Below are 225,257 nucleotides of genomic sequence, written 5' to 3'. Positions count from 1 at the left end.
CGCCGACGAGGTCGTGATCGACCGCGAGGTCAACCGGCACGCCGCGTTCGGCCTGGGCATCCACCGGTGCGTGGGCTCCCACCTGGCGCGGATGGAGCTGCGCGTCGCGCTGGAGGTCTGGCTGGAACGTTTCCCGTCGTTCACGCTGGCCGACCCGGACGCGGTGACCTGGGCGACCGGGCAGGTGCGCGGCCCGCGCACGCTCCCGCTGCGCGTGGGCGGGGGAGGGTGACCCGTGCCGCTCTGGGACATGCTCGACCTGCAGCGGATCGACGGCGACCTGTTCGAGGCCCGCTGGGCGGACATGCGGCGGGAACGGCTCTTCGGCGGCCAGGTGGCGGCGCAGAGCCTGCGCGCCGCCGGGCTCACCGTGGACGGCGGCCGCCCGGTCCACTCGCTGCACTGCTACTTCATCCGCCCGGGCCGCACGAGCGAGCCGCTGCGCTTCGACGTGCGCCGGACCCGGGACGGCCGGACGTTCTCCACCCGGCACGTCACGGCGAGCCAGGAGGGCAAGCCGATCTTCGAGGCGATCGCCTCGTTCCACGACCCCGAGCCGGGCGTGGAGTGGCAGCCGGACCCGCCCGCCGGCATGCCGCCCGCCGACGGCCTCGCGCCGCTGGAGACGCCGTGGTTGCCGCCGGAGGTCGACATCCGGCCGGTCCGGCCGCCCGGCGACTTCCCGATCGGGCACCCCTTCTGGGTGCGGGTGCCCGAGCCGCCCGGCGCCGACGCCGCCGTGCACGCCTGCGCGCTGACGTACCTGTCGGACTACGGCGCGGTCAACGCCGCCCGCCCGCCCGACGACGCCACCCGGTACGGCATGCGGCTCAGCCTCGACCACACCCTGTGGTTCCACCGGCCGCCCCGCGTCGGGGGCTGGCTGCTCTACACCATGGGGCCGGCGGGCAACGGCGGCGGCCGGGGGCTCGCGCACGGCGCGTTCCACACGCCGGACGGCACGCTGGTCGCCTCCGTCGCCCAGGAGGCCCTGCTGCGCCTGCCGCGAGATTGAGGGGAACCACCAGGGCGGGGGACCGCGTCAGTAACAACGTTCCCTTGATCCTCTGAAAGGTCCTCCATGGTCGACGCCCCCCTGCCGCCGGAAGCCGCCGAAGCCTACGAGCGGGGACTGGCCGCCGCCGAGCGGCGGGACGTCGCCGAGGCCGAACGGCAGTGGCGGATCGCCGCCGAGGCCGGCCACCCCCGCGCCGCGTTCGAGCTCGGCTACCTGTTCGAGACGCGCGAGGACTGGCCGGAGGCCGAACGCTGGCACCGGCTCGCCGACGAGCGCGGCGACGAGGGCGGCACGCTGGGCGCGGGCGTGGCGGTGGAGAAGCAGGGGCGCGTCCAGGAGGCCATGGAGCTCTTCCGCCGCGCGTGGGAGAGGGGCGAGGACAAGGCCGCGTTCAACCTGGGCCGTCTCTACGACGACGACGGCAAGGGCGACCTGGCCGCGGCGGCCGAGTGGTACGGCCGCGCCGCCGACAAGGGCAACGCCGGCGCCGCCTACAACCTCGGGCACGTCCGGAGCGACCAGGGCGACGAGGCCGGCAAGGTGGCGGCGTGGGAGCGCGCCCGGGAGCTCAAGCACCCGAAGGCCGCGTTCAGCCTCGCCTTCGTGCACGTGAAGAGCGGCGACGAGGACAAGGCCGTCGCGTTGTGGCGGGAGGCGGTCGAGGAGTTCGGCGACGCCAAGGCCGCGGAGAACGTCGGCACGTACTACCTGCGCCGCGGCGACCAGGCCAGGGCGAGGTTCTGGAACGAGCTCCCGGGCGGGCTGAGCGCCTACAGCCCGCAGTTCGAGTCGTTCGCCGCCTGGTCCTCGGCCGCGGCGATCCACCGGCAGGACGTCCTCAACGAGGCCGTCGGCGAGGATCACATCCAGTTCGACATGGACGAGGGGACGCTGACCACGGGCGGCCGCACCTACGCCGGCACGACCAGCCTGGGCAGCTACAGCCACCTGTCCAAGACCTGGTTGTGGTCGTGGGCGAACCCGGCCCTCTCCCCGGACGTCCCGGCGCTGGCCCGGCTGAGCGTCCTGCGCGAGTACGGCCGGCAGCACGACATCCCCGAGCTGGTCATCGGGCACATCGACCTGTCCGGGTTCCCGCAGCCGCACCAGGCCGCGACCACGATGACCATCGCCGCCGCCATGCTGCTCGGCGGCAACGGCATGACCTCGGTCCGCATCAACGACGGCAAGGGGTCGGCGTACTTCCACCTGGACGACGAGCGGCTGCCCGCGGCCGAGTACAACCACGTCGGGGCGCCCGGCCTGCTGATGAGGGCCGTCGAGGTCTTCCCGTCCGACGCCCGGCACGTGGTGCGCGGCTTCATGCGGCACCACGGTTTCGTGCGGATCCGGGAATCGGCCGACGTCGTCGACGGCACGGCCACCGGCGGTCAGCGGCTCACCGTCGGTTTCACCGACCGGGGCCTCATCAAGTCGATCTCCAGCGGGAACGCCGAGCCGCCGCCGTCCTCATGAGGTGAGGACGGCCTGGAACGCCGCCCCGATCCGCCGGTAGCCGGCCGGGGTGGCGTGCCCGTCGCCGTGGCCGCACTGGTAGGCCCAGGTGCAGATCCGCGCCACGTTCAGCGGGATCGTCCCGCAGATCCCGCCGTTGAGCATGGTCGTGGTGGTCTCGCCGCCGCAGCCCAGCTTCACCAGCCTCAGGTGCGGGTCGCGCTGCTTGAGCGCCGCGTAGAGGACGTCGGTGTAGCCCTCGTCGGGGCCCTGCCCCGGTTGCGCGCCCACCGAGAGCGAGTCGCCCAGCGCCAGGTCGGTCTCGCGACGCTCCAGGTCGCCGAACGGGTCGGCGCCAGGGCGATCGCCCTGACCCGCGCCGCGGCCAAGAGGGAGGCGCTGCTCGACCGGGGCGCCGCGGCGGTGATCGTCACTGGGACCGAGGACGTCGTGGACCGCACGTTCACGCTGGACGAGATCGTCAAGGCCCATCGCCACCTGGAGTCGAACGCGCAGGTCGGTAAGATCGTGGTGGCCGTGTGACGCAGAACACATTCCCTTCCGGGGCTGAGAGGACTTTACTTAACCTCGTCTTTTGTAAACCGAATCTCGTTCGGGTGGTCTGGATGGTCAGGGTCGAGGACATCAATCTGACGGACTGGGAGTTCTGGAAGCGTCCGCATGACGAGCGGCACGCGGCGTTCCAGAGCCTCCGGAGCGAGCCGCGCCTGGTGCGGTTCGAGGAACCCGAGGTCATCATCGTCCCGCAGGGGCCGGGGTACTACGCGCTGACCAGGCACGCCGACGTCGTCGAGGCGTCGCGGCGCCCGCAGGACTTCTGCTCGGGCGAGGGGGCGATCAGCATCCCCGACATGCCGGCCGAGATGAACGAGTACTTCGGCTCCCTGATCAACATGGACGATCCGCGGCACGCCAAGATCCGCCGTATCGTGGCGCGGGCGTTCTCGCCGCGGATGATCCAGCGGTTCGAGGACCAGGTCGAGGCCGTCGCGCGCCAGATCGTGGACGAGGTGCGGGCCGGCGGCACCGGCGACTTCGTCCAGGACGTCGCCGCCCGCCTCCCGCTCAAGATCATCTGCGACATGATGGGGATCGGCGAGGAGCGCTACAAGGCCGTCCTGGACGCCAGCAACGTCATCCTGGCGGGCAACGACGCCGAGTACCTGCCCGTCGGCGACGGCGAGCAGATCGCGCTCGCCCTGCTGACCGCCGGGCAGACCCTCAAGGAGATCGTCGAGGAGCTCGGGCGGCAGCGCCGCGAGAACCCCACCGACGACCTCACCTCGGCGCTGGTCAACGCCAACATCGACGGGGAGTCGCTCACCGACCAGGAGCTCGGCTCGTTCTTCATCCTGCTCGTGGTCGCCGGCAACGAGACCACGCGCAACTCCATCGCGCACGGCCTCGACCTCTTCACCCGGCACCCCGAGCAGCGGGCGCTGCTCACCGAGGACTTCGACGGCCGGATCGCCGGCGCGGTCGAGGAGATCGTGCGGTACGTGTCGCCGGTCATCTGGATGCGCCGCACCGCCACCCGCGACACCATGCTCAACGAGCACGAGATCAAGGCCGGCGACAAGCTGCTGCTCTACTACTGGTCGGCCAACCGGGACGAGACGGTGTTCACCGACCCGGACCGCTTCGACATCCTGCGGAGCCCCAACCCGCACGTCGCCTTCGGCGGCCCGGGCCCGCACTTCTGCCTCGGCGCCCACCTGGCCCGCCGCGAGATCACCGTGATGTTCCGCGAACTCCTGACGCGCCTGCCCGGCATCCGCGCGGGCGAGCCCGACCGCCTGGAGTCCAACTTCGTCAACGGCATCAAGCGGCTGCCGTACACCTTCTGACGGTCACCGGCGGGGCCGCGCGCGCATCCGCATCCGCGCGGCCTCCTCGTGGATCTTCGTTTCCGTCTCCAGGAGCTTGGCCTCGGCCTTCTCCGTGCGCATCCGGGCGCGCATCTCGCGGAAGCTCGGCGTACGGCGCCGCTCCCGCGCGCTGTTGGCGGCGTCGCGGCGAGCGGCGCGGCCGGTCGGGCCACCGGTGGCACCGCCACGCGAGAACCGGTCAAAGAAGCCCATCGTCATCACTCCTCGATCGTCTGGCCCCGCTTTACCCCGGTTCGCACCGGCTATCCCCTTCACCCGGCTGACCTGCCGGAACGGCCGCACGTGCGGCGGCACGACCACCCAGGCGTTCGCGCGAGCTCGTGCTCGACCTGGTCGCGGTGGTCAGGGGCCGGTGAGGTCGTGGCGGAGGGCGTAGATGACCGCGGCGGCGCGCGCTCGGCGTGGGCGTCGGGGTGCTCTGCCGGCTCAACGCGGAGGTCCCCTTCCAGCACGAGGCCGCCCGCCGGCTGCTGGACGTCACCGAGGCGTGATCCGCACCAGCCTGCTGGTGCGGGCGGCCCGGTCGAGGTCACCGGCGTCGAACCCGCCGTCCACGCGCCGCACCCCGTGGTACCGGGCGTCGCGGGGGAGGTGCCGCAGGAACTCGTGCAGGCCGAGCACCGCGTCGTCATGGTCCAGCGCGACGACCTCGGCGTGCCCCGCCAGCCGCCGCCCGGCGATGAGCAGGGACACCGGAGCCCCGCCCACCAGGTTCCTCCACCACCCGCCGTCGGTGTAGCAGGTGATCGCGCCGCCCGTCCGGTAGTAGCTCACGGGGAACGTGTACTCCTTCCCCGTCCTGCGCCCGGTCACGGTCAGCACCATCGTGCTCCGGCTCATCAGGCGGTGCGCGGGCGAGCGGAGCAACCCCCGGACCAGCACGTTGACCCACCGCGGAACCGTGGGCGGAGCGGTCGTCCCGGACATCGCGACCTCCTTATTCAACATGTGTGCACTAAAGCTAGGGCCGTTAGTAGACACGCGTCAAGTAAGGTGTCCGGGTGGGAACCCGACGACGCCTGCCGCCCGACGAGCGCCGCAACCAGCTGCTCGACATCGGCGCCGCCCTGTTCGCCACCCGCCCGTACGAGGACGTGCTGATGGAGGACGTCGCCGAGCGCGCCGGGGTCTCCCGCGCCCTGATGTACCGCTACTTCCCCGGCAAGCGGGAGTTCTTCGCGGCGATCTTCCAGCGTGACAGCGACGGCCTGCTCGCCGGCGCCGCCGCGGACCCCGCGCTTCCGCTGGCCGAGCAGGTGGCCGCCGGGCTCGACGCCCACATCGACTACTTCGTGCGGAACACCGAGGCCGCGCTGGCCGTCAACCGCGGCCCGCTGTCGGGCGACCCGCTCATCCAGGGGATCATCTCCGGCGAGCTCGCCGAGCTGCGCCGGCGCATGCTGGACGCCGCGGGGCTGGACGGCCCCGCGCGCGAGCACGCCTCGATCGCCCTGCACGGCTGGCTGCTGTTCGTCCGCGGCGTCTGCACCGACTGGATCGAGCACCAGGCCATCTCCCGCGAAGACCTCCGCGAGATGTGCCTGAGAACCCTCACCGCCGCCCTCGCCCTCACCCCGGCGGACGCGCCGCGGCGGCCGTGACGGGGTGTCAGGCGGGGGCGGGGCGGTAGCGCCAGACCAGGCGGGGTTCGTTCTGGCCGTTGCGGTTGGTGTAGGTGTCGTACCGGATGGGGCCGTCGCGGCGGAGGCCGGCGGCGGCGCCTATCGTGTCGACGTTGCCGGCCGACCAGGGGAAGAAGTCCAGGCCGGGGGCGGTGGCCATGCCCGGGTTGGCGCGCATGAAGAGGTGGCCTTCGGGCGTCAGCCAGGAGGCCAGGCAGCGCAGCTGGCGTTCGACGAGCGCCTGGTCGCCGTAGTTGACGGACGCCAGGGCCAGCACGACGTCGATGCTGTGCGGGCGGATGGGGGCCTCCTCCAGGTCGCACACCAGGTCCGCGGCCGGGTTGACCAGGTCGATGCCGATGAGGTTGTCGATCTCGCCCTTGAACAGGTTGTAGCCGCAGCCGACGTCGACGACGAAGCGCGGGGCGAGCGCGTTGACCTCGTCGACCAGGGCGTAGCCGCTGAGCTTGAACTCGCCCAGCGGCGTCCGCCAGCGCTCGGGATGGAAGAAACGGGCGATGTCGTCGCGGGTGGACAAGGGTTCGCCTCCTTCGGCGCGGCCTGCCGGTCAGGCCGGGTAGGTCGTGATGTCGGTGGCCTTGACCGACATCCAGACGGGCGTGCCGGGGGACAGGCCGAGCTCGCCGATCGCGGCGGGGGTGATCTCGGCGACGATGGACGGCTTGGCCTCGACGGTGACGCGGGCGGTGTGCCCGGTCAGGCTCAGATCGCGGATGCGGCCCTGCCAGACGTTGCGGGGCGAGCCGTGTGGCGGGTCCAGGTGCAGCGAGACGGCCTGCGGCCGGATGAGCGCGTAGGCGTCGCCGGACGTGGGGTGCGCGGTGGCGAGCCGGAGGCCGCCGGTCAGGGTGATGTGGTCGCCGTCGGCGTGGCCGCGCAGCAGGTTGGCGCCGACGAAGCGGGCCACGTACTCCGAACGGGGCCGGGCGGTGATCTCCATCGGGGTGCCCGTCTGGATCACCCGCCCGTTCTCCAGGATGACGAGGTGGTCGGCCAGCGTGAGCGCCTCGGTCGGGTCGTGGGTGATGATGAGCCGGACGCCGTCGAAGGCGGCCAGGGCGCCTGCCAGGTCGTGCCGGACGTCGGCGCGCAGGCTGGTGTCGAGAGCCGACAGCGGTTCGTCCAGCAACAGCAGGCGCGGACTGGGCGCCAGGGCGCGCGCGAGCGCCACGCGCTGCGCCTGGCCGCCGGACAGGTGCCGCGGCCTGCTGCGCGCCTTGTCGGCCAGGCCGAGCCTGGCGAGCCAGGCGGTGGCGGCGGCGCGCGCGTCCTTCCGCTTGCGGCCGCGGCAGCGCAGCGCGAACGCCACGTTGTCGAGCGCGGTCAGATGCGGAAAGAGCCGCAGGTCCTGGAAGACCACCCCGACCGGCCGTTCCTCGGGCCGGACGAACTCGCCGGTGCCGGGCCGGTCGAGCGTGTGCCCGCCCAGCACGAGGTGCCCGCCGGTGAGCGGCAGCAGCCCGGCCAGCGCGCGCAGCAGCGTCGTCTTGCCGGCGCCGTTCGGGCCGATGACGGCGACCGTGTCGCCCGACTCCGCCCGCAGGGAGGCGTCCAGGGTGAACGTGCCGCGGTCGACGACCACGTGTGCGGACAGGGTCATAGCGCTCCCGTCCAGCGGCGGCGCATGCCGATCAGCACGGCCAGCGAGACCGCCACCAGGACCAGGCTGAGGGCGACCGCCGCGTCGGGGTCGGTCTCCAGCGCCATGTAGACCGCCAGCGGCATGGTCTGCGTGCGGCCGGGGAAGTTGCCGGCGAACGTGATGGTGGCGCCGAACTCGCCCAGCGCGCGGGCCCAGGCCAGCACCGCGCCGGCGATCAGCGACGGGCGGATCAGCGGCAGGGTGACGCGCCAGAACACCCGCCACGGCCCCGCGCCCATGGTGCGCGCGGCCTCCTCCAGATGGCGGTCCCGCGACTGCAGGGCGCCGCTGATCGCCAGCACCAGGAAGGGCAGGGAGACGAACGTCTGGGCCAGGATCACGCCGGGCGTGGTGAAGGCCAGCCTGATCCCGAACGTGTCCTCCAGGAACCCGCCGAGCAGGCCCTCACGGCCGAACGCCAGCAGCAGCGCCACCCCGCCGACGATCGGCGGCAGCACGACGGGGAGCGTGGTGAGCGCGTGCAGGACGCGCCGTCCAGGCAGCCGGGTGCGCTGCACGACCCACGCCAGCGGAACGCCGAGCAGCACGCACACGACGGCGGTGGTCACCGAGCAGAACACCGACAACCAGAGCGCCTGCCGGTTGCCCGGCGCCGACAGCAGTTCCACCAGAGAACCCCAGGGCGCCCGCGCCACCAGGCCCGCCAGCGGCGCCACGATCACCAGGACCCCCAGCGCGGCGAGCGTCATCAGCACCGCCGGATACCGCTCGCGCCCCCGTTCACCGCGTGCGGTCCGCCGGCGCGGGGCCGCAGCGGGCGGAGGGACGTCGAGCACGTCCGGCCCGTCGGCCGTCATGGGCTCTGGAAGCCGTGGCCGGCCAGCACGGTCCTGCCTGCGGCGGAGGTGAGGAAGGCCAGGAAGGCGCGCCCGGCCGCGGTGTCGGGGCCGCCCTTGATCACGCTGGCCGGGTAGGCGGCGGTGACGTTGTGCGCCGGCGGGATCGCCACCGTGGACACCCTGGACCCGGCGGCCCTGGCGTCGGTCACGTACACGACCCCGGCGTCGGCCTCGCCGAGCGAGACCCGGGTGACGACCTGCTTGACGTCGGTCTCGCCGCCCGCCCTGGGCGCGGGCACGCGCGCCTTGGCGAACGCCTGCGCGGCGTACCGTCCCGCCGGGACCGCCGGCGCGCACAGCGAGACCACGATCCCGCCGCGCCGCAGGTCGGCGAGGCCGGTGATGCGCTTGGGGTTACCGGGCCGGACGATGAGGGCCAGGCTGTTGCGGGCGAACGTGGACGGGGTGCCGTCGGTGACGCCGGCCTTGACGGCCTTGTCCATGTTGGCCTGGTCGGCCGAGGCGAAGACGTCGGCCGGCGCCCCGTGCGTCAGCTGGGTGACCAGCGTGGAGGACGCGCCGAAGTTCAGCCGTACGCTCCTGCCGGGGTGAGCGGCCTCGAACCGCTCCTTCAGATCGGTGAACGCCCCGGTCAGCGACGCGGCGGCGAACACCGTCGCGGTCCCGCCCGTGGCGGCGGAACCGGAGCCGGAGCCGCAACCGCCCAGGGCGCCCGCGCCCAGGACGCCGGCGCAGAGGAGCGCGACGGCGCGGGTACGACGCCGCATGGTCACCCACCGGCCATCGCGGGGATCACATGGATCTCGTCGCGGTCGCTCAGGCCGGTGGACCCGCCCTCCAGCCCGCGGATGTCGTCGCCGTTGACGAAGACGTTGACGTGACGGAGGATCTCGCCCTTTTCGCTGAGCAATTGCGGTCCGACATCCGGATACCGGGCGACCAGCGCGGCCAGCGCATCCGAAATGGTGGCCCCGGACACGTCCACACTGGACTTTCCGTCGACGTTCTTACGCATGATGGTAGGCACGTACAGTTTTGCCATGGTGAAACCCCGCCCCCGTCAGGCTGAGCAGCAGAAAAGGAAGAAAGATCAACCCGGTGTCCCGAGATGTGCGCAGACCGTGCAGTCCGGGTCGCGCCCGACTTTCAGCGTCTGCGTCATGTTGGTGCGCAGGTCGAAGAACCACATCCGCGAATCCAGCGGCTCGCCGAACCCGGTGAGGACCTTGATGACCTCCATCGCCGCCATCGCGCCCACGATCGTGGGCCCGGGCCCGATCGCCGGGAACACGCCGATGTCGGTCCAGTAGTCGGGCCGTACCGGGAAGATGCACGCCAGGCACGGCCCGGAGCCGGGGCGCACCGTGGTCACGAAGCCCTCGGTGTCGTACATCGCGCCGCTGACCAGCGGCAACCGCCGCGCCACCGCCGCCCGGTTGAGCGCGTAGCGCTCCTCGAACAGGGGCGCGCCGTCGGCGATCAGGTCGGCGTCGCCGACGATCTCCTCGACGTTGTCGTCGGTGACGTACGAGCCCACGACCTGGACCGACACATCCGGATTGACCTTGGCCAGCGTGTCGGCGAAGGCCTCGACGCAGGGCCGGCCGATGTCGCCGGTGAAGATCAGCGGCATCCGGTTGAGGTATTCGGGCACCAGCGTCCCGCCGTGCGCGATCGTCAGCCTGCCGATCCCGGCGCGGGCCAGGTGGAGCGCGATCGTGCCGCCCACGCCGCCGCCGCGCGAGATCGCCACGTGCGACTCCCGCAGCCGCCGCTGCGCGGCCAGGCCGAAGCCCTCCAGCCGGATCTGCCGCGAATAACGGCCCAGTTGGAAATCGGTGAAATCCTCGACCTCGATGGTCACGAACCCTCCAGTGATCCCCCGTGGCGACAACACAGCGGACGCTACCCGAGGGCATGTATGTCCAACAGAGTAGTTTTTGTCCTAAAAAGGACACTGAGTAATCGATGCATCGTCGAACTTGATCAGTTGTACGCTCAAACTATGACGACGCAAAGCGACGCCGGCGTGCGTGCTGACGCCCTCGTTCTCCAGGAGCACATGGTCGCGCTGATCCGCGCGTTCGGCCTGCACAAACCCGACCGCACCCCCTGCGGCGTCCCGGTCCCGGTGTCGGAGGCGCACGCGCTGATGGAGCTCGCGCGCGTGCCCCATCTCGCCCAGTACGAGCTGGGCGAGCGGCTCGACCTCGAGAAGAGCACGGTCAGCCGCCTCGTCGGCCAGCTGCACCGGCGCGGCTGGCTCCGGCGCGAGCAGGCCGCCGACGACGCGCGCATCAGCCTGCTGTCGCTCACGGACGAGGGCCGGCACACCGCCGCCCAGCTGGCCGCCGCCCGGTCCCGCCGCTTCGCCCGGCTGCTGGAGGGCATCCCCGCCGACCGGCACGCCGACGTCCTGCACGCGCTGAGGCAGCTGGCGGAGGCCGCTCATGCGCATCCTTGACCGCCCCGGTCGCCCCGGTCGCCCCGGCCTGACCGGCCGCACCGGGCTCGTCGCGGTGGTCGCCGCGCTCATCCTGGTCATCGCCACCGCGGCCGTCCTCGCCCTCGGGCGGGACGACGACCCGGAGGCGTCCCCCGGCATGCGGGGCCGCGCCCAGAGCGTGATGCCCTTCGACCTGTCGGCGACCACCCACACCTTCACCAAGACCGCCACCGGCGGCGTGCAGCGGGTGGTCGCCCACGACCGGGGCGACGACCGCAACATCGGCCTGATCCGCTCGCACCTGGCCCAGGAGGCCGTCCAGTTCCGCAAGGGCGATTTCAGCGACCCGGCCAAGATCCACGGAATGGACATGCCCGGCGTCAGGGAGCTGACCGCCGGGGCCTCCCGCGTCACCGTCGCCTACCAGCCGCTCGACGGCGGCGGCAGGCTGACCTACACCTCGACCGACCCGAAGCTGGTCACCGCGCTCCACCAGTGGTTCGACCGGCAGAACGCGGACCACTCCCGGCCCGGCATGGGCGGTCACGGCTCCCACGGCTGACGCCGTCCATGAAGGTCCGGGTCAGGCGTTGAGGGTGGCGCCGCCGTCCACGTAGACGTTCTGCATCGTGATGTGGCGGGCCCGGTCGGACGCGAGAAAGATCACTGTCTCGGCGATGTCCCCGGGGTCGGCGATGCGGCCCAGCGGGATGCCGACGCGGAACTGCTCGGGGGTGCCGGCGATCACCTGCTCGGGGCCGTTGCCGCCGGTCCAGAGGAGGCGCTGCATCGGGGTGTCGGTCGAGCCGGGGGAGACGACGTTGCAGCGGACGCCGTGCCCGGCGACCTCCAGTCCCAGGCAGCGGGTGAGCATGACGGCGGCGGCCTTGGAGGCGGCGTAGGCGGCCATGCCGGTGCGCGGCACCCCGGCGGCGTTCGAGGCGACGGTGACGAGGGCGCCGCGCCCGCGCGGCGTCATCCGGCGCGAGATCTCGCGGAGCAGGGTGAACACGCCGGTGGCGTTGACGGCGAACGTGGCGGCCCAGTCCTCGTCGGTCGTGTCGCACACGGACGCGGGGCGGAGGATCCCGGCGACGGAGACGCCGATGTCGATCGGGCCGAGGGCGTCCTCGACGTCCGCGACGAGGCGGGCCACGGCCACGGGATCGGCGAGGTCGGCGGTGAACGGCCTGATCCGCTCGTCCGCCGCGGCGACCCGGGCCAGGCCGTCCGGGTCGATGTCGACCGCGGCCACGGTCGCGCCCTCACGGACCAGCCCGGCCGCCACCGCGGCGCCGATTCCGCCGGCGGCTCCGGTCACCAGAGCGGTCCGTCCGGAGATCCCGCTGTCGTTCATCTCAACCCTTCCATTATACGTTAGGCGAGCCTAACCTAACCCCCGAGGGATCTTTCGGAATAGATCGATGTTAGGTTAGGCTTACCTAACCTTGATCTTGGCGCCGGTCCCGCTCCGGCGTTCGTAGCGAAAGGGAAGCCCCCCGTGCTCTCACCCGCGTTGGTACGCCCTCGGCCCGCGCACCAGGCCTCAGATCTGCTGGCCGCGTACCTGCCCGGCTCGTTCTACTGCTCCTCACCGCGCGGAGCGCTGCTCGCCGACGGTGTGCACGGCTTCGTCCGGACGCGCGACGGCTCGCACTCCCGCGCCGCCGCCGACGCGCTCGACGCGGCGGCGGTGGCCGGCGTCGCCGAGCCCGTCGTCGTCGGAGCGCTCGGTTTCGCGCCCGGCTCGGCGAGCAGCCTCGTCGTGCCGGCCGTCGTGCGCCGCGCGGACGGCATCCCGGCGCTGGACGCCGCGGCCGCCAAGGAGTCGAACGCGAGCTGGTCGGTGCTCCCGCGCCCCGAACCCGAGGCGTACGCCGAAGGCGTCCGCAAGGCGATCGACCTGATCGGCGGCGGCGCCCTCGACAAGGTCGTCCTCGCCCGCTGCCTCGAGCTCACCGCGGACAGCCCGGTCGCCGTCCCGGCATTGCTGACCCGGCTCGTCCGGGCGGACCCGGCGACCCACGCCTTCGCCGTCGACGTCACCGCGCCGGGCGACCCGGCGACCCGCACGCTGGTGGGCGCGAGCCCCGAGCTGCTCGTCGCGCGGAGAGGCGGCGAGGTCCTGGCCAACCCGCTCGCGGGCTCGGCGCCCCGCGCGAGCGACCCGGCCGAGGACCGCCGCCGCGCGGCGGCCCTGCTGGCGTCGGAGAAGGACCGCGGCGAGCACGCCCACGTCGCCCAGCAGGTCGGTGACGTGCTGGGCAGGTTCTGCAGCGAGCTGTACGTGCCCGCCGAGCCCGAGGTGATCGGGACGCCGACGATGTGGCACCTGTCCAGCCGCATCTCCGGGCTCCTCACCGACCCCGCGGACCCCGCGTCGTCCTCGCTGGGACTGGCCGAAGCCCTGCACCCCACGCCCGCGGTGTGCGGCGTCCCGACGGCGCTGGCACGCGACACCATCGCGGAACTGGAGCCGGTCGACCGCGGCTACTACTCGGGCCTGGTCGGCTGGAACGGGCTGAACGGCGACGGCGAGTGGATCATCGCGATCCGCAGCGCCGAGGTGTGCGACCGGACCGTCCGGCTGTACGCGGGCGCCGGGGTCGTCGCCGGCTCGGACCCCGCCGGGGAGCTCGCCGAGACGACCGCCAAGTTCGCCACCATGCTGCGCGCGCTCGGCCTGGAGGGCGCGGCGTGAGCGGCCCCGACCATGTCCGGTGGCCCGAGGACGCGGCGGCCCGCTACCGGGCGGCGGGGCACTGGCGCGGGCAGACGTTCGGCGCGCTGCTCACCGCCCTGACCGAGGCCCACCGCGAACGGACCGCCGTCGCCGGCGAGCAGGCGCGCTGGACGTACGGCGAGCTGGACGAGCGCGCGCACCGCCTCGCGGCGGGGCTGAACGACCTGGGCATCGAGCCCGGCGACCGCGTGGTCCTGCAACTGCCGAACATCCCGGAGTTCGTGCCGGTGGTGTTCGGGTTGTGGCGGGCCGGGGCGCTGCCGGTGTTCGCGCTGCCCGCGCACCGCGACACCGAGCTGCGGCACTTCGCCGCGCACAGCGAGGCGGCCGCGATCCTGACCGTGGGCACCCACGAGCGGCACGACCACGAGGCCATGGCGCGCGGCGTCGCGGCCGGCGTGGACTCGGTGCGGCACGTGCTGGCGGTCGGCTCGGCGGAGTTCGACGACCTCGCGGCCACCGCTCCCCGGGAACTGCCCGACCCGGATCCCGGGAGCGTGGCGTTCCTCCAGCTGTCGGGCGGGAGCACCGGGGTGCCCAAGCTGATCCCGCGCACCCACGACGACTACCTCTACAGCGTCCGCGAGAGCGCGCGGATCTGCGCGCTGCGCCCCGACAGCGTCTACATGGCCACGCTGCCGGTCGCGCACAACTTCCCGCTGAGCTCGCCGGGCGTCCTCGGGGCGCTGCACGCGGGCGCGGCGGTCGTCATGGCGCCCCGGCCGGACGCCGACACCGCGTTCCGGCTGATCGAGTCCGAGCGGGTGACGATCACCGGCGTGGTGCCGCCGCTCGCCGCGGCGTGGGTGCAGTCCGCGGCCCGTACGCAGCGGGACCTGTCCAGCCTCGAGGTGCTGCTCGTCGGCGGCGCCAAGTGCGGGCGCGAGCTGGCCGAGCGCATCGGCCCGGCGCTCGGCTGCCGCCTCCAGCAGGTCTTCGGGATGGCCGAGGGGCTGGTCTGCTACACGCGGCTGGACGACCCGGACGAGGTCGTCCTCACCACCCAGGGCCGTCCGATCTCCCTCGACGACGAGATCCGCGTCGTCGACCCCGACGACCCCGCCGCCTCGTCCGCCGACGAGGTGAAGCCGGGCGAGGTGGGCGCGCTGCTGACGCGCGGCCCGTACACGATCCGCGGCTACTACCGCGCCGCCGCGCACAACGCGACCGCGTTCACCGAGGACGGCTTCTACCGCACCGGCGACCTGGTCCGGCGGGACGCCTCGGGCCACCTCGAGGTCGTCGGGCGCGCGAAGGAACAGATCAACCGGGGCGGGGAGAAGGTGGCGGCCGAGGAGGTCGAGAACCACCTGATGGCCCACCCCGCGGTGCTCGACGCCGCCGTCGTCGCCGTGCCCGACGAGTACCTGGGCGAGCGGACCTGCGCCTATGTCGTCCCCACCGCGGGCGCCTCGCCGACGGGCCCCGAGCTGCGCCGCTTCGTGCGCGAGCGCGGCGTCGCCTCCTTCAAGGTGCCGGACCTGGTCCGGGTGGTCGAGGAGTTCCCGGCGACCGGTGTCGGCAAGACCAGCAAGCGCGACCTGAGGGCGGCGCTCGCCGCCCTCCGCGAGGACGGGTGATCATCATGTCCCTGCCATCGATCCGACCGTATTCGCTGCCCACCGTGGAGGAGATCCCGGCCGGGCGGGTGGACTGGCGCCCCGACCCGGACCGGGCGGCGCTGCTGGTCCACGACATGCAGCGCTACTTCCTCGCGCCGTACGCGGGCGCGCCGCTCCCGGACGTGACCGCCAACATCGCGCTGCTGGTCGCCGCCGCCCGCGCGTACGGCGTGCCGGTGTTCTACACCGCGCAGCCGGGACGCCAGGAGGCCGCCGACCGCGGCCTGCTCACCGAGTTCTGGGGCGAGGGCATCGGCGCGGTGATCGACGCCGACCCGGGCGCCGCGGACATCGTGTCCCCGCTGGCGCCCGCGCCCGGCGACCGCGTGCTGACCAAGTGGCGGTACAGCGCGTTCCAGCGCAGCACGTTCGCCGACCAGCTCGCCGTGCACGGCCGCGACCAGCTGCTGATCACCGGCGTGTACGCCCACATCGGCTGCCAGGCGACGGCGGTCGAGGCGTTCATGCGCGACATCAGGCCGTTCCTGGTGGCCGACGCGGTCGCCGACTTCTCACGGGAACGGCACGACCAGGCCTGCGAGTACGTCGCGCAGCGGTGCGGCGCGGTCATCACCGCCGCCGACGCCACGACCGCGCTGACGGCTCCGGCCACGATCGGAGGGAGCCGATGAGCTCATCAACCCTGACGGCCGAACAGGTCCGCGCCGACGTCGCGGCCATGGTCGGCTGCGATCCGGCGGAGATCACGCCCGACGAGAACCTCTTCGACCTCGGGCTCGACTCGGTGCGCATCATGACGCTGGTCGAACGCTGGCGGGAGGCGGGCGCACCGCACCTGGAGGTGCCCGACCTGGCCGAACGGCCCGAGCTCGCGTACTGGACGACCCTGGTGGCGGCCACGTGAGCGCCGAGCAGGGCGGCGCGCCGAGCCGCACCTTTCACCGGGAACGCCACCTGGAGCGCATCGCCGAGGTCCGGGCGGGGACCACGCGGGACCGGGTGGGCTACCCGATCCGGATCCGCGAGCTCGAGGTGCTGCGGACCGCGCCGGTCGGTGCCGGCCTGATCCGCGTGACGTTCGGCGGGCCCGGCCTGGAGGGCTTCGAGGCCCACTCCTCGGACGAGCACGTCAAGCTGATCTTCCCTGAGGAGGACGGCAGCCTGCGGCTCCCCGAGCCGGACGGGCTGATGTTGCGCTGGCCGCGCCCGGGGCCGACCTCCCGCGAGTACACCGTTCGGCGTTACGACGCGGCGGCGGGCGAGCTCGACATCGACGTCGCGCTGCACGACGGCGGTCTCGGGTCCGGCTGGGCGGAGACCGTCGAGCCCGGCGCGACGGTCCACGTCGCGGGCCCGCCCGGCGGCGTGATCGTGCCGCACGTCTACGACCGCTACCTGCTGGCGGGTGACATCACGGCGCTGCCGGCGATCGCGCGCTGGCTGGAGGAGCTGCCGCGGACCGCCGCGGGATGGGCGTTCATCGAGGTCGCCGGCACCGCCGACGAGATCGGGCTCTCCGCCCCCGAGGACGTCGAGGTGCACTGGCTGCACCGCGGCGACACCCCGCCCGGCACCGCCGGGCTGCTGGAACGTGCCGTCCGCACGGTGGAGGTGCCCAAGGGCGAGCGCCTCTACGTGTGGCTCGCGGGCGAGGCGGGGGAGCTCAAGCCGCTCCGCCGCTGGGTCCGTGACGAGCTCCGGCTCGACAAGCACGACCACGACATCACCGGCTACTGGAAGCTCGGCGTCGCCAACTACGACGACGACGATCACCACTGAGAAGATCGAAGGAACCCCCATGTCAACTCGTCGAACAGCCCGTCTCAGCGGAGCCCTGGCGCTCACGCTCGCCCTGACCGTGACGGGTTGTGGCTCCGGCGACTCGGACGACGCGTCCGGATCCAAGGGCGCCACCCGCGTCATCAAGGCGGACAACGGCGACATCACCATCCCCGTCAAGGCCGAGCGCGTCGTGGCGACCGGCTACGCCGTGCCCGCCCTCATCGAGGCCGGCGCGCCGCTGGTCGGGATCTCCAGCTGGAAGCGCGGCGTGCCGATGATGGACGCCCAGACCAAGGCCACCTACGACAAGACGCCGAAGGTGGCGGGCGAGACCGCGGCCGAGACCAACTACGAGGCCATCGCCAAGGCCAAGCCGGACGTCATCGTCATCGGCGTGCCCGCGCCGGTGCTCGGCGACATCGACGTCAACCGGCTCAAGTCGATCGCGCCCGTCGTCGCGATCGGCCCGACGGTGCCGTCCGCGTGGCGCGAGCTGTCCCGCCGCCAGGCCGACGCCGCCGGCGTGGTCAGCGGCCTCGACGCGTCCAAGACCGCCTACGAGGCCAAGGCGGCCCAGCTGGCGACCAAGTACAAGGACGTGCTGCCGCAGCTGAAGCTCGCGCACGTCGGCGGGTACGGCGAGGTCGCCAAGGGCAACTTCCACCGCGAGTTCGACAAGTCCTGGGGCACCAACGTCGCCAACGACATCGGCGCCAAGTACTACGGCCAGGTCAAGGTGAAGGGCCCCGGCTCGAAGTCGGTCAGCGAGTACCCCTCGATCGAGGAGCTGCCGTCGGCGCTCAAGGACGCCGACGCCATCACCTACACCGTCAACCCGGACGGCTCGGTGCCCGCGCCGGTCAAGTACGTCCTCGACTCCGACCTGTGGAAGAACCTGCCCGCGGTCAAGGCCGGCAAGACCTACCCGTTCCGCTACACCGAGGCGGCCACCTACAAGTCGGCCATGCAGACCCTGGACGCGATCGACCAGTCGTTCGCTCCGCTGCTCAAGCAGTGACGGCCGTCGACCGGCAGTCCACCTCACCGGGCGCCCCGCGGAGCGCCGCGAAAGGTCCGTCGAAGGGCGCCGTGACCGGTCAGGTCGCGGCGCTCGTCGCCGGACTGGCCGTCCTGGCCGCCGCCGTCCTGGCCAGCATGGCGGTGGGCGCGCACGCGGTCGCGCCCGGTGACGTCCTGCGCGCCCTGGTGGACTACGACGGCTCCGCCGACCAGATGATCGTCAGGGACGTGCGGATCCCGCGCGCGATGCTCGGCATCGGCGTGGGCGCCGCCCTGGGCGTGGCGGGCGTGCTCGTCCAGACGTTGTCGCGCAACCCGCTCGCCGAGCCGGGCATCCTCGGGGTCACCGCGGGCGCCGGGTTCGCGATGACGCTGGGCGCCGCCCTCGGGGTGGCGACCTCGCAGGGCGCCGAGCTGCTCGTGGCCACCGGTGGCGCGGTGGTGGCGACCGTGCTGGTCTACTCGGTCGGGCGCACGTCGCCGCTGCGGCTGGTGCTGACCGGCGTCGCGCTGACGGCCGTGCTCACCGGCGTCTCGCTGGGCATGCGGCTGATGCTCCCGGACGTCTTCGACAAGTACCGCTTCTGGTCGGTCGGGTCGCTGGCCGGTCGCGAGCGCATCCCGCCGGCGCTGCCGCTGATCACGATCGGGCTCGTCCTGGTCGCCACCCTGCTGCTCGGCCGCGCGCTCAACACGGTGGCGCTCGGCGAGACCGTGGCGCGCACGCTGGGCTCCAACGTCGCGCGGGTGCGCTTCGCCGCGCTGGCGCTGATCACGATCCTGTCCGGGGCGGCCACCGCGGTGGCCGGTCCGATCCTGTTCGTCGGGCTGATCGTGCCGCACGTGGCCCGCAGCTTCGCGCGCAGCTCGGTCCCGTGGCTGACCGTGTACGCGGCCGTCCTCGGGCCGATCCTGCTGCTGCTCGCCGACACCGCCTCCCGGGTCCTGCTGCCGACCGGGGAGATGCCGGTCGCGATCGTGACCGCGTTCCTCGGCGGCCCGGTGCTGATCTGGGCCGTCCGCCGGTACGGGGCGGGGACGTTGTGAGCACGATCGTCCTGCGCGGCGGGCCCCGCGCACTCGTCGTCCAGCGCCGCACGCTGGTGTTGTCGGCCGTCCTGACCGTCCTGGCGCTCGGGCTCGGCCTGCTCGGCCTCTGCTACGGCGCCGACTGGGCGACGCCCGGCGACGTGGCCGCCGCGCTCGCGGGGACCGGCGACTACGAGGTGGTCGTCCGCGACTGGCGGCTGCCGCGCGTGCTGGCCGCCCTGATCTTCGGAGCCGCCCTCGGCGTGTCCGGCGCGATCTTCCAGAACATCACCCGCAACCCGATGGGCAGCCCGGACGTCATCGGCCTGAACGAGGGCTCCTACACCGGCGCGCTCATCACGCTCACGCTGCTGTCGGGCACCTCGGCGCAGCTGGCGACCAGCTCGGTGCTGGGCGGCCTGTTCGCCGCCGCGGCCGTCTACCTGCTGGCGACCGACCGCGGGAGCCGGGGGCGCGGGGCGGTGGCCGCGCTGTCCGGCCTGCGCCTCATCGTCATCGGCATCGCGATGAACGCCATCCTGAACGCGGTCAACTCGTGGATCGTGCTGCGCGCCGAGCTGGAGGTCGCGATCGCCGCGGTCGGGTGGAGCGCCGGCTCGCTGAACGGCGTCGACTGGGCCGATCTGACGATCCCGTTCTGGATCATCGGCGTGCTGCTGGCCGCCATGGCCGGCCGCGCCCACGCCATGCACCAGGCCGCGCTCGGCGACGCCGTCGCGGCGACCACCGGCGTCGGCCTGGACCGGCTCCGGCTGATGATGGTGCTGATCGGCGTCGGCCTCACCGCGACCGTGACGGCGGTGGCCGGGCCGATCGTGTTCATCGCGCTGGCCGCCCCGCAGATCGGGCGCAGGCTGGCGCGCGCCCCCGGCGTCCCGATCCTGCCCGCCGCCCTGACGGGCGCGGTGCTGCTCCAGGCCGCCGACCTGATCGCCCAGATGTTGCTCGCGCCCGAATCGCTCCCGGTCGGCGTGGTCACCACCGCGATCGGCGGTTGTTATCTGATCTGGCTGCTGACCCAGGAGGTGAGGCGACGTTGACTTCGCCGCCACCCACCGCGCGCCTCCGCGCGCAGGACCTGACCCTTCGCTACGGCGACCGCGTGGTCTCCACCCGGCTGGACCTGGACGTCCCCGACGGCGCGTTCACCGCCATCGTGGGCCCCAACGCGTGCGGGAAGTCGACGCTGCTGCGCGCGTTCGTCCGGCTGATGAAGCCCGCCGAGGGCGCCGTGCGGTTCGACGACCGCGACGTCGGCTCGTACGCCGGCAAGGCCCTGGCCAGGGAGCTCGGCTTCCTGCCGCAGGACCCGGTGGCCCCCGACGACATCACGGTGCGGCAGCTGGTCTCGCGGGGCCGCTACCCGCACCAGTCGCTGCTGGCGCTGTGGTCGGAGGAGGACGAGACGGCGGTGGCCGAGGCGATGGAGGTCGCCGAGGTGACCGACCTCGGCGACCGCAACGTGCACGAGCTGTCCGGCGGGCAGCGGCAGCGGGCGTGGGTCGCGATGGTCCTCGCCCAGCGCACGCCGTACCTGCTGCTGGACGAGCCGACGTCGTTCCTCGACATCACCCACCAGTACCGGCTGCTCGCCCTGCTGGCCCGGCTGCGCGACGAGGGCCGGACGGTCATCGCCGTGCTGCACGACATCAACCAGGCCAGCCGGTTCGCCGATCATCTGGTGGCGATGCGCGACGGCCGGATCGTCGCCCAGGGCGCCGCCGCCGACATCGTCGACGCGGCGCTGCTGGAGCAGGTCTTCGACCTGCCGTGCGTCGTCCTGCCCGATCCGGTGACGGGCGCTCCCATGGTCGTGCCGACCTTGGCACACGAACGGGACACCGCCGCGCCCGCTCCCGCCTCCGCGGACACCGCCTCCACCAGCGCCGCCTCCACCGGAACCGCCTCCACGAACGCCGCTCCCACGAGCCCAGGAGTCTGAGTTGAGCACTGCCCGCGTCCAGCCCCCCGCCTCCGCCGAGGCCGCCGCCGGCGCGGGGGGCGCGGCCGAGCGGCCGCTGGAGCTGACCAGCGCCCAGCTCGGCATCTGGAACGCCCAGCGGCTGGAACCGGACTCGCGCTACTACGTCGTCGGCGACGTGGTGGAGGTGCGCGGGGAGCGGCCGGTCGACGCGGAGCTGCTGGCCGCGGCGATCCGGGCCACGACCGGTGAGGCGGAGAGCCTGCGGCTGCGGGTGTTCGAGACGCCGGACGGGCCGCGGCAGGTGGTCGGCGGCGCGACCGGCGCGGCGCCCGCGATCGTCGACCTGTCCGCCGAGCCCGACCCGGTCGCGGCGGCCGACAGATTCGTCGAGGCCGAACGCGCCCGTGCTGCCGCCGCGTCCGGCGGGATGGTGGACGCGCCGCTGTTCTTCCAGACCGTCATCCGGCTGTCCGACCGGGAGGTCTGGTACACCCAGCTCGGCCATCACCTGGTGTTCGACGGCTACACCGCCGCGATGCTGGCGCGGCGCACCGCCGCGCACTACACCGCGCTGGTGGGCGGCGAGGAGCCGCCGTCGTCGCCGTTCGGGCGGTTCGCGGACGTGGTCGAGGCCGACCGCGACTACCTGGCGAGCGAGAAGTTCGAGCAGGACCGCGCGTACTGGCTCGACCGGCTCACCCCGCTGCCCGACTTCGGCGCGGGCGCCGACCCGGCGGCCGGTCCGCCGGAGCGGACGCTGACCGCGCGCGCCGTGATGCCGCCGGAGGCGTTCGGGCGGCTGCGCGAGTTCGCCGACCGCGAGCACGTCACCTGGGGCGAGGCGCTGATCGCGTGTTACGCCGCGTTCCTGCACCGCCTGGAGGGACCGGCGGACGTCGTCTTCGCGCTGCCGCTGATGTGCCGTACGGGCTCGGCGCTGCGCACGCCCGCGATGGCGGTGAACGTGCTGCCGCTGCGCGTCGCGGTCCGCGGCGGCGACAGGCTGGGCGACCTGAGCAGGCGGGTCGCGGAGGCGATGCGCGACATGCGCCGCCACCAGCGCTACCGGGGCGAGAACCTGCCGCAGGATCTGGCCGTCCCCGGCGCGGGCGCGCTGCTGCACGGGCGCGGCGTCAATCTCAAGGTGTTCGACCTCAAGCTCGACTTCGCCGGGGCGCCCGGCGTGATGCGCAACGTCGCCGGGGGGCCGCCCGAGGACATGGGGCTGAGCGTGCTGCCCACCGACGAGGGCGGCCTGCTGCTCGGCTTCGAGGTGGACGCCCGCGTCAACGACCAGGACGGCGTCGACCGCAAGCTGAACGTCCTGCTGACCCTGCTCGACGCGCTGACCGGTACCGCCGAGCCCGCGATCGGGCAGGTCCGGCTGATCGGCGACGACGAGCGGGCCCGGACGCTGGACGCCTGGTCCGCGCCCGCCCTGCCCGGCGAGCCGCAGGACGTGCCCGCCGCGCTGAACGCGCTGGCCGCCGCCGAACCGGACACGACCGCGCTCGTCTGCGGCGCGGAACGGCTGACCACGGGCGAGCTGCTCGAACGTGTGCACCGCCTCGCCCGCGCGCTGCGCGCCAGGTCGATCGGCCCGGACGACGTCGTGGCGCTGGCCCTGCCGCGCTCGGCCGACCTGGTCGTCGCCCTGTTCGCCGTGCTGGACGCGGGCGCCGCGTTCCTCCCTCTGGACCTGGACCACCCGCGCGAACGGCTCCGCGAGCTGGTCGCCGACGCCCGGCCCGCGCTCGTGCTCACCGTCGAGGCGACCGACGACCTCGCCGCCGATCCCGCCGCCCGGCTGCGCCTGGACGCGCCCGGCACGCGCGACGAGCTGGCCGCGCTGCCCGGCACCCCGCTCGCGGAAGGCGAGCTGGCCGCGCCGCGGCACCCCGGGCACCTCGCGTACGTGATCTACACCTCCGGCTCGACCGGGCGCCCCAAGGGGGTGCTGGGCAGGACCGGCGCGCTCGCGGGCCTGCTGCACCACCAGCGGACGACGCTCTTCGCCGAGGCGCGGGAGGCCGCGGGCGGCAGACGGCTGCGCACGGCGCACACCTACTCGTTCGCGTTCGACTCCGCCCTCGACCAGCTGCTCTGGCTGGTCTGCGGGCACGAACTGCACCTGTACGCCGCCGACCTGACCCGCGACGCCGACGCGCTGCTCGACGCCTACGTCCGGGACCGGATCGACGTCGTCGACACCACGCCCTCGATGGCGGCCCCGCTGGTCGACGCGGGACTCCTCACCGGCGACCACCGGCCGGCGCTGCTCATGCTCGGCGGCGAGGCGACACCGCCCGCGTTGTGGAGCAGGGTCGCGGCGTCCGGCGTCGCGGGCCGCAACATGTACGGGCCGACCGAGGCCACCGTGGATGCCGTGACCGCCCGCATCGACGGTGTTGAGCCGACGATCGGCCTGCCGCTCGCGGGCACCCGGATCTACGTGCTCGACAACGCCCTGCAGCCGGTGCCGCCCGGCACCCGGGGCGAGCTCTACCTCGCGGGCCCGCATCTCGCCCGCGGCTACCTGGACCGGCCCGGCACCACGGCCGAACGGTTCGTCGCCGACCCGTTCGGCGCGCCGGGGGAGCGCATGTACCGGACCGGTGACCTGGCCCGCTGGGTGCCGGGACGCGGCCTTGCGTACCTCGGCCGCGGCGACGGCCAGGTCAAGATCCGCGGCCACCGGGTGGAGATCGGCGAGGTGGAGGCCGCGCTCGGCGCCCTCACCGGCGTCAGCGCCGCGGCGGCCGTGGTGCGCACGGACGGCGGCGGCTCGGCGGCCACCGCCAGGCTCGTCGGATACGTCGTACCGGCCGCGTCCGCCCGGGAGCCGGTCACGCCGGAGTCGGTGCGCGCCGTGCTCTCCGAGCGGGTGCCCGACCACATGGTGCCCGCGGCCGTGGTCGTGCTGGACGAGCTGCCGCTCACCGTCAACGGCAAGGTCGACCGCGCCGCGCTGCCCGCGCCCAGGGCCGCGGGCGGCGGCCGGGCGGCCCGGGACGAACCCGAACGCCTGGTCTGCGAGGCCGTCGCCGACGTGATGGGCCTCGACCGTGTCGGCATCGACGACGACTTCTTCTCCCTCGGCGGGGACAGCATCACCGCGATCGGCGTGAGCAGCCGCCTGCGCGCGCACGGCCTGGAGCTGCGGCCGCGCGACCTGCTCGCCCGGCGGAGCCTGGCCGCGCTCGCCGCCGCGAGCAACCGCATCGACGACACCGTGGCGGAGGTGCCCGACGACCCGGTGGGCCCGGTGCCCGCGCCGCCGATCGTGCGCGGCCTGCTCGACCCGCACCCCGACGTCGCCGCGATCGCCGCGTACGCGCAGTGGACCGCGATCAGCGTGGACGAGCCGCTCGCCTTCGACGACCTCGTCACCGGCGTCCAGGCCGTGCTCTACCGCCACGACGCCCTGCGCCTCAGCGTGACCGGCGGCGAGAGCGGCGGGCTCGTCGTGCGTCCGCGCGGCGCGGTTTCGGCGGCGGGCATCGTCACGGAGGAACGAGCGGACGGCGACGTCGCCCGCGCCGTCGAGTCCCTTGCCGTACGGCTGGCCTCAGAGCTCGACCCGGCGTCGGGGGACCTGCTGCGCGCAGGACTGCTCCGTACCGCGCAGGGCGAGCCGGACCGGCTGGTCCTGGTCGCCCACCACCTCGCGGTCGACGGGGTCTCGTGGCGCGTCCTCCTGCCCGATCTGCACGCCGCCTGCGCGGGCCGCGCCGCGGACCTGCCGCCCGTCGGCACGTCGTGGCGACGGCACGCGGCCCTCCTCGCCGAGCAGGGCGAGACGGGCGCCCGCCGCGGCGAGCTCGGCCTCTGGCGCCCGGCCCTCGACCCGGACCGCCGGCCGCTCGGTGTGCGCGAGCTGGACCCCGCACGGGACACGGCCGCGACCGCCGAACGTTCCACCACGACGGCGTCCGCCCAGGTCACCGCCGCGCTGCTGACGACCCTGCCCGCCGCCTACCGCGCCGGTGCCGACGACGTCCTGCTCGCCGCGCTCACCCTGGCCCTGCGGAGCTGGCGCCGCGACCGCGGCCTGCCCGGCAAGGACGCGTTCGCCATCACCACCGAGGGGCACGGGCGCGACCAGATCGCCGACGGGATCGATCTCTCCCGGACGGTCGGCTGGTTCACCAGCGAGTACCCGGTGCACGTTCCGGCGGGGATCGACCTCGACGACGCGCTGGCCGGAGGCGACGCCGCCGGACGGCTGGTGCGCGCGGCCAAGGAGGCCAAGCGGGCCGTCCCGGACGGCGGCCTCGGGTACGGCGTGCTGCGCCACCTCGACCCGGAGACGCGCGCCGAGTTCGCTGCTGCGGCGCCGCCCGAGGTGCTCCTCAACTACCTCGGCCGCTTCGCCGCGCGGCCCGGCCCCGGCTGGCGGCTGCCCGAACACGACGCGTTCGCCGTCATCGAGCCGCCCGGCAAGGCGCTGGAGCAGGTGCTCGCGCTCAACTGCTTCGTCCACGAGGACGGCGAGCCGCGGCTGTCGGTGGAGTGGACCGCCGCGAGCCGGGTGCTGGACGCCGGCGAGGTGGCGGACCTGCGGCGCGCGTGGGACACCGCGCTCGCCGCGCTGGCCGCGCACGCCGAGCGGATCGGGCCGGACGGCGGCGGGCTGACCCCGTCCGACCTGCCGCTGGTGGACCTCGACCAGGACGCCATCGACGTCCTCGAACGGGCCCGTCCCGTGGCGGACGTCCTGCCCGCCACGCCGCTTCAGGTGGGCCTGTCGTTCCACACGCTCGCGCGCGGCGACGACGACACCGACGTCTACGTCGTCCAGGCGGTCATGTCGCTGGCCGGCGCGCTGGACGCGGAGCGGATGGCCGCGGCCGCCGCGGAGCTGCTGCGCCGCCACCCGGCGCTCCGGATCCACCTCGCCGTGACGGCGGCGGGGGACGTGGTCCAGGTGGTGCCCGCGGACGCCCAGCTGGACTGGCGGCGCGCCGACCTCTCCGGGCACGCCGCGGACCGGCGTGCGCACCTGCTCGCCGCGCACCTGAAGGCGGAGCAGGAACGGCCGTTCGACCCGGACGTGCCGCCGCTGATCCGCTTCATGCTCGTCACGCTCGGCCCGGACGAGCACCGGCTGGTCATCACCAACCACCACGCGCTGCTCGACGGCTGGTCCATGCCGCTCGCCGGCCGCGCGCTGCTGGCCGTCTACGCCGAGCTGGGCGGCGGGGCCCCGGCCCCCGAGACCACGCCGCTCGCCGAGTACTACCGGTGGCTCGCCGACCAGGACCGCGAGGCGTCGCGGCAGGCGTGGCGGGACGAGCTCGCCGGCGTCGACGACGGCACCCTCCTCGCCCCGGCCACGGCCGGTGCCGCGATCGAACGGCCCGGACGGGTGACCGTCGACCTCGGACCCGAGCTCAGCGAACGGCTGCGCGCGTTCGCCCGGGACCGCGGGATCACGCTGACGGCGGTGCTCCAGACCGCGTGGGGCCTGCTGCTCGGCCGGCTCACCGGCCGGCGCGACGTGGTCTTCGGCTGCCCGGTCTCCGGCCGCCCCGCCGAGGTGGACGGCGTCGAGACGATGATCGGCCAGCTCGGTACCACGATCCCGGTGCGGATCAGGTACGCGCCGTACGACACCGTCGGTGCCCTGCTGGACGACGTGCACGCGCGGAACGTGGCGCTCGCCGACCACCACCACGTCGGGCTGCCCGACATCCAGCGCGGCGCGGGCGTCGGCGACCTCTTCGACACGATGCTGGTGATGGAGAACTTCCCGCTGTCGAGCAGGCGGCGGACCACCCTGGCGCCCGGCCTCGACCTCGCGGGCGTGGACATCATCGACGCCACCCACTACCCGCTGACCGTCATCGTGATCCCCGAGGACGAGATCGTCGTCGGCCTCGGCTACCAGCCCGCCGCGTTCGACGAGGAGACCGTCCGCGGCTACGGCCGCTGGCTGACCGTCCTGCTGCGGGAGCTCACCGCCGATCCGGCGCGGCCGGTGGGCCGGCTGCCCATGCTCGACGCCGGCGAGACCGAGCGCGTCCTGCGCGTCGGTGACGGCGGCGCGCCCGCCAAGGCCCGGCTGAGCTGCCTGGAGGAGTTCGGCGCGTGGGTGCGGCGCAAGCCCGGCGCCGAGGCGCTGGTGTGCCGCGACCGGAGCCTGACGTACGCCGAGCTGGACCGCACCGCCAACCGGCTCGCGCACGCGCTCATCGAACGCGGCGTCCGCCCGCAGGACCCGGTCGCGGTGCTGCTCGGCCGCGACATCGAGATGACCGTGGCGCTGTTCGGCGTGCTCAAGGCCGGCGCGGTGTACGTGCCGATGGACCCGAGCTACCCCGCCGACCGGCTCGCCTACATGATCGGGGACATCGCGCCCGCCGCCGCGCTGACCACCGGCGACGCGCTCGCCGATCTCGGCGGGGAACTGCCCGCGGCGCCGGGCACGCCGGTGCTCCGGCTCGACGAGCCCGGCGTGCTCTCGGCGCGCGACACCGACCCCGCCGAGGCGCGGCGGAACCTCACCGCCGACGCCCTGGCGTACGTCATCTACACCTCCGGCACGACCGGGAAGCCGAAGGGCGTCGCGGTCCCGCACCGCGGCGTCCCCGACCTGATCGCGCTCCAGGAGGAGGTCGTCGGCGTCACCGAGCACGACCGCTACCTGCACTTCGCCTCGACCGGCTTCGACGTCGCGTTCTGGCAGACGATGGTGCCGCTGCTGTCGGGCGGCACGTCGGTCATCGCGCCCGACGAGGTCCGCGTCCCCGGCGAGGAACTGCTCGACTACATCGTCGAGAAGCGGGTCACCGGCATCAACCTGCTGCCGTCGTTCCTGGGCGCGATGCCCGACGACCTGACCGTCGACCCGGACGTGTTCTTCGTGGTCGGCGCCGAACGCCTCGACCCCGAGCTGGCGCGGCGGTGGGGCACCGGACGCCGGGCGCTGTTCAACGCCTACGGCCCGACCGAGGTCACGATCAACTCGGTGACCTGGCGGTACGAGCCGGACGACAGCGGGCAGCTGCCCATCGGGCGGCCCGACCCGCACGTCCGGGCGTACGTCCTGGACGGCGGGCTGATGCCGGTCGGCACCGGGGTGACCGGCGAGCTGTACCTGGCCGGGCCCAAGCTCGCCCACGGCTACGTCGGCCGCCCCGGCCAGACGTCGCAGGCCTTCGTCGCCGACCCGTTCGGCGCGCCGGGGGAGCGCATGTACCGGACCGGCGACCTGGTGCGCTGGCGGCCGGACGGGCAGCTGGTGTTCCTCGGCCGCGCCGACCACCAGGTCAAGATCCGCGGGTTCCGGATCGAGCCGGCCGAGATCGAGACCGTCCTCAGCCGCCATCCCGCCGTCCGCGCGTGCGCCGTGATCGTCCGCGAGGACCGGCCCGGCGACCGCCGCCTGACCGGCTATGTCATCCCGGCGCTGGGCGCCGCGTTCGACCCCGGCCGGGTACGCGGCGACCTGGCGCGGGAACTGCCCGACCACATGGTGCCGACGGCGCTGGTGGAGATCGAGCGGCTGCCGCTGACCCCCAGCGGCAAGCTCGACCGGGACGCCCTGCCCGCGCCCGGCTCCGCCGCCGCGTCCCCCGCGCGGGAGCCCGCCACGGCCGCCGAGGCGGTGCTGCTCGGCATCGTGCGGGACGTCCTCGGATCGGCCGAGGTCAACCTGGACGACGCGTTCGTCGACATCGGCGGCGACAGCATCGTCTCGCTGCAGCTGGTGTCGCGGGCCCGGCGCAAGGGGTTGCGCCTCAGCCCGCGCGACGTCTTCGAGGGCCGCACGATCGCCGGGATCGCGGCCCTCGCCGAGGGCCTGGAGGAGTCCCCGGCCGAGGCGGCGCCCGCGACCGGGGACGCGCCCCTGACCCCGGTCATGCGCGACCTGCTGCGCCGCAGCCCGTCCATCGACGCGTTCTGCCAGTGGACGGAGATCTGCGTCCCGGCCGGCGGCGACGCCGCCACCTGGCGGACCGTGCTCGACGCCGTCCTGGCGAGGCACGACGCCCTCCGCGCCCACCTGGTGACGCCGGACGGAACGGCCGAGCCGGTGTTGCGCGTCCCCGCCGCCGGAACGGTCACCGGCGCCCACGTGCTGACCGTCGTCCCGGCGAAGGAGACCGGCGACCTCCGGCCGGCGCTCGACCGGCACATCGCCGCCGCCCGTGACGCGATGGACCCGCGCACGGGGCCGCTGCTGCGCGCGATCTGGGTGGACGCCGGGCCCGAGCGGCCCGGACGGCTCGCCCTCGTCGCCCATCACCTGGTCGTGGACGGGGTGTCGTGGCGGATCCTGCTCGACGACATCGCGCACGCCTACGAGACCGCGGCCGCAGGCGGCGTGCCCGAGCTGCCGCGGCACGGCGAGTCGTTCCTCGGCTGGGCGCGGTCGCTGCGCGAGGCGGTCGACTCCCGGAGGCGGGAGCTGCCGCACTGGCGCCGGGTCGCCGCGGCGGCCACCGAACCGCTGCTCGCGACGCCGCTCGACCCGGCGCGCGACACCGCCGCCACCGCCGTCCACCACGAGATGTGGCTGGACGCCGACGCCACCCGGACGCTCCTCACCACCCTGCCGGCCGCGTACCGGACGACCCCGGACACGGTGCTGCTCACCGCGCTCACCACGGCGGTGAACGCCTGGCGCGGCGGCGCGGCGGGGCTCGTCGTCGCCCTGGAGAGCCACGGCCGCCCGCCGCACACGCCCGACACGACCCGGCCGGCCGACCTCTCGCAGACCGTCGGCTGGTTCACCGCCGTCCACCCGGCCCTGCTCGAACCGCCCGCGGACGGGGGCCTCCCGGACGCGCTCAAGGCGGTCAAGGAGCAGCTGCACGCGCAGGGCGACGGGCTCGGCCACGGCATCCTCGCCCACGGCCCGCTCGGCGCGCCGATCGAGGCCGAGATCAGCTGGAACTACCTCGGCCAGTTCGCCGGCGCCCCGGACACCGAGACGCCCTGGCTGCCGTCGCCGGACGCCGACCCGCTCGGCTCGGGCGCGGGCGACGACCAGCCGCTCCCGCACAGCCTCATGATCAACGCGCTGACGCGGGGTGCGGACGGCGGGCGGCTCGGCGTCCGCTTCACCTGGCCCGCCGCGGTGCTGACGCAGGCGGAGATCGAGGAGCTCGCGGGGCGTTTCCAGCGGGCCCTGACGGCCTTGGCGAACGCCCCCGAGGCCCTCGACGGTGCCGGGCTGACGCCCTCCGACCTGCCCCTGGCCGGTCTCGACCAGGCGGCGATCGACGTCCTCGAACGTGAGCACGACATCGCCGACGTCCTGCCGCTGACCCCGCTCCAGGAACTGATGCTGCACCACTCCCGGCACAGCGCCCCCGACCCGTACACCGTGCAGTCGACGTTCTCCCTGGCCGGTCACCTCGACGTGGACGCCCTGCGGGCCGCGGGCGCCGACCTTCTGGCCCGCCACCCCAACCTCGGGGCGGTCTTTCCCTCGGACCCGGGGCTGGACCACGTGCAGGTCATCCCCGTCGCCCCCCGGCCCGGCTTCCGCGTCGCCGACGTTCCCGGCGAGGCGGAGGAGATCCTCGAGGCCGACCTCGCGGAACCGTTCGACCTCGCCGCGGGACCGCCGTTCCGGCTGACCGTGCTGCGGCGCGGGCCCGAACGGGCCGACCTCGTCATGACCAGCCACCACGTGCTCTCCGACGGCTGGTCGGCGCCGCGCATGCTCACCGAGCTGTTCGCCTGCTACACCGCCCGCGTGGGCGCCGGATCCCCGGGCGGCGCGCTGCCCGCGCCGGTCCCGTTCGGCGACTACGTCCGCTGGCGGGCGTCCCGCGACCACGAGGCCGACCTCCGGGCCTGGGGAGCCGAACTCGACGGGCTCCCCGAAGGCGACTACCTGACCGGCCACGCCCAGCCCGGCACCGACGTTCCCGACCCCGTGCTGCTCACGTTCGACGCCGGCCTGGTGACCGGCCTGACCCGCACGGCCGCACGGCACGGCCTGACGCCCAACACCCTGCTGCAAGGGGCGTGGGCGACGCTGCTGGCCGCCCGCTCCGGCCACCGCGACGTCTGCTTCGGCGCCATGGTGTCGGCCCGTACCCCCGAGGTCGACGGCGTCGAGGAGATCATCGGCCTGCTGGCCAACACCGTGCCCGTGCGCGCCCGCTTCGCCGGCACCCTGGCCGCCACGCTGGCCGACCTCCAGACCCGCCAGCAGGCGATCATCGAGCACCACCACGTCGCGCTCGCCGACCTCGAACGGCTGACCGGCCACCGGCGGCTCTTCGACAGCCTGGTGGTGTTCGAGAACTACCCCGTCGACCTCGACAGCCTGCGCGAACCCGCGCCCGGCCTCACGGTCACCGGCACCCGCTTCCGCGAACGCACCCACCACCCGATCACCCTGACGGTCATGCCCGACGGGACCGGCTGGACGGGCGTGCTCGGCTACCGGGCCGGCCTGTTCTCCGCCGGTGAGGTACGGAGCCTGGCCGGCGACCTGCTCCGCGTCGCCCGCGACCTCGCCCGCCCCGAGACCCTCTCCGAGGACGCGGTCACCGTCCTCGCCCGCATCCAGGACGGCCCCCGATGACCGAGACCACCATCAAGATCGACCGGCCCCTGATGCGCACCGCGTTCATCCTGGTGCTCGGCACGTTCATGGCGACGCTCGACGCCACCATCGTCACCGTCGGCATCGACACGCTCGCCGGTGAGTTCGACGCCCCGGTCACCGACATCCAGTGGGCGAGCACGGCCTACCTGCTCGCCGTGGTCGCCGCCGTCCCCGCGTCCGGCTGGCTCGCGGACCGGTTCGGCGGCCGCCGGACCTGGCTCGTCGCCATCGCGGTGTTCCTGGCCGGCTCGGTGCTCTGCGCCCTGTCCTGGTCGGTGACGAGCCTGATCGTCTTCCGCGTGCTCCAGGGCCTCGGCGGCGGCCTCCTGCCCCCCACCGGCCAGGCCCTGCTGGCCCGCACCGCCGGCCCGCAGCGGATCGGCCGGGTCATCAGCGTCGTGGCGGTCGTTCCGCTGCTGTCCCCCGTGCTCGGCCCCCTCGCCGGCGGGTCGATCCTCGCCGTCGCCGACTGGCCCTGGCTGTTCTGGGTGAACGTGCCGATCGGCCTGGCCGCCATCCTGCTCGCCCTCCGGTACGTTCCCGCTCCACCGCCCGCCGCCCAGGGCGCCCCCTTCGACGCCCTCGGCGCCGCGCTGCTGTCGCCCGGCCTCGCCGTCCTGGTCTTCGGCCTCACCGAACTCGACGGCGGCACGACGACCGCCTGGACCGCCCTCGTCATCGGCGCCGGGATGCTGACCGCCTTCGTCGTCCACGGCCTGCGGACCCGCGGCGTCCCGCTGATCGACCCGCGCCTGTTCACCCGGCCCCCGTTCGGCGCCGCCGCGTTCGCCCTGGTCATGCTCGGCGCCGCCGTCTTCGGCACGATGTTCCTGCTGCCCCTCTACCTCCAGACCGGCGGCGAGCTCTCGGCGTTCGAGACGGGCCTGCTCCTCGCGCCCCAGGGCGTCGGCGCCGCGGCCGCGTCCGTGCTGGTCAACCGGAAGATCGACGCCGTGCCCCCGCGCACGATGGTCCTCACCGGCATCGCGCTCGTCCTCCTCGGCACCGCCCCCTTCACCCAGCTCACCCACGACCCGCACGACGCCCTGATCGCGCTCTCCCTCCTGGTCCGCGGCGCCGGCGCCGCCATGATCGGCGCCCCCGTCATGGCCCTGGTCTACAGCCGCGTCAAGAAGGAGGAACTGCCCCGCGCCTCCGGCGCCCTCAACCTCCTCAACACCGTGGGCGGCTCCATCGGCACCGCCGCCGTCGCCGTCATCCTCCAGTCCCGCCTGACCGCCAACGCCCCCGACGTCCCCTCCGCCTACGCCGACACCTTCTGGTGGGTCCTCGCGTTCTGCCTGATCTCCGCCCTGGCCGCCACCCGCCTCCCCAAAGACCGCCTCACCCGTTGATGGCAGCCCCGGTAGCTCCCATTAGCGGAGGTGGCGGAGGGCGAGCTCGGAGCCGACGGTGGTCGCGTGGTCGATGATGCGCTCGGCGTCCACCGGGATGGTGCCGGCCAGCCAGGCGGTCATCAGCTCGACGAAGCCGCCGATGCCCATCAGGACGCTCATCCGCAGCGCGTCCTCGTCGACGTCGGCGCGGAAGTGGGGCCGCCCGGCCTCGACCATCAGATCGGTGAAGACCCGCAGGGTGTCGTGGCGGCGCTGCTCGAGGACGGGGCTGCCGGCGTGCTCGCCGAAGCCGACGCGGGCCCGGCGCGGGTCGGCCTCGACCGAGCGCACGAACGCGGTGATCGCGGCCCGGAGCCGGTCGAGCGGGCCGCCGCCGGAGTCCTTGATGGCCGCGAAGATCAGCGTGACGGTCTCGTCCCTGACCTGGTCCCAGACCGCGGTGAGCAGCGCGTCGCGGTCGGCGAAGCTCTCGTAGAAGTAGCGGTCGATGAGGCCTGCGCGGGCGCAGACGCCACGCATGGTGACCGCCGCCCAGCCCTGGTCGCCCCAGATGGCCAGGGCCGCGTCGATCAGGCGTCCGCGGCGGTCCGCGCGCCGTTCCTCGGTGCTGCGGCCGCCGTAGGTCCGGGGTCGGGATCTCACCGTCCCATCTTGGCGGGCCGGGATCGCCGGACCTAATCGAGGGGCGGTACGGCGGCCGGGGAAGGGGGAGTGCCCGGCCGCCGCGCTCGGGATCTACCGCCCGCCGCCGATGATGCGGAGGATGGTGGACCGGTAGTAGGTGACGTCACCGTAGATCGCGGGGGAGACCGCGCAGGTGCTCGCCGTGCCGCGGCTGGTGGCGCCGACGAGCTGCCAGCGGCCCGCCGCGCCGATCACGGCGGGGCCGCCTGAGTCGCCGTAGCAGGCGCCGCGCCCGCCGCCGCCGTTGATGCACAGCTCGCTGGCCGCGGTGATGCCGCTGCACCGGGAGTCGGCGAGGACGCTGGTGTCGAGCTGGCGCAGGCCGATGGGCGCGGAGCCGCAGCCGCGGACCGAGCAGGTCTGGCCCCACCCGATGATGCGGGTGGCGGAGCCGACCGGGGCGCTGGTGGCGATGGTCGCCGGGGTCTGGGTGGACGCGGTCGACAGGGTCAGCAGCGCGACGTCCCCGCCGAGGGCCTGGCGGGAGGCCACCCGGCGGACCTCGCCGCCGGACGTGCGGTTGGTGGTGCCGATCCGTACCTGGTACGGCGTGCCGCAGTGGCCGGCCGTCACGACGTGACGCGGCCCGACCAGGGTGCCGCCGCAGCTGTGGCTGCCGCTGGAGCTCTGGAGGGAGGCCATCCAGCTGTAGGTCTCGGTCGCGGGCACCCCCCCGACGATCATCGGGGTGGGTGGCGGGGTGGGGTCGTCCTGGGCGAAGGACGTGCCGGCGAACGCCAGAACCGCGAACGGGGCCGCGAGCCCGCCTGCCAGTAGTGTCCTGATCCGCATGGGGAGCTCCTCGCATTTCTGACGCCTGCGCGTCGCCATTCGGGGGGACCCGAAGGCTAGATGCGGGTGCGAAGCTCGTAAATATGCGTTCGGCGAACGAATCGGCGTTCACCGACGTAGCCGGGTGTTTCCATTTTTTTCGATTAAATTAACCGCCTCTTCTGAACGTGGTCGAACATCGCCGGCCGGTACTTCCACTCAATGTCGAAATGAAAGGCGCGGTTGAATTCACTTCGCCCAGAAGGAGTTGAACGGGCCGCCCGCCGGGCCTACTGTGCCGCGTCCGGCGACGCCGGGGCGTCGGGGAGGGCGAGCAGCCGGTGCGCGAGGGTGTGCAGGTACGCGCGGAACGCCTCGAGCTCGCGGTCGGTGACGGACTGGTCGGCCCGGCGCCCGTTCTGCCCGTCGGAGTGGATCATGCCGTGCCCGAGGAAGCCGGAGACGACCCAGGGGAAGGTCCACAACGCGAAGTCCAGCTGGCCGGGATCGGGGACGTGCTCCCTGACGGCGGTGGCGATCCAGCCGAGCCGGGGCCGCGTGTGGCTCTCGTCCAGGTCGCCCGTGTCCGCCGCGTCGCCGGTGCGGCGGTGCAGCCACAGTCCGAGCATGTCCGGCCGGGACGCGTAGAAGTCCAGGTAGTCGTCCAGGAGCCGGTTCATCGCCTGCCGGGTGGGCGTGAACGCCAGGACCGCCTCGATCAGGGCGTCCTGCTCGGCCTGCGCCGCCTGCCGCATGACCTCCCGGTAGAGCTCGGTGTTGCCCGGGAAGTGCCGGCGCAGGGTGGCGCCGTCGACGCCCGCGGACTCGGCGACCAGTTCCCTGGTCGTGGCGTCGAACCCGAGGGCCGAGAAGAGCTGGGTCGCGGCACGGACGATCCGGTCCCGCTCCCCGGATGAATCGGTCTCCATCTGGTCACCCTACGTGACCGTGCTGGCCCGGGCATGCTGCGACCCGCACGGCCGGGAGAAAGCGCGAATGGCCATGGGGGATATCTCCAGGTTCCTTTGAGGAAGCCTTGAGGTTTCACCTCTAACGTTGCGGACTCCTTGGTCCTGATGGGTCTCCTTGGAAGCCTGAGAATCGTATGAGAAGTCAATGAAAGTGTCCGTGATGCGCTCATTGACTGGTACGTTTGCGCAGGTCGTTCCAGGTTTCCCCAGAAAATGATTGACACCGTGCCATGTCCTTGAATCCGAGTAGCAAACACAAAGTCAAGAGGGGAATCCGGCGCCGGGGAGAACTCCTCGCCGCCGCCCTCCGGCCGCCGAGGCGCCCGGCGTCGGAGGACGTTTCCGCCGACGTCGACGAGCCCTCTCCGTCGCCCATTCCGCGATTGGTGGAGTCGCCCGTCTTCCTGCTCTGTTCCATGCGGTCGGGCTCCACGCTGCTCCGCGTCCTGCTCGACAGCCACCCCCGGATCCGCGCCCCGCACGAACTGCACCTGCGCACCCTGCGGGTCAGGCCCAGCCAGGACTTCGCCACCGACGTCCTCGGCGAGATCGGCCTCGACGCCGCCGAGCTGGAGTACATGCTCTGGGACCGGGTGCTCCACTACGAACTCGAACGCAGCGGCAAGGAGCAGGTGGTCGAGAAGACCCCGTCCAACACCCTCGCCTGGCCCCGCCTGGCGGCCGCGTGGCCGCGGGCCCGCTACCTCTTCCTGCTGCGGCACCCGGCCGCGGTCGTCGAGTCGATCATGATGCGCCGGGCGGGCGCCGTCCTGGACGAGGTCGTCCAGGAGGTGCTCCGCTACGCCGAGCGCCTGGACGCCGCCCGCCAGCGGCTGCCAGGGCTGACCGTTCGCTACGAGGACCTGACGGAGGAGCCCGGCCGGGTGACCCGGGAGATCTGCTCGTACCTCGAGGTGGACTGGGAGCCGTCGATGCTCGACTACGGCAGGCTCGACCACGGCCCGTACCGTCCGGTCTTCGGCGACTGGAGCGACAACCTGCGTTCCGGCGAGGTGCAGGCGGCCCGGCCGCTACCGCGAGGCTCCGACGTCCCCGGAGAACTCCGCGCCGTCGCCGCGCGCTGGGGATACCCGATCGCCTGAAGGCCCCCGAGGTCGCCGCGATCCCGCGTTCAGCCCGGCCGTGACCCCGGCTCCTCTCCACCGTCCTCCGGCTCGGGTCGCGGCTCCTCCTCCGCTTCGGATCCCATCCCGGAGTCCGCCTCGGCCTCCTGCTCCGCTTCGGGCGCGGGCGTCTCCTGCGCGGACCGCTCCTCCGCCTCCATCCCGTACCGTTCCGCCAGTTCGTCCGCCACGTCCCGCTGCCCGTGCAGGGAGGCGAGCCGGATCATCCGGCTGATGAACAGGTCACGGCTGTCGCCGTCCCCGCCGAAGTCCATCGACCCCAGGAACGTGTCGAACCGGTCCGCCGCCGAATCGAAGTCGGAGGGATCAGGCCGCTGCCCGTTGGACATCGGCGTCGACACGTGCTGCTGGAAGGCCTCGGGGATTTCGGCGTTGTTCGCGGCGGAGGAGAGCTGCGCGAGTAGCCCGATGTCGCGCACCGCCTTGTCGACCTGGTCGTCGTTCTTGGACAGCCACCAGACCACTGCACTGCCCGGATTCTTGAGAACGTCCTTTTCGAGGTATCCGCGCCTGCTCTGCTCGTACTTGCGCTCGTGCTCCCAGACGGCCTCGTCCTTGCGTACGGTGGCGAGCTTGTCCAGCCGTTCCTGGTCGTGCTCGGGGAGGGTGAGCCGGACGGAGGTGGCCATCACCTTCAACCGGCCGGCCTCGTCCTCCTGCGTCTCCGCGAGCAACCCGGCCAGCTCGTGCCCGACGAGCGAGGCCTGCCGCGGATCGCGCCGCGCCGTGACGGCACAGGCGCGCCGAAGAATGGCGCCGGTGGCCAGTGCCCGCATGTCGACCGGGGAACCTCCGGCGGCCTTCTGCGTCTCCGACCAGACCAGCGTCGCCGAGAACAGGAAGTAGTAGTCCTCATGGCTGCTCGGCAGCAGCACGTCGCTCACGTGCACCCGATCGTCGTCCAGCGGAACGGGTGAATGCTGGAACGTCCCCTCGAAGCCATCGAACCCGTCGGAAGGCTCGAACCCGCCGAACCCGGCCGGCCGCCGATGCGAACCCTCCACCAGAAGGGCCGCGACCGTGACGAACACCTGCGCGAGCACGAGCGCGCCGGACGCCGGCCACGGGACCAGCCACAGCAGGACGACCGCGATCAGACCGTCGATCGCCAGGGCGACGTGCTTCACCTTGTACCGGCCCCAAACCATGGCGCGGCCCCTTCCCCTCGTGAGTACTAGCCGCACGGGATCCCCTGGGCGGCGTCGATCTTCCGCCGTACCAGGTCGCCCAGTGACGGCGGCAGGTCCGGCCCCCGCGACATCGCGTACAGTCGCGCCAGCACCGCCGTCCGCCGCTCGCCCCCCGCGATGATCACGTCGAGCAGCCCGTCGCGGTCGCCGCTGGTGGCCGCCGTTGTCAGCCACCGTCCGGCCCGCGGTCCCCAGGACTCCTCCGACCGGACGGTGAACGCGAACGACCAGCCCTTCCGGAGCTCGTCGCGAACGGACGCCTGCGCGAGGAGCGGCCGGCCGACCCGCCCGGGGTCGATCAGCAGGTCCGGCTCGGTCAGCGCCAGGAACAGGTCGGCGTCCACTTCCCGCAGCCTCCTGCCCTCGCTGGTGTCCGTGAGCCGCTGGATCATGTGGCGAAGGAACCGGCGGTCCTCACGGACGAGTTCGGACAGCGCCTGACGGGCGGCGCGGCGTTCCCCCTCGCGGCGGGCCAGGTGATGCAGACGGACCACCGCCTGGTCGGGATGACTGACCGCCATCTCGTGCCGGCACACCGCGACGATCAGCTCACGGAGCGGCCTGGACAGGGACGCCCGCGACCACTCGTAGATCTGCGAGCGAAAGTACCGGCCGTGCTCGTGGTCGCGGAGTCCCTGGAGCAACACCAGCGCCGCCGCCCTGAGCCGCCGTGCGCTCGCGGGCGCCGCCGTCCACTGGTTCACGAGCCACACGAGCGAGGAACGGTGCCGCTCGTTCAGGCACTGCCGGGAGAACCGCTCGACGACGGCGTTCCGCTCGTTGTCGTCGAGGACGGACGAGGTGACGATTTCCTTGACCCACTCCGTGATCGGCGTGCGCAGCTCGGGCAGGTGCGTCCAGCAGTACGCGCGGACGGCCGAGTCGTAGTCCAGCTTCCGGAACCGGACCCGGCCCGCCGCGTCCAGTTCGGCGTCGATCTCGTCGAGCCGCACGTCGAGCGGTGCGCGCGCCAGCATCGGCTCCTCGTCCGGAGGATGTGCCGCGGACTCCAGCAGGGAGGCGCTCGCCTCGTGGACGGCGTCCGCGTGCGCGCCGTGAAGCATCGCCGTGGCCAGCAGGAGCGCACGCTGCGTGCCCCGCCGCTGCTCCTGGCCCTGCTCCAGGTTTCGGAACAGCGTGGCGACGGTCGCCGCCTGCCCGGACAACGCTTGGAGGGCCTGGTCGACCCAGTGGGAGAAATCGTGCCTGGGCGCCGCGGCGCGCGCGTCCACGACGAGCCGGACGAATCTCGGGATCCGGTCCAGCGGCCGCTCGCCACCGGGAAACCCGGCGGCCAGTTTCGAGACGTCCTCGGCGAACCCCTGACGGCGCAGATGACGCTGAAGGATGTCCTTCAGCGGCGGCCGGGCGATGATCACCCGGTACTGGTCGAGCTCCGGCCTGAGGTCCGCGGGACGATCCGGGAGCACGACCACCAGACGGGCCGACCGTTCATGGACGGTCTCGCGGAGCCCCGACAGCTCGGAGTGGACCCCGGCCCAGGAGGCCTCCTCGACGTCCGAAAGGTCGAGCCACAGCCGGTCGCCGTCCCCGACGTGGGCCAGGTCGATCCACCGGCGCTGGTCCTTGTCCTGGAGAAGAAGCTCGTGGAATCCCTGGGTGTCGGTGCGGAACTCCCACAACAACATCCGCGCCGCAGTGGTCCGCCCGCTGCCCGGCGGCGCGTCCAGGAAGACGGTGCGGTGCGCCTCCAGCAACCGGCGCGCATCGCCGAACCCTGGCGGAGCGATGAAGTGCTGATGCAGCCACCGCAGTTCGTCAGCCGCCTGCCTCCGCGGATCGCGCCCCTGCTCGTCGGAGACGAGTGACGTGAGGTTGTAGATGTACTGATGTCCCTCACCGGCATGCACATTGCCGTGCGTCTCGGTGACCTCGGAGTGCAGCGTGTCACTCAACGTTCGTCCTCACGCGAGGACCCGGCGCCCTGGACGTAGGTGGTCCCGTCACCCGAGAAGTGCTGCGATCCCTGGTAGATCGAGCCCTTCCCGGTGTGCACCGGACCGTGGTTGCCATTGATGACGGTGCCGCCGACATCGCCGGTGAAGTCACGTCCCTGCACGACGGTCCCGTGGACGTTCTCCGCCGAGTTCCGCGTCTGCCCGTCGTCTCCGGGCGCGGGCGCCCCGACCTCCGACAGGGACGGCACGAGGTCCATGAGCTCGTCGCCGATGCGCCTGAGGTGAGAGCCGTTGTCCCGGGTGTCCAGCCGCAGCGACTGAACGTCCGCCAGCCACGCCAGCTCGTCCGGCAGGTCCTCCGCCCGCAGCCGCTCCGACGTCCGCCCCTTCAGGACCGGGATGACGGGAATCCCGCAGTCCCGCGCCTCGATGATCTCGCGCCGGACCCAGTCGTTCACGTCGTGCAGCCTGCGGTCGCCCGACCAGCCCGCGCCGATGACGGCCAGCAGAACCGAGCAGCGGCGCACCCCGGTGAGAAGCGCCTGCTGGAAGCTCGTCCCCGGCGGGATGGACTTGGCGGCCCGGAAGACGGCGTCCGTTCCGAAACGTGCGCTCAAGGCGTTCTCGAGAAGCGCGGCCGCCTCGTCCCCGTCGCCGGTGCGGTAGTTGACGAACACCTCGTTCACGCCTCTGCTCCCCTCTGCGAAACGTCACCGTCTGTAAGACTGCGTCAGCACGGATAGGGAGACAAGACGCATTCGCACGTTTCCCGTTTCCTCTTGACCGCGTGCTTTCCCGTACGTGCCGGCGGGCTTGACTAGAGCCAGCCCTCATCCCGGGGGCGCATCAGGGCCTTGGTCCTGTTCTCCGCGCCGAGACGGCCGTAAAGCTCCGCCAGCAAGCGGAACATCATGCGTTCCGAATAGCCGCCCCATTCGGCGAGCCGGCCGACCGTAACGCCATCGGCGAGCTGCCTCAGCCATCCGATCTCGTCGTCCGACAAGGGCCGCGCCGTTCCCTCGTGAACCGCCCCCGCCGCCAGCGACCGGAGCACCTCGACGGGCACCAGGCCGTATCCGCCCACGATCGCGCGCATGGCATCACAAAGGGCGGTGAACGACACATCCCTGGGCAGCACCCCCCACCGCTCCAGCGGCGACCGCCCGCGTTCTCATCCGGATTGAGGCGCGCCAGATCGTGCAGGAACGTGGCGGTGTGGAGGCGGCGGTAAGCACCGGCATGCCCGATTCGGTTCCGGGGATTGCGCACGGTGCCGAAACGCGGGAGGGCTTTGAGGCGCTTATGGAGGAAGCTGACGATGTCTCCGCCGTCTTTCCTCGCGTAGGAGAGGAACACGAAGGGCTGGTCGAGTCGCTCGCCGTCAGGCATCGTGCCCCAGTGGCCGAAGCTGCCTGCAGTGTCATGACGGGTGCGTGACAGGGGCAAGACATGGCGGGGCGCCGGTACCGGCCGTTGGGGGTGTTTGGGGTCTTACTGGTCGGGACGGAGGGAAATCGATAACATCGTCGCGTGACCGACGCCGGGGGTTCGCCGTTCTCGGCGGAGCAGATCAAGCATCTCGAGTTCATCCAGGCGGTCATCACGCGGCTGGGGAACGGATCGTTTCTGATCAAAGGGTGGGCGCTGACGCTTCTGGCGGCTTTCCTCGGCTTTTCCCTGCGGGACCTTGACTGGAAGTTGTCCGCGGTCGCGCTGGTGCCGCTGGTCGGGTTCTGGCTTCTGGACAGTTACTTCCTTCGCCAGGAACGGCTGTTCAGGAAGTTGTACGACCAGGCGCGGCTGCCCGGCAAGGTCGAGGTCTTCTCGATGAACGTCGGGCCGTACGTGCGCGAGGTGAGCTGGTTCGCGGTGGTCCGGTCGTCCACGATGGCGGGGTTCTACGGGACGCTGACGGTGGTCACCCTGATCCTGGTCGTGGTCGCCCTGCTCAAGTGATCGATCGCAGGGCCGCGCGGACGCGTTCGGCGGCGTGGGCGATCGTTCCGGCCGGGTGATCCGGTGAGCGGGGCCAGATGTCGCCGAAGTCGTCGTCCTCCCAGCGGGGGACGAGATGGACGTGCAGGTGGAAGACGGTCTGCGAGGCCGCGCGGCCGGACGAGTTGATGACGTTCAGGCCGTCGGGGCGGAGGGCTCGGCGGACGGCGTGGGCGACGCGGAGCACCGAGTCCGTCAGGTGGTGTGACGTCTCCCCGTCCAGGTCCCAGAGGTCGGCGACGTGCGTCCGGGGGATGACCAGGAGGTGCCCGGGGGCGGCCGGCCGGAGCGGGACGAAGGAGACGGTGTGGTCGTCGGCGTACACCGGCTCCGTCTCTGACCTACCGGCTGCGATCAGGCAGAACGGGCATTCGTCCACTGATGTGTCACCCCCCGCGCGGCGTTCCTGGGTTCACACTACGCGGGGGATGATCAACGGTCAGGCGCGCCTCACCTCGTAGACGAGGTGGGTGACGCCGGTGCCCTCGACGACGCGCGGGTCCTCGAGCCAGACGGGGGTCCCGGCGAGCTTGTCGAGGTAGCGGACGCCGCTGCCGAGCAGGACGGGCGTCAGTTCGATGCTGAGCTCGTCGAGGAGCCCGGCGTTGAGGCACTGCTGGGTGACGTCGGCTCCGCTGACCGCTACGATCCGGTCGCCGGCGTGAGCCTTGGCCTGCGCGACGGCCGCCTCGACGCCGCCTTCGGTGACGAACGTGATGGGGGTGCCCGGGCGCGGCCAGCCCTCGGGGATCGAGTGGCTCACGACGAAGGTGTGCAGCCCCAGCGGCGGCTCGCCGTTCCAGCCGCCCGACAGGTCGAACGTGCGGCGGCCCGCGATGAGGGCCCCGCAGCCGGCCCACATCTCCGACAGGAAGTCGGAGCTGGCCTTGGACACCCGGCTGGGCGACTCGGAGCCGTCCGGCATCCGGATCGGCACGTCGCCCTGGGTGTGCCAGGTGAACACCTCGGTTACCCCGTCGGACGCGTCGGCGACGAAGCCGTCGAGCGAGACCGACATGTTCGCGATGACCTTGGCCATTTCGAGCCTCCCTGAGTGATCGGTCCACCACCCTAGGGACGCGGGGGCGGGGAGGCTTGTAAGAAATCACTCGGCCGGCAGCGGGCCGACGTCCAGGGCGTGACGCGGGTTCTCGGCGAGGAAACGGCGGCGCAGCCGCAGGTAGTCGCCGGGAGTGAGGCCGGTGAACTCCACGAAGTCCTTGGTGAAGTGGGACTGGTCGTAGTACCGCGCCTGATGGGCCAGGAACGACCAGTCGACCGGGCCCGCCGCGTCGAGGGAGCCGACCACGCGGGCGAAGCGGTAGATGCGCGCCAGCCTCTTGGGCGGGACGCCGACGAGCTGTTTGAACGTGGTGCCCAGGTGGTTGACGCTGACGCCCGCCTGCTCGCTGAGCTCCCGGATCGGGACGGTTCCGTGCTCCCTGGCGATCCGCCCGATGGTGTGCTGGACGATGCCGAGGCCGGGCGGCGGGTCGTCCATGAGGCGGGCGCGCAGGAGCCCTTCCAGGACGGCGAGGGCGGCGCGGGGAGTCGGGGCCGCGTGCAGCCGTTCGCGGAACTCGCCGGCGAAGCGGCCCCAGATCGTGTCCATCGAGATGATCTGGTCGTGCAGTTCGGACAGGGGAGTGCGCAGGAAGGGGTAGACCCCGCCGGGCTTGAAATGTACGCCCGCGAGCCGGAGGAACGGCGGCCACTCGACCACGTAGTGCCTGGTCCACAGGCCCATGGCCCAGCTCTCGCCGCACGCCGCCGACGGGACGCCGGGCAGGGCGTCGTGCATCTGGAACGGCTCGCCGAGGTTCACCATGAGGTTCGCCGACGGCATGGGCGGGACCTTCATGCGCCGGTACGGAGGGACGCCGGTGAGGACGTAGATGTCGTCGATGAAGGCGTCCAGTGGCGGGCGCGGGACCTGGCCGACGTAGTCCATAGGCTCAGCATTCTCTCCCCGGATGGGGTGTTCGCCGCTATTGTCGGCGCGTGCGCCGCCACCAGCCCGCGTCCGTCCTGATCGGCGTCGTGTGCTGCCTCGTGCTGGGCGGCTGCGGCGGCGGTGAGCCGCGGCGGGACGCGGGGACGCCCGCCCCGGCGACCTCCTCCGGCGGCGGGACGGCGGCGTCCGCCGGTGCCGCGCCCCTGAAGTCGGTCAAGGCGAGGCCGGAGCGCAAGCCGTTCGCCGCGGGCAACCCCAACGGGCGCGCCGCCGTGCCGCCCGAGGCGCGCGCCGTGGACACCTCGGACCCGGCGCACGTGATCGGCGACGGCACGCCGCGCGGATGCACCTCGGCCGCCGTCGTCGCGGCCGTCGCCAGGGGCGGCGTCATCACGTTCGACTGCGGGCCGGAGCCGATCACGATCACCATGACGGCCACGGCCCGGGTGGTGAACGCCCGGCCGCGCGTCGTCCTGGACGGCGGCGGCAAGGTCACGCTGAGCGGCGGCGGAAAGCGCCGCATCCTGTACATGAACACCTGCGACAAGGCGCTCGGCTGGACGACCTCGCACTGCAACGACCAGCCGACGCCGCGGCTCACCGTGCAGCACATCGCGTTCGCGAACGGGAACTCCACCGGCGAACGGGCCGAGGGCGGCGGCGGAGGGGCGATCTTCGTCCGGGGCGGGCGGTTCAACGTCGTGGGCGCACGATTCCAGGACAACCGGTGCGACGCGACGGGCCCCGACCTCGGCGGCGCCGCCGTCCGGGTCCTGGACCAGTCGCGCGGGCAGCCGGTGTACGTCGTCGGCAGCACGTTCCAGGGCGGCGTCTGCTCCAACGGCGGCGCGCTGAGCAGCATCGGCGTCTCCTGGGCCGTCCTCAACAGCGTGCTCATCGGCAACCGGGCGATCGGCCGCGGCGCCAATCCGGCGCGCGGCGGCACCCCCGGAGGCGGGAGCGGCGGCGCGCTGTACGCCGACGGCAACCGCTTCACGGTGCGGTTCGCGGGTTCGGTCGTCAGCGGCAACCGGGCCGCCGAGGGCGGCGGGGCGGTCTTCTTCGTCAGCAACGACCTCACCGGCACCCTGGCCATCGAGGGATCACGCCTGAGCCGCAACCCGAGTGCCGGCTTCGAGACGCCGGGTTTCCGGGGGATCTTCTACCGGGGCGCGGGCCCACCGAGAGTGTCGTCCTCGACGTTGCGCTGAAGCACCGCGCTGAACCCGGCGCCGCGACCCGCGACCCGCGACCCGCGAGCCCGCCGCCCCGTATCACCGGGGCGGCGGTCCGAATCGCGGTGCCGCTACTGCGGCAACGCTCCCTTGACCCAGATCGCGGAGTCGGAGCCGCCGCGGTCCACCGGGAAGACCTCACCGACAGCCCACAGGCTGCCGCTGCGCGGCACGGCGGCCACGTCGTTGACCCTCACGGCCTGCCCGCCGGGTCGTTGCGGCCTGACCTTGGTCCAGCGCCCGTTCGCATGGCGCAGGAGCGCGGGTGTCGTGTACGGCTCGTCCACCGACGGGACGAAGTACACGCCGCCCCGGCCGTCCGGCTCGACCCGGTGCAGGGAGTCGCTTCCGACGTCGGGCACCTGGAGGCGTTCCCACGTCGTCCCGTCGAAGTGCAGGGCCAGCGGGGTCTGCGAGTAGCCGCCCTCCTCCGAGTACGTGGACTCCGAGCCCGCGATCCACACGTCCTTCGACGACGCGGCGTGGACGTCGTGGAAGGCCACGAAGTGTTCGTCCCCCTGGGGGAGTCCCGGGATCTCGACCGCGGACCACGTCGTGCCGTCCCAGCGGGCGAGGAGGTCGTAGCCGGTCTGCCGGCCGCCCACCGCCCAGATGTCGTCGGCGGCCACGGCGCTGGCCCGGCCCAGCCCGCCGATCGGGGTGTCGACCGGGCTCCACGCCGTGCCGTCGTAGTGCCAGGTGCCGATGCCCGCGCCGATGCCGGACGACCCGAAGACCCACACGTCGCGCGGGCTCAGCACAGCGGCGTCGGACACGTACTTCCCGGAGGGCCAGCTGCGCGAGATGATCCATCTCTTGCCGTTCCAGCGGATCGCGTACGACCTGCCGGTCTGGTCGCCGCCGCTGAACGCCCAGACGTTGTTCGGGCCCGTCGCCTCCGCGGCGGTGAACGATCGCACCACCTTGGGCGGCAGCGCGGTGGGTTCCCAGGAGGTGCCGTTCCAGCGTTCCGCCGTCGGAACGAAACGGCCGGTGGCGGAGGCCTGGCCGAACGCCCACGCGTTCGCCGGTCCCGTCGTGACGATCTGGTCGATCGCGTCGTAGGCGTCCCAGTCGTGGACGTGGGCGATCTTCCATCGTCCCGTGTCGGCGGCCGTGGCCGCCGGCGCGAGGGTGAGGCCGGCCCCCACGGTCGACGCGGCGACCAGGGTCCGCAGGAGAGAAGCGCGAAGCATGTACCGTCCTTTCCTTGTACCCGACCGGTAATGCGCGGGGACAAGCGGTTGGCCGGGACGACAACCGCGCTCGATTCAGGGGACGTGCGTCCTTTCGCACCCGTTGACCGCATGACCCCTATGGGCCAGGCGGGCAACCTTCCGGACCCGCAAGACGCTCCGGCGCCGGACTGAACCCCCGGCAGGGGCGGCACGTACAAGAGGAAGTTGCCCACGCGCCTCGGTTGGACCGGCCGAGCCGGACATCACGGAGAACGCTCTGACCACCTCGCTCACGTCCACCTCACCCGAGCCCGCCAAGGCCGCCGGGGCCGGGGAGACCGCGGACAAGGCCACGGGGGCCGACGGCGCCGCGGCCGACGAGACCACGGCCGACGAGACCACGGCCGACGAGACCACGGCAGACGAGACCACGGCAGACGAGATCACGGCGGACGGCCGCGAGCCGGGAGGCCGGGGGCGCGTGCGCACCGCCCTGTCGTGGACGGTCACGACCCTGGCGGCCCTGCTCGTGCTGTTCGTCCTCCTGATGCCCGTCACGATCGCCCGCCTCACCCCGGGGTCGTTCGTGCGCATCCCGCTGGAGGCGATCGCCGGCGTCGGGCTGGTGCTCGTCCTGCGCGACCGGGCGCGCCGGCCGTGGGCGATCCTGGCCGGGGTGGGCCTCGGGCTGCTGTTCATCCTCAAGCTCCTGGACATGGGCTTCCGCGAGACCCTGGCCCGCCCGTTCAACCCGGTGCTCGACTGGACGTTCGTCGGCGCCGGCCTGGAATTCGCCAACAGCACGTTCGGGCGGGTGGGCTCGATCGGCGCGGTGGTCCTGACCGTGCTGCTGATCGTCGGCGTCCTGGCCCTCATGGTCCTTTCGGCGCGGCGGTTGTCCCGGGTGATCGTCGCGCACACCACCGTGTCGGCCACCGGAGTCGCGGTGGCCGGCACCGCCTGGTTCGTGTGCGCGGCGCTCGGCGCGCACCTCGTCCCCGGCACGACCGTCGCCACGATGGGGTCGAGCAAGCTCGCGCTCGGCCGTGTCTCCAAGGTGAGCGAGAGCCTCAAGGACGACCGGGCGTTCATCCGCGCCGTCGGCGTCGACGCCTTCCGCGACACCCCCGGCGACCAGCTCCTGGCGGGACTGCGCGGCAAGGACGTCGTGCTCACGTTCGTCGAGAGCTACGGGCGCACGGTGAGCGAGACGCCGGAGATCCGCTCCCTGACCGCGGACGGCACGCGGCGGCTCCGCGCGGCCGGGTTCGAGTCCCGGAGCGCCTTCCTCAAATCGCCCACGGCCGGCGGCGGAAGCTGGCTGGCGCACTCCACCCTGCTCTCCGGCCTCTGGGTCGACAACCAGAAGCGGTACGGCAAGCTGGTGTCCACGGACCGCCTGACCCTCAACCGCGCGTTCCAGCGCGCCGGATGGCGCAGCGTCGGCGTCATGCCGGGCGTGGTGCGGTCGTGGCCGGAAGGTGAGTTCTTCGGGTACGACAAGGTCTACACGGCCAAGGACCTGGGCTACCGCGGGCCGTACTTCGGCTGGTCGACCATGCCCGACCAGTACACGCTGGAGCAGTTCCAGCGCCTCGAACGCGGCAGGCCGGGACGCGGCCCGCTGATGGCCGAGATCCCGCTGCTCTCCAGCCACGCGCCCTGGGCGCCCATCCCGAAGAAGGTCGAGTGGAACCAGCTGGGGGACGGATCGCTGTTCAACGCCGTGCAGGCGGCGGCCCCCAAGCGGGAGGACGTGTGGACGTCCCCCGGCCGGATCCGCACCGAATACCGCCGTTCCGTCGAGTACTCCCTGGAGACGCTGATCTCCTACGTGGAGAAGTACGGCGACGACAAGCTGGTGCTGATCTTCCTCGGAGACCACCAGCCGATCCCCGTGGCGACGGGCAACGACCCCAGCCGCGACGTGCCGATCACCATCGTCTCCCGCGACACGAAGGTCCTCGACCGCGTCGCCTCCCTGAGCTGGCAGGAAGGCCTCCTCGCGAGCGACGGGGCGCCCGTCTGGCCCATGAACGCCTTCCGCGACCGTTTCCTCACCGCGTTCGCCCGCTGAACGGCGGCCCGGGCGGGCCCGTCAGAGGGCCGGGCGGTAGGTGAGGACGACGATGCCCGACTTGAGCGGCTGCGCGTCCACCAGGTCGAAGGTCGCGGGTGAGCCCTCGCGGAAGAGCAGGTCGGCCGGACCGCCCGTGCGCAGGATGAACGGGTGCACCCACAACCGGAGCTCGTCCAGCAGGCCGTGCTCCAGCAGCGCGTGCGAGAGCACGCCGAAGCCGTACTGGACGATGTCGCCGCCGGGCTCCTCCTTGATCCGCTTGATCTTGGAGATCACGTCGCCGTCCAGGACGGTGGTGTTGTGCCAGTCCGGATCGCGCAGCGACGACGAGACGACGTACTTGGTCATGCTGTTGATCCGGTCGCTGTAGGGGTCGCCCGACCGCGTCGGCCAGACCGGGGCGAAGCCGTCGTAGGTGCGGCGTCCCATCAACACGGCGTCGCACCGCATCAGCAGCTCGGTCTGGATCGCCCCGGAGGTCTCCTCGTCCCCGGGCGTGGGCGGCCAGTCCTGCGGCGCCTCGATGATCCCGTCGAGCGTGATGTACGTGGAGTTGATGATCTTCCGCATGGTCGGCTCCGTCGGTGTGGTCTCGTCGCATCGGATGCCGGCCAGCCTGCAAGCCCCCGGCCGTTCGCTGAAGAGCCGATTTCCGCCCCGGATCGGGGTCCGATTCCCGGGGGCCGACCTTCCGGGGGCACCGTGACGGCCCGTCCGTGCGCCGGCGGACCAGGTCAGCGCCGACGTCAACGCCCTCCTCGAACGCTGGCCGCAGGCCTCTACCCCGCCTGGCGCGCCTCCCGAAGAGAACCCCTCCAGGCCCTCCAGCACTGGCCCCGCGCAGTCGTCCGGGCACGCACAGCCGTCCATGTCGCGAAGGTCGCTTTTTTTGCCAGAGCTGCATGTACCGCGCTCACCAGGGGAGAACCCCTCCGCCTGAAACGGGATGACGAGAGGGGACGGGGTGCTGCTGCTCACCAATGCCAAGGCCGGGTCCTCGGAGACCGAGACGCTGGACCGGGCCGCGGAGATCCTCGGCGGTGCGGGGACGGTCGAGCGGGTCGAGTGCTCGGCCCCGCGGGACGTGGACGAGGCGCTGAGCGCGCACGACGACGAGGTCGTCGTCGCGGCCGGGGGCGACGGGTCGATCCACACGCTGGTCCAGGCGCTGCACCGGCGCGGCGAGCTGGGCGAGCGGGTGGTGGGGCTGCTTCCCCTCGGGACCGGCAACGACCTGGCCCGCAACCTCGGGATCCCGCTGGAGGCCGCCGCCGCTGCCCGGCTGCTGGTGGACGGGGCGAGCCCCCGCAGCCTGGATCTCCTGGTGGACGACGGCGACGACGTGGTGGTGAACGCCGCGCACGCCGGGATCGGGGCGGAGGCGGCCGAGGCGGCGAGCCGGTTCAAGCCGTTCCTGAAGGCACTGGCGTTCCCGGTCGGCAGCGTCCTGGCGGGCGTCCGGCACTCGGGCTGGCAGCTGCGCGTCGAGGCGGACGGCCGGCTGGTCACCGAGACCAAGGCGCTGATGGTCGCCCTGGGCAACCTGTCGGGCATCGCCGGCGGAGCGGCTCAGGTGGCCCCCGGAGCCTCACCGCGCGACGGCCGGATCGACCTGGTCGTCTCGGGCGCCACCGGTCCGGTGGCCCGTGTCGGCTACGCGCTCAGCCTGCGATCGGGCCGCCACCTGCGCCGCGACGACGTGGTGCGGACCGTGGCCGAACAGGTGACGATCACCGGTGAGCCGTTCCGGATCAACACCGACGGCGAGGTCACCGAACCCACCACCTCCCGCACCTGGACGGTGCTGCCGCGCGCCTGGCGGATCGTCACCCCCTGACCCGGCGCCGACGCAGACCGAAGACCCCCTGAGGAGTGCTCTGATGAACCCCCTTGCCGACCGGCCGGCGCCGCCTGCCCAGAAGGACGACGGCCGCGACCTGATCAGGCGGAAGCTGGAACGCCTGATCGGCATCGCCGCGACCGAGGGCAACGAGATCGGCGCCCTGCGGAACGGCGACGAGATCTTCCCGGCGATGCTGGAGTCGATCCGCGGCGCCCGGGAGACGGTCGACATGATGACCTACGTCTACTGGCGCGGCGACATCGCCGAGCAGTTCGCGGAGGCCCTCGCGGACCGGGCCCGCGACGGGGTCCGCGTCCGGCTGCTCCTGGACGGGATCGGCAGCTGGCAGATCGAGAAGGGCCTGCTCAGCCTGATGGACGAGGCCGGGGTGACCGTGGCCTGGTTCCGCAAGCCCCACCAGCTCTCGCCGCTCAAGCAGAACCACCGCTGCCACCGCAAGGTCCTGGTCGTCGACGAGCACACCGCGTACACGGGCGGGGTGGGGATCGCCGAGGAGTGGTGCGGCGACGCCCGCAACGAGAACGAATGGCGCGACACCCACTTCCAGGTGCGCGGTCCCGCGGTCGACGGCATCGCCGCCGCGTTCGCCCAGAGCTGGGCCGACTCGCACGACGACCTGTACGACGAGCGCGACCGCTTCGTCCCCCACGAACCCGCCGGCGACGCCGTCGTCCAGGTGGTCCGCGGCTCGGCCAGCTTCGGCTGGCAGGACATGCAGACCCTCATCCGCGTGGTGCTGGAATCCGCCCAGAGCCGCCTCCGCCTCGCCTCGGCCTACTTCGCGCCGGACGACTACTTCACCGAACTCCTGTGCGCCACCGCCCGCCGCGGCGTCGAGGTGGAGATCGTCCTCCCGGGCCCGCACGCCGACAAGCGCGTCAGCCGCCTGGCCGGCCAGCGCAACTACGAAACGCTCCTGGAGTGCGGCATCCGCATCTTCCAGTACCAGCCGTCGATGTTGCACGCCAAGATCATCCTGATGGACGATTCCGTCGCCCTGGTCGGCTCCACCAACTTCAACCGCCGTTCCCTCGACCACGACGAGGAGGTCATGCTGGCGATCATCGACGAGGGCCTCACCGCGACCCTGCACTCCCATTTCGACCGGGACCTGGCCCAGAGCGAACGTGTCGACCACGCCCGCTGGGCCCGCCGCTCCCTGAAACAGCGCCTCCAGGAGAAGGCCACGGCCCCCCTCCGCCGCTTCCTCTGATCACCGCGTGGCGAACAGCTCCCGGAACGCGCTCTCCAGGTTCTCTCCGTCACCCCGGTCGGCGCAGCCGAGCACCACCGCCATGACCGCCCGCCCCAGCATCGTGCGCTTGCGATCGTGATCGATGAACCGTGCGGTCGGATCCGAGCACATGCGAAGGACGAGCCCGCCAGGGGCACCGACCATCCCGCCTACGTCCAGGCCTACGGGTGAGCCCGCGGTTCAGCCGGGTCGATGAGGTGGGGGAGGACCTTCTCGAGGACGTGGAGGAGGACCTCCTCGAGTATCAGGTGGACCTGCGGGCGGGTGAGGCGGTCGTACTTGAGCCACTCGCGGGTGGTGGCCTCGGCCATGCCCGAGAAGCCGCGGAAGGCGGAGCGGACCTCGGGGTGGTCGCGGGCGGTCGGGGTGAGGCCGACGACCTCGGTCATGTGGTCGACCGCGCGTTCGCGGGCCTCGTCGAGGATCCGTTCCAGCTCGGGGTCGCCGGCGGGGGAGGTGAGGTCGAGGGCCGTCACCCAGGTCGTGCGGTTACGTTCGAGGAGCTCGAGCCACGCGTCGATGCTCTCGGCGACGCGTTCGCGGACGCCGGTGCCCTGGACGAACGCGGGGACGGGCACCGGGGGGACGGCCATCATCTGCGCCACGGCGGCCAGGTAGAGGTCGCGCTTGGTGCCGAAGTAGTGGTTGAGCAGGCCCCGGCTCACTCCGGCGGCGGCGGCGATCTCGGTGTTGGAGACCGAGTCGTACGGGCGGTCCTTGAACAGGGCGCGGGCGCTCGCCAGGATCTGGTCGCGCCGTTCGTCGGGGCCCTTGCGCACCCGGCGGGCCGTGCGTTCGCTCATGCGGCCCCCTCTCGTTCCGGCACACGACGATAGCGACCATGGCCGGTGAGACGTATCCGGGATATGTTGATACGAAGTTCGTATTAACGTCTCACGGTGAGGGGCAGGGGCATGGAGCTCGACTCGTCCACCCGAACGCGGGCGCGGCCCGCGGGGAGCATCCCGGACGCGGAGTCGCTCATGTGGCGGTACGCCGGCGACTGGCGCGCGGGTCTGCTCGGCCGCGGGACCCTGCTGCTCCAGGTGGCGCATCCGGTCGTCGGCGCGGGCGTCGCCGACCATTCGGAGTTCCTCGAGGACCGGTGGGGGCGGCTGCTGCGCACGGTCGAGTCCACCACGCGGTTCCTGGGGTACCGGGGGGACGAGGCGGGGCGGCGTGAGGCGGCGCGGCTGCGTGAGCTGCACAAGGACATCAAGGGCGTGGACGCGCAGGGGCGCCGCTATCACGCGCTCGACCCGGAGGCGTATCTGTGGGTGCACGCCACCTTGCTGCACGGGATGCTCCAGGCGCAGAGCCTGTTCGCCCGGCCGCTGCGTCCCGGGACGGAGCGGCGGCTCTTCGCCGAGTGGCGGGAACTGGCGTTCGCGCTGGGCGTCACCGAGCGGCACGTGCCCGGGGACCCCGCGGCCTTCCGGCGTTACTTCGACACGATGGTGAACGAGAGGCTTGAGGACAACGCCACCGTTCAGCTGCTCATCGAGCTCGACCACCGGCCGCTTCCCCCGCCGCCGCGCTGGCCGCTGCCCGACCTGGCGTGGAAGGGCGTGGCGGCGCCGTCCACCGCGCGGCTGAGGCGGCTGGGGATCGGCAGCCTGCCGCCGGTGCTGCGCGAACGGTTCGGGCTGTCGTGGACGGCCGCGGACGAGCGGGGGTTCCAGCGCTTCGCGCGGCGCATGCGCATGGTGGACGGCGTGCTGGCCGAGCCGTTGCGCGTCTCGCCGGTGGTGTCGCGTGCGCGGCGTTCGGCACGGCGGCGCGCGGCCGGTTAGTCTTCTGTCACGATGCTCGATGACGGCCCTGACCCGCTCGGCTTGATCGCCGCCGAGCCGGAGAGCGAACCCGTGGCGGACCGGATCCTGGACGCCGCGCTCGGCCTGTTCGAGACGTTCGGGCTGCGCAAGACGACCATGGACGACGTCGCCCGCGCCTCCGGGCTCGGCCGCGCGACCGTCTACCGGCGTTTCCCCGGCAAGGCCGACCTGGTCAACGGCGTGCTGATGCGCGAGGCCAGGCGCTTCTTCGGCGAGCTCGACCAGGCCGTCGCCGACCTGCCCACGCTGGAGGAGGGCATCGTCGAGGGCTTCGTGGCGACGGTGCGGATCAGCCGCGAGCAGCGGCTGCTCAACCGGCTCATGGTGATCGAGCCGGACGTCCTGCTGCCGCACGCGACCGCGTCGGCGGGGCCCCTGCTGGCCGCGGCCCGCGGCTACCTGGCCCACCGCCTCCGCCTCGCGCGCCGCGCCGCCGCCGACGGCGACGGGGGTGACGGCGCCGACGACACCGACGCCTTCGACCCCGAGATCGTCGCGGAGATCCTGGTGCGGCTGACGCACTCGCTGGTCCTGACGCCGGCCGGGCTCATCCCGCTCGACGACGAGGGTGCCCGCGAGTTCGCGCGGCGCTACCTGGTGCCCGTGGTCGACGGCGCTCGCCGTCCGCCGTCCTCCGGCTGACCCTTCCCGAGCGACGCCGGGCGCGTTCGCCCGCGTTGCCGCACGCCTTCATGCCCGATCCGCGGTGAGCCCGCGCGAGAGAGTCCGCCGTCCCACCTTCCGTTCATTGATACGAATTTCGTATATTTGTCTCAGTAGACCGGAGAGAGAGGACGTGATCTTGATGCTGACCGATCGCACGTCGCCCGAGACGCCCGAGACCGGTGCCGGGCCGGGGACCGCGGCGGTGGCCACCGCCCGCCCCGATCCGGTGCCCTTCGGGCCTGGATCGATCCTGTGGGAGGAGGTCGGCCTGTACATGTCCGCGGTCGCGGGCAACAGCGCCTTCATCCTCCAGGCGATGCACCCGGCCATCGGCACCGTCGTCGACCAGCTCTCCAGCTTCCGTTCCGACCCCGTGGGCCGGGCGCAGCGCAGCTTCGCCTCCGTGCAGACCTGGGTGTACGGGGGCCAGGAGGCGATCAACGAGGGCAGGCGGCTGCGGGAGATGCACAAGCCGCTGAGCGCGGTCGACGAGGAGGGCGTCCGGCACCACGCCCTGTCGGCCGACCCCTGGGCCTGGGTCCATCTGACCGGCTTCTACGCGGCGGTCACCGTGGCGCGCTCGTTCTCGCCCTCGACGCTGACCCCCGAACGCGAGCAGCAGCTGTTCGACGAGTTCATGAACCTCGGCCGGATCCTCCAGGTGCCCGAACGTATGCTGCCCGCCACCATCGCCGACTTCTGGGAGTACTTCGACCGCATGGTCGCCGACACCCTCGTCCCGCACCGGGTGGCGCTGGAGGTCCTGGACCGCATGGACAAGGTGCCGCCCACCGTCCCGGCGGCGCTGCGCCCGCTCCTGGCCCCGCTGAGCCTGACCACCGGCCGGCTCGCGCGGTTCATCACGACGGGCACCCTGCCGCCGGGCGCCCGCGAGAAGCTCGGCCTGTCCTGGACCGCGCGGGACGAACGCAGGCTGCGCGCGTTCGGCCAGGTCCTCGGACGCGTGGTGCCGGTCCTGCCCGAACGCCTCCAGTACATGCCCATCGCCTATCGCGCCCGCCAGGCCGCGCGGGCGCAGGAGCGGCTGCGCGCCGTCCTGGAGACGCGCCCCATGTGACCGGCGCCCCCGACGTGCCCCGGGCGCGGGCGAGAGGTTGGCCCGGGGCACGTCGAGGGCGGCTCTAGGGGGCGGTCACGGCGGCGGGTGCCAGCAACTGCGGGATGGCGACCTCGATCAGGTTGAACAGGGCCGACTCCAGCAGCTGGTGGATCTGCGGGCGCGACAGCCGGCCGTGCCGCAGCCACTCGCGGGACGCCGCCTCCGCGAAGCCGGAGAACGCGCCGAGCGCGCCCTTGATCTCGGGATGGTCGGCGGCGGCGGACGCGAGCCCGATCACCTCGGTCAGCCGTTCGATGACCCCCTCCCGGGCGTCCTCGAGGAGCCGCCGCATCTCCGCGTCGCCGCCCGACGAGGCCCGGTCGAGCACGGCCAGCCAGGTCGACGAGCTGCGTTCCAGCAGGTCCAGCCACATGGTGACGCTCTCGGCCACCCGGTCGCGGACGCTGGCGCCGGCCACGTACGACGGAACGTGGATCCCCGGGCTCTCCAGCATGCGTCCCACCACGGCCAGGTACAGCTCCCGCTTGGTGCCGAAGTAGTGGTTGAGGAGGCCGCGGCTGACGCCCGCCGCGGCGGCCAGGTCACCGCTGGAGACCTGCTCGTACGGGTGCTCCCGGAAGACCTTCGACGCGCAGCTCAGGATCTGCTCGCGGCGTTCGTCACGGGTCTTGCGGACGCGCGGACCGCTCATGCGCTCCCGCCGGAGTCGCGCGCCGTTTTCAGCGCCCACAGGACGAGCGGCACCTGCAGCGGCAGCCGGGCGTACGCGACCGTCCGCTGCGCCGGCGGCCGGTCCCGCCAGTCGCGCGCCATCTTGACGTTCGCCGGGAAGACCGCGACGAACAGCCCGGCGGCGGCCAGCGCGCCGGCCCGCCGCGTCCGCGGGTGGGCGACGGCGGCCGCGCAGGCGAGCTCGGCCAGGCCGCTGAGGTGCGTCCACGTGCGCGGCCTCCCCGGCAGTCGGCTCGGGATCACCTCGTCGAACGGCCGCGGGGCGAGGAAGTGCATGGTGCCGGCGCCCGCCAGCAGGGCCACGAGCCGCCGGTTCGAGGGCGAGCTGTGCGTCATCGGCGTTCCTTCGCGTCGGGGGGTGTCGGCGGGGGGATTGGCATTATGCCAACAGTTATTGTCAGAGCGCCAATTAGCTCGTTAGGGTTGCTGATCGGCCGTCCTCACCCCGCCCAGCGGAGGATCGATCGTTCATGCCCGACGAACATCCCGTGCCCGAGACCCTCGCCGGTCTGTGGACCTCGCCGGGCGGGTCGTCGCTGACCCGGGCGCTGGTGCCCCTCCGCGACCACGAGGTCCCGGCGACCGTCCGCGTCCTCCTCGGCGCCCTGCTCGACGACCGGCCCGCGGACGAAGGCCGGGCGGACGCATGAAGATCGCCTACCTGCTCTGTCCCGGCTTCACCGGCCTGGACCTGGTCGGCCCCTACGAGGTGGCGGTCAGGTCCAGCGCGATCCTTGCCATCCGCGCCGTACGGTCGCCGGGGTCGAGGGCGAGCCGCCGATCGACGTACTCGCCCAGCTTGCTCACGGTGGCGTACCCCGATGATCTCATCACCGCCGCGGGGCACGCCGGAGCCGTGGCCCCGGGGATCCGGCCGGGGCCACGGCGGAGAGCTGTGCTTCAGACGGTCCGCCCGGCTACGTCTACGAGAAGACGTACGTGGCGGTGATGGTGGCGGAGGACGGGCAGAACAGCCCGCTGACCTTGTTCACGGTCTGGTTGGTGAAGGTGACGGTGACCGGGAGGTTGTCGGCACCGGAGTAGGAGCCGGTCAGGCTGCCGCCGTAGCTGCACCCGATCGCGCTCATCCGGAAGCCGCTGAGCGTGGCGACGCCGCCGCTGAGGCTGCCGCTCCAGGGCAGCGCCTGGGGGGTGACGGTGACACCGCAGCCGCCGACGGAGGCGGAGGTGATGGAGAGGGCGCCGTTGGTGGCGATGGTGCCGCCGAGCGTGGAGCTGGTGCAGGTGGCGGCGACGCCCGCGTTGATCGTCATCGTTCCGGAGAGGTTGGCGGTCACGGGCCCGGCGGTCCAGGCCATGGCGGGGGTGGCGGGTACGGCGACGGTGGCGGCGGCGGCGAGGGCGGCGACGGACGTCGCGGCCAGCTTCGTCTTGCGGGACAAGGGAATTCCTCATCTCAGGAACTTGGGCGTCGCGCCAGCACCCAATGGGGTGGGATGCCCCTGATCCGGAAAGGCTTTCGGCAATGCCGAATAGACGGCGAAGATGCCGCGAATCAGAGACGGGGAGAGCAGGATCCTGCTGACGCCATTGGCAGGGATCCGGTAGAGCAGTAGAACGCGTTCTACTGTGAAAGTAAACAATCACCGCGTGCCGGTCAATACTCCGGAGGGTGCTGATTTGACTGAGACACTCCGTGGTTCGCAAGTACTCTGTCAGTCACGACCGGAACCCAACATCGCACGTGATGCGTACAACGGGGGCCGCGCCGTGGGCGTTCCACGGCCCGCGGCGGGTCAGGCGGCACCGCCCGCGGGCGCTCAGTTCCGCGTGGCTCTCGGCGGCGGTGGTCCCCTCGCCTACAGGGGCGAGCCACATTTTGTTCGAGCCGATGAATTCTTGACGCGCCATTCCGGGCGGGCACCCCGTCCGGGCCGGGCCAGCCTCCGGAGCCGGCCCGGTTGGCGCGGACGAGCAGCCGCAGCAGCACCGGAGCGCCGAGGACTCCGCTCACTACCCCGACGGGAGTTCGAGATCGGGGATGAGCGTCCGGGCGATCAGGTCGGAGCCGACGACGGCGAGGGCGCCGGTCAGTCCCGAGGCCAGGGTGGGCGGCCAGGCCGTTCCGGCGAGGCGCTGCGCGGTCTGCGGCGCGGCGAGCGCGACGAACGCGATCGGGCCGCCCGCGGCGGTGGCGAACGCGGCGAGTGCCACGCTGGTGAGCAGCAGGCCCAGCCGGGCCGAGTGCACCCCCCGACGGGGGGGCGGCGGTGCGGACCGGCTAGGCGGGGAACTTCTGGGCGAGCCAGGCGGCCAGTTCGGCGCGGGCGGCGGTCAGCTGGTCGGCGGTTACCGGAGTGCCGGTCGAGGCGTTGACGACGAGCGCGAAGTGCAGTCCCGCACCGGCGGTGACCTGGAGGCGCTTGGCGACGGCCGAACCGGCCTCGGGGACGGCGGCGATCGGGCCGGAGGCGGGGACGCCGTTCAGCGTCGCGATATCGCTGACCACGGCGGTGGAGGCCGGGGCGAACGACCGCGGCAGGTGAACCTCGGTCGGAGCCTGGGCGGAGGACCCGCGCCACACCAGGACGCCGTACTGGCGGCCCTGGACGAGCGCGGCCAGCCGGGGCAGCGAGGACGGAACGGTGAGCCACGCCTGCTGCTGGCCCGCGCCGCCGTACCCCGAACGGGCCAGGTCCTCGTAGGCGAAGGCCAGGGTGTCGCCGCCGACCGCCGCCGGATAGAGCCGGTCCAGGACGCGCTGGTCGAGCCGCAGAGCGACCGCGCCGGCATCGGTCGTCCTCGCGACGGAATGGTCCTCGTCGTTCCAGCCGTCGCCCTCGGTCTGCACCTTGTCGGGATTGCCGTTCATCAATTCGTGGTGGCGCCCGCTGTAGACGTCCCAGTGCCATTGGATGGCCGACAGGACGTCGCCGCCCGAGGCGGGTGAGTTCCACCAGTTGCGGCCCGCGACGCCGGCGTCCGCTCCCTGGTACATGGCGCGGATCATCCACGGAGTGCGGTCGCTGCCGCCGCCCGACAGTTTGTGGCCGAATTCCGAGAGCACCGGCGCGGTCCCGAGGTCCCTGGCGCGTTGCCGGATCTCGTTCATCGGCGCGGCGTACGTCCCGTCGGTCGCGGGGGAGGGGTCGATGGCGATGCGGGCGCCGTCGTAATAGTGGCTGTTGAACACGAACCGGGTGCCCAGCCGCCCGACCGCCGTCATTCCTCCCTGCTCGAAGAATCCGGTGTTCCAGAAGACGAGCGGTTCGACGAAGGCGGGCTTGGCGGTCCATCCCGACTGGTCCATGGTGGTGCGGATCCGCTGGTAGAACGGCATCAGATGGGTGCGCTCCCACTCCGTTCCGCTCTTTCCGTCCAGCCCGCCGTCGAACGGCTCGTTGAACGGGTCGAGCCCGACGACGTGGTCGAAGGCCTGCTGGGGGAGCCGCTGCCGCAGGTAGGTCATCGTCGCCCCGGCCTGGGCCAGATAGGCGTCCTGGACCCCGATCTGACCGGCCGGCGTCGTGAGCACACGATTGCGCCAGAAGTCGTACATGGCCTGGCGCACCGCGTTGTTGGTCTGCATGTTCTGGCCCCACAGGATGCAGATGCCGCACGATTCGCGCGGGTAGTTCCCGGCCTGCACGACCCACTTCGGCGCGCCGTCCCCGGTGTACCAGCTGCCGGAGTTGAACAGGTGGGACGAATACAGATCCTGGTGGTAGTCGAGCAGGACCCGGATGCCCCGGTCGGTGAACGCCCTGATCTGCGCGATCGCCCGGTCGAGATAGGCGTAGTCGATCCGGTCGGGGGCGGGCTGGACGCCTTCCCAGCTGATGAGGAAACGGACGGCGTTGGCGCCGGTGAGGTCCCGCATGGCCTGCGCGGATTTGACGGCGTCGGCGCTGCCGCGGAAGGGCAGCAGGCCGTTCTCGTACAACTTGGTGCTGCCCGAGACGTTGAATCCGCGCAGCGTGACCTCCCGGCCCTGGGCGTCCCGCAACACCCATCCCTGTTGCTTGGGCGCCACCTGCAAAGGGCCCTGCGCATATGCCGGGGCCGCGGGAAGGATCGCCATTCCCGCCGCGGCCACCACGGCGGCGGCGGAGAGCCTGAGGGAACGTCGGACGGACACACGCGTCGCTGACATCGCGGGGCCTTTCGGAGGGGGTGGGGGCCTCTGGTCAAGCGTGCAAGAACCTTCTTGCGTCAGCATGCAAGAACCCTCTTGCGCGTGCAAGAGCTATCTTGCGACGGTGGCCGCCACGACCCGCGAGCGCATCCTCGACGCCGCGCTGGAGCTCATCCAGCGGAACGGCTTCCCCGGCACGACCGTCACCGCCATCGAGGAACGGGCCGGGCTCTCTCCCGGCAGCGGCAGCTTCTACCGGCACTTCCGTTCCAAGGAGGCGGTCTTCCGCGCGGTCTTCGAACGCGAGCTGGAACGTGCGCAGCGTCATCGCGAGGAGTTCGAACGCGGCCCCGTCGACGAGCCGCAGGACGCGCTCACCCGGCGGTTCCTCCAGCAGCTCGACTACATGGCCAAGGTCGGCCCGCTCATCAACCTCCTGGCCCGCGAGCACGGCCGCTTCCCCGACCTGACCAGCAGGATCGGTGACGCCCTCGTCGACCGGGGCATCATCGAGGAGGCCTGGCACCTGACCCGTGACCTCCCCGCCGGGCCCGGCCACGGCGACCCGCGCGCCCTGCTCACCGTCGTGGTCTCCGCGCTGTCCGGCTACCACCTGGTCCAGGAGTTCTTCGGCCGGTCCCCGGCGGACGTCGCCCCCGACCGGTTCGCCGCCACCCTCGCCGCCCTCATCACCGCCTCCACCCGTGATCAGGACGGCCGGTAGCGGGCCCTGATGTGCACACGTTCGCCCTGGGGCCCGAAGATGCTCAGGAACTCCACCGGCCGATCGTCGGCGTTGCCGAACCAGTGCGGCAGATGGGTGTCGAACTCGGCGACCTCCCCGGCGGCGAGCACGATGTCCTGGTCACCGAGCACGAGCCGCAGCCGCCCGCTGAGGATGTACAGCCAGTGGTACCCCTCGTGCGACCGCGGATCGGGTTCGAGATCGGCCGGGCCGGCCGGGAGGATCTGCTTGAACGCCTGCAGCCCGCCCGGCTTGCGGGTCAGCGGGATCACGGTCATGCCGTACCGGGTGAACGGCTTGGGATAGACGCGCGGATCGGCGTTGCCCGAGGCGCCCACGAGCTCGTCGAGCGGCAGCTGGTAGGCCTTGGCCAGCGGCAACAGCAACTCCAGGCCCGGCTTGCGGTGCCCCGACTCCAGCCGCGACAGCGTGCTGACCGGAATCCCCGTGGTCTCCGACAACGCCGCCAGCGTCGCCCCCCGCTGTCGCCGCAGCTCGCGCAGCCGCGGCCCGACCTCCGCCAGCACGGCGTCCATCTCCTCGCCCATGGCTCCACCCTGCCGCCCGTTTTGCACTATTGGCAAATAGCTTTGCCAACCTCCCAAGAGCCCTCGCACCCTGGTGCGAACCGACCGCACGAGGAGGGCCCATGAACGCCGAGTACTGGGACGAGAGGTACCGCGGCCGCCCCGGCGGCACCTTCCTCTACGCCGGCCACGACCTGGCCGACCTCCCCCCGCTCATTCTCGTGGGTGCCGGGGCCCGCGTCCCATCAGCGCCGTGGTTCACGTCGCGGTGCGCGTGAGCTTGGCCGAGATGCGCCGGACGACCACGCCAGGCTCGCACGGGCGGGTGAGGGGTGCGGAGGGTTCGCGGGCCGCCTCCGTTCCGCAACCGGCCAGGCGGGGCGGGCTGCCGGGGCCTCTTGTTCGCCAAGCAAGCAATTGTTAGGTTCTCGATGTGCTCTCGGTGACATTGCCCAACTTCGGCGACACCTTTCCCGACGGCGGCTGGCGCGGCCTGGTCGACATGGCCAGGGCCGCCGAGGACGCCGGCGTCGAACGTGCGGTGGTGGTCGACCACGTGGTCATGGGCCGCAACACCGGCGCCTATCCGGCGGGCGAGTTCCCGGGCTCCACCGAGATGCCCTGGCTCGAGCCGCTGACCGTGCTCAGCGTGATCGCGGGGGCCACCGAACGGATCAGGCTGGCCACCGGAGTGGTCATCGCCCCGCTGCGCGGCGCGGCCGTGCTGGCCAAGACCGCCGCCACGCTCGACCAGATGTCGGGCGGACGTCTCGAGCTCGGTGTCGGCACCGGCTGGCAGCGGGAGGAGTACGACGCCGCGGGGCTGCCCTGGGAGCGGCGCGGGCGGCTGCTCACCGACCTGATGGGCGCCTGCAAGACCCTGTGGCGCGACTCCCCGGCGGTCTACGAGTCCGAGACCGTCGCGTTCAAGGACGTGTGGTGCGAGCCGAAGCCGCTGCAACCGGGCGGCGTGCCGTTCTGGGTGAGCGGCAACCTGCACCCCCGCAACCTCGACCGCCTCGTGCGCTGGGGCGACGGCTGGATCCCGATCATGAAGGAGACGGTGGACGGGCTGCGCGAGGGCGTGCACGTGCTGCGTGCGGCGTTCGACGAGGCCGGACGCGACCCCGCGGGGCTGCTCGTCCAGGCGTCGCTGCCCATCGAACGCGGCGACGGCGGGCGTCCCGACCTGGCGCGCAGCCTGGCGCGGGTGCCCGAGCTGCTGGAAGCGGGAGCGACCGTCGTCAACGTCCACGCCGCGGCGTTCGCCCCGGACCCCGCGGACGCGCCCGCGTTCTTCCGTGACCTCGCCGCCGGATACGCGTCCATGGCGCGTTAGCGGGCCGCGTCGCCGCGTACCGCCCAGGCCCGGGCCGTGAGCGCGATCGATCCGTCCGGCCCGCGGGGGAGCCGTGCGTCGAGCGCGTCGCGCAGCGCGGCGCGTCCGTCCTCGGGCAGCGACATGACGTATCCGGGGGCCGGGCCCTGGCCGCCCAGGAACGGGCTCCAGTAGTCGTCGAAGCCGGCGAACACGGTCGGCACCTCGATCGCCTTCACCGTCACCTCGCGGAGCCCGGCGTCCGACCACAGCCGGGCGAGCGGCTCCGGGCGGCACACCGGGAAGCGGCGGCCCTCGTCCAGGTCGTGCGCGGCCGCGTCGACGGTGACCGCGGCGTCCCAGAAGTGGCGCAACATCGCCATGCCGTCGGCGTAGTCCCAGACATAGGCGGCGACGAGACCGCCCGGTGCGACGACCCGGGCGAGCTCCGCCGCGGCCCGCAGCGATTCGGAGACGAAGTTGAGCGTCAGGCCGCTGACGGCCACGTCGAAGTAACGGTCGGGGATGGGCAGCGCCCGCGCGTCCGCGACGCGGAAGTCGCACCGCCCGTCGGTGATCCGCGCCCGGGCGTGCGCCAGGAAGGCCGCGGAGCCGTCCACGCCGATGATCTCAGCGGGCTCCGCCGTGGCGAGGACGGTCGCCGTCAGCGCTCCCGTGCCGCACCCCACGTCCAGCCACCGCCGGCCGGACGGAACGTTCAGCCACTGCAGGAAGATGTCGGCGACACGGCGGCTCCAGCGGCCCATGTACGCCTCATAGGCATCCCCGAAAGTCCAAGCCTCGTGCTCGGGTCCCATAGGGCGACCCTACGACCGCGGGGGCCGGCCTGGATCAGTAACCGGCGGATGGGCGGCGGCGGGCCGCCAGCCCGGCGCAGATGTCGCGGGCCATCGCCTCGACGTGGTCGACGGGGCGGGCCTCCTGGAAGTACCGGCGGGCCAGCAGGAGCCGGGCGTGGTGCCAGTAGAGCTCCTGGGTGTGCAGCCGGGGCCAGGCGAACACCCACCTGCCGATGCGCTGCGTGTCGTTGAAGACATAGGCGCCGACGGCCACCTCGGGAGTGGCGGAGTCGCGATGGTGCAGGTAGGCGTGCACACCCTCCGCGGTGAGCCGTTCGACGAGCTGGAGCGCACGGGGGAGCGCGACCTCCACGTGGTCGGAGGTGAGCCGGTACTGCTCGGCGAGTGAGTTCATGGCTGGGCGTTCCGCCTAAACGGCAGTCGTGGTCGGACGGTGCCGGCGGGCGACGACGGCCTTTCCGCCGGACGGGCAGCGGTGCACGACCAGGTCGCCGGCCAGGGCTGCGACGATGGGGAGCCCGCGCCCGTGGGTCGCCGGCTCGCTGACGACCACCGTGTAGTCGTCGGTCATGTCGGCCGGCCACAGACGCGCCTGGTCCGTACCCGGTGGACCGGGCGGGAACGGGTCGGCCGGTGGGAGCCCCGGCCGGCCGGGGCCTGACAGGAGCTGGGGAACGAACATGGCGGAGACTCCTGGTGGTGCGGATCGCTGTGACTGCCGGTCGCGCGCGCCGTGGTGCCGTCGTGCGGGTCCCTCATCGAGTACGCGCCGCCCTGCCGGGCGAGATGGCGGGAGCCGTGACCGGCAGGTGCCGAACCGAGGACGAGGGCGCCGTGAGAGGCCGATCCCGGTGGCGCGGGTGAGGTCGTGACGCCGCGCGACATCGCCCCGTTCACCGTCCTCTGCTCGCCTCGTTGCGTGCCGGGCCCTTGCGGGTGACGGCCGGATGAGATGACCGGGCCGTCACCCGCAACCGTGCTATGCGTCACACATCCTGTCAACAACTTCATGTGAATTAACACGACGAAAGAATCATGGACGGAGATCGGCCCGGGAGGGGGGCGCCGGTACACGATGTAAGTTGCACCGTGTACCTCGGCGCTGTAGACACGGGACATGACCGCAGATTCTGGTCCGGTCCTGTCCGGCTGGCTGCTCGGCGACCAGCTCACCAAGGCGCGCTCGGCCGCGGGTCATTCGGTGGCCGACACCGCCAAAGAACTCGGCGTGCATTCGCTCACGATTCGTCGCTGGGAGAATGCCGAGGTCACACCGAGTCTCCTCTCTCTGCGGGGGCTCTGCGCCTTTCTCGAAGTGCCCTCCGACCAGCAGGCCGAGCTCGAACGGCTGCGTGCGCGGGCGGCCGAGCCGGGCTGGTGGAACGGGACGGGAAACTGGCCGGACGCCACCGCCGAAATGCTCGGCATGGAAATCGCGGCCATCCGGATCCGGGCCTGGGATCTGGCCGCCATTCCCGGGCTGCTCCAGACACCCGAATACGCCCGGCTGATCATTCAGGCCGTCGAGCCCAACAACTCGCCCACGATCGTCGACGCCGGCGTAAAGCTCCGCATGGCGCGACAGGAACGTGTCCTGGTCGACGGGCCGGTGCGCGAGGCGACCTTCATGCTGGACGAGCTCGCGCTCGCGCGCATGCCCGGCGGCGCCTCGGTGCGCCGCGCGCAGATCGCGCGGCTGCTGGCTCCCCCCGAACCGGTGACGGTCAAGATCGTCCCGTTCACCGCCGGGCCCCATCCGGCGCTCGGCTCGTTCTTCCTCTGCGACTTCGACTCCGACATCATCCGCGCGGGCGTGTTCGTCGAGGGCTCGGTCACCGGCCGCAGCCGCGTCGAGACAGGCGAGGGCGTCACCCGGTACGAGCAGGTCTGGTCCTGGCTCCAGACCAAGGCTCTCTCCGCGGAGGAGACCGACACGTTCCTCCGCAGCCACCTAGAAAGCGTTTCCGACGATGACCAGCAGTAATTCCCTCGGCCTGGCGGAATGGCGCAAGTCATCCAGGTCCACAGGCGCGGCGGAGAACTGTGTGGAGGTCGCCACCGACACCAGGATCATCGCCATTCGCGACTCCAAGAATCCCGCAGGGGGTATGCTGAAGCTCGATTCCGCCGTTTGGCGCGAACTTCGGCACGCCATTCGTCAAGGCACATTCGACATCTGAATATCGCCGTTCGGTGCTGCTCGTCAGGCATCTTCCCCTGCCGGTCAAAGACAGACGACAAGGACGGACATGGAGCAGGCTCGCCCGCGTACTTCCAGCGTCGACCCCAACACTCCGTCCCCTGGACGGATCTACGACTTCCTCCTCAACGGCCGTGACCATTACCCGGCCGACAAGGAGGCCGCCCGCAGAGTCCTTGAGCGGGTGCCCGAGGCCCATTACATGGCCCACGCCAACCGCGTCTTCCTGCAGCGTGCGGCGGGCAGGATCGCGCGCGAGGGCGTGCGGCAGTTCATCGACATCGGCTCCGGAATTCCCACCGCCTGGAACACCCACGAGGTCGTCCAGGTCGTCGACCCCGACACCCGCGTGGTGTACGTCGACAACGACCCGGTCGTCCTGGAGATGTCGGAGGAGATCCTGCGCCGCACCGGCGAGACCAACGCCATCTACGTGGACGGCGACATCCGCCGGCCCGAGACCATTCTCGACAACCCGCGGGTCCGCGAACTGATCGACTTCGACCGCCCCATCGGTTACATGCAGGTCGCCATCTGGCATTTCGTCGGCGACGAATACGACCCGTGGGGCCTCGTCGATCACTATCTGAACGCCGTTCCCCCGGGCAGCTACCTCGCCCTCTCCCACATCACCCAGGACGGCCAGGACCAGGAAAAGGTCCAGCGTTTCAAGGACGTCTACGCGGCGACGGAGTCGGGCGTGCACTTCCGCACCCGCGAAGAGATCGGCCGCTTCTTCTCCGGCCTCGACTACCTCCCGCCCCAGACCGGCACCGAGCCCGCCCTGTCCTTCGTCGACAAATGGGGCAGCAAGAACCCCGCCGAAGTCGACCCCTCCCACAGCTGGATCCCCTGCGCCGTAGCCCGCAAGCCCTGACCCGCAAGCCCAGACCCTGTCATTTACGTTGGCACGCGCCGGTGTCGGTTTGCCGGGGCCGGTCTTCTGGCGACGGGGGTGCTCTCGGCGCTCGCGAGCCCCGCATCGGCGCGCGAGGGCTCCGTTCGGCTCGGGGGCTCTCGCGCGGCCCAGGTCAGGGGGCCCGGAGGTCGGCCGCTTGAGCTCGGGCTCGGGTGGCGGTGGCCTTGTCACCCAGGGCTTCGGATATCTGGGCGTGTTTGAGCCAGTTGAAGGGGCTGGAGGGGCGGACGTTGATGCGTTCGCTGACCAGGACGCGGGCCAGGTCCAGGCGGCCGGCGCGCAGGGCGGCCTCCAGCAGGGTCTTCTGGACGACGTCGCGCTGCGCGTGGCTGCCGCCGAAATCGTTGACGTGGTGCCTGATCGGCGCCAGGAGGTCGACGGCGGTGGCGTGGTCGGCGCGGCCGAAGGCCAGCAGGGCGCGGCAGACCGGCAGGCCGACGCGGGCGGTCATCGCCTGGTTGGTGACGTGGGGGAGCGGGCGGGTGAGGTAGGCCTCGCGGTCGGCGATCAGGCGTTCGGCCTCGGCGAGGCGGCCGGCGCCGACGAACGCCATCACGGCGTGCATGTCGTTGAACGAGTAGAACGGCTCCTGAACCTTGGGGGCCCAGGCGTCGGCCAGGGCCGTCCACCGGGCGGTCTGGTCGCCGCCATCCAGGAGGACGCGCCACAGGAGGGCGGCGGCGTCCAGCATCTCCATCGCGGCGCCCGCCGACCCGGGGTTGTGGAGGACGGCGTCGTAGATCTCCAGCGCGCGGGCCGTGTCGCCGGACTCCAGGGCGTAGAGGGCGTAGTGCCACCACGCGTGGACGTTGAGGAACGTGCCCGTCGACCAGTCGGGGAGGCGGTCGTCCATGTAGGCGGTCCCGTGCCGGAAGCGGCCCTGCATCTCGTACGTGTGCACGACCGCGTGGACGCCCCAGACGTCCCGGGGGTTGAGCTTGACCGCGCGGAGGCCGACCTCCTCCGACCGGTCGTAGTGCCCGGACTCCTCCAGGCCGAAGGCGTACATGCCGAGCAGGTGGCCGTAGTGCCGGTCGCCGGTGCTCCAGGCCGTCAGCGCGCCGCCGATCCGGTCGCGCAGCGCGCGGGCGTCGCCGGTGAAGAAGTCGATCTGGTGCCCGACGAAGAGGGCCAGGACGTCGCGCGGGTACTCCTCGCCGATCCGCGCCAGGAGGCGGCCGCAGCCGAGGAAGTCACCCGCGAAGAGCCGTTCCACCGCCGCGATGTGGGCGCGCTCGCGCGGGAGGAGGGCGGAGACGTCCACGCGCGAACGGAACTCCCCGAACCGGGCCGAGGCGGCGCGGGCGTCGTCGGGCTCGGTGGTCAGCAGCCCGAGGTAGGCGGCCAGGACGTTGCCCAGCGGGAAGCCGGGGTCCTCGTCGAGCGCCGCGCGCGCCTCGGCGTCGACCTCGGCGCGGAAGTGCAGCAGTTCGTGGATCGCGGCGTCGTAGTGATCGAGGGCCGCGCGGTGGCCGGCGCTGACGGTCAGCCCGTGCTCGTCGGTGCTCATGGACGTTCGACGTCCGCCCAGGCCGACACCATCGAGCTCCCTTCACGAGGACGTTCAGACTTACACGCGATCGCCGACGCGGGCAAGCAGGTCCCCGCCAGGTCAGGGGGCGGGCCGCGCGGTGCGCAGCGCCGGAAGGCGGTACGTGAGGGGGGCGCGGGCGGTATCGGGAGTTATTCTTGTCGCGATTTCAACTTCGTCGACGGAGGCGGTTGCGGTGAGTTCTGGACCGCTGAGAATCGGCGTCATCGGCTGCGCGGACATCGCCTGGCGGCGCACGCTCCCGGCACTGGCGGGCCACCCGGACGTGCGGGTCACGGCGCTCGCCAGCCGCGACCCGGAGCGGGCGAGGCGTTTCGCCGAACGTTTCGGCGGCGAGCCGGTGACCGGATACGAGGCGCTGCTGGACCGCGCCGACCTCGACGCGGTGTACGTGCCGCTGCCGGCGAAACTGCACGCGCGGTGGGTGGAACGGGCGCTGCTGTCGGACCGCCACGTGCTGGCGGAGAAGCCGCTGACGGCGTCCGCCGAGGAGACCGAGACGCTGGTCGGCCTGGCCGCCTCGCGCGGGCTGGCGCTGCTGGAGAACTTCATGTTCCTCTGCCACTCCCAGCACGCCCGCGTCAGCGACCTGGTCGCGCAGGGCGCCATCGGTGAACTTCGCACCCTCACGGCCGCGTTCGCGTTCCCGCCGCCGGCCGACGGCCACAACATCTACAAGCCCGACGTCGGCGGCGGGGTGCTGACCGACGCCGGCGTCTATCCGCTGCGCGCCGCCCAGTTCCACCTGGGGCCCGGCCTCCAGGTGCTCGGCGCCCATATGAACGTCGACGAGCGCCGCGGCGTCGACGTGGCAGGGACCGCGCTGCTGGTCGCCCCGGGCGGGCAGACCGCCCATCTGACGTGGGGTGCGGAACGGTCGTACCGGTCGCGGTACGAGCTGTGGGGGAGCACCGGGCGGATCGAGGTCCCGTGGGCCTTCACCCCGCCGGCGGCGCACCGCCCGGTCATCCGGATCGAACGCCAGGACCACGTCGAGGAGCTGACCCTGCCCGCCCAGGACCACTTCGCCGCCGCGGTGGACGCCTTCGTCGCGCGCGTCCGCGACGGCGTGCCCTCCGTGCTGGAGGGGGAGGCCGTGCTGTCCCACGCCCGCCTGGTCGACCAGGTGAGGCGCCGGGCGCTGGCGCCGGGCGGCGGCCCGGACGAGGTGGATCCTGACGGGCGGGAGAGGCCGATGGCCTCCACCAACGGCGGCTCTCGCGGTAAGAAGTGATTGGACCGCCCCTCATGCGCGAGACCGCCTTTCCGCCGCCTGAGCGCGAGGGCTTTAGCGGCGGTATTCGTGGAGGGCGAGGGTGGTGGTCCAGGTGAAGATGGCGATGATGGCGGCGGTGAAGACGAGGTTGGTCCAGACGGCGCCGCCGCCGGTGGCGATGACGACGAAGCCGGCCAGGAAGAAGATCGCGGTGACGCGGCTGTAGACGGGGGCGAAGCGGCGGGCCATCAGGTAGCAGGCGATGGCCAGGCAGAGGAAGCCGACCCCTGAGGTGGCGAGGTGCAGGGTGCCGGCCAGGGTGACCTGCCCGGGGCCTTCGGGGGTGCCGGCGGGGAAGCCGTTGCCGGGGTCGGCCTTGAAGATCCCGGCCCCGATCATCCCCAGGCCCATGGCGGCGACGAGCCTGGCGGCGGGGGCGCCGTTGCGGTGCAGGCCGGTCCCGAAGAGGATGATCATGAGGCCCGTGCCGATGAGGTTGGCGGTCTGGATCCAGCCCCAGGGGCCGTTGGCGAGCAGGCTCCACTGGTGGTGGGTGAAGCTGAAGCCGTCCCTGGCCAGGCCCTGAAGGACCGAGGTCGTGACGTAGACGGGGCCGGCGATGACGCCGTAGCCCAGCAGCGACAGGGTGATCTTGGTGGCCAGGTCGCGGTCGCAGGCGGCGGGGGTGAGGGTCGCGGTCATGGGTCTGTCCTCCCTGGAAGCGGGCCGGTCCTTCCGGTCCTTCATCCAGGCCTCGAACGGCGCGCCCCGGATCCGACAGCTCCCCGCGAATTCTTCTGAGAAGTTTTCGGTTGCGTACGCTGCTTCCGAAAGGCAGGTGACATGGGGGTCGACTCCCGCCTTGCGATCTTCTCTCCCGTGGGCAGCACCGCCCGCGTCGACGTCGTGGTCCGCAGGCTCGCCGACGCGATCGCGCGGCGGTGGGGAGGCTGGTCGGACTCCGGCTCCAGGACTGACCTCCTGGCCTGGACCCATGACCATCATCGAGCGCGTCACCAGCTTCGCCGACCGCGTCTTCGACACCCTCACCACCGTGCGCGACGCCACCGCGACCCTGGCCAGGGGACGCGAGCTGCGCTCCGCCGAACCTCGCCGAGCTGAGGCCGCTGCTGTTCGGCGGCCTCGGCCCGCTCATCCGCGGCCTCGGCTTCATCGCCCTGCCCGGCCTGCTGCCCGACGCACCCTGGTACCTCGAGTGGTGGCAGTACGACCCCGACGGCCGCCCGGCCAAGGCGGCACGTTCAGCGGGGTCGCGAGCGGGGTCGCGGCGGCCGACGTGTTCGTCAGCTCCTTCGAGTGCCATCTGCTGCCGGCGCTGAAGACCGCGCCCGCCACCGCGTTCGTCACCCGACCAGAACGCCCGCTAAAACGCACCTCGACAAACCGAACATGATCGTCCCCCTGATCGCCAGTTGACCGAATCGACCCCGTTTCGCATCGTACGAAGGGCCCACGCCCAGGCCCCACCCACCGCTGACTACCTCCGGCCAGCCCCCGTTGAACCCACCCCCCACCCCATCCGTCCGCCCGAATCCCGCCGAGCATGGTCGGGCTGAGCGTCGGGTCGTCTCGGTGGCTGGTTGAGGATTCATGTAGTGGCGTGTTCACGCCATGTGGTTGGGCGCTGACTGGGGGCGATGGAGCATGGGGGAGGAGGCGGCTCACCGGGAGGTCCACCGGGCTGTACCGGGTCGCCGTAACGCTCTCGTTCCGAAGGAGTCAGCATGCGCTCCGTTCAGCGCTCATCTCCGCGTCCGTTCGCCCGGGCCGGGATCATGGTCATGGCCGCCGCGGTGGCCGTGCCGGTCTTCGCCGCGGCGGCGCCGGCCGAGGCCCGGCGAGTTCATACCTGTGTCGAGCACGCGCTGGGCACGACGTGGTGGTGCAAGCACTACCGCCACACGCCTCTCTACAAATACCCGAGGCCCAGCTCGGTCCAGGTCGCGACGACCGGGCCGTACATGGAGGGCTTCTTCTCCTGCCGCGTCGACGACGGCGGCGCGAGCGGAAGCCCGCTCCACCCGAACCGGTGGCTCTGGCACACCGAGCTCGGCGGCTGGCTCCCGGACGGCAAGATCGGCAGCGAGACCGACCCGGTCCGGCCATGCTGAGGCCCGCGCGCGCCCGAGGAGCCGTCATGAGCCTGCTACTGGCGATCCTGCCCGCGGCTCCGGCGATATCGGCCGAGACCTCGAACGGCCCGGCCTGCCGGGCCGCTATCACCTATGCCCACGAGACGAACCGTGAGGCCACCGTCCGGGTCGAGGAGAACCGGCTGAGGGAGGCGGCGGATCTCAACCAGTCCACCCTCGACAGGATCCGGCAGGCCCTCGCCGTCTGCCCGGGGCAGGTTCACGACCTGCTGGACAGGGCGACCTCCCTGGTCCGCACCGCCCACTACGTCAACTCGCAGGGAATGAGCGGAGCCCTCCCGGCCCAGAACGAGGCCGGCTGGACGCTCCAGGAGGCGCACAGGAAGGTCGGCTGAGCACGCGGCCCCGAGGTCGTGATGGTGGCCGTCAGTCGCGGCCGACGACGCCGTTGTCGTAGGCGAAGATGACCGCCTGGACGCGGTCCCGGACGCCCAGCTTGGTGAAGATGCGTCCGCCGTGCGTCTTCACCGTGGCCTCGGAGATGACCAGGTGGGCGGCGATCTCGCCGTTGGACAGGCCGTGCGCGATGAGCTCGAGCACCTCGCGTTCCCGCTCGGTGAGCAGGTCCAGCCGCCTGTCCGCGGCGGAACGTCCGGCCGCCGGGTCGGGGAGGTGGTCGGCGAAGGCGCCGATCAGCCGGCGGGTCACGTTCGGTGCGATGACGGCGTCGCCCGCGGCCACGGCGCGGACGCCGTACATCAGCTCCTGCGGTGTCGCCTTCTTCAGCAGGAACCCGCTGGCGCCGGCACGCAGCGCCGCGTGGACGTACTCGTCCAGGTCGAAGGTGGTGAGCACCAGGCACCGGGTGGGGATGCCCTCGACGACGATCTGCCGGGTGGCCTCGATGCCGTCGCACTCGGGCATGCGCACGTCCATGAGCAGCACGTCCGGCTGCAGCGCGCGGGCCATGGACACCGCCTGCCGCCCGTTCTCGGCCTCGCCGGTCACCACCAGGTCCGGCTGCGATTCCAGCACCATCCGGAAGCCCATGCGTATCAGGGGCTGGTCGTCGGCCAGCAGCACGGTGGTCGTCATCCGGGCACCGCCCTCCCGCCGGAGCCCTCGGAGAGAGGCGGCGCCGGATCGGCGTCGTCGAAGGTCAGCCGCGCGGCGACCCGCCAGCCCGGTCCGGTACGGGGACCGGCCTCGACGCTGCCGCCGTAGGCGCCGACCCGTTCGGCCATCCCCACCAGGCCGTGGCCGCCGGTGCCGTCGGGACCGGTGCGCGGCCACCGCCGCAGCGCCCCGTCATCGGTGACCTCCAGTTCGACGCCGTGCGGCGGGTAGCGCAGGCGCAGCTCGATCCGGGCGGCCGGTCCGGCGTGCTTCAGCGTGTTGGTGAACGCCTCCTGCACGATCCGGTACACCGCCAGGCCGGCGCCGGGGCTCCAGCGGCCGGGCATGCCCTCCTGGGTGACCGTGACCTCGGGACCGGCGGCGCGCACCTGCTCCACCAGTTCGTCGAGATCGGCCAGGCCCGGCTGCGGGGCGTTGCCGCCGGACGGATCGGCGGTACCGTTCCGCAGCAGGTCGAGCAGGTGCTGCATCTCGTCCAGGGCCTGCCGTCCGGTGGCCGCCACGTTGTGCATCACCGTGGCCGCCCGTTCCGCGTCGTCGGTGGCCGTGAGCGCCGCGCCGTCGGCCAGGGCGACCATGACGGCCAGGTTGTGGGCGACGATGTCGTGCATCTCCCGGGCGATGCGCTCGCGTTCGGCGGCCACCGCCAGCCGGGCCCGCTGCTCGCGGTCGCGTTCGAGCTGCCGCGCACGTTCGGCCCGCTGGTCGAGGTAGGCGCGCCGGCTGCGCAGGTTGGTGCCGGCCAGCGCGGTGACGGCGGTCAGCGGGGCGAGGCCGAGGATCTTCGCCCACGTCAGCTCTCCCGCCGCCCAGCCCCACAACAGCGCGGTCTCGGCGAGCCCGGCGACCACCAGCGACTGCCAGCGCGGCCGGTGGCGGGCAAGGGTGTACAGCGCCGCCAGCGGGGCCAGCAGCAGGTACGGCCCTTCGACGGCCAGCGGGTAGAAGGAGACCCCGGCCAGTACGGCCACCGCCCAGAAGACCGTCAGCGGCGCTCGGCGCCGCCACACCAGCGGGATGTGGACGGCGACGACGCACAGCCAGCCGAGCACGCCGGTCCGGCCGCCCGCGACCGCGAGGCTGGTCACGGCGAGCCCGGCGGCCAGGCCGGCGTCGGCGATCTGCGGCCGTCGCGCGACGAGGGCAGGGATCGGGATCATCGTCTTGCGAGTGTCACACGTCCCGTGCACGCAGGACCACCGCGCCCGCGGCGAGGGTGAGCACGATGTAGACCGCCAGCGCGGCGCCCGCCGCACCGGGGGCGAGGAGGTCCGTCTGCGCCGAGCCGGTGTCCAGCGTGTAGACCGCCTCGGCGGCCAGGCCGGGGTGCAGGGGGAGCACCGCGTCGCGTACCGGCTCGGGCACCGCCAGCGCCAGCAGTGCCGGAGCCACCAGCATGACGCCGACGTAAGTGGTCAGCGCGCCGGCGGTGTGCCGGATGACGGTGGCCAGCCCGAGGCCGACCAGGGCCAGCGCCACCACGGTCAGCGGGCCGGTGAGGACGGCGCGCAGCGCGCCCTCGTCGCCCAGGCCGGCACCGTGCTCGCCGGCGACCGCCTGGCTCACCAGGAACGACACCAGGCAGACCACCAGCATCACCGGGGCGATGACCACGGTCATCGCCAGTGCCTTGGCCCACAGCAGCGGCAACCTCCGCGGCACCGCGGTCAGGCTCGACGTGATCGACCCGGACGCGTACTCGCCGGTCATCTGCATCATGCCGAGCACCACGATGATCAGCGAGCCCAGGTGCAGGGCGTCGAAGGCGGTGTCGATGGCGGCGGCGGTCGAGGGCTCGACCTCGCCGCCTTCGACGTCGGAGGCGTAGACGGCGGCGAAGGTCGCGGCCAGGCCGATCAGGGCGAGGCTCACACCGGCCAGGACGAACCAGGTGGAGCGCAACGACCACAACTTCGTCAGTTCCGATCGGAACACCCGGGGCAGGGTGACCCGGTGCGCCGCGCCGGGCGCGTCGAGGGTGGTCATGCGGCGCTCCTCTCGGCGGGCCGGTACTCCAGCGCGTCACGGGTGAGCTCCATGTACGCCTCCTCGAGCGAGGCCCGCTTCGGTGTCAGTTCGTGCAGCGCGATACCGCCTGCGGCGGCCAGCGCGCTGATCCGTTCGGCCGGCAGGCCGTGGACCTGCAGCACACCGCGTTCGGCACTGGCGACCGTCGCGCCGCGGCCGATCAGCAGGTCGTGCAGGTCGCCGGCCCGTGGGGAACGCACGATGACGGTGCCGGTGTCGACGCGGGCGATGAACTCCTCGACGGTGGTATCGGCGAGCAGGCGGCCGCGGCCGATGATGACCAGGTGCTCGGCGGTGACGGCCATCTCGCTCATCAGATGGCTCGACACCAGGACGGTGCGGCCCTGCCCGGCCAGGTCCTTGAGCAGGGTGCGGATCCACAACACACCGTCGGGATCCAGGCCGTTGACCGGTTCGTCGAGAATGATCACGTCCGGATCCCCGATGAGCGCCGCGGCGATGCCGAGCCGCTGGCCCATGCCGAGCGAGAACGACCCGGCGCGGCGCCGGGACGCCTCGCCCAGGCCCACCATGCCCAGCGTCTCGTCCACGCGGCCGGCGGGGATCCCGTGCGTCCGCGCCAGTGCGAGCAGATGGTTGCGGGCCGTCCGGCCCCGATGGACCGACCTGGCCTCCAGCAGCACTCCGACCTTCCGCAACGGCGCACCGTAGGCGGCGTAGTCGCGGCCGTCCACCGTGGCGGTGCCGCCGGTGGGACGGTCCAAGCCGACGATCATGCGCATCGTGGTGGACTTGCCCGCGCCGTTCGGGCCGAGGAAGCCGGTGACCTGGCCGGGCCGCACGGTGAAGGACAGCTCTCGCACGGCGGTCTTGGGGCCGTAGCGCTTGGTCAAACCGTTGATTTCGATCACCAGGGCAACGCTACGGACGTGTTCCGCCGGCCGGAACGGACCGCGGTCTGATCCTCACTGTCGCGCCGATACGACTTTCGTCGTACAGAACGCCGGCGAAGAAGGCGACGCCCGCGGCCCCGCCGCCACGCCCTTCGCGACGCCTGCCGGAACGTGCCGCCGGCGCCCCGTGCGGGGCGACAGAAAAGATCTTGGAAGCTGTGCAATCCGGGGCGAGGCGGGCGACGAATGGGGAACGTGAGGCGACCGGCGACGGCCGGTCGCGGTTCCCCCACCACCCGACGAACACGACGAGATGACGCGCCGGGAGGTCGGATGACCGGCGCCGGAGGTGACATGCGAGAGTCGTCCAAGACCGCCATGGGAGTGCCGCTCTCCCGCGCCCAGCGCCTGTTGTGGAACATCGGGCAGCTGCCCGGCGGCGGCAGCACCGCCTACAACGTCCACGTCGCCTGGGATCTGCGCGGCCCGCTCGACGCCGACCTGCTGGCCGAGGCGGTGGAACGTGTCTACCGGGCCAATCCGGCGCTCCACACACGTTTCGTGGACGGCGGCGACGGAGTCGTCCAGGTGCCGGCTCCGGACCCGCGCTGGAAGGTCGAGCGGGGGAGGACGGCCGAGGCGGAGCTGGCGGCGAGCTTCCGGCGCGAGGCGGCCCGGGAGTTCGACCTGGCCGGCGGGCAGGTCTTCGTCGCCCGGCTGCACCAGGTCGGCGACGAGCACCACGTCCTGGAGTTCAACATGCCGCACCTGCTCGCCGACGGCTGGTCGATGGGGCTGGTCTGGGACGCCGTGCGCGCGCACTACCTGGGGGAGGAGCCGGCCGAGTTCACCGTCCGCCACCCGGTCGACTGGGAGAGCGACGCCGACACCGACGCCTGGTCGGCGCGGCTCGCCGACGTGGAGCCGCCGTCCGTGCCCGTGCGGCTGCACGGCGGCGGCGCCACCGGAGAAGGGGCGTTCCTGGCCGGAAACCTGTCCGCCCGAACCGCCGCTGCGGTACGGGACGTCGCGCGAGCCGGCGGGGTCACCCGTTTCACCGTCCTGCTCACGACGTACGTGATCGCGCTCAGCCGCTTCACGGGGCGGCCCGACGTGGTGGTGAGCACCCCTTACGCCAACCGGCGGCGTACCGAACTCCAGCAGGCGGTGGGCTACTTCGTCAGCATGTTGCCGCTGGCGCTGCGGGTCGAGGGGGAGCGGTCGTTCGCCGAGCTGGCCACCGCGGTGTTCGACGAGACCCGCTGGGCGATGGCGCGGCCCGACATCGACATGGACCGCCTGCTGCGCGGTCTCGATCATGACGGCGGACGGACGCACAACCCCTTGCAGCACTTCGTCTTCGCCTGGCAGGACGGCGTCGGCGGCAGCGACCTGGGCGACATCCGCGTCGAGCCGGTGCCTCAGGCTCCCGCGCAGGTGAAGTTCCCGCTCTCCCTGCTCTTCATCCCGCGCGGTGAGGACCTCTCCTTCAAATGGGAGTTCGATCCCGAGGTGATCGCCCCCTACGCGGTGGAGTCCCTGTCCCGCGTCTTCCAGCACCTGCTGGAACGGCTGACGGCCTCCACCGGGACACCGGTCGGCTCCGTGCCTTCGACGTCGGTCCAGGAGAACGGATCCGTGCGGGGGCAGGCTCTTTCCGAGGGAGCCGATGAGCCCGCCTGCGACGACCTCCGGACCCGCTGGGAGCGCACCGCCGCGGAGCACGGGCACCGGACGGCGTTGCGGCAGGACGCCCGCAGCCTGACCTATGCCGAGCTGGACGAGCGGTCGAACGCCCTGGCGGCGGCGTTGCAGGACCTGGGCGTACGGGACGGGGAGTTCGTCGGGCTCAGCGTGCGGGACGGCCTCGACCGCGCCGTCGCGGTCGTGGGCATCATCAAGGCCGGTGCCGCGTATGTGCCGCTCAGCGCGCACTGGCCCGGCGACCGGCTGAGCGGCCTGTGCGCACGGCTGGACATCAAGGCGGCGGTGACGGAGGACGGCTCGGCCCTGGTGCCGGGCGTGGCGGCCGTCCCCGTCGGGCAGCCGCCGGGACGCCGTCCCTCCCCGGTCGAGCGGACCGTGGACAGCGCGGCCTACGTGAACTTCACCTCCGGCACGACCGGCGAACCCAAGGCGATCGTGTGCACCGACCTGGGGGTGGTGCGGCTGGTGACGGGCCAGGAGTTCGCCGCGCTGGACGAGGACCTGGTGATGCTCCAGGCCGCCCCCGCCGACTTCGACGCCTACACCTTGGAGCTGTGGGGCCCGCTGCTCAACGGCGGAACCTCCGTCTCTCCCGCGGGCGAGGGGCCGCTCACGCCCGCCCGGCTGCGCACGGCCGTGAGCGGGCAGGGCGTCACCACCGCGTGGTTGACCTCGGCGCTCTTCAACACCCTCGCCGACCTGGACGTGGAGTGCTTCGCGGGGCTGGAGACCCTGCTGGTGGGCGGGGACGTCGTGTCGCCCCGGCACGTCGCGAAGGTCCACCGGCACCACCCGGGCCTGAGGATCGTCAACGGCTACGGCCCGACGGAGAACACCACCTTCACCACCTGCTACCGCGTTCCCCGGGACTGGCCGGCGGACCGGCCGGTGCCGATCGGCCGCCCCATCCGCGGCGGTGGCGTGCAGGTGTGGGACGACCGCCGCCGCGCCCTCCCGCCGGGGTTCGTCGGTGAGCTGGTGGCCACGGGAGCCGGGGTGGCGCAGGGTTACCACGGCGACGGGACCGACGCCCGGTTCACCAACGTGTTCGAGGACGGCGAGTGGATCCGCGCCTACCGCACCGGTGACCTGGGCTACGCCGATCCCGACGGCTGCCTGCACTACCTGGGACGGCACGACGGCCAGGTGAAGGTCAACGGCCGCAGGCTCGACCTGTCAGGCCTGGAGCACGTCCTGCGCGGACATCCCCGCGTCGACGACGCCGCGGTGCTGGTCGTCGCGGGTGCGCAGGGACAGGCGCTCGTCGCCGCGGTCACCGGGGACGCGGCACCGGAGGCGGGCCTGGCCGACTGGCTGCGGGCGCGGATCCCCTCGTTCCAGATGCCCGACCGGCTCGTCCCGCTGGAACGCCTGCCGCTGACGGCCAACGGCAAGGTGGACCGCAGGCGGCTGGCGCGTCTGGTGGCCGGGCCGCAGGAGCCGGGGCCGGCGCGGGCGCTCACACCGCACGAACGGACCCTCGCCGAGGTGTGGTCCGCGCTGCTCGGCACCCCGGTCACCACCCCGGACGCCCACTTCTTCCGGCTCGGCGGCAACTCGCTGATGTCGATGTCCGTCCAGGCCATGGTCGAGGAACGGACGGGGGCGTACCTGCCGGCGGCGACCGTCCTGGGGCGGCCGGTGCTCTCCCACCTCGCGGCGGCGCTGGCCGAGGCGGGGCCTGCCGCGCCGGCGGAATCGCCCCGTCAGGAGGCCGTCCCCGCGGAGCCGGAGGGCGGCCTCCCTCCTTTGGTGCCGCTCAGCCGCGAGCAGCACCGGCTGTGGTTCCTGCACCAGGTCGATCCCTCGTCCGCGTACAACATCCCGCAGCTCTTCGAACTGCCCGGGGACCTGGACGCCGACCGGCTGGAGGACGCGCTGCGGGAGGTCCTCCGCAGGCACCCGGTGTTGCGATCGGTCGTCCAGGAGACCGGCGACGAGCCGATGGCGCGGGCCCTCGACCCCGGCGACTGGTCGCTCCGGCGGATCACGGAGCCGGACACGGCGCGCGCCGTCGCCCGCGAGGCCGGGCACGTCTTCGCCCTCGACCGTGAGATCCCGTTGCGGGCCGTGCTGCTCCATGGCGCGGGCGATGCGCGACGGCTCATGCTGACGATCCACCACATCGCCTTCGACGGGCACTCGTTCGGGCCGTTCCTCGACGAACTCGGCGCGCTCTGCGCCGGCCGCGCCCTCCCGGCGCCGGCGCACGTCTTCGCCGATGTCGTCCACCGGCAGCGCACCCCCGGCCACGCACGCGAGGTCGCGGCGGCTCTCGATCACTTCGCCGAACGCCTCGCCGGTGCGCCGCTGGAAGGTGCGCTGCCCGGCGAAGGCGACGGAAGCGGAGTGGGAGTCGTGCGGGTCCGGCTCTCCCGAAGGCAGGTCGCGCGGGCGGCGGAGTTCGCCCGGAACGAAGGGGTGAGCGAGTTCGCCTTCTGGCTGTGCGCCGTCGCGGTGGTCCTGGCCCGGCTGAGCGGGGAGAACGACCAGGTCATCGCGACGCCCGTCGCCAACCGGCAGCGCGGGGAGTTCCGCTCGGTCGTCGGGTTCCTGGCCAACACCCTGCCGGTGCGGGTGACGGTGAACGAGCGGACGCCGTTCGGCGATCTGCTCCGCGCGGCGTTCGACCGGCTGACCGGGGATCTCGCGCACCAGTCGTGCCCGCTGGACGAGCTGGCGGCCCGGCTCGGCGTCGCTCCCGAGCGTGGCCGGCCGCCCCTCAGCCAGGTGCTGCTCGTCGTGGCGACGCACCGGCGGCACGGCGGTGCCGGCGCGAACGCCTGGAAATCCCGTCCCGTGATGCCCGGCGCGGCGAAGTATCCGCTGTCGATCGCCGTCTCCGCCGCCGGCGGCGAGGACGCACTCGTCGTGGAGTACGGCCGGGACAGGTACGACGAGGCCCAGATGGCCGCGCTCGCCGCCGCGCTGGAACGGACGGTCGACCACCTCCTGGCCCAGGCCGGCATCCCGGTCGGCGACCTGGTCCTCCGCCGAGTCGAATCCCGCCCGGAGACGGGGCCGGTCGCCGAAGCCTTCGTGCCCATCACCGAGCACATCGCCCGCCAGGCGGCGCACCGGCCGGACACGACGGCCGTCCACAACGGGAACGGTCTCGACTACGCCACCGTGTGGAGCCGCGCCGGGACCTATGGAGCCGCGCTGGCGTCGCGCGGGGTGGGGCGCGGAAGCCGGGTGGCGGTGCTGATGCGGCGCACCGAGACCCTCCCGATCGTCCTCCTCGGCGTCCTCCTGTCGGGAGCCGCCTACGTGCCGCTCGACCCGGCGTACCCCGCCGCCCGGCTGGCGTACACGCTGAAGGACTCGGCGCCCGACGTGATCCTCACCGACCTGCCCTCCCTGCCACCGGACCTGGAGGCCGGCGCGCCCGTCATCCCGGTCGCGCTCCTGGCGGGGGAGCCGCGGGACCCGGGATGGCGGCGGGCCGTGCCGGAACCCGACGACCCGGCCTATGTGATCTACACCTCGGGGTCGACCGGCCGTCCCAAGGGCGTGGTGGTCCGGCACGAGGGCGCGCACTGGCTGCGGCACTGGGCCGAGGGGACCTACACCGACCACGACCTGCGGCACGTCTTCGCCGGGACGTCCGTCTGCTTCGACCTCTCCGTCTTCGAGATCTTCGTGACCTGGTCGCTGGGCGGCGGTCTGCGCCTCGCGGAGAACGTGCTGGAGCTCGCGGCCGGCGGCGCGGGGGTCACCCTGATCAACACCGTGCCCTCGGTGTGGGAGGAACTGCTCGAGCACTTCGTTCCGGCGCCGTCCGTGCGGGTGCTCAACCTGGCCGGCGAGCCGCTGCGCCGCACGCTCGTGGAGAGGACCGCGGCGGTCGCGCCCGCCGTCCGGCTGTTCAACCTCTACGGCCCCACCGAGGACACCACCTACTCCACCGCCGCGCAGGTGCCCTGGGAGGGGACGGGGCCGGTGCCGATCGGCACGCCCGTGCCGGGCACGACCGCCTACGTGCTCGACGGCGCGGGCCGTCCCGTCCCGGACGGCTTTCCCGGCGAGCTTTACCTGGCGGGGCGCAAGCTTGCCGCCGGGTATCTCGGCCGGCCCGAGCTCACCGCGGAACGGTTCGTGCCCGACCCCTTCGGCGGTGGCCTGATGTACCGCACCGGCGACCGGGTGCGCACCGGACCGGACGGCTCGCTGATCCACCTGGGGCGCCTGGACGACCAGTGCAAGATCCGCGGTTTCCGCGTCGAGCCGGGCGAGGTCGAACGGGTGCTCGCCGAGCATCCGCACGTCGCCGAGATCTGCGTGGTGCCGCGGGACGCGGGCACTCCGCGAGCACGGCTGGTCGCGTTCCTCACCGGAACCGCCGCCGCGCCGGACATCGCCGACCTGGAGGCGTGGGCCGCGCACCGCCTGCCCGCGCACATGGTCCCGTCGGTCTTCGTCCCGCTCGACCGGCTGCCCCGCAACCCCTCGGGCAAGGCCGACCGGGCGGCGCTCGCGGTGCGGCCGCTGCCCGAGGCGCGGCCGCGAGGCCGGGCGGCACCGGACGGCCGGGTGGCGCCGGCCGGACCGCTGGAGTCCTGGCTGGTCGAACGGTTCGCCGCGCTCTCCGGAGCCGGCGGGGTGGGCGCCACCACCCGCTTCGCGGCGGTCGGCGGTGACGCCGCGGTGGCCGAAGCCCTGGCCGCCGAGGTGCTCCGCGCCCACGGCGTCCCGCTCTCGCTCAGGGACGTCCTGGACCACCCCACTCCACGCGCCCTGGCCGCCATGGTGCAGCGGCGGCTCGATGACGCCGGTCCGGGGAGCGACACGCTCCTGATCTGACCCGCCCGGGTGGGCGCCCGCCGTCCCGAAGCCGACCAATCCGCTGAGAGGCACATCCATGTTCGCCTGGAACGATTCCCCCGCCGATCGTTGTCTGCTCTACCTCGACACCCGCGAGCTGCCGAACGAACGGGAGGCACAACTCCGCGCCGCGCTCGACCAGGGATACCGCCTCGCCGTCGCCACCCCCACCCCCGGCGCCTACCGCGGCCATCCGCTCACGCACCTGATCGAGGCGCCGGTGGGCGACTACGACAAGGCGGAGGAGGTGATCATCGACTATCTGGACCGCCATGGCGTCACCGTGGACGGCGTCGTGGCCTGGAAGGACCGCGAGGTCGAGCTGGTCTCCCGGCTCGGCGCGCGGCTCGGGCTCCCCGCCACGAGCCCGGCGGCCGCGGTGAACGTCCGCAACAAGGTGCGCACCCGCCTCGTCCTGGACGGCGTCGAGGGTGCGAACCCCCGTTACGCGGTTGTCCGGGGGGAGGAGGAGCTGGCCGCGGCGGTGGCCGAGGTGGGCACTCCCTGCCTGCTCAAACCCGCCGGCAACTCCGGAAGCCGGGGGATCCGGCGCATCGCCGACCCGGCCGAGGCGGCCACGGTCTACCGGGAGTTCCGGTCCCACAACGGCGCCCAGACGGGGGAGATGTTCCACTACTACGCGGACGCGGTCCTGGTGGAGGAGGAGCTCCAAGGCACCGAGCACTCGGTCAACGGCGTCGTCACCGGCGGTCGCGTGATCACACTGGCCGTCGCCGACAAGCTCTTCGACCGCTCGCTGCCCCTGCAGTACCAGAACATCGTGCCCTCCCGTCTCCCCGAGCCGGTCCGGGAGGAGGCGCTCGACGTCGTCCGCCGGGCCGTCACCGCCCTGGGCATCGACCACTGCGGCTTCCACGCCGACGTCATGGCGACCGGCGACGGCGTGCGGATCCTCGAGGTCGGCGGGCGCCTGGGCGGAGAACTGATCAACTCTCATCTGATCCCGCTGGCCCAGCCCGGTCTGAGCCCGTACCGGGCGCTGCTCGACCTGGTGCAGGGCCGCTGCCCGCTGGAGCACGACGACTACACCGGGCGCTTCCAGGGCTTCGCCGCCTCCCGTGTGCTGATGCCGCCCGGCTTCGGGGTGCTCGACCGCGTCGAGGGCGTCCAGGACGTGCGCCGCGATCCGCGGTGCCGGGACGTCATGCAGCTGTACGGCCCGGGGCAGGAGATGGTGCCCCCGCACGTCCGGTTCAAGGCGTACGAGATCGGCTACCTCGTCGCCCAGTGCGGGCCGGACGAGGACATCGACGCGGCGCTCGCCGACCTGCTGGGACGCCTGACCATCACCGTGACCAAGGCGGATGCGATCGAACGGGGGAAGAGGCTTCATGTCGGATGACGATCGTCTCGTCCACGATCTCCTGACCGCGCTCCAGGAGCGCTCGGTGAGCGTGCGCGTCCAGGACGGGAACCTGCGGCTCGACGGCCCGGTGGCGGCGCTGCCGCGGGAGATCCTGGACTTGCTGCGAACCCGCAAGCCGGCCGTGCTCGCAATGCTCTCCCGCGTGCGGAGCCGGATCGAGCGGCTCGGTGAGCCCGTGCGCCCGCCCCTCGGCCCGCTCTCGCCGGCCCAGCGGGCCGCGCTGGCGGCCGAGCCGGATCCGGGTGCGGCCCGCGCCGTGCTGGCACAGGGCGTTCACTGCGCGGGCGGCGTGGAGACGGAGAAGCTGCGCGCGGCGTTCGGGGAGCTCCTCCTGCGGCACGACGTTCTGCGGGCCGTCGTCGTGGCGGACGGCGACGGGCGGGGCCACCGGTTGTCGGCCGCGGACCCCGAACGGCTTCCGGCCTCGGACATCTCCGCCCGACGCGCCGGCACGGTCGACCTGCGCACCGGACCGGCCTTCTCCCTGCACGTCCACGCGGAGGGCGACGGCACCCGGATCGAGCTGGCGGCGCACCCGCTGCTGGCCGACGAGCGGACGCTCTCGCTCGCCCTGGACGAGCTCGCCCGGCTCTACAACGGCGTGGCCGAATCCGCCGAGCCGATCGCGTACACCGAGTTCGTGGAGGCGCAGGCCCGCTACCTCGCTCACCCGGCCACCGCGGCCCGGGGGCCGCGGGGGCCCGGCGCCCGGCGGCGGCGCGGGCCCCCCCGGGGGGGGGGCCCCGCCCCCTTCCCGCCCCCCCCGCCCCCCCCCGCCCCCCCGCCCCCCCCCCGCGGCCGACCTCGCGGCGGCCGACCCCGCGGTGTTCCGGACCCCGGTCCATCAGGCGGAACGGCACACCGCGCCAGGGCCGACCGCCGACGTCTCCCCGATAGCCGCCGAACTGGACTCCACCGTCTCGATCCTGCGCCTGGGCGCCTTCCTCCTGGCGCTGCGACGGCGAGGACGGCACGCGCCCCGCGTCGCCGTGGAGCAGCCCAACCGGGCCGCGGGCCCGTTCGCCGGGGTGCTGGGACCGGTGGCCACGACGGCGCTGCTGCCGGTGCCCGCCGCGGCGACCGTGCGCGGGTTCCTCGCGGCCGTCCGCGATCTGGTCCTGGACGCTCACGAGCATCAGGACCTGCCCGGCGACGTTCCCTCGGGACTGGTTCCCCGGGTGCGTTTCACCGAGCGGCGCGGACCGGTGCCCGGACCGGGCTTCGGTGCGGACGCCGGCACGCTGCTGCCCGCCGAGACCCGGCTGCCCTGCGGAGACCTCGCGTTCTGCCACGTCGACGAGGTGGGGCTGGTCATCGACCACGATCCGGCGGCCGAGCACGCCGCGGCCGCGGCCGAGGTTGCGAGCGTCTACCGCTTTCTGCTGGACCGTCTGGACCGGTGCCTGGACCTGGCTCCCGACGAGCTGCCCGCGAGTCCGGAGGAGGCGCGCCGCGCCGAACAGGCGTGGGCCCGCGAGGCGTCGGCGGTCGACGCCATGCGGGAGATCTTCGCCGACGTGCTGGACCTGGCGGAGGTGGGGCCGCGAGACAACTTCTTCGAGCTGGGCGGCACGTCGCTCTCGGTCGCCCGCGTCGTCTCCCGCGTCGGCAGGCGGTTCGGCACGGCGCCGAGCTTCGCCGACGTCCTCGACCACCCGTGCCCGGCCGCTCTGGCCGAGGTCGTACGCAGGGCGGCCGCGCCGCCCAGGCCGGTCCTGGAGCCTCGGCCGCCGCTGGCCGAGCTGCCCGCCTCCCCGCAGCAGGTCCGCTACTTCCTCACCTACGACATCGATCCCGCCTCCTCCGGGCGGATCACGGTGCTGACGGACGAGTGGGACGACGCCGAGGCGTTCCTGTCCGCCCTGACGGACGTCGTCGCGCGGCACGAACTCCTGCGCACGGGATTCTTCACCGGCCGCTCGGGCGACCTGTGGCAGCGCGTCCTGCCCGCGGCCACGCCCGAGGTGACCGAAGTGCGGCTCGGCGCCGGCGGCCCGGCGGAGCGCAGGGCGGAGCTGGACGCGCTGATGCGGAGCCACGTCTTCGATCTCGCGGCTCCGCCCCTGCTCAGAGTCATGTTCGAACGGCGGACGGACGGTGGAGCCCTGGCGGCGGTCGGCGTGTTCAGCGGAATCCTGGACGCCTACTCCCAAGGCGTCCTCGCGCGGGAGCTGCGGACCGCATACGACAGGGCGCGCGACGCGGCGCGAGGCAGGGCTTACGACGCGGCGCGCGACGTCGCTCGGCGCGGCGCACCGCCGGCGCCGCCCATGCCGGCGCCGTCCCTCCAGTACCAGGACTTCTGCCGATGGCAGCACGACCTGGCGAGCGGGGAGGAGTTCGCTCGCGCACGGGACTTCTGGGAGGAGCGATACCCCACGGATCACCGCGGCTTCCACCTCCCGGCGGCCGGCGGCGAACGTGCCGGGGCCATGCGCGTGTTCCTGCTCGGCGAGGAGCTGAGCGACCGCGCCCGGGACGCGGCCGCCCGCTGCGAATCGAGCCTGTTCGGCTTCCTGCTCGCCAACTTCTTCGAACGGGCGGCGGAGCTGTACGGGCGCGACGACGTCTCGGTGGGCGTGCTCTACCACGGCCGCGAGAACGAGGAGCTCGCCGAGCTCATCGGGTACTTCGTGGACCTGTTCTGCCTGCGCTGCGACGTACGGCGGCCGGGGCACTTTCCCGACCTCGTCAGGCGCGTCAACCAGGAGTTCTTCCGGGCGGTGGACGCCCGCGCCTACCAGTACCAGCACCTGGCCGAGCGCCTGGGCGCCTCCCCGTCCGATCCCGTCTTCCCGGTGACCGGCTTCCACGTCAACAACGTCATCATCCCCGGACGCCGCGAACCGGTCGCGGACGACTTCCGCGAACGGGTGCTCGACCTGCCCTACCGGCCGAAGTTCGACTTCAACGTCTACGTGCACGAGACCGACCGCGGCGTCCTCGTCCGGATGGCGTACGCGACGGCGGTCGTCGACCACGCGGGCGCCGCCGCCTTCGCCGCGGCCTTCACCGCCGGCGTCCGGCGGAACGCCGCCGCCGCCCTGGAGCACGCCGTATGAGCGACGTGACCGGGCCCTACGGGCTCATCGGGATCGGCATCGGCGTCTTCAACCTCTCCCTGGCCGCCCTGCTGGAGGACAACGGCTACCGTGACGCCGTCTTCTTCGACCGCCAGAGCGAGATGACCTGGCACGGCGGGCTGCTCCTCGAATCGTCCGAACTCCAGGTGCACTACCTGAAGGATCTGGTCACCCCGGTCGACCCGACCAGCCGGTTCACCTTCCTCAACTACCTCAGCCAGCGCGGGGTGCTCTACCAGTTCCTCAACAGGCGGGGCGGCGCGGTCAGCCGCAGCCAGTTCCAGCACTACTTCCGGTGGGTCGCCGACGCGCTGCCGACCACACGGTTCAGGTCGGCCGTGCAGCACGTCGAGTTCGACGGGGAGTTGTTCCGGGTCCGCGTCAACGGCGTGGAGCACAGCTCCCGCCACCTGGCGGTCGCCACCGGGCCGCGGCCGACGGTCCCCGACTGCGCCCGCCCCCACCTCGGCGACCGGGTGTTCCACGCCAGCGAGTACCGGCAGCGGCGCGAGGCCCTGCGCGGATCGCGGATCGTGGTGGTGGGCGGCGGCCAGACCGGCGCCGAGGTGGTCCTGGACATCATGGAGAACCTCCCGCACGAACGGCTCGCCTGGTACGGCCGGAGGCTCGCCTTCTCGCAGCTGGAGGACAACTCCTTCATCAACGATCTGTACGTGCCGAGCTTCACCCGCGAGTTCCGCGCGGCGGCCGAGGACAAGCGGCGGGAGCTGCTGGACAGGCTGGCGATGAGCTCGGACGGCATCAGCCAGCGGCTGGTCGACGCCATCTACCGGCTGGCCTACGAGCGCAGCTTCTTCTCCAGCGAGCGCTACGACTACGAGTTCCGGGCCGGGCAGGAGCTCGTGGGGGTGGAGCCGGCCGCCGGCGGCGGGTACGAGCTGACCGTCCGTTCCTGGTTGGACGAACGGCCGCGCACCGAGCGGGTGGACGCGGTCGTCCTCGCCACCGGCTTCGAACCCTCCTCCTGGGACCAGCTCCGCTCGGTGCTGGGGGAGGAGGCGGTGAACGGCAAGGAGCCGTTCCCGCCGGTGGGGCAGCACTTCGAGGTCCAGTGGCCGCACCAGGAGACCAACAGCATCTTCGTGCAGAACGGCAGCCGCATGAGCATCGGCCTCGCCGACCCCAACCTCAGCCTCGCCGCCTGGCGCGCCGCCATGATCGCCAACCGGGTGATGGGCCGGCAGGTCTACGCCCCGTACCCCGACACCCCTCTCGTACGTTTCTCCTAGGACGGGGACAGAGATGAGCGCCCTCGACCGGCACGATCGTTTCCTGCTGATCCCAGCCAAGCCCGCACCCAACGGCGACCTGCACATAGGCCATCTGGGCGGGCCCTACCTGCGGCAGGACATGCTCCGCCGCCACTACCTCTCGCGCGGCGCGTCGGTCACCGTCGTCGGCGGCACCGATCCGGTCGACTCCTTCATCGCGTTGCGCGCCGCGCAGGACGGCCGGGACCCGGGCGAGGTCGCCGCCGACCACTTCGAGCGGATACGGACCGACTTCGCCGCCTGCGACATCGTGTTCGACGCCTTCATCGACCCGCTCTCGCCGCACTGGCGGGACCGGTACTCCGCGTCGTTCGACGAGGTGCTGGCGCGGGCGGACGCGAGCGGGCGGCTGCGGTCGGACACGGTCCCGTTTCCGTTCCGGGGCGATGGCGGCCCCGCCGCTTCGGGGGCCTGGCTGTGCGGTGCGTGCCCTGACTGCGGGGCCGGGGTCGCGGGCTACTTCTGCGAGGACTGCGGGGCACATTTCGAGCCGTCGGAGGTACGCGAGCCCCGGCCGCGCTTTCCCGGGCGGGACCTGGTCTTCCTGGCCGAGCCCGACTACTTCTTCGACATCGCCGACCCGGGCGCCCTGCTGGCGTCCCTGGCGCGGCTCGGGGTGCCCGGCGACCTGCGCGCGGTGGTCGCCCGCCAGTTCCGCGCCGGACGCACCCGCGTCCGCCTGAGCGAGCCGTCGGAGTGGGGAGTCCCGCTGGAGCCCGGCTCCCGCCGCCGCTACTTCGGGCATGGGCTGCTCTACGGATACTGCCGGCTTCTGGGCGACCTCTACCGGGACCTGTCGGGCGACCCCGTCCACCCGTTCGACGCGGGCTCGCCCGTGACCGCCGTGAACCTCTTCGGCATCGACAACACCGTCTCGCACCTGGTGAACATCCAGGCCGTCGGCGAGGAGACGGAGGGCTGGAAGGGGTTCGACGCGTTCGTGGTGAACCGGTTCCTGCTCCTGGAGGGGAGCAAGATCTCCACCAGTGCGCGCCACCTGGTCCGGGCCCGGGACCTGGTCGGCCGGTGCGGGATGGAGAGCGACGGCGTCCGGTTCGCGCTGGCCGCGACGAGCCCGACGCGCGCCGAGGTCGACCTGCGCGCGGACGACGTCGTCCGCGTTCACAACGACGTGCTCCTCGCCCGCGTGTGCCGGGCGATGACGCAGGTCGCCGAGGAGATCCAGGGCACGCCCGCCGCAGGGGCCACGGCGGAGGTCACGGCCCGGTTCGAGGAGGTCTTCGCCCGCGTCTGCGAAGGGCACCGCTTCGCCGTGTACGACCCGGCCGAGCAGGTGGCGAACGTCCTGGAATGGCTTGCGGCGCGTCCCCCGGCGGGAGATCCCGGCGGGCAGGGCTGGCTGAAGGCGCTGGCGCTGCTGCTGTACCCGATCACGCCACGGCTGGCCGTCTGGGCCTGGCGCTCGGCGGGCGGCGACGGCGACCCCGCGTACGCGGCGTACCGATGGCCGACCGAGCCTCGCCGCCACGCACCACCGCCCGTCCCCGCACCGGTCGCCGCGGCGCGCATCCGCACCGCGATCCCCGTCGTCGCAGCCTGAGGAGAGCCCTGGTGAACCGCTTCCCGTTCCTTCGACCCGAGTCGAGCCGTCCGGGCGTCCAGCTCACCGAGGCGGACTTCGCCGCCTTCGGCCCCGGGCGCGTCCCGTTCGCCGGCGGCCGTTTCACCGTGGAGCCCGGAGCCACCTCCCGGCCCGACGTCCACCAGGTCACGGAGTGCTGGATGATCGCCCAGGGCTCCGGTGCCGTCACCTACGACGGGACGGCGCACGCCGTCACCGCCGGCGACTACCTGTTCTTCGAACCGCAGAAGACCCACTTCGTCCACAACGACGGACCGGACCTGCTGACGATCCACACGGTGTGGTGGCTGGAACAGGGATGAGCTACGACACCGTGGTCGTGGGCGCGGGCATCCTGGGCTGCGCCCTCGCCCACCGGCTGGCTGCGACGGGCCGCCGGGTCGCGCTGCTGGACCGGGGCATGGTCGGGTCCGGATGCAGCGCCCGCGCCGGCGCCATCGCCTCACCGCTGGTCCGCGACGACCGGCTGCGGGCCATGTCGGCGCGCAGCCGCCAGTGGTACGCCGAGTATCGGCTCCGCCGTCCCGGCGCCCCCCTCCGTTCACTTCCCGCGCTCTTCCTGTGCGCCGCGGACCGGCAGGACGCGCTGCGCGAACGCTGCGCCGAACCGTTGTGCCCCGCCCCCGACACCGCGCTCCCGGAGTGGGTCAACCGGACCGGCGCCACCGTCCTGCTGGGAGGCCCGCGGGCACTGCACGGGCAGGTCGCGGACCTCTGCCGTGCGCTGATCGCCGAGCCCGCGGTGGACGTCTACGAATGCACGCCGGTCGATCGCTGGTCGGGCGGGAATGGCGGCTTCGTCGTGGAGCTCGCCGACGGGCGCGGGCTGGACGTCCCGGAACTCGTCCTGGCCAAGGGCGCCTGGCTCGAGTCCGAGGATCTGCCGCCCGGCTGGGAGCCGCCTCGCACCAAGAAGATCGTCTCCTACGTGCTGGCGCTGCCCGCCTCACCCGCCGACCCGCTGGTCCACCTCGCCGACCATGAGGCCTTCCTGCTGCCCCGTCCCGAGCGGGGGGAGTGGTGGCTGAGCATCACCTCCCCGGACTGGGGGATCCTGCCTCAGGACGGCCCCGCGGCCGGTCCCGGAGATCTGCGCATCGCCCGCGCCGTTCTCGAACGGTACGCGCCGCACGCGCTGTCCGCGTTGCGTGGATCCAGCGTTCACTGCGACTCCTACAGCCCCGGCGGCGGTCCGGAGGTCGTGGCCGCGCCGGGGCGCCCGCTGGTCGTGCACGGCGGCTCGGGCAGCGGGTTCCGCTACGCCCCCGCCGCCGCCGAGGCGGCGCTCGACGCGCTCGGCGCCTTCGCCGTCCGGCCGGCGGGAACGGGGCGCACCACGTGAGGCTGCGTCCCACGGCTCCGCTGACCGAAGCGCCGGTGACGCGGAGCATCGCCGGGGCCGGGCTGCTCAACCTGCTCGCGTCCATCGTCCTGGTCGGACGCAATCTCCTCGACGGCTACTACGCGGCGCGCGTCTCCACCGACGCGCTGGCCTCGTTCACCCTGGTGTTCCCGATCATCTTCCTGCTCATCGGGCTCAGCCAGGGCGTGAGCGTCGCGGTGGGCAACACGCTCGCCAGGCGCACCGGAGCCGGGACAGCGCCCTCGGGCTCCTACGTCCGGCACGCGGCGCTCGCCGCGCTGGCCGCCGGCGGCGCCCTCGCGATCCTCCTCAGCGTGGTGGCCCCGGCCGCCATGGGCCTGTACGAGGCGGAGCCGGACATCCTCGACCGGTCGGTGACCCTGGCACGGTGGCTGATCGCCGGGATGCCGGTGCTCTTCCTCTACGGCACGACCACCGCCCTCCTGCGCGCCCTGGGCGACGCCGCCGGGGCGACGAGGGCGGCGACGGCCGGGCTGCTGGCGGGAGTGGCGGTCACGCCGCTGCTGGTGTTCGCCGTTCCGCCGTTCCCGTCCGACCCGCTCGTCGGCATCGCGATCGGGCAGCTGCTCGGCTACGCCTGCACCACCTGCCTGGTGGCGCTGCGCCTGTGGCGGCGCGGCCTGCTCACCGGACGGACGGACCGGGCCGCCCTCCCCTCCGACCTGGCGGCCTTCGCCCGCCTCGGCGGGCCGGTGGCGCTGACCAACCTCGTCTCCCTCGGCGCCATGTTCATGGTGACGGGGACGATGGCCGACGCCGGACGCGCGACGACGGCGGCGTACGGCCTGGTCTCGCGGATCGACCAGTTCTCACTGATCATCGTGAACAGCGTCATCCTCGCGCTGGTGCCGTTCGTCGGGCAGAACTCCGGCGCGGGCAGGCGGGACCGGGTGCGGCAGGGCATCCTCTCGGCCCTGGGGCTGATGCTGGGCTGCTGGGCGCTGCTCGGCACGGCCCTGACGATCGCCGCGCCCTGGATCACGGCGCTGTTCGGCCTCCCGGACGGGACGGCCACGCAGGCGACCGGCTGGCTGAGACTGTCCGCCCTGGCGTTCTTCTTCCAGGGCGTCGTGATCACCGGGGTGGCCCTGCTCCAGGTTCTCGGAAGGCCCAGGGTCGCGCTCGCGGCCATCGCGGCGCACCTCTACGGCCTGCAACTTCCCCTGCTGCTGATCCTGGCGCGGGGCGGCGACCCCGCACGCCTGTACTGGGCGGTGGCGGGCTCGCAGATCGTCACCGGATCCGTGTTCCTGGTGATCGGGGGATGGCTGGTCCGGCGCCGCACAGGGCTCCGGGAGACACCGGACGAAACAGGGGAGACACCGGACGAAACAGGGGAGAGACGTGTCGTCAACGCATGAACCGGCCCGGGCGACCGGGGACCGGCCGCTGTCGGGAATCACCGTCGTCGATCTGACCCGGGTCCTGGCCGGCCCCTACTGCACGATGATCCTCGCCGACCACGGCGCCCGGGTGATCAAAGTGGAACGCCCTCCGGGCGGCGACGACGCCCGGCGCTACGGCCCGTTCGCGGCAGGACGTTCGGCCTACTTCGCCTCGGTCAACCGCAACAAGGAGAGCATCGCCCTCGACCTGCGCTCCGGCCCGGACCGGGAGGTGTTCGAACGCCTGCTGGCCGAGGCCGACGTCCTGACCGAGAACTTCCGGCCCGGCACGATGGAACGCCTCGGCTACGGCTGGCCCGAACTGCACGAACGATTCCCGGCCCTGGTCTACGGCAGCGTCTCCGGCTTCGGGCGGGCCGGCAGCCCGCACCGCGACCGTCCCGCCTACGACATGGTCGTGCAGGGCATGTCCGGGATGATGTCGGTGACCGGCGTGCCGGACGGTCCGCCCACCCGGGTCGGGGTGAGCATCGGTGACCTGGCGGCAGGTCTCTTCCTGACGGCCGGCGTCACCATGGCACTGCTGCACCGGGCCCGGACCGGGGTGGGCGCCCAGGTCGACATCGCCATGCTGGACTGCCAGCTGGCTCTGCTGGAGTACGCGATCGGCCGTCACCTGGCGACCGGCGAGACGCCGGGGCCCGTCGGCACGTACCGCCCGGGTGTGCCGCCGCCCTTCGGTACGTTCCGGACCGCGGACGGCTACCTGGTCATCGCCGCGGGCAACGACAAGCTGTTCGGAGCGTTGTGCGCCGCGCTCGGCAGGCCGGACCTCGAACAGGACGAACGATTCGTCCACGGGGAGGCCCGCAAGGATCACGAGACGGCGTTGCGGCACGCCATCGAGGCGGTGCTGGCGGGCCATGGCACCGAGCACTGGTGCGCGGTGCTGGACGCCGCGGGCGTTCCGTTCAGCACCGTCAACACCGTCGACCGCATGCTCGCCGACCCGCATGTCCGGGGCCGGTCGATGCTGGTGGACGTCGGAGCGGGCGGTGCGCTCCCCACGGCGGTGGGCACCCCGATCAAGTTCTCCGATGTCGCGGACCTGACCCGGGTGACCGCCGCTCCCGAGCTCGACCAGCATCGGGCGCGGATCCTCGCGGAACTGGCCGGGGACGGTGACGCGTGAGCGGTACCGCGCTGTGGACGGAGCGACCGTGGCGGCCCCGCCCCTGTGACCCGCCTCGCCGCTCCGACGCGCTCGTCGTCGGAGGCGGGCTCACCGGTCTCGTCGCGGCGATCGACCTGCTGGATCACGGCGCGGACGTCACCGTGCTTGAGGCCGGACAGGCGGGGTCGGGCGCCTCCGGCCGGGCGTTCGGCTCCGTGGCCCTCGGGTGCACCGCGACGCCGGCCGCACTGACCGCCCGGTACGGCGAAGACCGGGCGCTCGCGATGTGGCGGGAGTCCTCGGATTCGGCTCGTGCGTTCGCCGGGTACCTCGACGAACTGGGCGTGGACGCCGCGTACCACCGCGCGGGTCACGTCCGGGTGGCCGTGCATCCAGGTCAGGAGGCGGAACTGCGCGAGCAGTTCCGCCTCTGGGAGAGGCTGCTTCCGCATGAGGACCTCCGCCTGGCCGGACCCGGGGAACTGGCGGCGGAGTTCCCCGGAGCGAGATTCAGGCTCGGCCTGATGGACGAGACCTCGGCGTCGGTGGATCCCTACCGGCTCCTGGGCGAGCTGGTGGCCCTCTTCCAGCGGCGCGGCGGCCACTTCGTCGAGCACACGCCCGCGGAGCGGATCGAGCGCCGCGGCGGAACGTTCTCCGTACGCCACCGGAAAGGCGAGACGCGTGCCGGGCACGTGCTCGTGGCGACGGACGGGCACACCGACGGTCTCCTGCCCTGGCTCGGCAGACGGGTGTACCCCGTGGGCAGCTACATGGTCGCCACCGCTCCGCTCCCCGTCCCCCTGCGCTCCTCGTTCGGCCGCCGGACCGTCACCACCGCGCACGCCCGCAAGAACTACTTCCGCCTCACCGAGGACGGCCGCCTCGTCTACGGCGGGCGCCTGAACCTGTCCAGCGGGCTGCCTCCCGCGCGGATCCACGCCCGCCTGCGCGCGTCGATGCTCCGCCGCCTCCCGGCACTCGAGGGCATCGAGGTGACGCACGCCTGGGGCGGCCGTCTCGGATTCACCTTCGACGCGGTCCCGCACCTCGGGACCAGCGGCGGTGTGCACTACGCCGTCGGCTACTGCGGCCGGGGCCTGCCCATGTCCGTCCTGCTGGGACGCCTGATGGCGAGGAGAGCCCTGGGAGTGCCGGCCCGGTCGGCGTTCGGCGACGGCCCGTTCCCCTCCCGCTGGTACTTCCGGCGAACCCCGTGGTTCCTCCCGCTGACGGCCGCGGCACACCGGCTACAGGACCTGGCCCACCACCGCGCCACCTGAACCCGCCACATGGCGCAGCGTCTCGCCCAGTTCCGTCGTGCACGTGATGTGCCTGTCGCCGCTGGGCTGGAGGAGACCGCGCCGCTCGGCGTCGTACAGCTCGGCGAGCTCCTCGGCGAGCTGGGGCGGAAGCCCCGCCTGCACCATCAGGCCGGCCCATTCCGCCTGCGGGACGGTGACCACTTCCAGCGGCCGGCCGAGGACGGCGCCGAGCTCCTCGGCCACCTGCCGCTCGGTGTAGTGAGGGCAGTCCAGGCCGATGACCTCCTCGGCCGGGGAGGGCGCGGAGAGCGCCCCGGCGACCACCGCTCCGATGTCACGCGTCGCGACCATCGGCGTGGGCACGTCGGCCGAGCCGGCGAAGACCGGATAGACGCCGAGCTCGCGGGCGGCGCCGAGCACGGTCTCGACCTTCTCCTGGAAGTGCGGCGGGCGGACCGCGGTCAAGGTCACGCCGGTCCTCCGCAGCCGTTCCTCCATGTGATGGAGCCAGCGGATCGGGCCCGTGCCCGCGGCCAGTTCCGCCCCGATCGACGAGAGCATCACCACGTGCGCGATCCCGCTGTCGCGGACCGCTCCGGCGATCGAGTCGGCCAGCCGTCGATGGTCGGCGTCGGGATCGGCCAGCGCCGGGTCCGTCGGCAGCATGACGAACGCCGCGCGGCAACCACGGAAGGCCTCCGCCAGCGCCGCCCTGCCGCCGAAGTCGGCGACGGCGATCTCCGCGCCCGCCCGCGCCCAGGTTCCGGCCTTGGCCTCGTCGCGGACCACGGCCCGCACCGCTTCTCCCTTGGACAGGAGTTCGCGGGCCGCCGCGCCGCCGACGTGGCCCGTCACTCCAGTGATCGCGTACATCGGATACCTCCGGTGAGTCGTCCAGGTGGGTCACCGCCCAGTGAACGCGCCCGCAGAAAGACGATCCATATTCCGTACGCTCATTTGCATTTCTGTCCGTCTACACTGACCGTGTGGACCCGCTCGCCGACCTCCTCGATGGTGTCCGTGCCCACAGCGCCGCGTTCTGCCAGGCCATCCTCGAGCCGCCGTGGTCACTGCGGATCGCCGACGAGGCCACGCTCGCCCTCGCCACCGCCCTGCGCGGGCACGCGTGGATCGTGCCCGACGAGGGTGAGCCGGTGCTGATGCGCACCGGGGACGTGACCATCGTCAAGGGGCCGAAGCCGTACACGATCGCCGACGACCCGGCGACCCCGCCGGAGGTCATCGTCAAGCCGGGCAACCGCCTGGCCACCATGGACGACGTCGACGTCACCGACCGGCTGCGGCTCGGGCCGCGCACGAGCGGATACGGCCCCGACGGGTCGGCGATCGTGGCCAGCGGCACCTACCAGGTCATCGGGGAGGTGAGCGAGCGGCTCCTGAACGCCCTGCCGGAGATCGTCCTCGTGCCCCGGTCGAGCGCGCAGTCCCCGATCATGGAACTGCTGGCGCAGGAGGTCGACGGCGAGGGGCCCGGCCAGCAGATCATCCTCAACCGGCTCCTGGACCTGGCGCTGATCGCGACCCTGCGTGCCTGGTTCGCCCGCCCCGAGGCCCACGCGCCCGGCTGGTACAGGGCGCAGAGCGATCCGCTGATCGGCCCGGCGCTGCAACTGATCCACGGCGACCCCGCCCATCCCTGGACGGTGGCGCTGCTGGCCGGCAAGGTGGGCGCCTCGCGCGCGGCGTTCGCCCGCCGGTTCGCCGCGCTCGTGGGGGAGCCGCCCATGGCCTACCTCACCGGCTGGCGCATGGCGCTCGCCGCCGACCTGCTGCGTTCCTCCAACGCCACGATCGACGAGGTCGCCCGCCACGTCGGCTACGCCAACCCCTTCGCACTGAGCGTGGCCTTCAAACGAGTCCGTGGCATGTCACCCAGCCGCCACCGCGCGGGCGTGTGAACCCCCACCGCGGTGGCCGGATCGCCTCGGCGTCCCGCTGACGATCACCCGGTGTGGCGCCGCCGCCTCAGGAACAGGGCGGAGGCGAGCACGGTGGTGCCGAGGACGCCTCCGGAGACGATCATCGTGATCGAGTCGGTGCGGGTGTCAAGCGAGGCGCCGGCGTGGGCGATGAAACGCTCTGGGCGCTTCGGATCGTAACGAACCGGGGCGACATCACCGCGCCGGGGCTCGGAGGCCCGCCATGCGGAGCCCCACCAGGCGAGGTCGATCTTGGCGGAACGAGCCTTGCCGTCCCGGGAGCGGAAGTTCACGATGGCGTACCGTCCGCCCTTGGAAGTGCGGTCGACCTTGCGCACCGTCGCTTCTGTGACGACCCCGCGCTCGCGCAGCGCCGTGGCCGTGCGGCGCTCGTCCCAGGAGTGGAAGGCCGCCACCCCGCTGCCCGCCGCGACGAAGATCGCGACAAGCAGGAGGACGGCGCGCCGGCCGCGCAGCGGCCTCGACTCCCTCGCCTGCGTACGGTCGAAATCGCGTACGTTGGCGGCCAGTCTCCGATCACGCCTGCGCTCGATCATGCCGCGCCACCCGCGCCTGTTCCCTTCCATGGCACACATGGGACGCACGAGCGGACCCGCCAGTTCGCCAAGGCCCGAGAGCCGGGGTCGCTCGTCGATCGTGGGCTGGTGGGGCCCATCGGGAGTTGCGGCCGCATCCCGCGCCCGGACGGCGATGCGCCACGCCACCGGTCTCGACCACTGACCCTGCGCAAGCCCGGCTTCGATGCGTGCGCTGGTTTCGGTCAGGGTCTCTCGGCGCAGAGGAGGCGGAAGAAGGCGCCGGCCGACTCCTCGATCGCCGCCACCGAGCAGGTCTCGTCGGTGACATGGGCCTGCTCGGGGTCGCCCGGACCGTAGATGATCACCGCGGGGTCGCCGAGCGTGGCGGTGAGCAGCGAGGCGTCGGTGAAGTACGTGGCGTACTCGGGTGGTCGCGCCGACGAGCCCGGGGCGAGGAGCTCCAGGGTCTCCGGCATGCCGGGCGCGGCCGGGTCGGTGGCCACGCCGGGCAGGTCGACGAGCCGTTCGATCTCGATGTCGCCGCCGCACAGGCGGGAGATCGCGGCCACCGCGTCGGAGGAGCCGAAGCCGGGGACGGTGCGCACGTCGATGCGCATCTCGGCACGGTCGGGCACCAGGTTGGGCTGCACCCCCGCGTGGAACGTCCCGACGTTCACCGTCGCCGGGCCGTGGGTGGGGCTCGCGGGCCAGCCCTTGTGCTCATGGACGCGCGTCGCGGCGGCGGCCAGCGCGGCGAGCGCGTTACGGCCCAGCTCGGGGCGGGAGCCGTGGGCGGAGACGCCATGGGCTGTCGCCTTGAGCCAGAGCGTGCCCTTGTGGCCGAGGACCGTCCGGTTGCCGGTGGGTTCGGCGACGACGAGCAGGTCGGTGGGCAGGACCGAGGCCGGGTCGAGCAGGGCGGCGCCGTCGCAGCCGGTCTCCTCGCCGAACGTGAACACCAGCTGCACCGGGACGCGCCGTTCCCGGACGGCGCGTACGGCCGCGTGGATCTGGGCGGCGACCCCGGCCTTCATGTCGCTGCTCCCGCGTCCGAGCAGGCGCCCGCCGCGGACGTCGCCGCTCATCGGGTCGAACGACCAGCCCGACGCCTCGGCGGGCACCGTGTCCAGGTGACCGGTGAGCGTGACGGGCGTTCGCCCTGCTCGCGGGCCGAAGCGTGCGATCACGTTGGCGCGCCCCTCGACCGGCTCCTGCACCCGGACCTCGAACCCGCCGTCGTCGAGGACGCCGGCGACCACATCGGCCGCCGGCCGCTCGCCGCCGCCCCTGGTGTCGATGCGCACCAGCCGTTGTGCCAGCGCCAGCGCGTCGTTCATCCTCGGCCTCCTCCGGAGACGGTGCTGTCACGGACCACCAGGGCCGGGGCGAGGGCGATGTGGGCGGACGGGCCGCGTTCGGCGGTCGCGGTCCGGCTCGCGAGGTCCAGCAGCCGGACGGCCTCGGCCGCGATCTGCGCGCGGGGCTGATCGACGGTCGTCAGCGCGGGCTCGCCGAGACGCGCGAACTCGATGTTGTCGTAGCCGGTCACCTGGACCCGGGAGGGCACGTCGATGCCGTACCTGCGGCAGGCCCGGGTGACGCCGAGGGCGATCAGGTCGTCGGCGCACACGATCGCGTCGGGCAGGTCCCCGGCCTCGATGAGACGGGCCGCGGCGGTCTCGCCCCAGTCCACGCTGTAGTCGCCGAGGAGGACGTGCTCGGGGGCCACGCCGATGCCCAGCTCCTCGGCACGGCGCTGGAAGCCGGCGTGGCGCTGCTCGGTGGAGGAGTTGGTCAGCAGCGAACCGACGAAGGAGGCCGACCGGGCCCCGCCCTCGTGGAGGTGGTCCATGACCAGGCGCATCGCGGCGATGTCGTCCACGCCGACCCAGTCGGTGCTGGTGCCGCCCACGAACCGGTCGAGCTGCACCAGCGGCAGCCGGTCGGCCGTCTCCTGGACCGCGGGCCCGCTCAGCGTGCCGTGGCTCGGGCTGACGATGATGCCGTCCACGTTGCGCGCCACCAGCGAGGCCAGCCGCCGGGCCTCGATCTCCGGGTCGGAACGGGCGTCGCACAGGAACAGCTCCCTGCCCTCGCGGCCGAGCGCGTGCTCGACGCTCTCCACCAGCGAGGTGAAGAACGGGTTGGAGATGCTCGGCACCACCATGCCGACGGTGTCGGTGCGGCTGTTGCGCAACGCGCGCGCGATGGAGTTGACCTGGTAGCCGAGCTCCTCGGCGGCCCGTCTGACCTTGCGCTGGACACCGGGCGACACCGGCCCGCGGCCGGACAGCACCCGCGAGACCGTCGCGGTGGAGACCCCGGCGCGATCGGCGACCTGGGCGATCGTGACGCGCTGCAATCGATTACCTTCCTGGCCGGTCCGATGTCAGTTTTACAGAGATCATTAGGAGATTGCCTCAGTATAGCCCCCTTGACTACCTGGCGATACGTACCTACGGTTCATCAAAACTTCTACTGCAATCGATTACATGGGAGGCGACATGGTGACGGCGGCCGGGAGCGAACGGGCCCTGGGAGTGTTCCCGCCCAGGCCCAACGCGATCGAGGGCTTGTTCGGCACCTCCAAGGTCGTGATCGGTGTGATCCACCTTCCGCCGCTGCCCGGCAGCCCCCACTACGAGGGCACCCCGCTCGACGAGATCTGCGCCTTCGCGATCGAGGAGGCCGAGGCGTACCTCGAAGGCGGCTGCCACGGGCTCATCGTGGAGAACCACTGGGACATCCCCTTCCTCAAGCCGGGGGAGCACGGCTACGAGACGGCGGCGGCCATGGCCGTGGTGACCGACCGGGTCCGGCACGCCACCGGCGGCCGGCTCGGGGTCAGCATCCTGTCGAACGCCGCCGAGTGCTCGATCGCCTCCGCCTGGTCGGGCGGCGCGGGCTTCGTCCGGGTCAACCAGTGGGCCAACGCCTACGTCGCCAACGAGGGGATCATCGAGGGCCAGTCGGCGCACGCCGCCCGCTACCGCAGCCGGATCGGCGCCGGCCCGGTCAAGGTCTTCGCCGACGTGCACGTCAAGCACGGCTCGCACGCGATCGTCGCCGACCGCACGCTGGCCGAGCAGACCGAGGACGCCGAGTTCTTCGGGGCCGACGTGCTGATCGCCACCGGTTCGCGGACCGGTGACGCGGCCTCCCTGGACGAGGTCGAGGGGATCGCGGCGCACACCACCCTGCCGGTGGTGATCGGGTCCGGCATCACCGCCGCCAACATCGGCGGGCTGCTGCCCGCCTGCGACGGCGTGATCGTGGCCTCCTCGGTCAAGGACAACGGCCGCTGGTGGGGCCGGGTGGACAGGGCCAAGGTGCGCGATCTGACGGCGGCGGCCGCCAGGGCGGGCGTCGTCCTGCCATGATCATCTTCTGTGGGTACGCCAACGCCGACCTGACCGTCGGCGTGCCGGTGCTGCCCGGGCCCGCCGCGCGCGTGCAGGCCACCAGCGTGCGGCGCGGCGAGGGCGGGATGGGGGCGAACGCGGCCGTGGCCGCGGCCCGGATGGGCGCCGAATCGTGCTTCGCCGGCGTGGTGGGGCCCGACCCGCTGAGCACCGCGTTCCTGGAGACGCTCGCCGGCGACGGGGTCGGAACGGACTGGACGGCCCGGACCGGCACCCTCACCACCGCCGTCGTCCTGCTCACCCCGGACGGCGAGCGCTCGATCATCAGCCAGGACGATCAGGTCACCCCCGAGCACGTCGCGGGCGTCGTCCGTACCGCCCGCGAGGCCGGGGCCGGCTGGCTCTACCTCGACGGCTACCGCTTCCCCGAGGCCGTTAACGCGCTCGGCGGCGAGGGCGGGCCGCGGGTCGTCGTGGATCTGGACGGCTGTGACGGGCCGGACGGGATGCGCGCCGCCCTGTCCGCCGCCGACCACGTGATCGTCGGCCGCGCGCAGGCCGCCGCCCTGCTCGGTGACCTGGACGTGCTCGCCGACGCCGCCGTGGCCCATCGGGTAAACATGGTGGTCACGGACGGTCCCCGGGGCTGGACGCTGCTCACCTCCGAGGGCGTCCGGCACGACGGCCGGGCGATCGAGGTGGACACCGTCGACGCCACCGGCGCCGGCGACTGTTTCGCCGGCACCTACTGCGCCGAGCTCGACCGCGGGTCGGCCCCGCTGGAGGCGGCGCGGTTCGCGGCCGTCGCGGCGGGCCTGTCCTGCACCCGGCCCGGCGCCCGCGACGGCCTGCCCCGGCGGGAAGACGTCATCGCCCATATCGACTCCCACCCCGAATCGCATCCGGGCGGCGTGCTCGCCCGTTCCCACGGAGAGGAGACCTGATGCGACGCATGGTGACGGCCGTGGCCGCGCTGAGCCTGCTGCTGCCGACCATCGGCTGTGACGTGCAGGCCCGGCGGGAGATCGCCGCCGAGAAGGGGGCGACCGAGAAGGGCCCGCCCCCGCCCGCAAAGGTCGCACAGTCCTGCAAGGTCCAGGGCCGCGCGCCCAAGATCGGAATCGTTCCGATCAACCTCCAGGCGCTGTTCTTCAACCAGATCAACACCGGTGCCCAGACCGTGGCGCGGCAGGCCGGGGCCCAGGTGCAGATCGTCAACGGCAACGACGACTCCACCGTCCAGGCCAACGCGATCGACGACCTGGTGGCCAACCGGTACGACGCGATCATCGTGGACGCGGTCGACACCGAGGGCATCAAGCCCGCCATCCGGCGCGCCCAGGCGGCCGGGGTGGCGGTCGTCGCCGTGGACGCCACCGTCAAGGACCCGGCGGTGTCCACCCAGGTCGGCACCGCCAACGCCGAGGGCGGGCGGCAGCTGGCCGCCTCGCTGGTCAAGATCACCGGCGGCAAGGGCGACATCGGCGTGGTCGGCGCCCTCAACAGCACGATCCAGAACGAGCGTCAGAAGGGCTTCTCCGACGCGGTCACCGCCGACGGCATGAAGATCAAGACGGTGGTGGACGGGCGCAACATCCAGGAGAACGCCCAGACCGCCGCCGAGAACATGCTCACCGGCAACCAGGACCTGCCCTACGCCTACGCCACCGGCGAGCCCGCCCTCATCGGCCTGGCGGCGGCGGTCTCCAGCCAGCAGCGCACCGACGACATCAAGGTCGTCGGCTGGGACCTGTCGACCCAGGCGGTGGACGGGCTGCGGGCCGGCTGGATCGTCGGCGTCGTGCAGCAGAACACCTTCCAGTTCGGCTACGAGGCCATGAACGCCGCCATCGACCTCGCCTGCGACCGGACCGCCCCCAAGGACGTGCCGGTCCCGACCCAGATCGTGACCCCGGCCAACGTCAAGGACTACCTCTACTACCTGGAGAAGTGATGAGCGACAACTCGCTGGTCACCCTGAAGGGGATCACCAAGTCGTTCGGTGCGGTCCGTTCGCTGCAAGGGGTCGACCTGACGCTGGCCCCCGGCGAGGTGCTCGGCCTGGTCGGCGACAACGGCGCCGGCAAGTCGACGCTGATGAAGGTCCTGGCCGGCGCCCTCCAGCACGACACCGGCCAGATCACCATCGACGGCCGCGACGTGCGCTTCGCCAGCCCGGCCGACGCGCGGCGCGAACGGATCGGCATCGTCTACCAGGATCTGGCCCTGTGCGACACGCTCGACGTCGCGAGCAACCTGTTCCTGGGCCGCGAGCCGCGGAAGGGCCCGTTCATCGACCGCAGGGCGATGCACGAGAGGGCCGCCGAGACCCTGTCCGACCTGCACGTCCGCGTGAAGTCGACCTATCAGGAGATCGGGCAGCTGTCGGGCGGGCAGCGGCAGGCGGTCGCCATCGCGCGGGCCGTCTCGTTCCAGCCCCGGGTGCTGATCCTGGACGAGCCGACCGCGGCGCTCGCCGTCGCGGAGGTCCGCCAGGTCCTCAAGATGATCCGCGACGTCGCCGCCCAGGGCGTCGGCGTCATCCTGATCACCCACCGGCTGCAGGACCTGTTCGAGGTCTGCGACCGCATCACCGTGATGTACGAGGGCCGCAGCGTCGAGGACGAGCCGGTGTCCGCGCTGGACATCGAGCGGCTCGTCAACATGATCACCCGTTCCGGTGCCGAACCCACCGAGGAGGTGGCCTGAGATGACCGTGCAGGCCGCGCCCGCCCCCACCGTCCTGGCCGAGACGCCCAGCTGGTGGGAACGTGCCAACAAGGCGACCCTGGCCATGGCCGGCGTCACCGTCGTGCTGTTCGCGGGGTTCGGGATCGCCTCCGACAACTTCCTGACCTTCGACAACCTGTCCAACCTGGCCACCCAGGTCGCGATCACCCTGATCGTCGCGGTCGCCATGACCTTCGTGATCACCACCGGCCAGATCGACCTGTCGGTGGGCTCCACGCTGGCCTTCGTCGCCACCCTCACCGCCGAGATGTTGCGGGCCGGCTGGGACTCCTCCCTGGTGATCGCCGCCGCGCTGCTGGCCGGGCTCTTCTGGGGCGCGGTCAACGGCTGGTTGTCGGCGTACCAGAAGATCCCGCCGTTCATCGTCACGCTCGCCACCATGTCGGTGATCCGCGGGCTGGCGCAGCTGTGGACCCAGGGCTTCTCGGTCCCGATCGACAAGCGGCTGTACGTGGCCAAGATCGGGGAGGCGAAGTTCCTCGGCTTCTCCGTGCTGGCCTGGATCGCGCTCGGCACGGTCGTGATCGGGGCCGTCCTGCTGTCCAAGATGCGCTTCGGCCGCTACGTCAACGGCATCGGCGCCCAGGAGGAGTCCGTGCGCCGGGCCGGCGTCAACACCGACCGGATCAAGATGATCACGCTGATGCTCGCCGGCCTGGCCGCCGGCGTGGCGGGCCTGCTCACCGCGGCCCGGCTGGGCTCGGGCTCGGCCAACTCCGGGCAGGGCTTCGAGCTGACCGTGATCGCGGCCGTCGTGCTCGGCGGCACCAACCTGTTCGGCGGCCGGGGCACGATGGTCGGCACCGTGATCGGCGCAGTGATCACCGGTGTGATCGCGAACGGCCTGACGCTGCTGGGCGTCAGCCCGTTCCTGACCCCGATCGTCACCGGGCTGGTGCTGCTCGCCGCGATCTGGATCAACCTGCGCGGCCGCGCCGTCGCGGACCTGGCCGCTCACCTGACACGACGGCGACCATGACCACGGTGACCACGGTGACCGGGCCCGTCTCCAGTGACGGGCTCGGGCTCACCCTGACCCACGAGCACCTGCGCAACGACGTGCGCGAGGCGGTCAAGGAACCGTCCGACCCGGCGCTGGCCTTCCTGCGGGACGCCCGGACGTCACCCGGGCTGGCCTGGCTGCTGCGCGAACAGCCGTACGCCTGCCTCGACCACTGCGTCCTGGACGACACCGACGCCATGGCCGCCGACCTGCTCGCATTCGCCGCTTCAGGCGGAGGAACGGTCGTCGACGTCACCCCGGGCGGCCTGGGCCGGGACCCGCTGGTGCTGCGTTCCCTCGCCGAACGCAGCGGCCTGCGGATCGTCATGGGCTCCGGCTGGTACCTGGAGGCCTACCATCCCGCCCACCTGGCGACGGCCGGGGAAGAACAGCTCGCCGAGGAACTCGTAGCCGAGTTCACCCACGGCGTGGGCGGCACCGGGATCCGCCCGGGCGTCATCGGCGAGATCGGTGTCTCGCCGGACTTCACCCCCGCGGAGCACACCGCCCTGCGCGCCGCGGCGCGCGCGCAGCGCGAAACGGGCGTACCCCTCTACGTGCACCTGCCCGGCTGGCAGCGCCGCGCGCACGAGGTGCTCGACATCGTCTTCGAGCACGGGGTACCGCCCGGCGCCGTGGTGTTGTGCCACATGGACCCCTCGCACGACGACCCCGACTACCAGAACGCGGTCGCCGAACGCGGCGTCTGGCTGGAGTTCGACATGATCGGCATGCCGTTCCGGTACCCGGGCGAGGGCCAGTCACCGGCACCGCACGAGACCGCCCGGGCCATCGCGGGCCTCATCGGCCGGGGACACGGCGGGCAGCTGCTGCTCAGCCACGACGTGTTCCTCAAGAGCATGCTCACCGCGTACGGCGGCAACGGCTTCCGTTACGTGCCGGAGCTCTTCGCCCACCGCCTGCTCGAACTCGGCGTCACCGCCGACACCCTGCTGAACGACAACCCGGCGCACCTCTTCGACCGCGCCGCCGCGTCCTGAACGAAGGAGAGAGAACACGTGAGCCGCGTCCTGATCGCCGGCGAAAGCTGGGTCACGCAGTCCACCCACATCAAGGGCGTGGACTCGTTCACCGTCAGTTCGTACGTCGTCGGCGTCGAACCGCTGCGCCGTGCCCTGGAAGGCCGGGGTCACCAGGTGGTGCACCTGCCCGCCCACCTGGTGCCCGCCGAGTTCCCCGAGGACGCCCAGACCCTCGGCGAATACGACGTGGTCGTGCTCTCCGACATCGGCGCCAATTCCATCCAGCTCGCCCCCCAGGTCTTCGAACAGGCCACACCGGGCAGGGACCGCCTCGCCGCGCTCCGCGGCTGGGTCGAGAACGGCGGCGGCCTCCTCATGGTCGGCGGCTACCTCTCGTTCACCGGCTTCGAGGCCAAGGGCGCGTACCGCAACACCGTGCTGCACGACGTCCTGCCCGTCGAACTGCTGCCGGAGGACGACCGCGTCGAACTCCCCGCCGGCGCCCACGCGTCGGTGACCGACGCCGCCCATCCTGCCCTCGGCGGCGTCGGGAACGACTGGCCCGCCCTCCTCGGCTACAACCGGGTCCGCCCTCGCCCCGGCACCGAGGTCCTGGCCACGATCGACGCCGACCCGCTGGTCGCCGTCGGCACCTTCGGCTCAGGACGTTCGGCCGTGTTCACCTCCGACTGCTCTCCCCACTGGGCCCCCACGCCGTTCTGCGAGGACTGGGACGGCTACGCCCGGGTCTTCGGCGGCCTCATCGAATGGCTGGCACGCTGACCCGGTCACGCCGGCTCCTCGACGCCTGCGCCCCGGTCATGGACCGGGCCCTGGGCATGCGGTTCGTCGAGGAGGTCCGCACCGGCACGATCAGCGACCAGGCCTACGCCGACTACCTGGAGATCGAGGCGGCCTTCGTGGCGACCGCCGCCCGCCTCCACGGCCTCGCCGTATGGGACGCCCCCGACTGGACGGCCATGGAACGCAACGCCGCGGCGGTCCACGCGTTGACCACGGAGCAAGCCGACTACTTCCGCACGACCCGCGCCGCCTGGGCGTGCCGCCCCCGCCCCGGCATAGCGGCCCCGGCCCTGTCGGAATACGCCCTCGCCGCAGCCCGCGAGGGCGGATATCCAGCGGTGATGACGGTCCTCTTCGCCGCGGAAAGCCTCTACCTGACCTGGTGCACCCGCGCCCACGAGGAAGGAAACGTCCCACCCGGCCCCATCGCCGACTGGGTGGCCATGCACGCCGGCCGCCCGTTCCAGGACGGAGTGAACGCCCTGGCCGCCGAAGTCGACGCCCTGCCCACCCCGGACGACCGACTCGCCACCTGGTTCACCGGCATGCTGGAAGCCGAAATGACCTTCCACGCCGCCCTCTATCTCTGACCGAAGGTGTGACCCGACTGTGACCGCGGACCCGGCAGGCTGACCGGTGATGGGAGCGCTGGTGGCGGAGGGCCACGCGGAACTGGCGGCGGATCATGCCGCCCCGGTTCCGGCGCACCGCCGGCCGCGAATCCAGTCGTTCCTCATCCCTGTCGAGGGTCGCGATGAGTTTTGCGGACGTGCGGAGTCCGTTCCTTGGGCGAGCCGGACGTTCCCGGCCCCTTACGGAGAGGAGATCCGACAGTGGCAGTGGGGATCTTCGCGGGCATTCCCGTCCGCGAGTGCAAGAGTGCCGTGGAGTGGTACACCAGGCTCCTGGGCAAGGATCCGGCGTTCTGGCCCAACGAGGTCGAAGCGGTGTGGCAGCTGGCCGAGGACCGGTACGTGTACGTCATCGAGGACGCCGCTCGTGCCGGCGGCGGCGTGGGCATGATCTGGGTGGACGATCCCGCGTCCGAGGTGGAACGGATCGCGGCCGGCGGCCTGCAGCCGGTGGGCAAGGAGGAGCACGGCAACGTCTGCAAGTGGGTCTTCCATGACGCCGACGGCAACGAGATGGGCATAGGCGGCGAGATCGCGCCCGCCCCCTGAACCGCAGATCAGGCGGCCGGCAACCGTGGCGTCCGCGCCGCGGGCATGGTGGGGCTCGCCGGCGAACCTTCGCCTGGTTTGCTCGTTATTGATCGAGTCTTCGCGCGCTCGGACAGAATGGCGTTCATGGGCGAGTGGGACGAAGGGGGCGAGGCGTGCCCCTACCAGGGCCTCGCGCCCTTCGGACCTGACGAGGCCGGGATGTTCTTCGGCCGTACGCGGGCGACACAGAACCTGCTCGAACGCCTTGGGGCGCGGGTGGCCGACGGCGGCGCCATCCTGCTCGTCTCGGGTCCCTCGGGAGTGGGAAAGTCGTCACTCCTGCGCGCCGGGCTGATGCCCGCGCTCGCCCAGGGCGCGCTGCCCGGCGCCGGGGCGGAGCGCAGGCGGGGCCTGCTCGTCACTCCGACCGCGACGCCGTTGCGCGCTCTGGCCGAGGCGTGGACGGCGTCGTTCGGCGGGGACGTCGAGCAGATGGAGCGACGGCTGGGAGAGCTCCGGCCTCGGGTGCCTCTGGCGGACCTTCCGGGCCGCCCGGTCCTGGTGGTCGACCAGTTCGAGGAGCTCTTCACTCTGGTGGCCGACGAGAAGGAGCGCGAGGCGTACATCCGCGCCCTGCACGCCATGACCGAGGGCCCGCACGGCGCGGCGGTCGTCGCCTGCGTGCGGGCGGACTACTGGGACCGGTGCGCGGCCTACCCGCGGTTCGCCGAGGCCATCCAGGACGGCCAGGTCATCGTGGAGCCGATGACGGAATCGGATCTCCGGCTCGCCATCACCGGGCCCGCGGCGGCCGTCGGTGTGGAGATCCAGCCCGGCCTGGTGGAGACCGTGCTGGGCGAGCTGCGCACCGGCCTGGCCGTCGGCGACCGCTACGAGGCCGGGGCCCTGCCGCTGCTCTCGCAGGCGCTGCGCAACACCTGGGACAGGCGCGAGAACGGCACCCTGACCATCCGGGGTTACGAACAATCCGGCCAGATCCGCGACTCCGTCCGGCGCACGGCCGACGGGATCCTCGAACGGCTCGGTGCGGAGGACCGGAAGGCGGCGCTCAGGCTGCTGCGGCGGATGACGTTGATCACCGCGGGCGGGCACGTCGCGCGCCGCACGGCCACGCTGGCCGAGATCCACGCCGCCGCTTCGGCGCGCTCGCCGGAGGAACGGCGCCGTGTCGAGGCCCTGCTGTCGGAGTTCGCCGGTCAGCGCCTTCTGATCATGCACCAGGACACCGTGGAGATCGCCCATGACACGTTGCTGACGGCCTGGCCCACCCTCCGGCGGTGGCTCGAACCCGACCTGATCGCGCAGGCGGTGTACGACCGGCTGGTCGAGGACGCCGGACGATGGGCCGGCAACCACCGCGACCCCGCGTACCTATATCGGGGCGCCCGGCTGCTGTCGGTCGACGACGTCCGGCCCCGGTGGGAACGCGACCCCGACAGCTTCCCGCCGCCCGGCCCTTCCGTCGAGGCCTTCGTGTCAGCGTCGGAGTCGTGGGCGCGCCGTTCGCGACGGCGCCGCCGTCTCGTGCAGACCGGGCTGGCGACGCTGACGATCCTCGCCCTCATCGCGGCGGTCGCCGCCGTGGGCTTCGCCAACGACGCCGACCGGCAGCGCGACGTGGCGGTCTCACGCCGGCTCGCCGCGCAGAGCGAGGTCACCGGCGACACCGCGCTGGCCGCCAGGCTGGCCGTGGCGGCGTGGCGCGTCGCGCCGACCGACGAGGCCCGCAACCGCGTTCTGGCCGCGGCGACGAGCACCGGCCGGGGCACGCTCACCGGGCACGCGCGAGGTGTCACGGCCGTGGCGTTCAGCCCGGACGGCGCGCTCATCGCCACGGGAAGCGACGACGGCACGGCCCGGATCTGGGACGCGGCATCACGACGCCAGCGGGGCGCCCCGATCACCCTCCCGCCGCGTCTGTGCATCGGCGGCGTCGAGGTGGCCTTCGCCCCCGACGGCCGTACCCTCGCCACCGCCTGCGGCACCGCCGTCTGGTTCTGGGATCCGGCCACCCGGCGCGCGGCCGGCGGCCCGATCGTGAACGGAGCGGCCGTGTCGGCGCTCGCGTTCCACCCGGACGGGTCGCTCCTGGTCACCGGGGACGCCCATGGTGTCGTCCGCCTGTGGGACACGGCGACGCGCCGTCCGCGCGGGGCCCCCATGGGCCGCCCCGACCGGCGTCCCGGCCGCCCCGCCATGATCAACGCGGTGGCGTTCACCCGGGACGGCGGGAGCCTGGCGACCGCGGGCGCCGACAAGGCGGCGCGGCTCTGGGACGTCGCCACGTCCCGCCCGCTCGGCAACCCGTTCACCGGCCACACCCAGGCGGTCACCGGCGTGGCCTTCAGCCCGGACCAGGCCACGCTCGCGACCGTCGCCCTGGACGGCACCGCCCGGTTGTGGAAGGTGGTCTCGCGCGAGCAGGTGGGCGTGCTCAGGGACCCGCCCACCCCCTTCAACTCGATCACCTTCAGCCCGGACGGCACGCGGCTCGCCACCGCGGGCGGCATCGGCCGCACCGTCGTGTGGGACGCGGCGAGCCGTCAGCGGGTGCTGACGCTCTCCGACAACGCCGGCGGCGTCGAGCAGGTGGTGTTCAGCCCGGACGGGCGGCTGCTGGCCGCCGGCGGTGACGACGGCGTGGTGCGGCTCGCGGACCCGTGGATCCATACGCAGGTCGGCGGACCGATCCCCGCGCGCGGCACCGTCGCGTTGAGCCCCGACGGAAGGACCCTGGCCGCGGGTGCCTCCGGAAACGCGAACCCGGGGATCGGGCTCTGGAACGCGTCGACCCTACGCCCGGCCGGGCCGCCGCTGATCGCCGCGGACGCTCGCCGTCCCGTGGCCGCGACCACGTTCACGCCGGACGGGCGGAGCCTCCTCGCTTCCGGACCTGAGGGCCTGCGGCTCTGGGACGTCGCCGGCCGCCGGGAGATCGCCCACGACGGCACGCTCCAGGGGACGGCCGAGCTCAGCCCCACCGGCACGTTCGCCGCCGTCCACCATGACGGGGCCATCGCGATCTGGGACGTCGCGCGCCGCCGGGAGTCCGGGCCGCGCATCCGGGTCTCCGGCCACACCGACCTCGTCACCGCGATGGCGATCAGCCCCGACGGCGCGACCCTGGCGACCACGGGTTTCGACGACCGGGTCCGCCTCTTCGACGTGGCCGCCCGCCGTCAGATCGAAGGGTCGCCTCCCCCCGCCGGCGGCGGACTCGTCAACGACCTGGCGTTCGGCCCCGGCGGGCGGACACTGGCTCTGACGGCCGCCGATTCCACCGTCCGGTTCTGGGACGTGGCGCGCCACCGGCCGGTGGGCACCGCGCTGGTTCCCCGCGGTGGTGCGATCAGCGCGCTCGCCTACAGTCCGGATGGGCAGATCCTCGCGACCGGCTCGACCGATCGTGACCTGCAACTGTGGGACCTGCGGACCTACCGGCCACTCGGCGCGCCGATGGACGGCCATGCCCGGGGCGTGATCCAGGTCGCCTACGGTCGGGACGGGAAGACCGTCGCCACCGTGTCCGGCGACGGAACCGCACGGTTGTGGCGGGTCGGTTCGCCACCCGACCCGGTGGCCGCGGCGTGCGCCAACGCGGGCCGCCCCCTCGACCGCTCCGAATGGGCGATCCACGTGCCGGAAGAGAAATACCGCCGCACATGTCCTTGACCGCGGATCTCATGACGGAGGAGGCGAACATGTTCTTGCGGGGCTTCCGGCGGCGCACGGGCAAGGAGGCCGCGGAACTGGCCGCGCTCTTCCGCTCCATCGCGGCCCAGAGCCGGAGGACCGCGCATCCCGTCGCGTCGGACGTCCTCGACCATTTCATGGACGGCGCCGGCGACTCCCGTGCGATGCCGGCGGGCTGGCTCCGCTCGTTCACCGTGGTCAGAAAGGCCGAACGCAAGAACCGGCGGCGCTTCGAACGGCAACTCTCACGTGCGGCGGCAGCCCTGGGGGAGGGCGACTCCACCCACCTGCACGATCATTGGGACGCGCGGATCAACGCCTGGATAGGAACCGAGCTCTTCTACGTCAGCAGGATGAGCCTGTTGCGTTCCACCGGCTCGTTCGTCCTGACCAGGGCCGGAACGCGAGTACGGGTGTCGGGTACGGTCCGCCATCACTGGTTCGACCCCTATGACTGGGACCGCGGCCGCTGGGTCTACATTCCCCGGCATGGATTCGTTCCCATCGCGGTCGGCCGGGATCTGGTCGAAGCCGACGAGGCGCGCAACTTCCTGATGGAGTCCCATTACGTTCAGACGCTGGCGGGCAGCTGCCGGGACGGCCGGTGGCTCCGTCGCGGCAAAGCCACGTTCGAATGGTCACCGGCCGGGGCGGGGCGGCCATGACCGCCGACCGTCCGGGGCCGGACGCGGCGGAGGCCGCGGGGGCTCGGCCTGGTCCGCCGGGACCCGTCGAGGGCGGCGGCACCGCGGAGTTCGTGGGGTCGCTCGCACGGCTGAGGCAGTGGGCGGGCGAGCCGTCCCTGAGCAGGCTGCGCTCCCTCGGCGGTGAAATCGTGACTGCGGACGGGGTCAAGATCGACGCGTTGCCGAAGAGCACGACCTCGCATGTCCTCCGGCAGGCCGACAAGCTGCCGCGGTGGGATTTCGTGCGCGCGTTCGTCACCGCCTGTCTCCGCAACTGCGACCACCCTGACGAACTGATCTCCCGGGAACTGGAACGCTGGCTGGCGGCGAGGTCGGCACTGGCCGAGTCGATGTCCGCCGTCGACGGCGGTGCCACGGCGGAAGGGCCGATCCACGCCCCGGGGCAGGCGGCGGTCCCGACCACGGCGGAGAGCACGACGTCACCGGCCGAAGGCGTCGAACGGCCGGTCCAGGACGCGGCCGTCCGGCTGCTGGTACGGCGCGTGGCTCAGGAGGAGGACAGGGCCCGGAAGGGACTGCTCAGCGGTCACGACATCGCGCCGGTCTCATTCGGGGCGCACACCGGCGAGGGCGCGGCCGATGAGGGCACCTCCGGCGAGGCGTCCGGCGACCTGCGTTCGATCGGCCGGTTCTTCAGCGGCCTGCGACCACAGCGCCTGCTGGTCGTAGGCGAATCCGGAGCGGGCAAGACCGTGCTCGCCATCGAGCTGGTCCTGCAACTGCTGGAGCCCTTCCTCACCGCCGCCGAACCGCCCACCGGACGGCCGATGGTGCCGGTACGAGTGAACGCCGCCCGCTGGACGCAGGGACGCCCGTTCGAATCGTGGCTCGCCGAACAGCTCGTTCAGGAGTTCGGGCTCGCCGCCGCGGACGCGACGCGGCTGGTGCGGGACCGCACGATCCTGCCGGTGGTGGACGGGCTGGACGAGCTGGATCCGCAGCCGTCCCCGGGCCCGCCCCGGCGGGCCATGGGGCTGCTGACCGAACTCAACCGGTACAGCGATCTGTCCGGCCGGCGGCCCGGCCCGGTCGTGGTGACCTGCCGGGCCGACCGCCACGCGGAGCTGGCCCGGGCCAGGACCGGGCTCGCGACCGCGAGCCGCATCCACCTGCACCACCTGACCGCCGATCAGATCGGCTCGTACCTGAACGCCCGCTGGCCGGACGGCCATCCATGCCGCCCGCACCGCGACGCCGTCCAGGCGGCCCTGGCGGATCCGTCGGGGGAGGTGCTCCGCACCACGCTGGCCACTCCGTGGCGGCTGCTCCTGACCGTGACCGCCGTGGAGTCCGGGGCGGATCCCGCCGAGCTGCTCCGGAGCGACCCGGACGCGGACCCGGGTGACGCGGTGGAGCTCATCGCCCGCAGGCTGCTCGACGCATACGTTCCCGCGGCGACCAGGCTCGCGCCCCGCTCCGCCCACGGCATGCCCTACGAGCCCGAACAGGTCCGGTCATGGCTGGTGCTCCTGACCGCCCACCTGCGCCGGCAGGCGGAGCACGCCGCCGAGATCGACGAGCCGCCGCCGGGCCTGACGGCGATCGACCTCGTCCCGCACCTGCTGTGGCCGATCGGCGGCCGGCGCCGGGTGCGGGCGCTGCACGGCCTGTGCTGCGCGATCCTGGCGATCATCGCCATGGTGGCGTTCTGGGCCGGGTCGGCCGTGGACGGTCTCGCCGACCTGCGCGACGGTCTCGACGCGGCGCAGGGACTGACGCTGGCGCTCGCGACCGGCTGGATGGCCACCGCCACGATCCTGTCGCTGTCGGCGTGGCCGGCCGCCACCGGAGGGCGCGCCAGCGTCCCACGCCGGAGACGCGTGATAGGCGGGCTCTTCGGCGCCCTCGCGGGGGTGCCCGTCGGGGCGCTCGGGGGCCTGACCGGGCTCGCCCTCACCGGGGGCCGGGCGTTCGGCACCGGCTTCGCCGTGCTCGCGGGTGCGGCCGGGGGCGCGGCCCTCGGCGCGGTCATCGGAGTGACCGCCGCCGGCCGGCGCGGCAGCGAGCGCATGACCGTACGGGAGGCGATCCGTGCCGACCCTCTGTCCCTGCTGGGCTTCGGGCTCTGCGGCGCGCTCACCGGGTCGGCGCCGCTGCGGCTCGCCAGCGCCGGGCCGGTCGCGCTGGCCGCCGGGGTCACGGGAGCCTTCGTCCTCGCCGCCGCGCTCGGGACGGCCTTCAAGATCGCCAACGGCGGCTGGAGCGAGGACGCCGAACTCGCGCATCCACGCGAGGCGCTCCACCGCAACCCGGCCATCGGGGTGGCCTTCGGCCTCACCGGCGGCGTCGCGGCGTTCCTGGTGTTCGTCATGAACGGGAACCCCGTCCGGGCGCTGGCCTGCGCGTTGATCGGCGGGGTGACCTTCGGCCTGGCGTTCGGCGCGATCGCCTGGTCCCGCACGATGATCGGGCTGCTGGTGGCGGCGGGACGTGGGCTGCTTCCGCTGCGGCTGTGGACCTTCCTCGACTGGGCCTGCGAGGCACGGCTGCTGCGCGTCAGCGGCGCCACCTACCAGTTCAGGCATCGCGAACTCCAGGACTTCCTCACCCCGGCGAACGACCCCGGCGAGGACTGAGGATCGCACCCGGCCGCCTCGGGCGGTCGTCCGATTTCGTTCACCTTCGTCCGAGATATGGCTCGTACGTCCGAGACGGCCTTCGATGTGTCTTCAGACCTGGTCGGACGTCCTGCGCGAACGGCCGACCAGGTGACCCGTGGGGGACGGATCTGGGGGACGCTGTGAAGACGCACGGAGGACGCACCATCTCGGTCGGGCTGCTGGGGCCGTTCGAGATCACGGTCGGCGGGGTGCCGGTCGTGCTGACCGCGGGCAGGTTGCGCGCCCTGGTGTCGGTGCTGGCGCTGTCGGCCGGGCGGCCGGTGTCGGTCGACAGGTTGTCGCTGGCGGTGTGGTCGGGGGAAGAGCCGCCGGTGAACGTCCGGCGCAGCGTCCAGACGTACCTGGCGCGGTTGCGCGGTCTGCTCGGCCCGGCGTCGATCCGGTCGACGCCGACGGGCTATGCACTGAACGTCGATTCCGAGGCCGTCGACGTCCTGCGGTTCGTCGGTCTCCTGGAGGCGGCGGACGGAGACGCGGCCCGGCTGCGCCTCGCCGAGGCGCTGGAGCTGTGGCGGGGCGAACCCTTCGACGGGGTTCCCTCGACCTGGTTGCACGAGTCCGAGGCGCCCTGGCTGGTCGAGCGGTACCTCATCGCACTGGAACGGCGGCTCGACCTGGACATCTCCGGAGGGCGGCACGAACGGGTCGTGGTGGAGCTGAGCGAGCTCACCACGCGGTATCCCCTCCGGGAGTCGCTGTGGGCGCGGCTGCTCATCGCCCTCGACCGTTCCGGCCGCCGCGCGGACGCGCTGACACGGTACGAGACGGTCCGTGCCCGGATCGCGGCCGAACTCGGTGTCGAACCCGACACGACCCTCCAGCGGATCCACGTGGATCTGCTGGCCAGGCGAACGCCGAGCCTGCGCTCCGCGGATCACCCGCACGCGCCGAACTGACGCACGAGGCTCATGCGGTAGCGCCAGCGGACCTCGTCCGTCGAATGCACGTTTGCCGGCTCCGCTCGAGGGGCGTACGGCATCGCCGTACGCCCCTCCGTCGTCTGGTCGTACCGCAGCCGCTGGACGCAGCGACGTCGCGCTCAGGCGGCGGTCACGCCGGTCACCCGGGTGCCCTGCGTGCCGTACTCGCGGTCGTTCACGGTGTACTCGCGGTCCAGGGGGACGGCCACTTCGACCACTCCGGCTTGGACCGACCAGTCCTTGTTCTCCTCGGCGGCAACGGCGGGCGACGGGAACAACACCACGCCAAGGGTTCCCAGCGCGGCGGCGGCCGTCGCGAAACCAGCGATCCTCATCGAGTGCTTCTCCTTCTGTTGATCGTCATACTCCGGTTCAGGAGTCTCCATCGGGGGCGAGGACGGAACGGATATGCCGGCGGGCGTCGATCCGGCCGCACGGAGCGGCGGACGGCCGGTGCGTCCACGTTTCGTCCTCGACGCGCAGGATCTGACCCCGGCTCACGGGTGCCGCGGACGTCCACGTTCCGTCGATGTTCGGTCGATCGTCGTTTCCTAGTGTCAGCGGCACTCGACGAAGAGGAGACCGCTGTGATGACGCTCATCGAGAGAAGCACCCGCGTGGCCGAGCGGGTTGCGGACCGGCTGCTCGGCCGCCTGGTGCCGAACATCTCCGCCCACGCCGCGGACCAGTGGTACGAGGACTGCTCGTGCCGTTGCCACACGATCTGCCAGCGTTCCTGTACGCGGTACCAGAGCGGCCAGGTCGTCTGCGGCCCCTGCAACCGGAACTGCCGTTACACCCCCGGCTGCTCCGCCTGCTGAGCCGGTCCGCGACCTTGGCCACCTACCTGCGTTTCGCGGACACGGTGCTGCTCGCCGTGGTGTTCACGGTCGCGGCCGGCAGCAAGGCACGTTCCGCGGCCACGTTCCGGGCGTTCGCCCGGTCGCTGCGACGGCTCGGAGTGCCCGGCCCACGTACGGGCACTCCGGTCGCCGTCGTCGCCGGCGAGTCCGTCATCGCGCTCCTGCTCGCCTGGTCGGCGGCGTTCACGCTGGCGGGGGCGGACGGTGCGTGGCGTGACGTGCCGGGCTCTCTGGGCCTGGTCTCCGCGGCGGCGTCGCTCATCGTCTTCAGCGCGGGAATCGGCGCGGGGCTGCGCCGGGGCGGTGGGGCGACGTGCCAGTGCTTCGGCCCCTCGACCACGGTGCTCGGCGTGCCGCACATCGTCCGCAACGTGCTGCTCGCCGCCCTCGCGGCGGCCGGCGTGCCGGTCACGGGCGGGAACGGGCATGCCGCGGGGTTGCTCATCGCCGCGTGCGCGGGCGTCGCGGCGGCGCTGCTGGTCATCGCGTCGGACGACATCGTCCGGCTGTTCCGCGCGGACACCGTTTCGAGTTGAGGAGTTCCCATGCCCTACCTGACCGCGGCGGTCGTCCTGGTCGGCGCTCTCTGCCTGGTCGATCTCGTCCTGAGCCTCGGCGTCGTCCGCCGCCTGCGAGCCCACACCGCGCTGATCGAGCACGTCCTCACCCGGGAGACCGACCGGACGCCGATCCGGCGTGCGGGTGAACGGGTCGACGCCTTCTCCGCGGCCACCTCGGGGGGCGGGCGCGTCACGAGGGAGACGCTGTCGAAGTCCGCCGCCGGCGTCCTCGTCGGCTTCTTCTCGCCGGACTGCGCCACCTGCCGGGAGAGGCTTCCCGAGTTCGTCCGCGACGCCTCGCGGTGGGAGGAGACGATCGCCGTGGTGGTCGGCGAGGAGGCCGAGGCCAGAGATCTGGCCGCCGCGTTCGAGCTGCACGCGGCGGCGCGGGTGGTGCTGGAGGACCCGAAGGACGCGCCGATGACGGACGCTTTCGGCGTCCGGGCCTTTCCCTCGGTCTGCGTCGTGGACGGGACGGGCCTCCTGCTCAGCAGCGATGCCGACGGTCACCGGCACGAGCCCGCGGCCACCGGCGCCGGACCGGCGGCCGTCACCGAACCGGCGTGAGCGCCCTCCGGCTACCGGCGGAGAGGGAACGGGACCTGCTGCGCAACTGTGCGGCCGCGGTGGCCCTCGCGATGCGAGCGGCGCCGGGAGTGTCCGTCGCGCAGATCGCCGCGACGCTGGCAGCCGGGTTCGTCCCCGTGGCCACCGCCTGGACGACCAAGCTCGTCCTGGACGGGATCGTGGCGCGCGCGCCGCGCGAGGAACTGATCGTCCTGGTCGCAGTGCTGGCCTGCGTCGGCTGCGCGGGCCTGGTGCTGTCCCATCTGACCCAGTACCTGACGAACGAGCTCGGCCGGGCGGTCACACTGGACTCCCAGGATCGCCTCTACGCCGCCGTCAACCGGCAGACGGGCCTGTCCCGGCTCGAGGATCCCGGCTTCCAGGATCATCTGCGACTCGCGCAGCAGGCGGGCGGCTCCGGTCCCGGGCAGGTGCTGGAGGGGATGGTCGGCATCGTGCAGGGCGCCGTCACGCTGACGGGGTTCGTCAGCGTCCTCGTCGTGCTCCACCCGCCGATGGCCGTGCTGTTGCCGCTGGCGGCGGCTCCGGCCATGGTCCCGGAACTCGCGCTCAGCAGGCGCCGGGCCCGGATGGTCTGGGGCGTCGGGCCGAACGAGCGGCGCGAGCTGTTCTACAGCGACCTGCTGTCCAGCCTGACGGCCGCGAAGGAGGTGCGGTTGTTCGGCCTCGGCGACCTGTTCCGGACGCGGATGCTGACCGAGGTCAGGGCGGCCCACCGGGAGCGCAGGCTCATGGACCGGCGCGAGGCGCGCACCCACACCACCCTGTCGGTGTTCTCGGCCCTGATCTCCGGGGCAGGGCTGACCTGGGCCGTCTTCATGGCGGCCTCCGGCCGGCTCTCCGTGGGCGACGTCTCCGTCTTCGTGGCGGCCGTGGCGGGCGCCCAGGGTGTGCTCAGCGGCATCATCGGACGGGTCGCCGACACGCATCAGGCCCTTCTGCTCTTCGGTCACTTCCGCCACGTCATCGCCCTCGAACCGGACCTGCGCACCGCTCCCGCCGCGCGCACCGCTCCGGACCCGGCCCCCGCGGTGACCGGAGCGGTGCGCGTTCCGGTGCGGCGGGGCATCGAATTCCAGGACGTGTGGTTCCGTTACGGCGACGACCTCCCGTGGACACTCCGGGGGTTGGACCTGACCCTTCCGCCGGGACGCGCACTCGGACTGGTCGGTGTGAACGGCGCGGGCAAGAGCACGATCGTCAAGCTTCTGTGCCGCTTCTACGACCCGACCCGCGGCCGGATCCTCTGGGACGGCGTCGACATCGCCGACCTGCCCGTCGCGGACCTGCGACGGCGGATCGGCGCGGTCTTCCAGGACTACATGTCCTACGACCTCTCGGCGGCCGAGAACATCGGGATCGGCGACGTCCGGGCGCTGGACGACCGGGCGAGGATCGAAATGGCGGCCGGCGAGGCCGGGGTGCACGAGGCGCTGGCCTCGCTGCCCCGCGGCTACGAGACCATGCTCTCGCGCATGTTCTTCCTCGACGGCGACGGGACGGCCGACGAGGAGACCGGGGTGCTGCTGTCCGGAGGGCAGTGGCAGCGGGTGGCGCTGGCCCGCGCCTTCCTGCGCACAGGTCGTGACCTGCTCATCCTGGACGAGCCGAGCTCGGGTCTGGATCCCGAGGCCGAGTACGCGATGCACGCCCGGCTGAGAGAGTTCCGGCGCGGAACGACGAGCCTGCTCATCTCGCACCGGCTCGGGTCGGTCCGCGACGCGGATCTCATCGCGGTCGTGGAGGAGGGCCGGGTGGCCGAGACCGGCACCCATGCCCAGCTGCTCGAACGTGGCGGGCTCTACGCCCGCCTCTTCCGTCTCCAGGCGGGCGGGTACGGTGTGGAGGTGCCGACATGATCTTCGCGGTGGTGGCGGCCGTCGCCCTGCTCGCCGTGACGGCGACCGGGACGTGGACGCTGCGGCGGCGCCTGGTCGTGGTCACCGTCCGCGGGCCGAGCATGGAGCCGACCGTCTACGACGGGGACAGGCTGCTGGTCCGGGTGCTGCCGGCGGAACGGCTGTCGACGGGTCAGGTGGTGGTCCTGGCCGACTCGAGCGGCCCGCACGAGTGGATCGTCAAACGGCTGGCCGCGCTGCCCGGCGAGCCGGTGCCGCGCGACCTGGTGCCGTCGATCACCGACACGCGGGTGCCAGGTGGATGCCTGGTGCTGCTGGGCGACAACCCCGAACGGAGCCGGGACTCCCGGGACGCCGGCTACTTCGCGGCCGGTGCGGTGCTCGGTGCCGCCGTCCGGCGGCTGACTCCGTCCAGCGGCTGACTCCGTCCAGCGGCGATCACGCGGGACCGCGTGAAGCGGTGCTGAAGCGCTCCTGAAGCAGCGCGGTGTGACACTCCTGCCCTTTCTGGCTGACGCGCCGGTCACGAGGCATGGGCGTGTTCCGGGGCGTCCGCGTCCATCAGGTGGAGCGGGGCGATCGTGGAGTTCTGGGTTCTCGGGTCACTTGACGTCACTCATCGGGGCCGGTCGCTGATCGGGGGCACGCCGCGGGACCGCACCGTCCTCGCGATCCTGCTGGCTCGCGCCAACGAGACGGTCGGCGTCGACCTCCTGATCGACGAACTGTGGCCGGAGGAGCCCCCCGCGCAGGCGCGGGCGCTCGCGAGGGGGTACGTCTCGCGGATCCGCCGGGTCCTTCGCGACAGCGCGGCCGGGGATGCGGCCGCTCGCCGGCTGGTCACCCGCAAACCCGGCTACCTGCTGCACGTCGAGAGCGGCGAGCTGGATCTGCTGCGCTTCGAGAAGGCGGTGGACGACGCCCGCCGGACGATGCGGGCAGGGAACGCGGAGCGCTGCCGGGAGTCGCTGCGCCAGATACGCGAACTGTGGCGGGGGACGCCGTTCACGGACGTGCCGCCCACCGCGACCATCCGTGCCACTGCCGCCCGCCTCACCGAGCTGCGCATGGTGACCCTCGAGGGGCTCTTCGACGTCGCCCTGAACGCCGGGCAGGACGCCGACATCGTCACCGAGCTGGGCGAACTCGGCGAGGAACATCCCCTGCGGGAACGCCTCGTCGGGCAGCTCATGCTCGCCCTCCACCGATGCGGGCGCACCGCGGCGGCGCTCGAGGTCTACCAGCGGGTCAAACGGAGGCTCGCCGACGAGCTCGGCATCGATCCGGGAGTCGAACTCCAGCGGCGTCAGCTCGCCATCCTGCGCGACGAGCCCGGCATACGCCCCCATGTGCCCACGGTGCCGGCGGACCCGATGCCGGGCGGCGTCTCCCACCCGCCCGCGGCGACGCCGGTCGTTCCCTCCCCGCCCGTCGCGCATCCGGCCCCGGTGCCGCACCAGTTACCGGCGGAGTCCGCGCTGTTCACCGGCCGAGCCCGGGAGCTGGCCGAGCTGGATGCCGCCGGGGACGGGGCCGCCGTGACGATCAAGGTGATCGACGGGATGGCCGGAGCCGGGAAGACCGCCCTGGCGATCCGTGCCGCTCACCGGCTCGCGCACCGGTACCCGGACGGCCAGCTGTTCCTCGACCTGCACGGGTTCACCGGCGGCGTGCGGCCGGTCGAGCCGGCCGACGCGCTCGACCGGCTGCTGCGCGGTCTCGGGATTCCGGGCGAGGCCGTCCCGAACCATCTCGACGACCGTTCCGCGCTGCTCCGCACGACCCTGGCCCGGCGGCGCGTTCTGCTCTTGCTGGACAACGCGGCGGGCCATGAGCAGGTGCGGGCGCTGATGCCGGGGACGCCGGGCTGCCTGGTGCTGATCACCAGCCGCCACCGGCTCGCCGACCTGGACGAAGCCGACCCGGTCTCGCTGGACGTGCTGCCCCCGGCCGACGCCGTCACCCTCTTCACCCGCATCGCCGAGCGGCACCGGCCCGGCGCGGCCCCGCCCGACCTCGTGATCGAGATCGTCGAGTCATGCGGGCGGCTGCCCCTGGCCATCCGCGTCGCCGCCGCCCGCCTCCGCGCCCATCCGAACTGGTCGCTCGCCGATCTCCTGGACCGGCTCCGTGACCACCGATCCAGGCTGGCCGAACTGCGCGCCGGGCAACGGAGCGTCGGCGCCGCCCTCGACCTGTCCTACGACACCCTCACCGACCATCAGCGGCGCGCGTACCGGCTGCTCGGCCTGCAGTTCGGTCCTGAGATCGACGTGTCCGCGGCCGCGGCGCTCCTCGACACCACCCCGGCCCGGGCCAGGGAGCATCTGGACGCGCTGCTGCACGTCCACCTGCTCTCGGAGCCGACACCGGGCCGCTACCGGCTCCACGACCTCACCCGAGCGCACGTCGTGCACACCTGCCGGGAGCGGGAGCGTGAGGAGGACCGCCGCGCCGCCCTGTCACGTCTGCTGGACCACTACGCGTCCACCGCGACGGCCGCGATCGATGCGCTCTATCCGCAGGAGGCTCCACGCGAGCCGTTCACCGCTCCGGACGACGGCGCGGGTGAGCCTCCGAGTCCCGCCGACGCCGCCACATGGCTCCGCCAGGGCCCCTTCGCCGAGGCCCACGCCAGGTACGAACAGGCTCGCGTGATCGCACGCCATGCCGGGGACCGCGTCGGTGAACTGCACGCGCTCATCGGCCTGGCGGCCATCGGCCACGAGCGGGGCCGCCGCGACCGGGCCATCGAGCAACTCGGCCAGGCGCTGTCCATCGCCCGCGACACCGGCGACCGGCTCGGTGAGATGGAGGCGCTCTGTGGCCTCGGCGACATCGACCACATGCGGCGCCGGCCTGAACGCGCGGCCGCGCACTACGAACAGGCCCTCGTCATCGCCCGCGAGGTGGGCCGCCATGGCTACGCCGTCGAGGCGCTCACCGGACTGGGCCACGCCCTCCGGGAGAGCGGAGAGTGAAGCGCCCGTGGGTACGCCGGCTTGATTTCGGATCCTTGAGCGCGACCGGGCCGGCCGCCGGCCAACGTGCTCGTGTGCTCCGTGACGGGCCGTTCAGCTGGGTCTCGACTTCCCGCACCTGAACCAGCGCGACATCATCGAGCTCTACCAGCTCTTCTCCCGAAACCCGCCGACATGATCGCGATCATCCGCTGACGCATGGACGGCGAGAACGGGCGGGACTCGATGGGCGGCGAAGCCCCGTGATCATTCGCTGCGTTCGGGTCGTCCAATTCCGTCCGCCTTCGTCCAACCCGTGGCCGATCATCCGCCACGGGCCTTCGATGTGAGTGGTGACCTGGCCGGACGTTCTCATCGCAGCGCCGGCCTGCTTGGTGGAGAAGCCGGCGGCTTCGGTCAGCTCAACCGTCGGGACGGCCGGGGGATCCGGGCGGCCTGGTCGCGGGCGGCCCGGATCGAGGGCCCGTCACGGAGCGCCGCGACAGCCGATGCGATGGGGAGAACGAGGAGTCGTGCGTGCATGTCGTGAGTACCGAGGGGGCGCCGGAAGCGGAACGTTTCGGTTTCTGGCGCGAGGTGAGCGCGCAGACCTGGGTGCCTGACGAACTGCGCTGCGAAGCGGACCTCGATCGACCGTTTCGGGCCAGGGTGAACGTCTGCGATCTCGGCACCGTGCAGGTGGCGCTGATGGCCGCCACGCCGTACTCCATCCACCGCACGCCCAAGCTCGTCCGCCAGGACGATCCGGGTGTGTGGAAGCTCTGCGTAGCCGTGCACGGGGCGGGGACCATCGCGCAGGACGACCGGGAAACGGCGTTCACGGCCGGTGACCTCTTCCTGTGCGACACCTCGAGGCCGTACACGGCGGCCTTCCCGGCCGACGCACCGGCCGGCCGGCTGCTGGTCATACGGCTCGCGCGCTCGTCGCTTCCGCTGCCGGAGCGGGAACTGCGGCGCCTGACCGCGGTGCGCATCGCGGGAACGCACGGGATGGGTGCGCTGACGTCGTCCTTCCTGCTCCACCTCGCCCAGCGCATGGACGAACTCGGCCAGGCCGATGTGGCCAGGCTGTCCACGCTCACACTGGACATGCTCACCGCCGCGCTCGCCCACGAACTGGACGCCGCCGACGCCGTACCCCGGCGGTCGCGCCGCCGGGCGCTGCTCGCCCGCATTCACGCGTTCATCCACGGCAATCTCGGCGACCCGGGCCTGTCACCGACCTCGATCGCCGCCGCCCACTACATTTCCGTACGGCACCTCCACAATCTGTTCCAGGAACAAGAACACACGGTCGTCGGCTGGATTCGCCTGTGCCGGCTGGAACGGTGCCGGCGAGAACTCGCCGACCCGCTGGCCGCAGACCGGCCGATCAGCGAGATCGCTGCCAGGTGGGGATTCCTCAGCCCCCCGCATTTCACCCGTGCCTTCCGAAGCGCCTACGGCGTGGCGCCCAGCCAATACCGCCGGCAGCACACCATGCGCGTGGACGAGGAGTGCACGCAGGACAAAGACCCACGCACTCCCAGGTTGGAGCCCATGAGAGAAGGCCGGCTGGTTCCCGGCGTCCAAATACAGACCGGGCCGTGAGGAAAGGCGCGTCGGAAGGCATCTCCTGGCAGGCAGGGAGGAGAATCATCGCGATGGCGGCACCACGCGAGTCCCCAGGAGTTCCGCGACCATGTCGTGCGGCTCGAACACCCGGGGCCTGATCGACGTCAGCGCCCGCATCATGGAGAAGCGGGGCGTGACCGTCGAGCACATTCGCGCGGTCGACCATGACATCGCCTTCGGCGTGTGGCCCGACATGACCGAGCACGGCTGGCCCTCGGACGAGTGGCCGTCCCTGCAACAACGTGTCATGACGGCCGACATCCTGGTCCTGGCGGGGCCCATCTGGCTCGGCGACAACAACTCGGTGACCAAGCAGGTCATCGAACGCCTCTACGCCAACTCCTCGATCCTCAACGAGCACGGCCAGTACGCCTACTACGGCAAGACCGGCGGCTGCCTCATCACGGGCAACGAGGACGGGGTCAAGCACTGCGCGATGAACGTCCTCTACAGCCTCCAGCACCTGGGCTACACGATCCCGCCCCAATCCGACGCCGGCTGGATCGGCGAGGCCGGCCCGGGACCGTCCTACCTCGACCCAGGCTCAGGTGGCCCGGAGAACGACTTCACCAACCGCAACACGACGTTCATGACCTGGAACCTCATGCACATGGCCCGCATCCTCAAGGACGCGGGCGGCATCCCCGCCCACGGCAACCAACGCTCGGAGTGGGACGCGGGCTGCCGCTTCGACTTCGAAAACCCCGACTACCGCTGACCGGTGCTACTGCATCGCGAATTTGATCAGCGCCTGCCGGTCGCCCTGCTTGATCTTTCCCTGGCGGTTCAGGACCTCGAGCTGCCATTCGGGGCCGTTGCGGAAGGCACGGCAGATGGCGTTGGCGTTGTCCTTGCCGAGCAGTGACGGCCAGATGTCGGCGACCTGCTCACTGGATCCGCCGGTGGCGTCGTAGACCTTGAACGAGACGTTGTTGGCCTTGTCGAACGAGCTGCCTCGTTTGAAGGCCGCGGCGATGAAGACGATGGAGGTGATCGCGGCCGGGACGTCGGCGAAGGTGACCCGGACGGTCTCGTCGTCGCCCTCGGCGGCGCCGGTCTGCTCGTCTCCGGAATGCTTGACCGAGCCGTTGCCGAGCGGGTCCAGCGAGTCCAGGCCGGCGAATCTGACCGGATCGGATCCCTGCACCAAGACGGCGACCAGGTCGAGGTCCACCCCCTTCTTCCGCCGGGCCATGCCGAGGACTCCACCGCTGGAGCCGGCGGAGGGGTCCCAGGCGACTCCCACGACGAGATGAGTGATGCCGTTCAGGTCGGCTGCGCCGTCATCCTTGCTGAGCGTGATCGCCATCTTCATCCCTCAAGCGTTCTCAGACCCATGGGCGGCTGCCCCGCGTGCGGTCCAACGAGCCGGACCGACAGCAGGTTCCGGACTTAATGGGGCAAGCCGCCCTATTTGGCGGCCAGTGCGCCCCGTGCCAGGCGTTCGGCTGTCGTAGGACGGATGTCTCGTCCGATTTGCGGCAATCGGCCGACGTGCCGTGGGCAGCCGCGAGGCCAGCCTGTCGTGCGGGCCTGATGCCATGGCAGGCGCCGGCCGGCGCCACCCCGTCCGTCGAGTGGGCTCCGTGCGACGGGGATCCGATCGCGCGATGCGGCACACTGTCGGTGCCGGTGGACTGGGCTCGTCCGCGCGGAGCGAGGCTGGATCTCGCCCTGGTGCGGCTGCCGGCCACCGAGCCTGCGGCCCGTATCGGCTCGTTGGTGGACGTCCCGGGCGGCCCGGGCGACTCCGGTGTCGACCGCGTACTGTCCAACCGGGGCAGGTTCATCACGAGCCTCAACCGTCGGTTCGACATCGTGGGCTACGACGCTCGCGGTATCGGTCGCAGTCACCCGGTGCTGGGCTCGGGAGAGCCGCCGGCCCAGAAACCGCCGCCGGTCTTGACCAGCCAGGCCGACTTCGATGCGCGGCTGGCGTACAACCGGCGGTTGCGCGCGGACTGCGGGATGCTGCGGGAGACCGCCGCCGAACTCCAGAGAGAATCAGCTCGTGAACAGGTGGCGGTTCCTTTCCAGGAATTGCGGCAAGGTCACCGCCGGGTGGCCTGTCACCGACTCGATCGTGTCAAAGATGCCGTCCGGCTCTTTCAGGGAGCCGTCACGCATGCGCTCGAAGACGTTGCGGACGCATGCCATGTAGACGGGGTCGGCGCCTGCCGCGACCATGTCGTCGTAGAACTTCTGCGGTTCGGCCGGCTCGTACCGCCATGGCCGTCCGGTCACCTTGGCCAGCATCTCGGTGATTTGGATCAGCGACGCGGCCTCGGCGGCCAGGTCGTAGGCCCGCCCGTCATGCGGCCCCGGATCGCGCAGCACGGTGGCCGCGACCCTGGCGATGTCCGCGGTCTCCACCCAGTTCGGCCGCGCGTCGCCGGCCGCGGGTCTCGGGAAACGTAGAGCCTCACGTCAGCGTGAGGGTCAAGCGACTAAAATCCCGATCATGCGGATCGGTGAGCTGGCGCGGCGCACCGGTGTGAGCGTGCGGGCGCTGCGCTACTACGAGGAGCAGGGCCTGCTGGTCCCGGCGCGTGCCGCCAACGGCTACCGCGAGTACACCGAGTACACCGAGGCCGCCGCATGCTGGGACGGCGTGACCACGGGACGCCGGTAGGGGGTGACAAGCTTCTGGATGCCTCTACGGGAGTTCGTTGGTCGGAGCTGATCTCTCAGCGGCCGGGTGCCTGGGACCGGGTGGACAGGCCCCACGAGCGCGTCACAGCCGAGATGCGGCGGGCGGTGCTGGTGGCGCTACAGGCGCGTTGGAGACGGCGAACGGCCGAATCCTCACACGCCGACCCCCGTTGGACTGCCGATCCTGCAGACATATGTCATGAGAGAGAACCACCACGGGGTAGTGATTTTCACTCTCGGCCTGATCGTGAAGCGGTTTGAACACGCACATTAACGCGCCCGGCGTCGAGCGATCAGCCAGGTGAGCTGCTCCGGGTTTCATGACGTCTGATGTGCCCGGGCACCCTGGAGATTCGGCACAGGCGCTACATTCGGCCCCTGACGCAAGGTGCACGCTCCTGCCGCGGTTCGTGCTTGATGGAGCGTCAGGGCCAACCTTTATTTGAGGCTGCCTTTGCCGTCTCCTCCCGCGGGTGTCCATCGGCGAATTCGGTGCCGTTCCGGCAGTTGAGGGGAGTCAGTACAAGGAGCAGCGCCTGGCTGACGCGGGTGCCGGCGTCCGCCCGGCGGATCAGGGGGTTCGAGGTTTGAGGAGGGTGATCTTCGAGGCGCCCATCTCGGTGATGTAGAGGTAGCCGGTGGAGGTGTCCTCGGTGACGTCCAGGGGCTGCTGGAAGCCGGTGAGGCCGGTGATGCCGGTCGTCCGGTTCGACAGGGCCCCGGTGGGGGAGACGTCGAAGGTCTCGATGTCCTGGCCGTTGCTGTAGCGAACGACCAGCAGCTTGCCGTTCAGGGCGCCGCCGAAGGCGCTGCCGCGGTACTCGACGGTGCCGTTCGCCGAGGCGTGCAGGCCGGCGTCGTAGATGCCGGCGAGGTCGAGGTTGCGGTCGGGTTGGGTGCCCGCGGGGTAGGCGGTCATCTGGAAGGGATCGGCGCCGCTGGTCGGGTTGGCTCCGGCGAGGGTCCATTCGCAGCGGGTCGGGTTCGGGTGGCCGTAGTAGCGGTTCTTCTTGACGTCGAAGACGTAGTCGGTCTCGGCCTGGGCGTTGCTGGTGATGGCCGGTACCGAAGGGCCGGTGTAGGCGCCGTTGGCCGCCCTGTCGATGCGGTTGGAGCACGCGGCGGGCAGCGGGCTGGGCGTCGCGGGGGCGTTGCCGCCGGCGGCCGAGCCGTTGGTCGGCACGTACAGGTGGCCGTTGCTGTGCCACACCAGGTCGAAGGCGTTGCGGACGCCGGTGGCGTAGAGCGTGAGCGGCGCGGCCGCGGCGAACGGGGTGTAGGTGCCGGGCGCTTCGGTCCGCACGTCGAGCGGGAGGGCGGCGGGCAGTTTGGAGGGGTCGAGCCGCAGGACGGCCGCACTGAGGAGGTGCTCGGGCCGGTTGCCCCAGGTCGTGTCCGGCGCCCCCATGGCGTTGTTCGCGCCTTGCGTGAAGTAGAGGGCGCCGTCCGGGCCGAACGCCAGCGAGTTGGTCTCGTGGTCCTTCACCGACCGGGGCAGGCCGGCGATGACCTCGGTGTAGGTCGCGAGGTTCGCGCCGCTGAGCCTGGCTATCCTGCTGGACCAGTCGGGCTGGCTCGGCGGGTTCTCCCCGCGGTACATCGTGTTGGAGGAGATCCAGAGGATCAGGTTGGTCGCCGTCGACGCCGGGTCGAAGGCCAGCCCGATGACGGTGCGGTTCGGCGCTCCGGGCAGGCCCTGCGCGGTCGCGTTGTCCCGCACGGTGGTGATCGTCTGACGTCCGGTGAGGGTGCCGCCGGAGGCGATGGTGTAGCGCTCGATGTAGCCGTCCAAGGTGGCGGCGTACAGCTTCCCGTCAGGCCCCTTCACCACGGAGGTGAACGTCCTGCCCGAGGCGCCGCTGTCGGCCTTGTCGAAGGCGATCTGTCCCGGCGGAGCCGTGCCGCCGGTGATGAAGACCGAGCTCCACGGCACGAACGCCGTGCCGTTCACGTCCTTGACCGCGCTGGTCACGGTGAAGCGGTAGCGCGTGTTCGGAGCGAGTGGCGATGTCGGCGACAGGTTGATGACGTCGCCGCCTCCGCTGGTGATGACGTGGGCCGGTACCGGGCTCCCGCCCGCCGCCGGTGCGAGGGTGACGCCGCCGGCCAGCGTCGAGGCGTTGACGCCGCCCGCGATCAGCCGCAGATCGGCCACGACGCTGGTCGTCGGGGGCACGCCGACCGCGGTGTTCGCCGGGGTGACCGCCCGGATCTGGGGTCGGGTGTCCGCGCCGCTGAGCGGCGCGATCGTCAGATGGGTGAGCTTGGTGTTCGCGCCGCCCGCCGCGCTGACCGTCAGCCGGCCGTCGCTCACCGTCGGGGTGACCGTGGCGGTCGCGTACTTGCTGGCCGACGCCGGCGAGAAGGCCGCGACGGCGTTCTGATCCTCCACCTGGACCGAGTGGACGCTGTCTATGGAGCTGGCGTCGCCGACCGCGACGGTGACGGTGTAGGTCCCGTTCGGAACGGCGATCTCCCAGCTGCCGGTGACGTGCACGCCCGGCGAAGTCGCGGGCAACTGCATGTGCATGAGGGTGGCAAGCCGCTGGTCGGGTTCGCCCGCCGCCGGGTTCCGGTTGCGGCCATTGCCCACCAGGCTCACCGGCGTCGTGCTCCCGGCCGTCACCCAACCGTAGGTGAGGCCGCTGCCCTGGTTCGGCCCGGTGCGCGCCCCGTACGCCTGCCCGTAGTCGGTGACGTAACCGGCCACGGGCGCCGTGGCCTGATCACCGAAGTCGACCTTGGCGGCGAACGTCGGCTCGGCGGCGGCCTGCCGCGCACCCGCCACGACACCCACCGCCAGCAGCGCCGACGCCAATCCGATCCCGACCAATCGCTCGCACCGCGGAAGGGTGATCAGCATTACCGTTCCCACCTATCGGAGTTGCCGGAAACCTCTGAAGGATCATCAACACCACACGGCCTCGTGGCAACAGAGCGACCTCGACCGGACACCTCGCGTCCAGTCCTGGCCGTCCGATGTTTCGGACGGCGAAGTCGACCGGGACCCAAGGTCGGGGTCGTGGAACTCAGGACCAGATCGAGATCTTTAGGGAAGGGCTTATGGGCGAGCCGAATTTGCGGTCATGGTCTTTGCTCATGATCTCTTGGCGGCGCGATCAACTCTCGAAATGACGTCGGCTCACATCTGGGACTTCTGCCCACGGAACGGATCGAAGTCCGGCATGATTTGCGCCATGCCTGAATCCTCCGAGGAGAATCTCCCAGAAGGTTCCAGCGGCTCGGAGGATGTGACATCGTCGGGGGAGCGCTCGGACCGGGCGGCGTGGTGGGGGGCCTTTGGCCTGCTCGCCCTGGCCTTCGGGTTCGCCGCGTCGCAGATCGCGCGGGGCACTGAAGCGACCAGCCAGGTGGCGGTCTTCGCTGTGGCGATCACGATGGTGACGGCGTTGCTCCAAACGTCACTGCCCCTGCACAGGACGGCACTCGCGGCGTTCGCAGCCTTCTTCGCCACGTTCCTGCCCATCTTTGGCATCCAGGCCGTGCTGGACTACCGGCAGTCCCGGCGAGCCATCAACGTCCTGGGCGGTGTCGAGCTGGACAAGTCCGCGCAGGCCATGGTGGTGGGTTCCACGACCGGGCTGACGGTCCGCCTGCGGGAGCCTCGCCGGCGCCTGAAACTGCAGTTGCGGCTTGAGGACCACAACGCGGCGACCAGCTCGTGCGGGGTGGCCAGGCAGTCGAGCCTGCGGGTGCGGCTCATCCAGAGCGGCAACATCCTGGTCGTCCAGCAGGCCGTGGCCGACGGCCAGAAGTTCCAGATCGACCTCGGCCAGCGTCGGCGGGAGGCTCGGCTCGACGTCAGGCTCGCGAACGAGGACGATCCGCGCTGCGTCATGGACCTGTCGGTCCCCTTCGCCGAGGCGAAGTGAGGCGATGAACCCCCTGCGCCGTCGAGGCGCCCTCGTGTCGGCCCTGGTCCTCGCCCTGACCGGCTGCAGTGCCCCGATGCCCGCCCCGACCTCGTCACCGTCCGGCCGCCCGTCGTCGCCTTCTACCGCGCCCTTCGGGGGCCGAAAGCTGATCTTCATCGGCCAGGATCTGGACGTGCACGCCGGCGCCTCCGGCGCCGCGCCGTACACGGCGTTCGACAAGGCGCTCGCCGACTACATCACCCGTCGGCTCGGCATCGACTACCGCCCCATCGTGGTGACCCCGAGCGTCCGGGAGAAGTACCTCGAAGACGGGTCGGTGGACCTGGTCATCGCCTCCTACGTGTACACGCCGGCCCGCGCACGCCGGGTGGACTTCACCGGGACGTACCTGGTCTCCGAGAGCGCCGTGCTGGTCCGCAAGGAGAACTCCGCCAACCTCTCCAGCCGCACCGACCTCCCGCAGAGCGGCCGTGGCGTCTGCACCGTGGCCAACAGCATCCAGTCGCTCGACACGCTGGTCCGCAGCCACACCGCGCGCAATGACGAGGCCTGCGTAACCGAAGTGCAGAAAGGAAAGGCGTTCGCCTACTATTCGGGCCTGACCATCGTCTCGCGCATGGCCGCGACGGACCCGGATCTGACAGTGGTCCGGATCCCCGATCTGGGCTCGCGCACGTACTCCAGCGTCGGCATCCGCCTGAAATCACCCGACTGCACACGGGTCGCGCGACTGGTCAAGGACTTTCTGCGCGACGAATGGCGCAGCGATTTCCAGACGCACCTGAAGTTCCTCGTGAGCCAGGATCCGGACTTCATGACCACCTTCCGCCCCACGGACACGATGGTGGACAGATACACCAAATGCAGCGCCCCCTGACCCACAGCCGGTCCTGACCGCCACCACCGGCCGCGCCTTAAGGCGTCATCTCACGTGGTGAGTTTGGCGGGTCTGCGGCGTCGGGGCCCGCGCCGCTTCAGTGCCCAGGGGATCGGACTGTGCCGTACCGAGCACATGTTCCTGGGCGAGCGCCGAGTACGCGTCGAGCGAAGTGCTCGGCCGTTTGAAGACCGAAGGTCACCTGGCCGGGCGGACCTATGCCTCTGCCCCCAAGCCGTAGCCGGGGGCAGCCTGAAGTTGCACTACCGAGTCTGAGCAGGAGGAACCGTCATGACCAAGGTGCTTGTCGTCCACGGATCCAAGCTCGGTGGGACGGCCGAGATCGCCGAATGGGTCGGTGCGGACCTGCGTGAGGTCGCCGACCTGGATGTCGACGTCATGCCCGCCGCCGCGAGCGTCGACGTCACCGCGTACGACGGCGTCGTCATAGGGGGAGCGCTCTACGCCGGTCGCTGGCATCGCGATGCTCGCCGCTTCGCCCGGAGCAATGCCGGCAAGCTGTCGCACCTGCCCGTGTGGGCGTTCAGCAGCGGCCCGCTCGACCGCAGCGCCGAGGAGGGAATCCAGCCGACCCGTTCGGTCCACAAGATCATCCAACGGGTCGGCGTTCGGGACCACGCCACCTTCGGCGGGCGCCTGGAGCCCGACGCGAAGGGCTTCATGGTCTCCAGCCTTGCGAAGTCGAGCGGCGGCGACTACCGCGACCGGCGGCAGATCCGCGACTGGGCACTGGGAATCGCCAAGGAGCTGGAAGCCGTCGACCGCTGAAAGGGAGACTACGCCGCAGCGAGTCTCTCGAGAGGGAGTGAGACTCCGTCCTCGACACGGGCCGGCTTGTCGCACCTGCTGCCCTCGGCCGCGAGGTTCACTCGCTCTGCCCGCGGGCGCCGGGTCATCATCGCACCGCATGCCTCCTGCCACGGAGGGACACAGGCCGAAGGTCCCCGTCGGGTGATGACCTCTGGCCGGTGCCCGGAGATGGTGTTCGGTCGAGTCTGATGGCATGACACAGCTCGCATCAGCGAAACCGGTGTTCGCCCTGCTCACCGACGGCGCTCAGGTCGAGATCAGGCCATTGGCGGCAGGTGACCGGGAAGTGGTCGTCGCGCTGCACCGAGGCCTGTCGGAGGAGAGTCTGTATCTGCGGTTCTTCGCGTTGAACCGGCGCATGGCCGATCAGGTGGCCGAGCGGGTGTGCCGCGAGCCCGGGCCCGATCACGCCGCGTTCGGGGCCTGGTTCCGGGGCGGCCTCATCGGGATCGCCGAGTACGAGTCCCTCGGGTCTGACGGCCTCGCCGAGGTGGCCATGGCGGTCGCCGACCATATGCATCACCGTGGGGTCGGCACTCTGCTTCTGGAGCATCTCGCGTCTCTGGCGCGGGCCCGGGGGGTCCGGGCGTTCCGGGGGGACACGCTCGCGCAGAACGCCGCGATGCTCGGCGTCTTCGCGGATGCCGGGATGCCCGCGATGCGGCGGCTGGTCGAAGGCGTGGTCGAGGTGATGATGCCGCTGGCGATGGATGATCGGTATCTGGACACCGTCGCCGAACGGGAACGGCTCGCCGACGTCGCCAGTCTCCGGCCGCTGCTGTGCCCCGGGTCCGTGGTCGTGATCGGCGCGGGGCGCCGGGGCGACTCGCCGGGCGGTGCCGTCCTGCGCAGCCTGCGGGACGGGGGGTTCCAGGGCGCGGTCTACGCCGTGAACCCCCATGCCGCCGGCGGCGACCTGCGCGGAGCGCCCTGTTACGCGACGGTCGCCGGGGTGCCGGAGGTGCCCGACCTCGCCGTGGTCGCCGTTCCGGCCGGCTCCGTGCCCGAGGTCGCGGCTCAGTGCGCTGGCGTCGGGGTGCGCTCCGTCGTCGTGATCAGTTCGGGGCTGGACGCCGAGCAGGGCCGTGCCCTGCTGGCGACCTGCCATCGGGCGGGGATGCGGCTCGTCGGGCCCAACTGCCTTGGCGTCGCCAACACCGGGGCCGACCTGGACGCGACGTTCGCCAGGGGCAGGCCGCGCAAGGGCGGCACCGGCCTGGTCGTCCAGTCGGGTGGAGTCGGGATCGCGCTGCTGGATCATCTGTCCCGGCTGGGGCTTGGGGTGTCGTCGTTCGCCTCGGTGGGGGACAAGTACGACGTCAGCGCCAATGACCTGCTCATGTGGTGGGAGTCGGACACCGGCACCAGTCTCGGAATCGTGCACGTCGAGTCGTTCGGCAATCCACGCAAGTTCGCACGGACGGCACGGCGGGTCGGCCGCGAGATCCCGCTGCTGACCGTGATCGCCGGCCGCTCGGAGCCGGGCCGCCGTGCGGCCGCCTCGCATACGGCCGCCGCGCTCACCTCGGAGGTCGTCAGGCAGGCGCTCTTCACCCAGGCGGGCATCGTGGCCACCGACGGACTGGGCGAGTTGATCGACGTGGCCGCGCTGCTGGGCACGCAGCCGCTTCCCGCGGGGCCGCGCGTGGCGATCATCTCGAATGCGGGAGGAGCCGGGGTGCTGGCCGCCGACGCCTGCGTGGACGCCGGGCTCGTGGTGCCGCCCGTCTCCGAGGCCACCCAGCGCGCCCTGGCGGCTCTGCTGCCCGATTGCGCGGCCGTCTCCAACCCCGTGGACACCACCGCGGCGGTCGGCGCGGACACCTTCGACGAGACGATACGGCTGGTGCTCGACGACGATACGGTCGACGCCGCCCTTGTCGTCGTGGCGCCGACCGCCCTCGGAGAGCTCGCCTCCACGGCGGTGCGGGCCGTGAAGCCGGTCGCGAGGGTCCTTCTGGGCCAGGCCGAGGCGGCGGAGGTCACCGATCACGGTGTGCCCTCGTACGCGTTCCCCGAGAACGCCGCCCGAGCCCTCGCACGGACATGGTCGTACGCGCGGTGGCGTTCCCGCCCGCCCGGTGCCGCTCCGGAGCCGAGAGACCTGGGAACCGCGGCGGTGCGTTCGATCATCGAAGGCCATCTGAGGTCGTGCCCCGACGGTGGCTGGCTCCCGCCACGGGAGACCCAGCGGCTGCTGGAGGCCTACGGTCTACCCATGGTGCCCTGGCGGTGGGCCGAGTCGGTGGACGAGGCCGTGATCGCCACCGCCGAGCTGGGTGATCGGGTCGCTCTGAAGGCGTGTGTCCCCGGCGTCGTCCACAAGACCGCCGAAGGCGCACTCCAGCTCGACGTGCGCGGCGCCCGGGACGTGCGGGCCGCGTACGGGTGGCTGAAAGATCGTTTCGGCGATTCCATGGAGGGCGTGCTCGTCCAGTCGATGGCCGCGGAGGGCGTGGAGGTCCTCTGCGGAGCCGTCCAGGACGAGGTCTTCGGACCGGTCGTCGTGTTCGGCACCGGCGGAGTCGACACCGACGCGTTCGGCGACCGCGCCGCACGGCTCGCACCACTGACGGGCACGGACGTCGAGGAGCTCATCGAGCAGGTGCGCGTCGCGCCGTTGCTGCGAGGCCACCCGGGCCGCCCGGCGGGCGACCTCGCGGCGTTGCGCGACCTCCTGCTGAGACTGTCGCTGCTGGCCGACCACCACCCCGAGATCGCCGAGCTCGACCTCAACCCGACGATCGTCCGGCCGGACGGGGTCGTCGCGGTCGACGCCCGCATCCGCCTCGCACCCCAGCGCCGCTGGGACCCGTACCTGCGCCGGCTGCGCTGAACCGGACCATCCCGAAGCCTGACGGATCTCGGGACCGGGGGTGCTCACGACGTCCGAGGAGCTCGTCGTGAGGCATCCCGACCTGGAGGGTGCGCACCGAGCGCTTTCAGGTGCTGACCGGGCTCAGACGTTTGGTCAGTTCGATCATGGCGTAGCTGATGAGGGCCACGACGGCGACGTGCGACCACTCGCCCGGGCCGATGGGGGCGGACTCGAACAGGTCGTTCATCACCGGCAGGTAGGTGTAGAGGAGTTGGACGGCGACGAGCGACGCCACGCCGGCGCCCACCCAGGGATTGCGGCGGATGCCCCCCCACACTATGGGCCGGTTCATCGACAGGCAGTTGAACAGGTAGGTCAGGAGGGTCATCGCGAAGACGTTGACCACGACCGTGCGGGCTTCTGGCAGAGACGCGCCCTGGTCCTGCTCCCAGTGGAACAGGCCGAAGGCACCGGCGAGCAGAACTCCGGAGACGATCGAGATGCGCGCCACCAGAGGGCGGGTGATGAGCGGGAGCGCAGGGTCGCGCGGTGGCCGGCGCATGATGTCGTCGTCGTGCGGTTCGAGGGCGAACGGCAGGCCGAGCACGAGGATCGCGGTCATGTTCAGCCAGAGGACCTGGACGGGCAGGATGGGCAGTTCTCCGCCGATGACGATGGCCGCCACCAGGACGAGGCCGAGGCCGATGTTGGCCGGCAGCGCCCAGACGATGAACTTCACCAGGTTGTCGAAGACGCCGCGCCCTTCTTCGACCGCGGCCTCGATCGAGGCGAAGTCGTCGTCGGTGAGCACCATGTCGGCGGACTCCTTGGCGACCTCGGTTCCGGCGCGTCCCATGGCCACGCCGATGTCTGCCTGCTTGAGCGCGGGCGCGTCGTTGACGCCGTCGCCGGTCATGGCGATGACGTGGCCCCGGCTCTGCAGGGCCCGGACGAGCCGGAGCTTCTGCTCGGGCGAGACGCGGGCGAAGACGGCGGTACGTTCGGCGGCCTCCGGGAGCCGGTCGTCAGGACAGGCAGCCAGGGACGAGCCGGTCATGACCTCGCCCTCCAGGCCGATCCGAGCCCCGATGGCGGCGGCGGTCCCGGCGTGGTCGCCAGTGATCATCTTGACCTGGATCCCGGCGTTCCGGCAGGAGCGCACGGCTGCCGCCGCGGCCGCCCTGGGAGGGTCGTGCATCGCCTGAAGTCCCAGGAAGGTCAGGCGCGGCATGCCGGTGAGCCGTCTTCCGGGTGCCTCCGCGCGGGCGAACGCGAGGACTCGCAGGCCTTGGCGCCCGAAGGCTTCGGCGAGCTCGGTGACCGCGGGCAAGGCCAAGGGAACCGGCCGTCCGGAGCCGTCGAGCTGCTCGTCGCAGAGCTCGAGCACTCGCTCGGCGGACCCCTTCACATAGACGACACCGTCGTCATGGAGGGTGGCCATGTACTGCAGTTCCGAGGAGAACGGCATCGTGTCGACACGGGCCGGGACTGACGTGAGGCCGGCTTTGCCGGCGCTCGCCATCAGCGCCCCCTCCGTGGGGTCGCCCACCAGCTCCCAGCCGCCCTCGTCGTTCGGGAGGATGTGCGCGTCGTTGCACGCCATCCCCGCGGTCAGGCATTCGAGCAAGGCCGGATGCCCGGCGAGCTCGGCCGGGCGCCCCTCGTGCCGGAGGCCGCCGTCCGGGGCGTACCCGGTGCCCGTCACTTCGTAGAGCCTGCCCCCGGCCGCGACGGCCGTCACCGTCATCCGGTTCTCGGTGAGAGTGCCGGTCTTGTCAGAGCAGATCACGGTCGTGCTGCCGAGGGTTTCGACGGCGGGCAGCCGTCGGATGATCGCGTTCCGGTGAACCATCCGGGCGACGCCGAACGCCAGGGTGACGGTGACGACGGCCGGCAACCCTTCCGGGATGGCCCCGACCGCGAGCGCCACGGCTGCGGTGAGCATGTCGGCGGCGGGTTCGCCGCGCAGCAGGCCGATAAGGAAGGTCAGGACGGCGAGCCCCAGGATCGCCACCGTGACGAGCTCGCTGAAGCGGGCGATCTTCCGGGTGAGGGGCGTCTGGACCGCGGTGGCCTCGCCGACGAGGTGATGGATCAGCCCGAGTTCCGTCGCCGCGCCGGTGGCGGTCACGATCCCCGCGCCGCTTCCACGGGAGACCAGCGTTCCGGAGTAGGCCATGTCGCGCCGATCGGCGAGCACGGTATCGCGCGTGGTCACCGCGGAGTTCTTCCTGACCGGCAGCGATTCGCCGGTCAGGGCCGACTCGTCGATCTCCAGATCGTCGGCTTGGACCACGCGCAGATCCGCAGGCACCTTCCCGCCGGCCTCCACGGTCACCAGGTCTCCGAGGACCAGGTCCGTGGAGGGGACGGTCCGAGGCGTGCCGTCCCGGATCACCGTGGCGCTGACGTGCGTCATCGCCATCAGTGCCGCCAGGGCGTTCTCGGCGCGTGCCTCCTGGACGAAGCCCACGATGGCGTTCGCGACCACGACGCCCAGGATGACCACGGCGTCCACGTGGTCACCGATCGCCGCGGTGATGGCCGCTGACACCAGCAGCACGTAGATGAGCGGGCTGTGGAACTGGAGCAAGAACCGCCGGAACGGTCCTGTGCGCCGGGCGGCGGGGAGGGTATTGGGGCCGAACCGCTCCAGGCGGGCCGCGGCCTCGTGCACGCTGAGCCCTTTCACGACATCGCCGCCCAGGTCGGCGGTGACCTGGGCGGCGGTGCGTTCATGAGCGGCGAGGGCAGGGGGCGGCTCCGGGATGGGCGCCGGGGCCGTCCCTGCGGCATCGCCCTTCATCGCAGCTTGGCCAGTCGTTCCTCGTACTCCTGGGTGTCGATCTCTCCGTGTGCGTAGCGTTCGGCGAGGATGCGTTGAGCGTTCTCGGTTCCGGCCCGGTCCTTCGGGTGGGCGGCGGTACGGAGATCGGCCGAGACGCGGAGCGCCAGCAGGACCAGAACAGTGATCGCCGCCACCCACAGGAGCGCCATGAGCGCGCCGCCGAGCCACATCCCGCCGGACCAGCCGCCGTCTCCCATGTGGCCCCAGCGATCACCGGGCCCCATGAGAGCGATCGCGTGACAGGTGCTGTTCATCGGTTCACCTCCTGATCTCACTGTGCGGCCGCGCGCCCCTCGGTTGCAGGGGCGAAGGTCCCTGGAGAAGGCCTGGGCGGTGCGGGGGCCTCGAGCCGGAGCAGGTGCGGACGTCACCTCCCGCTGGGGCCATAGGCCCTGGTAGAGGCATGGAACGTGGGACGTAGGTCCTTGATCGGCGGAGACCAAAGCTCCTATCGGCGTGGGCGTCCCCGGGACATGGTTGGCGTGAGCCCGGATCACCGAGATCCGGAAAACCGGAGAGGTGAGACGTGATGAGTGTGACCGACCGTTCCGTCACCAAGAGGCACCGGAACCTGCCGCGACCCCACCTGACCCCTGCTCCGTTGACCGAGTCCGTCGCGGCCCGGTACGTGTGGGCTGTCGCCCGGCTGTCGCTGGCGTGGGTGTTCGTGTGGGCGTTCCTCGACAAGACCTTCGGACTGGGCTACGCGACCCCGAGCGCACGGGCCTGGATCGAGGGCGGCAGCCCCACCGAGGGCTTTCTGAAGAACTCGCCGACGGGCCCGTTCGAGACCCTCTACAAGGACATGGCCGGCATGGCCTGGGCGGACTGGCTCTTCATGATCGGTCTCGCCGGGATCGGGCTCGCGCTGGCGCTGGGGATCGGCATGCGGATCGCGGCCGCCTCGGGTGCGCTGCTGCTGGTGATGATGTGGGCGGCGGTGCTGCCCCCGGAGAACAACCCGTTCATGGACGACCACATCATCTACGCCGTCGTCCTGATCGGTCTTGCGCTGGTCTGCGCCGGCGACACGATCGGCCTCGGTCGCTGGTGGGGCGAGACCAAGCTCGTCCAGCGCTTCCCGATCCTCAAGTAACCGCGACGGATCAAGTAGCCACGACGAATCGCGAGCGGGGCCGGATTCCCCTCCGGCCCCGTCGCCGTGTCCGCCGCTCGGCCGGGAACCTCGCAGTGTTCAGCACCGTGCCGGGAGGCCCGGGCCAGGGAGGACGTTCGCCCCTAACGGCCGGTGCCCGATCCGACGACGCTGAAGGCGGAGGCTCCACGCCGCCCCACGAGAAAGAAGGCGGGTGCGATGAATGAGATCAAGGTGATTCATCGTCAAGCGGATTCGTTCGCGATCCTTGTCCGCGATCACGTCGTCCATGTCGACCAGCCCTACTCGGCCGGTGGCCAGGACGCGGGGCCCACCCCGGTGGAGCTCTTCGTCGGCAGCCTGGCGTCGTGCGCGGCACATTACGGGCACCGCCACTTGGAACGGCTCGGTCTCCCGGCCGAGGGCCTTGAGGTCACTGCGGAATACACCATGAGCGCCGCTCGCCCCAATCGGGTCGCCCGCGTCGGCCTGCTCGCGCGACCTCCCGCCGGAGTGCCCGTGGTCGAGCTTGACGGGCTGCGCGCCGCCATGGAGCAGTGCACCGTCCACAACTCGCTCATCAGACCCCCACAACTGGACGTGCACATCGAGATCCATGCCCGGGCGGCATGACGACCAAGGAGTGACGATGGCCCCGTATCCCAATGTCCTGGTCGGCTATGACGGCACGACGGAGAGTGATCGCGCGCTGCGATGGGCGGCCGACGAGGCCCGGCTCCGGCGGCTCGATCTGGTGGTCTGCCACTGCTGGCGCTGGCCCTACCCGATCAGCCACATCGACTACGACATCGAGGAGACCGTCAAGAAGATGGGCCGCCACCTTCTTGACCGCGGCGCCGACCGCGCCGCACACCTGGCGCACTCCGTGAAGATCCATAAGCGCCTCATGGACGGACCGGCCTACGCCGCACTCATGCACGAGTCACCCGAGGCCGAACTCGTCGTGATCGGCTCGCACGAGCAGGACGAACTGCCGGTCGGATCCACCGCCCTGCAGCTGCCGGCGCGTTCCCGCCGTCCGGTGGTCGTGGTCCGCCAGGCCGCCGCCGCCCACGAACGCGTCGTCGTCGGAGTCGACGGCTCGCGTGGCGGCGACGCCGCGCTGGCGTTCGCCTTCGAGGAGGCCGCGCTGCGGCGCTGGAGCCTCGAAGCGGTGTACGGCTGCTGGGAACCCGGCGCCGTCGCCGAATCCGAACTGGCGCTCTTCGCCGACGAGGAGGAGCTGGCCCGGTCCTGCGGTGGCAGGCTCCAACGTGCGGTGGCCCCCTGGCGGGACAAGTACCCCCAGGTCCAGACGCGTACATCACTGGTCATGGAAGGTCCTCGGACGGCCCTGCTGACCGCGGCCGCCAGAGCTGACCTGGTCGTGGTCGGCGACCGCGGAACCGGCAGCGTGGACCCCCTCCTCCTCGGCGCGACCAGCTCGGCGCTGCTTCACCACGCACCGTGCAGCGTCGCCGTCGTCCACGCCGAGCGGACCTGAACCCCGGAAAGGAAATCGGACGGCTGGTCGGCGAAGCGGCCGATCCGTGGCGCAAGCCGGTACCCGAGCGCTCGGACCCGTCCCGAACGAAGGAGACCATCATGACCACCGGAACCGAGCCGGGCCCCGTGCTGGTCGGTTACGACGGCTCACCCACAGGCGAGCAAGCCCTGAAGTGGGCGGTCGAAGCGGCGACGCTCAGGGCGGTGCCGCTGGTCGTGTGCCACGCCTGGTACTGGCCCTACCCGCTTCAGACGCAGGACTCGCAGGGCTTGGAGATCGTGCGGGCGATGGGGGCGCTGGCCGCCGACGACGGTGTGCGCCAAGCGCAGATGCTCGCCGGGGATCTCGACGTGCGCAGGTTGCTGGTGCGCGGCACTCCATCGGTCGCGCTGCTCACCGCGGCGCGTGAGGCTTCACTCGTGATCCTGGGAACGCGGGGGAGCGGTGGCTTCGACGATCTGAGAATCGGCTCCGCGGCGCTTCAGGTCGCCTCGCACACTGATCGTCCCGTCATCGTGGTCCCCCCGGGGCGGCACGTCAGCGGAGGGGAGGGCGAGCGCATCGTGGCCGGGGTCGACGGGTCGCCGGCGAGCGAGGCCGCGTTGCGGTTCGCCCTGGCGGAGGCTCGGCTCCGCGACCTTCCGGTCACGGCCGTGTGCAGCTGGTGGGACCCAGGGGCGCTGCCCGGACCCGCGCACGCCGCGTTCACCGATCCCGAGTCGGTCAAGCGGGACGCCAAGAGGAGTTTCGAGGACCTGGTCGCCAAGGCGCGCGGCGAGTACGAGGACGTCTTCGTCGAGACCAGGTTCGTGGTGCAACGCCCACGGCTGGCGCTGGTCGATCTGTCGGCGGGAGCCACCCTGCTCGTCGTGGGCGACCACGGTGTCGGGTCGGCTCCGCAGACGCTGCTGGGGGACGTGGCCAGGTCGGTCCTGCACGAGTCACCTTGCCCGGTCGCGATCGTGCATGTCGCTCGCGCAACCTGAGGAGGGACGTCATGAACGCACACGTGGGAGACCGGATCATCATCACCCGGCCCGGACTGCACGATCCCGCGCGCGATGGTGAGATCGTCGGCGTGCGGGGCCGCGACGGTGCTCCGCCCTATCTGGTGCGCTGGTCTGACACGGGACGCCAGTCGCTGATCTTCCCGGGCCCGGACACCCGGATCGTCAACTACGCGTCGGCCGACCAGGGCTGAGGACAGAATCCTCGTCCGCCGCAGCGCCGCCCCCGTCATCTTCGTCCCGCCGTCGTGACCGGCCCCGCCGGCCGCGGCGGAAGTGGTACAGGGCGAGGGCGCCGGGAAGGATCGGCAGCCAGTAGCTGAGCAGGCGGAAGGCGATGACGGTGACGACGGCCTCGGCCGGCCCCGTCCCGAGCATCACGAGCGCCAGCACGAGGACGGGTTCGACGACCCCGACGCCGCCGGCGAGCGGGCCGAGCAGTCGCAAGGGCGTGATGAGGAGGTAGGTCGTGGCCAGCACCGCGGGTGACGACGGCGTGCCGAACGTGTAGGCCACCGAAAGGAACGCCAGGACCGAGCAGCTCGTCACGCCCGCGTTGCCGACGACGAGCATGGCGGCTCGTCCGGGACGGTGCCGCAGCTCGGGCAGTGTCCGCAGGGCCGCCCGCATCGGCGCGAGGATCTCGGCTCTGCGGTGCCACGCGGAGCCCGCCCCCAGGGCGGCGAGCGTGGACGCCCAGACGAGGACCAGCGGGGTCCACGCCGGTGCCTGGGTGGCGACCGGGCCCTGGAGGCCGGCCGCGACGAGGGCGAGAGCCAGCGCGACGAGGTGGACGACCGTTCCGGTGAGACGGGTGAGGGCGACGGCGCCCGCCGCCTCCTGCGAACCGACGCCGTGTGCCCGCAGATAGGTGATGAGGACCAGGCTCGATCCTCTGCCGGGCCGGTGCTGGCGGGAGGCGAAGGTGGCCGCGACCTGATGCAGGCTGGTGCGCCCGAGCGCGAGGCGCGCGGTGGTCGCCCCCAGCAGCGCCAGTGCGCCGGCCACGTACGACACGATCACCAGCAGGGCGGCGACGGCCAGCCATCGGAGGCCGACGCCTCCGAAGACCTCGAAGGGGCCGCGAACCGGTGGGATGCCGATGAGGGCGTGGTAGGTCACGTACCCCACGAGGACCAGCAGTGCCAGCATCCATGGGCGCGTCGGGATACGCGACAGTGGCGGGGGGTCATCGGGGGTTCCGGCGATGTGCGCGATCTCTTCGCGGAGCGCGGCGAGCAGCTCCGGGTGTTCGCGCAGGGCCGTCCGGGTCGCCGCTGACAGTGCCAGCGGCTGGAGGTAGGGCGCCGCGGCGCCGACGGAGGCCGGGCCGATGACGTCGGACGCGGTGCGGGCGGCGCGGTGCGGGCCGACCGCCAGCGCGGTGGACGTCAGGAGCTGCGCCACGTCCTGCGCCAGCCTGCGGGGACTCGCCGCGTCCTCGGCGAAACCGAAGTCCACCAGGACCGGGCGTCCGGCGGTGTCGACCAGGACGTTGGCCAGCCGCAGGTCGCGATGTGCGATGCCCGCCGCGTGGAGCCTGGACACCTCTTCCCACAGGGCGCGCAGGCAGCCGTCGTCGAGCCGGAGACGAGCCTGCGATCCGGAGAGGTCGCCCGGCCCGGAGACCGCCTCCTCCGCCAGGATCCAGGAACCGTGCCCGGCCGGCGCCACGCCGACGAGCTCCGGTACACGAACGCCGGCCGACGCCGCACGGAGGAGATGGTAGGCCTCGTGCTCGACCTGACGCTTGGGGCTCGGGAACGGCGTCTCGTCCTCGGTCTCCCGGTAGAGCAGGAATCTCGCCGCCTTGAACAGCAGGTCGGCGTCCCTCTGATCACGTCCGAGCGCTTTGACGAAGACCCGCTCGCCTCCCGCGCCGATCGCGGTGAAGGGGACCGACCCCCTGGCGTCGCTCTTGAGGAGACGGACCCGAGGGGCGTCGATGCCGCACCGGGTGAGCGCGGCGGCGATCCGCCGCGAGTCGGGCAGGTGCGTCGGCGTGCCGCGGAGAAGATGGACCGCACCGCCCACCGCCCAGCCGAGGGCGGCACCGGCGATCACATCGAGCGGGAAGTGCGCGCCGACGTAGAGCCGGGCGACGCCCACCCCCACGGCGATCGCCCAGAACGCCCACCGCAGCGGGCGGCGCACATGGGCGGCGGCGACGGTGGCCAGGGCGGCGGCGACCGCCGCGTGGCCCGAGACGAAGCCGAGCCCACCCTCCGACGCTCCCCGCAGCACGACCTCCGACAGCAGCTCGCCGGGACGGCCGCGATCGGCGAGGCTCTTGACCAGCTTGGCCAGCACGTACGCCAGCGTTCCGCCGAGCGCCAGGTCGACCGCGAGGCGGACCCGGCGGCACAGGAGAGCGACGACGGCGGTGACCGCGACCGCGCCGAGCGCACCGGCCTGCATGATCACGTTCACCGGCCAGAACAGCCATCCGGGCAGGCCGTTGACGAGCCGGAACGCGTCGGCCTCCACCGTCAGCAGGAAGCCGCCGGCCGCGAAGACCGCCAGGGTCAGGCCGAGGGCCGAGCCCGCGACCAGCCGGACCACGTCGCCGGGATGGCGAGCCGAGAACGAGACGGGCAGCGGCGCCGGGTCCACCTCGTGCTCCCGGACCGTCATCGATCCGATGGGCTGGGCCGGTGACGAGGCCGCCGCCCTGGCCGCCGCGGCCGTCGCTCTCTCCTCGCCCACCTTGATCGTGGTCAGTTCCACGAGGGCGGCCGCGTCCTCGTCGAGCAGGGAGGTGACGGTGTCGGCCTCGGCGGCGCCCCAGCCGACGATCCAGGGCTCCCCGCCGGCATCGAGGATGATGTTGTCGGCGCGCAGGTCCCGATGGGCGATACGGCTCGAGCGGAGCATCGCCAGTTGCCGCCACAGGTCGTCGACCTGAGCGTCGTCCATCGCTTCGACCGCACTCAGCACCCGTCCTCCGATCAGGTCGGAGGCCATTGCCCAGTCCTGGCCCGGCGCCGAGGCGAGGAAGCGGACACGCGGAACCCGGGCGCCGGCCCGTGCGGCGCGCAGCAGCAGGTAGCCCTCGTGCTCGACCTGTTGCTTGGCGGTGACGAACGGTGGATCGCCCGGTCGCCGTCGCCAGAGCCGGCCGAGCCGGTGCAGCAGGTCGGTGTCGTGCTGATCGCGGCCGATCACCTTGACGAACAGGCGTCCGTCCGAGGTGGTCGCGGCGAACGGCACGGCTCGGCGCAGATCTCCGGCCATTGGTTCCACCGCCTCCACCGTGTGGCCGCGGCGCAGGAGAAGAGCCCGTACGGCCTCCGGGCGGGGGAGGCGGGGTGCGGCACCATGGGCGAAGAGAACGGCTGAAGCCAGTGCCCAGCCCAGAACGGCACCTGCGAGGACGTCGGTGGGCAAGTGCGCCCCCACGTACACGCGGGCCAGGCCGACCGCGGCGACCAGAGTCCACAGAACGCGCCGGTAGGGGCGCGGCAGGGCCGAGCCGAGGACGGTGACGAGGGCCGCGGCGACGGCCGTGTGCCCGGCGGGCAATCCGGTGCCGCCGGTGATGGCGTCGGCTCGGAGATGAACGTGATCGAGAAGGGCAGCAGGGCGGGGCCGCCCGGCGAGATCCTTGACGACCTTGGCCGCGAACCAGGCCAGCCATCCGGCGAGAACCAGATCGACGGCGAGGTGGACCCGCCGCAGTGACAGGGCGATCAGCCCGGCCAGTGCCGCCATGCCGATCCAGCCCGCCTGCATGACGATCCAGACCGGCACCTCGATCGTGTCCGGCAGGTCGTTCACGAGCCGGAAGAAGTCGGCGTCGGCGCGCACCACGCCCTGGGACATCGCCACGAGCGTGACGAGGGCGGCGACACCGGCCGCCGTTCGCACCAGGTCGCCGGTGTGCCGGACCACCGGCGTGCTGGCGTGTCGCGCCACCCTTGGCGTGGGCCGGATCCACCGCCACCAGGCCCAGAGCCCGGCACCGGCGGGCAGGTAGAGCAGGAACGTGAAGAACCGGAACAGCACGACGCCCGCCGTCGCCGCGGGAAGGTCGGCACCGGTCAGGTCCAGCCCGGCGATGAGGGCGAGTTCGATGACGCCCGCGCTTCCCGGCGTCAGCGGGATCGCCGTGACCTGGCGGGCGACCGCGTAGACGGCGAACGCCTCCAGTACCCCGACCCGGGTCACGCCCGCGGCCTGGAGAGAGCCGTACAGCACGCCGAAGAGGATCAGGTGGTACCCGAAAGCCGAGACCGTGAGCGCCGGCCAGTGAGCGTGGATGAGGCCGCGGGCGTCGGCCTGGAAAGCGGCGACCGTGGTGTCGTGCACCTTCGGCTCGCGGCCGAAGCGGCGCAGTATCGGGCCGGACAGCCGGTCCCCAATGGTGATCGCCACCTCGAGCGGCCGGCTGAAGCGGATCGACGCCGCGAAGAGGGCCAGGAGCAGGACGGCCAGCAGCAGTCCCGCCACGCCTGCTCCGCGCACGCCGGGAGGCACCTCGGAGACGACACCGAGCATCCCCAGCGCCATCAAGGGGAGCGTGAGCCGGGACGCGATGTTCCAGACCCCGGTCACGACCGTCTGCAGGCTCACCGCACGGGTGCCGAAGCCGAGCTCGCGGGACATGGTGAAGTTGAGTGCGGCTCCGGCGGCACCACCCCCTGGCAGGGCGTACGAGACGGCGGTCGTCACCACGTTGATCACACAGGCGGGCGCCAACGCCAGGCCTGGCAGCGCGGCCCTCAGCCCGAGCGCCGAGACGAGGACCGAGGCGGCGGTGAGCAGGCCGAGCAGGGTCAGTTCCGCGGGACTGACCCTGCCGCGCAGGATCGTCGCCACCTCGCGGAGGTCGACGAAATGCGGCAGCGCCTTACCGAAGATCAGTACGACGATGGTCAGGGCCAGCACGCGGCCGAACCAGACCCGGGCCGGACGCCGACGCCGCCGGGTGCCGCCCTCCGGATTCGCGGACGACGTCACGGCGCTCCGCACTGGTGCACCAGCGGCCATGCCCCGTCCTCCTCGCGGTCGGCCCCCTCAGTCCAGCCGGGAGGGAAGACGATGATCAGAGGCGGAAGTGCCGGTCAGTCAGGACCTTCGTCCCGAACGTCGACGTTCAGCACGAACCACTCGACCGGCTCGTCCTGTTGCTCGACGGTTCGCGAGCGCACGCTGCCGGAAGTCCTGGGCGTTGGCGAAGAACAACGGTGAGTCGTAACGGTAGATCACCAGGCCGGAGATGGTGTGCGCGGCGGGGTAGTCGTCGCCGGGCCGAGCCGAACGCCGCGTACCTGGCGATCGCGGGCGGCATCGATGGGTTCGGCCACCCCGGATCGGAGGGTGATGCGGAGATTGTCCCGACGGCAGGAGATGTCGATGCCCCAGTGTCCGCGGTAGCGCAGGCCGAGCCTGACCTCGTCGATCCCGACCGGCAGCCGGGGGTTGATGAGGAGCGTGTCAGCGCGGGTCGAGACTCCCGCGTAGCAGCGCTGGACGAGGTCGACCGTGCCCGCCATCGCGCCCAGATGGATGCCTTCGGCGGTGGTGCCGTGCTGGGTGTCGTCGAGGTCGCTGTGGAGGGTGTCCAGGAACAGCCGCCATGAATCCTCGCCGTCCGTCCGTGCCAGGAGCCACGCGTGCACGAGTTCGCTCAGTGTGGAACCGTGGCTGGTTCTCGCCATGTAGTAGTCGATGGTCCGGCGCATGAAATCCGGCTCGCAGGGATGCCCGAGCGGGCCGAGGACGTTCGTCAGTTCTTCGGCCGTCAGGAGGTAGAACAACATCAGGACGTCCGCCTGTTTGGACGCCTTGTACCGGTTGGCGGTGTCACCTTCGGCCTCGAGGATCCGGTCCAGCCGCCGGATGTCGCCATAGCCGCGCCGGTAACCCTCCCAGTCGAGTTCGTCGAGGTGCTCGTAGCCCTCGAACTGGCAGATGACCCCGTCATGGAACGGCACCCGCATCTTGCGGCTCACGTCTTCGAACCGCGTGACCTCCTCGCGCCCGACTTCGAGGTGCTCGCGCAGCTCAGCGGAGCGGTCGGCGGGAAGCAGGCTCAGGACTTCGAGTGCACGCTGCATGACCCAGACGGTCATGACGTTGGTGTACGCGTTGTTGTCCAGCCCCGGTTCGGCTCGGTCGGGGTAGCCGTCGTGATACTCGTCCGGGCCCATCACGCCGCGGATCTCGTAAGCGTCGAGCGTCCGGTCGTAGGTCGTGATGTCGGCGAAGTACAGGGCGATCTCCAGCAGCATCTCCGCTCCGTACTCGGCCAGGAACTCCAGATCTCCGGTGGCCTCGTAGAAACGCCAGACGTTGTAGGCGATGGCCAGGCCGACGTGGCGCTGGAGATGGGAGTTGTCGGGGAGCCATCGGCCCGACCGTGGGTTGAGGTGCACCCGTTGTGTCTCCTCACGGCCGTCGCCGGCGCTCTGCCAGGGGAACATCGCGCCGCGATGGCCGGCCTGACGAGCCGCCCAGCGCGCTTCGGGCAACCGCCGCCATCGATAGAGGAGCAGGGCACGGGCTATCTCGGGGAAGCGCATCGCCAGGAAGGGCAGGATGAACAGCTCGTCCCAGAACACGTGCCCGCGGTAGGCCTCGCCGTGAAGGCCTCGGGCCGGTACACCCGCGTCGAGTCCGACGGTGTGCTCGGAGACCGTTTGCAACAGGTGGAAGATATGGAGATTGAGGACACGCTGAACGTCGTCATGGTCGACGCCGATCTGGCAACGATGCCACAGGCGGTCCCAGGCGAGCGTCTGCCGCCCCAGCAGCCGGTCGAAGTCGTCCGCGCGCTCGATCCGTGTCCGCGCGGCCTGGGAGCATTCCTCGATTCCCTGGTCACGGGAGGAAAAGACCGACACGACCTTTTCGACGGTGACGGGCTCGCCCTCGCTGACATCGATGAGCAGATCGTGGGCGACCCAGCCCGGCTCCGCGAGTGTCGTGCGCTTGGCGGGCGAGGTCGTCCTGGTGCGGGCGGCGACCGCGATGGTCACTCCGGACGAGGCCGTACGGCAGCGCAGCCATATCGTCTCGGGCCCGCCCTTCTGCGCGACCTCCGGCACCAGATGCCGTCCGTTGAGGTCGCGGTAGCGGGCGACCCCGGTGTTGGCGACCCGGCAGTCGAGGGCGGAGCGGACTTCGAGCCGGCCGTGCCAGTTCTCGGCGACCAGGGTCGTCTCCAGCGCTGCCAGGTGCGGATCGTCCATGGAGACGATCCGCCGCTGGCTCACCCGGCTGATCCGCCCGTCGGGATCGGCGAAGCTGAACAAGCGGGTGAGCACGCCTCGCCTCATGTCCAGCTCCTGGCGGTAGGAGTGCAGGCGGCCTTCGGCCTGGAGTTCGTCGAGCGAGAGCCAGGCGCCGCCCTCGACACGGAACGTGAGCGGCAGCCAGTTCGGGATGTTGACCAGGTCGTCGTTGTCGATCGTGCGATCGGCGATGTGCGACTCCTGCCGGTCGTAGCATCCTGCGAGGTAGGTGCCGGGATTGTGCACCTCGTCCGCCTGCGACTCGGGTGCCGCCGCCCGGGTCGCGAAGTATCCGTTGCCCAGTGTGCAGAGTGCCTCGCGCAGCCCTTCGGCCTCCGGAACGTAGTCGTCGTAGCTGAGCCGCCAGCGTGTCATCGGGTGGCTCCTCGGGTCTCGGCGCGATGGCTGAGCGATGAGGCGGAATCAGGAGGACCACGATGGTGATGTCATGTGGTCGATGAGGTCGGCGATGCGGCAGGTGTAGCCCCACTCGTTGTCGTACCAGCCGAAGATCTTCACCAGGTCGCCGTTGGCCTGGGTGAGCGGAGCGTCGAAGACGCAGGAGGCCGGGTCGCCGATGATGTCGCGCGACACGATCGGGTGGGTGTTGTACCGGAGGATCCCGGCCATCGGCCCCTTCGCCGCAGCCGCGAACGCTTTGTTGATCTCCTCCGCGGACGCGGGGCGTTCCAGCAGGCATGCCAGGTCGACCAGCGAGCCGTCCTCGATCGGCACCCGCAGCGCCATGCCGTCGAACCGGCCGGCCAGCTCGGGGATCACCACGCCGACGGATCGGGCGGCGCCGGTGCTGGTGGGGATGAGGTTCACGGCGGCCGACCGGGCCCGATGCAGGTCCTTGTGCGGGGAGTCGAGCAGGTTCTGGTCGTTGGTGTAGCCGTGGACGGTGGTCATGTAGCCCTTGGCCACGCCGAACGCGTCGTGCAGGACCTTGGCCATCGGAGCCACGCAGTTGGTCGTGCAGGAGGCGTTGGACACGATCGCGTGCCGTGCCGGGTCGTAGGCCTCGTCGTTGACGCCCATCACGATGGTGGCTTCGACCTCCTTGCCCGGCGCGGAGATGATCACCTTCTGTGCGCCCGCCTTGAGATGCGCGGCGGCGTCGTCTCGCTTCGTCACCCACCACTTCGGCTTCGACGACTTCCCGCAGGCCTACGAGGTGTTCGCCAACGCCGCCGACACCGGCGCCCTCAAGGTCGTCATCTCGCGCTGAGGTCTGGCCGCACCCGTCCGCCGGGTCGACGGAAACCTCCCTGGCGGTCCGAGGGAACCGCGGCGTGTCAAAGACGCTGTTCGGGTGGGACTGAATCTCGAGATTCAGTCCCGCCCGGTCGATGCATGGAAGGGACGTCAGGTCTTGTTTCGCGCGTTCACCGGTGTTCGGACTCTTCGGCCTTGAGCCGGGTGACGAGGGTCGCCGCCTGGGTTCGGCGGCTCAGGCCGAGCTTGGTGAAGATCTGGGAGACGTAGTTCTTGACGGTCTTCTCCGCCAGGAACATCCGGTCGCCGATCTGGCGGTAGGTCAGGCCCTCGCCGATCAGGTCGAGGATCTGCCGCTCCTGGTCGGACAGGGCCGCCAGTGGATCGACGCGCTCCCTGTGCTCGCGCAGGCGGGCGACCTCGGGCATCCGGGAGCGGATCTCGCGGCTGATGGAGATGCCGTCACCGTCGGGCAGGCGGACGTCCAGGACGGCGACATGGGGCCGGGCGGCCGGGATGCGCGCGAGAGCCTGGGCGACGGTTCCCGCCTCGCCGACGATCTCGATGTCGTCCTCGGCGGACAGGAGCGCGGCGACGCCTCGCCTGACGACCTCATGATCATCGGTGAGGAAGACACGGATGGGCTGAGGCGCTCCGGTGTCCGAGGCGTTCATTTCGCTCACTCCTTGCGCGGCGTTGATCGAACTCTAGTGACACGTGGTCTGGAGCCACAGGGACCAGGGTCCTTTGCCTGTCGCTCCAGGTAGAAGCGAGACATACTGGGCGCGTGGCGCCTGAGGATCCACCAAGAGACGGCAGAGCAGGCTTCAGGGATCCATCGGGCGAAGAGCGCGCACGGTTGGTTCTGCCGCACCTGCGCTTGGACGATCTGCTGCTCGAGTTGCAGGGGCGTCTTGAGGCGGCACGGGCCACCCGGGACAGGGTGCATTCGCTGCTCGAGGCCGTGGTGTCGATCGGTGGCGAGCTGGAGCTCGCCGCCGTCCTGCGCCGGATCATCGAGGCCGCGACGAAGCTGGCGGATGCCAGATACGGCGCACTCGGCGTGATCTCCGAGGAGGGTGAACGGCTGGTCGAGTTCATCACGGTCGGGGTGACGGACGAGGAGATCGAGGCCATCGGGCACTGGCCTCATGGCCATGGCATCCTCGGGTTGCTGATCAAGGAGCCGCACGGGCTGAGGCTGCCGGATCTCGCCGGACACCCGGAGTCGTACGGATTCCCGGCGAACCATCCTCCGATGCGCCGGTTCCTCGGCGTTCCGATCAGGATCCGTGACGAGGTCTTCGGCAACCTCTACCTGACCGAGAAGAGCGATGGCGGCGAGTTCGACGAGGACGACGAGATCGTCGTCACCGCGCTGGCCACCGCCGCCGGGGTCGCGATCGAGAACGCACGCCTGTACGAGCAGACGCGCCGGCGGGAAAGGTGGCTGGAGGCGTCGGCGGAGATCTCCACCGCGCTGCTCTCGGGGACCGATCCCCAGCAGGTCAGCGAGTTGGTGATCAAGCGGACGCGTGAGATCGCCGACGGCTCGCTGGCAGTGCTGGCGGTGGCCGACGGGCCGGACGAGGACCTCGTCATCGTGGCCGCGGACGGAGCGGGCGCCGACGAGATCCGGGGGCGCCGGGTCCCGATCGAGAGCACGGCCTCCGCGCTCGTCTATCGCAGCGGAGTGCCGCGGCGATTGGACGACGGGAGCGCGGAGGCGGCGGGCGCCGATCTCCCTGCGAGCGTGGACATCGGTCCGTTGCTCATCGTGCCGTTGGGGTCGGGCACCAGAGCGCGCGGCGTGATCTCGGTGACCAGGGCACCGGGCGCCGTCCCGTTCGGGACGGCGACGCAGCGGTTGCTCGAGGCGTTCGCGGCGCAGGCCGAGATCGCACTGGAACTCGCCGAGCGGCGCAGGGACGCCGAACGGCTCGGCCTGCTGGAAGACCGCGACCGGATCGCCAAGGACCTGCACGACACCGTGATCCAGCGGCTGTTCGCCACCGCGATGATGCTCATGAGCGCCATCAAGATCACCGAAAAGCGGGAGGTCGCGGTCCGCGTCCAGGGCGCCGTCGATGATCTGGACGACACGATCCGGCAGATCCGCTCGTCCATCTTCGCGCTCCAGACGTCGTCGAGCGAGGCCGAGCACACCTTGCGCGGGCGGTTGCACCAGGTCATCGACAAGGCGGCCGAGGGTCTCGGCTTCGCTCCGTCCGTGCGGCTGGACGGGTTGCTCGACACCCGCGTCTCCGACACCACCGGCCGGCACTTGCTCGCCGTCGTCCAGGAAGCACTCTCGAACATCACCAGGCATGCCGAAGCGCGGAGGGCGTCGGTGGCCATCGAGGTGGCCGACGACCTCACCCTGAGGATCGACGATGACGGGATCGGCATTCCCTCGGGCGGCAGGCGAAGCGGCCTGGCCAACATGGAAGCCCGCGCCGCCGAGCTCGGCGGCACCTTCACGGCCGGCGCCCGCGAAGGCGGGGGCACGGTCCTCGTCTGGCAGGTCCCGGTCTAGCGTCGAGCGGCGCCGGGTGTTCGGCTCTCACGTTCGTGAATCGTGACGCCATGAGACTGGAGGGCGCTGGAGGCCTGTTCGAGCGTCTTGTCGATCGGTCCACTGGTGTCGATCACATGGGCGTCCGGCCAGGGGGACGCGTCGGCGGCCATGGCGGCGGCGATCACGGCTGTCGCGTCGGAGGCTCCGTGTGGCCGGTTGCGGAGGCGCTCGGCGGTGAGCCCGGCGGGGGCGTCGCAGCGCAGCGCGATCAGATCGGCATGGGCTGCCGATGCCGACGACTGCGCCTCCTCCCGATGGCTCGCGTCGGTCCAGGACGCGTCGAGGACCACGGTCTCGCCGAACTGAAGCAGTCGTTGTGCACGTTCCAGCAGCATGGAGTAGGTGCGGCCGGTCGAGTCGGCGTCGTACAGACCTGTCCCATAGGGCGCAGCGGCGGATCGTCCCGGAGGGAGACCCGCGAGTTCCTTCCGGGTCCGGTCAGAGCCGATCAGTGTCGCTCCGAGCCGGTCCGCGATGGCGCCGGCGAGCGTTGACTTGCCGGTGCCGGGCAGCCCGCCGACCAGGATCAGCGAGACACTGCCGGCGCGGAGGTGGCGGAGCGCCACGGCGGCCAGGTTCGCGGCCTCGACCACGGCGCGCGAATCGCCCTGAGCGTGCCGGAAGCATGCGACCTTCGCACGGACGAACGCCCGGTACGCGACGTAGTGATGCCGCAAGGAGGGCGGAGCCGGGTCACCGGCGTACTCCGCGTACCAGCCGACAAATTTCTCCGCCAGGCCGGGGGCGCCGAGGCGTTCGAGGTCCATCGCGAGGAACGCGGCGTCGTCCAGGCCGTCCAGGTAGCGAAGGCGGTCGTCGAATTCCAGGCAGTCCAGGATCCGGGGCCCGTCGTCCAGAACGAAGATGTCGTGGGCGAGCAGATCCCCGTGGCCGTCCACTACCCGGCCGTCTGCGATCCGGGCGTCTAAGAGGGGCTCTCGCCCGGCAAGGAAGCGCAACGTGAGCCACTCGACTTCGGAGGCGACAGCCGCGTCGAGGGCGCCGTCATGGAAAGGCCGCACTTGATCGAAGCTCGCCTGCCAGCGCTCACGGAGAGAATCTCGAGTGCCCTCGGCCGAGATCTCCACGCCGCGCGGCGCCCTGGCGTGCCACGCCGCCAGGGTCCTGGCGATGTCGCGCAGAGCATCGTCAACGGGGCGGCGCGCCCGCACCAGACCGGCGAGCCGACGCTCCGCAGGCATGCGCCGCATGACCACGAGATGGTCGCAGACGTCACCGTCCGGCCCGTGCACGTCGGCGACACCGGCGTAGACGTCGGGGGCGAAACGCCGGTTGAGCTCGACCTCTCGATGGCAGGCGTGCTCACGTGCCTCTCGGGTCGTGAAGTCCAGGAAGCCCAGGTCCACCGGCTTCTTGATCTTGTAGGCGCGGTCGCCGGCGAAGAACACGATTCCGGTGTGGGTCTCGTTCACCGCGGCCGGATCGGTGGGGGAGAACGCGGTGCGCATCGGCCTCACGCCCGAGGATACGGGCCTGGGTGGGTGTCGTCTGCGGCGTTCCATTCCCGGCCTCCTCGCCCGACGGATCGGCGCGCCGATCTCCATGGCACCAGCCTGCCGCCACCAGAACCCGTGCATGCAGTGTGAGAGGTCCCTACCAATCGGGACCTTCGCCCCTGAACCTAGCCGCGATGCCTTGATGGACTGAACGCTCACCGGCCGCAGCAGGCACCCGGACCCTGGCGGTGCCAGGAGGACTGAATGCACGGCACGGGAAGACCTCGAGATGGCCAGGCAGGTCAGGCAGGTCCTCCGCAGCGGCTGACGCATGGACGCCCTTTGGGCCTAAGGTCCCGTCGCCGGGTGACCTCCGCCTGGTGCCGGAGAACGTAGATCGACCGAAGCTGAGGACATGACGAAGGTCGGCTCGGTCGCATCCGTCCTCGGACCGCGTACCGACCGCGCCGATTCGTCCGACCGGACCAAGGGAGAGAAACGATGTCCGAACCGATCATCGTTGGCACCGACGGCTCCGAATCCGCCGATCGGGCAGTGCAATGGGCTGCCGAAGAAGCGGTCCGGAGAGGGCGTCCCCTGCACATCCTCTGCGCGGAAGAACCGTGGGCCTACTCGATTCCGCTGTACTACGGAGCCGACGGGACCGGATCGCTCACCGACCTGAACCGCGGGATCCTGACCGCGGCCGAGAAGCTCGCCCGTGATCGGCGGCCCGAGCTGCGGATCACCTCCGAGATGGTGGCCGAGCCGACCGTCCACGCGCTCTGCGAACGGTCGGCCCGCGCTTTCGAGATCGTGGTAGGGCACCGCGGGCTCGGCGGCTTCGGAAGCATGGTCCTCGGCTCGGTGGGGTTGCGCACCGCGCAGCACGCGTCCGCCCCCGTCGTCATCGTCCGCGGTGAGGCCAGGCCCCTTCAGGGCGAAGTCGCCGTGGGCATCGAGGTGGGAGAGGAGTCCACCGCCCTTGAGCACGCCTTCGAAGCGGCCGCCGCGCGCGGGGCTCGGCTCCGTGTGGTGCACGCCTGGCAGATCCCCGATCGCCTCCTCCAGGCCGGAGCCCGGATCGACGAGCGTCAGCTCGAAGAGGCCATCCGCTGGCAGCTCATCGAGGCCCACGCTCCCTTCCGCAAGCGTTTTCCGGGCGTCGAGGTCGTCGAGGAGGCGCCACAGGACCACCCGGTGGCCGCTCTGGAGCACATCTCCCGAGAGGTCGACCTCGTCGTGGTGGGGGCGCACGAACGCAAGCCGGTCCCGTCCCTCCAGCTGGGTTCGGTCAGCCACGGCGTCGTCCATCACGCCCATTGCCCGGTCGTCGTCGCACGGAAGGCGTCCTCGTGACCGAGTGCCCGGGGGACCGCCGTGCCGGCCGGCGGGGACCAAAGGCCCTGGTGACCGGTGCGGCGCGGGAGAAGGCTGGAAGTCGCAGATGAAGGGGGCGTCATGTCCAATCCTTTGGAAGGGCCTGAATCGGTTCGTGGTCTGGTGACCGCAGCGGTCCTGGCACCTTCGGTGCACAACACCCAGCCGTGGCGTTTCGTTCTGCGCCCTGGCTCCGTCCTGGAACTTCACGCTGAGCCTGAACGGCTCCTGACGGTCCTGGACCCGCGGGGCAGGGCCATGCTGATCAGTTGCGGCGCCGCGCTTCTCAACCTGCGACTGGCGATGGTCGCCGCGGGGCGGCGCCCCGAGGTGACGATCACCGCCGATCGGTCCGGGGGCACGCTGCTGGCCGAGGTGCGGCCGGGTGCCCCGGTGGTCCTGTCGGCCGAGGAGAGCACGCTCTTCACAGCGATCGCCCGGCGGCGCAGCAACCGCCTGCCCTTCGAGGAACGGCAGGTGCCCGGCGAGATCGTGAAGGAAATGACGATGGCCGCCGAGGCCGAAGGCGCCCGGCTGTGGGTCGTCGGCCGCGATGTCACCCGCAGCGTCCTGGACGTCATCCGGCAAGCCGAACAGGAACTTGTCGCCGACGCCGGCTACCGGGACGAGCTCGACCTGTGGACCGCCGACCGGCACCGGCTCGACGGAGTGCCGCGCTACGCGTTCGCCCCCCGGCCGGGTCCGGGCGAGCCCCCGATGCGTGACTTCGGCCTCGACTGGTGGCACATCGTCCGCCCCGGCGCGCGGTTCGAACGGATGCCGCAACTGGCTGCCCTCGCCACGGCGGGTGAAGGCCCGGGAACCTGGCTCATGGCCGGTCAAGCGCTCCAGCGGGTCCTGCTCACGGCCACCGCACACGGCGTGGCGACCTCTCTGTTCACCCAGCCGCTCGATCTGCAGGACATGCGCTTGCAGCCGGCCGAGTACGAGAAGGGCACGCACCTCCAGTCGGTGATCCGCTTCGGCTACGGCCCGCCCGCTCCCTCCGCACCCCGCCGCCCGATCACAGCCGTCCTCGACGTCCTCTGAACACCTGTCACCTGGCCGATCGAACGGCTGGCGCCCAGCAGCGCGCCGTACCGCTCAGATGCCGGCCTTGGAAGCCTCGTGCCGCAGGGAGATTCGAAGCTCTTCGCCCGCCTGCCCTATCGCGTCGCGCATTGACCGAGCGGCGGCGCAAGTGTCGATCGTATGGCCGTCGAAGTAGACCCTCATCGAGACCAGCGCAGGCTTGGAGACCGCATGTCCCGCAAGCATCGCCAGCGTCATTTGGGCGTGGGCCACCCTGACGGCGGTCTCCTCCATGATCGTGCCCAAGACCTCACGGGCCTCGGCAGCGTCCGTCTCACTGACGCCGATGGACGTCATCAGCTCGATGTGCACGGTCTGGTGGCCGAATCCGGCTCCGTTCTGCACGATTCCCTCCAACCATCGATCCGCCCTCACGTGTTTCCACTCTGGACAGGGCGGCGGGTGCGATGCAGAGGCGAAGGTCCGGCGTGATCCCTGAATATGTCGGCCCCGCCATCAACGAAGGTCCCCTCTGACTCACCAAAGCCTCGGTCTGTGAGGGAGCAGGGCAACGGTCGGCGGTTTCAGGACCGACGGTCCCCGCATCAGGGAATTCGGTCCCTATCGACGAGATCGGCCGCGGAGTGCACTGAGATCGAAGGGGTTCTCACTGTTGAGGAGGCATCATGAGCACGCTCGAGTTCTTGGAGCCGAAGAGCCTGCTGCCCGAACTGGGCGGCTGGCCGGAAGAGCCGTTCGTAGTGCTCAGGACGCCCGCCGGAATGCCGGTCCGCCTCGAACACCGCATCGAGCACGGCGATTACGTGGTGCGTGCCGAGCTCGCTGACCTCGCCCCGGAAGACCTGGAGATCACCGTCGCCCGCAACGTCCTGGGACTCCATGCGGAGCGTCACGAACCTGAGGGTGAGGATGCGCAACGTCCGAGCATCGGCTCGTTCACCTGGTCCCTGGTCCTTCCCACCGGCATCGACCCCGAGCGCGTCCGGACCAAGTACGACCAGGGCGTCCTGACCGTGAAGGTCGCCGTCCCCGACACCGGGACGCACGGCGAAAGGGCCGGCGGATGAGCGCCCATGCGATCGGTCCGGGCGATCTGGGCCGCAGAGCCGCACACCGCCGCAAGGAACTCGGGCTGAACGTCGATCAGGCGGAATGGCGATCTCGCTTCTCCGCCACTGGTTCCGGGACCAAGGTCACTGGTGTCGGTTCTCGAGACGAGCGAGGCTGTAACCGTCGGAGTGTGAAGTGCCCAGGTCGGATGAATCCCTGGGGCCGACCCGGTCCGGGGGCGACCTCGTGCTCGTTAGGCGGTGACGATGACACCCGTGATCTCAGTGGCCGGTCTGGTCAAGTCGTTCGGCCGGACGCGAGCCCTCGACGGCTTGGATCTCGAGGTGGAGCCGGGGGAGGTGCACGGCTTCCTCGGGCCGAACGGCTCTGGGAAGAGCACCACTATCCGGATCTTGCTCGGCCTGCTGCGTGCGGACGCGGGCGATGTCCGGATGCTGGGCGGTGACCCCTGGAACGACGCGGTCGAGCTCCACGGCCGGCTGGCGTACGTGCCCGGTGACGTCACCTTGTGGCCGGGCATCAGCGGCGGCGAGGTGATCGACCTGATGGGGCGGCTGCACGGCGGGCTGGATCGGCGTCGCCGGGCCGAGCTGCTGGAACGGTTCGACCTGGACCCGCGCAAGAAGGCGCGGACCTATTCCAAGGGGAACAGGCAGAAGGTGGCCTTGGTCGCCGCTCTGGCCTCCGACGCCGAGTTGTTGCTCCTCGACGAGCCCACGTCCGGGCTCGACCCGCTGATGGAGGCGGCGTTCCGGGATTGTGTCGAGGAGATGCGCCGGAACGGCCGGACGATCCTGCTGTCCAGCCACATTCTGGCCGAGGTGGAGGCGCTGTGCGACCGGGTGAGCATCATCCGGCTTGGCCGGACCGTGGAGAGCGGCACCCTCAGCGAACTGCGCCACCTGACCCGCACCTCCATCGCCGTCGAGACGGAGCGGCCGATCAGCGGTATCGAGGAGTGGCCGGGTGTGAACGATCTCGTTCTGAACGGAACGCAGGCCCGTTTCGACGTCGACACCGCCCACCTGGACACGGCGGTCCGGCATCTGTCCGAGCTGGGAGTACGCAGTCTGACCAGCACGCCTCCGACGCTGGAGGAGCTGTTCCTCCGCCACTACGGCCAAGCGCCCGACCCTGAGGCCGGGGAGGCGGCGTGACGGCGACTGGAAAGGGACTCCAGTGAGCGTCGACACGCGCCGGACCGGGACGACGACCGGTCACGTTTCCCGACGGAGTCTTCGGACGGTGACCGGTAGCGGTGTTCTTCTGCGCTTCCTGCTTCGCCGGGAACGGCGCGGGCTGGTGTGGTGGCTGCTGGGTGCCACGGTTCTGTTCGGCTACCAGTCCGCGGGCAGCCAGAGCCTCTACAGCACCCCGGAGGATCTCGCGAAGCTCCGCCAGACGATGGGCGGTAACACCGCGATCGTGGCGATGAGCGGCCCCACCGAACTGCTGGACACCATCGGCGGCGAGGTCGTCTTCGAGATCTTCGGCTATCTGGCGATCGTCGTGGCGTTGATGAACATGTTCCTCGTCGGCCGGAACACACGTTCCGACGAGGAGACAGGGCGAGCCGAGCTCATCCGGTCGGCACGTGTGGGACGTCACGCTCCGTTGATCGCAGCTCTCTGCCTGGCGGGCCTGGCCGACGTGGCCGTGGGAACGCTGGTGTTCGCCGCGGGTGTCGGAACCGGCCTGCCGGTCGGCGGGTCCGTGCTCGTCGGCGCCGCGATCGCCGCCCTCGGCCTGGTCTACGCGACGCTGACCGCGGCGTTGGTCCAGGTGTTCCAGAGCACGCGCGGAGTGTACGGGGCCGTGGCCCTCGCCCTGGGGGTCTCCTACATGCTGCGGGCCGCGGGTGACGTCGGCGGCGGGGCCTTGTCGTGGGCATCGCCCATCGGCTGGGGGCAACGCACGTTCCCCTACTCCGACAACAGGTGGTGGCCGCTCCTGCTCTCCATCGCGGCCACCGTGATCACTCTTCTGGCCGCCCTGGCGCTGCTGGACCGGCGTGACTTCGGGGCGGGTCTGCTTCCGGCCCGTCCGGGACGCGCCACCGCCGGCTGGTCCCTGGGATCGCCGTACGGGCTGGCGTGGCGGCTCCAGCGCGGAGCGCTGGCCGGCTGGACGGCCGGAGCGTTCCTGCTGGCGGCGGCGTACGGCTCGTTCGTGGATTCCGTCCAGGACTTCGCCACCGACAACCCGGAGATCGCCGACTACCTGGGCGGCAGCGCGAACGTCGTCGACTCCTTCCTGGCCCTCACTCTCGCGATCATGGCGCTGCTCGCCGCGGCCTTCGGGATCACCGGCGTGGTGCGCATGCGCGCCGAGGAGACCTCCGGACGCGCCGAACCCGTGCTCGCCACCCCGACGAGCCGGGGTGCCTGGCTGGCGAGCCATCTCCTGGTCGCGCTCGGCGGCAGCGCGCTCATGATGGCCGTCGCCGGGTTCGGTGAGGGACTGGCGTACGCGTTCAGCGTCTCCGACCCCGCCCAGATCCCGCGGCTGACGGCGGTGGCTCTGGTGCACGTTCCGGCGATATGGCTGCTGGTCGGACTGGCGGCCCTCGGGCTCGGATGGCTTCCCCGCTTCACGGCCCCGATCGCCTGGACGGCCTTCGGCTACTGCGCCGTCATAGCGGTCTTCGCCGGCTCCACCGACCTCCCGGAATGGGCTCAGAGCCTCTCCCCGTTCACACACATCCCCGAGGTGCCGCTCGAGACCTTCAGCGCGACACCGCTTCTCACCATCGGCATTGTCGCCACCGTTCTTCTCATCGGTGGCTACGTCGGCTTGCGCCGCCGAGACCTGGGGTACTGACCGGCCTCGAGGGCCGCCGCCAACACGTGGTCGTGGCGGATGGTCCCGGCCGTCGGGGCTTCGGTCACTGCGTCGGCCGGGAACGACCCTGGTCGGGCTGGGCCGTTTCGTCGGTCACGACGACTCGGACCACCCCGGGAACGGTACGGGCCAGGAGCTCGGGGATCGGCTCGGCCTGCGGACGGCTTCCGCCTCGCAGCTCGACGACGCCGTCCAGGACGCGGACCTCCCAATCCGCGGCGTCGGGGACCAGGGAGGTGAGCGCGGCGTGCACGTCGTCGCGGATGCGCGCGTCACCGCGCGCCAGCACCGCCAGGAGGTCTCGACGGCTGAGCATGCCGACGAGCTGCTGGCCGTCGAGCACCGGCACACTCTTGATCCTGGTCGCCATCATCATCTCGGCGACCTCTCGGACGTCCCCGTTGAGACGGGCGGTGCGCACGTCCTCCGTCATGACCTCCGCGACCCATCGCGGTGGCGGGTCGTCCGGCGTCGCCACCCGCCGCACGAAGGCCCGGGGGTCGTGCTCGAACTCGCCTCGCAGCAGGTCCATCTCGCTGACGATGCCGACCAGGCGCCCGTCACCGCCGACGACGGGTGCGGCGGTGATCTGGTGGTCGTGCAGGACCCTGATCGCCTGCCGGACCGTGGCGGTGCGCGGAACGCTGATCGCGGGTGCGGACATGGCCTCTTTAACGATCATGGGAACCGTCCTTGCCGGCCCGGCCGTGCGGCGTGGGCGCATGGGTGACGATCGTGGTGCAGGGCGAATGGCGGACCAGATGCTGGTTGACCGACCCGAGCACGAGGCCGCGCACGCCGCCCGCGCCGCGCGAACCGACCACCAGCATGCGAGCTCGACCGGCGGCGTTGAGTGTCGCCATGGCTCGTCACGAATTCACGAGCCTCGATGAGCCAGGCTCGGTCATGGATGGCGCTGCCGAGGACGAACGCGTCGTAGCCGTTGATGCCGGTGACCTCGTCCATCGACATGACGTCGGGCTCGTCGCCCGCCTCTTCCAGCTGTCGCGCGATGCGCGCCGCGATGCTGCGCGTGGAGCCATGCGCGCTCGCGTATCCCACCAGTACCTTCATCGACCTGCTCCTTTCCACGCGAGCAGAGCGGTACGTCCTTCTTCAGTCAAGCTCGTGGCGTGCGCCGGAGGCAGAGGCGAAGGTCCTTCGCACCTTCGGCCCGCCTGATGGACCTTCGCCCCTGGGAGCAGCCCGCCGGTGCTGATGTCCTGGCTGTTCAGGCTCCATCGATCGAGGAGGACCGACCATGATCGGTTATCGAGCGATCGTGCCCGCTCTCGCCGCCGGTGGGTACGTGGTGCTGGTGCGGCCCCGACTGCTGCGCTGGGGTGCGACGGACGAGGAGGCGGCCCGGGTGTACCCGGGGGACGACCTCGTCTCCGAGGCCACGGCACAGAGCACCATGGCCGTGACGCTGCCCGCTCCGCCTGAGCGGGTGTGGCCCTGGCTGGTGCAGATGGGACACGATCGCGCCGGCTGGTACAGCTGGGACCGGCTCGACAACGCCGGCCGGCCCAGCGCCGAGCGGATCGTGCCCGGCTGGCAGGACGTCAAGGTCGGCGATCGCATGATCACCATGCCGAACGGCCAGTCGTGGTTCACCGTCGGGATGCTCGACGAGCCGCGCACCCTGATCCTGCGGGCCGACCTCGAGATCCCCGGCGGCAAGCCCTTCGACCCCAGGAAGACCTACCCGTACGCCTACACCGAGGGCATCTGGGCCTTCCACCTGGAGCCGCTGCCCGAGGGCCGGACGCGGCTCGTGGTGCGGACCCGGGGGAGAGGCAAACCCCGCGTCCTCGACCGCGTCGTCGCGGTCCTCGCCGGCGAGCCCGCGCACTTCATCATGCAGCTCCGCCAGTTCCAGAACCTGCGGCGCCGCCTGGAGACCGACACCGATCCTGACCGGCGGGCACACCTCGCGACGACGTCCGAGACCACCGACTGAACGCCCGAGAGGGAGGGCTTGCACGTCGGAGACCGTCAGGGGCACCGGACCGCCGATCCGGTGCCCCTGACGGGGCGTAGGCGGGTTTCCGACCCTGTGGGCCCCTGACGCTCTCGAACCCTGGCGCCGCGCGGTGACCGCAGCGGCCTTCAGCATACCCCGGGGGGTATTTGCCCCAAAGGTCCTCTGTCGGATACCGTGCTTGTCAGATACCCCCGGGGGTATCTCAGGAGCCGCACGAGTACGCGGCGGGGACCGCGTGAGCGCGATGGCCGGCCAGGCGAGAGAGGGAGAACAATGATCGAGATCGTTCCGATCGACACTCCGTCGCTGGGGGACCGCAGCTACTTCGTGACCGATGGCGAGGTCGCGTTCGTGGTCGATCCGCAGCGTGACATCGACCGGGTGCTGGTCCTGGCCGTCGAGCGTGGCGTGACCGTTGTGGACGTGTTCGAGACGCACGTGCACAACGACTATGTGACCGGGGGGTTGGCGCTGGCGCGGGCCACCGGGGCCGCCTATCACCTCAACGCGGACGACCAGGTGGCGTTCGAGTACGAGCCCGTGCGCGACGGCGACGTGATCGAGGTGGGCGCCTGGATGCGGGTGCGGGTGCTGGCCACGCCGGGGCACACCTTCACGCACCTGGCGTACGTCCTGGAGGCGCCCGGCCGTGCGCCGGCGGTGTTCAGCGGCGGATCGCTGCTGTACGGGTCGACCGGGCGGCCCGACCTGCTCGGCCCCGCGCACACGCAGGCGCTGGTGTCCGCGCAGTACGGGTCGGCGCACCGGCTGGCCCGCGAACTGCCCGACGACGCCCAGGTGTTTCCCACGCACGGGTTCGGCAGCTTCTGCTCGGCCACCCAGTCGGACTCCGATGCCTCGACGATCGGGCGGGAGAAGCGCGGCAATCCCGTCCTGACCCTGGACGAGGAGGCATACGTGGAGGCGCTGCTGACCGGGCTGGACGCCTACCCCGCCTACTACGCGCACATGGCACCGGCCAACAGCGCCGGGCCCGGAAGTCCCGACCTGTCCGCGCCGCGTCACGCGGACGCCACCGAGTTGCGGCGGCGGATCAAGGCCGGCGAGTGGGTGGTGGACCTGCGCTCGAGGACGGCGTTCGCGGCCGGGCACCTGGCCGGCACGCTCAACTTCGGGTTGGACGGTTCCTTCGCCACCTACCTGGGCTGGCTGATTCCGTGGGGCACGCCGCTGACCCTGCTCGGCGACACGGCCGAGGACGTGGCGACGGCGCAGCGGGAACTGGTGCGCATCGGCATCGACCGGCCCGCCGCGTCCGCAACCGGCGGCCCGCGGCGGTGGGCCGGCGGGGAGAAGCTCGCGGGCTTCCCTGTCGCGTCCTTCGCGGAGCTGGCCGCGGTGCGGCACCACCGGCCGGTCACGGTGCTGGACGTCCGCCGCGCCTTGGAGTGGGAGGAGTCCCACATCGACGGCGCCGTCCACGTTCCGCTGCACGACCTGCCCAGCCGCCTGGACGAGGTGCCCGACGGCGAGGTCTGGGTGCACTGCGCGGCCGGGTACCGCGCCTCGATCGCCGCCTCGCTGCTGACCGCGGCCGGACGCCGCGTCGTGGCCGTCGACGACGACTACGACTCCACCGCCCGCACCGGCCTGCCGCTCGTCGCGGCGGCCGTGTGATCCGGACGCACCTGATGATCACCACCCCTGGGCCCGGCGCCCGCCGGGCCCAGGGACGAACCGATTCCTTCCTGAGGTGAAACCAGATGAGCCCCCTTCCCGCCACCCTCCAGGCTGCGGAGCTGCGCGAGCGCCTCGCCGACCCGGGCGCGCCGCGGATGCTGGACGTGCGCACTCCCGCCGAGTTCGCCGCCGTGCACATCCCCGGCTCCTACAACGTCCCGCTCGACACCCTCCGCGAACACCGCACCGAACTGGGCGCCCACCTGGACGAGGTGGTCCTGGTCTGCCGCACCGGCAACCGCGCCGCCCAGGCGGAACGTGCCCTCGCCGAGTCCGGGATGACCAACCTGCACATCCTGTCCGGCGGCATCGCCGCCTGGGAGGCCGCGGGCGCCCCGCTCAACCACGGCCGCTCCCGCTGGGATCTGGAACGCCAGGTCCGCCTGGCCGCCGGGACACTCGTGCTGATCGGCGTGATCGGCGGCCTGGTCGTCCCCGGGATGGTGTGGCTCGCGGCCGCGGTCGGAGCCGGGCTGGCCGTCGCCGCACTCACCGACACCTGCCTGATGGGCACCCTGCTGGCCAAGCTGCCCTTCAACCGCGCACCGGCCTGCGACGTCGCCGACATCGTCACGCTGCTGCGGGACCGGCGGCCGACATGACGCTCGCGCTGACCCTGGCCGGCGCGCTCGCCGTGGGCGTGTCGCTCGGCCTGCTCGGCGGCGGAGGCTCGATCCTCACCGTCCCGCTCCTGGTCTACGTCGCCGGCGTCGAGACCAAGCAGGCCATCGCCATGTCGCTGTTCGTCGTCGGTGCCACCGCGTTCGCCGGACTCCTGCCGCACGCACGTGCCGGACGTGTCCGCTGGCGTACGGGCCTGCTGTTCGGTGCGGCCGGCATGACCGGCGCCTACGTCGGCGGACGCCTTGCCGCCTTCATCCCGGCGGGAGTCCTGCTGGGGGCCTTCGCGGTCATGATGGCGGTGACCGCGGTCGCGATGTTGCGCCGCCGCCCGGCGGCGTCCGGGAGCCAGGCCGGTCGGCCGGCGGCACGTCCGGTGCCCCGGATCCTCGCAGAGGGCGTCACGGTCGGGCTGGTCACCGGCCTGGTCGGCGCGGGCGGCGGGTTCCTGGTGGTCCCGGCGCTGGTGCTGCTCGGCGGGCTGCCCATGCCCGTCGCCGTCGGGACCTCGCTGCTGGTCATCGGGATGAAGTCGTTCGCGGGCCTGGCCGGCTACCTGCACACCGCCCAGCTGGACTGGCCGCTCACCCTCGCGGTGACCGGCGCGGCCGTCCTCGGAGGCGTCGCCGGATCCCGGCTCGCCGGACGGGTGAACCCGGACCGCCTCCGCCAGGCGTTCGGCTGGTTCGTCCTGCTCATGGCCGCGTTCGTCCTGGCCGGGCAGGCTCCCGCGGCGGCGCGCCACGCGGTCTTCGGCACCCCGGCCGGCTGGACTGCGCTCGCCGCCGTCTCCGTGGCCGCCGCCATCGGGGTCTCTGTGATGCTTGCCGCCCGCCGGCGGAGGCCACGGAGAGGTGACCGCACGCGTGTCCTCGAGCCGGACTGCGAAGAGGGCGCAACGTCCCGCCCGTCTCAGGCCGTTCGCCTCTCCAAGAACAGCGCGGCCGAACATAGACAGGGAGCATGGCCGAGAGCGTGCTAGTCGTGGAGGACGAGAGGGAGATCCGCGACCTCCTGCGCCGCTACCTCGAGCGCGCCGGGTTCGCGGTGACCACGACCGGGTCCGGCGCGGAGGCGATCCGGCTCGTGTCCGAACGTTCCGTCCGGCTGGTGGTGCTCGACCTCGGCCTGCCCGACGTCGATGGCCTGGAGGTGCTGCGCGCCGCCCGCACCGACGGTCAGGTCCCGGTCGTCGTGCTGACCGCCCGCAGCGCGGTCGAGGACCGCATCCGGGGCCTGGAGTCGGGCGCCGACGACTACGTGACCAAGCCGTTCAGCCCGACCGAGGTGGTGCTGAGGGTCCAGGCGGTGCTGAACCGTGCGGGCCCGGCAGCGGACCCCTCCGCCGGTAGCTATGGCGGCGGCCGGCTGCGGCTGGACGAGGAACGGCACGAGGCCGCCCTGGACGGCGCGGCGCTCGACCTCACCCCGACCGAATGGGGGCTGCTCACCGCCCTGGCCGCCGTCCCCGGACGGGTGTACTCGCGATACGAACTGGTCAACCGCGTCCGCGGCTACGAGTTCGCCGGCTACGAGCGGACGATCGACTCCCACGTCAAGAACCTGCGTCACAAGCTCGGCCCGGCCGGCCCGGAGATCGTGGAGACCGTCCTCGGGGTCGGCTACCGGCTCAGACTCCCGCGCGACGCGTGAGCGCGTCCGCCGCATACCCGATCAGGAACTTCTCCCGCAGGGTGGCCCGCACACCGATCTCGGTGAGGACGCCGAAATCTCGAAATAGACGGGGCCGGGCACTTGTTCCCATACCCATAGGGGTATCAGCTTGCGGACGGAGAGGGTCATGGCGACGATCGAACTGACGCGCGAGAACTTCAACGCCTTCGGCATCTCCTCGATCCCCACCCTCATGATCATCCGTGAGAATGTGGTGCTCTACGCTCAGGCCGGCGCGTTGCGCGAGCAGGAGCTGGAGAAGCTGATCGAGAGTGCTCGCGCGGTGGACCCTGGACGACGTGCGCCGCCACGCCGCGGGGACCAATCGCAGCGCCTGAGAAGGGGAGCGGGATGGAGCTGGACAAGGACGCGCTCGCCGACGTGGTGGTGCGGCTGCGGCGGGCCCAGGGGCAGATAGGTGGCATCCTCAAGATGATCGAGGAGGGGCGCGACTGCGCTGACGTGATCACTCAGCTGGCCGCCGTCTCGCGGGCCCTCGACCGCGCGGGATTCAAGATTATTGCTACCGGTCTGGAGCAGTGCGTCAGACCGGAGAACGCCGGCACCGAACAGGCCGCGGTGGACAGGGCTCAGCTGGAGAAACTGTTCCTCGCCCTGGCCTGAGACCTGCCGATGGTCTCATCGGAGCGGGAACGGCGAGGACCTGCCGGCCCAGGGCAGCCCGTCGAAGAGCGGCAGCAGCTGAACGGTGGCGGGTCGTGGGACGCCATGTCCCAGCCTTCGGTCCCGGTGAGATCCATGTGTTCTCCTGGCGACCACGGTCACACGGCGGGCAGACGGATGGTGAACGTCGCGCCGTTCTCGTCCGGCGATGATGAGGTGATCGTGCCGCCATGGGCGATGATCAGCTCGCGAACGACGGCCAGGCCGATGCCCGAGCCGCTCACCCGGCGGCCGGCCGTTCCCCGCCACAGGCGTTCGAAGAGGTGGGCGCGTTCGGCGGCGGGGATTCCCGGGCCCGTGTCGGCCACCTCGATGACGGCGTCGCCTTCCTCAGCACGCACGCAAACCGTCACCGAGTCGCCGGGACGGCAGTAGCTGGCGACGTTGGACAGCAGGTTGCCCAGGGCTTGGTGAAGCCGATCCGCGTCGGCGTGAACCACGATCCCGTCGTCGATTTCGGTGTGGACGGCGATGTCGGCCGCGTCGAGCCGGGCGCGGTGCGCGGCGACGGCCCCGCGTGCCACCGTGCCGGTGTCGACGTCGGCCAGGCGGAGCGACAGGGCGGCCGATTCGGCCGCGGACAGCTCGGCGAGGTCGCCGATGATCCGGCCGAGCCGGAGGGTCTGGTCGTGCAGTGCCGCCAGGCGCGCCGGTTCGGGCTCGGCGAGCCCGTCCCGAAGTTCTTCGAGGCCGGCCTGCAGGCCGGCCAGCGGCGTGCGCAGCTCGTGGGCGACGTCTGCGGCCAGCCGCCGCCGGCCGAGGTCGGCGCGGTTCAGCTCGTCGGCCATGCGGTCGAAGGCGATGACGAGTTCGCCCAGCTCGCCCGGCGCGTTCACCCGGGCGCGCGCGGAGGGGTCTCCGGCGGCCAGCGACCGCGCGGCGGTCGCGAGGCGCACCAGAGGCCGGGTCAGCCTGCCGGTCACATACCAGCTCATGGCCGCCGCGGCAGCGATCGCCGCGGCGGCGGCCAGCAGGATCCATGACCATGCGACGCCTCGCCCGGGAGAGGCCGCCGGAGACCCGAACGCCAGCTGGACCGATCCGGCGGCCTTCCCGTCAGAGGAGATGGTCGCGGTCACCATGCCATGGCCGGCGTGCATGCCGGGGCCCTGGACGCCCGGCCGTTCCGGCCCTTGACTTGGCCGCGTGCCCGCGGGGGACACGACGAGGTTCCCGTCCGCGTCCCACACGAACAGATTGGCGCCCGCGCCCGCCGAGATCGTACGCGCCTGCCGCAGGTCCGCTCCCGGCCACCCGCCCGCGGCCGCGTGAGCCGCGGTCACCGCCGCGGTCACCCGCTCGGTCACCCTCTGACGTTCGGATTGGCGCGCGGCCTGCAGCCCTCGGTCCGTGCCGATCAGCGCCGCCGCCGTCAGGACGGTGACCGAGGCCAACGCCACCAGGAGGAACGCGGCGAACAGCCGCCGGCCCAGCGTCCCGGTGCCGTTCCGCCGTATTCCTGCCATAGCTCATGGATACGTCCTGGCGGACGCCGTCGGTCAGGGACCAACGGCGGTGACCGAAGCTCCATACGTCCTCCACACGCCCCACATCGCCCCTGCAAAGCACCGCGGCATCGTGAAGGTGACAACGAAAGGGACTGAGGAGAGAAAGGAGAACGGTCATGAAGCGCATCAGCAGGACGGCCATCGCGCTCACCGCCGGTGGGGCGCTGGCGCTCGGCGGGGTCGCCGCCGCGGTTCCGGTGCTGGCGGGTGCCGGACCGGGCGAGCCCGGCGGCCCGCCTGCGGCCGGCCAGACCGTCGATCCTCGTCGACCCGGTGTCGGCCATGGGATGGGACAGGGACTCCAGCGCGGGCCCGGCGACGGGACCTGCCTGAATCCGCCGGCTTCCAGCGGCACCGTGACCGCCGCGCAGAAGACCACTCTGGCCCAGGTCGCGGAGGAGGAGAAGCTCGCGAACGACCTCTACACGGCGTTCGCCGCCCGCTACGACGCGCGGGTCTTCGACCAGATCGCCAGGGCCGAGACCCACCACCTGTACGCGGTCCGCACCCTGCTCGACCGGTACGGGGTCACCGACCCCACCGAGGGCAAGAGCGCCGGTCAGTTCGCCTCGGCGAACGTCAAGGCCGAGTACGACCGGTTGCTGGCCCAGGGATCGGCGAACGAGAAGGCCGCGCTCCAGGTCGGCGTGACGGCCGAGAAGGCACAGATCGCCGCACTCCAGAAGTCGGCCCAAGATGTCAAAGCCGCGGACGTCGAGCACGTCTACGAGCGGCTGATCGCCACCTCCCAGCGGCATCTGGCCGCGTTCCAGGCTTGGGCGAACTGAACACCGCATCCCCACATCGCCGCCCGCCAGCTCCAAGGACGGGCGGCGAACTCGTGGCCCTCCGTGTCACGGGCGGCCTTTGAGCCTGGAGTACCGGACAGCATGCAGACGTGCACCGGATGACAGGCCGCCGGTTCAGGGCAGGCGGACGTAGCCGTGGCGGGACTTCCAGAGGTAGTACTTCTCGAAGGCGAGTTTGGCGGCGTGCGCCTGCGGGCCGGGGATGAGGATGCCTGCCTTGCGAGGTGGGAGCATGTGGTCGGCGAGGATCATGACGCCGTTGTTGCCGGCGTCCATGACGCAGATCGCGGGAATGTCACCGAAGGTCTTGTGCGAGGTCTGTTCCTTGCCCTGGATTCGGGCGGCGATGTTGTCGGCGGCGACATGGGCCTGGACCTCGGTGGGGAAGCCGGTCTTGGGGACGCCGACGGGGATCGGCGTGGTCCAGGGGACGGTGACGGCCGCCGCCACCCCCACAGCGTAGATGTCGGGGAAGGCGGCGGACTGGTAGGTGTCGCGCACGGGCACGAAGCCCTTGGCGTCCGCGAGCCCGGGCGTGGTCGCGATCACTTCTTGGCCGAGGAACGGCGGAATGATCATTGCGTACGCGAAGTCGAGCTTGTCGCCGTCCTCAAGGAGGAGCCTGCCGGGTTGTGCCTCGGCCATGGCGGCCGAGGTGACGGTTCGGATGCCCTCCTTCTTGCAGAACATGCGCAGCAGACGTTCGCCGCCGGGGAGCCCGCCGATCCCGAAGTGCCCTAGGAACGGCTCGGGCGTTACGTACGCGAGGGGTACGCGTCCCTTGAGCCCTGCCTTCTTCACCTGGTAGGCGGTGTTGAAGAGGAACTCGTAGGCCGCGCCGAAGCAGCCGGCGCCCTGCGTCGCGCCGATCACGACGGGGCCGGGGTCGTCGAGCAGCCGGCGCCAGCCCTGTGCGGCCTGGGCCGCGTCGTCCAGCGTCGTGATGGTGTAGGTGCCGTTCTTCGATTCGAATCCAGGCAGGATGGCGGTGTCGTTACGGTAGCCGGTGGCGACCACGAGGTAGTCGTAGTCGTACGCGCCTACCGTGGTGGTGACGTGCTGGGCGACGGGGTCGATCAGGGTGGCCGCCGCGTGGACGAATTCGACGTCGTGCTGGTCGAACGTCGGCGCGAGCGGGAAGGTGATGTCGTTCTCGGCGCGGGCGCCGAACGGCAGCCAGATGAGCGAAGGGTTGAAGAGGAACCGGTCGGAGGCGGAGACGACGGTGACGTCGACGTCCCCGTGCAGTGCGTGCTTGACACTCAGCGCGGCGGTGAGGCCGCCGAAGTTGCCGCCCAGCACCAAGACCTTCTTGCGCATCGAGGTCACCTGCTTCTCTTGTTGATTCCGGTTCCACCATCTCGCTGTGCCGATCACCAGGGGCACCCCCGACGGTCCCCGGCGGCAGGGACCTTCGGGCCGGGCGGAGTGCCGCCCGGCTATGGCTGCTCGGTCGGCATGGGGACCGGATCGGCCGGCGTGGCGAGGCGGGTGGCGTGATCAGCGCAAATGATCACTTCGCAGGGGGCGTGCTGCAGCACGGCGGGCACCGTGTCACCGCCGAGGAGGTTGCCGTGCTCGGAGTGAACCCGGGCACCGATGACCAGCAGCTCCGCATGCTGGGCGACCTTGGTGAGCACGGCGGCCGGTTCGCCGTACATGACGCGCAGCCGCGTGGTGATCTGTCGTGGCCTCGGGACGATACGGGCCGCCAGCGCACGGAGCCGCCCCCACTCCCTGGCCGACCGCGCCAGCCGGTCGGCATGGCCGGGGCCTGTGCTCAGGACCCTGACGACGTCCAGCCGTGCGTGCCGCCTCGCGGCCTCCTGCGAGGCTCGTCGCAGGGCGGCGATGGAGTTCGATGAGCCGTCGACACCGACGACCACACGCCTCGGCTCTGGAATGACCTGCATGGCGGTCTCCCCTCCTCCATCTCAACCTCCCGCGATACGAGCGGGATGGGTTCATCGGTCCAGGCGTTCCTTCTCCGGGCGCACCACTGCGACAGGGCAATGGGTGTGATGGATGGCGGCGTGGCTGACCGAACCCAGGTGGGGCCCGGCGTGGGTCCGGTATCCCACGACGACGAGGTCGGCGTGCGACGAGACGCCGATCAGCTCGTCGGCGGGGTGCCCGCGGACGACGTCCTCGATGACCTTCACATTCGGGTGACGCGCCCGCCAGGGGGTGATCGCGGCGGACAGGTGATCGCGGAAGGCCGTGTCGGCTCCTTCGAGATCGGCGGCCGACTGCGAGCCCAGCGGCGCGGGTCGCCAGGCGTGCAGGACGCGGAGACGGGCGTGTCGCCGGTCGGCGGCGGCGAAGGCGTGGTCGAGTACGGGCTCGGGCGGGTCGGTGAGGTCGAGTCCCGCCACCACTTCGCCTGCGACCGGGTCACCGGTTCCACGGACGATGACCACCGCTCCGGGCAGGTGGCCCGCCAGGCGCAGGCCCGTCGAGCCGAGCAGCAGGCCGGTGAAACCGCCGAGTCCGCGGTGCCCGACCACCACCTCGAAGGCACCTGCGCTGTGTGCACGCAATCCCGCGTGGACGGTGGTGTCGTGGACCAGGCTCATCTCGACGACGAGCCCCGGTCGTTCGCGTAGGGCCTGGTCGCGCGCCTCACGAAGGATCTGCAATCCTCGCTCGGCCAGAGTTTCCCGGATACCGGAGATGATGCTCGCGGGGCCGTCATAGATGCGGCGTTCGACCACGTGTACGACGTCCAGGGGGCGCCCGGCGATGGCGGCTTCCTCCGCGGCCCAGCTGACGGCGCGCTCGGCCGCTGGAGAGCCGTCGGTGCCGACGATGATCGGTTCGGCGTTCTCGGTCATGATCCCTCAACCTGTTCTGCGGCTCGGCGGAACGGTGATCAGGAGCTCGTGCGCCCTGCGCGCACTCGCGGACGCCTCCTGGGATCCGGGCTCGTCGAAAGGGGTGCCGGCCAGGCCGGCGGTGAGAATCCGGACGGCTTCGGTCAGCGAGGCCACCTGGGTTTCCAGCGTGTGGATCCGTTCTTCGAGTTCGGGTACGGAAGGCGCTCCGTATCCAAAGGCGATCTGCCTGGTCATGACGGCTCCTCAGCGGGGGTCGAGATGGGGGACATGAGTGACCGAGGTCGTGCGGGGGAGTGGCGGACCAGATTTCTGGCTGGCCGAGCCCAGGACCGGTCCGCGGAAACGGACTATGGCGGTCGGCCGGTCCATGGGGATCACCTCGTCTCATGGAGGGCCTGCACCTATCAGCCAAGCCACCGGGGCTTGCCCGTCACAGGGCCGAAGGTCCCGCGCATCTGGGCCTTTCACCTCCAGCTCGTCGAGAGGAGACGGCATGGAAGTCAGGAACCGCCACGCGCGCTCGCGCGTCGCTACTTCTGGACGGCGATCCGCTTGGGCTCCTGCTCGACCGCTTCGGGCATCGTGATCCTCACGGTGAGAATGCCCTTCCCATAGCCCGCCTTGATGGCGTCGGCGTCCACCCCTGCGGGCAGCATCAGGGAGCGGGTGAAGGAGCCATAGCGGAATTCCGAACGGCGCCCTTCCTTCTTCTCCTCATGACGTTCCGCGTGGATGCGCAGGACGTCACCGCTGACGGTGATCTCGATGTCCTTGTCGGGGTCCAGCCCGGGGCAGTTCGGCGCAGATCACGTAGTCGCCGTCCTCGCAAATCAATGCGATCGGTCTACCTGAAGAGATGGCCGCGACGCCCCCTGCCCTGGACGAGAGGCTTCCTTCGCTCCCGGATGACGCAGCGGCTTGGCGGCTCGTTCTGCGGGACCCGTCCTATGTGCTGATCGACGTGTTCTACGGCGCGACGGGCGGCCCCCAGGGCAAGCCGCCCAAGGCCGGAGCGACGATGGTCATCACCGATCCGCAGACCGGCCGGAAGATCTCCCGCACGGTCGCCGGCGTCCTCACCGATGGCATCGTCTTCTACGGCGCCGGCGGCGTCGACCCCCGCCGCTTCCCAGTCCTCATGAGCCGCCAGGCGACGACCGACCTCTTCGGCGCCCAGGCCCGCCCTTCGAGTCTGCTGATCCGCCTGACTCCCGGCACCGACCCCGCTCAGACCGCCTCCCGCCTCCAGGGGCGGTTCCTCACTCAAGGCCTGGTGTCATGGTGCGCGCCGTCCGAGAACGCCGCCGCACCATCGCCGTACTGCGCGCGCTGGGCTTCCAAGCCCGGACGGTACGCAGGTCGTTCTACGCCGAGAGTGCCTTCGTGGTGGTAGAAGGCGTGGTCACCGGCGCGATCCTCGGAGTCCTGACCACCTGGCTGCTCTACCAGAACAGCCCGAGCTTCGGCTCACTCAACGCCGCCGCTTCATGATCCTGGCAGACCTCGCCTGGGCCCACCTCGACACCGGCCGCTGGGCCTGGCCCCAGACCTGCGCCGACTCGCCACCAATAGCCTCGAAAACCTTAGACGGTGGCGGCGTCGGGATGTCACGTGGCGGGGTGAGGTACGCGCCAGAATGGCGTCATGAGCGATCTGGTCGACGACGCCGAGCCGCAGGGCGTCCAGCACAATACCTGGACGCCGCTCCTCGGTACCGATGTCGAAATTCTCGTCGACGGTATCGACGGGCGTGTGAGGGTTGAATCTGAGACGTTTCGCGAGGACGACGGAGTCGTTCTGGTCCAATTCAGCTTCACGATCGAGCCCGGTGTGAGGATCGCTCTGCGTGCGCCGGTGGCCGGGTCCGCTCCATGATCTCCACGTCGTGGTCCTACATGGCCACGATGATGACCGCCAGGAGGAGGAGCACCACGGCGGTCAGGAAGACGATGGTCGGCGTGACCGGAGGCCCGGACGGATGGGCGGCCCTCGGGTGATCCTGGGGAGTTGTGATCTCGGTGGGGACTGGTGGCTCGGCGATCCCGGGCGCTGGTTCTTCGGGTTGTGAAGAGAGGCCGAGCGGTTGCAGGTCCAGCGCTGGAACGGTGACCTTCTGGCCGTGGGAGAGGGGTATCGGGGCTGAGGCACGGGTCGGCATCGTGGGGTCGTCGGCTAGCCAGAATTCCCGGTAGGCGTCCTTCACCATGTTGTGCATGAGTTCAAGGGTCGTTGCGTCGATGGTGGTGCGGGCCGGTTCCCGGAAGATGACGCCTTCGGTCAGGATGATCGGTCGGGAACCTTCGTCCAGCAGAGCCTCGTCCGGTCGCTGCGCCCGTTCGTCGACGATTGCCCGGTCGGCCTGCACGCTGTGGAAGAAGGCGATGAAGTCACCGGCCCTGGAGTTGAGCACCTCCCGGCGAGCGAGGGCATCGCCCAGTGTCGCGTCGGTGGCGCTGGCCTCCATCAGCAGTCCGGTCAGCCGGCCGTTCACCAGGAACGGAGGCGCGAGCACGACCCGGAAGCCGACGGTGCGTCCCCTGGCCACCAGGAACGGCCAGCCGACAGGGGGCGGCGCGTCATCCATCGTGGGCTTCCCTAACCGGCTCGCGGTACGTGTTCTCTGACGTTAGCGAGGCCGGGCCCATCAGGACAGGAGCGAGTCGGGGTAGTCCCGATCGAATGTCTTGAGCCGTTCGGTGAAATGGTGCATGACGTAGAAAAGTCCGGACTCGTAGCTCTTGACCCGGCTCAGCTCTGTGGCCCTCAACCGGCGGTATCGACGGCGCGTCCTGCGGGCTGCTCGTCTGCCCGCCCTGTTCAGGGCCTGCCCTACCGGAACACCGATCATGACTGCGACCATCGCGGCCACTCGCACGCCGCCGGCGGTGCCGAGCAGTCCGCCGGCTCCCAGGCCGACGTTGGGTGCGGGCGCCGGTGGAGGGGGCGCCATCTTGACCGCCGATCCGTCCTTGAGCAGGGAGTCGGCCGCTTCACCGGAGCTCTTGATCCGGGTCGCCGGGTCGCCGGGCTCACTCCCGTCGGTGCTGGACTGCTTCTGCCTCGTCGCCGGCTGGGCAAGGGCGAGTCCCACCAGATCAGGGATGACGGCGACCAGGGGAACCGGGACGTTGCACGGCTCTGGGGCTCGGTCGACGTTCTTCTTGATGTTGCCGTCACCGTCCAGGTAGGCGAAGTCGCCCATCGAGCTGACAGGGATCAGCCGCACGGTACCGACAGTCCGCCCGAGCAGGCCCTGGCGCGCGGTGCGCGTCTGGACCATCTCACGTAGCCAGGGGGCGTCCTGTGATTCGAAGAGCCTGCTGCGCACCTCGGCAAGCGTGTACGTGTGCCGCAGCAGGTCCCACTTGCTGATCACGAAGTGGATGGGACCCGCGAAGGCGCGCATGTGCTCGGCGACCGGCCGAATCCGCGTGTAGAAGTAGACGTGGGGGGAGATGTCACCTGCCAGGTATTCCAGCAGGCGCCGTCCATCGATGATGCCGAGGAGCACGTTCGCCTTTTCGATCTGGTCCTGCAGGTCCTGATCCAGCGACGAGCCTTCGCTCGGTTCGGTCAGCCACTCACCGGCGTAGTCGACGTAGCTGAAGTCGAGAAGTCTGATGGCGCCGCCGCGCCTGGATGCCACGCTGCAGGTGAACTTCGACTCGTGCATCTTCGCGTTGGCGCGGGTCGCCGCGGGCCAGGAATTCGTTCGGGGATCGGCGGCGGCGTCGTAGATCCGGGTGAGTCGTTTCCTCTCGTCAAGCGGCACCGTGAGCACGACACCCGGGGCGAGGCTGTTGATGAGCTCGTGGTGCAGCGTCGACAGGTAGACGCTCTTGCCTGCGTTCGGCAGACCAAGGGCGACGATGCGGAACTCCATAGAGACCTCCGAGGGGCGCTCGTGATCACAACTGCGCTTCACGTCGTTCTGGCAACGAGCATGAAGAGCCGTGATGGAGCGACAGGGGATTGAGGCTGGTCATGTTCAACTCAAGGGGCCGGGTGTGCCGCTGATAACGAGCCGAGCTTGCAGTTGCGAGATCAGCCACGCGGTGTCACCCCACTTCAACGACACGTCATGGTGGCTTTGACTCACCGAAGCCCACTCCGGTCCAGACGCCGTTAATTAAGGCCACAGACGGTAGTCATTACATGCCGTCCGTGTGACCTGCCGCCTGTGGAGCGCCGTTTGCCGGGGCTGCCGTCACGCTTGCCATGGCATCGGGTCGGCCGATGAGATGCATTGGCCAGCATCGTCGGCTGTATGTCGAACCCGGTTCGCTACAAGCGCCAGAGTTTCAGGCCTTGCCGGGCGGCTTGGGTGGTGGGGTGGGCGGGACCGAGCGCGTCTTCCAGCTCGGGCAGGAGCTGCTCGGCCGTCGCGGCCGCCTCCGCAAGGTCGCCTGCTTGCGCCTGCCAGTAGGCGACGCAGACACGGATGCTCAGGGACGCCGGGTGGTCGGCGCCGACGGACTCCTCGAAGTACGGGAGCAGGTCGCGCAAGCTGGTGAGCGCGGCCTCCGGGTCTCCCTCGTGGCACTGCTCGCGGGCCACGGCGAACCCGTCGGTGAAGGCGTTGGGGCCGAGTGCGAGCACTTCGCCGGCCAGATGTTCCTCGACCATTGACGGCCGGGGCCGGGCACGCTCAGTCCCCGGTGGTGGGCGTCGGGGTGCGATGGTGAGTGACCAGAGCAGCCCGCCGCGGCCTGAGCACGTCGAGGCAAGAATGGCGCCGTCCGGGCTGAAGGTGATCGATGTGACGTCACCTGTGTGGCCGGTGAGGGAGACGAGCTGATCTGCGGAGGCGGTGTCCCAGAGGCGGATGATGCCGTCCCGGCCGCCGCTTGCGAGCAGCCGGCCGTCGGGACTGAAGTCCACCGCCAGGACAGCGCCCTCATGGCCGTCCAGGTCGACGGGGAAGCGGTCGGGGCTCATCGGCCACACGCGCAGCCGGCCTTCGGAACCGCCGCTGGCGAGCTCGGAGCCGTGGGGGCCGAACGCCACGGCATGGAGCGGTCTGAGCGGGGCGCCGAGCGAGTGAGGATACTGGCTGACGCCTCCGTAGTGGAGACGTGGGGAGTACATGCCTCCGCCCGCCTTGTTCAAATGCCAAGACCAGACGCTGGAGCTGTAGTCGCTGGTCGTGGCCAGACGCCGCGTGCCGGGCCGGAAGGCCATGGACCGGACGGAGATGTCCTGAACCCTGAGACGGAGCGAGCGGCCGGTGACCGGATGCCAGAACCGGATCCCCCCTCTGCTTCCGGTGAGCAGACACTGGCCGTCGGGGGTGAACGCCACGGAATTGATCTCGTTCCGCCGCGGGTCCCCGCGGTGGCGGACGGGCCGGCGGATCCACCGGATCAGCGAGGCGTGGCCCAGCTTGGCGACGGCCTGTCTGGTCGCCGGATCCCACAGCCGTGCGGTGCGGTCGCGGCTTCCGCTGGCCAGCCGGGTGCCGTCAGGGCTGAAGGCGAGCGAGTCGACCGGTCCGGTGTGGCCGGGTAGATCGGCGACGCACACCGCGGTGACCGGGTCCCACAAACGGATCAGGCCGGTCCGGTCACCGGTCGCCAGAAGGGTGCCGTCCGGGCTGAAGGCCACCGCCGAGGCCAGGCCGTCGAGGGGGGTCCGGATGGTCGCCGCCACCGTGATCGGAAGGCATTCCCGGAGCCGCCTGGTCACATCGGTCGGGCGGTCGTCGGGCTTCTTTCCGAGCATGTCGAGCAGCAAACGGTCCAGTGATTCCGGGATCTCGGAACGCAGCGAGCGGCAATTCGGCGGGTGCGCGCTCAGATGCATGGCTATCACCGTGACGGGGTTCGCACCAGGGAAGGGAACCCGCCCGGTGAGCAATTCGAAGAGGGTGCAAGCGAGCGAGTAGAAATCGGCCCGCCCGTCGACCTGACCGCCGTCGAGCTGTTCGGGCGCCATGTAGGCGAGTGTTCCGACCTCGGTGTTGCTGGACGACAACCCGGCGGTGGCGTCCTCGAGGTGGGCGACGCCGAAGTCGCAGATCTTGATCTCACCGGTGGGCAGGACCATCACGTTGGAGGGCTTCACGTCGCGGTGGACGATCCCGGCGGCGTGCGCCGCGGCCAGCCCGTCGGCGATCCGGGCGCCGAGATCGATGACCACCTCGACGGGCAAGCCGTCCGGCCGGCGGGCCAGGACTTCGTTCAGGTCCTCGCCATCGATCAGCTCCAGGACCAGGAACGGGCGCTCGTCGTGGTCGCCGCTGTCGAGCATCGCGGCGATCGCAGGATGGGAGACCTGGGAGGTGGCCTCGATCTCCCGGCGGAACCGGGCCTTGGCCCGTTCGAGGTCGGGGCCCGGAAGCCAGGTCGACCGGAGGATCTTCACCGCGACGGCCCGTCCCTCGTCCGCATCGATCGCTCGCCATACCTCGCCCATGCCTCCGCGTCCGAGACGTTTCTCCAGCCGGTAGCGGCCCGCGAGCTCCATGCCTCGATTCTGCGGTAACGCGCGAGGGCTCGCCGGGATAATGAAGGTGGCTGGGTCCGCAGCACGGGGAACGAGAGCGGGTGCGGATGCGGGTTCTGGGAGGCCGGTACGAGCTCGTCGAACTGCTGGGGCACGGCGCGATGGGCACGGTCCACAAAGCACGGGACAGGGACCTGCGCCGGATGGTGGCCGTGAAGCTCATGCGGACCGAGCTCGTCGACAGCCCCAAGGTCAGAGCCAGGTTCCGGCGCGAGGCGCATGCGGCCGCCGCCCTGACACATCCGCACATCGCGGTGGTCCACGACCTGGGCGAGGACGACAGCGCGGACTCTGTCGTCCCGTACCTGGTGCTGGAGCTGATCGCCGGGCAGACGCTCGCGGAACTGATCGGAGAACGCGGGGCAATGCCGCCGGACGAGGCGGGGGAGATCATCCTGTCGGTGCTGGACGCGCTGGACCACAGTCACCGGCATCGGGTGGTGCATCGTGATCTCAAACCGTCCAACATCATGATCGACCGGTCGGGGATGCGGCCGCGGGTGAAGGTCCTGGACTTCGGCATCGCCAAGGTGTTGTCGGAGAGCATCACCAAGCTGACCCGCAGCGGCCAGGTGATCGGGACGCTGCGATACATGCCTCCCGAGCAGGCCGCGGGCGGTCAGGTCGATGAGCGGTCCGATCTGTACGCGCTCGGGTGCGTGCTCTACGAGTTGCTCACGGGACAGCCGCCGTTCACCGGGACGACCAAGGGGGAGCTCCTCCACCAGCATGCGCAGATCCAGCCACGGCCTCCCTCGGGCCTCACCTCCGGTCTGCCGGACGGCTGGGACCGGCTCACGTTGCGCGCGCTGGCCAAGGATCCGGCGGACCGGTTCGGGTCGGCGGCCGAGATGCACGCCCAGGTGCAGGCCCTGGTCGAACCGTCGCCGCCCGCCCAGCCGCCACCCCTCTCGTCGCCCGCGCCCGTACCGCCTCCGACTGGCCAGGATGAAGAGCTGCCGGACCAGCCGGCGGGGCCCGAGAGACCGAGGCGATCCGAGCGGCCACGAGCTCCGCGTACCGAACACCGTCGAGTGACCAGGCAACGCGAAGTGGCGCGACGGGCCGACAAGGCACAGGTCACCGGGACCGCTCGGCTGATCTGTATCTGGCTCGTGATCGTCGCGCTGGCTCCCGTGATCGGTGTGATCGCCTCCGGGGCGAAGCCGATCCAATTCTGGCCGGGGCCGTTCCGGCTCGGGTGGCTGGCGCTGATCATCCCGCAGTTGGTCGTGGTCGCATGGATCTGGCAGAGCGCTCCGGCCCACCGCCGTCCGCAGCGCCGCGTCTCGGTCTATCTGCTCGCGGCCGCCGCGCTCGCCACCCCCGTGGCCATGGTCTTCGGTGCCTCCCCGCGGAACGTGCTCGTGGTCGTCGTGCTCCACATCGGCGGAATCGCTGTTTGGGTGAGGAGTTCGCTCTGGTACTTCACCCTCACGCTCAAATACAAGTTCAGGCAGAGATTCACGGCCGTCGCCGTCCTCGTGGCTCTCCTCGCCGGTGTCACCGCCGCCGCCTTCCAGTTCATCCCGGCACACGACGCCGCATCCAAGCCGGTCAAGCCGCTTGGACTCAGGGACCCTTCCGGCAAGATCCGGGTCTCGGTTCCGGACGGCTGGCTGCAAGATCCAAAATCCACCTGGCGGCCCTCGGAGAACGGGATTCCCGACGACCGCGCCACATCCCGTGCGTTGCTGCGAGCCGGCGTCGACCCCACAAGGCTCAAGGATGTCGAGCATGCCAAACCGGGCCTGTTCATCGGACTCACCAACTCCGTGAAGGTGCCACCGGCCTGGCTCGGCGACCACTCGCGCAAGGACAACGGCCGCTGCACCAAGGGCAGGCCGCGCACCAGGACTCACCGCACCTTCACCGCCACGATCACACCATGGACGAAATGCCAGAGAGGCAGTCCGGTCATCATCGAAATCGGCTTGGTGCACTCCACCAGACGCTACGCCGCCTGGATTCGCATCAAACAGCCCAGCACCAGCGATCTCACCGATCAGATCCTCGACACCGTCGAAGTGTCACCGCCCTGAACCACGCGCGATGAGGCGCGGTCCTAGGGCGTGCCTCCTGCTGATCGCGTACATTCCGGACTGCCTGCCGGCACGGTTGAGCAGCCTCCTGCCTCGAATTCGCCGACATCGAGGCTTCTCCACTCAGATGAGCCTCCAGCCCCGAAGCCATCACCGCCTCTTCCGCGAAGATCGGGGAGCGGACCACGGTTCTCCGGAAAAGTTTGTCTACGTCGGGGACACTCAGTCGACGACCTCGAGCCTGCAGCCCAGGTCGGGCTACGCACCGCCGTCGTGAGACGTGGCCCTGACCTTTCCCCGGTCCGCGAACATCAGACTCCACGGAACCGGGGAAGATCACTTCCTCCGGCGGAGGAGGCGGTGTGGATCTGCCGGCAGTCGTTCGAGGGGATCCCGGCTACCGTCGGCATCTGGTGGACGAGCAGTCCGTCCTCAGCGAGACTCTCGTGCGGCTGGGACGACCGGACGAGGCTCAAAGCGCACGGGACGAGACGGGGCCGGTACTCGCATGAGGCGCCCGCATGGCCGGCTATTGATGGAGGTCGGAATGCTCGAACATCGCGATTGACCAGTGTCTTCCATGCATCGTCTCCTGCTGGCGGGCGTGGTTCGGGTGCAACGTTCGGCTGGTGGTAGGCGTCGGATGAATGTGAGTGAATCGACCGGGCCCGCCGGGTCCTCAGACGATGACGCCGATTCGCCGGCCCGGGCCGGTGTCGAAAGCCCGGGGGCGTCAGGAAGACGGCGCGTCCGGCTGGCCGAGCCCACACAGAAGGAGCTTGACGCGCTGCCGCTGGAAAAGCGCCTGGAACTGTTGGAGCAGCGGCGACAGAGCCGACACCAATGGTTTAACAGTGTCGGCATCCTGTTTGGAGTGTTGTTCACCGCCGCAGGCCTGATCGTGACGTCTTTGACCTGGCGCACTGGCCAGGAGGAGTTGCGTAACGCCCGCGAAGGGCTGGCGACCGCGCAGGAGGGCCAGGTCACCGACCGGTACACCAAGGCGGTCGAGCAGCTCAGCTCGTCCAGGCGGGATGTGCGGACCGCTGCGGTCTACGCGCTCGAACGCATCGCCACTGATTCCGACCGGGACCGCATCGCCATCCGCGACGTGCTGGCCGCCTTCGTCCGCGAAAACGACCCTGCCCGCACCGTCAGGAATGACGATCTTCCAAAAGAACCCGACAGTGACGTGCAAGCCGCCTTGACGGTCCTGGCTCGCCGCCCTGCGGAGCCTCAGAGGCCGGTGTCCCGGCCGGGTCCGTACAAGACGCGTACCGCCGAGGAGGCCCGCCGCGGCCTCCAGGAGAACCGGCCCGTTCCGGTTCTGGACTTGCACGGCGTTCGCGTTCCTGGAGCCCGGCTCCTCGGCGCCAACCTTGCCGGCGCGAACCTGGAGGGCGCTGGCCTCTCCGGCGCGTTCCTCGACCTCGCGATTCTGAAAGGCGCGAACCTGTCGGACGCGGACCTTTCCGGCGCCCAGCTTGTCGGGACGGACCTTTCGGGCACGGACCTTTCCGGCGCGAACCTCACCGGTGTCTTCGCCACCTTCACGACGCTGGCCCATGCGGAGTGGTCGGAAGAAACTGTGTGGCCGAAGGGGCTGGGCGGCAGGAAGGGGATGCTTGCCCGGTCGGAACCATTCGGTGAAGGCCGCTACCGAATCCGACAGCCTCCGTGACGAAGTCGCGGGCGACGATCAAACCGTGCTTCGACAGGCTGCAAGGCGGTCGTGCCGGTGGGCGGCGTTCGTTCCGGGGCCGATACCCGGCGATGGAGCCGGGGAGCTTCATCCTCCAGTGCTCCAGCGGCTCGACTCGCGCGGCATGGTCGCCGGCACGCTCCGGAGACCATGCCGCGCGAGCGCACCGATCAATGGGCCGAGCAGGACCGTCGCGGGATCCAGCATCGCGGTCCACGGCCTGACGATCGCCGCTGGCGGGGCCGGCTTCGGCTGGTCACCGATACCGAGCTGCTCCGCGTCGCCAAGTTCCTCGTGGGATGTGACGATCGCTACGGATCTCGAAGAAGGCCATGCCGCTGAACCTTGCTGCACCGGAGGTAGGGGCCTTCCCGGACCTGGATCTTGCGCGAGGACGCAGCCTCCAGCTGAGCACCTCGTAGGTACAGGTACCCCATGTCGGCGTTGTCGAATGTAAGCCCCCGGAGATGCGGACCTCGTCAAGGATCACACGTCCCTGCGCCATGGTGCGGCCTGATGAGACCTCGCTCTCGACCGTTAGAAGCCGCCTCTGAACGGTGATCTTGGGCTCAGTGGGCAGGGACTAGATGAGTGATTCCCAAACGTCGTCAGTTCGATCGAAACTGGCAGGAGCACACTGAAGATGAGGTCTAGAAGGTCGTTCGCCCGTGTTCGCAGCGCGATTTTCGCCAGGCATTCGAACCCTTGGAGCGCGTGGTCCCGCTGGGCGACGGCGCCCTTGCTCCTGGTTCCGGTGTGGACGCGAAGCTGGCCGCACGCGGCCGTCGTCGGCGCGTGGTTCGCGGTGAACCCGGTGATCTTCCCCGAACCTGCCGACCAACGGGCCTGGGCGACGAAAGCCGTGCTCGGGGAGGAGCTCTGGCTTCTCGAGCACCGCAGGGACGCGGGATTGGCCGTGGACGCCGCGGCCAGTGGTGCGTTGATGATCGCGCTGTTGGGGGCGTGGCGTCGCCGTCCGGTTCCCGCAGTTGTCGCGACCGGCGCGCAGATGCTGCTGTTGCTCGTGTACTGGGAGCTCATGGCCCGCTACTACGAAACGCACCGGGACGCCGAGACGGGCGAATGAAGCCGGTCTGCCGGATCTCCAATCTCCAGGCCGAGGGTGCAACCACCGAGGCATCGCCCGAGTAGCCAATCGCTGGCAGTTGAGTTCGCTGACTCGACCGTTGCCTCGGTGTTCTCGTTCTTCTCCACGATCATGAACGCGGCGGTGCGGTCGCGGAAGATCCCGGCGAACCCGTGCCATGGCGTTCGGGTGACCTCGGGTGAGGCGGAGATTGAACGGCAGGTGGCCACGCCGGTTCTCGCTGGTCGGAGCTGATCTCCCAGCGGCCGGGCAGATCGAGGAGGCGCCGCGGCCGAAGAGTCCGGCGGGCAGGCGGTGGATCCAGCTGCCGCCGTTCTTGGCGATCTTGTATGAGTGGCTACTGGATCACTGCTCGCATCGCCGGGTGTTCACCGGGGTGCGGGGTGGGGTGCTGCGGCTCAGCAACTTTGCCCGCAGGTTCTGGCGGCCGGCCTGGGACGGCGATCCGGACAACCCTGATCCGCGGGCGAGGGTGCCCGGGTTCACCTTCCACGAAGGCCGGCACACGCAGCGGACCTGGCTGGCCGACGATCACATTCCCGAGGTCGCGCGGGCGGCCCGGCTGGGGCACAAGCTGACGGGCGTGGCCGATGTCTACGAGCACGTCACACCCGAGATGCGGCGGGCGCTCCTGACGGCGCTGCAGGCGCGTTGGGAGGCCTCTGTCCAGGAGCTCACACCCCAGGAGCGTCGGCGTTTGATCGATGTCGTGCCAGCGGAGTTGGCCAAGGAGATTGCGGAGAGTGACGGGCTGGCGGGGGAGTGAGGGGGCCGCGGTAGCGCTCACCGATGGATGATCTCCAGTTTTTCTCCACTGGAACGGCGAAAGCCTCGTTCCCGGTGAGGGGACGAGGCTTTGACCTGGTGAGACTGTGGTGGGCGATACTGGGATTGAACCAGTGGCCTCTACCGTGTCAAGGTAGCGCTCTCCCACTGAGCTAATCGCCCGCGACTTGCGTCGAGGTGGAGACGGGATTTGAACCCGTGTACACGGCTTTGCAGGCCGTTGCCTCGCCTCTCGGCCACTCCACCGAGCGAGGCCTTGCGCTGCAATGCCTCTCAGAGCGGAAGACGGGATTCGAACCCGCGACCCTCACCTTGGCAAGGTGATGCTCTACCACTGAGCCACTTCCGCGTCGCGCCCGGTTGCCCGGTGCGCTGCGCTCAACTTTAGCGGAATCCCGGAGTGCTTGCGTACTCGCCGCGCGTGCGGTTGGCGCTGGACAGGGTGCTCTCGGCGTGGAGGGAGTCCCAGAAGGCCAGTTCGTCGTCTTCCTTCAGGGTCTCGATGCGGCCCCAGAACTCGCGGTCCTCGGCGGCGTGGGCGGCGGCGAGGGACAGGACGGGCATGATCGTGGTGCTGCTCTCGGCGGCGTCCAGGTCGGCCGGGGTGACCTCGGCGGGCAGCTGGACGGGGTGCGCCGGGCGGTGGTGCTTGCCGCGCTTGCGGACGCGGACCGGGGGAGTGGTCGGGGTCATGGCGGCGGCGGCCTTGCCGGCGGCGAGGGCGACGGTGCCGCAGAGGATGACCGCGAGGAGGCCGCCGAGGACCATCTCCTGGGACGGGAGGGGGGAGGGCTCGTCGGTCTTCTGCAGGTTGGTGGCGGCGCCGGGGATGTCCGCGAGGGTCTCGACCTTGGGGGCGGGGGCGGCGTGCTTGGGGGTGTACTTGGTGGTGGTGGCGGCCTTGACCTTGCCGGGGAACCCGTAGCCGACGGCCTGGTCGGTCGAGCGCTCCATCCGCATGAGCTTGTAGCCCTGGGCGTTGGCCTCGATCGTGTGCAGCGTGTCGCCCTCGACCCGTTCGACGATGCCGACGTGGTCGATCTGGTCGATGTCGCCGGAGCCGTTCCAGTCGAAGAAGACGATCGCGCCGGGCTCGGGCTTCTTGCCCCAGGCGTCCTGCTTCTCGAACCACTTGGCGTGGTCGACGGTGGCGGCGAACTGGCCCGCGGAGTCGGTGACCCCGGCCTTGTCGGCGGCCCACGCGAGGAACATGTCGCACCACGGCGCGGTCTTGAAGTACGGGTTGTGGTCGCCGTCGACGTTCTTGGCGTACCAGTCGCCGAACTTGGTGTAGCCGTCGCCCTTCTCGGTGTAACCGAGCTCCTGCTTGGCGATGTCGAGCAGCTTTTTGCCGACCGGGTCCATTTCGCTCCTTGCCGCCCCGCCGGATCGGCGGAGGGCCCGACCCGGGTCGGAGCGGGCCCACAAGGTCACGCTCCGATCTCGCTGGAATGTAGCCGAGGTAAAGAGAGGGGGGCAAGTGGTTCAAGCAGAAACGGTCGATCTGGACTATCAGGGTGATAGTCGGGCGTGACTATGTCAGGAATAGCCCCTGGGGAGGACGGTGACGGGGCAAGGCGCCGCGCGCAGGACCTTGAGGGCCATCTCGCCGAGGAAGACGCGGTGCGCCCCGGCGTCCTCGCTGCTGGCGCAGACGAGGAGCTCGCCCTCGGGCCAGTCGATTCGGGAGAGGGCGTCGGCCGCGTCGTCGCCCTCGGCCAGTTCGGCGGTCACGGCCTCCGCGGGCAGGCCTGACGCGTCGCGGGCCAGCCTGATCGCCAGGGCCAGGTCGTCGCGGAGGACGTCGGAGTCGGCGTCGTCGACGTTGAGGGTGAGCAGCCGCAACGGGACGTCCAGCCGCATGGCCGCCTCGGCCGCCCGTTCCACCGCCTCGTCGCACTGCGGCCGGCGAACGTAGGCGACGGTGATGCGGGTGAGCTCGTCGGGCGGTTCGTAGCCGGACGGCGCGATCATGACCGCTTCGGTGGCCGCGTGCAGCAGGTGGTCGGCGGTGCCGCTGACCGCGATGCGGCCGCGGGCCCCGCCGGGAGGCGAGCCGACCAGGATGATGTCGGCGCCGATGCGGCCGGCCAGGACCGACAGGCCGCGGCCCACGCTGCGGCTCTCGTGGACGGCGAACTCGGCGGGCGTGGCGCCGAGCAGGTCGGCGGCCTGGTCGAGGAGCGTGCGGGCCTCGCCCGCGGCGGCCGGGCGGTCCGGCGCGTGGACGACGGCCACGGTGAGCTTGCCGCCCGTCAGGCCGACGACGGCCCGGGCCAGTTCGAGCGCCTCCCGCCCGCCCGCGTCGTGGGCGTACCCGGCGAGGACGTGTTCGCCGATCATGTCGTGGTCATTCCCCGATGGCGGCCCTTGTCACCTCGAATGAGGCTCGGGACCAGTATGCATTTCCTACCTGTTGACGATATTTTCGGCGGTCCGGGCCTCTGGAGCGCGGCCGAGTTCCTCACGTCCCAGGGGCGAGATCGGCGCCGTGCCCGCGCTCACCGCGTTCCAGCAGGGCCTGGCGACCGAGGAGCTGAGCGATGCCTTCCCCCAGTGAGCTGGTCCTGGGCGACGTCTCGCTGACCTGCCGGGGACGAGGGCGCGGCACGGACGTGCGGGCGCTCGCCGGTATCGACGTGCGCATCCCGGCCGGCGAGTTCGTCACGATCATCGGCCCGTCCGGGTGCGGCAAGAGCACGCTGCTCAAGCTCGTCGCCGGGTTCGCCGAGCCGACGACCGGGCGGCACCGCCCGTACGAGGTGTCCGGCGGGATGCGGCAGCGCGCCGCGATCGCCCGCGCGGTCGCGCCCGGACCCGGCGATCCTGCTCATGGACGAACCGTTCGCCGCGCTCGACGCCCTCACCCGCGAACGCCTCCAGGAGGAACCGCGCCGCATCTGGCAAACCGCCGGCAAGACGGTCCTGTTCATCATGCACAGCGCCGACGAGGCGGCACTCCTGGGCACGGCACGCGCGTCCTCGCGATGAGCAGCCGTCCCGGGCGCCCCGTCCTGACCTCCGCCTTAACACGCATGACGGGTTGCCGTGTCGCCTGACCCTCCTCACCCGGGACGCACGGCGATGTGCACGGCGGGTGAGTCGGCTGTCGCGTCCGGTCATCGCGGGTTACGATGCCGGGTGTCCTCCCCAGGGCCGGGGAACGTTCCGGCCAAGAGCTCACAGTTTGAGGCGCCGTGACCACCGGTATGACCCTGGAACGGCGGGCTGGACGGTTGCCCGCCGAAATGACCAGCTTCATCGGCAGGCGAGCCGAGCTCACGGAGATCAGGAGGCTCCTGGGCCAGTGCCGCCTGCTGACGCTCATCGGGCCCGGCGGCGTCGGCAAGACGCGGCTCGCCGTCCGGGCGGCCGACGAGGCGGCGCGCGGGTTCGCCGACGGCGTCTGCTTCGTCGACCTCGGCTCGCTGCGGCAGCCGGGCCTGCTCGCCGAGACGCTCTGCGAGGCGCTCGGGCTGCCCGGCCAGAGCAGCGAGCAGGCCGTCGACATGCTCGCCGGCCACCTCGGCGACCGCAACCTGCTGATCGTCCTGGACACCTGCGAGCACCTGGTGGACGCCTGCGCGATCCTGGCGGAGGTGCTGCTGTCGGTGGCGCCGCGGCTGCGCGTCCTGGCCACCAGCAGGCAGCCGCTGGAGCTGGCGGGCGAGCACATCGTCGCGGTCGAGCCGCTCGACCGGCCCGACCTCGATCACATCGACCCGCTGCGCGCGTGCGCGTCGGTCGACCTGTTCACCGCCCGGGCCGTCGCCGTGGCCGCGGGGTGGAGCCTCACCCCGGGCAACCGCGACGCGGTCGCGACGTTGTGCCACCGGCTCGACGGCATCCCGCTGGCGATCGAGCTGGCGGCGGCGCAGGTGCGCACGCTGACGGTCGAGCAGATCGTCGCGCGGCTGGACGGCAAGCTGCTCGGCATCCGGGGCCGCCGTACCGCGCACCGGCGCCACCAGACCCTCTACGCGGCGCTCGACTGGAGCCACGAGCTGTGCTCGCCGGACGAGCGGCTGCTGTGGGCGCGGTTGTCGGTGTTCCGCGGCGACTTCGACCTGGAGGCGGCCGAGCACGTCTGCGCCGACGCCCGGCTCCCCGCCGACGACATCCTCGGCCTGCTCAGCGGGCTCATCGACAAGTCCGTGCTGCTGCGCGCCGAGCGCGGCGGCGACGCCCGCTACCAGATGCTCGACACCATCCGGGAGTACGGCGCCGAGCAGCTCGAGGCGCTCGGCCAGACCGAACGGCTGCGCACGGCTGCCCTCGACTGGTTCTCCGACTGCGTGCTGCGGGCCAGGCCCGAGCTCATGACGGTCGCGCAGCCGCAGTGGCTCGACTGGATCGTGCGCGAGCAGGCCAACCTGCGGGTCGTCATCGAGCACGGCATCGACACCCTCGACGACGCGCCGCTGATCCAGGTCGCGCTCGGCATCGGCCGGCTGCTGGTGCTGATCGGGCGCATCGGCGAGGCGCGGCACTGGGCCACCCGGGTGCTCGCCGGACGGGACACCTCCGGGCCGGCGTGGAGCGAGACGCTGGCGCTCTTCGCCCTCCTCGCGGCGCTCCAGAACGACCTGGAGGAGGCCGAGGCGCTGGAGCGGCGCGCGTCCGCGCAGGCGGCGGGCGCCGACGACCCGGTCGCCGAGGCCTACCTGGCCATGGCGCGCGGGCTGATCGCCACCTACCGCGACGAGGACGCCGAGGCGCTGCGCGAGTTCGACGCGGCCCGCGAGCTGCACCGGCTCAACGGCGAGCACGACGTCCTGGTCCCGATCGTCGACGTTCTGATGGCGATGGTGTGCGCGTTCTCCGGCGACTGCGAGGTCGCCGAGAAGCACGCGGCGCGCGCCGTCCAGGTCGGCGAGGACAACGGCGAGCTGTGGGTCCGCTCGTACGGGCTCATCGTGTGGGGACTGGCCAGCTGGCTGTCCGGCGACCCGACCCGCGCGCTGCCCCGGGCGCAGGAAGGCCTGCGGATGAAGCGCGACCTGGACGACTGGCTGGGCATCTCGGTGGCGATGGAGCTGGTCAGCGCCTGCCACGCGGTGCTCGGCGACCCGGCCCGGACGGCTCGCCTGCTGGGCACCGCCGACCAGGCGCGCAGCTTCACCGGCACCACGCTGCTCGGACCGCGGCACACGATCATCCGACAGACGCACGAGCTCAACGCGCGCGAGATGCTGGGCAACGATGCGTTCCAGCGCGCCTACGACGCCGGGTTGGCCCTCGGCGCGCAGGCCGCGATCGCCGACGCTCTGGACGAGGTCCCGGAGACCTCCCGGGACACCGGGGACGACGCCTGCGCGGACGAGCCCAACCCGCTCACCCGGCGCGAGATGGAGATCGCCAAGCTGGTGTCGGAGGGCATGTCCAACCGCGGCATCGCCGAGCGCCTGGTCATCTCCAAGCGCACCGCCGACGCCCACATCGAGCACATCTTCGCCAAGCTCGGCTTCTCGTCCCGCACGCAGGTCGCGACCTGGTACACCGAACGCCACCGAACCGCGCCCTGACGAGACGCCCGCCGGGCTAATACAGCTTGTACTTGTAGTCGAGGTCGATACCGGAGCCCAGGACCTTCTCGTTGGCGGCCTTGCGTACGAGGGCGGCGGAGAGGCCGGCCTGCCTGATCTGCTTGACGTGGTCGACCCACGCCCGCTTGACGTTGAACCGGTCGAGGTCGGCGGGCGCCTTCGCGGCGTCCCAGAGGCCGGCCGCGGCGATCGCCTCCTGACGGACGAACGCTGCGCGCGTGACCGTCACCAGCAGCGCGGCGTGCGGCGCCTTGCCCTTGACCCGCATGGACGCGAGCAGGTCGCGGTCGTCGGTGACGGCCGCGGTGCCCGACATCTCCACCGCGCCGTCCTCGCCGGGAACGATGGCGAGGACGGCGACCTCGGGCCGTTCGACCACGTTGTGGAAGGTGTCGGTCCGCCGGTTGCCGGGACGGTCGGGAATCGCGATGGTCCGACCGTCCAGCACCCGGATGAACCCCGGCGGATCACCCTTGGGGCTCACATCCGCCGCCCCCGACCCGTCACGGGACCCGATAAGGGCGAACGGACTGCGCGCGAGCAGCCCCAGTACCCCAGCACCGGCCAACGGACCCTCACCAACGTCAGGCCCGTCACCGGCGTGGGAGGCGTGGGAGGCCGCCTCGTGGTCGGCGGGGGCCCAGAGCCGGGAGCGGATGACGCACTTGGCGCAGTGCAGGAACGCCTCCTCGACGTCGAGGATGGCCTTCCCTCCCTCGCCGGCGGTGAGCCGGCCGTTGATCCGGAGGGTCTCGCGCAGTCCCGGGATCATGAGCAGCAGGGCGGCGCCGCCCCCGCTCGCGGGCGGGTCGCCGAGGTCGGAGGGCAGGGCGAGCTCGATGGTCGTCGCGGAGGTGATGCCGACGAAGCCGGGATGACCTCCGACGCTGATGGCCCGGGAGCGGCCGGAGGCGTCCGCGAAACCCAGGAAGCCGATGGGGGAGAGCTCGGTGAACACGCGGCAGTGCTCGTCCAGCTCGGCGATCGATTTGAGCAGGGCGGGCAGCAGGCGGCGGCCGACGGTGGACTCGAGGTCCCTGACAGAGGTGATCGCTCGCATGTGACCCGATTCTCGCGGGACGGCCCGGACGGGTCCAGGCTATACAGACATCATCGTTCTTTGGTTAGGCGGCGGGTGGCCAGTTCGGCGTAGAGGGCGGCGCCGTCGGCCAGGACCGCTTCGTCGAACGCGGCTTCGGGGGAGTGGTTGAGCGCGGCCTTGGCGGGGTCGCGGTCGGCGGGGCAGGCGCCCAGCACCACGAACGCGGAGGGGACCTCGTCGCAGACGAACGAGAAGTCCTCGGACGCGGGCAGCGGCTGCGGCGCGGTGAAGTACCGTTCCGCGCCGAACGCCTCCCGCACGGTGTCGCCGACGAAGCCGGCCTCGGCCTGGTCGTTGACCGTGACGGGGTAGTCCTGGAAGTACTCCACGTCCACGCCGAGACCGTGCGCGGAGGCGATGCCCCTGACCACCTCGACCGTGCGGTCCTTGAGCCGCGCGTGCGCCTCGGGCGAGAACGACCGCACGGTGCCGGAGAAGAACGCCTCGTCGGGGATGACGTTGTCGGTCGTTCCGGCGTGGAAGTTGGCGATCGTCAGCACCACCGGGTCGAACGCGTCGAAGTTGCGGGTGACCATGAGCTGCAGCGCGGTGACCATCTCGCACGCGGCCGGCAGCGGGTCGTTGGCCAGGTGCGGCATGGAGCCGTGCCCGCCGGCGCCGCGCACGGTCACCCGCAGCCGGTCGGCGGCGGCCATGATCGGGCCGGCCCTGGTGACGAACATTCCGGCCGGGAGCCCCGCGGACAGCACGTGCAGCGCGTACGCGGCGACCGGGCGTTCGCCGGAGGCCTCCAGCACGCCCTCGTCGAGCATGACGCGGGCGCCGCCCGCACCCTCCTCGCCGGGCTGGAACATGAAGACCACGTTGCCCGCGAGGGTCTCGCGGCGGCCGGCCAGCAGCCGGGCGGCGCCCGCCAGCATCGTGGTGTGCAGGTCGTGCCCGCACGCGTGCATGACCCCAGCCGTCCGCGAGATCAGCTCGCCGTCCCCGCGCTCGGTCACCGGCAGGGCGTCCATGTCGCCGCGCAGCAGGACCGTCGGCCCCGGCAGGGCGCCGCGCAGGACCGCGGTCACCGACGTGAGCGCGGTGCCCGTGGCCACCTCCAGCGGCAGCCCGTCGAGCGCGGCCAGCACCTTCTCCTGCGTACGCGGCAGGTCGAGGCCCAGTTCGGGCTCGTGGTGCAGGGACCGCCTCAGCCGTACGAGATCGTCCTGAAGTTCGGCCGCCGCACTTCGCAGGGACTCGCTCACCACCGGCCTCCTCGGTCGCCCGTCTCCGGAGGAAACCCTAACCAGGCGTGACACGTCCGAGGAAGGAGAGGACGGTGGATCATCGAGAACGAGGCACGGCACGAGGCGCGGCGTCCGGCAGGGCAGGACGAGCCGGCCGGTGCGCCGCTCGGTGCGCGGCTCGCGCGGGTGACGGCGGCGATCGAGGCGGCGGGCCTCGTCATGAACGCGCCGCTGCCCGCCGCCGACGTCGAGGACTTCGAGGCGCGCAACGGGATCCGCCTGCCGTCCGCCTACCGCGCCTTCGTCACCACGATCGGGAACGGCGGCGCCGGGCCGTACCACGGGCTCGAACCGCTCGACGTCGGCGTGACCGGTCACCAGCTCGCCGGCGAGTTCCCGTACGACCCCGGCACCCTGGGCGTGCCGGGCACCACGTCCGTCTGGACCTACTGGGACGAGTACTGCGGCACCCTCCTGCTCAGCCGCCAGGAGCCGGTCGAGTGGGACTACCACGAGACCGCCGAGCCGCAGAACCTGCTCGTCGTCAGCGGGCCCGGGCGCGGCCGCGTGGTCATGGTCGACGGGGAACGCGAGTACTTCGGCCCGATCTACCATCCGGCCCGCGACTTCCTGGCCTGGTACGAGGAGTGGCTGGCGGGACGTCGCGAAGACCGCCGCCGCGCCGGGTCCGACTTCGATCCCGGGTCCGGCTGGGGTCTGGCGACGGTCCGCGACAGCCCCGACGCCGAGCGGGCGGTCTGGGCGGCGCACATGATCAGGGCTCGCTGGGGGCGGTGGGGATGGCCCGCGCTGAACGAGGCGCAGCGCGCCGTCCTGGCCGAGGCGGCGACGCGTTCGCCCGTTCCCCGGGTCCGGGCGGCGGCGCTGTCGGCGCTGTCCGGCGCGAGCCGGCGCAAGGCGGGCGCGCTGAGCGTTCCGGTGCTGGACGACCCCGAGCCGCGCATCCGCGTCCTCGCCATGGCGGCCGTCAGGGACTCGGAGGACCTGGACGGCGGGGTCGTGCGCGACGCGCTCCGGCCGCTGCTGGCCGACCCCGATCCGGTGGTCCGGGTCAGAGCCGCCGCTTCGCTGGCCACCAAGGGCGAATGGGCGGGCGACACGCTGCTCGAAGCGCTGGGCGCTCCGGAAGGGGCGGCCCGTGCGGCCGCCGTCAACGTGCTCGCCACGCTCCCTTACTACGCGGACGACGACCGGACCCGCCCGCTGTTCGCACGGGCCCGCGGGCATCTGGCGGACGACGATCCGGCGGTGCGGGCCGCCGCCGTCGACACGTTCGGGTTCCTGTGCGTGCAGTTCGGGAAGGCGAACTGGGCACCGGCGATGATCTCCGCCGCCGTCACCGACCCGGACGTCCGGGTCCGGCGGGCCGCCGCGTACCGCCTGCTCTACCACACGCGCCCGTTCACGCCCGCGCACACGATCGGCCTTCTGCTGGAGGACGACGACATCGCGATCCGCTACCAGACGCTCAGCCGCCTCGCCTCCGACCGGCCTCCGGCGTTCCTCTGGACGGACTCCGCCAGGGCGTGCCTGGCCGAGCCCGACCCGAGCATCCGCGGTGCCGCCCTGCGGGCCCTGGTGCGGGCCGGGGTCCCTCCCGCCGAACGTGAATGGGCCGCGCTGCTGACCGATCCGGACCCCGGCCTGCGGGCCTGGACGGCCCTGTTCGCCGAGGACGTCCGGCACGCGCCCGGCGGCCCGCTGCACGAGGCCCTGCACGGGCTGCTCCGCGACCCGGCGACCGAGACCCGCCGGAGGGCCGTACGGGGCCTGGAGGAGCACTGCGAGGCGGCGGCGTGCCGCCCGGACCTCGAGGCCGTTCATGACGCGGAGAATGACGGACTCACCCGCTACGTTCTCTCCAGGGTCCTGGCCCGCCTCTGACCAATGACGGTCGGCGGCGGTCAGGACGCGGGCGCGGGCTTCGCGCCCTCGAAGGCCGTGTGGTCCAGCCAGTGGTCGAGGAGAGGACGTTCGCCGATGACGTCCACGCGCAGGTCGTCCGGAGGCAGCCGGCGCATGAGGACGAGGAGCAGGTCCGCCGCGGTCGCCGACACGACGACGTTCGCGGCTCCCCGTCCGCGCCTCCAGACCACGCCCGCCGGAGTGCGGGTGATGAGCCAGCCCTCGGCGCCGTCCTCGGCCGGGCGCAGGGCGAGGGTCTCGCCGGTGCCGCGCAACGCGGCGAAGCCGGGGTTGAGCGTCTCGGCCGGCGGCGAGCCGATCATGTCGAGGCCCTCGCAGATCGCGTCCGCCGCGAGATCGGGCGCGAGCTCGAACGGGCGGCCCAGCGCGATCGCCGCGTCCGCGTGGTGCACGGAGGTGTCGTGCAGCATCCTGCGCAGCCAGAACGCCGCCGGCCGCGGGCCGTGGAACGTCCAGACCGCGGCGCCGGTCTCGTTCGCCGCCGTCGCGGCCGAGACCAGCCGCCCGGCGCCCGCGCGGAGCCAGGCCGGCCACTCGCCGGAGGCCACGGACGTGACACCGGGCGGCGGCAGGGGCTCGGCGGCCCGCCGTTCGATGAGATCGGCGGCCCAGCGGTGGGCCTGGCCCACGTGTTCGACCAGTTCGCGCAGGGACCACTCGGGGCAGGTGGGGATCCACGTGCCCGGGTGCGCCCCCGCCACGGTGGCTGCCAGCCGGTCGGACCGCTCCAGCAGCCCGGTCGCGAGCCGCCGCACGTCAGGTGCCCTCATGAGCTCCTCCTCGGATCGTCCTCGTACCGTAGGAGCTCCACCCGGGTGGAGGTTCAAGTGTCTGTGACCGACGTCATACTCAGGCAGGTGCTCTGATGGCCGGTGGTGAGCGGGAGGAACGGGCCGGGGTGCCGCTGAGCAACCTCGACCAGCCGATCTTCAAGGACGCCGGGGCGACCAAACGCGGCCTGGTCGACTACCTGGACGCGGTCGCCGGCCGGATCGTCCCGGAGCTCGCGGACCGGCCGCTGTCGGTGGTCCGGGTGCACCGGGGCGGCGAGCCTTTCATGCAGAAGAACCTGCCCAAGTACACGCCCGAGTGGGTGCGCTCGGTGTCCCTGTGGGCGGAGACCTCCCAGCGGCAGGTCACCTACGCGCTCTGCAACGACCGCCGGACGCTGGTGTGGTTCGCCAACCAGCGTGCGATCGAATACCACCCGACGCTGATGAGGGCGGGGGAGTGGGACAAGCCCACCTACCTCGTCATGGACCTCGACCCGCCCGCCGGTGAGACGTTCGACCTGGCCGTACGGGCGGCGCACCTGGTGCGGGAGGCGCTGAACGACGCCGGGCTGGACGGTGCGGTCAAGACGAGCGGCGCCAAGGGCGTGCACGTGTTCGTGCCGATCGCCGGCGTCGCCGCGGACGACGCGGCGGCGGCCACCCGGGCGATCGCCGCGCGGGCCGAGCGCATCGACCCGTCGTTCGCCACCACGGCGTTCATCAGGGAAGACCGCGAGGGCAAGGTGTTCCTCGACTCCACCCGGGCGGGCGGCGCGACGGTGGTCGCGGCCTACAGCCCGCGTCTGCGGCCGGGGACCCCGGTGTCGTTCCCGCTGGCCTGGAACGAGCTCGACGGTGTCAGGCCGGGCGACTTCACCCTCCACACGGCCCTGGAACGGCTGGGCGACGCCGATCCGTGGGCGGAGACGATGCCCGCACCCCAGCGGCTGCCCGCGGACCTGGTCGAGGAGGGGCACGGCATCCCGATCGCCCGCGTCCAGGCCATGCACGAGGGCAAGCGCCGCAAACGCGCCCGCGAGAAGGAGGCGGCCCGCGACAAGGAGGCGGCCGGTGGGACGGACCCGGCCCGCGACGAGAAGCGGGCCGACGGCGGCGAGGACTCCGGCGGTTAGCGGGGCTCCGCCTCGCGGCGGCTGAACGTTGAGCGGTAGGCGCTGGGGGTCAGGCCGACGTGCCGGACGAAATGGGCGCGGAGCGAGTCGGAGCTGCCGAGGCCGCTGGTGTGGGCGACCTGGTCGACCGGCAGGGCGGTCGTCTCCAGCAGCTCGCGCGCGCGGTCGAGGCGCTGGCGCAGCAGCCACTGGAGCGGGCTCAGCCCGGTCTCCGACCTGAACCGGCGGCTGAGCGTGCGGCTGCTCATCCGGGCCTGCCGGGCCAGGTCGTCCATGGTGATCCGGTGGTCGAGCCGCTCCAGTGCCCACTCCTGCGTCTCGGCGAGGCTGGCGCCGTCCTCACGTCCGGGACTGGGCGAGGTGATGAACTGCGCCTGGCCGCCCGACCGCACCGGCGCGACGACCACGCGGCGGGCCGAGGCGTTGGCGGCGGCCGAGCCGTAGTCGGTGCGCAGGATGTGCAGGCACAGGTCGATGCCCGCGGCGAGGCCCGCCGAGCTGAGGATCAGGCCGTCGTCCACGAAGAGCACGCTCGGGTCGAGCTCGACGCCGGGGTAGCGCGCGGCGAACTCCTCGGCCCGCTTCCAGTACGTGGTCACCCGGCGGCCGTCCAGCAGCCCGGCCTCGGCCAGGACGAACGTGCCGGTGCAGATCGTGACCAGGCGGCGGCCCGCCTCGTGGCAGCGCCGCACCGCGTCGAGCACCCGGGGATCGATGTCCTCGCGGGTGTGCGTGCCGGGAATGATGATCGTGTCGGCCCGTTCCAGCTCCTCCAGGCCGTGCGAGACGGCGATGCCGTAGTCGGTGTTGGTGGCGATGGTCCCCGCCTCGGCGGCGCACATCCGGACGTCGTAGAGCCGCTGGCCCTCGTGGGTGGCGCCGCCCAGCACCAGGTGCGGGATCGAGACGTCGAACGGGACCACCGGCGGGACCACCAGGACGGCCACCCGGTGCGGAGATTCGATCATGGCCGGATCCTCCGGAACAATGTCATTTCAGCCACTGTCGGCCACCGTACCGTCCCGGGCACAGTGAGCGGGTGCTGAACACCTCACCCACGTCGCCCCCCGGCCCGGACGACGGCGGCGCGCCCGGTCCCGGCGCCGGTTCCGGCGCCGGTCCCGACGCAGGTCCCGATGCAGGGGGCGCGCGATCACGCCGGGCCTTCCCGATCCACCGCGCCTGGCCCGTGGCCGCGGTGGCCTTCGTGGCCCTCCTCGGCGCCGCCGGGTTCCGCGCGACACCCGGCGTGCTGATGATCCCCCTCCAGGAGGAGTTCGGCTGGTCGCGCGCCACGACGTCGCTGGCGGTCTCGGTCAACCTGCTGCTGTTCGGCCTGACCGCGCCGTTCGCCGCGGCGCTGATGGAGCGGTTCGGCATCCGCCAGGTGACCACGGGGGCCCTGGTCCTGGTGTCGGCCGGCAGCGGGCTGACCGTGTTCATGAACGCGAGCTGGCAGCTGGTGTTGTGCTGGGGCGTCCTGGTGGGGATGGGCACCGGCTCGATGGCGATGGTGTTCGCGGCCACCGTCGCCAACCGCTGGTTCGTGCGCCACCGCGGGCTCGTGATCGGCGCGCTCACCGCGGCGGGCGCCACCGGGCAGCTGATCTTCCTGCCGGTGCTGGCCTGGCTGGTGGAGGGGAACGGCTGGCGGTCGGCCGCCGCCACCGTCGCGGTCGCCGCGCTGGCCGTCGTGCCGCTGGTGATCCTGGTGATGCGCGAACGCCCGTCCGACGTCGGCCTGCTGCCGTACGGGGCGACGTCCGCCGAGCCCGAGCCGCGGCTGAAGGGCGACGCCGCGCGGGTCGCCCTGAACGCCCTGCGCGAAGCGTCGCGCACCAAGGAGTTCTGGCTGCTCGCCGGCGGGTTCTTCATCTGCGGCGCCTCCACCAACGGGCTGGTCGGCACGCACTTCATCCCCGCCGCGCACGACCACGGCATGACCGAGACGACCGCCGCCGGGCTGCTCGCCCTCGTCGGCGTCTTCGACATCGTCGGCACGGTGGCCTCGGGCTGGCTGACCGACCGCGTCGACAGCCGCGTCCTGCTCGGCTGGTACTACGCGCTGCGCGGCCTCTCGCTGCTCGCCCTGCCGGTGCTCTTCGGCGACTCGATCCACCCGAGCATGGTCGTCTTCATCGTGTTCTACGGCCTGGACTGGGTCGCGACCGTGCCGCCCACCGTCGCGCTGGCACGCGAGGTCTTCGGCCCGGCCAAGGGCATCATCGTGTTCGGCTGGGTCTTCGCCGCCCACCAGATCGGCGCCGCCGTGGCCGCGACCGCCGCAGGGGCGCTGCGCACCAGCTTCGGCACGTACACCATGGCCTGGTGGGGCGCCGGGGTGATCTGCCTCGTCGCGGCGGCGATGTCCCTGTCGATCTCCCGGACGCCCTCACCTAGGCTCGAGGTGTGAATCAACCTGTATCGGTGGGTCTGGTCGGCGGCGGCGCGTGGGCGGAACGGGTGCACGCGCCCCACCTCGCGGCCGGTCCCGAGACGCGGCTGGCGGGCGTCTGGACACGGCGTCCCGAGGCGTCCGCGGCGCTGGCGGGCTCGTTCGGCGTGCCGGCGTTCACGCGGATCGAGGAGCTCTTCGACGCGTGCGAGGCGGTCGCGTTCTCGGTGCCGCCCGACGTCCAGGCCGACCTGGCGGCCAGGGCGGCCCGCGCCGGCAAGGCGGTGCTGCTGGAGAAGCCGCTGGCCATGGACCTCGACGGTGCCCGCAGGCTCGCCGACGCCGTCGGTGAGGCGGGCGTCGCCTCCCAGATGGTGCTCACGATCCGGTACGCCGACGCCACCCGCGGCTTCCTCGATCAGGTGCGCGGCCTCGAACCGTTCGGCGGCTACGGCGCGTTCGTCTCCTCGGTCCTCAGCGGCGGGCCGTTCGCGACGCCGTGGCGGCTGGAGCGCGGCGCCATCCTCGACCTCGGCCCGCACATCGTCGACCTGCTCGACGCCTCGCTCGGCCGTATCACCGGGGTCCGCGCGCACGGCGACCCGCTGCGCTGGGTGGGCCTGCTGCTCGAACACGAGGGCGGCGCGGTCAGCGAGGCCTCGGTGTCGATGGCCGGCATCGGCGAGCTGCCGCCCGCGCACGTCGAGGTGTACGGGCGCAACGGCACAGCGCGGCTCGACTGGTCCACCGTCGGGCCCGCCGCGTTCACCACCCTGGTCGCCGAGTTCGCCGCGACGGTCCGCAAGGGCGGCGGCCACCCGCTCGACGCCCGGCACGGCCTGCGCATCCAGGAGGTGCTCGCCGAGGCCGAACGGCAGTTGCGGTGATGGACCGGACGCTCGGCATCGGCGACCTGTCCCGGCTCACCGGCGTTCCGGTGCGCACGATCCGCTTCTACTGCGACGAGGGGATGCTGGCCGCCCGGCGCAGCTCGGGCGGCCACCGCCGGTTCGACCCGGACGCGGTCGAACGGCTCTCCCTGATCCGGCGCATGCGGGCCCTCGGGCTCGGCCTCCCCACGATCATCACCGTCCTCACCGGCGAACGTTCCCTCGACGAGGCCGTGGCGGCCGAGCGGGCCGTCCTCGACACCGAGCTGGCCGCCCTGTCGTGGCGCCGCGCCTCGCTCCGGGCGGTCGAGCTGGCCGACCCCGCCGAACGCGCCGCCCGCCTCGAGCTCCTCGCGCACGCCCCCGGGCCCGCCGCACGCGACCACCTCGTCGAGTTCTGGACGCATTCCGCCCGCGACAAGGTCTCGCCCGAGATCCTGGAGGCGCTGGTCGGCCTCGCCGTCCCCGACACCCCCGCCGAGCCCACGCCGGACCAGGTCATCGCGTTCGCCGAGATGATCACGCTGACCGGCGGCATCGCGCTGGCCCACAAGCTGCGCACCCGCGAACGGGTCAACAGCGCCGAGATCCTCGACGAGGGCGGGCTGATGCTCGGCGTCGGGGAGGCCTACGCGATGGCGGCGCCCGCGCTGGTCGCGGGTGACATCCCGGCCCCGGGCCCCGCCCTCGACCGCTTCGTCGAGGCGCACGCGTACGCGCGCGGACGCCATGGGGACACTCCGGAGTTCCGCCGGCACCTCTATCGGGAGCTGCGGCGCGACCAGGACCCGCACATCGACCGTTACTGGGATCTCTACACCGAGGTCACCGGGACCTTCGTCACCCTCGGACGGGGCCAGACCTGGCTCCTGACGGCCCTCGGCGACTCTCTGGGAACGGAGCGCCGGGCCTCGTGAACGGAGCGGAAGACGGGATTTGAACCCGCGACCCTCACCTTGGCAAGGTGATGCTCTACCCCTGAGCCACTTCCGCATGCCCTCCGCGCCCGGCCTTCCGGCCCGTTCGCGGCGACAGGAAGACTTTAGCGCGTTTCCGGCCGTGGTCCGTACATCGCGGCGCCCCCATGACCCGGGCGTGACCCCCCTTGGGCCCGGCCGGGTAGATCACCACCATCTTCGAACGAGCCTGGACCCGCCGAATCCCCCGCACCACCGCCTGAAGGACCGCATCAGGCGACCGCACCGACTGATCGTGCCAGCGGACCCCATCAAAAGGGGCCCGGGGCTGGGGCGGCCCGGCGCGAGAGCGCGCCGGGCCGGGATCTCCGGGTTCAGCGCAGTCTGCTCACCCGGATGTCGACGACCGGTTCGTCGTCGACTCGTACGCTTTCCTCGGTGGTGTAGGAGGCGAACAGCCGATAGGTGCCCGCCGGGACGGTGTTGATGGAGAAGGCGTTCTGCTCCTGGCGCACGACGCCGCCGCTGCCGGCCCGGGTCGTCGCGTAGGAGCCGCCGGGGATCAGCCCGGCCCCGTCGTCCTCGTAGTCGATCCTGGCGCCGGGAAGGATGTTGTTCCCGGCCAGCTGGACGACGTCACCCGGGAAGACCTCGAGGGTCGGCACGCCGTACCGGAGGTCGCCCGAGCAGCCGGACAGGTACAGGGCGTTGGTGAACGGGTCGACCACGTAGGCGTGGCCGCGGTTGCCGCAGCCCTCGGCGTGTGCGGGGGCCGCCATGGTCCCGATCGGCACCACGATCATCGCGGCGCCCATCACGAGGAGCGCGGCCCATCGACGGAAGGGAAGGAATCGAGCCGGCGGTCGTCGCATGTGAGAGCCTCCTTCGTCCGTGGGGAGGACGAGCGCCGTCGGCGACGACGCTCGCGCACTTGGCGACCGGAGATTCGTCCAGGACGCCGCCCTGGATGGCCTCCCGCCTGGCCTCTCCCGGCCAGCGCCCAGACCTCGGACCTTGGACCTCGGGCTTCGCCGTCCGGTGCGGGACCGGTCGGTCTCCCGCGCTTCGATGATCGAGAAGTCGCGGAAGGCGGCCTTGGTATTGCAAGATCACTCGTTGTTGGGCGAGGCTCTGGGTTATGACAGGAGGCATCGATGAGCTTCCCCGAATACCTCGCTGACCGGTGGCCCACGATCCTGCAGATGACGGGCGAGCACGCCCAGGTCGTCCTCATCGCCGTTCTCATCGCGTCCGTTCTCGGCATCGGCGGCGGCATCGCCGTCGAGGGCCGACCGAGAGCCAGCCGCCTCGCGCTCGCCGCGGCGGGAACCATGCTCACCATTCCCTCACTGGCGTTGTTCGGACTCCTGATCCCGCTGTTCGGGCTGGGCCTCGGGCCGACGATCACCGCGCTGGTGCTGTACGCGATCTTCCCGATCATGCGCAACACCATCACCGGGCTCGAGTCGGTGCCCTCTGCCGTCGAGGAGGCCGCGACGGGCATGGGGCTGAGCCGGGCGGGGCGGACGGTGCGGGTGCGGCTGCCGCTCGCGTGGCCGGTCGTGCTCGCCGGGCTGCGGGTCGCCACGATCCTGACCGTCGCCATCGCGGCCATCGCGGCCGCGGTCGCGGGGCCGGGGCTGGGCGAGCTGATCTTCGGCGGGCTGGCCCGTATCGGCGGTGCCAACGCGTTGAACGACACGCTCGCCGGAACGCTGGGCATCGCCCTGCTCGCCCTCGCCTTCGATCTGATGTACACCGTCCTCGCCCGCCTCACCATCCCGAGGGGGATCCGTTGACCGACGCGAAAGAGATGATCCGGCTGGACGGGGTGGGCAAGCGGTACCCCGGTCAGGCCGAGGCGGCCGTGGACGACCTGACGCTGAGCGTGCGGGACGGCGAGATCGTCGTGCTGCTGGGGCCGTCGGGGTGCGGCAAGACCACGACGTTGCGGCTCATCAACCGGCTGATCGAGCCGACGTCCGGACGGATCTTCCTGGACGGGGAGGACGTCACCCGGGTAGACGCCGACCAGCTGCGGAGGCGGATCGGGTACGTCATCCAGCAGGTCGGGCTCTTCCCGCACATGACGATCGCCGGCAACATCGGGCTCATCCCGCGCACGCTGGGCTGGGACAAGGCGAAGACCCGGGCGCGGGTGGACGAGCTCCTCGACCTGGTCGGCCTGGAGCCGGGCGACTACCGCGACCGGTATCCGAAGGAGCTGTCCGGCGGGCAGCAGCAGCGGGTGGGGGTGGCCAGGGCACTGGCCGCGGACCCGCCCGCGATGTTGATGGACGAGCCGTTCGGGGCGATCGACCCGATCACGCGCGAACGACTGCAGGACGCGTTCCTGGAGTTGCAGGCGCAGATCGGCAAGACCATCGTGCTGGTCACGCACGACCTGACGGAGGCGCTCAAGCTCGGCGACCGCATCGCGATGCTGGCGCAGGGCGGCAGGCTCGTGCAGTACGACACGCCGGCGGCGATCCTGGCCGAGCCCGCCGACGAGTTCGTGACGTCGTTCGTGGGGGGCGGCGCGGCGATGCGCAGGCTGCGGCTGGTGCCGGTCGGCGACCTCGAACTCGAACCGCCCGCGGAGAGCCGGGCCACCGTCGGTTCCGACCAGAGCCTCTACGAGGCGCTCGACGCCATGTTGCGGGCCGGCTCCGACCGGGCCGTCGTGGTCGGCGGCGACGGCGAGCCGGTGGGCTCGTTGTCGTGGGCGACCATCATCCAGGAGACCCCGCACCACGCGGAGTCGCGATGACCGTCACCGCGGCCGAGGTCCGCTCCACCGACCGGTGGGCCCGCCGGTCGCCGTGGAGCATGCTCACCACCCCCGCCGTCCTCCTCGCGGTCACCGGGGCGCTGCTCCTCTACCTCCGCGGGGCCGACCTGGACGAGATCGAGCGGCGGTCCATCAACGCGGACGTGATCACGCAGCGGTTCGTGGAGCACGTGGAGCTCGTCGTGGTGTCGACGGCCCTCGTGCTCGCGATCGCGATCCCGCTCGGCGTGGCCCTCACCCGGCCGCGGGCGCGGTGGCTGGCGGCGCCGTTCCTGGCGCTCGCCAACCTCGGCCAGGCGATCCCCTCGATCGGCATCCTGGTGCTGCTCGCGGTGACGGTCGGCATCGGCTTCGACAAGGCCGTGATCGCGCTGGTGCTGGTCTCCGCGCTGCCCGTCCTGCGCAACACGATGGTCGGCCTGCAGGGCGTCGACCGGTCCCTGATCGACGCCGGGCGCGGCATCGGCCTGAGCCGCGGCGCGGTGTTGTTCCGGGTCGAGCTGCCGCTGGCGGTGCCGGTGATCCTCGCCAGCGTCCGCGTCGCGGTGATCCTGAACGTGGGCAGCGCCACGCTCGCCGCGTTCACCAACGCCGGTGGGCTCGGGGACCTCATCAACACCGGCATCGCCCTCAACCGCAACACCGTCCTGCTCACCGGAAGCATCCTGACCGCCGTGCTCGCCCTGGCCGCCGACTGGCTTGTCGGAGTCGCCGACCACTACCTGCGTCCCCGAGGCATATGAGCCCCTCCCGAAGGAGAGTCATGCTCCCCGGTCGCCGTTCACCCCTCATCGCCGTCCTGTCCCTCTGCACCCTCGTGACCGCCGGCTGCTTCAGCTCCGGCGGCGGCGCCGACGCCAACGAGGGCAGCCTGGCCAAAGGCAACTCGCTGGAGGGCGTCACGCTGACGGTGGGCTCCAAGGAGTTCACCGAGCAGCTCATCCTGTGCCAGATCACCGCGCTGACCCTGCGTTCGGCGGGCGCGACCGTACGAGAGAAGTGCGGGCTGCAGGGCAGCAACGCCACCCGGGCCGCGCTGACGTCCGGCAGCATCGACATGTACTGGGAGTACACCGGAACGGCCTGGATCAACTACCTCCAGAACACCGAGCCCATCACCGACCCGGCCCAGCAGTACCAGGCCGCGGCGCAGCAGGACCTCGCCAAGAACAAGGTGAAGTGGCTCGCGCCCGCCCCGGCCAACAACACCTACGCGATCGGCGTGAAGACCGAGGCCGCGCAGGAGCTCAAGATCACCAACCTGTCGGAGTACGCGAAGCTCGCGCGGAGCGAACCGAAGAAGGCGTCGATGTGCGTGGCGAGCGAGTTCGCCGGGCGCAGCGACGGCTGGCCGGGCCTGCAGAAGGCGTACGGGTTCACGGTGCCCAAGGCCCAGCTCGCCACGCTCGCCGAGGGCGCGATCTACAACGCGGTCGCCAAGCGCGACCCCTGCACGTTCGGCGAGGTCACCACGACCGACGGGCGCGTCAAGGCGCTCGGCCTCACGATCGTCGCCGACGACAAGAAGTTCTTCCCGGTCTACAACCCCGCGCTGACCGTGCGCGAGCAGGTCTACAAGGACAACCCCCCGCTGGAGAAGATCATCAATCCGCTGGCCGCCGCCCTGACCGACCCGGTCCTCCAGGAGCTCAACGGCGAGGTGGACGTCAAGGGCAAGGAGGACGTCGACGTCGCGCAGGCCTGGCTCCAGTCGAAGGGATTCATCGGCAAGTAGAGCCCTCGCCGTTCAGGCGGCCGAGTAGGTCTCGGCGTGCTCGCGGAAGATGTCGTGGAGATCCGCGGCCGCGCGGGGCGGGTCGCCCGCGCGGCCGCGCTGGATCACCAGCCGGACGCGGGTGTCGTCGTCCGCGAGCGGCCGCCAGACGATCATGCCGTGGGTCTCCAGCGGGTCGCCGATGACGCTGTAGTCGGGCATCAGGCCGAGGCCTGTCCGCCGGCGAGCCTCACTCGCCCGGCGCGGCCTCGCCTGGCGCGGTGTCCCCCGGCGCCGTGCCGAGCCGCGCCCAGTGGCGGTCCGCCGCGTCCTTCCAGCCGGTGTGGTGGGTGCGGAACGTGGTCACCGCGCGGGCGCCGCTCCACCCGTCGGGGAGCAGCTCGGGCGGCAGGCCCGGGTCGAGGAACGGGAAACGCCGCCACTCCTGGACGAGCCGGACCTGCGCGGCGAACGTCGCGTCCGGGCCCGACGGGCGCAGGGTGCGGACCTCGTCCAGGAAGTCCTCGTAGGCCAGCTCGATCTCGCTCAGGTCCCATGCCTGGCCCGCGACCCGCCGAGCCTCGTCGAGATCGCCGAGCCGCCCGGTGAACACCGTCGCGGTCGCGCCCACCCCCGCCTCGGCCAGCACCTCGCGCACCTCGGACTCGCGTTCGGGATGCGGGGTGACCCAGACGCCGGGGGAGAGGTTGCCGAGGCCGCTCCACGCGAGCCGGGTCCGCAGCAGGTGCCGCTGCCTGCGGTTGGACTCCGGGACGCTGGCCAGCACGATCAGCCACCGGCCGTCCCAGGACGTCATCGGGGTCCCGAAGCCGAAGATGCGCTCGGTGCCGTCGGTCAGCAGCCGCCGGCCCGACGGGGTGAGGCGCCACGCCGTCCGGCGGCCGTGCCGCTCGGTCTCCAGCCAGCCCTCGGTCGCGCTGCGCGCCAGCGCCTGCCGCACCGCCTTCTCCTCCACCTCCAGCAGCGCGAGCGCGTCCAGGAACGCCGAGGTCCAGACGGGGCGCCCGGCGGGCAGCACGAACTCGCCGAGGACGGTGAGGAGCAGGGAGCGGGCGCTCGCGGCGCCGATCTCGCGGCGTCGCCGGAAGGCCGGTTCGGAGGTCACGCAGGACAGTATCGGCCCGAACGAAATATTCCACAAACATATTGACGTGCGTCTGTGATGTGTAGAACATCGGGACATGGTCGACTTCGACACCCGCCCCGACCGGTACCGGCACTGGCGCCTGGAGGTCGACGGGCGGACGGCACGGCTGGTCCTGAACGTGGACGAGCGGGGCGGGATCCGGCCCGGTTACGACCTCAAGCTCAACAGCTACGACCTGGGCGTCGACATCGAGCTGTACGACGCGGTGCAGCGGCTGCGGTTCGAGCACCCGGCGGTGCGGGTGGTGATCGTGACCAGCGCGGTCGACCGGGTGTTCTGCGCCGGGGCCAACATCGGCATGCTGGCCGCCTCGTCGCACGAGTGGAAGGTCAACTTCTGCAAGTTCACCAACGAGACGCGCAACGGCATCGAGGACTCGCGGTTCCACTGGATCGCGGCGCTGAACGGCACCACGGCGGGCGGCGGCTACGAGATCGCGCTGGCCTGCGACGAGATCGTGCTGTCCGACGACGGCTCCTCGGCGGTGTCGCTCCCCGAGGTGCCGCTGCTGGGCGTGCTCCCGGGCACGGGCGGGCTGACCCGGCTGGTCGACAAGCGGCACGTGCGCCGCGACCTGGCCGACGTGTTCGCCACCCGCACCGAGGGCGTGCGCGGCCGGACCGCCGTCGACTGGGGGCTGGTGGACGAGGTCGTGCCGCCGAGGCGGTTCGAGGAGGCGATCCGGGCGCGGGCCGAGGAGGCCCTCGCCAAGGCCGGGCCCGCCGGCGAGGCTTCGGAGGGCGTCGCGCTCACCCCGCTCGGGCGCGACGACTCCGAGCCCGGCCGGACGCGCTACCGCTGGGTGGACTGCCGCCTCGACCGCGACCTCGGAACGGCGACGATCACCGTGACGGGCCCGCCGGACGGAGAGCCCGGCGGCGCCGGCGAGGGCGACGGTTTCTGGCCGCTGGCGATGACGCGGCAGCTGGACGACCTGATCCTGCGGCTGCGGATCGACGAGCCCGAGATCGGCACCTGGGTGCTGCGCACCGAGGGAGACCCGGCGGCCGTCGCGCGGTACGACGCGTACCTGCTGGCCCATCGCGACGGCTGGTTCGAGGGCGAGACGCTCGCCTACTACAAGCGCACGCTCAAGCGGCTCGACGTCACGTCCCGCTCGATCTTCGCGGTCGTCGAGCCGGGGTCGTGCTTCACCGGCCTGCTGGCCGAGCTCGCGCTCGCCGCCGACCGCACGTACATGCTCGACGGGCTGCGCGAGGAGGACGAGGAGAGCGGGGCCGAGCCCGCCGCGTTCACCCTCACCCGGAGCAACCTGGGGCCGCTGCCGATGGGCAACGGCCTCAGCCGCCTGGCGAGCCGTTTCCACGGCGACGACGAGGCGTACGAGCGCGCCGCCAAGCTGACCGGCACGCCGCTCGCCGCGCGCGACGCCGAGGCGGCGGGGCTGGTCACGTTCGCCCCCGACGACCTCGACTGGGACGACGAGCTGCGGCTGGCGCTGGAGGAACGCGCCGCGTTCAGCCCCGACGCCCTCACCGGCATGGAGGCCAGCCACCGGTTCGCCGGCCCCGAGACCCTCGAGACCAAGATCTTCGCGCGGCTGTCCGCCTGGCAGAACTGGATCTTCCAGCGGCCCAACGCCGCGGGCCCCGACGGGGCGCTGCGGCGGTACGGGACGGGGCAGCGCGCCGTGTTCGACCGGAAGCGGGTGTGATCCGCCATGACCCAGACGATCGACTACAGCGGCAAGATCCCCAACAACGTCGACCTCGACACCGACCGGCGGCTCCAGCGCGCGCTGGAGTCGTGGCAGCCCAACTTCCTGAGCTGGTGGCGCGACCTCGGGCCCACCGTCTTCAAGGAGAACGACATCTACCTGCGCACGGCCGTCGCGGTCGGGCGCGAGGGCTGGGCGCACTTCGACTACGTCAAGATGCCCGACTACCGGTGGGGCATCTTCCTGTCCGAACGCGACGGCGAGCGCGTCATCGGCCACGGCCAGCACCAGGGCGAGCCCGCCTGGCAGACCGTGCCCGGCGAGTACCGCGCCGACCTGCGGCGCCTCATCGTCGTGCAGGGCGACACCGAGCCCGCCAGCGTCGAGCAGCAGCGCCACCTGGGCCGCACCGCGCCGAGCCTCTACGACCTGCGCAACCTCTTCCAGGTGAACGTGGAGGAGGGGCGGCACCTGTGGGCGATGGTCTACCTGCTGCACGCGCACTTCGGCCGGGACGGGCGCGACGAGGCCGAGATGCTCCTGCACCGCAACTCCGGCGACGACGACGCGCCCCGCATCCTCGGTGCGTTCAACGAGCCCACGCCCGACTGGCTCGCGTTCTACATGTTCACCTACTTCACCGACCGGGACGGCAAGTTCCAGCTCGGCACGCTGAAGGAGAGCGCCTTCGACCCACTGGCCCGCACCTGCGAGTTCATGCTCAAGGAGGAGGCCCACCACATGTTCGTCGGCACCACCGGCGTGCAGCGGGTGGTGGAGCGCACGGCGGCGCTCATGAAGGAGCACGACACCGCCGACGTCCTCCCGTACGGCGGCATCCCGCTGGACGTGATCCAGCGTTACCTCAACTTCCACTACTCGGTCTCGATGGACCTGTTCGGCTCCGAGACCAGCACCAACGCGGCCAACTACTTCTCCGGCGGAGTCAAGGGCCGGTGGATGGAACGGCGCCGCAAGGACGACCACCGCCTGCTGGACGACATCGCCGAGGTGACCACCGTCCGCGACGGCCGGTTCGTCACCGACGAGGTCCCGGCCCTGTCCGCGCTCAACCTCGACCTGCGCGACCAGTACGTGGCCGACTGCAACAGCGGCGTCAAACGCTGGAACAAGGCGCTGGAGGCGGCCGGGCTCGACCACCGCCTCTACCTCCCGCACGAGGGCTTCAACCGCAAGGTCGGCACGTACGCGGGTCACCGCGTCGGCCCGTCCGGCGACCTGCTGGACGAGGCGGAATGGGAGGCCCGCAAGGACGGGTGGCTCCCCACCGGTCAGGACAAGCAGGACGTCGCCGACCTCATGCGGCCGGTGTACGAGCCGGGCCGGTTCGCGTCCTGGATCAACCCGCCGAGCGTCGGCGTCAACCAGCAGCCCGTCGACTTCCCCTACGTCCGCATCGGCTGATCGGAGCCGGCCATGTCCACCCCAGCGTCGCTCGGGACGAGCTTCAACGCCTCCACCTACCTCCTCGACGCGCGGCTCGACGAGGGCAGGGGCGAGCACGTCGCGCTCACCGGCCCCCTCGGCACCCTCACCTACCGCGAGCTGGCCGGGCGGGTGCGCGGCCTGGCCGCCGGGTTGCGCGCCCGCGACGTGCGCCCCGAGGAGCGCGTGGTGATGTTCCTGCCGGACGGGCCCGCGCTCGCCGCGATGATCCTGGCCGCGATGCGGATGGGCGCCGTCGCCGTGCCGGTCTCCACCATGCAGACCGGCAGGGAGCTCGGCTCGGTGCTGCGCGACTCGCGGGCCCGCGTCCTGGTGACCGGCGCCCCGTTCCTGCTCGCCGCCGAACAGGCCGCGGCGGAGGCGCCCGAGCTCCGCCACGTGGTCGTGGACGGCGACGACGGCTTCACCGCCCCCGCCCAGGCCGCCCTGCACCGGCTCGACGCGCTGGCCGGGGAGGACGACGGCGAGCCGTACGACACGTGGGAGGACTCCTCCGCGCTCTGGCTCTACACCTCGGGCACGACCGGCATCCCCAAGGGCGCCGTGCACCGCCACGCCAACATCCGCCACGTCGCCGAGACGTTCGGGCGCGAGGTGCTCGGCATCACCGCCGACGACCGCTGCCTGTCGATCCCCAAGCTGTTCTTCGCCTACGGCATCGGCAACTCGCTGTTCTTCCCGCTGGCGGCCGGCGCGACCACGGTCCTCGACCCGGCCCGCCCGACGCCCGCCTCCGTCGCCGAACGGGTGGCCGAGACGCGGCCGACCCTGTTCTTCGCCGTGCCGACCTTCTACGCCGCGCTGCTCTCGGCCGACCTGCCCGCCGGCACGTTCTCCTCCGTCCGGCTGGCCGTCTCGGCGGGGGAGCCGCTGCCGCCCGATCTGTACCGGCGTTTCACCGAACGGTTCGGCGTCGAGCTGATCGACGGGATCGGGACCACCGAGGCGCTGCACATCTTCCTGTCCAACCGTCCCGGCAAGGTGCGGCCCGGCACGACCGGCCGGCCCGTCACGGGCTACGAGGTGCGGGTCGTCGACTCCGCCGGCGGGGACGTCGAGCCGGGCACGCCCGGGTCCCTGCTGGTGCGGGGCGAGTCGCTGGCCACCGGCTACTGGTGCCGCACCGACACCACCCGGCACGTGTTCGAGGGCCGGTGGCTGCGCACCGGCGACACCTACGTCGCCGACGAGGACGGCTACTACACCTGCCTCGGCAGGACCAACGACATGCTGAAGGCGGGCGGAATCTGGGTCTCGCCCACCGAGGTCGAGGCCCGCCTGCTGGAGCACCCGGCCGTCACGCTGGCCGCAGTCGTCGGCCTGCCCGACGCCGACGGGCTCGACAAACCCGTCGCGTGCGTCGTGCTCGAGGAGGGCACGGCCGCCACCCCGGACGAGCTCATCACGTTCTGCCGCGCCGGGCTCGCCTCATTCAAGCGCCCCCGGGAGGTGCTCATCGTCGACAAGCTGCCCACCACCGCCACCGGCAAGCTCCAGCGGTTCGCCGTCCGCGAGTTCGCCGCGTCCCTGCTGGCGGCCCGGTGATCGACGGTCATCCGCTCGTCGACGCCCACGTGCACGCCGCCCGCCTGCCCACGCTGCGCCCGGCGTGGCGCGAGTGGGCCGAGGAGTTCGGCTCCGGCCATCGCTGGCAGGATGTGTACGACGCGGACGGCACGATCATCCCCGAACGCCTCGACGCCTGCTTCGAGGCCGAGGGCGTGGACGTGGCGCTCCTGCTCGCCGAGTACAGTCCCAAGGCCACCGGCGTGCAGCCGATCGAAGACCTGCTGCCCCTCGTCAAGTGCAATCCGCGGCGCTTCCGGCCGATCGCCAACATCAACCCGCACCTGCACTACCCGGTGGACGCCGAACTGGAGCGACAGCTGGCGTACGGGGCGGCGGCGCTGAAGCTGCATCCGGTGCACGGCGGCTTCTGGATCTCCGACCCGATGCTCTACCCGGCGTACCAGGTGTGCCGGGAGGCGGGCATCCCGGTCGTCGTCCACTGCGGCACCAGCTCGTTCCCGGGGTCGGCCAACAAGTACGCCGACCCGACACCGGTCGACGACGTGCTGCGCGACTTCCCCGACCTGACGTTCGTGCTGGCGCACGGCGGCCGCGGCTGGTGGTACGACGCGGCCGCCTTCCTCGCGCTCTCGCGGGAGAACGTCTGGATCGAGCTCTCCGGGCTGCCTCCGCGCCGGCTGCCCGACTACTACGCCGGGCACCCTCTGGGCAGGCTGGCACGGAAGTTCATCTTCGGCACGGACTGGCCGGGCGTCCCCGGCGTGGCGCGCAACGCCCGCGCCGTCACGGCCGCCCTGGACCTGGACGAGGAGACCGCCGCCCTGGTCCACGGCGGCAACGCCCTCAAGGTGTACGCGGGCCTCGAGGCCGGCTAGGGGTCAGAGGACAGGAGGCAGAGGACGGGGGACGGGGATCAGGGCCAGCGGGTGTCGAGGATGTCCCACTTGTTGGGGAGCCCGGCCTTGTAGCGGAGCTTGTCCTCGGCGCGTTCCAGGGCGAAGATCGGCGTCCGGTAGAGCTGGTGCACCGGGACCCGCGGCCTGGTCGAGCCGGCCGCGTCCAGCAGCGCGTTCACCGCCTGCCGGCCGCCCTGGCAGGCGCCCTCCATCGTGGTGACGTTGATGGGCGTCCTCACCCAGTCGCCGGCCAGGAAGAGGTTGGGGATCGCGGTCCTGGACTCGGGCCGCACCTTCCACGAGCCGGGGTGCTGGATGAAGAGCGGGGTCTGGTTGTCGAGCCCGCCCGCCCCGTTGGGGACCATGGCGGGGTCGAGGAACCACGAGTGCAGCATGTCGTCGGTGAGGACCTGCTGCCCGGTGTCGTTGAGGTGGGCCTTGAGCACCTTCCAGGTCTCCGTGGCGATCTCGCCCCTGGTGCAGTCCTTGGCCTTCTTGCCGTTGAAGTTCCCGTCGGTGAACCAGTCGGACAGGATCGTCGACAGGCAGTCCTTCACGGTGCCGTCGCCGTAGGTGGCGAAGTCCCGCTTCCAGAACTGCTCCTGGCTGATGGAGGTGAGCGCCCACGCCGACTCCATGAAGTTGACGTGGCCCGGCGCGAGGGGGAGCGCCTTCTTGAGGAAGAACTGCAGGCCGACCATCCAGTCGGTGCGCAGGCTCCTGATGTCGGCCAGCTTCGGGTCGGCGGCCAGGACCGCCGGGCTGAGCAGCTTGGCCGCGCGCTCGCACGGCATGGAGACGATGAACCAGTCGGCGGCGATCGCCGCCGAGGCGCCGCCCGGCCCGGTCGCGGTCGCGCCGGTGATCCGCCCGCCGGAGACCGAGAGCGCGTCCACGTTGTAGCCGACCTTGAACGTGACGCCCCTGGTGCCCAGATGGGCGATCCAGGGGTCGAGCCACATCTCGTTGGTCGACCCGTTCAGGACGCGGTCGACCGAGGCGTTCGGCTCGTTGCCGAGGCCGAGGATGCTCCACACGGTCGCCTCGCCGACGAGGCCGATCGAATGGGTGCTCGCGTCCTTGGACTTGGTGGCGGCGAGGTTGCGGATGACGCCGTCGCCGAGCTGCTTGTTGTACTCGTCGCCGAACCGGTCGGCGCGGATGTAGTCCGCCCAGGTGATGCCGTCCCACTGGCCGAGCCGCCGCTCGTCGCTGCTGGTGACGTAGACCAGCAGCTTCTCGGCGGCGAACGCGGCCTCCAGGGGCGTCAGCCGTGCGATGGTCTGCAGCCCGGCGATGATCGTGGCCAGGAAGCTCGACCTGTCCCAGATGCTCGGGTTGGGCGGGAGCGGGAACGGGAAGGGCGCGGTGAGGTCCGCCCGGCCGCCCGCCCGGGACATCATGTACGCGGTCGCCCTGGTCAGGTTGCCCCAGCAGCCGTTGCCGTTGCCGGGGAACGGGATGCGCCGCATCGTGTCGGTCAGGTCGAAGTAGAACCCGGGGAAGAAGCGGAACCCGTGCTCGCCGGGCAGGTCGAGGCGGCCGCCGGTGCCGGTGCCGGGCACGAAGACGCTGCGGGCCTTGCCGCCGAGCGTGTCGCGCTCGTAGACGGTGACCTCGAAGCCCCGTTCCGCCAGTTCGTGCGCCGCCGACAACCCGGCGACGCCGCCGCCGAGCACGGCCACGCGGGTGCCCGCGGCCTGCGACGACTGCGCGGCGTGCGCGGCCTGCTCGGCGAGGCTCGCGGTGCCCGCGGCCGCCGCCGCGGTGACCGCCGCGTCGCGCAGGAAGGACCGTCGCGTTCTCTGCTCGCTCATCGCGACTCCTTGACGTCCCGGCGTGGCCGGGACCGGTGGGGGTGGGAAGGACGTGCCACCCGGCCGGGGAACGCACTGCATCGTTCGTATCATCTTGTTGGCGTTGCGCCAATAAAAAATGTGGCCTGGATCACTGTCCGGATGGCCGGGGGTGGTCGCCTAGGCTTCGCGGCATGGGCGGCCTCTACGCGATCAGCGACCTGCACGTGGGATTCAAGGACAACCGGGCGTTCGTCGAGGGGCTGCGGCCCGCCGGCGAGGACGACTGGCTGATCGTCGCCGGCGACGTCGCCGAGCTGGTCTCCGACATCGAATGGACCCTGCGGACGTTGCGGGAACGCTGGGCCAAGGTCCTGTGGGCGCCGGGCAACCACGAGCTGTGGACCCTCAAGGACGATCCCGTCCAGCTGCGGGGCGACGCCCGCTACCGGCACCTGGTCGAGGTGTGCCGCCGGCTGGACGTGCTGACGCCCGAGGACCCCTATCCGGTGTGGGAGGGGCCCGGCGGCCCGGTGACGGTGGCGCCGCTGTTCCTGCTGTACGACTACACGTTCCGGCCCCACGGCGCGGCGACCAAGGAGGAGGGACTGAAGATCGCGTACGAGGCCGGGGTCGTGTGCACCGACGAGAAGGTGCTCCACCCGGACCCGTACCCGACCCGCGACGCCTGGTGCGAGGCCCGCGTCGCCGAGACCGAACGGCGCCTCGCCGAGCTGCCAGAGGGCACCCGGACCGTCCTGGTCAACCACTTCCCGATGACACGGGAGCCCACCGAGGTGCTCTGGTACCCCGAGTTCGCCCAGTGGTGCGGCACCGTGCTCACCGACCGCTGGCACGTGAAGTACAACGCGGCCGCGGTCGTGTACGGCCACCTGCACATCCCGCGCACGATCTGGAGCGACGGGGTGCCCTTCGTGGAGGTGTCGGTGGGCTATCCGCGCGAGTGGCGCCAGCGCGGCGAGAGCCCCAAGGGCCCGCGCCGCGTCCTCCCGCCGGAGCAATGACGGCCGCGGCCTCCCGTTCCGGCCCCGGTCCCGGCTCCGTACTGATCGTGATTACGCCCAGGCGCTGTCCTGAGGGACGCCGTCGTCCTGGTAGCCCGAGGCCTGGAGCCTGAACAGCCGGGCGTACAGACCGCCGTGGCCGAGGAGCGCGGCGTGCGAGCCCTCCTCGGTCACGGTGCCCTCGGACAGCACGACGATCGACTCCGCGTCGCGGACGGTGCTGAGCCGGTGGGAGATCAGCAGGCTGGTCCGGCCCGCGCGGTGGTCCCGCAGCCGCCGGTGCACCTCGGCCTCGGCCTCGGCGTCGAGGCCTGAGCTCGGCTCGTCCAGGACGAGCAGGTCGGTGCCGGTGCGCATCATCGCCCGGGCGATGGCGACGCGCTGCCACTGGCCGCCCGACAGCAGCACGCCCGTGGCGGGATCGTCGCGCTCCTCCATCGGGTCGAACGTCCGCGACAACATCGTGTCGTAGCCGCGGGGGAGGGCCGCCAGCGTCTCGTCGCACCCGGCGCCGCGCGCGGCGGCCACGACGCGGTCCCGGTCGGACAGGTGCGGGAGGTCGCCGACGCCGATGTTCTCGGCGGCGTTCAGCTCGTACGCCATGAAGTCCTGGAAGACCGTGCCGATGCGGCGCCGCAGCTCGTCCACGGGCAGGTCGCGCAGGTCCACCCCGTCCCACAGGATCGCGCCGCGCGTGGGGTCGTAGAACCGGCACAGCAGCTTGACCAGGGTGCTCTTGCCGCCGCCGTTCGGGCCGACCAGCGCGGTCGCCCGCCCGGCCGGGATCGTGATCGACACGCCGCGCAGCGCCCAGGGCAGGTCGTCGCCGTACCGGAACCACACGTCGCGCAACTCGACGCCCTCGGTGAGCGGGCGCACCGCGCACCGGGCCTTCGGCGCGGGCAGGTCGGGGCCGGCGTCGACCACGAAGCGGTAGTGCCCGAAGAGCAGGACCGCCTCGTGCATCCGGCCGATGCTGTGGATCACTATGGTCAGGCCGCTCTGCATGCCCGCGACGGCCAGGATGAACATCGACACGTCGCCGATCGTGAGCCGTCCCGCGCGGGCCGCCGCCACCGCCCAGACCAGCCCCGCGCCCGCCACCGCCGCGCCGAGCACGCCGTGCACGCCCTGGACGAGCAGCTCGCGGCGGCCGAGCCGGCGATGCCCCGCGTTGATCTCACGGAGCTCGGCCAGCATGCGCCGCCCGAAGAGGTCGCCGAGCCCGTACAGGCGCACCTCCTTGGCCGCGCTGACGCTGGTCAGCAACTGCGCGTAGAAGAACTCGCGCCGGGTGGAGTGCCCCAGCTTCCACATCATCTCCGCCCGGAAGCGGCTCAGCCGCAGCTGCCCGTTCAGCGCGATCGACGCCGCGAGCAGGACGGGCAGCAACATCCAGGGGTTCAGCACCGCCAGCGTCGTCAGGAACCCGGCCATCGTGAGAACGCCCTGGGCCGTGCCGAGACCGCCGCTGACCACGTCGGACGGCCCGGTCGGGCCGGACTCTGAGGCCAGCGCGAGCCGGTCGTGGAAGGCCGGGTCCTCGAAGCGGCGCAGCCCGGGCATCGCGGCGATCGCCTCGTACAACCTCCCGCGCGCGGTCAGGTCGATCGCCCGCCGCAGCTCCTCCTCGACGTACTGCATCGCCTCGGGCAGGAACGCCACCGCCACCCCGGCGAGCGCGAGCAGCAGCACGGGGACCATCAGCGGCGGCGAGTCCGGCGCCACGATCCGGTCGAGAACGACCTTGGTCAGCCACGCGGTCAGCACGGGCAGGGCGCTGCCCGCCACCGTCAGGACCACGCGCAGCACCAGCCGGCGCGGACCGGCCGCCCACGCGATCGCGGCGGCCGCCCGCAGCGAGGAGATCATGCGGCGGCCGGGTCCGGCAGCCGCTCCGGCAGCGCGTCGCTGGCCACCATCCGGCCATCGGACAACACGCCGAACGCGGGCAGGCCGAGCACGCCGAACGCCTGCGCCAGCGGGCCGTTCTCCTCCTCCTCGGTGAGCACGCGGGCCACCGGGGCGAGGCGTTCGCGCAGCTCCTCGCCGAACTGGGGCGCGCCCATCAGGACGGCGAGCACGTGCTCGCGCCCGCCGGGCGTCTGCTCGGCACGCTCGATGAAACCTGGCACGCTGAAGTCACAGGCCTGGCAGCCCGGCGCGAGGAACGCGACGAGCGTGGGGCCGCTGAGCTCCGTGCTCGACACCGCGCCGCCGTCGACCGCCGTGACCGCGAAGTCGCCGACCCTGGCGCCCGGCTTCACGGTCATGGGCGGCGCCTCCGGCCCGGACGCGCCACCGGACGCGGCGGGCGCGCGTTCGAGATCGCCGAGCCTGCGGATGACGCCCAGGGTCAGCGCGATGTTGATCAGGCTGAGCACTCCGATGATGGTCACCGTGGCGGCCGAGTACGACATGGCGCCTCCTCACGGGCGTGGCGCTCGGGGGCGGTAGAGCGCGACGAGTTCGTCCAGGTTGATCAGGAGCAGCGCGGCGGTGATCCCGGCGATCGCCGTCAGCGCGGTCTCCGGCCGGATCGGCGGCGCCGCGGCACCGGCCGCCGACATGAGCAGGCCCGCCGCCGCGACGGCGGCCAGGATCGCGTTGCGCGCCAGATGGGCCCTGCCGGGCGGCCGCCGTCCGGTGCCGAAGCATTTGCAGGGGATGCCGACCCGGCGCCGCATCATCGAGCGCACGCCGGCGGTGAAGACGGCGAGCAGCAGGATCGCCGTCACGTACCCGGCGGGCGGCAGCGGCGGGACGAGCATGGCCAGCGCGACGGCGGCCTCGGCCGCGACCATGACCGCCGCGACCGCGCCGGCGTGCCGCCGCGGGACCGCCGCGGCCGACGTCAGCCAGCCGCGGAAGTCCGCGTACGCCGCCCGCCCCGCGACCTTGGTGGCCGCGGAGTAGGCGAACGTCACCGCCACGACGGCCTGGCAACCGAGCGCCGGCAGATCGAGGGCAGTGTCAGTAGCCGACTTGCGTCACCTCTCCTCGCGTGAACGGGCCGCCCTTCATGAGCAGGTCCACCAGGTGGTCGCCGAGCGGCAGGCCCAGGTCGTGCTGCATCCACATGAACTGGCCCATCGGGTTGACCTCGAGGAAGACGTACTCGCCGGACGGGGTGACGATGAAGTCCAGGGCGCCGTACACCGCGCCGAGCTCGGCCAGCAGCGCCTGGGACTTCTTGACGATGTCGTCGGGCAGCGGACGGTAGGGGCCGTAGGGCATCTCGGCGTCCTCGCCCCGCCAGTCCACCCTGGTCGAGTCCATCTCCTGCGACTCGATCGTCACCGGGAAGTAGGTGTTGCCGATGACGGTCAGCCGCACCTCGTAGGCCTTGTCGATGTACTCCTGGAACATGCACATCGTGTGGCCCACACGTTCCAGGTTCTCGTGGATCTCGTCCCCGACGACCGTGGTGAGCAGGCCGCCGGGGAACGCGCCGGGATAGTGGATCACGCCGCCGGCCAGCGCCTTGTACACCACCGGCCGATCCTCGGCGGCGACGAGGTCGGCGACCTCCTGCGGATCGTTGGTGAGCAGGGTCCGCGGGACGCGCAGGCCCAGCCGCTTGGCCAGCTCGAGCTGGTACGGCTTGAGCTCGGAGACGCCGTCCACGTCCGGGCGGTTGACCCAGAGGCAGTTCGTCGAGCGGAGGATCCCGCCGACGCCCTGCATGGCCTCCCGCCGGGCGAACTGCTTCTCCGCCTCGCCCATGTCCGGTCCGAAGTCGAAGGCGGTCGGACGGCGGTACCAGACCGCCGAGAGGTCGTCGAGATCGATCTCCACGTCCCGGTGCCGGTCGTACAGCCTGCGGCGCGGTGCCCCGCCGAAGTCGGAGGTCGTCACCGTCAGCCGGCGCGGGAAGTAGCTCAGGTCGACGCGCGCGACCCGGGCACCGCGTTCGGCGAGGGTGGTGATCACCGGATCGGAGGTCGGATCGAACTCCTGGGTGAGGATGAGGACCTGCGGTCCCGCGTTCGTCATCGTCGTCGGATCCCGGCCGCCGTCAGGCGCAGACGTCGTCGACGCAGCGGTCGGTGCTGTAGCAGTTGGTCCTGGTATAGGTGGTGATGCCGGCGGTGGGCAGCCCGGGCGGGCTCACCCAGGTCTGGGTGTCCTCGTCGAAGTGGCCGAACTGCGGCGACGCGGGGATGCCGTCCCACTGGGAGTAGGCGTAGGCGAGCGGACGGTCGCGGTCGTCGGCGCGCGCGGCCTCGAGGTCGGGGTAGTGTCCGTCGATGAAGGACAGGGACGTGAGCAGCGGCTCCCGGGTGAGGGTGTCGGCCATGATGAACCTCCTTTTTCGCCGGACTTACTCCGGCGCCATGGGCTCGGTGATTCCGAGGATTCCGTCCAGCTGTCCCGAGAACGACCAGACGAGGTTCGCCTCGTCGAAATGCCCGGCCTCGAAGGTGAGGTCGTGGTCCGGTTCGCCCGGCCGCACGTGCTCGTAGAGGTAGGCGAGCGGCGTGCCGCGCCCCACCCGCCTGCTCTCTCGCAGGCTCGCGGGGATCGCCCGGACGACGAGCGCGCCGTCCCGGAGTTCGGGAGGATCGAATCGGATGAACGCCGGCGGGGCCAGGAGGCCTTCGCCGGACCGGAGAGCCTCGGGGCAGGCTGCTGCGATCACGGCTGAATCCTGACCCGGCACCGCTTTCAGATCGCTCTCAGTTCGCTCTCAGCACCGGTTCGCGCCCGTCGGGCAGTTCGCGGGCGTACAACCGGACCAGGTCGGAGAGCCGGTACCGGACACCGCCCGTGTCCAGGTCCTCCCCGATGACCTGGAGAAGTCCCACGTCCACGAGCGCCTCCAGATCGCCGGTGGGCGGCGCGGTGAACTCGCATGTCCGAAACTCGCCAAGCCGGCGGAACGCCCTCCGGTGGGCCGGGACGAGATCCCGGCGCGCCGACTCCAGGCTCGCCCGCACGGTCAGGCCGTGCACGCTCAGCTCGTCCAGCCGCCGGTCCTCCCGGCGCAGCAGCGCGGCGAGGAGCCCGGGGCTCATCCGCGGCCGTGTCGCCAGGCGGACGCCCGCGATGCGGACGGCCAGCGGGGACAGGTCGCAGAGCCGGACGATCTCGTGCGCCTCGGCGGTCCCGGCGAGCCCGGGGCGGCCCGCGACCCGGTCGAGCAGCCGGACGGCGTCCCGGGGGTCGAGCGGGCCGAGCGTCAGCAGCCGGGCGCCGGCCAGCCCGGCGAGGCAGGCGCGGCCGGTCACCAGCACCGCGCTGCCGGCGGAGCCGGGCACCAGCGGGCGTACCTGCGCCTCGTCGGTGGCGTCGTCCAGGACGACCAGGACGCGCCGGCCCGCCGTCCGCGACCGGTAGAGGGCGACGCGCTCCTCGAACGCGGCGGGGACGGCCTGCGCGTCGGTGCCGAGGGCGCGCAGGAAGCGGCCGAGGACGTCGTACGGCCGCGCCCCGCGGAGCTCGGCGTACAGGTGCCCGCCGGCGTAGAGGGGGCCCACGCGGTGCGCGGCGTGCACGGCGAGCACGGTCTTGCCCGCGCCGGCCGCGCCGTTGACCGCGCAGACGGCGGGGCCGCGGTCGGCCGCCAGGATGCCCGCGACGGCGTCGATCTCGGCCTGCCGCCCGGTGAGGTCGGGCAGGTCCGGCGGCAGCTCGGCCGGCACCGCCGCGAACCTCCCGCCGCCCTGCACCGCCGCCGCGTGCGCGCTGCGGATCTCCGGCGAGGGCGCGATGCCCAGGTCGGCGGCCAGCCGCCGCCGGACCCGGTCCACCTGCCGGACGGCCTCCGCGTGCCGCCCGCACAGCGACATCAGCCGGACGAGCCGGGCCTGGAGCGGCTCGTCGTACGGCGCGTTCGCGGCCACCTCGGAGACCGTCGCGACCACCTCGGACGGGCGTCCCAGCCGGATGGCCAGATCGGCGAGCGCCGACGCGCAGTCGACCCGGGCCTGCTCGATCGCGCGGACGGCCGGGTCGGCCGCCAGCCACTCGGGCCGGCCGCCGAACACCGGGCCACGCCACTCGCCGAGCGCGGCGGACAGCAGGGCCAGCCGGCGCTCCGGCTCGGCGGTCGTGCTCGTCCTGAAAAGTTGGCGGAAACGCGCCACGTCCACGGCGTCGTCCGGAATCTCCAGGCGGTAACCGTTGCCGGAGTGCTCCAGCCGGTGGAGCGGGCCGCCCTTGTCCGCGAGGCCGCCCAGCCAGCCGCGCAGCCGGTGCGCGGCGCACTGCAGCGCCCGCCTGCTGCCCCGGTCGGCGCCCCAGCCGAGCTCGAGCAGGCGGTCCTCGCCCACGGACTCGTTCGAGGTGAGCAGCAGGGCGCCGAGGAGCGCCCGCACGCTCGGCCCCGGTAGCGCCACGTCCCTGCCACCGGCACGGACGGCGAGGTCTCCGAGGATGAGTAAATCCAGGTCCGGACGCCGCTGGCCCATCGGCTGCCCCTCCCCATCAGGACCTTGATCAAAAGTAAGGTCGATTCCGGATCGGAACAAGCCCGGCGCAGGTCCCCTGTCGGAGGCGCCTGCGAGGATGGGGGTATGATCGACCGCCCTCGCCTTCTGCTGCTCGACGGCCACTCGCTGGCCTACCGGGCGTTCTACGCGCTCCCCGTGGAGAACTTCTCCACCACCACGGGCCAGGCGACCAACGTGGTCTACGGGTTCGCCAACATGATGGCCAACGTGCTGCGCGACGAGGACCCGACCCATGTGGCGGTCACCTTCGACGTGTCGCGGCAGACGTTCCGCACCGAGGCGTTCCCCGACTACAAGGCCGGGCGCACGCGCTCACCCGACGAGTTCCACAGCCAGATGGCGATCCTCGGCGACTTCCTGGCCGCGATGAACGTGACGACGTTGCGAGTGCCCGGCTTCGAGGCCGACGACGTGATCGCCACGCTGGCCACGGCCGCGGAGGCCGCGGGCCACCAGGTGCTGATCATGACCGGTGACCGGGACGTGCTCCAGCTGGTCAGCGACGACGTCACCGCGCTCTACTTCTACCGGACCGCGGCGGAGATGATCCGCTACACGCCGGAGGCGGTCGAGGCCAAGTACGGCCTGACGCCCCGGCAGTACCCCGACTTCGCGGCGCTGCGGGGCGACCCGTCCGACAACCTGCCGAGCATCCCCGGCATCGGGGAGAAGACGGCCGCCAAGTGGATCCGCGAGTACGGCTCGCTGGCGGCCCTGGTCGACCGGGTCGGCGAGGTCAAGGGCAAGGCGGGCGACAGGCTGCGCGAGGCCCTCGACACCGTGCTGCTCAACCGGCGGCTGACCGAGCTCGTCCGCGACGTCGAGCTGCCGGTGGGCCTCGACGACCTGCGGCGCCGGCCGTACGACCTGGCGGCGTTCACCACGCTGCTCGACGAGCTGGAGTTCCGCAACGCCAGCCTCCGGCAGCGGCTCTTCGCCGCCGACCCGGGCGGCGGCGAGGCCCCCGAGCAGGCCGCCGCAGACCAGGGCGAGCCGCTGCGCGGGCGCGAGCTGGCGCCGGGCGAGCTGGCGGAGTGGCTGCGCGCGCAGGCCGGGGCCGCGGACGTGTGCCTCGGCCTGGCCGCCGACACGACATGGCTGCGCGGCACGGGCGACGTGCACCGGATCGCGCTGGCCACCGGCGACGACCACGCGGCCTCCTTCGAGCCCGCCGAGCTGACCGAGGCCGACGAACGTGCCTTCGCCGCGTGGCTGGCCGACCCCGCGCGGCCCAAGGCCCTGCACGACCTCAAGGGCCTGCTGCGGGTGTTCCCCGACCGCGGCTGGCGCGTCGAGGGAGTCCGCACCGACACCGCGCTGGCGGCCTACCTGCTGCTTCCCGGGCTCGCCGCCTACGGCGTCGCCGACCTGGCGGCCCGCCATCTCGGCTACCGGCCGCCCGCCGAGGGCGCCGCCGGGCTGATGGTCGAGGCCCGCGCGGTGCTGGAGCTGGCCGGTCGCTTCACCGCCGAGCTCGCCGAGACGGGCATGGACGCCATCCTGCGCGACGTCGAGCTGCCGCTGTCGGCGCTGCTGGCCCGCGCCGAACGCGACGGGGTCTTCGTCGACGACGCGCTGCTGCGCGAGCTCGAAAAGCAGTTCGAGGACGCGATGGCGCGCGCCGCCGACGACGCCGCGCGGATCGCCGGGCACCCGTTCAACCCGGGCTCGACCAAGCAGCTCCAGGAGGTGCTGTTCGAGGAGCTCGGGCTGCCCAGGACCAAAAAGATCAAGTCGGGGCACTCCACCGACGTGGACGCGCTGACCTGGCTGGCCACCCAGACCGACAACGGCATGCCCGAGATCCTGCTCCACCACCGCGACCAGTCCCGGCTGCGCATGACCGTGGCCGGGCTGATCAAGGAGATCGGCGCCGACGCCCGCATCCACACCACGTTCACCCAGACCGTCGCCGCCACCGGCCGGCTCACCTCGACCGAGCCCAACCTGCAGGTCATCCCGATCCGCACGGCCGAGGGCCGCCGCATCCGGCAGGCGTTCCTGCCGGGCGAGGGCCACGAGGCGCTGCTCACCGCCGACTACGGCCAGCTCGAGCTGCGGATCATGGCCCATCTGTCCCAGGACCCGACCCTGCTGGCGGCGTTCGAGTCGGGCGAGGACCTGCACACCTCGATGGCCGCCCAGGTGTTCCGGGTGGCCCCGGCGGCGGTCACCGCCGACATGCGGCGCAAGATCAAGGCGATGTCCTACGGCCTGGCCTACGGGCTGTCGGCGTTCGGCCTGTCCCGGCAGCTCGGCATTCCGGTGGCCGAGGCCAAGCCGCTGATGGAGGCCTACTTCGAGCGGCTCGGCGGCGTCCGCGCCTACCTGGACCGCGTGGTCGAGGCGGCGCGCGGCACCGGCTACACCGAGACCGTGCTCGGCCGCCGCCGCTACCTGCCCCACCTGGGCAGCGACAACCGGCAGAAGGCCGAGACCGCGGCGCGCATGGCGCTCAACGCCCCGATCCAGGGTTCGGCGGCCGACATCGTCAAGATCGCGATGCTCCGGGTCGAGGACGCGCTCACCACCGCCGGCCTGCGCAGCCGCCTGCTGCTCCAGGTGCACGACGAGCTCGTGCTGGAGGTCGCCCCGGGAGAGGGCGAGCGGGTGACGGAGCTGGTCCACGACCAGATGATCAACGCCTACCCGCTGAGCGTCGGGCTCGAGGTCGCCATCGGCACCGGCCCCGACTGGGACGCCGCTGCCCACTGAGCCCGCCCACTGAGCCCGCCCACTGAGCCCGCCCGCCGGGCCCCGCTGAGCCCTCGCCGCGGGCTTCTAGGGCTTGCGGGTCATGCGGTAGTGCAGCACCAGGAACGGCAGGCCGAAGACCGAGAAGGCGTGCTCGGCCCGCAGCTCCCCGTCCTGCACGTACACGTCGAGGCGTTCGGCGAAGCCGTGCACGGCCAGGGTGGTGAGCTCCCGGGTGTCCGGGTCGATGTAGGTCAGGTAGTGGCCGGGGTGGTCGAGGTCGCTCGCGCTGGTCAGCACCAGGCCGCCGCCGTCGCGCGGGCGCGGCTCGAGCGTGGCGGTGAAGCTGGCCTGGGGGAGGGGGAACCCGACGCTCACGTACCCCCGGCCCTCGTGCCGGTAGGTCGTGTAGATGCCCACGTAGATCGGCTCGTCGGTGTCGGCGAACGAGCGGATCCAGCCGCGCACGCTCGCCACGCCGCCGCCGTCCGGCACGATCGTGTCGATGCGGCTGCGCATGCCGCGCTGCACGTCGCGCTGGTTCATCGGCACGTTGGCCTGCCCGAGCGGCCGGGCCAGGAACGTGCGGTAGAGCAGGTAGCCGGGGCGCACCCAGAGCCGCCACTCGGGCTCGATGTCGAGGGTGTAGCGGGAGGTGCGCTCGTAGAACTCCCGCACCCGCGGATCGACGGTCGCGGGGTCGAAGCCGGGGCCGGCCAGCTCGTCCAGCGACGCCACGATGCCGATGTCGGGGGTGTCGGGCGTGTAGGCGCCGCCGATGACCTTGGCCAGATCGCGCACGTACCCGGTGCCCACGTACCGCGACCGCGCCTCCAGCGGCACCACGAACGGCAGGTGCTCCACCTTTTCGGCCACCAGGCTCACCTGGGCGTCGCGGAACACCAGCGCCGACACCACCCGGAAGCCCACGACGGCGGTGGCCGCCACCGCCGCCCCGGTCGCGGCCCGCGCGGCCCTGGTGGTCCCCGTCGTCCCGGTCGCGGCGCCGCCGGAACGGCGGAGGCGGCGGGCTCCGCGGGACCGGGCGGCGGCACCGACCGCGGCGCCGAGCACGGGCCCCAGCGCGACCTTCTGCGGCCGTACGCCCATCGCGCCCGCGACCGTCCCGGCGGCGGTGCCGACCGGCAGCGGCCCGGCGCCGGCACGGCCCGCCGCCCAGCCGATCGGGGCGCTCATCGCGCCGCTCATCACGATCCGCTGCCAGAGCGCCGGGATCTCGCCGGGCTTCTGGCGGGACCGGGCGACCGCCTCGCCCGCCCCGACCCCCACGGCGCCGGCCACCGCTCCGGCGAGCGCGGCCCGCCGTCCGCGACGGCCGGTGAGCGCGGCTCCGGCGAGCCCGCCGACGAGGCCCGCCAGCACGACGGAGGTCATCAGGTCGTTGTCGTTGGCCACCTCCGCAACCTACTGCCTTCCGGCGGGCCGGACGGCACTAGGTGTATTCGGCCAGGACGTTGGTGGCGGGGCCGGTAGGTGTTGACGTGAGGAGAGCCCGCATGTGGGCTGACCTGCACCGGCGTGGCGCCGGTGCGGGCCGGGACGGTGCCACCAGACTGGTCCGGTGGACCAGTTGGTGTTGGTGTTCCTGGTGTTGTTCGCCACGATCCTGGCCGAGCCGCTGAGCCGCCGGATCGGCGTCGCGTCCCCGGTGCTGATGACCGTGTTCGGCATCGTGCTGGCCCTGGTCCCGCAGATCCCCCAGGTGCACATCGAGCCCGACCTGATCCTGCCGCTGGTCCTGCCGCCGCTGCTGTACGCGTCCGCGCGGCGCACGTCCTGGCGGGCGTTCGCGGAGAACTGGGCGGCGATCACGATGCGCGCCGTGGTGCTGGTGATCGTGACCGCGGCGGCGGTGGCGTGGGCGTTCCACGCCTGGTACCCGGCGGTCCCGGTGGCGGCGGCGGTCGTGCTGGGCGCGCTGGTCGCGCCGCCCGACCCCATCGCCGCCACCGCCCTGGCCTCCAGGCTCGGCCTGCCCCGCCGGCTCACCTCCGTGCTGGAGGGGGAGGGGCTCTTCAACGACGTGACCGCGATCGTCGTCTACGGGGTGGCGGTCGAGGCCGTCGTCACCGGCCGCTTCTCCACGATGGAGGCGCTGGGGGAGTTCGTGGTGTCCGCCGTGGTGGCGGTCGCGGTCGGCCTGGCCCTCGGCTGGGCGACGAGCCGGCTGATGGGACGCCTGGAGGAGGCGGCCTGGCAGGTCGCGCTGAGCCTGCTGGTGCCGTTCGCCGCGTACGGGATCGCCGAGGCCTGGGGCGGCTCGGCGGTGCTGGCCGTGCTGGTGTGCGCGCTCTACCTGACCGACGCGGTCACCGACTTCGGCGACAGCGACTTCCGGCTGGTCGGCGACTCCTTCTGGGAGATCATCGAGATGCTGGTCAGCGGCTTCGCGTTCGGCCTCATCGGCCTGGAGCTCAGCACCGTGCTGGACGCGGCCGGGGCCGGCTGGACCCGGCTGCTCGGCGGCGCCGCGGCGGTGATCGCGGTGGTCGTGGGGTTGCGGCTGGCCTGGCTGCTGGGCACGTGGTGGCTGCTGGCGCGCGGGCGCAAGGACGCCGACGAGCCGCAGACCTGGCAGGAGACGATCGTGACCTGGTGGGCGGGCATGCGCGGGGTCGCCACGGTCGCCCTGGCGCTGGCGATCCCGCTCACCACGGAGGGCGGCGACTTTCCCGGCCGCGCCGAGATCCTCTTCACCGCGTTCGCCGTCG

The 225,257-nt window shown here is 71.8% G+C and carries 201 protein-coding genes, 4 tRNA genes and 5 pseudogenes (2 of these 210 cut by a window edge); 121 read left to right on the top strand and 89 right to left on the bottom strand.

Annotated features, from left to right (window positions below; genetic code table 11):
- The 3 genes from ABZ810_RS14945 to ABZ810_RS14935 form a co-directional block, all read left to right on the top strand.
- A protein-coding gene (locus tag ABZ810_RS14945; RefSeq protein ID WP_358403249.1) for a cytochrome P450 crosses the window boundary here: on the top strand, positions 1–232 show its final stretch. Its footprint begins 1,049 nt before the window's first position; 232 of the gene's 1,281 nt are visible here — the last part of the coding sequence; its start codon lies beyond the left edge, outside the window; its stop codon occupies positions 230–232.
- Between the two features lie 3 nt (positions 233–235).
- The gene (locus ABZ810_RS14940) at positions 236–1,015 is read left to right on the top strand and encodes an acyl-CoA thioesterase domain-containing protein (RefSeq protein ID WP_358403248.1); all 780 of its coding nucleotides are present in this window, start codon (positions 236–238) and stop codon (positions 1,013–1,015) included.
- Positions 1,016–1,081: 66 nt separating this feature from the next.
- The gene (locus ABZ810_RS14935) at positions 1,082–2,494 is read left to right on the top strand and encodes a DUF6882 domain-containing protein (protein WP_358403246.1); all 1,413 of its coding nucleotides are present in this window, start codon (positions 1,082–1,084) and stop codon (positions 2,492–2,494) included.
- On the opposite strand, the gene ABZ810_RS14930 is transcribed toward ABZ810_RS14935, so the two are convergent.
- The gene (locus ABZ810_RS14930) at positions 2,489–2,764 is read right to left on the bottom strand and encodes a hypothetical protein (RefSeq protein WP_358403244.1); all 276 of its coding nucleotides are present in this window, start codon (positions 2,762–2,764) and stop codon (positions 2,489–2,491) included. The genes ABZ810_RS14935 and ABZ810_RS14930 overlap by 6 nt on opposite strands.
- Here ABZ810_RS14930 and ABZ810_RS14925 point away from each other — a divergent pair.
- On the top strand, positions 2,753–3,016 hold the full coding sequence (locus ABZ810_RS14925; RefSeq protein WP_358403243.1) for a zinc-binding dehydrogenase: 264 nt from the start codon (positions 2,753–2,755) through the stop codon (positions 3,014–3,016). The genes ABZ810_RS14930 and ABZ810_RS14925 overlap by 12 nt on opposite strands.
- A gap of 83 nt (positions 3,017–3,099) precedes the next feature.
- Positions 3,100–4,341, top strand: coding sequence for a cytochrome P450 (locus ABZ810_RS14920; protein ID WP_358403242.1), 1,242 nt, complete (start codon positions 3,100–3,102; stop codon positions 4,339–4,341).
- 3 nt (positions 4,342–4,344) lie between these two features.
- On the opposite strand, the gene ABZ810_RS14915 is transcribed toward ABZ810_RS14920, so the two are convergent.
- Both ABZ810_RS14915 and ABZ810_RS14910 read right to left on the bottom strand, forming a co-directional pair.
- On the bottom strand, positions 4,345–4,575 hold the full coding sequence (locus tag ABZ810_RS14915; protein WP_358403241.1) for a hypothetical protein: 231 nt from the start codon (positions 4,573–4,575) through the stop codon (positions 4,345–4,347).
- Between the two features lie 285 nt (positions 4,576–4,860).
- Positions 4,861–5,310 (bottom strand): nitroreductase/quinone reductase family protein, encoded by a 450-nt coding sequence (locus tag ABZ810_RS14910; protein WP_358403240.1) that lies wholly within the window; start codon positions 5,308–5,310, stop codon positions 4,861–4,863.
- 74 nt (positions 5,311–5,384) lie between these two features.
- Between ABZ810_RS14910 and ABZ810_RS14905 the strand changes: the two genes are divergently transcribed.
- Positions 5,385–5,984, top strand: coding sequence for a TetR/AcrR family transcriptional regulator (locus tag ABZ810_RS14905; protein ID WP_358403239.1), 600 nt, complete (start codon positions 5,385–5,387; stop codon positions 5,982–5,984).
- 7 nt (positions 5,985–5,991) lie between these two features.
- On the opposite strand, the gene ABZ810_RS14900 is transcribed toward ABZ810_RS14905, so the two are convergent.
- From ABZ810_RS14900 to ABZ810_RS14875, 6 genes are read right to left on the bottom strand one after another with little or no spacing between them, the layout of a single operon-like run.
- On the bottom strand, positions 5,992–6,543 hold the full coding sequence (locus tag ABZ810_RS14900; protein ID WP_358403238.1) for a class I SAM-dependent methyltransferase: 552 nt from the start codon (positions 6,541–6,543) through the stop codon (positions 5,992–5,994).
- Positions 6,544–6,573: 30 nt separating this feature from the next.
- Positions 6,574–7,626 carry an ABC transporter ATP-binding protein gene (locus ABZ810_RS14895; protein ID WP_358403237.1) on the bottom strand — a complete coding sequence of 351 codons (1,053 nt, stop codon included), beginning with the start codon at positions 7,624–7,626 and terminating at the stop codon, positions 6,574–6,576.
- Positions 7,623–8,486, bottom strand: a complete 864-nt coding sequence (locus ABZ810_RS14890; protein ID WP_358403236.1) for an ABC transporter permease — start codon at positions 8,484–8,486, stop codon at positions 7,623–7,625. Before ABZ810_RS14890 ends, ABZ810_RS14895 begins: the two co-directional genes overlap by 4 nt.
- A complete protein-coding gene (gene modA / locus ABZ810_RS14885) occupies positions 8,483–9,256 on the bottom strand; it encodes a molybdate ABC transporter substrate-binding protein (RefSeq protein WP_358403235.1) in 774 nt (257 codons plus the stop codon). Before modA ends, ABZ810_RS14890 begins: the two co-directional genes overlap by 4 nt.
- Positions 9,257–9,258: 2 nt before the next feature.
- Positions 9,259–9,531, bottom strand: a complete 273-nt coding sequence (locus tag ABZ810_RS14880; protein ID WP_358403234.1) for a ubiquitin-like small modifier protein 1 — start codon at positions 9,529–9,531, stop codon at positions 9,259–9,261.
- 48 nt (positions 9,532–9,579) lie between these two features.
- Positions 9,580–10,353 (bottom strand): HesA/MoeB/ThiF family protein, encoded by a 774-nt coding sequence (locus ABZ810_RS14875; protein WP_358403233.1) that lies wholly within the window; start codon positions 10,351–10,353, stop codon positions 9,580–9,582.
- Between the two features lie 141 nt (positions 10,354–10,494).
- On the opposite strand from ABZ810_RS14875, the gene ABZ810_RS14870 reads away from it, so the two are divergent.
- Complete coding sequence (locus tag ABZ810_RS14870) at positions 10,495–10,953, top strand: MarR family transcriptional regulator (protein ID WP_358403232.1); 459 nt, start codon at positions 10,495–10,497, stop codon at positions 10,951–10,953.
- On the top strand, positions 10,940–11,497 hold the full coding sequence (locus ABZ810_RS14865; protein WP_358403231.1) for a hypothetical protein: 558 nt from the start codon (positions 10,940–10,942) through the stop codon (positions 11,495–11,497). The genes ABZ810_RS14870 and ABZ810_RS14865 overlap by 14 nt, the downstream gene beginning before the upstream one ends.
- 21 nt (positions 11,498–11,518) lie before the next feature.
- Here ABZ810_RS14865 and ABZ810_RS14860 read toward each other — a convergent pair whose 3' ends face one another.
- A complete protein-coding gene (locus ABZ810_RS14860; RefSeq protein WP_358403229.1) occupies positions 11,519–12,292 on the bottom strand; it encodes a 2,3-dihydro-2,3-dihydroxybenzoate dehydrogenase in 774 nt (257 codons plus the stop codon).
- A gap of 144 nt (positions 12,293–12,436) precedes the next feature.
- On the opposite strand from ABZ810_RS14860, the gene ABZ810_RS14855 reads away from it, so the two are divergent.
- From ABZ810_RS14855 to ABZ810_RS14805, 11 genes are all read left to right on the top strand, one after another.
- Positions 12,437–13,636 carry an isochorismate synthase gene (locus ABZ810_RS14855; protein WP_358403227.1) on the top strand — a complete coding sequence of 400 codons (1,200 nt, stop codon included), beginning with the start codon at positions 12,437–12,439 and terminating at the stop codon, positions 13,634–13,636.
- Complete coding sequence (locus ABZ810_RS14850; RefSeq protein WP_358403225.1) at positions 13,633–15,258, top strand: AMP-binding protein; 1,626 nt, start codon at positions 13,633–13,635, stop codon at positions 15,256–15,258. The genes ABZ810_RS14855 and ABZ810_RS14850 overlap by 4 nt, the downstream gene beginning before the upstream one ends.
- A gap of 5 nt (positions 15,259–15,263) precedes the next feature.
- Positions 15,264–15,932, top strand: a complete 669-nt coding sequence (locus tag ABZ810_RS14845; RefSeq protein WP_358403224.1) for an isochorismatase family protein — start codon at positions 15,264–15,266, stop codon at positions 15,930–15,932.
- Entirely contained in the window at positions 15,929–16,165 is a 237-nt protein-coding gene (locus tag ABZ810_RS14840; protein ID WP_358403223.1) for a phosphopantetheine-binding protein, read from the top strand. Before ABZ810_RS14845 ends, ABZ810_RS14840 begins: the two co-directional genes overlap by 4 nt.
- Positions 16,162–17,040 (top strand): siderophore-interacting protein, encoded by an 879-nt coding sequence (locus tag ABZ810_RS14835; RefSeq protein WP_358403221.1) that lies wholly within the window; start codon positions 16,162–16,164, stop codon positions 17,038–17,040. Before ABZ810_RS14840 ends, ABZ810_RS14835 begins: the two co-directional genes overlap by 4 nt.
- A 19-nt stretch (positions 17,041–17,059) precedes the next feature.
- A complete protein-coding gene (locus tag ABZ810_RS14830) occupies positions 17,060–18,061 on the top strand; it encodes an ABC transporter substrate-binding protein (RefSeq protein ID WP_358403219.1) in 1,002 nt (333 codons plus the stop codon).
- 71 nt (positions 18,062–18,132) lie between these two features.
- Positions 18,133–19,110: an iron chelate uptake ABC transporter family permease subunit gene (locus ABZ810_RS14825; RefSeq protein WP_358403218.1), complete on the top strand. Its 978-nt coding sequence runs from the start codon at positions 18,133–18,135 to the stop codon at positions 19,108–19,110.
- Positions 19,107–20,153 carry an iron chelate uptake ABC transporter family permease subunit gene (locus ABZ810_RS14820; RefSeq protein WP_358403216.1) on the top strand — a complete coding sequence of 349 codons (1,047 nt, stop codon included), beginning with the start codon at positions 19,107–19,109 and terminating at the stop codon, positions 20,151–20,153. Before ABZ810_RS14825 ends, ABZ810_RS14820 begins: the two co-directional genes overlap by 4 nt.
- On the top strand, positions 20,150–21,055 hold the full coding sequence (locus ABZ810_RS14815; RefSeq protein WP_358403214.1) for an ABC transporter ATP-binding protein: 906 nt from the start codon (positions 20,150–20,152) through the stop codon (positions 21,053–21,055). Before ABZ810_RS14820 ends, ABZ810_RS14815 begins: the two co-directional genes overlap by 4 nt.
- A 1-nt stretch (position 21,056) precedes the next feature.
- Positions 21,057–31,586 carry an amino acid adenylation domain-containing protein gene (locus ABZ810_RS14810; protein WP_358403212.1) on the top strand — a complete coding sequence of 3,510 codons (10,530 nt, stop codon included), beginning with the start codon at positions 21,057–21,059 and terminating at the stop codon, positions 31,584–31,586.
- On the top strand, positions 31,583–32,965 hold the full coding sequence (locus tag ABZ810_RS14805) for an MDR family MFS transporter (protein ID WP_358403211.1): 1,383 nt from the start codon (positions 31,583–31,585) through the stop codon (positions 32,963–32,965). Before ABZ810_RS14810 ends, ABZ810_RS14805 begins: the two co-directional genes overlap by 4 nt.
- A gap of 21 nt (positions 32,966–32,986) precedes the next feature.
- On the opposite strand, the gene ABZ810_RS14800 is transcribed toward ABZ810_RS14805, so the two are convergent.
- The 3 genes from ABZ810_RS14800 to ABZ810_RS14790 all read right to left on the bottom strand — a co-directional run bounded on the left by ABZ810_RS14800 (position 32,987) and on the right by ABZ810_RS14790 (position 35,352).
- Complete coding sequence (locus ABZ810_RS14800) at positions 32,987–33,610, bottom strand: TetR/AcrR family transcriptional regulator (RefSeq protein ID WP_358403209.1); 624 nt, start codon at positions 33,608–33,610, stop codon at positions 32,987–32,989.
- A 93-nt stretch (positions 33,611–33,703) separates the two neighbouring features.
- Positions 33,704–34,444: a trypsin-like serine protease gene (locus ABZ810_RS14795; protein WP_358403207.1), complete on the bottom strand. Its 741-nt coding sequence runs from the start codon at positions 34,442–34,444 to the stop codon at positions 33,704–33,706.
- 269 nt (positions 34,445–34,713) lie between these two features.
- Complete coding sequence (locus tag ABZ810_RS14790) at positions 34,714–35,352, bottom strand: TetR/AcrR family transcriptional regulator (RefSeq protein ID WP_358403206.1); 639 nt, start codon at positions 35,350–35,352, stop codon at positions 34,714–34,716.
- A 428-nt stretch (positions 35,353–35,780) separates the two neighbouring features.
- Between ABZ810_RS14790 and ABZ810_RS14785 the strand changes: the two genes are divergently transcribed.
- Positions 35,781–36,497, top strand: a complete 717-nt coding sequence (locus tag ABZ810_RS14785; protein WP_358403204.1) for a sulfotransferase — start codon at positions 35,781–35,783, stop codon at positions 36,495–36,497.
- Positions 36,498–36,526: 29 nt separating this feature from the next.
- Here the strand turns inward: ABZ810_RS14785 and ABZ810_RS14780 are convergent, their stop codons facing one another.
- The 4 genes from ABZ810_RS14780 to ABZ810_RS14765 form a co-directional block, all read right to left on the bottom strand.
- Positions 36,527–37,687: a hypothetical protein gene (locus ABZ810_RS14780; RefSeq protein ID WP_358403202.1), complete on the bottom strand. Its 1,161-nt coding sequence runs from the start codon at positions 37,685–37,687 to the stop codon at positions 36,527–36,529.
- A 26-nt stretch (positions 37,688–37,713) separates the two neighbouring features.
- Positions 37,714–39,645, bottom strand: a complete 1,932-nt coding sequence (locus ABZ810_RS14775) for a hypothetical protein (protein WP_358403200.1) — start codon at positions 39,643–39,645, stop codon at positions 37,714–37,716.
- Positions 39,642–40,334 carry a toll/interleukin-1 receptor domain-containing protein gene (locus tag ABZ810_RS14770; RefSeq protein WP_358403199.1) on the bottom strand — a complete coding sequence of 231 codons (693 nt, stop codon included), beginning with the start codon at positions 40,332–40,334 and terminating at the stop codon, positions 39,642–39,644. Before ABZ810_RS14770 ends, ABZ810_RS14775 begins: the two co-directional genes overlap by 4 nt.
- Positions 40,335–40,465: 131 nt before the next feature.
- Positions 40,466–40,786 carry a hypothetical protein gene (locus ABZ810_RS14765; protein WP_358403198.1) on the bottom strand — a complete coding sequence of 107 codons (321 nt, stop codon included), beginning with the start codon at positions 40,784–40,786 and terminating at the stop codon, positions 40,466–40,468.
- A gap of 392 nt (positions 40,787–41,178) precedes the next feature.
- Between ABZ810_RS14765 and ABZ810_RS14760 the strand changes: the two genes are divergently transcribed.
- Entirely contained in the window at positions 41,179–41,604 is a 426-nt protein-coding gene (locus ABZ810_RS14760) for a hypothetical protein (RefSeq protein WP_358403196.1), read from the top strand.
- On the opposite strand, the gene ABZ810_RS14755 is transcribed toward ABZ810_RS14760, so the two are convergent.
- From ABZ810_RS14755 to ABZ810_RS14745, 3 genes are all read right to left on the bottom strand, one after another.
- Positions 41,597–42,022 (bottom strand): HIT family protein, encoded by a 426-nt coding sequence (locus ABZ810_RS14755; RefSeq protein WP_358403195.1) that lies wholly within the window; start codon positions 42,020–42,022, stop codon positions 41,597–41,599. The genes ABZ810_RS14760 and ABZ810_RS14755 overlap by 8 nt on opposite strands.
- 60 nt (positions 42,023–42,082) lie before the next feature.
- Positions 42,083–42,682 (bottom strand): dihydrofolate reductase family protein, encoded by a 600-nt coding sequence (locus ABZ810_RS14750; protein ID WP_358403194.1) that lies wholly within the window; start codon positions 42,680–42,682, stop codon positions 42,083–42,085.
- Positions 42,683–42,748: 66 nt separating this feature from the next.
- The gene (locus ABZ810_RS14745; protein WP_358403193.1) at positions 42,749–43,594 is read right to left on the bottom strand and encodes a helix-turn-helix domain-containing protein; all 846 of its coding nucleotides are present in this window, start codon (positions 43,592–43,594) and stop codon (positions 42,749–42,751) included.
- Between the two features lie 50 nt (positions 43,595–43,644).
- Here ABZ810_RS14745 and ABZ810_RS14740 point away from each other — a divergent pair, with 50 nt between their 5' ends.
- Positions 43,645–44,808, top strand: a complete 1,164-nt coding sequence (locus ABZ810_RS14740; protein WP_358403191.1) for a hypothetical protein — start codon at positions 43,645–43,647, stop codon at positions 44,806–44,808.
- A 95-nt stretch (positions 44,809–44,903) separates the two neighbouring features.
- On the opposite strand, the gene ABZ810_RS14735 is transcribed toward ABZ810_RS14740, so the two are convergent.
- The gene (locus ABZ810_RS14735; protein ID WP_358403190.1) at positions 44,904–46,028 is read right to left on the bottom strand and encodes a hypothetical protein; all 1,125 of its coding nucleotides are present in this window, start codon (positions 46,026–46,028) and stop codon (positions 44,904–44,906) included.
- Positions 46,029–46,491: 463 nt separating this feature from the next.
- Here ABZ810_RS14735 and ABZ810_RS14730 point away from each other — a divergent pair, with 463 nt between their 5' ends.
- On the top strand, positions 46,492–48,087 hold the full coding sequence (locus ABZ810_RS14730; protein WP_358403189.1) for a sulfatase: 1,596 nt from the start codon (positions 46,492–46,494) through the stop codon (positions 48,085–48,087).
- A gap of 21 nt (positions 48,088–48,108) precedes the next feature.
- On the opposite strand, the gene ABZ810_RS14725 is transcribed toward ABZ810_RS14730, so the two are convergent.
- Complete coding sequence (locus ABZ810_RS14725; RefSeq protein ID WP_358403187.1) at positions 48,109–48,660, bottom strand: dihydrofolate reductase family protein; 552 nt, start codon at positions 48,658–48,660, stop codon at positions 48,109–48,111.
- A 376-nt stretch (positions 48,661–49,036) separates the two neighbouring features.
- Here ABZ810_RS14725 and ABZ810_RS14720 point away from each other — a divergent pair, with 376 nt between their 5' ends.
- Positions 49,037–49,927, top strand: coding sequence for a diacylglycerol kinase family protein (locus ABZ810_RS14720; protein ID WP_358403186.1), 891 nt, complete (start codon positions 49,037–49,039; stop codon positions 49,925–49,927).
- A 43-nt stretch (positions 49,928–49,970) separates the two neighbouring features.
- On the top strand, positions 49,971–51,167 hold the full coding sequence (locus tag ABZ810_RS14715; protein ID WP_358403184.1) for a phospholipase D-like domain-containing protein: 1,197 nt from the start codon (positions 49,971–49,973) through the stop codon (positions 51,165–51,167).
- Here ABZ810_RS14715 and ABZ810_RS14710 read toward each other — a convergent pair whose 3' ends face one another.
- Together ABZ810_RS14710 and ABZ810_RS14705 are read right to left on the bottom strand one after the other, a co-directional pair.
- Entirely contained in the window at positions 51,168–51,320 is a 153-nt protein-coding gene (locus ABZ810_RS14710) for a hypothetical protein (protein ID WP_358403183.1), read from the bottom strand.
- A gap of 50 nt (positions 51,321–51,370) precedes the next feature.
- Positions 51,371–52,012, bottom strand: a complete 642-nt coding sequence (locus ABZ810_RS14705) for a TetR/AcrR family transcriptional regulator (protein WP_358403181.1) — start codon at positions 52,010–52,012, stop codon at positions 51,371–51,373.
- 111 nt (positions 52,013–52,123) lie between these two features.
- Between ABZ810_RS14705 and ABZ810_RS14700 the strand changes: the two genes are divergently transcribed.
- The 3 genes from ABZ810_RS14700 (at position 52,124) to ABZ810_RS14690 (ending at position 54,788) form a co-directional block, all read left to right on the top strand.
- The gene (locus ABZ810_RS14700) at positions 52,124–53,002 is read left to right on the top strand and encodes an oxygenase MpaB family protein (RefSeq protein WP_358403180.1); all 879 of its coding nucleotides are present in this window, start codon (positions 52,124–52,126) and stop codon (positions 53,000–53,002) included.
- A gap of 12 nt (positions 53,003–53,014) precedes the next feature.
- A complete protein-coding gene (locus ABZ810_RS14695; protein ID WP_358403179.1) occupies positions 53,015–53,686 on the top strand; it encodes a helix-turn-helix domain-containing protein in 672 nt (223 codons plus the stop codon).
- A 163-nt stretch (positions 53,687–53,849) separates the two neighbouring features.
- The gene (locus ABZ810_RS14690) at positions 53,850–54,788 is read left to right on the top strand and encodes an oxygenase MpaB family protein (protein WP_358403178.1); all 939 of its coding nucleotides are present in this window, start codon (positions 53,850–53,852) and stop codon (positions 54,786–54,788) included.
- A 64-nt stretch (positions 54,789–54,852) separates the two neighbouring features.
- Here the strand turns inward: ABZ810_RS14690 and ABZ810_RS14685 are convergent, their stop codons facing one another.
- Positions 54,853–55,482 (bottom strand): TetR/AcrR family transcriptional regulator, encoded by a 630-nt coding sequence (locus tag ABZ810_RS14685; protein ID WP_358403176.1) that lies wholly within the window; start codon positions 55,480–55,482, stop codon positions 54,853–54,855.
- Positions 55,479–55,859 carry a DoxX family protein gene (locus ABZ810_RS14680; protein WP_358403175.1) on the bottom strand — a complete coding sequence of 127 codons (381 nt, stop codon included), beginning with the start codon at positions 55,857–55,859 and terminating at the stop codon, positions 55,479–55,481. The genes ABZ810_RS14685 and ABZ810_RS14680 overlap by 4 nt, the downstream gene beginning before the upstream one ends.
- A 134-nt stretch (positions 55,860–55,993) precedes the next feature.
- Between ABZ810_RS14680 and ABZ810_RS14675 the strand changes: the two genes are divergently transcribed.
- Positions 55,994–56,173 carry a hypothetical protein gene (locus ABZ810_RS14675; RefSeq protein WP_358403173.1) on the top strand — a complete coding sequence of 60 codons (180 nt, stop codon included), beginning with the start codon at positions 55,994–55,996 and terminating at the stop codon, positions 56,171–56,173.
- A gap of 273 nt (positions 56,174–56,446) precedes the next feature.
- On the opposite strand, the gene ABZ810_RS14670 is transcribed toward ABZ810_RS14675, so the two are convergent.
- The 3 genes from ABZ810_RS14670 to ABZ810_RS14660 all read right to left on the bottom strand — a co-directional run bounded on the left by ABZ810_RS14670 (position 56,447) and on the right by ABZ810_RS14660 (position 59,517).
- Positions 56,447–56,926, bottom strand: coding sequence for a hypothetical protein (locus tag ABZ810_RS14670; RefSeq protein WP_358403171.1), 480 nt, complete (start codon positions 56,924–56,926; stop codon positions 56,447–56,449).
- A gap of 571 nt (positions 56,927–57,497) precedes the next feature.
- On the bottom strand, positions 57,498–57,734 hold the full coding sequence (locus ABZ810_RS14665; protein ID WP_358403170.1) for an iron chelate uptake ABC transporter family permease subunit: 237 nt from the start codon (positions 57,732–57,734) through the stop codon (positions 57,498–57,500).
- A gap of 31 nt (positions 57,735–57,765) precedes the next feature.
- Entirely contained in the window at positions 57,766–59,517 is a 1,752-nt protein-coding gene (locus ABZ810_RS14660) for a cellulase family glycosylhydrolase (protein WP_358403169.1), read from the bottom strand.
- 226 nt (positions 59,518–59,743) lie between these two features.
- On the opposite strand from ABZ810_RS14660, the gene ABZ810_RS14655 reads away from it, so the two are divergent.
- Positions 59,744–60,343 carry a TetR/AcrR family transcriptional regulator gene (locus ABZ810_RS14655; protein WP_358403168.1) on the top strand — a complete coding sequence of 200 codons (600 nt, stop codon included), beginning with the start codon at positions 59,744–59,746 and terminating at the stop codon, positions 60,341–60,343.
- Here ABZ810_RS14655 and ABZ810_RS14650 read toward each other — a convergent pair.
- Positions 60,328–60,912 carry an XRE family transcriptional regulator gene (locus ABZ810_RS14650; RefSeq protein ID WP_358403167.1) on the bottom strand — a complete coding sequence of 195 codons (585 nt, stop codon included), beginning with the start codon at positions 60,910–60,912 and terminating at the stop codon, positions 60,328–60,330. The two genes, ABZ810_RS14655 and ABZ810_RS14650, sit on opposite strands and share 16 nt — an antisense overlap.
- 101 nt (positions 60,913–61,013) lie before the next feature.
- Here ABZ810_RS14650 and ABZ810_RS14645 point away from each other — a divergent pair, with 101 nt between their 5' ends.
- Together ABZ810_RS14645 and ABZ810_RS14640 are read left to right on the top strand one after the other, a co-directional pair.
- Positions 61,014–61,169, top strand: a complete 156-nt coding sequence (locus tag ABZ810_RS14645; RefSeq protein ID WP_358403166.1) for a hypothetical protein — start codon at positions 61,014–61,016, stop codon at positions 61,167–61,169.
- 164 nt (positions 61,170–61,333) lie between these two features.
- Entirely contained in the window at positions 61,334–62,230 is an 897-nt protein-coding gene (locus ABZ810_RS14640; protein WP_358403164.1) for a TIGR03619 family F420-dependent LLM class oxidoreductase, read from the top strand.
- Here ABZ810_RS14640 and ABZ810_RS14635 read toward each other — a convergent pair.
- The 3 genes from ABZ810_RS14635 to ABZ810_RS14625 form a co-directional block, all read right to left on the bottom strand.
- Positions 62,227–62,976, bottom strand: a complete 750-nt coding sequence (locus ABZ810_RS14635; RefSeq protein WP_358403162.1) for a class I SAM-dependent methyltransferase — start codon at positions 62,974–62,976, stop codon at positions 62,227–62,229. The two genes, ABZ810_RS14640 and ABZ810_RS14635, sit on opposite strands and share 4 nt — an antisense overlap.
- 85 nt (positions 62,977–63,061) lie before the next feature.
- Positions 63,062–63,424 carry a hypothetical protein gene (locus ABZ810_RS14630; RefSeq protein WP_358403160.1) on the bottom strand — a complete coding sequence of 121 codons (363 nt, stop codon included), beginning with the start codon at positions 63,422–63,424 and terminating at the stop codon, positions 63,062–63,064.
- Between the two features lie 15 nt (positions 63,425–63,439).
- A complete protein-coding gene (locus ABZ810_RS14625; protein WP_358403158.1) occupies positions 63,440–63,712 on the bottom strand; it encodes a hypothetical protein in 273 nt (90 codons plus the stop codon).
- Positions 63,713–64,147: 435 nt separating this feature from the next.
- Here ABZ810_RS14625 and ABZ810_RS14620 point away from each other — a divergent pair, with 435 nt between their 5' ends.
- The 3 genes from ABZ810_RS14620 (at position 64,148) to ABZ810_RS14610 (ending at position 66,107) form a co-directional block, all read left to right on the top strand.
- The gene (locus ABZ810_RS14620) at positions 64,148–65,014 is read left to right on the top strand and encodes a helix-turn-helix transcriptional regulator (protein ID WP_358403157.1); all 867 of its coding nucleotides are present in this window, start codon (positions 64,148–64,150) and stop codon (positions 65,012–65,014) included.
- Positions 65,001–65,210 carry a DUF397 domain-containing protein gene (locus tag ABZ810_RS14615; RefSeq protein WP_358403156.1) on the top strand — a complete coding sequence of 70 codons (210 nt, stop codon included), beginning with the start codon at positions 65,001–65,003 and terminating at the stop codon, positions 65,208–65,210. The genes ABZ810_RS14620 and ABZ810_RS14615 overlap by 14 nt, the downstream gene beginning before the upstream one ends.
- A 69-nt stretch (positions 65,211–65,279) precedes the next feature.
- Positions 65,280–66,107: an SAM-dependent methyltransferase gene (locus ABZ810_RS14610; protein WP_358403154.1), complete on the top strand. Its 828-nt coding sequence runs from the start codon at positions 65,280–65,282 to the stop codon at positions 66,105–66,107.
- A 154-nt stretch (positions 66,108–66,261) separates the two neighbouring features.
- Here the strand turns inward: ABZ810_RS14610 and ABZ810_RS14605 are convergent, their stop codons facing one another.
- Positions 66,262–67,659, bottom strand: coding sequence for a tetratricopeptide repeat protein (locus ABZ810_RS14605; RefSeq protein WP_358403152.1), 1,398 nt, complete (start codon positions 67,657–67,659; stop codon positions 66,262–66,264).
- A gap of 217 nt (positions 67,660–67,876) precedes the next feature.
- Here ABZ810_RS14605 and ABZ810_RS14600 point away from each other — a divergent pair, with 217 nt between their 5' ends.
- A complete protein-coding gene (locus tag ABZ810_RS14600; RefSeq protein WP_358403150.1) occupies positions 67,877–68,935 on the top strand; it encodes a Gfo/Idh/MocA family oxidoreductase in 1,059 nt (352 codons plus the stop codon).
- Positions 68,936–68,989: 54 nt separating this feature from the next.
- Here ABZ810_RS14600 and ABZ810_RS14595 read toward each other — a convergent pair whose 3' ends face one another.
- Complete coding sequence (locus ABZ810_RS14595; RefSeq protein ID WP_358403148.1) at positions 68,990–69,619, bottom strand: DUF998 domain-containing protein; 630 nt, start codon at positions 69,617–69,619, stop codon at positions 68,990–68,992.
- A gap of 292 nt (positions 69,620–69,911) precedes the next feature.
- On the opposite strand from ABZ810_RS14595, the gene ABZ810_RS14590 reads away from it, so the two are divergent.
- The 3 genes from ABZ810_RS14590 to ABZ810_RS14580 all read left to right on the top strand — a co-directional run bounded on the left by ABZ810_RS14590 (position 69,912) and on the right by ABZ810_RS14580 (position 71,426).
- The gene (locus ABZ810_RS14590) at positions 69,912–70,331 is read left to right on the top strand and encodes a hypothetical protein (RefSeq protein ID WP_358403147.1); all 420 of its coding nucleotides are present in this window, start codon (positions 69,912–69,914) and stop codon (positions 70,329–70,331) included.
- A gap of 331 nt (positions 70,332–70,662) precedes the next feature.
- Positions 70,663–71,049 carry a hypothetical protein gene (locus ABZ810_RS14585; RefSeq protein ID WP_358403145.1) on the top strand — a complete coding sequence of 129 codons (387 nt, stop codon included), beginning with the start codon at positions 70,663–70,665 and terminating at the stop codon, positions 71,047–71,049.
- Between the two features lie 26 nt (positions 71,050–71,075).
- A complete protein-coding gene (locus tag ABZ810_RS14580; protein ID WP_358403144.1) occupies positions 71,076–71,426 on the top strand; it encodes a hypothetical protein in 351 nt (116 codons plus the stop codon).
- Positions 71,427–71,457: 31 nt separating this feature from the next.
- On the opposite strand, the gene ABZ810_RS14575 is transcribed toward ABZ810_RS14580, so the two are convergent.
- Genes ABZ810_RS14575 through ABZ810_RS14560 form a run of 4 tightly spaced genes read right to left on the bottom strand, consistent with a single transcriptional unit; the run spans position 71,458 to position 75,068 of the window.
- Positions 71,458–72,126: a response regulator transcription factor gene (locus ABZ810_RS14575; RefSeq protein WP_358403142.1), complete on the bottom strand. Its 669-nt coding sequence runs from the start codon at positions 72,124–72,126 to the stop codon at positions 71,458–71,460.
- Positions 72,123–73,328 (bottom strand): histidine kinase, encoded by a 1,206-nt coding sequence (locus ABZ810_RS14570; protein WP_358403141.1) that lies wholly within the window; start codon positions 73,326–73,328, stop codon positions 72,123–72,125. The genes ABZ810_RS14575 and ABZ810_RS14570 overlap by 4 nt, the downstream gene beginning before the upstream one ends.
- Positions 73,329–73,341: 13 nt before the next feature.
- Positions 73,342–74,154: an ABC transporter permease subunit gene (locus ABZ810_RS14565; protein WP_358403140.1), complete on the bottom strand. Its 813-nt coding sequence runs from the start codon at positions 74,152–74,154 to the stop codon at positions 73,342–73,344.
- Positions 74,151–75,068, bottom strand: a complete 918-nt coding sequence (locus tag ABZ810_RS14560) for an ABC transporter ATP-binding protein (RefSeq protein WP_358403139.1) — start codon at positions 75,066–75,068, stop codon at positions 74,151–74,153. The genes ABZ810_RS14565 and ABZ810_RS14560 overlap by 4 nt, the downstream gene beginning before the upstream one ends.
- A 315-nt stretch (positions 75,069–75,383) precedes the next feature.
- On the opposite strand from ABZ810_RS14560, the gene ABZ810_RS14555 reads away from it, so the two are divergent.
- The 11 genes and pseudogenes from ABZ810_RS14555 (at position 75,384) to ABZ810_RS14505 (ending at position 94,133) form a co-directional block, all read left to right on the top strand.
- Positions 75,384–81,560: an amino acid adenylation domain-containing protein gene (locus tag ABZ810_RS14555; protein ID WP_358403138.1), complete on the top strand. Its 6,177-nt coding sequence runs from the start codon at positions 75,384–75,386 to the stop codon at positions 81,558–81,560.
- A 58-nt stretch (positions 81,561–81,618) separates the two neighbouring features.
- Positions 81,619–82,944 (top strand): ATP-grasp domain-containing protein, encoded by a 1,326-nt coding sequence (locus tag ABZ810_RS14550; protein WP_358403137.1) that lies wholly within the window; start codon positions 81,619–81,621, stop codon positions 82,942–82,944.
- Positions 82,907–83,047: pseudogene (locus ABZ810_RS14545) on the top strand (hypothetical protein); the annotation flags it as partial. The gene ABZ810_RS14550 and the pseudogene ABZ810_RS14545, both read left to right, overlap by 38 nt.
- Before the next feature lie 745 nt (positions 83,048–83,792).
- Complete coding sequence (locus tag ABZ810_RS14540; RefSeq protein WP_358403136.1) at positions 83,793–86,030, top strand: condensation domain-containing protein; 2,238 nt, start codon at positions 83,793–83,795, stop codon at positions 86,028–86,030.
- Entirely contained in the window at positions 86,027–87,301 is a 1,275-nt protein-coding gene (locus tag ABZ810_RS14535; RefSeq protein ID WP_358403648.1) for a SidA/IucD/PvdA family monooxygenase, read from the top strand. The genes ABZ810_RS14540 and ABZ810_RS14535 overlap by 4 nt, the downstream gene beginning before the upstream one ends.
- 13 nt (positions 87,302–87,314) lie before the next feature.
- Positions 87,315–88,904, top strand: a complete 1,590-nt coding sequence (locus tag ABZ810_RS14530) for a class I tRNA ligase family protein (RefSeq protein ID WP_358403135.1) — start codon at positions 87,315–87,317, stop codon at positions 88,902–88,904.
- Positions 88,905–88,915: 11 nt separating this feature from the next.
- Entirely contained in the window at positions 88,916–89,248 is a 333-nt protein-coding gene (locus ABZ810_RS14525) for a cupin domain-containing protein (RefSeq protein ID WP_358403134.1), read from the top strand.
- Positions 89,245–90,288 (top strand): FAD-dependent oxidoreductase, encoded by a 1,044-nt coding sequence (locus ABZ810_RS14520; RefSeq protein ID WP_358403133.1) that lies wholly within the window; start codon positions 89,245–89,247, stop codon positions 90,286–90,288. The genes ABZ810_RS14525 and ABZ810_RS14520 overlap by 4 nt, the downstream gene beginning before the upstream one ends.
- Positions 90,285–91,691 (top strand): MATE family efflux transporter, encoded by a 1,407-nt coding sequence (locus tag ABZ810_RS14515; RefSeq protein WP_358403131.1) that lies wholly within the window; start codon positions 90,285–90,287, stop codon positions 91,689–91,691. Before ABZ810_RS14520 ends, ABZ810_RS14515 begins: the two co-directional genes overlap by 4 nt.
- Positions 91,675–92,868, top strand: a complete 1,194-nt coding sequence (locus ABZ810_RS14510) for a CoA transferase (RefSeq protein ID WP_358403130.1) — start codon at positions 91,675–91,677, stop codon at positions 92,866–92,868. The genes ABZ810_RS14515 and ABZ810_RS14510 overlap by 17 nt, the downstream gene beginning before the upstream one ends.
- Positions 92,865–94,133: an FAD-binding oxidoreductase gene (locus ABZ810_RS14505; RefSeq protein ID WP_358403128.1), complete on the top strand. Its 1,269-nt coding sequence runs from the start codon at positions 92,865–92,867 to the stop codon at positions 94,131–94,133. Before ABZ810_RS14510 ends, ABZ810_RS14505 begins: the two co-directional genes overlap by 4 nt.
- On the opposite strand, the gene ABZ810_RS14500 is transcribed toward ABZ810_RS14505, so the two are convergent.
- Positions 94,101–94,988, bottom strand: a complete 888-nt coding sequence (locus ABZ810_RS14500) for an NAD(P)H-binding protein (protein ID WP_358403126.1) — start codon at positions 94,986–94,988, stop codon at positions 94,101–94,103. The genes ABZ810_RS14505 and ABZ810_RS14500 overlap by 33 nt on opposite strands.
- A gap of 113 nt (positions 94,989–95,101) precedes the next feature.
- On the opposite strand from ABZ810_RS14500, the gene ABZ810_RS14495 reads away from it, so the two are divergent.
- Positions 95,102–96,034 carry an AraC family transcriptional regulator gene (locus ABZ810_RS14495; RefSeq protein WP_358403124.1) on the top strand — a complete coding sequence of 311 codons (933 nt, stop codon included), beginning with the start codon at positions 95,102–95,104 and terminating at the stop codon, positions 96,032–96,034.
- Positions 96,035–96,078: 44 nt separating this feature from the next.
- Here ABZ810_RS14495 and ABZ810_RS14490 read toward each other — a convergent pair whose 3' ends face one another.
- The 3 genes from ABZ810_RS14490 to ABZ810_RS14480 are packed head-to-tail and all read right to left on the bottom strand — an operon-like array spanning position 96,079 to position 98,956.
- Positions 96,079–96,780: a DUF3592 domain-containing protein gene (locus ABZ810_RS14490; protein ID WP_358403123.1), complete on the bottom strand. Its 702-nt coding sequence runs from the start codon at positions 96,778–96,780 to the stop codon at positions 96,079–96,081.
- A 56-nt stretch (positions 96,781–96,836) separates the two neighbouring features.
- Positions 96,837–97,931 carry a M20 family metallopeptidase gene (locus ABZ810_RS14485; RefSeq protein WP_358403122.1) on the bottom strand — a complete coding sequence of 365 codons (1,095 nt, stop codon included), beginning with the start codon at positions 97,929–97,931 and terminating at the stop codon, positions 96,837–96,839.
- On the bottom strand, positions 97,928–98,956 hold the full coding sequence (locus ABZ810_RS14480; protein ID WP_358403121.1) for a LacI family DNA-binding transcriptional regulator: 1,029 nt from the start codon (positions 98,954–98,956) through the stop codon (positions 97,928–97,930). The genes ABZ810_RS14485 and ABZ810_RS14480 overlap by 4 nt, the downstream gene beginning before the upstream one ends.
- Before the next feature lie 130 nt (positions 98,957–99,086).
- Here ABZ810_RS14480 and ABZ810_RS14475 point away from each other — a divergent pair, with 130 nt between their 5' ends.
- The 13 genes from ABZ810_RS14475 (at position 99,087) to ABZ810_RS14415 (ending at position 114,598) form a co-directional block, all read left to right on the top strand.
- Positions 99,087–99,974: a BtpA/SgcQ family protein gene (locus tag ABZ810_RS14475; RefSeq protein WP_358403119.1), complete on the top strand. Its 888-nt coding sequence runs from the start codon at positions 99,087–99,089 to the stop codon at positions 99,972–99,974.
- Positions 99,971–100,900 carry a carbohydrate kinase family protein gene (locus ABZ810_RS14470; RefSeq protein WP_358403118.1) on the top strand — a complete coding sequence of 310 codons (930 nt, stop codon included), beginning with the start codon at positions 99,971–99,973 and terminating at the stop codon, positions 100,898–100,900. The genes ABZ810_RS14475 and ABZ810_RS14470 overlap by 4 nt, the downstream gene beginning before the upstream one ends.
- On the top strand, positions 100,900–101,910 hold the full coding sequence (locus ABZ810_RS14465) for a substrate-binding domain-containing protein (protein WP_358403117.1): 1,011 nt from the start codon (positions 100,900–100,902) through the stop codon (positions 101,908–101,910). The genes ABZ810_RS14470 and ABZ810_RS14465 overlap by 1 nt, the downstream gene beginning before the upstream one ends.
- The gene (locus tag ABZ810_RS14460; protein ID WP_358403115.1) at positions 101,910–102,665 is read left to right on the top strand and encodes an ATP-binding cassette domain-containing protein; all 756 of its coding nucleotides are present in this window, start codon (positions 101,910–101,912) and stop codon (positions 102,663–102,665) included. The genes ABZ810_RS14465 and ABZ810_RS14460 overlap by 1 nt, the downstream gene beginning before the upstream one ends.
- Before the next feature lies 1 nt (position 102,666).
- Positions 102,667–103,686, top strand: a complete 1,020-nt coding sequence (locus ABZ810_RS14455; RefSeq protein ID WP_358403114.1) for an ABC transporter permease — start codon at positions 102,667–102,669, stop codon at positions 103,684–103,686.
- The gene (locus ABZ810_RS14450; protein WP_358403112.1) at positions 103,683–104,711 is read left to right on the top strand and encodes a phosphotriesterase-related protein; all 1,029 of its coding nucleotides are present in this window, start codon (positions 103,683–103,685) and stop codon (positions 104,709–104,711) included. The genes ABZ810_RS14455 and ABZ810_RS14450 overlap by 4 nt, the downstream gene beginning before the upstream one ends.
- An 18-nt stretch (positions 104,712–104,729) precedes the next feature.
- Positions 104,730–105,476: a glutamine amidotransferase gene (locus ABZ810_RS14445; RefSeq protein ID WP_358403111.1), complete on the top strand. Its 747-nt coding sequence runs from the start codon at positions 104,730–104,732 to the stop codon at positions 105,474–105,476.
- The gene (locus tag ABZ810_RS14440; RefSeq protein WP_358403109.1) at positions 105,461–106,087 is read left to right on the top strand and encodes a TenA family protein; all 627 of its coding nucleotides are present in this window, start codon (positions 105,461–105,463) and stop codon (positions 106,085–106,087) included. Before ABZ810_RS14445 ends, ABZ810_RS14440 begins: the two co-directional genes overlap by 16 nt.
- A 243-nt stretch (positions 106,088–106,330) precedes the next feature.
- Positions 106,331–106,678, top strand: coding sequence for a VOC family protein (locus tag ABZ810_RS14435; RefSeq protein ID WP_358403108.1), 348 nt, complete (start codon positions 106,331–106,333; stop codon positions 106,676–106,678).
- 126 nt (positions 106,679–106,804) lie between these two features.
- Positions 106,805–110,353, top strand: coding sequence for an AAA family ATPase (locus ABZ810_RS14430; protein WP_358403107.1), 3,549 nt, complete (start codon positions 106,805–106,807; stop codon positions 110,351–110,353).
- Between the two features lie 29 nt (positions 110,354–110,382).
- Positions 110,383–111,039 (top strand): hypothetical protein, encoded by a 657-nt coding sequence (locus tag ABZ810_RS14425; RefSeq protein ID WP_358403105.1) that lies wholly within the window; start codon positions 110,383–110,385, stop codon positions 111,037–111,039.
- On the top strand, positions 111,036–113,657 hold the full coding sequence (locus tag ABZ810_RS14420) for an NACHT domain-containing protein (protein ID WP_358403103.1): 2,622 nt from the start codon (positions 111,036–111,038) through the stop codon (positions 113,655–113,657). The genes ABZ810_RS14425 and ABZ810_RS14420 overlap by 4 nt, the downstream gene beginning before the upstream one ends.
- Before the next feature lie 164 nt (positions 113,658–113,821).
- Entirely contained in the window at positions 113,822–114,598 is a 777-nt protein-coding gene (locus ABZ810_RS14415) for a BTAD domain-containing putative transcriptional regulator (protein ID WP_358403102.1), read from the top strand.
- Positions 114,599–114,741: 143 nt separating this feature from the next.
- On the opposite strand, the gene ABZ810_RS14410 is transcribed toward ABZ810_RS14415, so the two are convergent.
- The gene (locus ABZ810_RS14410; RefSeq protein WP_358403100.1) at positions 114,742–114,957 is read right to left on the bottom strand and encodes a hypothetical protein; all 216 of its coding nucleotides are present in this window, start codon (positions 114,955–114,957) and stop codon (positions 114,742–114,744) included.
- Positions 114,958–115,212: 255 nt separating this feature from the next.
- Between ABZ810_RS14410 and ABZ810_RS14405 the strand changes: the two genes are divergently transcribed.
- From ABZ810_RS14405 to ABZ810_RS14370, 8 genes are all read left to right on the top strand, one after another.
- Positions 115,213–115,443, top strand: a complete 231-nt coding sequence (locus tag ABZ810_RS14405) for a hypothetical protein (RefSeq protein ID WP_358403098.1) — start codon at positions 115,213–115,215, stop codon at positions 115,441–115,443.
- 14 nt (positions 115,444–115,457) lie between these two features.
- Positions 115,458–116,021, top strand: coding sequence for a MauE/DoxX family redox-associated membrane protein (locus ABZ810_RS14400; protein ID WP_358403096.1), 564 nt, complete (start codon positions 115,458–115,460; stop codon positions 116,019–116,021).
- Between the two features lie 9 nt (positions 116,022–116,030).
- A complete protein-coding gene (locus tag ABZ810_RS14395; RefSeq protein ID WP_358403095.1) occupies positions 116,031–116,612 on the top strand; it encodes a hypothetical protein in 582 nt (193 codons plus the stop codon).
- Complete coding sequence (locus ABZ810_RS14390; protein ID WP_358403093.1) at positions 116,609–118,492, top strand: ABC transporter ATP-binding protein; 1,884 nt, start codon at positions 116,609–116,611, stop codon at positions 118,490–118,492. The genes ABZ810_RS14395 and ABZ810_RS14390 overlap by 4 nt, the downstream gene beginning before the upstream one ends.
- Positions 118,489–118,914 carry a S26 family signal peptidase gene (locus ABZ810_RS14385; protein WP_358403092.1) on the top strand — a complete coding sequence of 142 codons (426 nt, stop codon included), beginning with the start codon at positions 118,489–118,491 and terminating at the stop codon, positions 118,912–118,914. The genes ABZ810_RS14390 and ABZ810_RS14385 overlap by 4 nt, the downstream gene beginning before the upstream one ends.
- 159 nt (positions 118,915–119,073) lie before the next feature.
- A complete protein-coding gene (locus ABZ810_RS14380) occupies positions 119,074–121,473 on the top strand; it encodes a BTAD domain-containing putative transcriptional regulator (RefSeq protein ID WP_358403090.1) in 2,400 nt (799 codons plus the stop codon).
- 516 nt (positions 121,474–121,989) lie between these two features.
- A complete protein-coding gene (locus ABZ810_RS14375; protein ID WP_358403089.1) occupies positions 121,990–123,063 on the top strand; it encodes a helix-turn-helix domain-containing protein in 1,074 nt (357 codons plus the stop codon).
- A 91-nt stretch (positions 123,064–123,154) separates the two neighbouring features.
- Entirely contained in the window at positions 123,155–123,805 is a 651-nt protein-coding gene (locus tag ABZ810_RS14370) for a flavodoxin family protein (protein ID WP_358403087.1), read from the top strand.
- 6 nt (positions 123,806–123,811) lie between these two features.
- Here the strand turns inward: ABZ810_RS14370 and ABZ810_RS14365 are convergent, their stop codons facing one another.
- Positions 123,812–124,402: a TerD family protein gene (locus ABZ810_RS14365; RefSeq protein WP_358403086.1), complete on the bottom strand. Its 591-nt coding sequence runs from the start codon at positions 124,400–124,402 to the stop codon at positions 123,812–123,814.
- Positions 124,403–125,091: 689 nt separating this feature from the next.
- Positions 125,092–125,460 (bottom strand): hypothetical protein, encoded by a 369-nt coding sequence (locus tag ABZ810_RS14360; RefSeq protein ID WP_358403085.1) that lies wholly within the window; start codon positions 125,458–125,460, stop codon positions 125,092–125,094.
- A gap of 88 nt (positions 125,461–125,548) precedes the next feature.
- Between ABZ810_RS14360 and ABZ810_RS14355 the strand changes: the two are divergent.
- A pseudogene (locus ABZ810_RS14355) lies at positions 125,549–125,668 on the top strand (MerR family DNA-binding transcriptional regulator); the annotation flags it as partial.
- A gap of 642 nt (positions 125,669–126,310) precedes the next feature.
- Here the strand turns inward: ABZ810_RS14355 and ABZ810_RS14350 are convergent.
- Entirely contained in the window at positions 126,311–128,602 is a 2,292-nt protein-coding gene (locus ABZ810_RS14350) for an Ig-like domain-containing protein (RefSeq protein ID WP_358403083.1), read from the bottom strand.
- A gap of 334 nt (positions 128,603–128,936) precedes the next feature.
- Between ABZ810_RS14350 and ABZ810_RS14345 the strand changes: the two genes are divergently transcribed.
- From ABZ810_RS14345 to ABZ810_RS14330, 4 genes are all read left to right on the top strand, one after another.
- Positions 128,937–129,632 (top strand): hypothetical protein, encoded by a 696-nt coding sequence (locus tag ABZ810_RS14345; protein WP_358403082.1) that lies wholly within the window; start codon positions 128,937–128,939, stop codon positions 129,630–129,632.
- A 4-nt stretch (positions 129,633–129,636) separates the two neighbouring features.
- Entirely contained in the window at positions 129,637–130,512 is an 876-nt protein-coding gene (locus tag ABZ810_RS14340; RefSeq protein WP_358403080.1) for a transporter substrate-binding domain-containing protein, read from the top strand.
- 291 nt (positions 130,513–130,803) lie between these two features.
- Entirely contained in the window at positions 130,804–131,301 is a 498-nt protein-coding gene (locus ABZ810_RS14335; RefSeq protein ID WP_358403078.1) for a flavodoxin domain-containing protein, read from the top strand.
- Positions 131,302–131,536: 235 nt separating this feature from the next.
- Positions 131,537–134,179 (top strand): GNAT family N-acetyltransferase, encoded by a 2,643-nt coding sequence (locus ABZ810_RS14330; protein ID WP_358403077.1) that lies wholly within the window; start codon positions 131,537–131,539, stop codon positions 134,177–134,179.
- Positions 134,180–134,285: 106 nt separating this feature from the next.
- Here ABZ810_RS14330 and ABZ810_RS14325 read toward each other — a convergent pair whose 3' ends face one another.
- Both ABZ810_RS14325 and ABZ810_RS14320 read right to left on the bottom strand, forming a co-directional pair.
- Positions 134,286–136,967: an HAD-IC family P-type ATPase gene (locus ABZ810_RS14325; protein ID WP_358403076.1), complete on the bottom strand. Its 2,682-nt coding sequence runs from the start codon at positions 136,965–136,967 to the stop codon at positions 134,286–134,288.
- Positions 136,964–137,263, bottom strand: coding sequence for an SHOCT domain-containing protein (locus ABZ810_RS14320; protein ID WP_358403074.1), 300 nt, complete (start codon positions 137,261–137,263; stop codon positions 136,964–136,966). Before ABZ810_RS14320 ends, ABZ810_RS14325 begins: the two co-directional genes overlap by 4 nt.
- A gap of 347 nt (positions 137,264–137,610) precedes the next feature.
- Here ABZ810_RS14320 and ABZ810_RS14315 point away from each other — a divergent pair, with 347 nt between their 5' ends.
- From ABZ810_RS14315 to ABZ810_RS14295, 5 genes are all read left to right on the top strand, one after another.
- Positions 137,611–138,105 carry a hypothetical protein gene (locus tag ABZ810_RS14315; protein WP_358403073.1) on the top strand — a complete coding sequence of 165 codons (495 nt, stop codon included), beginning with the start codon at positions 137,611–137,613 and terminating at the stop codon, positions 138,103–138,105.
- Between the two features lie 219 nt (positions 138,106–138,324).
- Entirely contained in the window at positions 138,325–138,738 is a 414-nt protein-coding gene (locus ABZ810_RS14310) for an OsmC family protein (RefSeq protein ID WP_358403072.1), read from the top strand.
- Positions 138,739–138,754: 16 nt separating this feature from the next.
- Complete coding sequence (locus ABZ810_RS14305) at positions 138,755–139,609, top strand: universal stress protein (RefSeq protein ID WP_358403070.1); 855 nt, start codon at positions 138,755–138,757, stop codon at positions 139,607–139,609.
- Between the two features lie 101 nt (positions 139,610–139,710).
- Entirely contained in the window at positions 139,711–140,598 is an 888-nt protein-coding gene (locus ABZ810_RS14300) for a universal stress protein (RefSeq protein WP_358403068.1), read from the top strand.
- Between the two features lie 11 nt (positions 140,599–140,609).
- Positions 140,610–140,813: a DUF1918 domain-containing protein gene (locus ABZ810_RS14295; protein ID WP_358403067.1), complete on the top strand. Its 204-nt coding sequence runs from the start codon at positions 140,610–140,612 to the stop codon at positions 140,811–140,813.
- On the opposite strand, the gene ABZ810_RS14290 is transcribed toward ABZ810_RS14295, so the two are convergent.
- The 3 genes and pseudogenes from ABZ810_RS14290 to ABZ810_RS14280 all read right to left on the bottom strand — a co-directional run.
- Positions 140,785–145,578 carry a phosphatase PAP2 family protein gene (locus ABZ810_RS14290; RefSeq protein WP_358403065.1) on the bottom strand — a complete coding sequence of 1,598 codons (4,794 nt, stop codon included), beginning with the start codon at positions 145,576–145,578 and terminating at the stop codon, positions 140,785–140,787. The genes ABZ810_RS14295 and ABZ810_RS14290 overlap by 29 nt on opposite strands.
- A gap of 245 nt (positions 145,579–145,823) precedes the next feature.
- On the bottom strand, positions 145,824–148,229 hold the full coding sequence (locus ABZ810_RS14285; RefSeq protein ID WP_358403063.1) for a glycosyl hydrolase family 65 protein: 2,406 nt from the start codon (positions 148,227–148,229) through the stop codon (positions 145,824–145,826).
- Between the two features lie 48 nt (positions 148,230–148,277).
- Positions 148,278–148,979 (bottom strand): annotated as a pseudogene (locus tag ABZ810_RS14280) (type I glyceraldehyde-3-phosphate dehydrogenase); the annotation flags it as partial.
- Between ABZ810_RS14280 and ABZ810_RS14275 the strand changes: the two are divergent.
- A complete protein-coding gene (locus tag ABZ810_RS14275; RefSeq protein WP_358403666.1) occupies positions 148,933–149,085 on the top strand; it encodes a hypothetical protein in 153 nt (50 codons plus the stop codon). The pseudogene ABZ810_RS14280 and the gene ABZ810_RS14275 sit on opposite strands and share 47 nt — an antisense overlap.
- A 157-nt stretch (positions 149,086–149,242) precedes the next feature.
- Here the strand turns inward: ABZ810_RS14275 and ABZ810_RS14270 are convergent, their stop codons facing one another.
- Positions 149,243–149,746 carry a response regulator transcription factor gene (locus ABZ810_RS14270; RefSeq protein ID WP_358403061.1) on the bottom strand — a complete coding sequence of 168 codons (504 nt, stop codon included), beginning with the start codon at positions 149,744–149,746 and terminating at the stop codon, positions 149,243–149,245.
- 185 nt (positions 149,747–149,931) lie between these two features.
- Here ABZ810_RS14270 and ABZ810_RS14265 point away from each other — a divergent pair, with 185 nt between their 5' ends.
- Complete coding sequence (locus ABZ810_RS14265) at positions 149,932–151,608, top strand: GAF domain-containing protein (protein WP_358403059.1); 1,677 nt, start codon at positions 149,932–149,934, stop codon at positions 151,606–151,608.
- Here the strand turns inward: ABZ810_RS14265 and ABZ810_RS14260 are convergent.
- Positions 151,605–153,215: an AAA family ATPase gene (locus ABZ810_RS14260; protein ID WP_358403057.1), complete on the bottom strand. Its 1,611-nt coding sequence runs from the start codon at positions 153,213–153,215 to the stop codon at positions 151,605–151,607. The genes ABZ810_RS14265 and ABZ810_RS14260 overlap by 4 nt on opposite strands.
- Before the next feature lie 393 nt (positions 153,216–153,608).
- On the opposite strand from ABZ810_RS14260, the gene ABZ810_RS14255 reads away from it, so the two are divergent.
- Entirely contained in the window at positions 153,609–154,466 is an 858-nt protein-coding gene (locus tag ABZ810_RS14255) for a universal stress protein (protein ID WP_358403055.1), read from the top strand.
- A gap of 279 nt (positions 154,467–154,745) precedes the next feature.
- Positions 154,746–155,537, top strand: coding sequence for a hypothetical protein (locus ABZ810_RS14250; RefSeq protein ID WP_358403054.1), 792 nt, complete (start codon positions 154,746–154,748; stop codon positions 155,535–155,537).
- A 54-nt stretch (positions 155,538–155,591) separates the two neighbouring features.
- On the opposite strand, the gene ABZ810_RS14245 is transcribed toward ABZ810_RS14250, so the two are convergent.
- Entirely contained in the window at positions 155,592–155,924 is a 333-nt protein-coding gene (locus ABZ810_RS14245) for a hypothetical protein (RefSeq protein ID WP_358403052.1), read from the bottom strand.
- A 281-nt stretch (positions 155,925–156,205) separates the two neighbouring features.
- On the opposite strand from ABZ810_RS14245, the gene ABZ810_RS14240 reads away from it, so the two are divergent.
- The 3 genes from ABZ810_RS14240 (at position 156,206) to ABZ810_RS14230 (ending at position 159,431) form a co-directional block, all read left to right on the top strand.
- A complete protein-coding gene (locus ABZ810_RS14240; RefSeq protein WP_358403050.1) occupies positions 156,206–156,607 on the top strand; it encodes an Hsp20/alpha crystallin family protein in 402 nt (133 codons plus the stop codon).
- Between the two features lie 249 nt (positions 156,608–156,856).
- A complete protein-coding gene (locus tag ABZ810_RS14235; protein WP_358403049.1) occupies positions 156,857–157,768 on the top strand; it encodes an ABC transporter ATP-binding protein in 912 nt (303 codons plus the stop codon).
- A gap of 88 nt (positions 157,769–157,856) precedes the next feature.
- Complete coding sequence (locus ABZ810_RS14230) at positions 157,857–159,431, top strand: ABC transporter permease (protein ID WP_358403047.1); 1,575 nt, start codon at positions 157,857–157,859, stop codon at positions 159,429–159,431.
- Positions 159,432–159,495: 64 nt separating this feature from the next.
- Here ABZ810_RS14230 and ABZ810_RS14225 read toward each other — a convergent pair whose 3' ends face one another.
- From ABZ810_RS14225 to ABZ810_RS14215, 3 genes and pseudogenes are all read right to left on the bottom strand, one after another.
- Positions 159,496–160,134 (bottom strand): CBS domain-containing protein, encoded by a 639-nt coding sequence (locus tag ABZ810_RS14225; protein ID WP_358403045.1) that lies wholly within the window; start codon positions 160,132–160,134, stop codon positions 159,496–159,498.
- A complete protein-coding gene (locus ABZ810_RS14220) occupies positions 160,124–160,282 on the bottom strand; it encodes a universal stress protein (protein ID WP_358403043.1) in 159 nt (52 codons plus the stop codon). Before ABZ810_RS14220 ends, ABZ810_RS14225 begins: the two co-directional genes overlap by 11 nt.
- Positions 160,283–160,295: 13 nt before the next feature.
- Positions 160,296–160,526 (bottom strand): annotated as a pseudogene (locus ABZ810_RS14215) (flavodoxin domain-containing protein); the annotation flags it as partial.
- Between the two features lie 187 nt (positions 160,527–160,713).
- Between ABZ810_RS14215 and ABZ810_RS14210 the strand changes: the two are divergent.
- The 6 genes from ABZ810_RS14210 (at position 160,714) to ABZ810_RS14185 (ending at position 166,059) form a co-directional block, all read left to right on the top strand.
- Positions 160,714–161,415: an SRPBCC family protein gene (locus ABZ810_RS14210; protein ID WP_358403041.1), complete on the top strand. Its 702-nt coding sequence runs from the start codon at positions 160,714–160,716 to the stop codon at positions 161,413–161,415.
- Positions 161,416–161,712: 297 nt separating this feature from the next.
- Positions 161,713–163,077, top strand: coding sequence for an MBL fold metallo-hydrolase (locus tag ABZ810_RS14205; RefSeq protein WP_358403039.1), 1,365 nt, complete (start codon positions 161,713–161,715; stop codon positions 163,075–163,077).
- 86 nt (positions 163,078–163,163) lie between these two features.
- Positions 163,164–163,742: a rhodanese-like domain-containing protein gene (locus ABZ810_RS14200; RefSeq protein ID WP_358403037.1), complete on the top strand. Its 579-nt coding sequence runs from the start codon at positions 163,164–163,166 to the stop codon at positions 163,740–163,742.
- Positions 163,739–164,743 carry a sulfite exporter TauE/SafE family protein gene (locus tag ABZ810_RS14195; RefSeq protein WP_358403036.1) on the top strand — a complete coding sequence of 335 codons (1,005 nt, stop codon included), beginning with the start codon at positions 163,739–163,741 and terminating at the stop codon, positions 164,741–164,743. The genes ABZ810_RS14200 and ABZ810_RS14195 overlap by 4 nt, the downstream gene beginning before the upstream one ends.
- A 2-nt stretch (positions 164,744–164,745) precedes the next feature.
- Complete coding sequence (locus ABZ810_RS14190; RefSeq protein ID WP_358403035.1) at positions 164,746–165,414, top strand: response regulator transcription factor; 669 nt, start codon at positions 164,746–164,748, stop codon at positions 165,412–165,414.
- A gap of 372 nt (positions 165,415–165,786) precedes the next feature.
- On the top strand, positions 165,787–166,059 hold the full coding sequence (locus ABZ810_RS14185) for a metal-sensitive transcriptional regulator (RefSeq protein ID WP_358403033.1): 273 nt from the start codon (positions 165,787–165,789) through the stop codon (positions 166,057–166,059).
- A gap of 158 nt (positions 166,060–166,217) precedes the next feature.
- Here the strand turns inward: ABZ810_RS14185 and ABZ810_RS14180 are convergent, their stop codons facing one another.
- Positions 166,218–167,585: a HAMP domain-containing sensor histidine kinase gene (locus ABZ810_RS14180; protein WP_358403031.1), complete on the bottom strand. Its 1,368-nt coding sequence runs from the start codon at positions 167,583–167,585 to the stop codon at positions 166,218–166,220.
- 158 nt (positions 167,586–167,743) lie between these two features.
- Here ABZ810_RS14180 and ABZ810_RS14175 point away from each other — a divergent pair, with 158 nt between their 5' ends.
- Positions 167,744–168,415, top strand: a complete 672-nt coding sequence (locus ABZ810_RS14175) for a DUF2202 domain-containing protein (RefSeq protein ID WP_358403029.1) — start codon at positions 167,744–167,746, stop codon at positions 168,413–168,415.
- A 135-nt stretch (positions 168,416–168,550) separates the two neighbouring features.
- On the opposite strand, the gene ABZ810_RS14170 is transcribed toward ABZ810_RS14175, so the two are convergent.
- From ABZ810_RS14170 to ABZ810_RS14150, 5 genes are all read right to left on the bottom strand, one after another.
- A complete protein-coding gene (locus ABZ810_RS14170; protein WP_358403027.1) occupies positions 168,551–169,756 on the bottom strand; it encodes an FAD-dependent oxidoreductase in 1,206 nt (401 codons plus the stop codon).
- A 119-nt stretch (positions 169,757–169,875) separates the two neighbouring features.
- Entirely contained in the window at positions 169,876–170,349 is a 474-nt protein-coding gene (locus tag ABZ810_RS14165; RefSeq protein WP_358403025.1) for a universal stress protein, read from the bottom strand.
- Positions 170,350–170,400: 51 nt separating this feature from the next.
- Positions 170,401–171,270, bottom strand: coding sequence for a universal stress protein (locus ABZ810_RS14160; protein WP_358403023.1), 870 nt, complete (start codon positions 171,268–171,270; stop codon positions 170,401–170,403).
- 6 nt (positions 171,271–171,276) lie between these two features.
- Positions 171,277–171,507, bottom strand: a complete 231-nt coding sequence (locus tag ABZ810_RS14155; RefSeq protein ID WP_358403021.1) for a hypothetical protein — start codon at positions 171,505–171,507, stop codon at positions 171,277–171,279.
- 296 nt (positions 171,508–171,803) lie between these two features.
- Positions 171,804–172,007: an Hsp20/alpha crystallin family protein gene (locus ABZ810_RS14150; protein WP_358403647.1), complete on the bottom strand. Its 204-nt coding sequence runs from the start codon at positions 172,005–172,007 to the stop codon at positions 171,804–171,806.
- Positions 172,008–172,222: 215 nt separating this feature from the next.
- Here ABZ810_RS14150 and ABZ810_RS14145 point away from each other — a divergent pair, with 215 nt between their 5' ends.
- From ABZ810_RS14145 to ABZ810_RS14135, 3 genes are all read left to right on the top strand, one after another.
- The gene (locus ABZ810_RS14145) at positions 172,223–172,666 is read left to right on the top strand and encodes a hypothetical protein (RefSeq protein WP_358403664.1); all 444 of its coding nucleotides are present in this window, start codon (positions 172,223–172,225) and stop codon (positions 172,664–172,666) included.
- Positions 172,585–172,764 carry an FtsX-like permease family protein gene (locus ABZ810_RS14140; protein WP_358403645.1) on the top strand — a complete coding sequence of 60 codons (180 nt, stop codon included), beginning with the start codon at positions 172,585–172,587 and terminating at the stop codon, positions 172,762–172,764. The genes ABZ810_RS14145 and ABZ810_RS14140 overlap by 82 nt, the downstream gene beginning before the upstream one ends.
- Before the next feature lie 153 nt (positions 172,765–172,917).
- Complete coding sequence (locus ABZ810_RS14135; protein ID WP_358403019.1) at positions 172,918–173,148, top strand: hypothetical protein; 231 nt, start codon at positions 172,918–172,920, stop codon at positions 173,146–173,148.
- 16 nt (positions 173,149–173,164) lie between these two features.
- On the opposite strand, the gene ABZ810_RS14130 is transcribed toward ABZ810_RS14135, so the two are convergent.
- The 3 genes from ABZ810_RS14130 to ABZ810_RS14120 form a co-directional block, all read right to left on the bottom strand.
- Positions 173,165–173,857, bottom strand: a complete 693-nt coding sequence (locus ABZ810_RS14130; protein WP_358403018.1) for a hypothetical protein — start codon at positions 173,855–173,857, stop codon at positions 173,165–173,167.
- A gap of 60 nt (positions 173,858–173,917) precedes the next feature.
- Entirely contained in the window at positions 173,918–175,156 is a 1,239-nt protein-coding gene (locus tag ABZ810_RS14125) for a hypothetical protein (RefSeq protein WP_358403016.1), read from the bottom strand.
- 401 nt (positions 175,157–175,557) lie between these two features.
- On the bottom strand, positions 175,558–177,738 hold the full coding sequence (locus ABZ810_RS14120) for a protein kinase (protein WP_358403643.1): 2,181 nt from the start codon (positions 177,736–177,738) through the stop codon (positions 175,558–175,560).
- An 86-nt stretch (positions 177,739–177,824) separates the two neighbouring features.
- Here ABZ810_RS14120 and ABZ810_RS14115 point away from each other — a divergent pair, with 86 nt between their 5' ends.
- The 4 genes from ABZ810_RS14115 (at position 177,825) to ABZ810_RS14100 (ending at position 183,395) form a co-directional block, all read left to right on the top strand.
- On the top strand, positions 177,825–179,819 hold the full coding sequence (locus ABZ810_RS14115; RefSeq protein WP_358403014.1) for a protein kinase: 1,995 nt from the start codon (positions 177,825–177,827) through the stop codon (positions 179,817–179,819).
- Positions 179,820–180,462: 643 nt separating this feature from the next.
- Positions 180,463–181,500: a pentapeptide repeat-containing protein gene (locus ABZ810_RS14110; protein WP_358403012.1), complete on the top strand. Its 1,038-nt coding sequence runs from the start codon at positions 180,463–180,465 to the stop codon at positions 181,498–181,500.
- Between the two features lie 664 nt (positions 181,501–182,164).
- Positions 182,165–182,608, top strand: coding sequence for a DUF6653 family protein (locus tag ABZ810_RS14105; protein WP_358403010.1), 444 nt, complete (start codon positions 182,165–182,167; stop codon positions 182,606–182,608).
- Positions 182,609–182,993: 385 nt separating this feature from the next.
- Entirely contained in the window at positions 182,994–183,395 is a 402-nt protein-coding gene (locus ABZ810_RS14100; protein WP_358403008.1) for a hypothetical protein, read from the top strand.
- 107 nt (positions 183,396–183,502) lie between these two features.
- Here ABZ810_RS14100 and ABZ810_RS14095 read toward each other — a convergent pair.
- From ABZ810_RS14095 to ABZ810_RS14075, 5 genes are all read right to left on the bottom strand, one after another.
- Positions 183,503–183,577: transfer RNA gene (locus tag ABZ810_RS14095), tRNA-Val, on the bottom strand.
- Positions 183,578–183,590: 13 nt separating this feature from the next.
- A tRNA-Cys gene (locus ABZ810_RS14090) sits at positions 183,591–183,661 on the bottom strand.
- 31 nt (positions 183,662–183,692) lie between these two features.
- Positions 183,693–183,764, bottom strand: a tRNA-Gly gene (locus ABZ810_RS14085).
- A gap of 35 nt (positions 183,765–183,799) precedes the next feature.
- Positions 183,800–184,780 carry a CHAP domain-containing protein gene (locus ABZ810_RS14080; protein ID WP_358403006.1) on the bottom strand — a complete coding sequence of 327 codons (981 nt, stop codon included), beginning with the start codon at positions 184,778–184,780 and terminating at the stop codon, positions 183,800–183,802.
- A 174-nt stretch (positions 184,781–184,954) separates the two neighbouring features.
- Positions 184,955–185,758, bottom strand: coding sequence for a universal stress protein (locus ABZ810_RS14075; RefSeq protein WP_358403005.1), 804 nt, complete (start codon positions 185,756–185,758; stop codon positions 184,955–184,957).
- A 200-nt stretch (positions 185,759–185,958) separates the two neighbouring features.
- Between ABZ810_RS14075 and ABZ810_RS14070 the strand changes: the two are divergent.
- Together ABZ810_RS14070 and ABZ810_RS14065 are read left to right on the top strand one after the other, a co-directional pair.
- Positions 185,959–186,423, top strand: a pseudogene (locus tag ABZ810_RS14070) (ATP-binding cassette domain-containing protein); the annotation flags it as partial.
- A gap of 189 nt (positions 186,424–186,612) precedes the next feature.
- Positions 186,613–188,940 (top strand): LuxR C-terminal-related transcriptional regulator, encoded by a 2,328-nt coding sequence (locus tag ABZ810_RS14065; protein WP_358403003.1) that lies wholly within the window; start codon positions 186,613–186,615, stop codon positions 188,938–188,940.
- Between the two features lie 16 nt (positions 188,941–188,956).
- Here ABZ810_RS14065 and ABZ810_RS14060 read toward each other — a convergent pair whose 3' ends face one another.
- The gene (locus tag ABZ810_RS14060) at positions 188,957–190,021 is read right to left on the bottom strand and encodes a pyridoxamine 5'-phosphate oxidase family protein (RefSeq protein WP_358403001.1); all 1,065 of its coding nucleotides are present in this window, start codon (positions 190,019–190,021) and stop codon (positions 188,957–188,959) included.
- Positions 190,022–190,071: 50 nt separating this feature from the next.
- The gene (locus tag ABZ810_RS14055; RefSeq protein ID WP_358403000.1) at positions 190,072–191,274 is read right to left on the bottom strand and encodes a M20 family metallopeptidase; all 1,203 of its coding nucleotides are present in this window, start codon (positions 191,272–191,274) and stop codon (positions 190,072–190,074) included.
- A gap of 168 nt (positions 191,275–191,442) precedes the next feature.
- Here ABZ810_RS14055 and ABZ810_RS14050 point away from each other — a divergent pair, with 168 nt between their 5' ends.
- Entirely contained in the window at positions 191,443–193,161 is a 1,719-nt protein-coding gene (locus ABZ810_RS14050) for a hypothetical protein (RefSeq protein WP_358402998.1), read from the top strand.
- 20 nt (positions 193,162–193,181) lie between these two features.
- Here the strand turns inward: ABZ810_RS14050 and ABZ810_RS14045 are convergent, their stop codons facing one another.
- Positions 193,182–193,973, bottom strand: a complete 792-nt coding sequence (locus ABZ810_RS14045) for a maleylpyruvate isomerase family mycothiol-dependent enzyme (RefSeq protein ID WP_358402996.1) — start codon at positions 193,971–193,973, stop codon at positions 193,182–193,184.
- 95 nt (positions 193,974–194,068) lie between these two features.
- Between ABZ810_RS14045 and ABZ810_RS14040 the strand changes: the two genes are divergently transcribed.
- Positions 194,069–195,109, top strand: coding sequence for an ATP-dependent DNA ligase (locus tag ABZ810_RS14040; RefSeq protein ID WP_358402994.1), 1,041 nt, complete (start codon positions 194,069–194,071; stop codon positions 195,107–195,109).
- Here the strand turns inward: ABZ810_RS14040 and ABZ810_RS14035 are convergent.
- The gene (locus ABZ810_RS14035; protein WP_358402993.1) at positions 195,106–196,077 is read right to left on the bottom strand and encodes a helix-turn-helix domain-containing protein; all 972 of its coding nucleotides are present in this window, start codon (positions 196,075–196,077) and stop codon (positions 195,106–195,108) included. The genes ABZ810_RS14040 and ABZ810_RS14035 overlap by 4 nt on opposite strands.
- Positions 196,078–196,280: 203 nt before the next feature.
- On the opposite strand from ABZ810_RS14035, the gene ABZ810_RS14030 reads away from it, so the two are divergent.
- The 3 genes from ABZ810_RS14030 to ABZ810_RS14020 are packed head-to-tail and all read left to right on the top strand — an operon-like array spanning position 196,281 to position 199,311.
- Complete coding sequence (locus tag ABZ810_RS14030) at positions 196,281–197,522, top strand: MFS transporter (RefSeq protein ID WP_358403642.1); 1,242 nt, start codon at positions 196,281–196,283, stop codon at positions 197,520–197,522.
- Positions 197,519–198,391 (top strand): Gfo/Idh/MocA family oxidoreductase, encoded by an 873-nt coding sequence (locus ABZ810_RS14025; protein ID WP_358402992.1) that lies wholly within the window; start codon positions 197,519–197,521, stop codon positions 198,389–198,391. Before ABZ810_RS14030 ends, ABZ810_RS14025 begins: the two co-directional genes overlap by 4 nt.
- Complete coding sequence (locus ABZ810_RS14020) at positions 198,391–199,311, top strand: MerR family transcriptional regulator (RefSeq protein WP_358402990.1); 921 nt, start codon at positions 198,391–198,393, stop codon at positions 199,309–199,311. Before ABZ810_RS14025 ends, ABZ810_RS14020 begins: the two co-directional genes overlap by 1 nt.
- Positions 199,312–199,315: 4 nt before the next feature.
- On the opposite strand, the gene ABZ810_RS14015 is transcribed toward ABZ810_RS14020, so the two are convergent.
- Together ABZ810_RS14015 and ABZ810_RS14010 are read right to left on the bottom strand one after the other, a co-directional pair.
- Positions 199,316–199,387, bottom strand: a tRNA-Gly gene (locus ABZ810_RS14015).
- Between the two features lie 298 nt (positions 199,388–199,685).
- A complete protein-coding gene (locus ABZ810_RS14010) occupies positions 199,686–200,183 on the bottom strand; it encodes a hypothetical protein (RefSeq protein WP_358402988.1) in 498 nt (165 codons plus the stop codon).
- Positions 200,184–200,465: 282 nt separating this feature from the next.
- On the opposite strand from ABZ810_RS14010, the gene ABZ810_RS14005 reads away from it, so the two are divergent.
- Genes ABZ810_RS14005 through ABZ810_RS13990 form a run of 4 tightly spaced genes read left to right on the top strand, consistent with a single transcriptional unit; the run spans position 200,466 to position 203,837 of the window.
- Positions 200,466–201,110 (top strand): ABC transporter permease, encoded by a 645-nt coding sequence (locus ABZ810_RS14005; RefSeq protein ID WP_358402987.1) that lies wholly within the window; start codon positions 200,466–200,468, stop codon positions 201,108–201,110.
- Positions 201,107–202,081: an ABC transporter ATP-binding protein gene (locus tag ABZ810_RS14000; RefSeq protein ID WP_358402985.1), complete on the top strand. Its 975-nt coding sequence runs from the start codon at positions 201,107–201,109 to the stop codon at positions 202,079–202,081. The genes ABZ810_RS14005 and ABZ810_RS14000 overlap by 4 nt, the downstream gene beginning before the upstream one ends.
- A complete protein-coding gene (locus tag ABZ810_RS13995) occupies positions 202,078–202,845 on the top strand; it encodes an ABC transporter permease (RefSeq protein WP_358402983.1) in 768 nt (255 codons plus the stop codon). The genes ABZ810_RS14000 and ABZ810_RS13995 overlap by 4 nt, the downstream gene beginning before the upstream one ends.
- A 20-nt stretch (positions 202,846–202,865) precedes the next feature.
- Positions 202,866–203,837: a glycine betaine ABC transporter substrate-binding protein gene (locus ABZ810_RS13990; protein ID WP_358402981.1), complete on the top strand. Its 972-nt coding sequence runs from the start codon at positions 202,866–202,868 to the stop codon at positions 203,835–203,837.
- Positions 203,838–203,849: 12 nt separating this feature from the next.
- On the opposite strand, the gene ABZ810_RS13985 is transcribed toward ABZ810_RS13990, so the two are convergent.
- Complete coding sequence (locus tag ABZ810_RS13985; protein WP_358402979.1) at positions 203,850–204,038, bottom strand: hypothetical protein; 189 nt, start codon at positions 204,036–204,038, stop codon at positions 203,850–203,852.
- Between the two features lie 28 nt (positions 204,039–204,066).
- The gene (locus ABZ810_RS13980; RefSeq protein WP_358402978.1) at positions 204,067–204,942 is read right to left on the bottom strand and encodes a PaaX family transcriptional regulator C-terminal domain-containing protein; all 876 of its coding nucleotides are present in this window, start codon (positions 204,940–204,942) and stop codon (positions 204,067–204,069) included.
- A gap of 76 nt (positions 204,943–205,018) precedes the next feature.
- Here ABZ810_RS13980 and boxC point away from each other — a divergent pair, with 76 nt between their 5' ends.
- The 4 genes from boxC to ABZ810_RS13960 are packed head-to-tail and all read left to right on the top strand — an operon-like array spanning position 205,019 to position 210,534.
- Positions 205,019–206,659, top strand: a complete 1,641-nt coding sequence (gene boxC, locus ABZ810_RS13975; RefSeq protein WP_358402976.1) for a 2,3-epoxybenzoyl-CoA dihydrolase — start codon at positions 205,019–205,021, stop codon at positions 206,657–206,659.
- 6 nt (positions 206,660–206,665) lie between these two features.
- Entirely contained in the window at positions 206,666–208,087 is a 1,422-nt protein-coding gene (gene boxB, locus ABZ810_RS13970; protein ID WP_358402974.1) for a benzoyl-CoA 2,3-epoxidase subunit BoxB, read from the top strand.
- Positions 208,088–208,099: 12 nt separating this feature from the next.
- The gene (locus ABZ810_RS13965; RefSeq protein WP_358402972.1) at positions 208,100–209,674 is read left to right on the top strand and encodes a benzoate-CoA ligase family protein; all 1,575 of its coding nucleotides are present in this window, start codon (positions 208,100–208,102) and stop codon (positions 209,672–209,674) included.
- Positions 209,671–210,534 carry an amidohydrolase family protein gene (locus tag ABZ810_RS13960; protein ID WP_358402971.1) on the top strand — a complete coding sequence of 288 codons (864 nt, stop codon included), beginning with the start codon at positions 209,671–209,673 and terminating at the stop codon, positions 210,532–210,534. The genes ABZ810_RS13965 and ABZ810_RS13960 overlap by 4 nt, the downstream gene beginning before the upstream one ends.
- A 38-nt stretch (positions 210,535–210,572) precedes the next feature.
- Here the strand turns inward: ABZ810_RS13960 and ABZ810_RS13955 are convergent, their stop codons facing one another.
- Positions 210,573–212,372, bottom strand: a complete 1,800-nt coding sequence (locus ABZ810_RS13955; RefSeq protein WP_358402970.1) for an FAD-dependent oxidoreductase — start codon at positions 212,370–212,372, stop codon at positions 210,573–210,575.
- Between the two features lie 173 nt (positions 212,373–212,545).
- Between ABZ810_RS13955 and ABZ810_RS13950 the strand changes: the two genes are divergently transcribed.
- Positions 212,546–213,376 carry a metallophosphoesterase gene (locus tag ABZ810_RS13950; RefSeq protein WP_358402968.1) on the top strand — a complete coding sequence of 277 codons (831 nt, stop codon included), beginning with the start codon at positions 212,546–212,548 and terminating at the stop codon, positions 213,374–213,376.
- Between the two features lie 51 nt (positions 213,377–213,427).
- Here the strand turns inward: ABZ810_RS13950 and ABZ810_RS13945 are convergent, their stop codons facing one another.
- The 7 genes from ABZ810_RS13945 to ABZ810_RS13915 are packed head-to-tail and all read right to left on the bottom strand — an operon-like array spanning position 213,428 to position 219,789.
- Entirely contained in the window at positions 213,428–215,248 is a 1,821-nt protein-coding gene (locus tag ABZ810_RS13945; protein ID WP_358402967.1) for an ABC transporter ATP-binding protein, read from the bottom strand.
- Positions 215,245–215,796 carry a hypothetical protein gene (locus ABZ810_RS13940; RefSeq protein WP_358402965.1) on the bottom strand — a complete coding sequence of 184 codons (552 nt, stop codon included), beginning with the start codon at positions 215,794–215,796 and terminating at the stop codon, positions 215,245–215,247. Before ABZ810_RS13940 ends, ABZ810_RS13945 begins: the two co-directional genes overlap by 4 nt.
- Positions 215,797–215,805: 9 nt before the next feature.
- Positions 215,806–216,336, bottom strand: coding sequence for a MauE/DoxX family redox-associated membrane protein (locus ABZ810_RS13935; protein ID WP_358403640.1), 531 nt, complete (start codon positions 216,334–216,336; stop codon positions 215,806–215,808).
- A gap of 13 nt (positions 216,337–216,349) precedes the next feature.
- Positions 216,350–217,372, bottom strand: coding sequence for an MvdC/MvdD family ATP grasp protein (locus ABZ810_RS13930; RefSeq protein ID WP_358402964.1), 1,023 nt, complete (start codon positions 217,370–217,372; stop codon positions 216,350–216,352).
- Positions 217,373–217,394: 22 nt separating this feature from the next.
- A complete protein-coding gene (locus tag ABZ810_RS13925) occupies positions 217,395–217,676 on the bottom strand; it encodes a hypothetical protein (protein WP_358402962.1) in 282 nt (93 codons plus the stop codon).
- 24 nt (positions 217,677–217,700) lie between these two features.
- Positions 217,701–218,018 carry a hypothetical protein gene (locus ABZ810_RS13920; RefSeq protein ID WP_358402961.1) on the bottom strand — a complete coding sequence of 106 codons (318 nt, stop codon included), beginning with the start codon at positions 218,016–218,018 and terminating at the stop codon, positions 217,701–217,703.
- Between the two features lie 37 nt (positions 218,019–218,055).
- Positions 218,056–219,789 (bottom strand): BTAD domain-containing putative transcriptional regulator, encoded by a 1,734-nt coding sequence (locus ABZ810_RS13915; RefSeq protein ID WP_358402960.1) that lies wholly within the window; start codon positions 219,787–219,789, stop codon positions 218,056–218,058.
- 105 nt (positions 219,790–219,894) lie between these two features.
- On the opposite strand from ABZ810_RS13915, the gene polA reads away from it, so the two are divergent.
- Positions 219,895–222,546, top strand: a complete 2,652-nt coding sequence (gene polA, locus ABZ810_RS13910) for a DNA polymerase I (protein ID WP_358402958.1) — start codon at positions 219,895–219,897, stop codon at positions 222,544–222,546.
- A gap of 66 nt (positions 222,547–222,612) precedes the next feature.
- Here polA and ABZ810_RS13905 read toward each other — a convergent pair whose 3' ends face one another.
- Positions 222,613–223,941: a hypothetical protein gene (locus ABZ810_RS13905; protein WP_358402956.1), complete on the bottom strand. Its 1,329-nt coding sequence runs from the start codon at positions 223,939–223,941 to the stop codon at positions 222,613–222,615.
- Between the two features lie 166 nt (positions 223,942–224,107).
- On the opposite strand from ABZ810_RS13905, the gene ABZ810_RS13900 reads away from it, so the two are divergent.
- A protein-coding gene (locus tag ABZ810_RS13900; RefSeq protein WP_358402954.1) for a Na+/H+ antiporter crosses the window boundary here: on the top strand, positions 224,108–225,257 show its 5' portion. The gene runs 419 nt beyond the window's last position; the window shows 1,150 of its 1,569 coding nt (coding positions 1–1,150); the start codon lies at positions 224,108–224,110; its stop codon lies beyond the right edge, outside the window.

Source organism: Spirillospora sp. NPDC047279, from assembly GCF_040643285.1.
GTDB lineage: Bacteria > Actinomycetota > Actinomycetes > Streptosporangiales > Streptosporangiaceae > Spirillospora.
This window is presented reverse-complemented; position numbering and strand designations above follow the sequence as displayed.

What these genes read in the sequence shown, in the direction of transcription:
- ABZ810_RS14935 (WP_358403246.1), top strand. Translation starts at nt 1,082, where the DNA reads ATGGTCGACGCCCCCCTGCCGCCGGAAGCCGCCGAAGCCTACGAGCGG.
- ABZ810_RS14920 (WP_358403242.1), top strand. Translation starts at nt 3,100, where the DNA reads ATGGTCAGGGTCGAGGACATCAATCTGACGGACTGGGAGTTCTGGAAG.
- ABZ810_RS14915 (WP_358403241.1), bottom strand. Translation starts at nt 4,575, where the DNA reads ATGGGCTTCTTTGACCGGTTCTCGCGTGGCGGTGCCACCGGTGGCCCG.
- ABZ810_RS14910 (WP_358403240.1), bottom strand. Translation starts at nt 5,310, where the DNA reads ATGTCCGGGACGACCGCTCCGCCCACGGTTCCGCGGTGGGTCAACGTG.
- ABZ810_RS14895 (WP_358403237.1), bottom strand. Translation starts at nt 7,626, where the DNA reads ATGACCCTGTCCGCACACGTGGTCGTCGACCGCGGCACGTTCACCCTG.
- ABZ810_RS14890 (WP_358403236.1), bottom strand. Translation starts at nt 8,486, where the DNA reads ATGACGGCCGACGGGCCGGACGTGCTCGACGTCCCTCCGCCCGCTGCG.
- modA (WP_358403235.1), bottom strand. Translation starts at nt 9,256, where the DNA reads ATGCGGCGTCGTACCCGCGCCGTCGCGCTCCTCTGCGCCGGCGTCCTG.
- ABZ810_RS14880 (WP_358403234.1), bottom strand. Translation starts at nt 9,531, where the DNA reads ATGGCAAAACTGTACGTGCCTACCATCATGCGTAAGAACGTCGACGGA.
- ABZ810_RS14870 (WP_358403232.1), top strand. Translation starts at nt 10,495, where the DNA reads ATGACGACGCAAAGCGACGCCGGCGTGCGTGCTGACGCCCTCGTTCTC.
- ABZ810_RS14865 (WP_358403231.1), top strand. Translation starts at nt 10,940, where the DNA reads ATGCGCATCCTTGACCGCCCCGGTCGCCCCGGTCGCCCCGGCCTGACC.
- ABZ810_RS14860 (WP_358403229.1), bottom strand. Translation starts at nt 12,292, where the DNA reads ATGAACGACAGCGGGATCTCCGGACGGACCGCTCTGGTGACCGGAGCC.
- ABZ810_RS14845 (WP_358403224.1), top strand. Translation starts at nt 15,264, where the DNA reads ATGTCCCTGCCATCGATCCGACCGTATTCGCTGCCCACCGTGGAGGAG.
- ABZ810_RS14840 (WP_358403223.1), top strand. Translation starts at nt 15,929, where the DNA reads ATGAGCTCATCAACCCTGACGGCCGAACAGGTCCGCGCCGACGTCGCG.
- ABZ810_RS14830 (WP_358403219.1), top strand. Translation starts at nt 17,060, where the DNA reads ATGTCAACTCGTCGAACAGCCCGTCTCAGCGGAGCCCTGGCGCTCACG.
- ABZ810_RS14805 (WP_358403211.1), top strand. Translation starts at nt 31,583, where the DNA reads ATGACCGAGACCACCATCAAGATCGACCGGCCCCTGATGCGCACCGCG.
- ABZ810_RS14795 (WP_358403207.1), bottom strand. Translation starts at nt 34,444, where the DNA reads ATGCGGATCAGGACACTACTGGCAGGCGGGCTCGCGGCCCCGTTCGCG.
- ABZ810_RS14790 (WP_358403206.1), bottom strand. Translation starts at nt 35,352, where the DNA reads ATGGAGACCGATTCATCCGGGGAGCGGGACCGGATCGTCCGTGCCGCG.
- ABZ810_RS14780 (WP_358403202.1), bottom strand. Translation starts at nt 37,687, where the DNA reads ATGGTTTGGGGCCGGTACAAGGTGAAGCACGTCGCCCTGGCGATCGAC.
- ABZ810_RS14750 (WP_358403194.1), bottom strand. Translation starts at nt 42,682, where the DNA reads ATGGCCAAGGTCATCGCGAACATGTCGGTCTCGCTCGACGGCTTCGTC.
- ABZ810_RS14745 (WP_358403193.1), bottom strand. Translation starts at nt 43,594, where the DNA reads ATGGACTACGTCGGCCAGGTCCCGCGCCCGCCACTGGACGCCTTCATC.
- ABZ810_RS14735 (WP_358403190.1), bottom strand. Translation starts at nt 46,028, where the DNA reads ATGCTTCGCGCTTCTCTCCTGCGGACCCTGGTCGCCGCGTCGACCGTG.
- ABZ810_RS14725 (WP_358403187.1), bottom strand. Translation starts at nt 48,660, where the DNA reads ATGCGGAAGATCATCAACTCCACGTACATCACGCTCGACGGGATCATC.
- ABZ810_RS14720 (WP_358403186.1), top strand. Translation starts at nt 49,037, where the DNA reads ATGACGAGAGGGGACGGGGTGCTGCTGCTCACCAATGCCAAGGCCGGG.
- ABZ810_RS14715 (WP_358403184.1), top strand. Translation starts at nt 49,971, where the DNA reads ATGAACCCCCTTGCCGACCGGCCGGCGCCGCCTGCCCAGAAGGACGAC.
- ABZ810_RS14710 (WP_358403183.1), bottom strand. Translation starts at nt 51,320, where the DNA reads ATGTGCTCGGATCCGACCGCACGGTTCATCGATCACGATCGCAAGCGC.
- ABZ810_RS14705 (WP_358403181.1), bottom strand. Translation starts at nt 52,012, where the DNA reads ATGAGCGAACGCACGGCCCGCCGGGTGCGCAAGGGCCCCGACGAACGG.
- ABZ810_RS14700 (WP_358403180.1), top strand. Translation starts at nt 52,124, where the DNA reads ATGGAGCTCGACTCGTCCACCCGAACGCGGGCGCGGCCCGCGGGGAGC.
- ABZ810_RS14695 (WP_358403179.1), top strand. Translation starts at nt 53,015, where the DNA reads ATGCTCGATGACGGCCCTGACCCGCTCGGCTTGATCGCCGCCGAGCCG.
- ABZ810_RS14690 (WP_358403178.1), top strand. Translation starts at nt 53,850, where the DNA reads ATGCTGACCGATCGCACGTCGCCCGAGACGCCCGAGACCGGTGCCGGG.
- ABZ810_RS14685 (WP_358403176.1), bottom strand. Translation starts at nt 55,482, where the DNA reads ATGAGCGGTCCGCGCGTCCGCAAGACCCGTGACGAACGCCGCGAGCAG.
- ABZ810_RS14680 (WP_358403175.1), bottom strand. Translation starts at nt 55,859, where the DNA reads ATGACGCACAGCTCGCCCTCGAACCGGCGGCTCGTGGCCCTGCTGGCG.
- ABZ810_RS14675 (WP_358403173.1), top strand. Translation starts at nt 55,994, where the DNA reads ATGCCCGACGAACATCCCGTGCCCGAGACCCTCGCCGGTCTGTGGACC.
- ABZ810_RS14650 (WP_358403167.1), bottom strand. Translation starts at nt 60,912, where the DNA reads ATGGGCGAGGAGATGGACGCCGTGCTGGCGGAGGTCGGGCCGCGGCTG.
- ABZ810_RS14645 (WP_358403166.1), top strand. Translation starts at nt 61,014, where the DNA reads ATGAACGCCGAGTACTGGGACGAGAGGTACCGCGGCCGCCCCGGCGGC.
- ABZ810_RS14635 (WP_358403162.1), bottom strand. Translation starts at nt 62,976, where the DNA reads ATGGGCCGCTGGAGCCGCCGTGTCGCCGACATCTTCCTGCAGTGGCTG.
- ABZ810_RS14630 (WP_358403160.1), bottom strand. Translation starts at nt 63,424, where the DNA reads ATGAACTCACTCGCCGAGCAGTACCGGCTCACCTCCGACCACGTGGAG.
- ABZ810_RS14625 (WP_358403158.1), bottom strand. Translation starts at nt 63,712, where the DNA reads ATGTTCGTTCCCCAGCTCCTGTCAGGCCCCGGCCGGCCGGGGCTCCCA.
- ABZ810_RS14620 (WP_358403157.1), top strand. Translation starts at nt 64,148, where the DNA reads ATGACCGCAGATTCTGGTCCGGTCCTGTCCGGCTGGCTGCTCGGCGAC.
- ABZ810_RS14615 (WP_358403156.1), top strand. Translation starts at nt 65,001, where the DNA reads ATGACCAGCAGTAATTCCCTCGGCCTGGCGGAATGGCGCAAGTCATCC.
- ABZ810_RS14610 (WP_358403154.1), top strand. Translation starts at nt 65,280, where the DNA reads ATGGAGCAGGCTCGCCCGCGTACTTCCAGCGTCGACCCCAACACTCCG.
- ABZ810_RS14605 (WP_358403152.1), bottom strand. Translation starts at nt 67,659, where the DNA reads ATGAGCACCGACGAGCACGGGCTGACCGTCAGCGCCGGCCACCGCGCG.
- ABZ810_RS14595 (WP_358403148.1), bottom strand. Translation starts at nt 69,619, where the DNA reads ATGACCGCGACCCTCACCCCCGCCGCCTGCGACCGCGACCTGGCCACC.
- ABZ810_RS14590 (WP_358403147.1), top strand. Translation starts at nt 69,912, where the DNA reads ATGACCATCATCGAGCGCGTCACCAGCTTCGCCGACCGCGTCTTCGAC.
- ABZ810_RS14585 (WP_358403145.1), top strand. Translation starts at nt 70,663, where the DNA reads ATGCGCTCCGTTCAGCGCTCATCTCCGCGTCCGTTCGCCCGGGCCGGG.
- ABZ810_RS14580 (WP_358403144.1), top strand. Translation starts at nt 71,076, where the DNA reads ATGAGCCTGCTACTGGCGATCCTGCCCGCGGCTCCGGCGATATCGGCC.
- ABZ810_RS14575 (WP_358403142.1), bottom strand. Translation starts at nt 72,126, where the DNA reads ATGACGACCACCGTGCTGCTGGCCGACGACCAGCCCCTGATACGCATG.
- ABZ810_RS14570 (WP_358403141.1), bottom strand. Translation starts at nt 73,328, where the DNA reads ATGATCCCGATCCCTGCCCTCGTCGCGCGACGGCCGCAGATCGCCGAC.
- ABZ810_RS14565 (WP_358403140.1), bottom strand. Translation starts at nt 74,154, where the DNA reads ATGACCACCCTCGACGCGCCCGGCGCGGCGCACCGGGTCACCCTGCCC.
- ABZ810_RS14555 (WP_358403138.1), top strand. Translation starts at nt 75,384, where the DNA reads ATGACCGGCGCCGGAGGTGACATGCGAGAGTCGTCCAAGACCGCCATG.
- ABZ810_RS14550 (WP_358403137.1), top strand. Translation starts at nt 81,619, where the DNA reads ATGTTCGCCTGGAACGATTCCCCCGCCGATCGTTGTCTGCTCTACCTC.
- ABZ810_RS14535 (WP_358403648.1), top strand. Translation starts at nt 86,027, where the DNA reads ATGAGCGACGTGACCGGGCCCTACGGGCTCATCGGGATCGGCATCGGC.
- ABZ810_RS14530 (WP_358403135.1), top strand. Translation starts at nt 87,315, where the DNA reads ATGAGCGCCCTCGACCGGCACGATCGTTTCCTGCTGATCCCAGCCAAG.
- ABZ810_RS14520 (WP_358403133.1), top strand. Translation starts at nt 89,245, where the DNA reads ATGAGCTACGACACCGTGGTCGTGGGCGCGGGCATCCTGGGCTGCGCC.
- ABZ810_RS14500 (WP_358403126.1), bottom strand. Translation starts at nt 94,988, where the DNA reads ATGTACGCGATCACTGGAGTGACGGGCCACGTCGGCGGCGCGGCGGCC.
- ABZ810_RS14485 (WP_358403122.1), bottom strand. Translation starts at nt 97,931, where the DNA reads ATGAACGACGCGCTGGCGCTGGCACAACGGCTGGTGCGCATCGACACC.
- ABZ810_RS14475 (WP_358403119.1), top strand. Translation starts at nt 99,087, where the DNA reads ATGGGAGGCGACATGGTGACGGCGGCCGGGAGCGAACGGGCCCTGGGA.
- ABZ810_RS14470 (WP_358403118.1), top strand. Translation starts at nt 99,971, where the DNA reads ATGATCATCTTCTGTGGGTACGCCAACGCCGACCTGACCGTCGGCGTG.
- ABZ810_RS14465 (WP_358403117.1), top strand. Translation starts at nt 100,900, where the DNA reads ATGCGACGCATGGTGACGGCCGTGGCCGCGCTGAGCCTGCTGCTGCCG.
- ABZ810_RS14460 (WP_358403115.1), top strand. Translation starts at nt 101,910, where the DNA reads ATGAGCGACAACTCGCTGGTCACCCTGAAGGGGATCACCAAGTCGTTC.
- ABZ810_RS14455 (WP_358403114.1), top strand. Translation starts at nt 102,667, where the DNA reads ATGACCGTGCAGGCCGCGCCCGCCCCCACCGTCCTGGCCGAGACGCCC.
- ABZ810_RS14450 (WP_358403112.1), top strand. Translation starts at nt 103,683, where the DNA reads ATGACCACGGTGACCACGGTGACCGGGCCCGTCTCCAGTGACGGGCTC.
- ABZ810_RS14440 (WP_358403109.1), top strand. Translation starts at nt 105,461, where the DNA reads ATGGCTGGCACGCTGACCCGGTCACGCCGGCTCCTCGACGCCTGCGCC.
- ABZ810_RS14430 (WP_358403107.1), top strand. Translation starts at nt 106,805, where the DNA reads ATGGGCGAGTGGGACGAAGGGGGCGAGGCGTGCCCCTACCAGGGCCTC.
- ABZ810_RS14425 (WP_358403105.1), top strand. Translation starts at nt 110,383, where the DNA reads ATGTTCTTGCGGGGCTTCCGGCGGCGCACGGGCAAGGAGGCCGCGGAA.
- ABZ810_RS14420 (WP_358403103.1), top strand. Translation starts at nt 111,036, where the DNA reads ATGACCGCCGACCGTCCGGGGCCGGACGCGGCGGAGGCCGCGGGGGCT.
- ABZ810_RS14410 (WP_358403100.1), bottom strand. Translation starts at nt 114,957, where the DNA reads ATGAGGATCGCTGGTTTCGCGACGGCCGCCGCCGCGCTGGGAACCCTT.
- ABZ810_RS14405 (WP_358403098.1), top strand. Translation starts at nt 115,213, where the DNA reads ATGACGCTCATCGAGAGAAGCACCCGCGTGGCCGAGCGGGTTGCGGAC.
- ABZ810_RS14395 (WP_358403095.1), top strand. Translation starts at nt 116,031, where the DNA reads ATGCCCTACCTGACCGCGGCGGTCGTCCTGGTCGGCGCTCTCTGCCTG.
- ABZ810_RS14385 (WP_358403092.1), top strand. Translation starts at nt 118,489, where the DNA reads ATGATCTTCGCGGTGGTGGCGGCCGTCGCCCTGCTCGCCGTGACGGCG.
- ABZ810_RS14370 (WP_358403087.1), top strand. Translation starts at nt 123,155, where the DNA reads ATGTCGTGCGGCTCGAACACCCGGGGCCTGATCGACGTCAGCGCCCGC.
- ABZ810_RS14365 (WP_358403086.1), bottom strand. Translation starts at nt 124,402, where the DNA reads ATGAAGATGGCGATCACGCTCAGCAAGGATGACGGCGCAGCCGACCTG.
- ABZ810_RS14350 (WP_358403083.1), bottom strand. Translation starts at nt 128,602, where the DNA reads ATGCTGATCACCCTTCCGCGGTGCGAGCGATTGGTCGGGATCGGATTG.
- ABZ810_RS14345 (WP_358403082.1), top strand. Translation starts at nt 128,937, where the DNA reads ATGCCTGAATCCTCCGAGGAGAATCTCCCAGAAGGTTCCAGCGGCTCG.
- ABZ810_RS14340 (WP_358403080.1), top strand. Translation starts at nt 129,637, where the DNA reads ATGAACCCCCTGCGCCGTCGAGGCGCCCTCGTGTCGGCCCTGGTCCTC.
- ABZ810_RS14335 (WP_358403078.1), top strand. Translation starts at nt 130,804, where the DNA reads ATGACCAAGGTGCTTGTCGTCCACGGATCCAAGCTCGGTGGGACGGCC.
- ABZ810_RS14330 (WP_358403077.1), top strand. Translation starts at nt 131,537, where the DNA reads ATGACACAGCTCGCATCAGCGAAACCGGTGTTCGCCCTGCTCACCGAC.
- ABZ810_RS14325 (WP_358403076.1), bottom strand. Translation starts at nt 136,967, where the DNA reads ATGAAGGGCGATGCCGCAGGGACGGCCCCGGCGCCCATCCCGGAGCCG.
- ABZ810_RS14320 (WP_358403074.1), bottom strand. Translation starts at nt 137,263, where the DNA reads ATGAACAGCACCTGTCACGCGATCGCTCTCATGGGGCCCGGTGATCGC.
- ABZ810_RS14310 (WP_358403072.1), top strand. Translation starts at nt 138,325, where the DNA reads ATGAATGAGATCAAGGTGATTCATCGTCAAGCGGATTCGTTCGCGATC.
- ABZ810_RS14305 (WP_358403070.1), top strand. Translation starts at nt 138,755, where the DNA reads ATGGCCCCGTATCCCAATGTCCTGGTCGGCTATGACGGCACGACGGAG.
- ABZ810_RS14300 (WP_358403068.1), top strand. Translation starts at nt 139,711, where the DNA reads ATGACCACCGGAACCGAGCCGGGCCCCGTGCTGGTCGGTTACGACGGC.
- ABZ810_RS14295 (WP_358403067.1), top strand. Translation starts at nt 140,610, where the DNA reads ATGAACGCACACGTGGGAGACCGGATCATCATCACCCGGCCCGGACTG.
- ABZ810_RS14285 (WP_358403063.1), bottom strand. Translation starts at nt 148,229, where the DNA reads ATGACACGCTGGCGGCTCAGCTACGACGACTACGTTCCGGAGGCCGAA.
- ABZ810_RS14275 (WP_358403666.1), top strand. Translation starts at nt 148,933, where the DNA reads ATGATCACCTTCTGTGCGCCCGCCTTGAGATGCGCGGCGGCGTCGTCT.
- ABZ810_RS14270 (WP_358403061.1), bottom strand. Translation starts at nt 149,746, where the DNA reads ATGAACGCCTCGGACACCGGAGCGCCTCAGCCCATCCGTGTCTTCCTC.
- ABZ810_RS14260 (WP_358403057.1), bottom strand. Translation starts at nt 153,215, where the DNA reads ATGGAGATCGGCGCGCCGATCCGTCGGGCGAGGAGGCCGGGAATGGAA.
- ABZ810_RS14255 (WP_358403055.1), top strand. Translation starts at nt 153,609, where the DNA reads ATGTCCGAACCGATCATCGTTGGCACCGACGGCTCCGAATCCGCCGAT.
- ABZ810_RS14250 (WP_358403054.1), top strand. Translation starts at nt 154,746, where the DNA reads ATGCTGATCAGTTGCGGCGCCGCGCTTCTCAACCTGCGACTGGCGATG.
- ABZ810_RS14240 (WP_358403050.1), top strand. Translation starts at nt 156,206, where the DNA reads ATGAGCACGCTCGAGTTCTTGGAGCCGAAGAGCCTGCTGCCCGAACTG.
- ABZ810_RS14235 (WP_358403049.1), top strand. Translation starts at nt 156,857, where the DNA reads ATGACACCCGTGATCTCAGTGGCCGGTCTGGTCAAGTCGTTCGGCCGG.
- ABZ810_RS14225 (WP_358403045.1), bottom strand. Translation starts at nt 160,134, where the DNA reads ATGATCGTTAAAGAGGCCATGTCCGCACCCGCGATCAGCGTTCCGCGC.
- ABZ810_RS14220 (WP_358403043.1), bottom strand. Translation starts at nt 160,282, where the DNA reads ATGCTGGTGGTCGGTTCGCGCGGCGCGGGCGGCGTGCGCGGCCTCGTG.
- ABZ810_RS14210 (WP_358403041.1), top strand. Translation starts at nt 160,714, where the DNA reads ATGATCGGTTATCGAGCGATCGTGCCCGCTCTCGCCGCCGGTGGGTAC.
- ABZ810_RS14205 (WP_358403039.1), top strand. Translation starts at nt 161,713, where the DNA reads ATGATCGAGATCGTTCCGATCGACACTCCGTCGCTGGGGGACCGCAGC.
- ABZ810_RS14200 (WP_358403037.1), top strand. Translation starts at nt 163,164, where the DNA reads ATGAGCCCCCTTCCCGCCACCCTCCAGGCTGCGGAGCTGCGCGAGCGC.
- ABZ810_RS14195 (WP_358403036.1), top strand. Translation starts at nt 163,739, where the DNA reads ATGACGCTCGCGCTGACCCTGGCCGGCGCGCTCGCCGTGGGCGTGTCG.
- ABZ810_RS14185 (WP_358403033.1), top strand. Translation starts at nt 165,787, where the DNA reads ATGGAGCTGGACAAGGACGCGCTCGCCGACGTGGTGGTGCGGCTGCGG.
- ABZ810_RS14180 (WP_358403031.1), bottom strand. Translation starts at nt 167,585, where the DNA reads ATGGCAGGAATACGGCGGAACGGCACCGGGACGCTGGGCCGGCGGCTG.
- ABZ810_RS14175 (WP_358403029.1), top strand. Translation starts at nt 167,744, where the DNA reads ATGAAGCGCATCAGCAGGACGGCCATCGCGCTCACCGCCGGTGGGGCG.
- ABZ810_RS14170 (WP_358403027.1), bottom strand. Translation starts at nt 169,756, where the DNA reads ATGCGCAAGAAGGTCTTGGTGCTGGGCGGCAACTTCGGCGGCCTCACC.
- ABZ810_RS14165 (WP_358403025.1), bottom strand. Translation starts at nt 170,349, where the DNA reads ATGCAGGTCATTCCAGAGCCGAGGCGTGTGGTCGTCGGTGTCGACGGC.
- ABZ810_RS14160 (WP_358403023.1), bottom strand. Translation starts at nt 171,270, where the DNA reads ATGACCGAGAACGCCGAACCGATCATCGTCGGCACCGACGGCTCTCCA.
- ABZ810_RS14155 (WP_358403021.1), bottom strand. Translation starts at nt 171,507, where the DNA reads ATGACCAGGCAGATCGCCTTTGGATACGGAGCGCCTTCCGTACCCGAA.
- ABZ810_RS14135 (WP_358403019.1), top strand. Translation starts at nt 172,918, where the DNA reads ATGAGCGATCTGGTCGACGACGCCGAGCCGCAGGGCGTCCAGCACAAT.
- ABZ810_RS14130 (WP_358403018.1), bottom strand. Translation starts at nt 173,857, where the DNA reads ATGGATGACGCGCCGCCCCCTGTCGGCTGGCCGTTCCTGGTGGCCAGG.
- ABZ810_RS14125 (WP_358403016.1), bottom strand. Translation starts at nt 175,156, where the DNA reads ATGGAGTTCCGCATCGTCGCCCTTGGTCTGCCGAACGCAGGCAAGAGC.
- ABZ810_RS14120 (WP_358403643.1), bottom strand. Translation starts at nt 177,738, where the DNA reads ATGGAGCTCGCGGGCCGCTACCGGCTGGAGAAACGTCTCGGACGCGGA.
- ABZ810_RS14115 (WP_358403014.1), top strand. Translation starts at nt 177,825, where the DNA reads ATGCGGGTTCTGGGAGGCCGGTACGAGCTCGTCGAACTGCTGGGGCAC.
- ABZ810_RS14110 (WP_358403012.1), top strand. Translation starts at nt 180,463, where the DNA reads ATGAATGTGAGTGAATCGACCGGGCCCGCCGGGTCCTCAGACGATGAC.
- ABZ810_RS14105 (WP_358403010.1), top strand. Translation starts at nt 182,165, where the DNA reads ATGAGGTCTAGAAGGTCGTTCGCCCGTGTTCGCAGCGCGATTTTCGCC.
- ABZ810_RS14080 (WP_358403006.1), bottom strand. Translation starts at nt 184,780, where the DNA reads ATGGACCCGGTCGGCAAAAAGCTGCTCGACATCGCCAAGCAGGAGCTC.
- ABZ810_RS14075 (WP_358403005.1), bottom strand. Translation starts at nt 185,758, where the DNA reads ATGATCGGCGAACACGTCCTCGCCGGGTACGCCCACGACGCGGGCGGG.
- ABZ810_RS14060 (WP_358403001.1), bottom strand. Translation starts at nt 190,021, where the DNA reads ATGCGAGCGATCACCTCTGTCAGGGACCTCGAGTCCACCGTCGGCCGC.
- ABZ810_RS14045 (WP_358402996.1), bottom strand. Translation starts at nt 193,973, where the DNA reads ATGAGGGCACCTGACGTGCGGCGGCTCGCGACCGGGCTGCTGGAGCGG.
- ABZ810_RS14040 (WP_358402994.1), top strand. Translation starts at nt 194,069, where the DNA reads ATGGCCGGTGGTGAGCGGGAGGAACGGGCCGGGGTGCCGCTGAGCAAC.
- ABZ810_RS14035 (WP_358402993.1), bottom strand. Translation starts at nt 196,077, where the DNA reads ATGATCGAATCTCCGCACCGGGTGGCCGTCCTGGTGGTCCCGCCGGTG.
- ABZ810_RS14020 (WP_358402990.1), top strand. Translation starts at nt 198,391, where the DNA reads ATGGACCGGACGCTCGGCATCGGCGACCTGTCCCGGCTCACCGGCGTT.
- ABZ810_RS14010 (WP_358402988.1), bottom strand. Translation starts at nt 200,183, where the DNA reads ATGCGACGACCGCCGGCTCGATTCCTTCCCTTCCGTCGATGGGCCGCG.
- ABZ810_RS14005 (WP_358402987.1), top strand. Translation starts at nt 200,466, where the DNA reads ATGAGCTTCCCCGAATACCTCGCTGACCGGTGGCCCACGATCCTGCAG.
- ABZ810_RS13995 (WP_358402983.1), top strand. Translation starts at nt 202,078, where the DNA reads ATGACCGTCACCGCGGCCGAGGTCCGCTCCACCGACCGGTGGGCCCGC.
- ABZ810_RS13990 (WP_358402981.1), top strand. Translation starts at nt 202,866, where the DNA reads ATGCTCCCCGGTCGCCGTTCACCCCTCATCGCCGTCCTGTCCCTCTGC.
- ABZ810_RS13985 (WP_358402979.1), bottom strand. Translation starts at nt 204,038, where the DNA reads ATGCCCGACTACAGCGTCATCGGCGACCCGCTGGAGACCCACGGCATG.
- boxC (WP_358402976.1), top strand. Translation starts at nt 205,019, where the DNA reads ATGGTCGACTTCGACACCCGCCCCGACCGGTACCGGCACTGGCGCCTG.
- boxB (WP_358402974.1), top strand. Translation starts at nt 206,666, where the DNA reads ATGACCCAGACGATCGACTACAGCGGCAAGATCCCCAACAACGTCGAC.
- ABZ810_RS13965 (WP_358402972.1), top strand. Translation starts at nt 208,100, where the DNA reads ATGTCCACCCCAGCGTCGCTCGGGACGAGCTTCAACGCCTCCACCTAC.
- ABZ810_RS13955 (WP_358402970.1), bottom strand. Translation starts at nt 212,372, where the DNA reads ATGAGCGAGCAGAGAACGCGACGGTCCTTCCTGCGCGACGCGGCGGTC.
- ABZ810_RS13950 (WP_358402968.1), top strand. Translation starts at nt 212,546, where the DNA reads ATGGGCGGCCTCTACGCGATCAGCGACCTGCACGTGGGATTCAAGGAC.
- ABZ810_RS13945 (WP_358402967.1), bottom strand. Translation starts at nt 215,248, where the DNA reads ATGATCTCCTCGCTGCGGGCGGCCGCCGCGATCGCGTGGGCGGCCGGT.
- ABZ810_RS13940 (WP_358402965.1), bottom strand. Translation starts at nt 215,796, where the DNA reads ATGTCGTACTCGGCCGCCACGGTGACCATCATCGGAGTGCTCAGCCTG.
- ABZ810_RS13930 (WP_358402964.1), bottom strand. Translation starts at nt 217,372, where the DNA reads ATGACGAACGCGGGACCGCAGGTCCTCATCCTCACCCAGGAGTTCGAT.
- ABZ810_RS13925 (WP_358402962.1), bottom strand. Translation starts at nt 217,676, where the DNA reads ATGGCCGACACCCTCACCCGGGAGCCGCTGCTCACGTCCCTGTCCTTC.
- ABZ810_RS13915 (WP_358402960.1), bottom strand. Translation starts at nt 219,789, where the DNA reads ATGGGCCAGCGGCGTCCGGACCTGGATTTACTCATCCTCGGAGACCTC.
- polA (WP_358402958.1), top strand. Translation starts at nt 219,895, where the DNA reads ATGATCGACCGCCCTCGCCTTCTGCTGCTCGACGGCCACTCGCTGGCC.